We start from the raw sequence: 203,651 nt of genomic DNA on the forward strand, positions 1-203,651 counted from the left end.
GCTGTATGCTGTTCCGAAATGTGATCCGGAACAATGCCAATGGGAACCACGTCCTGTTTCGGGCGGGGAACCTCAAGATGACCATAATTCGGTGGTGGGATCTGATCCGCTGCTGCTTTCCGACAGCGGCTGACCCAGTTGTAAAAAGTGCTTACTGCAATGTCGTTCTCACGACACCAGTCAGCATCTGTCATGCCGCTCTGGCGGCATTCATTGATAAGCCTGATCTGTTCCGCCATCGGGACACGGGCTCTGCTAGTACCTGCCATAACCTATCCTCCATAATTGTAGTGAAATAGTCTAAATATCTATCGACTACAATTATAGGCAAAACTTGAGGATCAGGAAATCCGCAGGAATATTTGGCGCTTACTTTCTAAAGGAAACATATAAGAGTTCTGTAAATACTTTTTTCAAGAAATGTCTCCCATATGTAAGCAAGCTTGAAGAGAAAATGATGAATGAGAAAACAGTATGTACAAATGCCACTAATGTAACGGTGAATGGATTGTCAGCATACATTCGAAATACCAGCGTTTATGCTAATCTCATATGACTCCGACACTTTTTATACTCTGCAGACCTTTAACAAAAACAAATTTGTGCAAGAACTCTGCTGCGTTTTCATAATTGCCAACGTATATAAAATGCATCCCAAATAATTTTAATATTTCTATATATTTGACACGCTTTTCTACCATAATTGCTGATTTTGTCGTCCATGTTTTCCCAATTATTCATTCATTCTATTTAATAATTGTCTATTCATATTAGTTAAATATCTTTTTAAAATAAATCTATGAATGGGATTATATATGCATCTTGGCAAAAACAAGTATAGAATCCTTTGTATTTTAAAAATCATCCCGCGATGAACAACTTTTTTTTCATCATCTTTCCACGGCGATTGCTTCAAATAGCGGTTATATATATCATTTTGAGGATGAATACTACCTTTTTCCCACGGTCTTCCGGTCATTGCCCCCATACAATGATAAATAATCGGCGATTTATATGCTTCTTCAATTTGTTTTCTAGTACTAAAGTATTCATCCTTAAGATTATATATTTTAATTGATCCTTCAATACCGTATATATAAAATCCACTATTAAAATTATATTTCAAATGTAAATACTTTATCTTATTTCTAAATAACACATTGATAATATCCTGATCAACAGTAAAATACTTATTTCTCACATGAGATAAATGATATATTATTTTTTCTTCACATTTATACTCTCTCCAAAACTCTGTATTAATCAAAAGCACACCACAATTATAATATTTGTCATTCTGTGGTATATCAACCAAGCTTTTATATTCATTCAAAATACAATCGTACGTTGCTGCACAAACAGTCCCCTCCAGATCCATTTTCAACAATTCATCCAATGGTCCATTTATAATGGTATCACCATCCAACTGCAAAATTCTATCTGTGTTGTTATGTATCTCACCGACCCCAAAAAGTTTAAAATATGTGGTATAGGTATTTTTATATGGTTCAACATTTAACTGTTTCAATTTTTTCATAATATGATCCGTACCAACTATTATTAACTTTCTTTGATATTGATTTGCAAGTACTTGCATTTTTTTTAAGTTTATTTTGGAAATATTATCATTTAAAATGTACACATTTATTTCATCCAGATGTTTATTATTGATGAAAAGAGAGGTCATTGACACTCCCGTTAAATCAGCATAATTATCATTACTCTGATACAAAACGTTTAATACTTTTTTCATTTATCTATCCTTTCCTAAACAACAATTTCCCCCAACAGAACTTACTATACAAATTTATCAGAAAAATAATCAGCTTATTATTATATATTTTCTTCATTCCCAGTTCTTGTTTTATAAACCCATAATTAATATTATTATATCCTCTAACCATTATTTCATGAATAACGGCACATACAGAAGCTTTTCTCCTCGCCTTACCATCTTTAAAGTTCAAAGTTTTGGCCATCTCATATGTATGATAGTAAGAAGCTCTTATTGCATTATTACACACTTCCTGTTTCAATGATTGATTATCATACACACCTCTTGTAGCAAGTACTTGAGGTAAAAACCCGATTTTATAATAATAATTCATTTTCGAATTAAAAACAGAATCTGAATTTGGGAAATATGCATCTTCTGAACCACCAACTTTCATAACCTTTTCTTTATTTAAAAATAAACATGTTGATATAGCATATATATCTCTCATATTATCTTTCAGAGTAATTGGTATAATTCTTCCTTTACGTAAAATCAAAAATAAATTGATCAAGCCTTCAAATATTTTTCGAATTCTCCCTTTTTCCGGTTTAGCCTTTCTTTGATCATCAAAATCCACATATACTCCAATTAATCCATATTCATTCTTCGTTCTGTTTACGACCTTCATCATTTCAGAAAGATAATTTCTTTTCATTCTGTCATCATCATGTAATAAACAATACCATGGGGTTTTGCAGATTTCACAAGATCTATTCCAATTACCCGGTTCTCCAATATTTTCAACATGTCGATAATAAATAATGTTATCGTACTTAGAACAATATTCTTTCATAACACTATCTATCTCGGTTTTCATTCCAGAATCATCCATGACCAATATTTCATATATATCATCATAATCTTGATCTAGCGCACTCTCCAATGCATTAATCAGCCCTTCAACCCTTCTGTATGACAGAATAATAATGGATACTTTTGCCCGATTATTATGTTTGCCATATATAAGTTTCGTTGAAACATTATCATATTTTTTGAAACAACTCTCTTTAGAATTCCATTTCGAAAAATCTGTATTTTTGTTGATTGCCATCGTCTACTTCTCCTTATGATTATAAACAAAATTCTCTTTTTAAATAATATCTATACACACCTATGTACATAACACACTGAGAAAGCATAATTAAACAATAAATTCCAGTTGCTCCATTTAGTCCCCATGTTTTTATCATAAATTCAGAGCCTAGCAACCCTATAGCAGCTACAATGAGATTAATTGCAAATTGTATAAAAGTCTTTCGCAAAGTTGTAAGCGCCGTTGAGAAAATTATAGTAACTGCATATAGCGTGCCCCCTACCAAAATCCAAATCGAATTCTGCAAATACTCTCGCAGCTCTACACTATATACCATAGATAACAGATCAATTCCAAAAACTATCATTACCAAAACTGCCATTCCGCCTAATACCACCAACGCAAAAACCATTTTTCTAACTATTCTTCTGAATGCATTCTTATTCTTTTGATAATATGCATCTTTCATCATTTTTAAAAAAGGATTCAATATATATTGTCCACATAAACTAACTAATGTCGCAGGCATTAAAATAATCCCAAAAACAGCTTGTACTTCACTTGATACACATCCATCCATTGTATATTTCGGTGCATTCACAATATAAATCGACAAAAAATTAAAAAAGAACGCATACTTTCCACGATCAAACAGTTTGAATCCATGTATTATCTGAAGAACTTCATTCTGTTTCTCTGAATTTAAATTCTTGATATCATAAAAAGCAAAAATAATAGCCCAGATTACATTCATTACAACACACGAAAGCACCATATTTCTACTGAATAAATCCACAAATAAAAATCCAATAATACTAATTACTGCTTTTAAAAACATAGATATACCGGCTTTATATAAATTACCTTTAATTTGAAAAATTCCGTATATAGTATCACAGAATGCCTCCTGCGCTTTCAATATACAAAGAAGTAAAACTATCTGCAATTTATAACTACTATAATTCTGTGTAAAAACATAGATCAAGGCCGCTAACAGCATAAGCAACACACATAAAAATCTATGAAAAATATAATCTTTATTTGAATAATTTTGATTATCTGTTACTTGAAATGTTCTTCCCGCAAAAATACCGATTGTAAATAGCAGACATGCAAAAGAAAATGCAAACGTAAAAACACCTGCATCTTCTATGCCATTTACTCTTGTAACAATAATCATAAGGAAAAAAGACAGAAATGCATTACATGTCACGCCTAAAATATTCCAGATAAAATTCTTTTTCATAAGACTCTCTTTCATATCTATTTTCACCTTTCTGCGAAAGGCACCAATGCGGTTATGAAATCCTGTCCTGCTTTTCGCTTTTTATTCTATTTACTTCTGATATAATTCTTTTATAAGATTAACATACTACAGAATACATGGAGGTAAGTGGCGGGACTATATAGCGACAACCTCGCATATCTATATGTTGTCGGTCAGCCGTTAGGGCATCAATGAATGGCGAATTACAGTAGCCCATAAACTTATCTCTCCCCAAGTCGACTCGATTTTTCCAGATGACAGATCAATGTCAGTTTAATAACTACAAATTCACAGGAGGTTTTTATTGTCACGTGTCGAATTATAGTTCCCACCTACGGCGGCTTTACCGCAGGTTAATCCGGCATCTCCTTCATATCATCTATCCTAACATGATGTTTTTTACAGCACATTTTTATCTGCCCTATTGACCATTCTCTTCCTTTACCATATAGTCTTTTCGTTACCAATAGGAAAAGAGACAGAACACCCTTGACCACAGTTCGTTCTTTCTCTCTCATACCCAAGTGTTGCGAAACAACGCTAGTGCAGGGTCTCACCCTAATATATGGTTGCCTGTCCTTTAAACATTCACTCCGCATTGTTATGCAACTCTTATGATAAGAAAAAACTTACTGTTATGCAAGATAATTCGTATCAAAACCTCATCAAAATCTCTGTTTGAACCCTACATAGCTCTGTTTCGCACTGTATATACCGCTTAATGTGAACATGCTGCACGGTCATTTAGTGCACTGCTTCCGCCCGCTCAGTGCATCTATTCCGGTCTGTTGAACACTCCGGTTTTTTACTTCTATAATGAGAATATCACACATTTTGTGTGACTATCATTTACAGGAGGACGATAACCATGGTAGATTATCGCGAAATTCTAAGGTTTAAGAGTCTAAGAGTCTCAACTATTCTAATCTCGATATCGCATCAAGTGTCCACAGTTCTCGCAATACCATCCATGAGGCTTTGCTGACACCAAAGGTTTTAGCGATCTACATTTGTGTAAAATGATTCGAGGCATTGTCATCAAGTACTAATACTATTTAGCAACACTAAATTGTCGTTTTGCATGTATTTTATTATGAATAGTAGCATTATGTATCTTTTTATCCTCATCTGATAAAAGAATTATATGGTTTTTTTCTGGACATAGAATCACCTTGCCTTTTCTTTTATCATAACATATTGCCATAATTTACAACTTGTCAACGCACTAGTATAACGAAAATTAAGTTTTTGATAGTTTGACGCAGAATAATTCTGAGAGTGTTGCTTCCCAAACACAGATGTAGTGATGGCTACGTTGAGGCTTGGAAAGTAGTGCTATCAAGAAAATAGGCAAGTAAAACTGCCAATTAACTTTTGCTGCGATTGTATTGTGCTCGGCCTCCCACGCAGCTAACACTTCATGAAGCTTCGCAATATTTTCGATTCTTCGTGTCAAACGATGTTTTATTATTTCGGATGACAGATTTTAAGCTTTTTAATTGCTCATCCATAAATTCTATTTTAAACTTTGGGGGTCTTGCCATAGGAAATCACCGCCTTTTATATATTATACCAGAGAACGACAATAATAGCCAAAAATATTTAGCTAAATATCAACATGCCAGCACACTGGTACAACATACCGAAAGCTTTTATGGAATAATAATTTTTATAATCGGTATTCTTTGCAAAACTTTTACGATTAATAATGACACTACATATACTATTAAAACACCAATAGTTCTCCACTGCCACACATTAGTATTTATACCACAAAAATCACTTAACATATGTAAAACAAAAATATGCGTAAGATATATTCCAAAACTAGCACTAGCAATCTGTACTATCACATTATACATTTTTTCATTACGTTTCAATGAATCCCAATTATTATATTTAAAAAATACAAAGACTGCAGTTGCCAATGCCACAGAAGGCCAATTCAAATATCCCCAGAATATTCTGTTTATTTCATTATATCGTTGGGATAAATACAATGTCCCTCCATACCTTGCCAATATTCCTATGATCCCCAACACATAAATTACTAATCTCGTTCGTTTCGAAAACTCAACTTTAGACAGTAGATAACCTTCTATTACAAAAATTATATATCCTCCCGTCAAAGGAAAACTTAGTGCCGAATTAAACTCAACACTAAAAACTTTACACAAAAACGGTAAAATCGATATTGTAATAATTCCAGCTCCAAACATATACCATAAATATTTCTCTGATTTCTCAATCAGACATGTCAAAACCGGTATACACATATATACCGCAAATAGTGGCAAAAAAAACCAGTATATATTCTCAAATTTACTTGTTAAAAACATTGAAAGGAATTCATTCACTGAAAGACTACCAATATCTATAACTCCTGTTATACACTTATAAAAACATGCAATCATACTCCATATACAAAACGGTATCAAAGTTTTTAATACTCTCTTTTTTATAAAAACATATGTTGAATACTTGCTGCGATAGTTCATCAAAGTTGCGCCAGATATCATAAAAAAGATTGGTACTGCCCAATAAGCCAGTACTTCTACCATTAAGGCCTGTTTCCATGCCATCGAATCGGAATAATAATGTACGATTCCATTGCAATGCATTGCCACAACACAAAAACTCGCAGTAATATTTAATAAATCATAATAAAAAATTCTACTACTGTTCTTCATATCCTCACTAATTTCCTTTACAGTAAATTTTTGCAAAAAGCCCAAGCAAATGCAACTTTCTTAGCCATAAAAATACAAACTCCAGCCATTTCTAGCCCGTTTATTCTGGTCACAACGATCATATTGAGGTTAAAGAATTTAACGTACTTCCCGCCAAATTCCACAGGAAATTCTTTTGAAACTGGCGTGCTATACTATTCATCTTTTTCATATAAAGCAATCTCCTGTGCAAGATTTTTAATACGAACTGATAATCGTGATACTACAATCGTCAGAATAAATATAATAACTAACGAAAAACAAAATCCCAGAAAAAAGAGCATATTAACCGGTGATGCAATTCCTAACTGCGCAGCGAGAACGTCCATTAACTTCGGGACGCAGTCCATCACCAACACGATTCCTCCAACTATCAGCCACATCAATGCATATTTCAATTCAATTTGTTTTTTTCTAACTAAATTAATAATAAACACAAAACTCAAAATCATTAACACAACTACTATTATCTGAAGTCTTATCGTCATCATTTTTCATTCCCTCTAACGTATCTTTTCTATAACAATTGCAAGTGTTACTTTAATCATATAATATACTGATTTGAATGGAGATATCGAAGACACACCACCTTGTCTTTGTTTCATAATTACTGGTATTTCTCTGACATCACATCCTCTTTTTATTATTGCAACAACGCTTTCTGGTTCTGGATAATCCTTTGGATAATCCTTTACGAACATCTCAATGACCTTTCGATTTACCATTCTAAGTCCAGATGTCGGATCAGTTATAGTTACTCCCGTCAAAAGTTTTATAAGTTTTGTAAAATAAATAATTCCGACTCTACGTATCATTGATGACTGAAATCCTTCTTTGGCAATAAATCTTGATCCAATTACCATATCAAGTTCCTTATCGCACAATTCATCAAACATCATTTCTAAATATTTCGGATCATGTTGCCCATCACCATCAACTTGCACAACCACATCGTAATCATGACGTAGTGCATATTTATACCCTGTCTGAACAGCTCCCCCTATTCCTAAGTTAATTGGGAGATTTACAACACGATATCCTTTTTCTTCGCATATCTTTCTTGTTGAATCAGTAGAGCAGTCATTAATAATGACATAGTCAAATCCCGGCGCATCTTTCTTTATATTTTCAACAGTTCTTTCAATATTAACTTCTTCATTAAAAGCTGGTATAATAATCAGCTTTTTCATCGTACTCTTGTTATAACTCATTAGATTTCTCACCACTTGAATATAATTTAACTAATATCTTCGCCAGCCACTTTGGCCAGAATTTGCAATACATAACAAAATCTTCTTTTACCCTTTCATTATCTTGAATGATATGGCTTGTCTCTGAATCTTCATGAATACGATGTCCCATCAGAATCCTTTTATTGTAAATAAAAGAGCCTTTCACTCTAGAAAGCATCTCCCATGCTTCCCAATCTTCACAAGAACGAAATCCGGTTTGAAAAACTGTTTCAGGAAGATTATTACGTACGAATGTCACTGACGGGCAACAGATAGGACATCCTAATGATAAAATTCTTCTTCTTACAAATCTACTATTCTGAAAGAATCGCACTTGCAATGGACTCAACATGAATCTTTTTATATTTAACAACTGATTTTGTGTAACTTTGACTCCATTTCTTATTTCAGCATAATTTGTAAAGTATATTAACGGTCTTTTCTTCTTTGCCATACATCTTAACATTTCTTCAGTATAGTTTTCAAAATACACATCGTCCTGATGTGCTAGAGTTATATACGTCGTTGTTGCCAGATGGTATCCAAAATTCCAATCCTGCACAATACCACCTTGTCCTTCATTAATATACAATGGAATACTATATTTCTGTGCCAGATTACTGATAAACTCGTTCGGAGTTGACGTAATCATAATAATCTGACTTTTTACAGTCTGATTTTTCAAGGACTGAATACACTTTTCCAAATAATTACTTTTTTTATAAGCACATATTACAAATGTATGCTTTTCACCTGTATTCATTTTTTGCACCTCTTCACCCTTTTTATTATATCAGAAATATTTATTACGGATTTTATTTTATAAGTTATTCATTTTATCACACAATTTCTGAATTTTTTAGTGCGATTATCTTGCTATAACAGTTTCAAATATCGTACAGACAGTTAAGAATTGTAAGCAAAATACACCTATTGCCAATTGACCGGTAATATCTTTTTTTACAACAATACTTCGAGTCTGCAAGCAAATAAATACTAGTGGAAGAAATGGTAAAAAATACCGTCCCTGCACTCCATATATACATGGTGATAAAATATTCGTGCAATCTTTTGCCAAATTAAATCCTAATAAAATCAAACAGAATATGCCTAAACTTATTACACTGAACAAAGCTTTTTCTTTAAAACTAGGAATGGTTTCATTTTCCTTTATTACTAATGCTAATGTTAATAAAATATAAAAACCTACAATCACTAATAGCGATATCTCAATTTTACTATAAGATTTATATCCCCCAAAAACCTGTTCTAAATAAAATACACTCCTCTCACGAATAGTATTCGCCCATAAAACAATAGTCTTTAAAGGATTACTCACTATAGTACTCAATGTATATCCAGCAACTCCATCTTCATTAACGTAGCTATTAGCCATGCTTTGTACCGTTTCTTGCCTGCCCCAAATTAATGTTAAAACGTTCATTAATAACAATGCAATTTTTACTCCATATGCCTTCATCGAATTTTGAGATATTTTATTATTAGGAATTAATATAATCAAAAATACCAATAAGATATATACCACTTTTATCGGGGTAAAGCAAATACTCGTTAAGGCAAGTACTACCCAATCCCCTATTTTAGTCTGTTTCTTTTCATAAGCCAGATATAGAGTATATGCAATAAACAAAAAAGCACAACTATTTAACATGCTGTCATATGAAAAAGAAGCTGCGGCTTGAATTGCTGTCGGTCCCAACATTAAAATCATTAATGCTCTCTTACCAAAAGGTATCAGTTTTATCGAGTAATACCCAAAAACCATATAACTGATTAGCGCTAGCAATCGTCCCAGCAATAACAAACTAACATTACTAAATCTTAAGATTCTAGCAATACATATACCAATTATTTGTGGTATATAGGCAAAAGGTGGTACTCCACCCAATAATGAACATCTTAATGAAACAAACTCTTTATTTGTATCTTCATTGAAAAATGGTGAACTAAATATCAAATTATATGAATACTGTCTTGTAGTGATTTCATTCGGTGTAAAGTATAAATCGCATTCACGCACAAGAATATTTCCCTCTTCATCTACGGTAGGCTCTCCTAACAACTCACTTGCATAATAATATGCAGTCCCTACATGAAAATGTTCATCAGGACATGCATACGGACTCCAAAAAACAGTATACAATACCCCAAAAACAGTACAAATAATAACAAACAATGTTTCTATTTTCCACTTTTTTTTCATTATTCCATAACATATTATGGCATACACAATAGAGAGGATCAAATAAACAAGAAGGTAAAGATATACCATATTACTTGAAGCAATGCCACTAATATATGTTGCAATCTCATACTCCATTTTCGAATCATCTTCATACAGCTTTATTTGATCTATATTCCATTGTGATAATATAAATGAAGCCGTTCCGTCTATATACTCTTCATTATGATTAATGCAAATCGAAATAACGTCATCTCTCTCTACAGTCACAGGCGTTGTAAAAATAATCGTAACAGCCTCTTGATCCGAATTTTCAAATACTATTTCTTCTTCCTGTATTATTTCGTCGTTTATTTTTATGCTAATCAAAATCTTACTATCTGGATTTGCGTTCTTGCACTTAATAGGTATTTGTATACGATATATTTCCCCCTCAATCCCTGTGATATCTTGATGGATACTATTACCCAATGATTCAATTGAAATAGAATTATCCGTTGAAAAATTTGTCAACAGAAGCTTCTCCCCTTTACTGTTTGGCAATACAACACGAACTAAACCCGCAAGTAATACAGCAGATAACACAAGATAAATAATACTTGCATATATTATGCTTTTTCTAGTTTCCAGTCTATATAATATATTTTTACTTATCTGTTCATGATTCTTCTTTCTCATTTTACCTTTTTCCCAATCACTCAAATGTTTAATGTATTTCTCCTACAATGAAAATACATGCTCATTTTTAATTTGCAAAGCTTAAAACGGTTTTCTTCATACCTTCAGCCAAACAAACTTTTGGCGTCCAACCTAAATCTTCTATCTTTTTAGTTGACAATACAGTTCTTCCCATTTTACTATAGCCAAGACTCATTTGTTCTGGAATATCAAATATTACTTTTAATTTTCTTTCTGGGAATAATCTAACCAACATTTGTGCAACTTCACGTATTGGCTTTGGTTCTCTTTCATTTGCCACATTATATGCTTCCCCTGATGGAGAATTCAGCATGGTGAGAAACATCGCACTTACTGCATCCGTAATATAACAAAAAGCTCTCACTGCATCCCCAGTACTTTTCAAAACAATATTTCTTTCGTTCACTACATCTGAAATAAAATCTGCCATTACGCGTCCATCATTATTAATTATCATTCCCGGTCCATAAGAATGAGCAATTCTAAGAACTACAGACTCAACTCCAAACTGATAATAGTAACTCTTTAAAATGCTCTCAGCAATTCTTTTGCTTTCAGGATAACATGCTCTACGTTCCATAGGGTCAAGACAGCCAAATATGTCTTCTTCTATCGCCTCTACGTTATCTAGCATTTTTCCATATACTTCTCTAGTTGAAGTATACACAACACGAACTCCTGAATTCTTTCTGGCTAATTCCATTACATTCATTGTTCCAATTGTATTCGCTTTAATAATCCCAACCGGATCATCTAAAATATATCTCGGACTTGCATTCCCTGCAGCATGTATAATATAATCAATTCTACCATCATATCTGATTTCATCACAAACATCCTGTACCAAAAATTCAAAATTTGAATCATTCTCATATTTTGAGAATTTTTCTAACGCCTTTTCCTTATTTCTTACCAATGCCAACACACGTATTCCATATCCCTCAGTTTCATTCAAATACATACAAAAATGCACGACATATGCCGCAAGCATTCCTGTTGCCCCCGTAACAAGTATTGTTTTATTACGCATTTTTTCATAAGGAATATTTTCTTGTTTTAGCAAACGCATATCATCTAATATGATAGTATATCCACAGTTCATCATACTTCTCCTCGCTCTAATCACCAAAAAGCTGTGACTGTTCTCTTGCTTCAAACAGTCCCTTAAACGTATAAAAATCCATTGGAGTTGTTATCTTTATATTCTCCATAGGTCCTTCAACAACCGATAGATTATGACCATAATAGCGCATCATCGATGCTGAATCAATAAAATCATGTTTCCCCGCCTTAATTGCGTTTTCGTGCGCCCTCATAATATCTTCAAGATAAAAACATTGAGGTGCTCTTGCCATCAAACATTGTGAACGCTCTAACACATTTTGAATCATTTTATCTTCATTTAGAGTAATGATGGTTTCAATTGCAGGTGCAACTGTAATTGCATTCTTATTTGCTCTAACACATTCAATACATTCTGTAATGATTTTTTCGTTAATCAGCGGTCTTACACCATCATGTATTAAAACAATATCGTTTTCAGAATCACCGATTTCTTCTGCCGCCTTTAAACCAGCATAAATAGAATCCTGTCCTGTTATTCCGCCAGGTACGATTTTTGCCACTTTCTTCAAACAATATTTTTCAACCAATTCTTTCAAAAATGGAATCCATTCTTCGACACAAGCTATAACAATTTTATCAATCTGCTCATGATCTTCAAAATGTTCTAGAGTATAAATTATAATTTCTTTCCCATATAATTTCAAAAATTGTTTAGGTAATGCTCTACTATTCATACGCTTACCTATTCCACCTGCAAAAATCACCGCAATATTCATAGCCCAATCACCTTTTTTTCTTTTTATATACTATATAATGATTATAAATTCTAGATAAATACACTATAGTACTGATCCATTTCAAATGAATTAAAACAGAAAGCATTTTCTGAGTCATTCGAAATTTTTTTCGAACTACTTTATTTCCTAATTCCTTCATTTCTTCTTCTTCAAGAAAAGTTCTAACATATTCACATTCTTCTTTTAGACTATATTCACATTTCGGACGTTCAAATAGCAACAAGAATTCAATCAAATATTCCATAGCTCGATTATTCCAATCAAGTTCTCCCTTAACTTTTCCTTTAAGTTTTTCAAACATCTTTTTTTCAGATTTCATTGCTTTTGTAACACCAATAATCTGATTAACATGAAAATTGCTCGAAGTACTATGAGATGTTCTCTGATAATGAATATATTTTACATCTGACATGACATAAATATTTTCACACATATCAAGTAATTGATAATTAAAAATCCAGTCTTCATAACCCTTAACCACTTCTTCATCAAACAATAATTCTGACGATTTCAAGAATTTGTTTTCATATAATCCATTCCATATCATATTAAAAAAGCCATCTTCTTTTAACATATAAAACTGTTTTGCTTCAAATGACCTATTTAAATCAAATTTTCCACTCTTCCTAAAAGTTCGTACTCTTCCTTCCTGAATATTGTTATGCCAATCCTCAACAACTCTGTATCCATATTTTACAACTTTACACGAATTCTCTTTTGCATTCCTATAAGCACTATCCAGTAAATCCTCCAAGTATTCATCATCATTGTCAATAAATGCCACATATTCACCGATAGCGTGCCTAATTCCAACATTTCTTGTATAAGATATCCCATGATTCTCATGATGAAACACTTTAATTCTTGGGTCTTCTCCAGCATATTTTTCGCAAATATGCAAACTACTGTCAGTAGATCCATCATCAATCAGCAATAATTCCCAGTCCGAAAGAGTTTGTTTTAGAATGCTTTCAATAGCTGTATGTATGTATTTTTCTGAATTATATACTGGCATTATCACGCTTACTTTAACCATTCTTCTTCCTTCCCACTATGCATTTACTAATAATTTTCTTTATATCAATATCCCAAAGATATAGATTAACCAAGCCATAAATAACCATGCCAATTATACCAACAGTTAAAATATATACAATACCATTCAAATTGAAATAATACCTGATTAGAAACCATACTATTACAATTCCGTTACAACTAATTACATATTTCATGATATCTCTTTTCATTTCCGATAAATCAATGTATTTCTTTGCTGCTTTAGACGATACTAGAAACATAACCAATTCAGCAATCATTGTCGTTAGTGATGCGCCTATAAAACTCATTTTAGGAATCATCACAAAATTTAGCAAAAGATTTACTACAGCAGATGTTATCGATGCTTTCAAAATCTCTTTCTCTTTTCCATTCGGGAGCAAAACTGATGTAGTCATAAATGAAGCCATAGAGGAAAAGACCAGGGAAAGACTTAAAATTCTAAGAGCTCCAGCAGCTAAAACATATTTCTCACCTGCTATAAATATAATGATCTCCTTAGACAACAATCCACTTAATAGACACAAAGGAAGAACCATCGACAATACAACATTAAATATTAATTTCATAAGTCTTTTCGATTCTTTTGCGTCTTCTTTTCCACTTAATGCTGAAAGACGCGGTACGGTTACTATTATTATTGCAGCAACAACATTTTTAAAAATGTTATATATTTTTACTGCCGCACTATAAAGGCCATTATCATATGCCCCCTTCATAATATTTAACATTGTAGAATCAACATTAACATATATAACTGTGGCTACGCTAATAGCAAACAACATCATAATCGGTTTAATATGTTTCTTCCACTCAATATGAAATGTAAATTTCAGCTTACAGTATTTCTTTATATAAAACCAATTAGGAATGGCTGCACCTACACTTGAAAATGTTAAAATACCTACATATACTAAATAATCATTTTTATTCTTAATCAGTGTTAACATTAATACAAGCGCGATAAACTGAATAATGATGTTTCTTATTGTAATATATACAAAATCCTCATAAATGGAATTAATCCAATCCACAACAAAGGTTGTTCCCACAGTAATTATGCTAAATATGGATAAAATTTTACCATAACTATGCAAATACGGAGTAAAATAATACACCATAGTCAACCCTAATAACGCTACGAATGTCATTATCAGATTAAGTGAAAACATTTGATTTGCAAAATTTGAAAACTTCACTTTATTATCTCGTATTTTCGCCCCTTCTCGTATTGCATAATTTGCTATTCCCAGCCCCGCAATTAAATTCACATAATTAATAATTGATCTCGAGAACTCAATATTTCCCATATCTTTTACTTCAAGGATTCTAACCACATATGGATACGTAATCAGTGGAAATATAATTGAAGCACAAGTTTTAAAAATATTAAACAATGCATTTACAGCTATTGACTTTTTTTTCATTATCGTATCCAATCACTTCCTAAACAAGTCGTTTCAAAATATAAGCAAATTGTTTTCCGGTATTCTCCCAGCTAAGATCTTTCATACAATCCATTGCATTTTCATGCAAAATTCTAAGGTTGTCTGGATGTTCAATATTTTTCTTGATCTTGTGATATAAATCATCAGCCGAAAAAGTTGTTAATATAGCAGATTCCTTTTCAAAGAAATATGGAAAAGTTCCGTCTGCAAATTCAATAACCGGAAGCCCTGTTGCCAACATTTCAAAAGGAACCAATGATATATTTGTCATAGATGATACCATTCCAAAATCTGCTTTACTATATAATTCCATTAATTCAGCTTTTGATAATTTACCTAGATTTTCTCCTAACTCAGCTGGAATTTTTTCTATTCCGCCATAAAAAGAGATTTTGAGATTAATTCCATCTCTCTTCAGCTTTTCTTTCACTTTTTTTAACATCAAGGGAATAAGCGTTGGCAATCTACGTCCAGCTTTTTTCAAATATACTACTAGATGAATCACTTTTTTCTTGTTATATTCCATATAATTTCTTTCCACAAGATGATACTCACTTTTTTCATATGGAAAATCAATATAATCAATTAAAGTTTCTACATTGACATTTCTCTCTATTTCTCGCTTATTCCAATTTCCAAGACTTACCATATGCAATCCAAGCTCATAAGTCTTTTTTGCCAATATATACCTTTCACCATCTTCGCAAAAATATGGTTCATAGTCTTGAACAAAATACATCTTATATCCATTCATACGTGTAACTGTATATACCGACTTCCAATCTGTCGCAATTATTACATCATAGCAATCATTTACAGCTTCTTTTGTGACCATTATTCCTTTGTAATTTTCTAAATTAATATGGGCATTTTCCTCGATCTCTTTTTTGCTTTGACTACTTAATGAAATATATTTCACATCAAAGTTCTCATTGCACAATGCAGTACCTATTCTTAATATAGAAGTCATCCCCCCCGCATGAGCTGCAACATAACTCGTAACAATAGCCACTTTGTCGACTTTATCCGGTAAAACATTATCCACATTTTCGAATGTTTCATTTTTTATCAGATTCTCAATCTGTTGTGTTAGTTTCTTTTCTTTATATGTTTTTAAATACTCTACAATAATCTTTTTCATCTTCATTTAACTAAAGCAATTTGCATTATGCTTCCTTCCTATATTTTTTATTTTTATCAATTAACTAAATATACTTTGGTATGGCGAAATAGACCATACATCAAATGTCATCACAAAATACCACAGGTAAAATGCTAATAATAATGAGTAAAAAATCCACTTTCTGATTCGATTTTGATCTTCTTCCAATAATTGAGGAACATACACAATACTCGGAATAAAAAAATAATATACAAATCTTTTATACTCAGGAAGCCAGCTCCCAACCAAAACTATCATACTACTGATATACATACAGTTCTTAAAAACCATATTACTATTGCCCATTTTTTCATACAAAATACTAATCACCAGTGGAAACAATATCAATCCTAAATACATAGCTGTAACTTGAAAGCCTCGAGTCACAAAATTCGTATTCAAATAACGAGGTAAAAATGTAGCAAATAACCACGTCATTATTTCTGAATAAAATAGATTAAATGGCAATAATATAATTATACCTATAACATAAGCTGAACTTCTCCATTTTTTACCAAGTATCCAATAAAATGGAATCATTATCAATGCTGTAAAATGAAATGCTGAAGCCAAACCTATACATACAAAATACTTTAACGGTTCTTTTGATGATATATAAGAATACCCCAAAAACACTAACATAACTGCGACAAATTGTCTAATCTGATGTAATCCAAGTGTCGCAAAGTAGCCATTTAAATAAAACATTAAGTAGCTTACTGCATAGTTACTTGAATACTTTTTTATACAAGCAATTAGTAAGGAATAAGAAATTGCAGAATAAATAACAAATACCCATTGAAAGCCAAGTCCTAATTTGTTCAAGATCAAACATATTAATTTATATGTAAAATCAACTTCTTGGTTTTGCCCAGATATTATTCTTTGAAAATACACATAATAATTCGTATAATCCGTACCTACGTTTTTCATTAAAGAATTAATTAAAAACATAGGAAGAAACGTTAAAATTGCAAAAACCAAACACTGTATTTGCACACTACGTCTGCTTTTTGTTGTCATATTACTCGTCATCTGCTTTTGTCTTTCGCACCAAAGCCAAGCAAAAAAGACAGTAAAAGCTATCATTAGATTATATGTTTTAATAAGTCATCATCCTTTTTTAATCTATTGCTATAATCCCAGAAATTGGAATATTTTTTTCATTCCAATAATTAATGTTTTGTTCTATTTCATACTTTAGTGATTTACCAAATTTTTCAAGGAATAGCACTTTTACGTTATCTGTCTGCTGCATTATTTTGCACACATCCGATTCATTTTCAAAAACAATGTATTTTTTTGTATTTAAATTCAATTTTTCTACAAACTCATTTATTTCCGGATCCCCACTCGTTCCAACCACAATAACATTTTGGGTATCACCGAAATAACTATCTATTCTTGTTATAAGCTGAGAAGTACCAGTGCAATCCCATTTATACCCTTCTAAAATACAATAAACTTTTCCCCAGAACTTCTTACATTTTTTTCGAGATGAAAAACCAAATCCTAACATTGGCAAATTGTATTTTTTTATATCACTCACTGTATATAGTTTTCTTGACATCATATATGCAAAGAATAACACTATTATAGAAGCAAAAACTCCAATCACCCCTCCCCATACAAGACCTTTGAGAGTCTGAATGATTACATATTTCATAGTAATCTTACTATTTGAACTTATATTGTTAACAACACGAGTAGTTTGTGCTCCTGCACTTGCTGCAGGCAATTCATACAGTACTGTTTCTCCTAAGATGGAATACTCAAATTCTCCTATTTCATCCTTAACTAACTCAGTTGTTTTGTTTGCATAATCATATGCAATTTTTTTTGCAAGCTCTTCGTCTGAAGATTTGAATCCCATTGTAATAATATGCTCTGAAGAGTTATCTGCACCTATCGTTTTTGCAATAGTATTTAATTCCACACCATCCACAAGAAACTGTCCCCAAAAATCCACTTTCTTATATGGATATTTCAATTCTTTATCAAGTATATAGCCATATTCATGTAGTTTTTTCTTTCTTATCTGAACTTCTTGCGCTTCTTCATCGTACCAGTTCTCATACATTTCTTCCAAAACATTTTCGTTAATACCAAGTTTTCGATATCCCTCAATATATCGTTGTGTCTCATCTACAACAACACCATTTACATTTTGATAAACCGGCTCAATCTGAATATTGACAAGAACTTTACTCCAAACTGGTTCATCCTCACTATATACTTTCTCTTCCACCTCTCCTGATTGATTCAGAAACTCCCTAAACAATCCAATACCACGATTCCCGGCATACCCAACAGCCAATAATATTACAATTATTAAAAAGCTTTTCCACTTTCTCATCAAAAAGACGATGAAATCATTTATATCATAAAAATTATCCATACTTTTCATGTGCGATGGTTATAGAAGCAAAAACAACATATCCTTTCGTTTATTTGTTATTTAATACATTCAGATACTGTGAATTTTTAATTCTGTTCTATATCTTGACTCCTTTAAAAATATCTATGATGGCTTCTATATGCTGTTTTCCTAACTTGCACCATTTGTCCAAGCCAGCATCATCATAGTTCTTTTTTAACTTGACACTAAGGTGTTCTCTTATTGTAATGTCAATTTATATATCTTCTCCGCAATTATCTCACAAGCTCGTCCAGTTTCTTTATTTCCCAGTAACTCATGATGCTCATCAATTTTTAATTCGTTTTTAGCCTCATCAAATTGTTTTATTCTTTCGCATAATTCATCATTTGACAAGGCCAAAGGAAATGCCCAAGTCATAGGATCTGTATAAAAACTTCTTTCTTTTTGATATTCATCCAAATCTGGCACAAAAAGAAATCCCGGCTTATATGTCAGAGAAAAATCCCAAATTGCCGAAGAATAATCTGTTATAAAAGCATCACATGCATACAGTAATTCCTGCATATCTGGATATCCACTTGCATCAATGCAATTTTGTATTTTAACATCTTTCACAAAATGATGTTTTCTCATGAGCATTACCCATCTCCCGCCAAACCTATTTTCTAAAGCATTCACACACTTAGAAACATCTAACTGGGAATGAAAGCTTGCCTCATTCTCTTCGCCACGATAAGTAGGCGCAAACAATACTAATTTAACATCTTTATCCACTCCAAAAAACTTCTTCACTTTTTCTGTAACATCGTAATCTGCACCTCGAATAAGGATATCGTTTCTTGGCATTCCACATTCCAAAAATCTTTCCCTTGGAACCATCTTTGCAGTGGACATCACTTCCGAAAACTTTTCACACCCAGAAATAAAAATATCCGTTCTCTGACCACAGATTTTATTAATTTTCAAATCAACCGGATGCTGATCTGTAACAAAATCAACCCCGCTTTTTTTATATGCGCCGCCTCCATGCCAAGTATTTATAAAAATTTGCTGTTTTCTTTTCGGCAAAAAGCTCCCAAATCCATCATTGCTGATAAGCACTTTAGACGTCAGCTGATAATATATTCCTGTTAAGCTTTTGGGTTTTACACATCTAGTATCTGCAGCATCATATTCACCATCGTATTCCCAGATATATTCAAATTCACCAGAATATTCTTTCTGCATATATTTGAAAATATACAATGGGTTGCAACGTATTCCGCTGCCTCTGTCGGAAGATAAAAATATTCTATTTTTTTTCACTGGAACAATCCAGAACACTTTTAAAACTGTTCTACAGAAATAAATAATCGCTAATTTACAATATTTCATTCTCCTACCTCTTCTGCTTGGCAATAGAAAAAATCATTGGAAGTTTTTCTTTACATATGAAAATGCATCTTCCTAAAATTAATGCTCCGGTCACCTGTTTCTTTTGTAATATAACTAATAAAACTTTAAGTAATTTTGCATCTGTTTTACCATATGGAATTAATTCATTAAACAATTTATCTTTGTATAATCTTTTTACCCAGTCTTTTCGATTCTTATAATTCAACTTTGCTCTTTTATCACAATTCCTTTGAAGAGCCGAAAATATATATCTCGTATATAATGCCGCAAGAATACCTCTTATCTCATCTGTACACAAATTCCAATACTGATACTGATGATAAATCATCTCAATTCTCTTATGATGCAGCTTATAGTATTCCGGTACAAATTTTGAGGTCAGACTTTGATCCATTCTTTTATTATAATGGTAACCACAATAATCCAACACATTCATTGTATCTATATCCATAAAATATTGAACATTAAAAAGAATGTCCTCAATTAAAGTGATTTTCTCATATTTTAATTGAATGCTTCTCAGATAATTCAGATCATAGAATTTATTCCACGCATACCCATATAATGTTTTCTGCTCTAATTCAATTACTTTTTTTCGTAGTTCATCAACATTACAATAATTGTATGCCTTGTCTTTGATCTGTACACTATGATGAAATTGATCTTGTGCCGTGTAGTAATCCTCCGTCAGCCCAAACAATATTACTTTTGCAGGATTTGATTTCACAGAGTCATATGCCCTCTCAAACAAACCATTTTCTACATAATCATCCGAATCCATAAACCATATATATTTTCCACGAGCTATCTCCATTCCGCTATTTCTCGCTTCACTTAATCCTTTATTTTTCTGATGATGAATAACCCGAATTTTTGGATACTCCTGACTTAATCTATTACATATCTCTGGACACTTATCAGGAGAACAGTCATCGACAAGAATAATCTCAAAATCCTTCATTGTCTGCTTCATAACACTTAAAACTGCTTTTTCTAAATATTTTTCCACATTATATACAGGCATTACTACACTTATAAAAGGTTTGCTTTCCATTATCTTCCCACTTTCAACTTTGTAAACAGTTTTGTATTCTTCGTTTTCACATACGTGATTACTTTTGCCTCCCAATATGTAAGTAATGTACTGTTCCATTTAATTGGAAGAAGCATAATTTTCATATACAATGAACGTGGTTTCGCTATTCTTAGCATTTTACCCACTCTCGGATTCGCAAGCATTTTTTTGATTTCCTGCTTTTTTTCTTTTGTTGTCATATCACATTTCGGATTGGTAAGGTTTTCGACACATCCAATAAAGCGCTCGACATATCTTCTTGCAATCATTTCAACGCTGTCAACATCTCCAACATGCCATTCCTTATAAAGATCAACCAACCAGCCATGCTCCTCTTCTCTTTTCTCATACATTCCGGGGCGATACGCTGCCGTTTCTGATTCTGCTCTCGCTCTAAGAAAATGATAATACAAACCAGAAGTAACCGTCACTCTTTCCACGTTTCTAACAACACTTATATTAAACGGGAAATCATCCCAAAGTGTTTTCGGAAATCTCAGATTGTTCTCCAAAATGTATTTAGACTCATATAATTTGTTCCAAGGAGTATACAATAAGTTTTTATCAAACAATTTATATGCATTCTTACGGAACATTTTTTTATCAGAATATACAGCATCTTCAATGGAATAAATATCTGTCATATATTTATCTTTTTCATAATATGTATCAATATAAAACCCTGCCACAACAAGCTGAGCATTATCTCGTTTTGCAAGGTTATACATGTCTTCAAGCATCGTCGGTTCAGCCCAATCATCCGAATCCAGAAAATACATATATTCTCCTTTTGCCATATCGATCGCTATATTTCTCGCACTTGGTGCCCCGCCATTCTCTTTATGAATGACATGTATTCGATCATCCTTTGCAGCATATTCGTCACAAATTTCACCACTTCTGTCGGGTGTTCCATCATCTACTATTAAAAACTCCCATTCATTCAGTGTCTGTGCTTGAATACTTTCAATAGCTTTCCCCACATATTCTTCCACTTTATATACGGGCATAATAACACTTACTTTAATTCCATTATGTTCCATATTTTATTCTCCTAACTTACTTGCTTCCTGCAGTCGTTTTATTCTCTTCAATTCCTTCCGTAGCTTCTGGTATAAATATGATTTTTATTGTATAAAAAATCAGTTTAAAATCCAGCAAAAGCGAGCGCTGATTAATATATAATAAATCAAGCTTGAGCTTATCTTCCGGACTCGTATTATACTTTCCAAAAACCTGAGCGTAACCAGTAAGACCTGCTTTCACTTTCAGTCTCATACCAAACTCCGGAATTTCTTTTAAATATACGTCCTCGATCTCTGGTCTTTCCGGCCTTGGTCCTACTAAAGTCATATCACCTTTTAGAATATTAATCAACTGTGGTAATTCGTCAACTCGTGTTGCACGTATTACTTTTCCAATTGGTGTAATTCGATTATCATTCTGCGCTGCAAGCCTTGCTCCATTTTTTTCCGCATCAACGATCATACTGCGAAATTTATATATTTCAAATTCTTTATGTCCTTTTGTAAGACGAATTTGTTTATAAAAAACAGGCCCACCATCATATAATTTAATACACGCTGCTACTATAAGAAGCATTGGGGATAATATTATTAATCCCATGCTGGAAAACAAAATATCTATAGTTCTCTTTATAAAAGCATAATACCATTTTTCTGGCATACGTTTTGTCCGAATAAATGGAGTATCAAATGTATGAGAAACATCAAATCCCATTGTCAGCAAATCTTCTACGCTTTGTGTAAGATAAATATCCTTAGAAATGCTATCACAGAATAAAACCAGCTTTCTTTTTAATTGATCGTCAACTTCATAAAGATATATTCCCTCAGCTTTTCCTATATTATCTTCTAGAACCTCTAACGACGTTTCATCTGAATAGCACCCAACAATCTCGTATCTGTACTTTTTAGACTGCATTTTCTTAATCAATGTCTTATATCCATCATTACCATAAACAATTAGAATCTTTCTGCGTTCATCATATAGTGCGAAAAGACGATTGTGAACAAATATATTACCCCCCATCGCCACAACCTGAAAGACCATCCCTAGAAAATACGACCATATTTTCAATTTTTGGAATCCATGAAACCACATTATAGATTCAAATAGGAGTGCTGCGTCTGCTAATACAATTGCCAGTACTTGAAAATACATCAGTTCTGTCAATCTGTAAATTCCAATTTTCAATGCCTGATACATTTTCGCAAAAAACCAATAAATAATGCAAAACATTATACCTACTAATGCTAAAGTCAAATACCCAGTATAGCCATTTTCCCAATAAGGACTAATATTGTAATACCATAATGCCGATGCTGAAAGAAACATGATAAATAAAGATACAATCTTATATGATTGCTTAACAATATTTTTCTTAAGTAAATTATTTTCTCTTTCCATAATATCTCCCATATTGTCATTTTGCTTATTCTTGATACTTGCTAATTGTGTTATTATATCTCAAAATGCCTTTTTTGTCAAAATAATATGAATTATTCTTTTACTTTCTTTACATTCCTGTAACATTTAGATTATAAGCATTACAAAACAATTAATTTTTTAATTCTTTTCGCATATAACAGCCAAATAACGTTCCAAAGCGTTCTGCCATGCCGGCAGTCTCTCAAACCCCGCTTCAGTCAGCTTTTCTTTACTGATCCTGCTGTTATGAGGTCTTCTGGCTCTGGCCGGAAATTCTTCACTGGTTACCGGTACGACCTCCACATCCATTCCTGCCTGACGGAAGATTTCTTTTGCAAATTCATACCAGGTACAGAGTCCTTCGTTTGTCGCATGGTATCTTCCATACTTATCTGTTTCAATCATATCAACAAGAAGCCTTGCGAGATCATAAGTATAGGTAGGTGATCCTACCTGATCGTTAACCACCTTGATTGTCTTATTGTTCTCTCCAAGTCTCAGCATCGTTTTAATAAAGTTTTTTCCATTCACTCCAAATACCCATGCGATCCTTACGATGAAAAACTTCTTCACATGCTCTTCAACTTCCAGTTCCCCCTCATATTTTGTCTGACCGTATACATTGAGTGGTTCTCTTGCATCATCCGGTTCCCAAAAATTCTCTCCTTCTCCGTTAAATACGTAATCGGTACTGATATACATCATCTTAATATCCATTTTTTCGCAGACGACTGCAATGTTTTTCGTTCCCTCTGCGTTGATCTTTCTGCAAAGTTCCACATTGTCCTCTGCAGCATCAACTGCTGTATAGGCTGCACAGTGGATCACCGCATCCGGCCTTACTTCATTCAAGGTTTTCTCAACCAGCTCCGGATTTGTAATATCCATATCATCAACATCGGTTCCGACTGCAATGTGTCCACGTTTTTCAAGTTCATTTACAACATCATATCCCAACTGTCCTTTGACACCGGTCACCAACACTTTCATGATTATAATCCTTTCTGTCTCATAAATTCCTTAAGTCCGCCCCATTTCTGGTCTTTTTCGGATATCGTAAGTTCAACACCTTCCTGAAGCGGCCATTTCACACCGATCTCACTGTCATTCCATGCAAGCCCGCCTTCATCATTCGGATGATAGAAGTCGGTACATTTATAGGCAAATTCTGCTGAATCGGAAAGCACCAGAAATCCATGTGCAAAATTCTTTGGAATGAAAAACTGTTTTTTATTCTCTGCCGAAAGAATCACACCGTGCCATTTTCCAAAGGTCGGTGACCCCTCTCTCAAATCTACTGCGACATCAAACACTTCTCCGCTTACCACTCTGACCAGTTTATCCTGAGGATAATTGATCTGAAAATGCAGTCCGCGCAGAACACCTCTTTTCGAGCTTGACTGATTATCCTGTACGAATTCCATATCAATACCTGCCGCCTTGTAATCGTTATAATTATATGTCTCCATAAAATACCCGCGTTCATCGCCAAATACGGTCGGTGTGATCACCTTTAATCCTTCAATCTCACATGTTTCAACTGTTATTTTTCCCATGATAATCCCCTTTTCTATAAGCCATTTGCCACTTCTACCAGATATTTTCCATATGCTGTCTTAAGCAGTGGCTGCGCCAACTTCAAAAGTTGCTCTTTATCAATGAATCCCCGTTTATATGCAATCTCCTCGATACAGGAAATATAGAGTCCCTGGCGTTTTTGGAAAGCAGCCACAAAATCCGCCGCATCAAGAAGTGCATCATGATTCCCCGTATCCAGCCATGCAAATCCGCGTCCTAGCGTCTCCACATGCAGATCACCTCGTTCCAGATATGCATTATTGACACTCGTGATCTCAATCTCACCGCGGGCTGAAGGTTTCACCTTCTTCGCGATCTCCACAACATCATTGTCATAGAAATACAATCCCGGAACCGCATAATTTGATTTCGGATGCTCCGGCTTTTCTTCTATAGAAATGGCTGTTCCGTTTTCATCAAATTCCACCACTCCGTATTCTCTCGGATCTCTTACATAATATCCGAAGATTGTTGCTCCCTTTTCCATAGATGCCACTTTCTGCAATACCTTTGAAAAGCTTTGTCCATAGAAAATATTATCTCCCAAAATCAGGGCCACATTATCAGCGCCAATAAATTCTTCTCCAATGATAAACGCATCCGCCAGTCCTCTTGGACTTTTCTGAACCGCATAGGACATCTTAAGTCCAAGTTCCTCTCCGGTTCCAAATATTTCTCTGAAAACCGGAAGATCACGCGGAGTGGAAATGATCAAAATTTCCCGAATGCCCGCCAGCATCAGTATTGACAACGGATAGTATATCATCGGTTTATCATAAACCGGCATAATCTGCTTTGATACAGCCTTGGTCAGTGGATATAATCTTGTTCCCGAACCGCCTGCTAAAATAATACCTTTCATCTTTTTTCCTCCATTCTTCCAAACGCAAACCAGCAGTATCCATAATAGATACTGCCTGTCCGCTTATTTGTACATTTCTTCATAATATTTCTGATAATCGCCGCTGGTCACATTCTTCATCCATTCTTCATTCTCAAAGAACCACTGAATGGTACGCCGGATCCCTTCCTCAAACATGGTATCCGGTACCCAGCCAACCTCTTCTTTAATCTTATCCGGAGCGATTGCATATCTTCTGTCATGTCCCTTGCGATCCGTAACATAAGTGATCAGATCTTCGCTGACAAGCGCTTTCCTAGGATCGCCGTCAGACAGCATTTCCTTAAGCGTATCCAGTATAATATGAATAATCTCTATATTCTGTTTTTCATTATGTCCGCCTATATTGTAAGTCTCAAACAGACGTCCCTTTTCCTGAACCATGTCAATTCCTTTCGCATGATCCTCAACATAGAGCCAGTCCCGGACATTCTTACCGTCCCCATATACCGGGAGTTTTTTCCCCTGAAGCGCATTGTTGATAATGAGCGGAATCAGCTTCTCCGGAAATTGATATGGTCCGTAATTATTACTGCAGTTGGTAATATTCGCCGGAAATCTGTAAGTATCCATATAGGATTTCACCAGCATATCGGAAGAAGCCTTACTTGCCGAATACGGACTGTGCGGATCATACGGTGTAGTCTCATAGAAATATCCGCCGTCATCGTCCAGCGATCCATATACTTCATCCGTGGAAACATGGAGAAACTTCTTATCTTCTTTATATACATTATCTCCGATCTCCCATGCCGCCTTTGCCGCATTTAACATAACCAGTGTTCCGAGAACGTTTGTCTTCACAAATATGTCCGGGTTCTTGATGCTTCTGTCTACATGGCTTTCTGCCGCGAAATGTACCACCCGGTCGATCTCATTTTCTTCAAATATCTGATTGATCGCGTCCGCATCACAGATGTCTGCCTTGATAAATGTATAATTATCTCTGTTTTCCACATCTTTCAGATTTTCCAGATTTCCTGCGTAGGTCAATTTATCTACGTTTATGATCCGGATTTCATTATCATATTTTTTAAACATGTAATGAATATAATTTGAACCGATAAAACCGGCTCCTCCTGTAACTAAATAAGTTCTCATAATGTCCTCCTAAATCTTGTTTTATACTGTTGGGTCTGTCGGATCCCAGTTCTGTGATAACGGTATTTTCGCATAAACCGGTTTTCCGAGCGGTCCCGGGTTGCTGTTATTGTAAATAATTACTTTTGTACTTGACGCGCAGTTATCATAAATCCATTTTGCGTCTCCGCTGCGGAGTCTTACGCATCCCTGTGATGCCCATGTTCCGATTTTGTTGTATTCTTTGGCCCACAGAGTATGGTTATCAAACTTCGTATACGGTGGTGAATGGAAAAGTATATGACCGGTTATTCTGGTACACCATTGTCCCATAGCTCCGTAAAGCTCGTGCCATCTGTATTTATCGGATGTGTAGAATGTTCCTGTCGGAGTTGCTTTCCCCGGCGAACATGCAAATGCAATGACCGGAATAATGTATCCTCGTGTTCCGTCTTTCGCGTAGACCGTCACACAGCTTTTCTGTTTGTTGATACGGATCTCATAGCTGGACTGTTTGCCGACAATACTTCTGACATCCTTCTTCAGCTTGCCGTTCACATAATAAAGCTTGTAACCGCCTTCATAGAACCATCCGTTCTTTCCTTCTTTATAGCATTCATCTGTACTACCCGGTGCCGTAAAATCTTTGGGAACAATCGTAATCTGAATTGCTTCCATCCTCCAACCTAGTTTGGAAGTACCTGCCGCAGCACCATTCGAAGCCCATCCCATCCATCCAATATTCTGAACATGGCATCGATAGTAAATATTGAAATACTTTTCAGCCTCACCTGTGAGCTTAATCTTAACAGCTTCTACCCGCTTACTCTGTCCTTTTGTTCCGGCATATTCGCCTTCCTTTTTCCATTCCTGCCAACCAATATCCTGAATATGCGCACAATACTCAATATCTGCCTTCAGTACCTCATTACTGCTGTCATCGAGAGTAATCTGAAATCCTTCTACCCGAAGCGCCTCTCCAGTCGTTCCGAGTATATTTCCACCTGTTACTTCTTCTGTATCACCCACATTCTGCACATGACCTTTGTAAGCTAATTCACTGTCATAATAGTCTCTTATATATCCGCGTTCTGATTCATCAAATCTTTCTCCACCGGCAGATATTTCTATACGTAAACATTCCATTCTCTTTCCCAGCCCTTCCGTACCAGAAAGTTCATCTGAATGTACTTTTCCAAGCCATCCAAAGTCTGCTACGTGGGACTGATACACGACATCATAATGCTCAGCCAATTCCCCAGTCAGACGAATCTGCACCGCTTCGATACGCAAAGATTCTCCGACTGTTCCGGCGATCTCGCCATTCTTTACCCAATCCATCCAGCCTTTGCTCTGAACATGTACACGATATTCTACATTCCCCTCATACATAGGATCTTCCATCTGGATCCTGATTGCTTCCATGCGCAAAGATTCTCCGACCGTGCCGGCTTCTTCTCCTGCATTCTTCCATTCCTGCCATCCAATCCGCTGTATATGAGCCTGATATGTAAGTACTGGTTTTCCTGTCGCTTCTTCGTCTTTTCCAGGTTCTTCCGGATTCTCCGGTTCTTCGGTTTCTGTTCCCGGATTTTCCGACTCACCAGGTTCTGTTTCCGGTGTCTCCGGCTCTTCGGTTTCCCCCGGCTCTTCTCCTTGATTTTCTTCCTCTTCTTTCTTTTCTACCTCTTCGATCTCCGTCTCATCCGTATTTTCCACAGCATCTAAAACTTCATCCGATTCCGCATCCTCAGACATAAGCGCCGGCTGATCGGATGCAGTAACCGATAAACCGCTCGATAAACCAAGGCTGCAACATAATAACAACGCACAGATTACTCTCATTTTCTTTTTCATTTAATATTCTCCTTTATCAATCAGATCTCGAATCGCTGCAACTACTCCTTCTTTGTCTTCTTTATAAGTCACTCCGAACCATTTATCCTTCGATTCTAAAACTTTAACCTGTACCTTTCCCTGTTTTAAAAGTGCTCCGATAATCGTCGGGAGCAAATATTCCGATTTTAGATCTTCCTCATTAAGCTGACTAAGGAACTCACTAAATCCTTTTTCGAGGATTTCAAAAAATCCCGGCTGTAGTCCCCACATATTCATAGAAACCGGAGATTCAATATCGATTTCTTCTTCTTTTTCGTCCAACTTCACTGCTGCACCTTTATCTGTCTTTATGATATTATGTGTCTCAACAATTTCTCTAAGCATCCGCTTTTCATCCACTTTGCAAACACCTCGAGTAACTCCCCCGTTTTCGCTGAGCGTATTCTTAAGAATAAAGCCCACCATGCTGATGTTCATGACATCACTGTCTTCTTTATCGCTTGTAAGTTCCTTATAAGCTTCACGGTATGCTTCTTTTCCATAATAATCATCCGCATTAATAACCAGAAACGGTTCATGAACCACATCCCTACAACACAAAATTGCCTGTCCGGTTCCCCAAGGTTTTTTTCTTTCTCTAAAAACCTCCCGGTATTGTTCCGGAATATCGTCCAATTCCTGAAACGCATATTCCACCTGAACCTTTTCTTCGATCCGATTTCCTATTACCTCTTTAAAATCCTTTTCCAGATCCTTCCTTATTACAAATACGACTTTATCAAATCCTGCGTCCATTGCATCGGCTATCGAATAATCCATTATAATCTCGCCATTTGGTCCAACCGGCTCTAACTGCTTGATTCCACCACCAAATCTGCTGCCAATCCCAGCTGCCATAATAACCAATGTCGCTTTATTCATCCTATTTCCTCCTGCACAGTATCTCCTTTTTTCAAAACAACAACTGTTTCCGCTGTTTTTTAACCATTTACAGCACCTTCCAATTAAGCAAATTATACCATAATCTACTACTCTTTACAACATATTGTGTCTTATGTCAGGAGAACACTAAAGCTCGTTTCTCACGCACTGAAGTGCTTCAGCAACCACATTATGCATATCAAAATACTTATACATACCTAATCTTCCTCCGAAAATAACATTCTTTTCTTTGGAAGCAAGTTCTTTATATTTAGAATAAAGCATATTATTCTTTTCGTCATTCATCGGATAATAAGGCTCATCACCCTTTTCCCATGTAGCCGGATACTCACGTGTGATGATCGTTTTCGGATTATGTGTTCCATTCTGGCATCCAAATTCAAAATGCTTGTGTTCGATAATTCTTGTAAATGGAATTTCATATTCTGTATAATTAACGACAGCATTTCCCTGATAATTCTCTACATCCAGTTCTTCTGTTTCAAAGCGAAGGCTGCGATATTCGAGCTCACCATAGCAATAGTCAAAGTATTCATCAATCATTCCGGTAAAAACAATCTTATCAGCCTGCTTCTGCAGTTCTTCTTTATTTGCAAAAAAATCTGTTTCCAGCCTTACTTCAATACCGTCAAGCATCTTTTCGACAATCTGTGTATATCCGCCAATCGGAATTCCCTGATATTTATCATTGAAATAATTATTGTCATATACAAATCTTACCGGAAGACGTTTGATAATAAATGCAGGAAGCTCTGTTGCGCGTCTCCCCCACTGTTTTTCTGTGTAACCTTTTACCAGCTTCTCATAAATATCTCGTCCTACAAGTGAGATTGCCTGTTCTTCCAGATTGTGTGGTTCCGTTATTCCTGCTTCTTTGATCTGTTCTTCTATTTTCTGCTTAGCTTCTTGTGGTGTAGTAACGCCCCACATCTTACTGAAGGTATTCATATTAAACGGCATGTTGTACAATTCATCTTTGTACTTTGCAATCGGAGAATTTGTGTAGCGATTGAATTCCGCAAACTGCTGGATGTAATCCCATACTTCTTTATTACTGGTATGGAAAATATGAGCACCGTATTCATGCACCTGAATTCCATCTACTTCTTTTGTATAAATATTCCCTGCCACATGTTCCCTCTTATCAATAACAAGGACCTTTTTACCTGCCTTCTTTGCCTCATGTGCAAATACTGCGCCAAATAAACCTGCACCAACAACTAAATAATCATACATGATTTTGACCTCTCTTTCGTAATCAGAACTGATTCTTATTTAAGTCTATTATACCAAATTTCACATTGTTTTTATATGCTTAAAAATGCACATATATTTTTATTATAATCTTTATTATTTTACATTACAAGACAAATATCTACTGTTTACTATTAATTTTTTCTTATCCTCTGTCAATCAGACCTAGTACAGGTGAACGAATCGACGCATTTGCTGAATATTGCAAAAAAATCTTTCATAAATCTGTTCTTGTAGCATCATCACTAAAAGAATCCCGGGAGAAAGCTTTCATTGTACTTTCTTCCGGGATTCTCATTTATTCTTCTGAAACGTTTTCCTTATTCTCTCTCAGATATAGGACTATTCCTTCAATCAGTTGTGTATTTGTAGGACGATTTTTCTCCTTCATTTGGGGGAAATACGTAGAAAGCCACTCCGGATTTACATTCTTCCAGCACCGTTCTATCATGCTTCGAATATCAGACTCTACCATCCACACAGACACCTGATGCTGCCCGGCTATCACCGGATAAACATCTTTTGTAATATGTTCCAGATTCCCCTCTTTTTCTACCCCCATGAGAACAGCCTCTACCAGGTATTTGTATCCGGTATATTTCGGAAGCATACCGAGATTATGAAGTACTTTGCATACTGCAAGCTCCATTATTCTCCCAACCCACTTTCCACAATCTCTATCATCGTCTTAAGCGCATCTTTCTCGTCTTCTCCGTCACATAAGATTTCAATCTCATCGCCTTTTTTAATGCATGCTCCGAGAACACTCAGTACACTTTTCGCATTACCTTCTGAATTATTATGGCGAAACGTAATCTTACACGCAAATTCCAGAGCGGTCTGACAAAACAGTCCTGCCGGCCGCAAATGCAAACCTGTGGGATTTGTAATAACCACTTTTTTGCTAACCATCATTTCCTCCGTCATTCTTTTCTAATGTAATCTGAACCACAACATCCTGAACCAGTTCTATTCCTTCCGGAAGTGTCACCTGAACCGGTACCGTATATGTTCCTGCTTCCTTTATATCTACCAGATTGATAGACACACTTCCCTGTTCTAAAGTAAAGTCATCAAGGCTCTCTGAATCTTCAGCCGTGATCACAATTTCGATGCTTCCTTCTGATTCATATTTCACCGAATAATTTTTCGGCGCATTCAGAAGTGAAATTGATCCAACCGGATATTCCAACGTTCGCGTGCCTATTTGTGTAACAGATATTTTCACAAGAACAGATATTCCCGCACTCTCATCCTTCGCTTTCGCCCATTCAGGAAGATAATCCGTAATATCAACCGTCTTCTCTACAGACTTAGTCAGGCCATCCACCGCCAGCACCTCTGCCGGAATTTCAATCTCCGTCAAGGTTTTCAGTTGCTGCTCTGTTCCAACAATATCAACATTCTCCGGCTGGACAGAAACACCTTCTAATACATATCCAACTGCCGGAGCAATGCCAGATTCATCGAATTTAACCGGAACCGTCTTTGTATGAAGCACCTTTACTTTTACACTCAGTCCTTCCTCTCCAAGGTTTGTCTCTACCAAAGTTGAATCTATTACAATACCTGCCGCATTATAGAGAACCAGATCCGCTTCCTTTACCTCATCTCTCGAAATACCCGATGTATTCACCTGAGCAATGACTTTAGCAATCGAATTCACAACTGATTCCGGTCCACTGATCTTCACTTGCTGCGGATCTGCCTCAAGACTGCCGATTTGGTATCCGTCTCTCGGATCTCCGGATGATTTCGGTATGATCGGGAATGTTTTGGAAGTTGCAAGTTCGATTGAAATCACCAGATTCGGCTCACTTGTCGAAGCTTCCACAAACTGTCCCTGATAGGCAGGGATCATAACCTCATACGGTATCAATGCTCGTGTCTCTGTATTCAGCTTTTTAACATCTGCTGTAACTTTAATATCACTTGCTTTGATTTCTTTCAGAACATCCTTTCTTGCGCGAACAGTAACATTTACCTTCTTATACTCCTCTGCTACCTGATAAGTATTCCCCTGATTAGTAATAAGTTCCGTATGAAGCAACGTTACCGGAACTCCTACATACGTCTTTGATGTAATAGGTCTCTCATTATTCATAACGATAACCCAGAGCAGAATGGAGAAGGCAACCGCCAGCACTTTAAGTCCCAGATTTTTAGTCAGCGTCTTTTTCATGCTTTCTCCATCCTTTCCATATTTTCTTTACTTTCCCCGTCTCCGTATGTTTGCTTCGAATGACTTCCAGTCTTTCTTTCAAATATTCCGGTGTTACATTGCGAACCAATTGTCCCCCCAAAGCAACCGAAACATAACCCGTCTCTTCCGAAACAGAAATTACAAGCGCATCGCTTACTTCACTCATACCGATTGCCGCTCTGTGACGAGTACCGAGATCTTTGCTAATCTCCATATTGTCCGAAAGCGGAAGATAGCAGGTTGCTGATACAATTCTGTCTCCACGCACAATCACTGCTCCATCATGAAGCGGCGTATTGTGTTCAAAAATATTGATCAGAACCTGACGAGATATCAAACAGTCCAATTCAATCCCTGTCCTCTCGTATTCTGTTAGTTTTGTAGCCTGTTCCACAACGATCAATGCCCCCGTCTTCACTGCACCCATATCAAAAGATGCCTTTACGATCTCATCGATCGTCCGTTCACTAAAACGTACGCTTTCACGTCCCTTCTTATCGAACGGAACCATAGACGCCAGAAACTGCTTCTCACCCAGCCGTTCCAGGGCACGTCTGAGTTCCGGCTGGAAAATAATAACGACCGCCGTTGCCATCACCGGAAGAAGTGTGTCTGCAATCCATAAAATCACATACATCCGGAAAATTGCAGCCACAAGAATGAAACCGACAAGTACCATGATACCTTTCAGCAGCATCCACGCTTTCGTATTTTTAATCCAGAGAATAATCTGATAAATCAAAAACGCTATAATAATAATTTCAATAATATCTACAAACCGTATCTCCGGAAAATAGAAACCTTCCGGAAGATTACTTCCAAAGAAACGTGCAACAGCCTCTCTCACTCCTGTACCTCCTTTCCCATATAGTATGCCAACTTATTATCCAAATTAATGCTCTTCTAATTCTCTCTTCACAATATCCTGAATATCCAATTCATCCTGCAGACTTTTTGCCAGCAACAGTTCATCTTTATTCGCCGGAACACGGGTATTTCTAGGAGTTCCGGAATTTTTCTTTGTCTCTTTTTCCGTCTGACGCTTTTTCATATTTTTTCTTTCATCTGTGCGTTTTGGTGCCCTGCGTCTGATTTCTTCAGATTCCTTTTCATCCGGATTGCGGCGTTCATTAATACGTTTTACCATTTTTTCCGGAGCTGCAACCGACATCTTCGGAACTGCTTTTACATAATAATAATATTCATCATCTTCATACTGTATATGCTCAGTCCTTGAATAATCCACAGAAAACAGAAAAAATTCCAACACAAGACCGATAAGAATCGCCAAAATATTGCCACCGATCAGAACACCATAAGAAGTATGTATGTCAAACGCAATATCTCCAATAACAATAACCAGAATACTGGCGACCGCGCCAGCCGCAACAGCCGCTTTCCAGGCATGATCAATGGAAAGTCTGCGAACAACATATACAGTAAAAATACAGATTGTAAAGGCAATCACTGTAATCCAAAGTTCTTTATTCTGAAATACTGTCCTGACAAAAAATGAGATTTGACCGGTGATCCCTTCCGTTGCGGAAATCGCTGCCGCAGAATTCTTCACACAGAGAATCATATAATAGATAATTGTTCCAAAAGCAATCGGAACTGCCGTAACCGGCGTCATCGCAAGTCCACATACCACTGGAACCACATACGGAATATGCAGCATAAACGCAATCGGAGTAATCAAAAGCACCAATGCCTTTTTCGGAGTGAACCGACAGTAAAAAATAAACATCATTACAAAAATCATGGCGCTCACTGCCATAACACCCAGAGATAGTTTAAACAAATGCGCAAGAATCAGCGCAGCTGCCACCAATGCTACTGTAACAGGCGGAAGAAACGTACAGATCACCGCCAAGGCAACCGTAACAACCGGAGTTGTAAGTGTCTTCATCACACCAATATTCTGATTAATCAGATAAAAGGAAACGAAGCTCAGAATGAACTGAGCTGCCTTATCCACATAAATGGAATAACTGGTATATATTTTCTGTATTCTTTCTCTTAAAACCAACAACTCGCTCATTACTTCTTCTCCCTTTCATACATTCTGTTCAGTCTGGTCAGATCATGGTTAAATTTTTTCACTCTCTGACGGGCATCATTATGCTTCTTCTGATAAAACTGTGATGCCACAATGCCATAAAGCACAACCAGAACAATATATCCGGTCAATATACAGAGCCCTATCATTATAATAAAAGCAAAATTAAGGTTCTCCAGAATTACATCCATAAATGCAACCGCGCCGACTCCCACTGCGATCATGTATCCAATCGTAACCAAGATGATCGTAACAATGGTATGAAAGCTCGAATAATCTTTTCTGTAATATGAGCTGATCTTGAAATCTTCCGCACCTTCCTTGCTTTCGTACATTGCCATTCTTGTCATCAGCTTCACTTTGTCTTCATTTAACATATAGTCACCTCGATACGTTTTCTCCTCGTATTTGCGCTATTTTTAGTATAACAAATATCAGTATCCTTGTCCAATACTAATAGTCAAAAAATAGACTTTTTCTGCCCCTGCTTTCAGCAGTACCCGCGCCGCCTCATCCAGTGTGCTTCCGGTTGTATAGATATCATCAATCAGAACTATCGTTTTCGCCCAGACACTTTTTCTCACAGAAAATGCACCTCTGATACTCCTTCTTCGTTCTTTATCATTTAACTGCTTCAAAGGTTTTGTATTTTTCACCCTGACAAGAATATCTTCATCGACCGAAATGCCAGTGATTTCTCCAAGAACTTCTGCGACAAGCGCCGCCTGGTTATAGCCTCTGATGCGCATCTTCTTTCGATGCAGCGGAACCGGAACAATCAGTTCCACCTTTTTTTCTCTCAAATAATAACCATACTGGTCTGCCATTTCTTCTCCAAATGCTTTTGCATAAATTCTTCTGTTTTGATATTTCAACGCATAAACTGCCCGGCTTACAGGCTCTTTATGAATCCAGATACTTCTTCCTTCCTCGAATACATGCCTGATCATAGTGCAATCATAACAATATTCCTTTTCCGCCTCCCGGATAGGCTTTCCACATTTTTTACATCGTGGTTCCTCCACCGGCAGGATTTTTTTACGGCACTCCTTGCAGATCCGCTGTTTTTCTATTTTTCCGCAAAACGGACATTTCTGTGGATACAAAATATCGAGGCACCTCTCCTCTATCCATTTTCTATTCCATAGGATTTTTGCCTTTTCTCTCAATATTATGAACGGATTCGGTTTCTTTTAGCTCTCTTCACTCAAACCATATATTTCCCTGATGCGTTCATCAAGGCTGGTATTTCTGTTCTGTTCATCTGTATTCTGTATCATTTCCTGAAACGTTACATCACTGCCCACGATTGTTACACATTTTTTTGCCCGTGTAATCGCAGTATATAAAAGATTTCTGTGAAACAGCTGACGCGGTCCTGTCAATAAAGGAATCAAGACAGCCGGATATTCACTTCCCTGTGATTTATGGATCGTTATCGCATATGCCAGTTCCAATTCCTCAAGGAGCTCAAACGGGTACTTTACCTTTCTTTTTTCATCATACTCCACTTCCAGAGTTTCTGTATAGTTATTGATCTCTGTTATCACACCCATATCTCCGTTAAAAATACCGGTTCCTTTATCAACAACAAGTCCATATTTTGTCGTAATTTCCCATTCCAACTGATAATTATTCTTAATCTGCATCACTTTATCGCCGACACGGAATTTTTTATCACCGTACTCTTTCTCTTCTTTATTTTTTGCCGGCGGATTCAAATATTGCTGGAGAATATTATTCAGCCGTTCCACCCCGAGCAGCCCTTTACGCATCGGAGTCAGTACTTGAATATCATATGGTTTCGCATCCACATATTTCGGAAGTTTCTTCTGGATCAGAGTCAAAAGCACACTGATGATCACATTTGCATCATTTCTCTTCAGGAAAAAGAAATCCCGGCTCTTATTATCCAGCTTAACCATTTCCCCACGGTTGATCTTATGTGCATTTACAACAATATCACTTTCTTGAGCCTGACGAAAAATCTTGGTAAGCATCACGACCTGAAATTGTTCTGACGCAATCAGATCTTTTAAAACACTTCCGGGCCCCACCGACGGAAGCTGATTGCAGTCTCCTACCAGGACAAGTCTCGTTCCAGGCGTAACAGCAACAAGCAGCGCATGCATCAGCGAGAGATCTACCATAGACATCTCATCAATGATGATCACATCTGCTTCCAGTGGGTTCTCTTCATTTCGTGCAAATCCGTTTCTGACATTCTCTTCTTCCGGATTTCCGGTTACTTCCAGCAAACGGTGAATCGTCTGTGCCTCATATCCGGTTGCCTCAGTCATCCGCTTCGCAGCCCTGCCCGTCGGTGCTGCCAGGCGCAATTCCAGTTCTTCATTCCGGAAATAATGTATCATCGCTTTAATCGTAGTCGTTTTTCCTGTTCCGGGGCCTCCCGTCAGAATCGTGATACCATGCCGCACTGCCGCAATTACTGCCATCTGCTGCTTTTCATCCAGCTCCATTCCGGTTTCTTTTTCAATTTGATGCAGCCTCTTTGTAACTACAACGTCAGTTTCATCGTATTCCACATTCAGATCATGCAGCATTTTCGCCGCATTAAGCTCCAGATAATAAAAATGAGCCGGATATACTCTGAGACCGTCCTCACCTTCTTTCAGAATCACCTTTCTCTCCATAGCCAGATCCATCAGATGCTTTTCCATATTCTGAATTCCTACTTCCAGAAGCGCAGAGGCTCTTTGCATCAACACTTCACGAATCAGATAGACATGGCCATCCGCTACACTTTGTTGCAGCGTATAGAAAATTCCGCTTCTTATTCTGTAATCAGAATCCGTATGAATCCCAATGTGCATCGCAATCTCATCCGCCGTCTTAAACCCGATCCCCTGTATATGATCTGCCATTTGATAAGGATTCTCTTCCAATACACGAAATGTATTCTGACCATAATATTTATATATTTTCGCCGCAAGGGTCGTAGAGACTCCGTATTTCTGCAGATAAATCATTGCTTTCCGCATATCTTTTTTTTCTTCTACCTGAAGTGCAATGTCACGAGCCATTCGCTCACTGATTCCTCGCACTTCCGCCAGTCTTTCCGGCTCTTCTTCCATGATTCGGAATGTATCTTCCCTGAACTTTTTTACAATTCGTCCCGCAAGAGATGCTCCTACCCCTTTGATTGCACCGGAACCGAGATAACGTTCAATAGAAATAAGATCTTCCGGCGCTTTTATTTCATACTCGCTTACTTTGAGCTGTGTTCCGTACATACTGTGTACAGTATACTCACCCTTGACCTCTACAAGTTCTCCCTCAGCTATATAGTTAAAATTTCCGACACAAGTCAAATCTCCATCATCATTGTTTAAGTGAAACACCGTATACCCATTATCTTCATTCCGGAATACGATATGTTCCACATAACCTTGAATTACTTCCATATCTTCTCCTTATAGAAATAATAAGTATACCCGAACTTTCGTATAGAGTAAAAAGGCTGTCTCATCACGAAACAGCCTGACTTTTATTATACACGCACAATTATCAATCCTTTATAAATCTTTTCTTCCATTCATAAATTCTACAAACTGTCCTGTACCGATCGCAACAACCTTCATCGGATCTTCCGCTGTCATGGTGTTGATTCCTGTCTTCTCTTCGATCAATTCCTCCAGTCCACGAAGCATCGCCCCACCTCCGGTCAATACGATTCCACGATCCAGAATGTCGGCTGAAAGTTCCGGTGGTGTGCGCTCCAGCACTGCAATGACCGCCTCAACAATCTGACTTGTCGTTTCACGAAGTGCTTCCTCTGTTTCAGAAGATGTAACAGTCACGATCTTTGGAAGTCCTGTGACAAGGTTCCTTCCGCGCACCTCCATCGTCTCTTCCTCAACCAACGGATAGGTTGTCCCTATTTTAATCTTAATATCCTCTGCGGTACGCTCTCCAATCAAAAGATTATGCTTCTTACGCATAAAACGCACAATTGCCTCATCAAAATCATCACCGGCAATCTTGAGTGATGTATTTACTACCGTTCCTCCAAGAGAAATAACAGCAATATCAGATGTACCTCCACCGATATCCACGATCATATTGCCACACGGCTTAGCAATATCAATTCCGGCCCCAATCGCCGCAGCTACAGGTTCCTCGATCAGATGCACTTCCCTGGCTCCGGCTGCAAATGCAGCTTCCTCAACCGCTTTCTTCTCAACTTCGGTAACACCGCTCGGAACACAAATACTGATATTCGGTTTCTTAAATGTACGCTTTCCAAGTGCTTTTTGCACAAAATACTTAATCATCTTTTCGGTTACTATATAATCGGAAATAACACCCTGCCGAAGCGGTCTTACTGCTACAATATTGCCCGGAGTTCTCCCCAGCATCAGACGTGCTTCTTCTCCGATTGCTTTGATTACATTTGTATCTCTGTCAAAAGCCACCACAGATGGTTCCTTTAAAACAACCCCTTTTCCTTTTACATAAACGAGAATGCTCGCTGTTCCCAAATCAATTCCCAAATCTACTGACATGCTGATTCCCCTTTCATTCTTCTATCTATTTCCACTATCTTTCGTTATATCATTACAAACTTGTATGAGACACATACATATTCTATTATAATAAAAATTCTAATAAATGGAAAGAGTTTTTTCATTTTTTAGATTTTCTTAAGGTTTATCATTTTTTCAGCATCATGTCAATATACTTGCCGGTATATGAATTCGGATTTGCAGCAATTTCTTCCGGCGTGCCGTGAGCTACGATCGTTCCTCCCTTATCACCGCCTTCCGGACCGATATCAATGATGTAGTCCGCCGTCTTGATCACATCCAGATTATGCTCGATTACAATCACCGTATTTCCATCTTCTGTCAGTCTTTTCAGAATTTCTGTCAACTTGTGTACATCTGCAAAATGAAGTCCTGTGGTCGGTTCATCCAGAATATATACCGTCTTCCCGGTACTACGCCGGCTGAGTTCCGTTGCCAGCTTGATTCGCTGTGCTTCTCCTCCCGAAAGCGTCGTGGACGGCTGTCCCAGTCGGATGTAAGACAATCCCACATCGTACAATGTCTCCATTTTTCTACGGATGCTCGGCACATTTTCAAAGAAATGCAGAGCCTCTTCCACTGTCATATCCAGCACATCGTAAATACTCTTCCCTTTATATTTCACCTCAAGAGTCTCCCGGTTATACCGCTTCCCGCCGCAGACTTCGCAAGGGACATAGACATCCGGAAGAAAATGCATTTCAATTTTGATAATCCCGTCACCGCTGCAAGCCTCACATCGTCCGCCTTTTACATTGAAACTAAATCTCCCCTTTTTATAGCCTTTTGCCTTCGCATCCGATGTAGACGCAAAAAGATCACGAATCAGATCAAAGACTCCCGTATAAGTAGCCGGATTCGACCGGGGGGTCCTGCCGATCGGGGACTGGTCAATCGCAATCACTTTATCCAGTTGTTCCAATCCCTCAATCCTGGTATGTTTGCCGGGTATCACTCTTGCATGGTTCAGTTTCCGCGCCATACTCTTATAAAGGATTTCATTTACCAGAGAGCTTTTGCCTGATCCGGATACCCCCGTCACACAGGTCATCACTCCCAGTGGGAATTCCACGTCAATATTTTTCAGATTATTCTCGGCGGCACCGACCACTTTGATCCATCCGTTTGGTTCTGCACGTTTTTCCGGGACAGGTATCTTCACTCTTCCGCTCAGATAAGCCCCTGTAATCGATTCCTCCACCTTCATGATCTCTTCCGCCGTTCCCTGAGCCACCAGCTTCCCGCCGTGCTCACCGGCTCCCGGCCCGATATCAATGATATGATCCGCCGCAAACATAGTATCTTCATCATGCTCCACCACAATCAACGTATTTCCCAGATCGCGGAGGTGCTTCAACGTAGCAAGAAGTTTGTCATTATCCCTCTGATGAAGTCCGATACTCGGTTCATCCAGTATATACGCCACTCCAACGAGCCCGGACCCGATCTGTGTTGCAAGTCGGATACGCTGTGCTTCTCCACCTGAAAGGCTTGCCGTTGCTCTCGATAAGGTCAGATATTCCAATCCCACATCCATCAGAAACTGAATTCTTGCGCGGATCTCCTTCAGGATCTGTCCTCCGATCATCTGCTGGGTTTTTGTCAGTTCAAGCGCTTCTAAAAATTGCTGAAGGTTCTCAATAGACATAGCTGTCACTTCATGAATATTTCTACCACCAACCGTCACAGCAAGTGCCGATTTCTTCAACCGCTGTCCTTTACACTCCCGACAAGGTGTGATCTGCATAAAGCTCTCATACTCTGCCTTCATCGTCTCCGAACCTGTTTCCCGATAACGGCGTTCTACATTCTTAATAATCCCTTCAAAAGCCACATCATAAATTCCCTCTCCGCGCTGACCTTTATAATGAACCTTTACCTCTTTGCCTTTTGTTCCGTAAATCAGCAAATCATGGATCTCCTTAGGATACTCTTCGAATGGCGTCTCCAGACTGAAATGATATTCTTTCTGAAGTGCATCCAGAATCGCATAAGTAAAGCTTGATTTATCCGTACAAGACTGCCATCCCGTCACGGCGATCGCTCCCTGACTGATACTGAGGGATTTATCCGGTATGATCAGATCTTCATCAAATTCCATCTTGTAGCCGAGTCCGAAACACTCCGGGCATGCGCCAAACGGATTGTTGAACGAAAAGCTTCTCGGTTCGATCTCATCAATACTGATTCCGCAGTCCGGGCAGGAAAAACTCTGGCTGAAATTCATGGGTTCTCTCCCAATCACATCAACCAGAAGGAGGCCCTCCGCCAAATTCAGAACACTTTCCACGGAATCCGCCAGTCTCTTTTCGATCCCCAGCCTCACAACGAGACGGTCTACAATAATTTCAATATTATGCTTAATGTTCTTATCCAAAGCAATCTCTTCGGAAAGTTCATACATGTTCCCATCAATCCGCACGCGCACATATCCACTCTTTTTTGCACGTTCAAGAAGCTTCGCGTGCGTTCCCTTTCTTCCGCGCACCACCGGCGCCATGAGCTGAATCTTACTTCCCTCCGGCAGTGCCATGATCTGATCCGTCATCTGATCCACCGTCTGCTTCTTAATCTCTCTCCCGCATTTCGGGCAATGCGGAATTCCGATTCTCGCATACAGCAGACGGAAATAATCATAAATTTCTGTCACAGTTCCCACGGTAGAACGGGGATTCCGGTTTGTCGATTTCTGATCAATGGAGATTGCCGGAGATAATCCTTCAATGCTTTCCACATCTGGTTTCTCCATCTGTCCCAAAAACTGTCTTGCATAAGAAGACAAGGATTCCATATATCTTCTTTGCCCTTCCGCATAAATGGTATCAAAAGCCAGAGATGATTTCCCCGATCCACTAAGGCCAGTCAGAACCACCAGTTCATTTCTCGGGATATCCACATCAATATTCTTTAAATTATGCTCATTTGCTCCTCTGATCTTAATAAATTGCTTCTTTTCTTCTGCCATCTTAGTCTACCTCTGTCTTATCTCAATCTATTCAAGTTCATTTAAATTTCTCTTCAACTCAACCAGCTTATCACGCAATTCCGCCGCGGCTTCGAAATTCAGTTCCGCCGCAGCCTTCTTCATCTGCTTTGTCAGACTGCCGATCAGCTTTTCAAGCTCTCCTTTACTCATGGATTCCGGATCTTTTTCAAGACGCATCTCTTCGGCCGCCACTTTCTTGGAAATACTGATCAGGTCACGCACGGATTTTCGGATCGTCTGTGGAGTAATTCCGTGTTCTTCGTTATAAGCCATCTGAATTGCACGCCGACGTTTCGTCTCATCAATCGCTACGCGCATAGAGTCCGTGATATGATCCGCATACATAATGACATGACCGTCCGCATTTCGCGCCGCACGTCCTATCGTCTGTATCAAGGAAGTCTCCGAACGCAGGAAGCCTTCTTTGTCAGCATCCAGAATAGCGACAAGCGTAATCTCCGGAATATCCAGTCCCTCTCTCAGAAGATTGATACCCACAAGTACATCAAACACGTCCAGACGCATATCACGAATGATCTCCGTCCGTTCCAGTGTATCAATATCGGAATGCAGATATTTCACCCTTATTCCCAGTTCTCTCATATAGTCTGTCAGATCTTCTGCCATGCGTTTCGTCAGAGTAGTGATCAGGACTTTATTCTTCCTTGCTGTCTCTTTATTCACCTCGGCTACCAGATCATCAATCTGTCCCTCAATCGGACGCACTTCCACCTCCGGATCCAGAAGCCCGGTCGGACGGATCACCTGCTCAGCCCGCAGCAGTTCATGCTGCTCTTCATATTCACCCGGAGTCGCAGAGACGAACATGACCTGGTCGATCTTGCTTTCAAATTCCTCAAAACTAAGCGGCCTGTTGTCCTTAGCCGACGGGAGACGGAACCCATAATCCACCAGCGTTGTTTTTCTCGACTGGTCCCCATGATACATCGCTCCGATTTGCGGAACCGTCTTATGGGACTCATCGATGATCATCAGAAAATCATCCGGGAAATAGTCGATCAAAGTCTGCGGCGGCTGTCCCGGTGCAAGTCCTGTCAAATGTCGGGAATAGTTCTCAATACCCGAACAGAATCCTGTTTCACGCATCATTTCAATATCAAAATTAGTTCGTTCGGAAATGCGCTGCGCCTCCAGAAGCTTGTCTTCTCCCTTAAAAAACCGGATCTGTCCCTCCAGTTCCTTTTCAATCTCCGCAATCGCCGCCTCCATTTTATCTTTGGAAACTACATAATGAGATGCCGGGAAAATTGCGACATGTCCGATCACATTCAGGATTTCTCCCGTAAGCGTATCAATCTCCGTGATCCGGTCAATCTCATCTCCGAAGAATTCCACTCTATATGCTATTTTCTCCGAATACGCCGGAAATATTTCCACAACGTCTCCCCGGACCCGGAATGTGCCCCGTTTGAAATCCATATCATTTCTGTCATACTGAATCTCGATCAGCTTCTTCAGCATCTCATCTCTGTCCTTTATCATTCCGGGGCGCAGAGAGATTACCATTTCTTTATAATCGATCGGCGAACCCAGTCCGTAAATGCAGGATACGCTGGCCACAATGATCACGTCATTGCGCTCGGACAGCGCTGCTGTCGCAGAATGACGGAGTTTATCAATCTCATCGTTGATTGCGGAATCCTTGGCAATGTAAGTGTCTGATGACGGGACATATGCTTCGGGCTGGTAGTAGTCGTAGTAGGACACAAAATACTCGACTGCGTTGTTAGGGAAGAATTCCTTGAATTCACCGTAAAGCTGCGCTGCAAGAGTCTTGTTGTGCGCTATAATCAGCGTTGGTTTATTTAATTGTTGGATGACATTCGCCATCGTAAAGGTCTTACCGGAACCGGTGACACCAAGAAGTGTCTGGCACTGGTTACCTTCCTTAAAGCCTTTTACTAACTGTTCAATCGCCTGCGGCTGGTCACCGGTCGGGGCATATTCTGATACTAATTCAAAATGATCCATGTAGTCCTCCTATGTTTGAACCCTCGAGGAAAACTCGATAGTTGGAATAAACTTTTTCATCAATTTTCATATTTTTATAACATCTGGAACTCTACTTCTTGCACATTTCCAGTACCCATTCTATGTACAGTACAGTATAGCATCAAAGGCCAAAAAAGTACAGAACAAAATGAACATTTGTTCTGTACTTTTTATCATGCCTTTTAACACTTTCTGTGTATCATCTAAGTTACCATTTAAGCATAAAAATCTACTCAAATTAAATCGTCACATTAAACGCCTTTTCCGGTTCAGTCGCATTCTGAATCGCCTCCGAGATCTGCTCCAGCGGGAATTCCTGAGTGATAATAGATTCCAGATCCCATTTTCCACTTGTCATAATTGCCATCACGTCTTTCCTTAATAATTGTTTCAGAATTGTTAAAGCCCTCCTGTCTTTCTGCTGATTTTAGTTAAGCAATTCATTCGCTTTTTCACATACAGAATAGAGTTCATCTTGTTAATTCATAATCATCCAGAAAGTTATACTCAATATCATCTTTGCAGTATCCGATCACCTTTCGTAAATTGATTTTCCTAACACTGTTAAATATATTTGTATCAATGACATCACTTGTTTTTCTGAACTGTGCAATCAATTCCTTCATTTCATCTCTTTTCGTTCCTCTTCCTCCACCGCAGCTCACACAATTTTCCGTAAACCGGCAGGCACATTGGATAAAATGAAGTCCATTAGAGTCCCTCCAAGCTTTGATTGCCTCTTCTTTTACCAGATACAGCGGCCGTATCAACTCCATTCCTTCAAAATTCTGACTGTGAAGCTTCGGCATCATCGTTTCCACTTTACCGCTGTATAACATGCCCATGAGAATGGTTTCGATGACATCATCAAAATGATGCCCTAACGCAATCTTATTACATCCCAGTTCCTTTGCCTTGGAATACAGATATCCCCGTCGCATTCTCGCACAGAGATAGCAGGGATTCTTATCAATTGCCGCCACGGTATCAAAAATATCAGTCTCAAATACAGTAAGCGGTATACCAAGGAGATTGGCATTATCCTGAATAATTTTCCAGTTATCTTCATTGTATCCTGGATTCATAATCAGAAATACTACCTCAAAATGAACCTTACCATGCTTCTTCAATTCCTGTATTAATTTTGCAAGAAGCATGGAATCCTTTCCCCCGGATATGCACACTGCCACACGGTCTCCTTCCTGGATCAGCTGATATTCATTCAGTGCTTTGGTAAATGGCCGCCAGATCGCTCTGCGGTATTTCTTAATGATGCTTCGCTCGATCTCTTCTTTTTTCTCCTCTTTTTCTTTTTGACAATCCCCCTGCATAAACCTCGACAAAGACAAACGTAAGTAAGCTCGATAGCCACCCTCCACATTGACTGCATCGTACCCTTCATCTTCCAGTTCTTCCACATATTCCTGGCTTCTGTCTCCGGTATGACAGAGCATATAGATGGTTTTTGCCTCATCCAGTTCTTTCCTGCGTTCTTCCAGTTCAGCCATCGGAATATTCACCGCTCCCGGGAAGGTTCCCCGCTGATACTGATCATTGGGGCGGATATCCACCACCATACTTTGATTCCATTCTATTTTTTCCAATTCTTCTACTGTAATCGTCTTCATTTCTGCTCCTATATCAAACGCAATAATAATATGTTACATATCATTCCCAACATAATAGAAATCAGCACCACTGCCAATCCTGCCAGAAATGTCTTCCTTTATCCTCTATGAATACTACCATCATAAACCTATTTAGTCAATAGGTTATATATGTTTAACAAGTAACAAAAGCGACCAACTTTTTACGGTTGATCGCCTTTGGCTTATTCACTCTTATTCATTTACGCTATCATTTTATTCGTTAATCTAAATGATATACAACATCAATTGGTACTTCCTGTATTGAATTTAAATACGAAACTATAATTCCAATCCGTTTTGATTTTCCTTCTAAACTATCGTGCCATCGCAAGCTAAATTCTTCTTCTGTAAGATATGTGTAACTACCGGCAGTAGATGGATCCATAAAATAATAAATATATGTATCTTTTTCCGTATCCTTCTTATATCCAATTAACACAACATAGTGACCGTCGTCTTCTGTTATTCTGTTATATTCACATAGTTCGTCCCATTTTCCGGAGTTGTTGCAAGTTCCCAAAGTAATCGATCTTCTCTGGTGTCAAAATCATACCCTGCATAGCGTAAAACAGATGCGACGCAAGCCACTCCACAGGTAAAATTATGGCTTTGTCTATATAACGGTAATTTTAAAAATTTATATTTTCCTGTTTCATCCGTTTCAGGCAACGACATTTTTGAAATATTATAATTATAAAATGTATTTCCTTCCGGTTCAGTGTCGTTCAAGTAATAATCCTTCATTTGATTGGCAAGATCTTCAGCTTCGGGTATTTCATTTGCCGTATAGGCAGCATTGCTCCCGCCATTGCAAAGCAGAGGATAAGAGACATTGTCCCTTTTGCGTGTAATTTCTTCTGTTTAATCCCGATAAAGAGCAGCGCACCGCCCGACAAAATCATCAAACCAACAAAAAAACCTGTATGGGAATTATCTCCCGTCTACTGACTGGTTGTATCAGTTGTAGGCTCGGTTGCCTTTACAATTTTGATAAGCTCGCAAGTCTTGCTTTCGGTACTGTTCAGTTCAAAAGCTTCCTGTGTTAAGCTGCCGTCTTTCAGCGTGACACCGTCAGACAGAGTTATCTCTGTCTGAATATCTTTAACGGCATACGAATTGTTATTTTTTACGGTAAGCGTTACATTGACATCTTCATTTGCCGCATATTCCGACTTGTCGAAAGTAAGCGTAGCCACTAAACCGTTCTGTTCTGCTTCGGCTGCAAAAACTGTAATTGTCATAAATGTAGATACAACAAATACAAAGCTTAAAAGCACCGGCATAAGCTTCTTGATTTTTTTCATCTCGAAATACCTCCAATCAATTATTATCTCGTACCGCTCCTTTACGGTAGTTTTATGTTGATTAGTAAATCAAACGTTCGTTTTCATTATACTATTTTCCCTTTACTATTCCAATAGGGTAATTCAAGTACGCCGAGGCGTACTTGCTGCGAGGTGCGCGTCATGCTCTGCATGACACAATACATCTGCGCACCTCTGCAATCCGCCGGAGGCTTTATCTTGGAAGAAGATAAAAAACCACATAGCCGTATCGCATACAGTCTATGTGGTCTCTCGTTATTTCACGTTCACGTTTTAATATATAGGATTTGCTCTATACTTAATTCTCATTCATCTTCGTCAGCTTCGCTGCCTGGTCAGCCGCAATCAGACTGTCAATGATTTCATCCAGATCTCCGTTCATAATCGTATCAAGTTTATGCAACGTGAGCTTAATTCTGTGATCCGTCACGCGTCCCTGCGGGAAGTTATAGGTACGGATCTTCTCGGAACGGTCACCGGTTCCGATCTGGCTTCTTCTTGCCTCGGCTTCTGCCGACTGCTGCTTCTCCAGTTCCAGCTCATACAGTTTAGAACGCAGAAGACGGAAAGCCTTTTCCTTATTCTGAAGCTGTGATTTCTCGGTCTGGCTGTAAATGACAATTCCTGTCGGGTAGTGGGTCAGACGAACCGCAGAGTCCGTTGTGTTGACGCACTGTCCACCATTTCCGGAAGCACGCATAACGTCAATACGGATATCTTTCTCATCGATCACAACATCCACTTCTTCCGCTTCCGGCATAACTGCTACCGTGATCGTTGATGTATGGATACGTCCGCCGCTTTCCGTCTCCGGTACACGCTGTACTCGATGTACACCGCTTTCGTATTTCATACGGGAATATGCTCCCTGCCCGGTTAACATGAACACAACTTCCTTAAAACCGCCGATCCCATTTTCACTTAAGGAAATGATCTCACTTTTCCAGCGTCGGTTGTCCGCGTAATGGATATACATGCGGTAGATCTCTGCAGCGAAAAGTGCTGCTTCATCTCCGCCCGCTCCTGCACGAATCTCCACGATAACGTTTTTGTCATCGTTCGGATCTTTCGGTAACAGCAGGATTTTCAGTTCCTGCTCTAATTCTTCGATTCTCTTTTTGGAGTCATTCAGCTCTTCTTTTGCCAGTTCCTTCATCTCTTCGTCGCTTTCTTCTTCCAGCATAAGAAGGCTGTCCTCTATATTCTGCTTACAACTCTTATATTCCTTATATGCCTCAACAATCGGGGTCAGATCATTCTGTTCCTTCATGAGCTTGCGGAAACGATTCTGGTCATTCACCACATCCGGTTCCTGCAGTTCGCCCATAATCTCTTCATAGCGGATCAGCAAATCCTCTAATTTGTCAAACATATTATTCTCCTCCTGCTATCAGCTTAGTCTCAGCCTTTATGATTCTATTTTACTATTCTCTCCTGAAATATTGTACACGCCGGAAACGACCCGGTCAAGACCTGCCAAATCCTTTTGTGTATGTATTTTCTCAAATCCGGCCTCACGAAGCAGCTCTTCGACCGCTTCCTTCTGATCATGGCCGATCTCCAGATACAAATACCCGCCATCTTTCAGATACTTTCTGCTCTCTTCCGCCAGAATCCGATAGAAATAAAGTCCGTCTTCCCGTCCGTCCAACGCGATAAACGGATCATATTTCTGCACTTCTTCTTCCAATCCCCCGATTACTGCGGTCGGTATATAAGGCGGATTAGAAACGATGATGTCGAATTGCCCCTGTATTTCGGAAAACATATCGCTCTTAATAAATTCCACATCAGCTCCCAGTCTGCGGGCATTTTCTCTTGCAACTGCAAGCGCCTCTTCCGAGACATCCACTGCAGCGCAGACCAGTTCCGGATTTCTTTTCTTCATACTGATAATAATACAGCCGGATCCTGTGCACATATCCAGCACTTCTATATTCCCCGGAATCTCTCTTCGAATCAGCTCTTCTGGAAATTCTTCTCTCGCCTCATCGCCAAATTCCTCGCCTCTGATCCGCGGAGAGTTCTCCGCCTCTTCCACCAGGATCTCGGTATCCTGCCTGGGAATCAGCACATGCTCATTGACCATAAATGCCATTCCCATAAATTCCTGAATCCCGGTCAGATGCTGAACCGGTATTCTCTGAAGCCGTTTCCCGATCAATTCAAAATACTGCTTTTCATCTTCAGGATCCATTTCATCGAATCCGTCCACATAATATCGGGTGCGGTTCATTCCCGTCACATGTTCCATCAGGATCCAGGCATCACTCTCTGCATCTGAAATCTGATTTTCATTTAGATTCCGTACTGCTTTTTTATATGCTTCCTGATACGTCACTTGTCTCTTCTCCATCCTGCCATCCGAAATTCTTACGCAGATACTCTTTCCAGTCAAATACCGCTTCAACGGAAGCGATTCCCACCTGAATCATCTCATCATTCGGCTCCTTAGTTGTCAGATGCTGCAGCATGAGTCCCGGTTTACTCAAGATACAGACAATCGGGTTATTACTGTTCCCGGCCCATTTGATCAGCTCATACGAAATACCGGCAATGATCGGAAGCAGCGCAATTCTCACGATCACCCGCATGACAACAGAATCAACCCTTACAAAAAACAGTAGTACGATTCCGACAATCATGACAAACAGCATGAAACTGGTTCCACATCTTTTATGTTCCTTGGAACTCTTGCGGACATTTTCCACGGTAAGCGGAAGCCCATGCTCAATACAATTGATACATTTGTGTTCTGCGCCATGATACTGATACAGTCTCCGGATATCCTTCATCAAAGAAATGGCTGCTACATACCCGACAAAAATTGCAATTCGGACCACACCTTCCAGAATCAGCCGTACCGTATAAGATGGCACCCATTTTTTCAGAAAATCAGATATAAAATAAGGGAGCACCATGAAGATGCCGATCGCCAGAACAAACGATACCACCATTGTCAAAGCCATCAGAAGATCCTCCTGCTTTTTGGCCTTCTTCTCCTCCGCTTCTGTCCGTTCCCGCGCTTCTTCTTCCTCTTCATAGAATCCTGCGGACCAGTTCAGCGTGCTCATTCCGAGTACCATGGAATCCACAAAATTAAACACACCGCGTATGAACGGAATCTTCGTAAGTGCCGACCATTTACCAGTGACACTTCTGTAGTTGTCTTTTTTGATCTCTATTTCTCCGTCAGGCTTCCTTACCGCAACTGCGTAAGTATCACGATTCTTCATCATGACACCTTCCAGAACTGCCTGCCCTCCAATATTGGATGATTTCATCTTATTTCCTTTCCATCATACAAATCCATGTAAACCTTATAGAGAAAACAGGCTGAGATTCTGAAAACCTCAGCCTGCTGATATCTTACAGTATGAAAGCTTCGATAAGCTTTCTTCCTATTCCGGATATTATTTAATTCCGTATTTCTTATTGAACTTATCAACACGGCCACGAGCCTGAGTTGCTTTCTGCTGTCCTGTGTAGAACGGATGACACTTAGAGCAGATTTCTACATGGATATCTTTGCTTGTAGATCCTGTTACAAATGTATTTCCGCAGTTGCAGGTTACAGTTGCCTGATGATATGCTGGATGGATTCCTTCTTTCATGATTTTCACCTCTTCTTAGTTTATTCGTTTTACGCGTTCAACGCGGCTAATTGTCTATAAACAGCTTTCTTATTGTAGCACACTTCATGTGCAAATGCAAGTTTTTTCATTTAAAATTATTAACCAAATTCTTAAATGCATTTCATTTTCTTGACCATCTGAACAAACTCGGCATTGTTCTTTGTCCGGTCAAACAGATTCAGGATATTGTCCACAGCTTCATCCGGCTTCATGCCGTTCAGTGCGCGGCGCATAATATCAACCGCCTCCTGCTCTTCTGTGCTGAGGAGCAGGTCATCTCTTCTGGTTCCGGATTTCGGAATGTCGATTGCCGGGAAGATTCTCTTCTCAGACAGCTTTCTGTCGAGAACAAGCTCCATATTACCGGTTCCTTTGAATTCCTCGTAAATCACATCATCCATCTTACTTCCGGTATCAACGAGCGCTGTGGCAAGAATTGTAAGGCTTCCGCCTTCCCTCATATTTCTGGCCGCACCGAAGAAACGCTTCGGCATATGGAGTGCAGCCGGATCCAGACCACCGGACAGTGTTCGCCCGCTTGGCGGAACAACCAGATTGTACGCTCGAGCCAGTCTTGTAATACTGTCCAGAAGGATCATAACATCTTTCTTATGCTCTACCAGTCTCTTCGCACGCTCGATTACCATCTCTGAGACTCTCTTGTGATGTTCCGGCAATTCATCAAATGTAGAATAGATCACCTCCACATTATCGCCTTCAATCGCTTCCTTAATATCGGTTACTTCTTCCGGTCTCTCATCGATCAGAAGAATCAGAAGATGAACCTCCGGATTGTTCTTTCTGACAGACAGTGCAACCTGTTTCAGAAGCGTTGTCTTACCGGCTTTCGGCGGCGACACGATCATACCTCTCTGTCCTTTTCCAATCGGGGACAGCAGATCCATAACACGCATGGAGGTGCTTGTCCGCCCTGTCTCAAGGCTCAGCCTCTTATTCGGGAAAATCGGTGTCATATCCTCAAAATTTCTCCGTTTTGCAGCTTCTGCCGGAGAAACGCCGTTGATCTGTGTCAGATACAGGAGTGCACTGAACTTTTCCTGCATTGTCTTCACTCTGGTGTTACCGGTCAGGATATCGCCCGTCTTAAGTCCGAACCTGCGGATCTGAGACGGAGACACATAAACATCATCCTCACCGGGAAGATAATTCTTGGAACGTATAAAGCCATACCCGTCCGGCATTACTTCCAGAATTCCATTTACGGTGCGTCCGCTGTCAAGTTGTTCAATATCCACGTTACTGCCCTGCTTCTCATTCTTGATCTCTTCCTTGACCTCTTTTGCATTTTCTTTATCATCTTCATTCAGCATCGCTTCGATGAGCTCCGCCTTCTTTAATGTAGAAATTCCTTTTAAACCTCTTGCCTTGGCAAGCTCTTTTAACGTAGCAAGCGGCAAAGATTCATACTTTTCTCGCGTCATGTTCTATATTACCTCCTCTAAAAATATTTATCATTCATATATCAAAATTATTAAGTAACCTATTCTTCTCTCAAGGGAAAATCTGTGGATATGACTTCAAATCGTTCACTGAATCAGCTATTACACGGTATATAGCCAAAAGGATGATTGAATATAGTATACCTTATTTTTTACAAATTGAAAAGCATTATTTTCAATTGCTTTACTCTCTCAAGAATGTTATCATAAGAAGTAAGTTTCAAAAACAAATATCTGAGCAGAATTTTACTGCCCAGTCGAGGAGGATAATGACATGTCAATAAGTGAAAAAGCATTGGAAATGCATGAAAAATGGAACGGTAAGATTGAAACAACTGCTAAATCACACGTGAATTCGCGCGAAGATCTGGCAATCGCCTACACTCCGGGTGTAGCTGAACCTTGTAAAGTGATCGCCAAAGATAAGGAAGCAGCTTACAAATATACGATAAAGGCAAATACGATCGCCGTAGTTTCTGACGGAAGTGCTGTCCTCGGTCTCGGAAATATCGGAGCCCATGCCGCTATGCCGGTTATGGAAGGAAAAGCGGTTCTCTTCAAAGAATTCGGCGGTGTCAACGCAGTTCCGATCTGTCTGGATACCCAGGACACCGAAGAGATCATTAAAACAGTGGTAAATATTGCGCCTGCATTTGGCGGTATCAATCTGGAAGATATCTCTGCACCGCGTTGTTTTGAGATTGAAAGCCGACTGAAAGAACTTCTTGATATCCCGGTCTTCCATGATGACCAGCACGGTACAGCCATCGTTGTGCTCGCCGGAATCATCAACGCACTCAAAGTAACCGGCAAGAAGATGGAAGAATGCAAGGTTGTGGTAAACGGTGCCGGCAGCGCCGGTGTGGCGATCACAAAGCTCCTTCTCACCTATGGTTTCCCGGATATCACCATGTGCGACATCAACGGAATCATTTCCGAGAATTCTCCGAATCTGAACTGGATGCAGCAGGAAATGGCGAAGCTCACCAACCTTTCCGGTGCAGCCGGAACACTTGCAGATGTCCTCAAAGGCGCCGATATCTTCGTCGGAGTTTCCGCACCGAACATTGTCACAAAAGAAATGGTTGCATCCATGAATCCGGATGCCATTCTTTTCGCAATGGCCAATCCGGTTCCGGAAATCATGCCGGATCTTGCCAAGGAAGCCGGTGCAAAGGTAGTCGGAACAGGACGTTCTGATTTCCCGAATCAGGTGAATAACGTCATCGCATTCCCAGGCATTTTCAAAGGTGCTCTGGAAGGACGTGCCACACAGATCACGGAAGAAATGAAGCTTGCAACTGCAAAAGCAATCGCCGGTCTTGTTTCAGACGAAGAACTGAACGAGAATAATATTCTTCCGGAAGCATTTGACCCGCGGGTGGCAGATGTTGTCAGCAAAGCGGTCAAGGCACTGATCTAATCGATGACGGAGCGGAGATTCTGGGGAGAAAAACGATATTTCTCCCTGGATTACTATCTGAAGACAACCTATGGCGAGAAGCTCTATAAGGTTTCATTAAACGGCGGCTGTACCTGTCCGAACCGTGACGGGACCTGCGGTGAACGGGGCTGCATCTTCTGCAGTGAAGGGGGTTCCGGAGATTTTGCCGCCTCGCCTGCCCTGACGATTCGGGAACAGCTCGAAGAAGGGAAAGCACTTATTCGGCGCAAACAGACCGGTAACGGATACATCGCCTATTTCCAGGCATACACGAACACCTATGCTCCGCTGGAACATCTCCGAAAGATCTTTTACGAGGCGATTCTGGAACCGGACGTAAGGATCCTTTCCGTCGCCACCAGACCAGATTGTTTAAGCGACGAGATTCTTGCACTTCTCGATGAACTGAATCGGATCAAACCGGTATGGATCGAGCTTGGGCTGCAGACCATCCATCCCGAGAGCGCGCGTTTCATACGTCGTGGTTACGATCTGAAAGTATTTGAAAATGCCGCAGAGGCATTGATACGACTTAACATTTCGGTTATCGTACATGTGATCCTGTTTCTTCCCGGAGAATCTCCTGCGCAGATGCTGGATACCATCCGATACTTGAACCGGATCCCCATTCAGGGTATTAAACTGCAGCTCCTTCACATATTAAAACATACGGATCTGGCAGATTATTATCAGGAACATCCCTTCTCCGTTCCTTCCATGGAAGAATACTTTGACGTTCTTGGTATGTGCATCTCCAATCTTCGTCCGGATATTGTAATACACCGGCTCACCGGAGACGGCCCCAAATCACTTCTGATCGAGCCGCTCTGGACCGGGAATAAAAGGCTGGTTCTGAACTCCATGCAGAAATACCTGAAAGGCAACGATATCTGGCAGGGAAAAGAGTATATTGATTTATAAGGAGGACGACATCATGTCTGAAACTTTCACACTATATAAACTGATCATTCTGTATATGCTGGACAAGGTGGATTTTCCGCTTACCAACGCACAGATTTCAGAATTCATACTGAACAAAGGATATACGACCTATTTCAAGCTTCAGCAGGCACTTTCCGAACTTACGGAAGCGGAACTTATCCGGGAAGAGACTTCCCACAACCGTACCCTTTATCATCTGACAGAAGACGGTGCCCAGTCCATCCAGTATTTCAAAAACAATATCTCCCGCTCTATACGAGAAGATATCGACAATTATTTACGCGAGAAAAAATATGATCTCAAAAATGAGGTTGCTGTAAAGGCCGATTATTACCGAAACACATCCCGGGAATTCTCAGTCAGATGCCAGGTTCTGGAAGACGAACTTCCTCTGATCGACCTGACGCTCTCTGTTCCAAGCGAAGCCGAAGCCGAAGCCATCGTCACAAACTGGCAGAAAAAGAATCAGGAAATCTATGCCTGGCTCATGGCAAATCTGCTGTAAGCCAATATAATACACAAAAAAACGGTGCCCGAATCCGGAGGTTTTGATCCATTGTCCTCCTTTTCGGACACCGCTTTTTTTATTCATTTACACGACTACACGAAAACAGATATAATTCCGTTCATCGATAAAATCCGTACTCACCGTAATCTCACCGCCGTACCGCTCACTGAGCAGCTTTGCATTATAAAGACCAAGTCCCCGCTTCCCGTCTTCACTTTTTGTAGAAAACCCTTTTTCAAAGAAACGTCCGATATTCTCCAGCTTGACATTCCTCATACGGTTTTTGATAGTGAAGACAACCCGGTCATTTTCGGAATCCAGTTCCATGATAACCCGGTTCAGTTCCTCCGTGCATGCTTCATAAGCATTATCAACCAGCGTTCCGATGATCTCGATCAGATGATGTTCGGATATCCCGGAGAGGATTTCCAGATTCTTCACCACGATTTCCGTCTTCACATAAGATGGTGCCCGCACGATCTTGCTGTATAAAAAGCCTGCAAGCACTTTATCACTGATCTTGAGGAGCGGAAGATACATCCGGTTCTCATCATCCTTCACTGCTTCCATGATATATTGTGACTGCCGTTCCACAAGCTCATCATAATTGTCCACCGTAAGATGCATGTTTAAAATGGCATTGATCTGGTTGTCGAATTCGTGCTGTCTCGCCCGGATCTCTTTCACCAGTTCCTCAAGCGGCTGAATGTAGAGTTGATACAGGCGCAGTTCCTGCTCTTTTTGCTGCATAATCAGATAATTCTTTCTCCAGTCAACGATTCCCCATATGATGACCACCACCATCAGAACGAACATGACAAATACCCGATAGTCAAAGGTCCCGCTGTACAGGAAATCCACGACCAGATAGACCGATACAAGCAATGCGATCACACAGAAAATACGGTATAAAAACTTTCTCACCCAATCAATCATTTATTATTCTCCCCATTTCCGCTTTATATGTCACGCCGATTTCAACTGTATCACTGCAGTTTCTCAATTTAATCACCCGATTCACGGTATCAATGTACTCAATCTCCTGCCGGTTCACGGCAAACATCCGGTGCGACTGCACAAACATTTCTTTCGGCAGCTTCTGCATCATCTGCTTCAGCGTTACATATGGTACTTTCCAGTTTTCACCCCTCATGTGAATGCAGATTCCGCGCGGAACTGCTTCAATATAGCGAATGTCCTGACATTTCACCTGATAGTTAATTCCATCCTTTTTTACGATGACTGTCCTCGGCTCCTCCTGTTTTTTATTCACAAGTACTTTTCTTACGACTTCCTCCACCTGTGTACGATCAAAAGGCTTCATAATATATTGATAGCAATGCAGTTCTCGATACGCCTGCATCTCCATTGCTCCCACGGAAGTCACCATCACGATCGGTGTAAACATATACTGGAATTTTTCTCTTACCTCTCTGGCGAAGATAATTCCTCCGATATCCTCTTTCCGGCTTCCGCTTAAGTTTACATCCAGAAGAAAAAGACCATATCGGATATTTTCTTCCAACAGGTCTTTCGCTTCCTTATATGAGGAGGCGGCATGGACCTGAATCTCGGCCGAATACTCATTCAGAATACGGATGAGCGCTTCCATCGAAGCGTGTTCATCTTCCAGAATCAGCACATGTATCATATCCAGCACCTCCCACTCTTCTCTATTCAACTGTCTGCTCTATTCGGAAATAATTTCCTTCGCGCTCTTAACCAGACCTGCAAGTCCCTGGATCTCTGACGGAATGATGATTTTGGTCGCTTTTCCGTCCGCTGCCTTCTCGAAAGCCTCCAGACTCTTGATCCGAAGAACTGCCTCATCGGCCCCCGCTTCACGGAGGAAACGAATACCGTCTGCATTTGCCTGCTGCACTTTGAGGATTGCTTCTGCTTCACCTTCGGCTTCCTTGATCCTCTTTTCCTTCTCTGCTTCCGCCTGAAGGATCGCCGCCTGCTTCTCAGCCTCCGCTTTCAGAATTACAGATTCCTTCTCACCTTCTGCAACAAGGACGGTAGATTTCTTCTCTCCTTCTGCTCTCAGGATTGCTTCACGACGTTCACGTTCCGCCTTCATCTGCTTCTCCATCGCATCCTGGATCGCTGCCGGTGGAATAATGTTCTTCAGCTCCACGCGATTGACCTTGATTCCCCACGGATCCGTTGCCACATCAAGAGATGCTCGCATCTTTGTATTGATCGTCTCTCGGGATGTCAGTGTCTGGTCCAGTTCCAGTTCACCGATGATATTTCGAAGTGTTGTTGCCGTCAGATTCTCAATTGCCATAATTGGATTTGCCACACCATAGCAGTACAGCTTCGGATCTGTAACCTGATAGAATACAACGGTATCAATTCGCATCGTTACATTATCTTTCGTGATAACCGGCTGTGGATCAAAATCAACGACCTGTTCCTTCAGATCGACTCTTCTTGCAACGCGGTCGATCAGCGGAAGTTTAAAATGAAGCCCTACACTCCAGGTCGCCTGATACGCACCAAGCCGTTCTACGACCAGCGCCTTTGCCTGCGGAACGATCTTCACACAAGAGATCAATACCAGTAAAATAATCACAAAAATCGTTGCTAAAATAATGAATCCCATATTAAACCTCCTTGTATCGTCTGACTATTAATTTAACTCCGGAAATATCAACCACTTTTGCAATGGTTCCGGCTTCCAGGATCTCTTCATCCTTCTCCGATCGCACCGTCCATTCCTGCCCATTGACCACCGCCATTCCGGTCTGGCTTATGTTGTCCACTCTTTCGGCAATCCGGATCGTCTTGCCGATGATTCCTTCATAGTTGGTCTTCTCTCTCCTGCTGTTGATGCATTTCACCGCGAACGGTCTCGTGAAAAACAACAACAGAAACGTGACTGCAAAAAACGCGACGACCTGAACAAGAAACGGAAATTTCAGAATGTTCAGAATCAGCGCCACAAGCGCGCCTCCGGCAGCCCAGATACTGGTCAGTCCCACCGTAATGATCTCGACTACCAGAAGGATGATCAGAAGAACCAGCCATGCAATGGTAATATAACTGTCTTCCAGTACCATCTCATCACTTCCTTCCTGTTGCATACATCGTATCAGAGTTTCCCCCGATGTTCAACTGATATTGCGTGAATCGGGCGATTTCCTGTTTCAATGAAGTGTCCTGGCTATTTTTCATGAAGCCAGCGCATATGTTCCTTGATCTTTGCTTCATAACCGTTATCTCCGGGTTCATAGAACACCTCTCCTTTGATCTCATCCGGAAGGTACTGCTGTTCTACATAGTGCTTCGGATAATCATGCGCGTAACGATATCCCACACCATGTCCCAGATTTTGGGAGCCCTTATAATGCGCATCCTGCAGATGCGGCGGAACCGTCGTTTTCACCCGTTTTACGTTATCCATGGCTGCAGAAACGGCATTGTATGCCGCATTACTCTTTGGTGCAGTCGCCACATACAGCACCGCCTGTGACAAGATAATCTGTGCCTCCGGCATTCCGATCCGCTCTACAGCCTGAGCCGCAGAAACGGCAACCGTAAGAGCCATGGGGTCTGCATTTCCCACATCTTCCGACGCACAGATCATGATCCGGCGGGCAATAAACTTGATATCTTCTCCCGCATACAGCATTTTGGCCAGATAATAAACTGCCGCATCCGGATCAGACCCTCGCATGCTTTTGATAAATGCCGAGATCGTGTCATAGTGGTTATCGCCGGTCTTGTCATACCGCACAACCCGCTTCTGAATACACTCCGAAACCACATCCAGCGTAAGATGAATCCATCCGTCATCGCTCCGGCTTGTAGTCAGAATCCCCAGTTCCACTGCATTTAATGCAAGTCTCGCATCTCCTCCCGACAAATCGGCCAGAAAATGCAGCGCGTCTTCGTCGATCTTTGCATGGTAGCTGCCCATTCCCTTCTGACTGTCCTTCACCGCTCTCAGGATCAAAGTTTCAACATCCTCCGTGGAAAGCGGCTTTAATTCAAAAATACTGGAGCGAGAGATCAGCGCACTGTTTACTTCAAAATATGGATTTTCCGTTGTGGCCCCGATCAGGATCAGGGTTCCGTCCTCCACAAAAGGAAGCAGATAATCCTGCTGGCTTTTATTGAAACGATGGATCTCATCCACAAACAGAATCGTCTTTCTCTGATACATGCCGTAAATTTGTTTTGCTTTGTTTACGACCTCTTCCATATCTTTTTTCCCGGCCACCGTAGCATTGATCTGCGTAAATTCGGCGCTTGTCGTATTTGCAATCACTTTCGCGAGCGTCGTTTTCCCCGTTCCGGGCGGGCCGTAGAAAATCACCGAGCTCAGTTTGTCCGCCTTGATCGCACGGTATAACAGTTTGTCCTTCCCGATAATATGCTGCTGTCCAACCACTTCTTCCAGCGTCGTCGGCCGCAGTCTGGATGCGAGCGGAGATTCTTTCTCTTTATTTGTCTCTCTCATATATTCAAACAGATCCATTTTCCATCTCTCCTTTGTATTCTACACAAGTCCTGCCAACTCACGTATTACTTCCCCTGCAATCAGAAGCCCTGCCACCGGAGGGGTAAAGGAAATGCTCCCCGGTATGCTTCTTCGTACTCCGGCATCTTCCCCTGTATCCCTACCCGAAGTATCAATCGGCTTCTCTTTCGAGTATACCACTTTTAAATGGCCGATACCACGATTCTTCAGTTCCTTTCTCATCACTTTACAGAGCGGACAGACACTGGTCTTTGTGATATCCGTTATCTCAAACATCTCCGGATGAAGTTTATTCCCGGTCCCCATACTGCTGATGATCGGTATTCCACGCTTTCTTGCCTCACATACCAGTGTCAGTTTTGCCGTCACTGTATCGATCGCATCTATGATATAATCCGGTCGTTCATCCAATATGTCCCCCAGATTATCGGTCAATACAAATCGCTCATAGGTTCTGACCCGAATCTCCGGGCAAATATCCGCGATTTTCTCTTTCATGACCTCTGTTTTATATCGTCCTTCCGTGCTGTGCAGTGCAATCGACTGGCGATTGATATTCGTAAGCGATACAGTGTCATTATCGATCAAAATCAATGTTCCGACCCCGGATCTCGCCAGCGCCTCCACACAGTGTGAACCGACGCCTCCGATTCCGAATACCATAACCGAAGCCTTTTTCAATCGTTCCATGCCATCCGTCCCCAACAAAAGTTCTGTTCTTGAAAATTCATTTATCATACTCTTTCATCTTTCCTAATTTAATATCAGTTCATCCACCGTCACAAATTCATAGCCTTCCTTCCGGAGCAGGTCTATGATCCGAAGCGCGGCATGTACCGAAGATTTGTAACAGTCATGTAAGAGAATCATATCATTTTCCCGCACATCCGTCACTACTTTATTTACAATTTCATCCTCATTCTCCGTCGTCCAGTCCAACGGATCTACAGTCCACAGAACGGGAATGACATTCATCTCCTTTTCCAGATCCTTCTGCCAGGCACCAAACGGAGGCCGCATGTATTCCGTGGGACGGCCGGTAATTCTTTCCACAGCCTGACTCGTCTTCTCGATCTCTTCTTTTGCTTTTACACTGTCGATCCTCGTGATCTCCACATGATTATACGTATGATTCCCGACAATATGACCTTCTTCATACTCCCTTTTCACCAGTTCCGGATAGCGTTCTACATTGAGGCCGATCACGAAAAAAGTTACTTTTACCCCTCTTTCTTTCAGACCGTCCAGCAAAAGCGGCGTACACGACGGGTGGGGTCCGTCATCAAATGTCAGTGCGATTTTCATTTTTTCTTCTTTCATTTCCTGTACTGCATCTTCCCTGCTGCCGGTTTCCTGCGATCTGCCCTCCCAGATTCCCAGTGCCGTAAACAGCAAAATCATATAACAAATGGTGCAAACAGACTTCCATAACCGGTATTTCAAGCTCCCACCCCGTTTTCCATATTCTCTCTAATATATGAAAATCTCTGATTTCCTATACCTCGGGCATTTCTCTTATTGCAATATACATATTCAATGTTATAATATCAGATAGGTTATCGATACAAAGGAGGAAAATCATGTCAGATTCGACAGGAAAAGAGAATAAAATGGGGGTCATGCCCATACCGAAACTACTGTTCACAATGTCACTTCCTATCATACTTTCCATGCTGGTACAGGCACTTTACAATATTGTTGACAGCATGTTTGTTGCCCGGCTGAATGAAAATGCACTTACCGCCGTTTCACTCACATTTCCCATACAGAACCTGATAATCGCGGTCGCATCGGGTACCGGCGTCGGGATCAACTCACTTCTCTCCAGGAATCTGGGCGAGAAGAACTACGAGGCGGCTGACCGTGCTGCATCCAACGGCTTATTTCTTGGATTTATGAGTTCCCTGGCGTTTGCTGTTCTTGGCGGCCTTTGCTCAGGTGTTTTTTTTCATATTCAGACAACCGATCTGCAGATCGTCCGCTACGGCACACAGTATATGCGAATCATTACGATCTGTTCCATCGGCATTTTCCTGCAGGTTACTTGTGAGAGGCTGCTTCAAGCCACCGGGAAAACGTTCTATGCTATGATCACTCAGGGAACCGGTGCCATTATCAACATCATTTTAGATCCGATTCTGATCTTCGGGTTGTTCGGTTTTCCAAGACTTGAGGTGGCAGGTGCCGCAGTTGCCACGATTATTGGTCAGATGATTGCAGCGGCAATGGCTCTGCTTTTTAACATTACGAAAAACAAAGATATTCATATTCATTTGAAAGGCTTTCGTCCAAACCGTACTGTCATTCTAAATATTTATACAGTCGGGATACCTTCGATTATTATGATGTCCATCGGTTCTGTCATGACGTTTGGCATGAATAAGATTTTATTGATGTTCTCTTCAACAGCAGCCGCTGTATTCGGAGTTTATTTTAAACTTCAAAGCTTTATCTTCATGCCGATCTTCGGTCTGAATAACGGAATGATACCGATCATCGCGTTTAATTACGGTGCGCGTCAGAAAAAAAGAATTCTGCACACGATATGGCTCAGTATCTGCACTGCTGTTACGATTATGCTCTTTGGGCTGGTACTCTTTCAGTGCTTTCCGGATGTCATGCTCCGCATGTTCGATGCTTCTGACCGGATGCTTGAAATCGGCATCCCTGCTCTGCGGATCATCAGCCTCAGTTTTATTTTCGCCGGATTCTGTATCGTATCAGGTTCGGTATTTCAGGCCCTCGGGAACGGCATGTACAGTCTGATCGTCTCTGTTGCAAGGCAGTTATGTGTTATACTGCCTGTTGCCTATTTATTTGCCCGGCTTTTCGGGTTAAATCAGGTGTGGTGGGCAATTCCGATCGCTGAACTTGTGTCGGTCGTACTTTCCGCCTGGTTCCTGAGGCGCATTTATCTCCAAAAAGTCAACCCGCTGTAGTACGATATATAAAAAAATGATATTCCAAAAACAACTTGGTTTCTGGGATATCATTTTTTATACTCCTAAAGTGCTTTGTGGTACAGCATCTCAATATCTTTCTGTGTAGATTGTCTCGGATTTGCCAGAATATTTCCGCTCTTCATTGCATCTGCTGCCATCTGCGGGATCTTGTCTTCTGTCACCCCTACATCGGAAAGTCTGGAAGGAATACCAAGATCCTTCAGAAGCTCGCGCGCTTCGTCAACCAGCATCTCCGGCACAAAATCGACAACCGGTTCGCTTTCCTTGCTGATGTAATTGTAGATCTTCTCATAACGTCCGTGATCTGCAAGTGCGTTGTATTCTACAATCGTCGGAAGCAGGATGGAATTTGCTACTCCGTGCGGCACATGGAAAAATGCGCTGACCGGATGACTCATCGCATGTACATTACCCAGACGTGCCCATGCAAATGCAATTCCTGCGAACATACTTCCTGACATCATTGCGCAGGCTGCTTCTTCATCCTGTCTGTTTGCGACAAAACGGCGGATATTTGCTCCAATCAGTTCCATCGCTTTTTCTGCCATTGCATCGGAAAATGGAGATGCATCGCGGGATGTATATGCTTCCCATGCGTGGATCAGTGCATCCACACCACAGGACGCCGCGATGGATGCCGGCGCTGTCATAATAAGTTCCGGATCGAGAAGTGCATAACTCGGAATCAGTTCATAACTGAATACCGTCAGTTTGTAGTTCCTTGATGTATCTGTGATAACAGAGAAAGCGGTCACTTCACTTCCCGTTCCTGCTGTAGTCGGGATCGCAATGATCGGCACAATCTTGCCCGGTACCTTGTGCGCTCCTTCATATTCTGTGATCTGTCCGCCGAATTTTGCAAGTACACCGACTGCTTTTGCAACGTCCATCGGGCTTCCTCCGCCAAGTGCCACAATACTTGTCGCTTCCGCTTCCTGATATGCTTTTACTGCCGCATTCACGGTATCCACGGAAGGATTCGGCTCTACATCCAGAAATTCTGCCACCTCAATTCCGGATGCCGTAACAATACTCCGCACCTTTTCAACCACTCCCAGCTTCTCAAGTCCCCTGTCAGAAACCAGCAGCATTTTAGCCGATCCGTTTTTTTTCAGCAATTCCGGAAGTCTCTTTAAACTTCCCATTCCAAAAATAATATCCTGTGGTACTGTAAACGTAAAATTCTTCATTTTTTCCGCTCCTTTTCTAAAAAAAGGGCGGAACTGCTTCTTCACAGTCTCGCCCTTGAGATTTACTCAAACAGCATATACCCTGACGCCTTTCTTTGTCAAGCTATTTCCTTTTATTCTCTTTCTTTTTCTTCTTGATCTTTTTTCTCACACTATAGCCAAAAGTTCCCAGTAGTCTTCCAAGACTGAAATACTGCCCGTGGACGTAAACCAGCGGCTTTGTCTTCTCAAGCGCGAACCGGTTCGACTCGTCCATGTAGGCATCATCCACATGAACCGCAAGGACCTCTGCCAAAAACATATGATGTGAACCAAGTTCTTCTTTTTTTACCACTCTGCATTCAATATTGACCGGACTTTCCTTGATCAACGGTGCTTTTACATACTGCGCTTCATCCGGAGTCAAATGCATTTCTTTAAATTTGTCCACATCTCTTCCGGAACGCACACCGCAATAATCGCTGGCCTTTGCAAGATCCTCATTCGTCAGATTGATGACAAATTCTCCTGTCTCATCTATCATATGATAAGAATACCGTTCCGGCCGCACGGAAATCGATACCATCGGAGGGTTCGTACAAATCGTTCCTGCCCATGCAACCGTAATGATATTATTCTTCCCGTCCTTGTCCGATACACTGACCATGACCGCCGGTAACGGATACAGCATATTTCCTGCCTTCCAAGTCTGCTTCGCCATAATTTTCTCCCCTGCTGTCCTATTTCTGCTGCAGATAACCTACCAATGTCGGAATAAACTGTTTCTTGCGGGACACAACATCCTTAAGAAGTACCCGTTCGGTATCCTCCGGCATCTCCCAGGCCTCCAGGATCCTTGCTTTTGCCCCTTCGCCACAGCACATCAGTTCCGTTGATTCCTCGAGAATATTTGTCAGCATCAAGAATACCATATCCAGATGCTGATCGACTCTGGCTACTTCCAGATAATCGGTAAGACGTTCTCTTACATCATCCAGCTCTTCCTGATTCATCGAAGTGATCTGGCCGACACCAAATGATACTCCGTTGGCATTGAATACTTTGAAATCCTGGAAACAGATCTCTTCTTCTGTCTTCTCACGCAGATTGCTGCCTGCATTGAACATCGCCTTTGCATGCTCTTCCATATTAATTCCCGCAATCTGTGCCAGAGCAGCAGCCGCCGCCTGATCCACCATCGTACATGTCGGAGAACGGAACAGTAATGTATCCGATAAGATCGCCGAACAAAGCAGTGCTGCGATCGTCTTATCTACCGTAACACCATTCTCCTGATACATCTGATAAACAATGGTCGCCGTACATCCCACCGGCTGATTGCGGAAGAATACCGGCCCGATCGTCTCCATACTTCCCAGTCTGTGGTGATCAATGATCTCCAGGATATCCGCCTCTTCAATTCCGTCCACCGCCTGAGATTTTTCATTGTGATCCACCAGAATCACCTGTTTCTTTCTGGAACTCATCAACCGACGTCTGGAAAGGAAACCGCGAAAATGTCCCTGGTTATCAAGAATCGGAAAATCACGGTATTTCTTCTTCGCCATAACTTCCTTGACATCGTCTACATAATCCGACATGTGAAATGTCTCCAGATTATCCTTACTCATGAAATACTTAACCGGAATACTCTGGTTGATCAGCCTTGCCGCTGTAAATGTATCGTGCGGTGTCTGAATCACCACAATATCTCTCTCCATTGCCATCTTCTTAATTGTTCTCGATATTTCCGCTCCCTGACAGATGACCAGACAGCTGGCATCCATCTCGATCGCGCAGAGCTGGGATTCATAACGATTTCCGAGAATGACCAGATCGTCTTTCTCAATAATATTTTCCATCATATCCGGACTGGACGCTGCAATAATCACTTTCCCCTTCAGAAAATAACCGTGTTCATTCCCTGTCACAATCGTTCCGTCCAGCGTATTCACGATATTGCGATACTGCGTTCTCGCGGTCGACAGAATATGACTGTCATACACCTCCATGTAGGATGTCGCAATATCTCCGATCGTAATCAATCCTTCCAGCCGGTCATTTCTGGTAACCGGAAGGGTGCGGATATTCTCCTGCTTCATCCGCGTCCACGCCTCACGGATCGATGCATTGGACCGGACACCTTCAATCTGACGGATATCCATATCCTTAACCTGCAAATGCACATCTCCAAGATATCCCGGGACTTCTACGCCAAATCGATCGAGTACGTAAGCCGTTTCCCCGTTCAGCTCACCGGCACGTTTTGCCACATACTCCTCCCCGGTCATTTCTCTTTTTAAATTCGCATATGCAATCGCAGAACAGATGGAATCCGTGTCCGGATTCTTATGTCCGATAACATACGTTTTTTTCACTTTTCTATTTTCCATTTCTACCACTTCCTTGTTTTCATACTACTTACTATTGTCAGAATGCCATTTTTTGCTCATTTCGTCAACCATATTTTCCAAAATAATACATTCTCATAAAACGTTCTTCCATATTTTGATAATTTTTTGTTCCGATTCTACCAAAAACATGGTATACTAAAATATAAAGCGACCTTTTGTACAACAAAAGAGTAAACGAACTGAGGTAGAGGTGGAATTATGGATAACGAACAGTTAATGGAAAACACAGAGAGCATGGCAGATTATGAGGAACATTTCGATGATGCAAATCCATGGAACATCGTAAAGGATTATCTCGAGAAGGGTACAGTACTCCATGTAACAATTGAAGGAATCGTAAACGGCGGAGCGATCGCTATGGTAGAAGGCATCCGCGGATTCATCCCGGCTTCCAGACTTTCTCTTTCTTATATTGAAGATTTGGAATCCTATCTGTTAAAAGAAGTTGATGTCAAAGTCATCGAAGCTGACCAGGCACAGGGACGTCTGATCCTGTCAGCCCGCGAGATTCTGAGAGAACAGGAAAAGAAAGCCAAAGAAGAACTGCTTGCTTCTGTAAAAGTCGGAAGCGTTCTGAAAGGTAAAGTAGAATCTCTTCAGACTTACGGAGCATTCATCCGTCTTGAAAACGGTCTCTCCGGTCTGGTACACATCTCACAAATCAGTACCCAGAGAATCAAATCTCCTGACCAGGTACTCAAAGTTGACGATGAAGTAGACGTAAAAGTAATCGGTATCAAGGAAGGCAAGATCAGCCTGAGCATCAAAGCTCTTATGGAAGAAAAGGAATCTGAAGAAGAGCCGGAAGAAAAGATCGAACTTCCGAAATCTGAAGCAATCGGAACCAGCCTCGGAGACTTATTTAAAAATCTGAAACTTTAATAATTTTAAAGAAGTTGTTACTTTGCAAAACATTTTTCGACAAAGACCAACAAATGAAACGAGTATCCCATGAGGAATCTGTACTGTAAAAGTACTGATTTTCATGGGATACTCGTATTTATAATACTCTGTTAATCTTCCCCTTGATTCCAAGCAATTTTCCATCTATCTGATATAAGAAATCAAGAAAACGTATTTGAAAGCTTCCTGGTCCGTGGCTGTCTTCTGCCGCCAATTCTCCCGCAATCCCCATTACCGCAGCTCCCAAGAGAACCGCATGGATCATCTTAATTTCGCAGGTATTCTGCGCCGTGCTTACGTGAACTCCACCCAGATAAGTGCTGCACACTGCTCCCAGCATACAGCCGGTACCGGTAATCTCCGACATCATCGCATCTCCATTTTCCACCGCATATGCTTCCGCTGCATCTACGATCAGATCAGTCTTACCACTTGCAAGGATAACCGCTCCGGTTCTTTTAGCCATACTTTGAAAACACTCTATTACCTTTTCCAGATTCTCCGGTGTCAGTGTATCCTGTATTCCTGCATCGATACCGATACTGTGAGACTCTTCCCCCGCCATTTCCAGTATCTCAGACATATTTCCTTTCAAAACAGAAATGGTTCCCGTTTGCAACAGCTCGCTTGCATATTCTCTGCGCAGATCACTGCAGGCAACCCCGACCAGATCGAGGAGCACGGGAATCCCTTTCTTATTAGCTGCTGCGAGTGATCTCTTCATGGATTCCATTCTTACATCTGTGATATTTCCCAAATTCAGCATCAGCGCCTGTGCTGTCTCTGTAATCTGCTCCACTTCCCGCGGATGTTCTGCCATGATCGGTCTTCCGCCTGCGGCAAGAACCACATTTGCACAGTCATGAATTGAAATCGGGTTTGTAATGCAGTGGATCAACGGCCGTATTTTTTTAACGAGCTTCTGAAGCGCCATCATTTTTTGAAGATTTTGTATGCTTTCTGTCATAAACTTTCTCTCCCAGACTCATTTGGAATTTTGCAAGCAATCCGGCTTTACTTAAGGTTTTCAGGAAGAAATATGCAACCGTTCCGCCCATCAGTGTAGCTCCCAGAAACATGGGCGTATAGAAGAATGCGTTCAGTCCTTCTCTTCCCATCAGAAATGCCATCACCGGATAAGATACAATCGAACCGATGATCCCGGTTCCAAATACCTCTCCAATCACTGCGCAGATGATTTTCCCTCCGGAAAGCCGATAAAACACACCGGACAGAAACGCACCAAACACTGCACCCGTCAGCGCAAGAGGCGGAATTCCCATAAACATCATACGGATGACTCCGATCAGTGTCGCACAGAGCAGAGAATACCACGGTCCCATCAGAACCGAACATACAATATTTACCAGATGCGCCGTCGGACACATCCCCTCAATCCTGAGAATCGGAGAAATCACAACCCCGATCGCCACCATCATTGCCAGCATAATCATCCGGAAAATCTTTACTCTCGTCTTATCCATTTTTTCAAGTCCTTTCCCTAACCTTTTCTCATCCTTTTATATACGAATATCGTGAACATTCTTTGGTATCCTTCCGCATCCGAAGCTTTTAAACACCCTTCGTCGTACTTCCGAATCCACCGTTTCTCACTTCATCGGTGTCATCATCCACCGTGATCCCATACTCCACGAAGATTCCCTGCATAAAGCCGGTTCCCTTCGCTATTTCCAACGTTTTTCCTTCATTGGAATCATTCGTCAGTTTTGCAAAAATATGCCCTTCATTATCGGAATAAAAATAATCACTGTCAATGATTCCTACCGTATTATTGAGCTGCAGCCTGTATTTAAATCCAAGCCCACTTCTCGGATAGCATTTCAGCACCCATCCGTCTTCCATTTCAACCCGGATGCCGGTAGGAATCTTGACCGTCTTTCCCGGTTCCAAAACAAACGTATCCGGTGCATAAAAATCATATCCTGCACTCCCTGATGTTGCTCTCTTTGGAAGGCGGATCTCTTCATAGAGTTTCTGTATCTCTTCTCCTGAAATATCTTCTCCAAATGTGTCCTTCCAGCTTTCGGCAAACTGTTCGGCACTTACTTTGTGAAATTTTGCAATTCTTCTCATCTGTCTCTTCTCCTGTTTCACATTATTACGACCTATACCCGTCAAGTTTCAAACCTGCTAATTCTCATCATAATCAGGGCAATGCAGAACCGGCACTGTATCCGTTTCTGCCGCCAGTGTTCTCTGTACATCGATCACTCTTTGATTACTGCTTCCTTTCCAACAAAGAAGCGGATCCTTTTTGGCAAATACAAATTCACCGTCCACCAACACATCCAGATACCTCACGATTTCCATGCGGCGTACCTCTTCCCACGTAGAACCCGTATACAGCCAGATTGTTTTCTCCGGAAATGTCTCCCGGATTTCTTTTGACAGTTCTGTCACATCATTTACATTTGCAATATGAAGCGGATCGCCTCCGCTGAAGGTGATACCGCTCACATAATCCTTTTTCAATTCTTCAAACAGTTCCGCCTTTGCAGACTCGTCAAAGTAAAGTCCGCCGTTCGGATCCCATGTGACCGGATTGTGACAGTCCTTACAGCAGTGACTGCAGCCTGCCACCCACAATACGACCCGAAGTCCGTCCCCGTTGAGCATATCATCTTTTGTTATATTGTGGTAACGCATCTACATACTTTTCCTTTCCGCAATTTCCGCCATCTTCGCATCGTTCAGACGCGTATCTCCTTTGACTCTTGAATAAGAAAGATATCCATTCATCCGATCGATCTTGGTCAGATTATTACTTCCGCATACCGGGCAGACATCCATCGCAAGTTCTTCATGACCGCAGTCATCACAATATGCAAGCGATAGATTTACGCCTTCATAAAATCCCATATCCATCGCACGACGTACCAATGACTTGATTGCTTCCACGTTATAATTGATCGGATATTTCACATACTGGATCTTTCCACCGTTGCACAGATCCCAAAATCTATTCTCCAGATCCTGCTTCTGGATCGGAGTGATATCTTCGGTCACATGGCAATGGAAACTGTTGCTCACATACGCACGATCCGAAACATTTTCCACAATACCGTATTTCTTACGGAACTGCTGTACCTGAACGCCACAAAGATTTTCTGCCGGAGTGCCGTAGATCGCATACAGATGCCCATCCTCTTTCTTGAACTCCTGCACCTTTTTATTGATATATTCCAATGTTTCCAGTGCAAACTCCCCGTCTTCCACCAGAGACTTTTTATTATACAGCTGCTGCAGCTCATTCAGCGCCGTGATTCCAAAGGATGCTGTCGCCGATTTGAGAAGTGGCTTGATCTTATCATGCGGTTTCAGATGACCGCCATAAAATCCACCCTCACAGTATGCCAGCGGATTGGTTGACGCACGCAGCTCGCCGAGATAATCATAGGTACGAATATGCAGCTTCCGAATCAATTCCAGATAATAATCCAGCACTTCAAAGAAATCCCGGTTCTCCTGCCTTGATTTTGCAAGGATCATCGGAAGATGCAGACTGACTGCCCCGATATTAAACCGCCCGACAAAGACCGGTTTGTCATCATCATCTGCCGGATTCATTCCGCCTCTTTCATACCACGGTGAAAGGAACGCCCTGCATCCCATAGGGCTTACGATCTTCCCATATTTCTTGTACATACTTGGAACATACCCTTTTCCGGTAAGGCTCAGCCAATCAGGATACATCGTTTTTCTCGAACATTCAATCCCGGCTTCAAACAGATCCTCCGCCGGAGCTCCCGGTCCATGAAGCTTCTCATCATACAGAAATACAAGTTTCGGGAATAATACCGGCTTTTTATGTCCGGCCTTACCCTGACCGTTCTTGCGAACCTCCAGCATAGTTTTCGTAATCAGCTTTCCATATTTACTGATATTCGTTCCACTCGTCACGGTGATGAACGGATAGTCCCCGCGGCTTGATGAAACAGAGTTGAATTTATATTCCCATCCCTGGAAGCCCTGCTCCATCTCTTTTTCAAGATCCTTCCACGCTACTTCCTGTGCGGCCTCTTCCGGAAGCCCCAGTGAACGATATTTTTCAAGATGTAATTTATGTGACTTCTCGGCATATGGCTCCAGGATCTCATCCACACTCGGCACCGTAAATCCTCCGTACTGCTGGCTTGCAGCGCTCAGCACAATATCTCCGATCACATCAAAGGCTGTGTCCAGTGTCTTGGGTTCATTATACCACAGATTTCCCATCTCGAACCCTCCGGTCAGAACATTTTTCACATCAAACAGGCAGCAGTTCATCGTATCCCTGCGCGCTGACATATCGTGAATATAAATATACCCTTCCCGGATCGCCTGAAGCTCCTCCACAGTCAGGAAAAATTTCTTATAAAGCTCTTTGTTCAATTCATTGAAAATCAGACTTCTCTTCGTAGACACCAGCGCACTGTCCGTATTACTGTTCTCCTTATCCCCGATGTACATGATCGACTGGCTCTTCCGGTAAACCTCATCCAGCATGTGCACAAAATCCTGCTTATAATTCCGGTAATCCCGGTAACTCTTTGCCACGATCGGATTCACTTTCTCCAGAGCGCCTTCCACCACATTGTGCATCTGGGCAATCTGAATCTCCTTCACTCCCAGCTCAAGGACCTTCTCTTCCACAAACCGGCAGATGAACTGAATGTCTTCCTCCGTAAACTGAATCAGGGCACGATAGGCAGATTTATTGACAGCCACAACGACTTTCTGTACATTAAATTCTTCTTTCGTTCCGTCCTTCTTGATCACTCTGACATCCTTCAGATCCATAAATCGTCTCCTTTCTACTATATATTGTGTTTGTTGTATTATTTTAAAACAATATTATGTGCTTTATTTTGCTTTTCTATTTTACCATTTCTCCCGGATTAAGTCAATGTTCTTGTATTTACTGCTCCAAATATAAACATGAAAAAGTTAATGTACGCTCTTGGCACGTAGCCCGCAGTAAATGCTGGCTACTGTGTGAAAAGTAACATGAAAAAACAGACATTCCACGTATGAACACGAAACATCTGCTTTTTCTAAATCCCCCTATCCTTTAAATTATCCACAGTTTCGACCATAATCTGATGATCCTATTCCGGCTGCTCGGCCTCCTGTTCAGGTAGCACGATTCCACAGCAGGTGAATGACCCGAATCCTGCGGATGCAATAATATTTCCACAGACCGGACATACTCCTTCTGCGTAAGTTTTTTCTTTTCTCTCAGTTCTTTTCTTGTTTTTCCGATTACATATCCCATTTACATTTACCTCTCTTTGCTGTTTTTTCATAGCTTTATTGTATCTTCCATTTAAAAAAACAGCAACCTACGAAGCGTAGAGCAACTGTGTGCCAGGCAACCATGAGACTTCCTTCTATTTTTTTCTCCTCACGAACCGGATCTTACACACCTCATCCCCATTCGCAATCGTCGCGGGCAGATCCAGCTCGCATCCGAAACTCTCCGCAATTCCCCTGTCACCACACATCGCATGATCACAGAGCACCCGGATTTCCTCATCCGTACATCCCTGCTTCTGCCACGCTTTCACCAGCGGACAATAATGAAAATCAATATCCAGATGATCATCTGTACACTGCTTGATATCCATCTCAAAAACCCACTGTGCAAACTTCGAAAACAACGTTTTCTTCAGCCCCTTCAGCGAATCCCTGCCGCCTGCCTTCTTTCGCAGATTTGCTCCCTGATAAAGACCACATCTGCGGATCGCATCCGGCGCATACTCCTTCGAATCCAGCCCTTTCTTCTTCGCCTCATCACAAAGCAAATACATCCAAAGCGCCCGGTGCTCCAACTGCTCCCTGATCGCAACAATAAGAGGATTCTTAATCTTTGGTTCATTTTTAATACTCATCTCTTCTTCCTCCTTCACTCCAATAGTTCATCTAAAGATTTTAACAATCACACACAACACCAGATAAATAACCGGAATATCTGCCTTCAGTTCTTTTGCCTTCTCTCTCAAATTCACTTTCCTATCCTCACCATCCCCTCCCTCATCCCACCAGCACCAGGGGCCCTCGCCCCAACAAACTCTCCCTCAACCTCCCCTCCCTCATCCCACCAGCGCCAGGGGCCCTCGCCCCGCACGCGCGTCCCCCAAACAACCGTACGTAGAGTCCTTGGGAAGTACCAGCCCGCGCAGATGTTCGGTAGGGATTACGGAGGTTAAGCGAAGCGCGGTGGAAATCCGTGCCAAAAATGTTAGGGCCCGAGGTGGGCGACCCATTGGTCAACCATCTCGGACCCTTACAGTTTTGTGCACTAGTTCCACCGCAGCGCAGCCTCGGAGTAATCCCTACCGAACATCTGCGCGGGCGTCCCTAATTCCCACACTCAATACTTATTTCATTAAACATCTTCAATATCTCATCCACCGGCATCTTCGCCTTCTCTTCCCCGCTCTTATCAATCACGCACTCACCCTGGTGCATCATAATAAGCCGGTTTCCATACTCCACCGCATATCTGAGATTATGCGTCACCATAATTGTAGTCAGTTTCTTCTCCTTCACGATCTTATCCGTCAGTTCCATGATCAGTTCCGCCGTCTTCGGATCCAGCGCTGCCGTATGCTCATCCAGAATCAGGAATTCGATCGGCGTCATGGTAGACATCAAAAGTGCCATCGCCTGCCTCTGGCCTCCAGAAAGAGATCCCACTTTCACATCCATCTTATCCTCAAGTCCAAGGCCAAGCTGCGCCAGAGATTCCCGATAATACTCGATTCTGGCTTTATTCGTTCCTCTTCCCAGTCCAAAGAACTTTCCTTTATTATCCGCCAGTGACATATTTTCACGAATCGTCATGGACGGGCAGGTTCCCATCGCCGGATTCTGATAAACCCTTCCAATCTTCCGGTTTCTTTTATATTCCTTTTCCCTGGTAATATCCTTTCCGTCGATCAGAATGCTTCCCGCTTCCACCGGAATACTTCCGCAGATAATATTCAGCATAGAAGTTTTGCCTGAGCCGTTGCTTCCTACCACCGAAACAAATTCTCCATCGCGAATCGTCAGGTTAAAATCCTGAAAAAGACACATTTCATTGACGGTTCCCGGATTATAATACTTATGAATATCTCTAAGCTCCAGCATTCTTCTTCACCTTCTTCTTTCTCTCCATACTCAACACCAGAATCACAAGGAACAATACTGCCGTAATCAGTTTCATATCCTGCGGTTCAAAGCTTCTCAGCGCAATTGCCACACATGCCTTGTAGATCACAGAGCCTACAAGTACTGCCGTTGTCGTCTTCATAAATGTCAGATTCTTGAAAATGCTCGTACCAATAATAACACTTGCAAGTCCAATGACCATAGCACCGGTACCACTGGAAATTTCGAACACTCTCTCCTCCTGACAAAACACACATCCCGCCAGCGCTACAAGTCCATTTGCAATCGCAAGGCCGAGGATTTTAACATTTCCCTGATCTTTCGCCAGAGAAGTCACCAGCTTATCGTTGTCACCGACGGCACGGAGCAGATAACCTGACTGAGTTTTCATATAAAGATCCAAAAGAATTTTGCAGAATATTGCAATGATCAAAATCATGATCAGAGTACTGTATTTTGATAATGCTTCCGGAACCACTTTATCAATTACATCATTTTTAAAAATTGTTTTCTGCGAAAATAACGGCACATTTGCAGTTCCGGCAACTCTCAGATTGATGCTCCAGAGTGCTGTCATCATAATAATGCCGGACAACAGATCCCGCACTTTACATTTCACATGAATCAGTCCCGTACAGATTCCCGCGATCACTCCAACCAGAAATGCCGCAACAAGTGTCAGGTACGGATTCACACCTCTCGTAATCAAAAGTGCTGTCACCGCCGCTCCGAGAGGAAAACTTCCATCTACGGTCAAATCCGGAAAATCCAGTATTTTATATGTGATATAGATTCCCAGAGAAAGGATACCGTAGATCAGCCCCTGCTCCAGAATAGACACTGCAAAACTCATGCCATTAAACCCCGCTTTTCTTCAAAATCGTATAATTCTAATCCAATAAACGTTTTACTTGATACTAATATATTACTCAGCAATACTGTCATAAACTTCCACTGCACCGGAAACCAGATCATCGGAAAGTGTAATTCCAAGATCTGCAGCAACCTTTGTATTCAGATAAAGTCCTGCTTCCGTGATGGTCTCAAAGTTAATCTCAGAAGCTGCCGCCTCACCTTTCAGCACTTTAGCTGCCATCTTACCAGTCTGCTTTCCAAGCGCTACATAATCCAGACCTTCTGCTGCAAGACAACCGATCTTAACCTGCTCGATTTCACTTCCGAATACCGGAACCTTCGCTGCGTTTGCTTTATCCAGAATAGTTGCAAGCGAATTTACAACGGTATTGTCTGTCAGATTGGAAATGCAATCTACTTTTGTCAGAAGATCATCTGCTGCCAGTGCGATTTCTGATGTATTCGTGATTCCCTTTTCTACCAGTTCAAAACCATAATCACCGACTTTTTCTTTGTATTCTTCAATCGCCGAAACACTGTTTGCTTCACTGGTTGTATAAATGATACCGATCGTCTTTGCATCCGGGAGAACCTCTCGGATCATTCGAAGCTGCTCTTCAACCGGCAGCTTATCGCTTGTTCCTGTCACTTCACCGACCGGTTTACCGTCTGCATCCGCAAGCTCTGCTGCAACCGGGTCCGTTACTGCTGTAAAGATAACCGGAATGTCGGAATCCATTGCTGCATTGTATGCGCTCTGCGCACTTGGTGTCGCAATGCCACAGATCATATCCACCTTGTCAGAAACAAAACTGCTCGCGATCTGGGAAGCCGTTCCCATATCCGCTGCCGCATTCTTATATTCAATCGTCAGGTTCTTGCCTTCTTCAATCCCCTCTTCTTTTAGTCCCTCAATAAATCCTTCACGGCAATTATCCAGAGATCCGTGTTCGGCGAACTGTGAAATACCGATTGTATAACTCTTCTCGCCACTGCTTTCTTTCTTAGCGCCACATCCTGCCACCATTGTAACTGCCATTGCCATGCTCAAAATTACTGCTACTGTTCTCTTTTTCATAATTTTTGTCTCCTTCTCTTTTCATAATGATTGACCTTTTTGCTTCATTCCATATGCCCGGAATTCTGCTTTCGTTAGTAAGAAGTACGACTTTCATGTCTGCCACGATAATAAAAAGCGCCCCAACCCTATCCGGATTGAGGCGGTAATAAATTCATATTAACGCGGTACCACTCAACTTCAACAGTCTGACTGTCCTCTTCCATGTACTAACATACACTCCACATTGATAACGGGTCGGGTTCCCGACATACCATACTCTCCAAAGATTTCAGGCTGCCCTCAAAAGTCCATTCAACTATCAGCTCCATACGGCAATCACACCCCCTGCCGCTCTCTGTGATCTTGCTTTGATAATCTACTACTCTTTCTCAACGGTTTCTATTCTATAGAAAATATCCTAATACATTCTTTTTCATTTGTCAACAGTATTTTTTTACGACCAGGACCGGCGTTGTGTCTCTTGCATCAATATTGTTAATATACTTTCGGGTCTCTGCCACGATGACTGAAGAAAGAGCAAGAACAGCGATCAAGTTCGGAATCGCCATAAATGCATTTAACGTGTCCGCAATCAGCCATACCAGATCCAGTGCAGCCACTGGATCGATTGCCGCTACAATGATGTAGAGAATACGATAAGGAACCAGCGCGCGCTTCCCGCCGAAATATTCCACACAACGCTCCCCATAATATGCCCATCCAAGTACTGTTGAATATGCAAATGAAATAATCCCCACAACCAGAATAATCGGACCGATAACCGGGATCTGGCTGAACGCCATAGAAGTAAGCACACCTCCGTCACTCACCTCATTCGCATTGATCGCCGGATTCTTCATAATCGTTGATACCAGTACCAGCCCGGTAAGCATACATACCACAACCGTATCCCAGAAAGTACCTGTTGCCGAAACCAGAGCCTGTCGCACCGGATTTCGTGTCTGCGCGGCCGCTGCCGCGATCGGTGCAGATCCCATACCGGATTCATTTGAAAACAGTCCACGCGCAATACCATATCTCATGGCAAGCATGATTCCTCTTCCCACAAGACCTCCGGCCACCGCTCCGGGAGTAAAAGCCATCTTCACGATCGTCACAAGTGCCGGAATAATATAATCATAATTCATTCCAAGAATAATGACGCATCCCACAACATAAAACAACGCCATAAACGGCACCAGCTTCTCGCATACATTTGCAATTGTTTTAATTCCCCCGAAAATCACGATCGCAGTACAAAACGCCACAACAATCCCAATGATCCAGGGCTGAATCCCCAGATTTTCTTTACATACAGTAGCAATTGCATTGACCTGTGTGGCACAACCGATTCCAAATGATGCAAATGCCGCAAAAAAAGCAAACATCAATCCAAGAGCTTTTCCTAGTTTTTTGTTCTTCAATCCATATTCCAGGGCATACATTGCCCCTCCTTGCATTCTCCCATCCTCAGTCTTTACGCGGTATTTCACGGCGATCAGTGCTTCACTGTATTTCGTGGCAATTCCAAATACCCCGGTAAGCCAGCACCATAATACCGCTCCCGGCCCTCCGAGCGCCACTGCAGTTCCTACCCCGATAATATTACCTGTTCCGATGGTTGATGCAAGCGCCGTAGTCAACGCTCCGAACTGGCTGACCTCCCCTTCTCCATCCGGATCCTTCGCAACAGACAGACGAATCCCCCTGAATATATATCTCTGAATTCCTCCGGTTCGTACGGTCATAAAAATATGGGTTCCAAACAGCAATACAATCATAGGCCATCCCCAGACAACCTTGTTGACTGCTTTCACGACTGTGTTAATTACATCAAGCATGTTCTCTCCTCCTGCTAACGTATAAAGATATTTAATTATACAAAATTATTGAAGAATTAACAACGCTTTTATTCCTTAAAGACATAGTATCTTCCCCATTTAATATCATGAAAATAGCATTCTTCCCCCTGGATGACCAATTCGTATATATCATCTTCCATACCGGATCCCGTCACATGATTATGATAATAATACACACCCTTTTCCCGGTTCTTGACTTTCGTGATAATGTCCTCAACCACCTCGGGGATAGGCATGGTATTTTTAGAAGAAGTAGACCATTTCCGGATCATCCCTCTCACCTGGCTTTTATTTAATTTCACTTTTCTGGCAGAATAAAACGGTTTCGGGAACACTTCTCTTTTATCCAGATTACCTTTTCTCAGCACACGCTCAAACAAATCTTCGTATTTACTATATTCCATCCCCAGTTCCAAATATGCCTGTATATTGAGCAAAGCGCCAGTCAGATATTCGTTTTTCGGTTCTTCCGCATAATAATCAAGCAAACGTTCTATACTGCCCGTAAGGGTATGTTCTCTTGGCACACCACGTCTGGATGCGGTACTTACTGCCAGTTTTATCGCTTCGATCTCCTCCCTGTATACTTCAAAATCCATTCTTTTTTCCCTCCTTTTGTTTACATCTTAACAGTCATTTTGCATATTTGTAAATATTGTTTGTTTTATACGCCATTTATTTTTCATATTCCAATGCTAAACTATTTTTTAGAGAGGTAATGGTTATGAGCAAAGAATTTGGTAGCCGCGTACGTCAAGCGCGTAAAAACGCAGGTATGACTCAGGCTGAATTAGCAGAAAAAATGAATCTTGATACAACGACAATCAGCCGGATCGAAAATGGAAATCTTTCCACATCATTTTCTTCTATGCTGAATTTTTCCAAAGTACTTAACGTCCGTTTTGAGTATCTGATCTGTGATTACCTGGAAGAGAAGCCATCCATTTCCGATCCGCTTGAACTGGAAATACTGGATCTGTTACGTCCTCTTCCAGAGCATTATAAACGTTATATCCGCGACAATATCCAAAGTCTTATCCGGGAATTCCCTGCAACGCCGGATTCTGAAGATAAGATTTAACCATTGTTCTATTCCAGATGGGCAAGATATTCTGCTGCTTTTATGACATGCAATGCCAGTACGGAAGTCGTCACACTTCCGACGCCACGTGGTACCGGACTTATGAAGGACGCTTTTTCAAGTGCTCCTTCATAATCTACATCTCCACACATTTTCCCCTCTGCGTCTGCATTGATTCCCACGTCTGCGACAATTGCTCCTTCCCCGATCATATCGGAAGTAATCATCTTTGCTCTCCCTGCTGCTGCCACCAGAATATCCGCATTTCTGCACGTTTCCGCCAACTCGGCCGTTCTGGTATGACATACCGTTACCGTTGCGTTTTTCTGAAGCATCAGCATGGCAAGCGGTCTTCCAACAACCATGCTTCTGCCTACAACCGTCACCTTTTTTCCACAGACATCGATGCCGTAGTGTTCCAGCATTTCCATGACAGCTTCTGCCGTACAGGGCGCGAAACCGGATTGATCTCCTGCAAATACCTTTGCCAGATTCACATCACTCATACAGTCCACATCCTTATACGGATTGATCATTTTTCTCACCGGTTCCTCATCCAGATGCGCCGGAAGCGGACGGAAAAGCAAAATGCCATGCACCGTTTCATCCGCGTTGACTTTGCGAAATTCCCCTTCAAACTCCTCCTGAGAAATATCTTCCGGGAGTTCTTTTACGCGGCATTCAATTCCGGTAAGCTCCATCCTTTTTTTTGCTCCCCGCTCATATGACAGGTCATCCGGGCGCTCTCCGATTCGAATAATCGTGAGACAAGGTATAATCCCTTCCTGCTTCAGTCTGTCCCCTCTGCTGATAATTCTTTCTTTCATCGCCTTTGCCACTTCTGCCCCTAACATTTCTATTGCCATTTTCTCTTTTCCTTCCTTCTCGTTTACCTTATTTTTTCCAGAACGCCATGATATACCTGCTGCTCCAGTGTTCTTCCACGGGCAATCCATGCATCCGCACGTTGATTCAGTTCTTCCGCATACTTCCTGTCTTTCATCAGTCTGGTATTGATAAATACATTCAAAGACGCACCTTCCAGAGACGTCTTGGCAAACAAAATACCGACTCCTGCGTCGCTTACTGCAAGGCGACTTCCTTTCTCTTCGAGTACCTGCAGAAGTTCCATCACTTCAATAGAGACCTCCATAATCTCAAGCGGCACCCGGCAGGCTTCGCGAAGCGCCGTCTCCATCACCTGTTCTTTTAACTTCTTCTGTTCTTCCGTTTCTTTTGGCATTCCATATGCCTTTGAAAGCGGCTCAAATGCCTTCGCATCCTCATCAACCAGACGTGTCAGTTTATCGCGCAGCTGTTCCAGCTTTTTCATGCTTTCACATATTTCTTCTTCCACATCGGCATATTTCTTCTTACCGGTCGTCAGATTGCCTACCATCAATCCAAGCGCTGCTGCATAAGCACCTGCTGCCGCCGATGCGCCGCCTCCTCCCGGAACCGGTGCCGATGAAGAAAGTTCTTCCAGGAACTCTGTCGTTTTCTTTTCAAGCATCATATATAATTCCTCCCAGATTCAAGAATGCCCGGGCACTCCTGCCGCATTCTCTAACTTATTACTTTGACCCTCATTATATGTGATGATTCAGAATCTGTAAATAGTTTCTTTACTGTCAGCCGTCCCGTTGTCAGCAAATGAAAGATTCCAGTACCATACATCTGTTTCCATATAAAAAAGCACCGCAGGAAGATTATCTCTTCCCTTGGTGCTTTTATATAGATTGCTTACTTATCCCACCGATCAGCCTAAAACTGCGGTGTCCCAATCATGTCATACGGCGTTGCCTGATAGACATAGTAGTTCAGCCAATTCCCATACAACGTATTCCCGTGTGCCCTCCACGTAAGCAACGGCTTCTGTTCGCAGTCATCATTTGGATAATAGTTAACCGGAAGTTCAATCGGAAGATTCTTGCTCTTGTCACGTTTATATTCCTGATCCAGTGTAATTCTGTCATATTCCGGATGTCCCATCACGAAGATCTGTCTGCCGTCCTCTGCCATGACAAGAAATGCTCCGGCAACATCAGATTCTGCCAGTATCATTAGGCGGTCATCCTCCCTGATCTTTTCGATCGGAACATCTGTGTGGCGGGAATGCGGTGCCAGGAACACATCGTCAAATCCACGTACAAGCGGTATTTTCCGGTTCATCACTTTATGTTCAAATACACCGAAAAGCTTGGACGGAAGCTGTACTTTATCAATTCCATAATGGTAATAAAGTGCCGCCTGTGCCCCCCAGCAAAGATGGATCGTAGATGTCACATTCGTCTTGGTCCATTCCATGATTTCCTTCAGTTCTTCCCAGTAATCCACTTCTTCAAACGGCATCTGCTCAACCGGCGCTCCGGTGATGATAAAACCGTCAAATTTCTGGTTTTTCACTTTATCAAAAGTTTCGTAAAACCGGTTCAAATGGTTTGCCGAAGTATTCTTCGACTCATGACTCTTCACCGTGACAAACACAATATCCACCTGCAGCGGAGTATTGGAAAGCGACCGCAGAAGCTGAAGTTCTGTATCTTCCTTGAGCGGCATGAGGTTCAAAAGCCCGATCCTGATCGGACGGATATCCTGATGAGTCGCCCGGAACTCATCCATCACAAATATATTTTCTTTTTCCAGTATCTCTTTTACCGGAAGATCATTCTGTACACGAATTGGCATAATAAAATTCCCCTTTTCTACTATTCATTGTTCTTTTCATCTTCATCCACAATCGTTATATCGTCACTGATAAACTCTCCTTTTTCGTTCACATAACTCTTTACTCCGTAGTGAACTGTGGTCAACGGGAGATTCTTACGCTCTAGCCTCTGGCTGGTAATCATACTAATAATATAATAAATCACCGCAAAAGTAGGCACTCCCATGATCATACCAACGAACCCGAACATTCCCCCTCCAATCAGGATGGAAAATACGACCCAGAATGGGGAAAGTCCTGTTGAATTACCGAGTATCTTCGGACCGATCACATTTCCGTCGATCTGCTGTAGTACCAGTATAAAAATAATAAAATAAAGGCCCTTTTTCGGATCGCTGAGCAGGATCAGAAATGCACTCGGAATCGCACCGATGTACGGTCCGAAGAAAGGAATCACATTTGTCACTCCAACAATTACACTGACAAGAAGCGTATATGGCATCTTAATCAGCGAAAGACCGATAAAACAGAGTACACCAATAATTGCGGAATCGATAATTTTCCCGATAATAAAACCGCCAAAAATTTCGTTACTTTTTTTCGTAAGATGCAGCAACATATTGGCATGATTCGTTTTTAAAAAAGCGTAGGTCATTTTCTTGCACTGGGCAGAATACTGTTCCTTGCTGAACAGGAGGTATACGGACACGATCAGTCCGATCAGGAAATTCAATACCTCATTCAGGATATTCAACACTCCCACCGTGAGATTTGACATGATCGTATTTACCTGCGGCATCAGATCCGTACGCAGCCAGTTCTGCAGGGTTGTTGTTCCCTCTTCCAGAGCATTTCTCATCAGGATTCCCATTGCCGTATCGGACGCCTGCAAATGATTAAACCAGTCGACTACATTATTCAACTGTCCCGGCAGCGTGATGATCAGGTCCCGGATGCTTTTTACCAGCTCCGGTATCAACATATTACAGAGTGCTGTGATCAAAGCAAATAAAAACACCAGTGACAGGATCACTCCGATTCCTCTGGAGCATTTCTTTGCTCGATTCTTTTGCATGTATTTCTCCAGTCTTGGAACCAGGATACGATCTACCTGCTTGACAATCGGATTCAGAAGATACGCAATGACCATTCCATAAAGAATCGGTTTCAATACATCAATCACCATGGAAACAGCGTTCGTGATTGAATCCAGACGCAGTAATGCAAAATACAGGACCACACATGCCATAATGACCAGAAACATGGTCATTCCCCTGCTAAATTCCTGCCGGAGTTTAGACGGGCCTTCTTTACCGAATTGCGGCCTTTTCACATAATACGGAGCAGAAGCAGGATCATCACTTTTTCTTTCCTGCAGCTTCTCATCATTTTCCATTCATTCTTCACCTTTTCTCTTAAATCCGTCTTCTTTAAGACACGATTTCTTTTTCTCATACATCAGCATTATACCGTCATAATTTACTCTATGCAATAGATTTTCCGTGGCAATCTCCAAAATCCTTTTCTAATAATTCAAGTTTTTCATACAAGTCTCATTCCTTTTCCGAATAGCTGAATGCATAAAAAGACCACCTTCAGGTTGATCGGATACCTAATTTGATATACGTTCCCAATGGTGGTCTTCTCATTTTTCTTCCAGCTGTTTATCTGCTACTTACAGGTAAACGTCGCACATTCTGTCTCTTCGCACTGGCAGGCCTGACTTCCTTCGACACTGATCTTTCCGGCATGGCACTGACATTCATCATTATACTTACAATCCGTTGCCTTGCAGTCGATCTGGCTGGTCGGGGACGCCTCTCCCATCACATTACTGTAGGTTCCGCTTTTGCGCTCTTCGAAGCTGTCACAGCAAGTCTCTTCTGCCGTTTTTGCGGAATTTCCTCCCACAGTAATCGCATTCAGATCACAATAAAAATCCTTGTTATGCATGCATGTCTGCACGGTACATTTTAATTCCGGCATAATACACCCTCCTTCTCTTATCAGAAATCAAATTATATTATGCCCTTATTCTGACTTCTTATTCTTTCGTTTTTACTTCTCTTACCGTTCTTGCCTTGATCTCCATTTTGATCGCCGCAATAAAGTCAGAGAGCATTTTCTGCCCCTCGTCTCCTTCGAAACGGCTTCTGACAGATACCAGACCCTCTTCCTCTTCCTTCGCTCCTACAACAAGCATATACGGAATCTTCTGCATCTGAGCCTCACGGATCTTGTAACCGATCTTTTCAGCACGTGTGTCTACTTCTGCACGGATTCCTGCATTGTTCAGTTCTTCCAGAACTTTGTTCGCATAATCCATATATTTGTCAGAAATCGGCAGCACTTTAACCTGAACCGGTGCAAGCCATGTCGGGAAGGCACCTGCAAAATGCTCGATCAGGATTCCGATGAAACGTTCAATGGATCCGAACGCTACACGGTGGATCATGATCGGCTGATGCTTTTCTCCGTCAGCTCCTGTATATTCACATCCAAAACGAAGCGGAAGCTGGAAGTCTAACTGAATCGTTCCGCACTGCCAGGTTCTTCCGATTGAGTCTTCCAGATGGAAGTCGATCTTCGGTCCGTAGAATGCACCGTCCCCTTCATTTACTACATAGTCAAGGCCAAGATCATCCAGCGCACCGCGCAGAGCATCGGTAGCCATCTCCCAGTCTTCATCACTTCCCATGCTGTCCTCCGGACGAGTGGAAAGTTCTACATGATATTTAAATCCAAACAGACTGTACACTTCATCGATCAGTTTGGCAACCCCCTTGATCTCATCACGGATCTGCTCAGGCATCATGAAAATATGTGCATCATCCTGTGTAAAACATCTTACACGCATGAGACCATGGAGCTGTCCGGATTTCTCATGGCGGTGAACCAGTCCAAGCTCTCCCATACGAAGCGGCAGATCACGATAAGAACGTGGTTCAGACTGGTAAACCAGAATCCCACCCGGACAGTTCATCGGCTTGATTGCAAAATCTTCTTCATCAATGACCGTTGTGTACATATTGTCTTTATAATGATCCCAGTGTCCGGACGTTTCCCACAGCTGACGGTTCAACATGATCGGAGTGGATATTTCCACATAACCTGCTTTGTGATGGATCTCTCTCCAGTAATCCAGAAGCTGGTTTTTAAGAACCATTCCCTTCGGAAGGAAGAACGGGAAGCCCGGTCCTTCTTCTTTCATCATAAAAAGTCCCAGTTCCTTTCCAAGTTTTCTATGATCACGTTTCTTTGCCTCTTCCATCATTGTCAGATACGCATCCAAATCTGCTTTCTTCGGATAAGCTGTACCATAAACTCTCTGAAGCATTTTATTCTTTTCGCTTCCGCGCCAGTAAGCCCCCGCAAGGCTTGTCAGCTTAAATGCTTTTACCTGTTTTGTATTCATCAAATGTGGTCCCGCACAGAGATCTGTAAATTCTCCCTGAGTATAGAAACTGATTTCGGCATCTTCCGGAAGGTCTTCGATCAGTTCCACTTTATAAGGTTCTCCCTTTTCTTTAAAGTATTCTATTGCTTCATTTCTCGGCTTGGTAGAACGTTCAAGCGGAAGTCCTTCTTTGACGATTTTCTTCATCTCTGCTTCGATTTTTTCCAGATCTTCTGCCACAAGCGGTGTCTCGCGGTCAATGTCATAATAGAAACCGTCTGCAACGGAAGGTCCGATTGCAAGCTTTGTATCCGGGTAAAGTCTCTTGATCGCCTGTGCCATAATATGAGAAGCCGTATGACGGAACGCGCCCTTTCCTTCTTCGTCATTAAATGTCAGGATACTCAGTGTACAGTCTTCACTGACCACCGTTCTGAGGTCAACCACCTCACCGTTTACTTTCCCGGCTGTTGCTGCTCTCGCCAGTCCTTCGCTGATGTCTTCCGCAATTTCGATTACGGATTTGCTTTGGGCATACTCTTTAACAGATCCGTCTTTCAATGTGATTTTCATATTTTTTCCTCTCTTTCCATGTTTCTTTTAACTTGAAACTTCCTTTGTCAATCCTGGTCGTTTTCCAGTGCTTCTATAAATTTTTCATGATAATCCGGGTATTCCCGTTTGAGCGAGATCGGCCTCCCCTTAAGATTCAGGAAACAATGCCTTGTCAGTCCCCGGCAATGAACCATCTGTGTTTTCTCATCCATTACATCGTAACTGATTGTAAGCTTGATCCCGTTATACTCTTTCACTTTCGGATAAATCGTGACCGTATCTCCAAAATGTACCATCCGCAGATACTCCGCCTCGACTGCCAGCACCGGGCTTATGATCTCCCGGGCTTCCATCTCTTCATAAGGCATTCCAAGCTGTTCCAGATAATCGATTCTCGCCTCTTCAAACCAACGGATGTAATTGGAGTGGTGTACGATCTTCATCTGATCCGTCTCGTAATACTGCACTTTGTGTCTGTATGCTTCCATCTACTTCTCACTCCTTCCGCTCATATATGCATGGCAACAAAAAATCCCCTGCAGTATAAACATCTACTGCAAGGGACGAGTCAACATCATTACTCGCGGTTCCACCCCGCTTGCTCCGGCGTCATGCCAAAGCCACTTCATTCGGATGATAACGGTATCCTGCCGTGCTGCTCCTCACAGCCGCTCCGAGATGGTCTTCAAACGCTTCTGCAATAAAAAGCTTCCAGCCATGGCTTTTCTCTCTGTGATTCTTCAGCGTTCTACTCTTCTCATCAACACATTTGCTATTATTATAGACATGTGGAAAGTATTTGTCAATTATGAAATCTATTTATTCTTCCCACAACATTTTTTATATTTCTTTCCGCTTCCGCACGGACATGGGTCGTTCGGATAAACTTTCTTTTCTACGTGTACAGTACGGGAATTCTTCTGTTCTTTATACAGTTCTTTTCTCTTTTCTTCCGTGAAAATATTTTCCCACTGCGGGAGTTCATAAAGCCAGTCCGCTTTTGCGTCTACCATATTTTTGTAAAGCAGTTCTTTGTCAAACGCAAGGCTCACAACGGTATCTTCATCCATGGTCTCGATCGGATTTGGTTCTTTCAGGCTGTCGTTGATACCATCCAGGAATCCGGTCATGGTAAATACTTCTACACCATATTTTTCTGCAAGTTCTTTCACCGTTCCCTTAACCTCTTCATCCGGATTGGTAAGAAGCTTTTCATAGATTTCCTTTTCAATCTGAAAATAGGTTCCCCAGAACTTCTGCAGGGAATTCTGATCCATTTCTTTTGAATATGCGGTATCTCTCCACTGTTCTAATAAAGTACTCATATTTGTAAATTCTCCTTTTTGTTCTTTTCACTCCATATATCATACAGCATTTCTTATCCGTTTGCAAAACATTTTCTTGTGGAAATGCAATTTTGTTATTATAATAGATAGAAAAGATGAAAACAGGTGATTTAAATGAAAAAAACAAAACGGATTCTCGCACTGATCGGTGCTGTTTTACTGATTCTTTTGTATGCAAGTACATTGATTTTTGCACTCACGGATCATTCACAGACACATGGGCTCTTTAAAGCTTCCATTGCCTGTACGATCCTCGTTCCGGTTCTTCTCTATGCCTATACATTGTTCTACAGGCTGCTTCGCAAAGATGATTCGGATGATTCGAACGATGAAAACAAAGCCGAATAGCTTACGTCATGGAAAGCTCTGCCAGCATCCAGGGAGAGCTTTCTTTTTCGTATGTCTGCTCTTTTCTGTTCCTTCTCTCTTTTTCACGCAACTTTCTGCGTCTGTTCAAATATTCTTCGATCGAGATCGTTTCCTGTTCATTTCTCATTTTCTCTTTCTGAATCATAAGTCCCCTCCTTCCCCGACCTTTTTATTATATGAGACCGGACAGCCATTTATGACCGGAAGCACATATTTTCTGACTAAATATTTTTCTGCCAAAAAAATGGATTGACAATCAACACCTCTTTCTACTACACTTGTACTAATGAGTAGGAAAGGAAGATGAACATGGAACACTTGATAATACCGGAGAATTACCATTCTCCGCTTACGATCCGTGAGACTGAGGTTGCTATCAAAGAGGTCAAAGACCATTTTGAGCGTTCACTTGCCAAGTCTCTGCACCTGACCCGTGTATCTGCTCCGCTTTTTGTACGCCCGGAATCCGGTCTGAATGATAACCTGAATGGTATAGAACGTCCGGTCTCTTTCGGTGTGAAGGAACAGAATGACAAAGAGGTCGAAATCGTCCATTCTCTTGCAAAATGGAAACGTTACGCGCTGAAGCGCTACGGATTCCACTCAGGGGAGGGACTTTATACGGATATGAGTGCAATCCGCCGGGATGAAGAAACGGACAATATCCATTCGATCTATGTAGACCAGTGGGATTGGGAGAAAGTAATCTCAAAAGAAGAACGGAATATGGAAACGCTGGAGTATACCGTAAATAAAGTCTACAGCGCATTAAAAGAAACAGAACAGTTTATGGCACGCCGCTATAATTACATAGAGGCTTATCTGCCGGATGAGATCACATTTATTACTTCTCAGGAACTGGAAACCATGTATCCGGATAAGACACCAAAGGAACGCGAATACCGTTTTGCCAAAGCCAAAGGAGCCATTTTTATCAAACAGATCGGTAAAACGCTTGCTTCCGGAACGAAACATGACGGACGTGCTCCGGACTATGATGACTGGGAACTGAACGGGGACATTATTGTATACTATCCAGTTCTGGACATTGCACTGGAACTCTCTTCCATGGGAATCCGTGTCGATGAAGAAGCATTGAAACGTCAGCTCAAAGCTGCCGGATGCGAAGAGCGCGCGGGACTGGACTTCCAGAAATCTCTTCTGGCCGGAGAACTTCCCTATACAGTCGGCGGCGGAATCGGGCAGTCTCGTATCTGTATGTTCTATCTCAGGAAAGCGCACATCGGAGAAGTACAGTCCTCCGTATGGCCGGACGAGATCGTACAGCATGCATCGGAGAACGGACTCTATCTGCTTTAAAACACTGCCGCAATTCTGCGGATTTTAAGGCAGTTGCACACAACGAAAGAGGACACAGCATACTGATATGCCATGTCCTCTTTTTTCATTTATTCTATTCATCCATTATCTGAAAATAATATCATGTCTTCCCGGTCCGTTTGAAACCATGGTAATCGGGTATCCAATCTCTTTCTCGATAAATTCAATATAATTTCTGCAGTTCTCCGGCAGATCTTCATACTTCTTGATTCCACGAATATCACATTTCCATCCCGGAAGAGTCTTAAGAACCGGTTTTGCTTTTTCAAGCAGATGTGTGGTCGGGAATTCCGTCGTCACTTCGCCGTCGATCTCATATCCTACACATACCGGGATCTCATCCAGATATCCCAGAACGTCAACTACCGTAAATGCAACGTCTGTTGTTCCCTGCAGACGGCATCCGTATTTGGAAGCCACACAGTCAAACCATCCCATACGTCTCGGACGTCCTGTCGTTGCACCGAATTCGCCGCCGTCTCCGCCGCGTCTTCTCAGTTCATCTGCCTCTTCTCCGAAGATCTCGCTTACAAATGCACCTGCTCCGACCGCGCTGGAGTATGCCTTACATACTGTTACGATCTGCTTGATCTCATATGGCGGAATACCTGCGCCGATCGCACCATAAGCCGCAAGTGTGGAAGAAGAAGTAACCATCGGATAAATGCCATGATCCGGATCCTTCAATGTTCCAAGCTGTCCCTCCAGCAGGATCTCTTTGCCCTCTTTGATCGCCTGATCAAGATAAGCGGAAACATTACATACATAAGGTTCTACCATCTCTCTGTAGCTTACTAATTCTTTATATAATTTCTCAGGATCGATTAATGGTTTGTGATACAGATGCTCAAGCAGCACGTTCTTCTGCTCCGCCACCCGAACAACCTTTTCTTTCAGCAGATCATCATCAAAAAGTTCGCTGATCTGGAAACCGATCTTTGCATACTTGTCAGAATAGAACGGAGCAATTCCTGACTTTGTAGAGCCAAATGACTTTCCTCCCAGTCTCTCCTCTTCATATGCATCAAAATTTTTATGGTATGACATTACCATCTGTGCTCTGTCAGAAACCAGAATCTTCGGCATCGGCACTCCTCTGTCGATGATGGACTGAATCTCATTGAACAACACCGGAATATCGACTGCAACACCATTTCCGATAATACTTGTAGTATGTCCATAGAACACGCCCGACGGCAGTGTGTGAAGAGCAAATTTACCATAATCGTTGATAATTGTATGTCCTGCATTCGCACCGCCCTGGAAACGGATAATGATATCAGCCTTTTCTGCAAGCATGTCTGTAATCTTGCCCTTGCCTTCGTCTCCCCAGTTCGCACCTACTACTGCTTTAACCATGATATATCCTCCTGCTTATATTCATATATGTATCCCATGTAACTTTTGTACTATAAGAAACACCTTTAAAAATTATACAACATTTTTTCTCATATGTACATTCTTATTTTTTGAAAACTGTTTTTTCCTGGTTTTTTCGCAAATCCTAAGCCGATCAGACACGAAATCTGCCGGTTTACTCCTACATAAGAGGGGCAACCAGACGGAGGATCTGCCCATACAGTTTCGTAAAAAGGCTTCGGTTTCTGACTTCCGTAAGCGTAACTTTATGGCATTTCTTCAGCGTCTCCTGGAAATCCTTTTCAATATCATAAACCACCGGATTATGATAAATAAAGACACCACATTCAAAATGCAGGTACAGGCTGCGGTAATCCAGATTGATGGTTCCTACTGTAGCCGTATCGTCATCCGAAGTAAATACCTTTGCATGTACAAATCCCGGTGTATATTCATAAATCTGAACTCCTTTTTCCAAAAGCTCAGCATAATATGTCTTGGCCAGATAAAACGCATACGGCTTATCCGGAATCCCCGGCATGATGATGATCACTTCGATCCCGCATTTGGCAGCTCGTGTAAGAGCCGTGATCATCTCACTGTCAAGAATCAGATACGGTGTCATAATATGGACATATTTCTTCGCATGATTCAATATGTGAAAATAAACCTCTTCTCCCACATTCTCATGATCAAACGGACTGTCCCCGTATGGAATCATATAACCGGTCTCTCTCCGGAATCCGCTTTTCTTGACCGTCAGATATTTTTTATAATCCTCCGGGCGGCGTTCCCAGAGATTCCACATCTGCAGGAACATCATGGTGAAGCTTTGTACCGCATCTCCTTTCAGCATAATCGCGGTATCTTTCCAATGACCAAACCGCAGCTTCTGATTGATATATTCATCAGCCAGATTGACCCCACCGGTAAACGCAACTTTTCCATCGATCACACAGATCTTTCTGTGATCCCGGTTATTCTGACTGGTGGACATAACCGGTTTAATCGGCGCGAACTGCTTGCACTGGATTCCCATTTTCCTGAGCTTTTCCGGATACTCATATGGAAGCAGGGCAACACTGCACATACCGTCATACATGAAACGGACTTCCACACCTTCCTGTACCTTCTTCTGCAAAATATCCAGAACTGAATTCCACATATACCCTTCTTCAACTATGAAGTATTCCATAAAAATAAATTTTTCTGCCTTCTCCAGTTCCGCTAAAAGCGCCGGGAATTTATCATCTCCCAGTGGGAAATACGTAGCCTCCGTATTTCCGTATGTCGGGAATCCCACCTGCTGATACAGGAAATGTGACAAATTCACATTCGCAAGTCTGCTGCTTCGCATCGTCTGGACAATTCCTTCATTCTGCTCCATATACGGTTCTGTTTCATGCCGAAGATCTTCCAGCCTCTTTCCCAGAAAATGGGTTCCAAATTCGGTCTTCGTAAAAATATAGAATCCCACTCCCACGACCGGTACAAGCAGAATAAACAGAAGCCATGTCATCTTGAATTCAGGCGTCCCTTTCTCATTCATAATATAAATGACTGACACAACAGAAAGTATGACAAAAACTCCATATAAATAGTTTGTATAATTCTCCAGATAAGTGAGCGAAAATAACATCAGCTCAATCTGTAAAAGAAGCAAAATAATCACAACTGCGGTACGGCTGTAGATTACACCAAAAATTTTATTTTTCGCCCTTTTCCTAATTGTCTGACCTTTTTCATACATCAAAGTCTCTTTTTCATCCATTCCTAATTGATGTTCCTTTCTTAAATCAATATCCTATATCGTATCACATATCTTATCACAAAAACCAGTGTTTATAAATATTTTACTTTTCCTTTTACGGAAAAAGTATTACAATGAATTTGTTTATATGCATCTTATTATGCATTTCGTCTAAGAAAGGAGTATTATTATGGCAAAAAATTTCAGAAAACTCCTGCTTGGCCTGACCGCCGCCGGAGCTGCCGGAGCAGGTATCTATTATTGGATGAAGAAAAAGAATGACATCGAATCAGAAGATGATTTTGATGATGATTTCGATGATGATGATTTTGAATTAGATGATGACCTCGGCGAAGTCAAGGAACGCGGTTATGTTCATCTCAATCCATCTTCCGCTCAGACATCCGATACTTCCAGTGCCACTGAAGAACAGCCTGAATCCGAAGCATCGACTGAAGCGGAAAAACCAGCCGAACCCGTAGAGCCATCCGAAGCAGAAGCACCGGGACAACCTGATGAAACTACAGTCGAAGAAGCAGATTCCGAGCAGAAAATTGACGCTCCTGAAGAAGCAGGGAAGCCGGCTGATGCTTCCGAAGAAAAAAACGAATAGATTACAGCCGTTATACCGGAATAGAAAATGCAGCATTGATTCAAATGCTGCATTTTTATTCTTAAATTTTCGAAAATTCTTTTTTATTTCGGTAGTTTAAATGAACTTTTCAACGATACAATCCTATTAAACACCAACGCATTCGGTTTGGAATCGTGCGAATCCACACAGAAATATCCCTGACGCACAAACTGGAAACTGTCATAGGCCTTTGCCTCTGAGAAGTTCGGTTCTACAAGAATTTCCTTTTCGGTAAGTGAATTCGGATTCAGATTCATGGAACCGTCTTCTTTGTTATAAACGCCCTTCTCCTCATCGATCAGGTTCTCATATAAGCGTGCCGTTGCCTTCACAGCATGTTCCGCTGATACCCAGTGAATCGTGCCTTTTACTTTTCTTCCGGTAAATCCACTGCCTGATTTCGTCTCCGGATCATAGGTACAATGGATCACGGTCACATTTCCATTTTCATCTTTCTCATAATCCACACACTTCACAAAATATGCATTCATCAGACGGACTTCATTGCCCGGGAAAAGGCGGAAATATTTCTTCGGTGGTTCTTCCATAAAGTCATCCCTTTCAATATAAAGTTCACGGCTAAACGGAACCTTTCTGCTTCCCAGCTCTTCATTTTCCAGATTATTCGGTGCATCAAGCCATTCGGTTTCTCCTTCCGGATAATTGTCAATCACGAGTTTCACCGGATCCAGCACCGCCATCATACGCGGCCTTTTTAACTTCAGATCTTCGCGGATACAATACTCCAGCATCGCGTAATCCACAGCTCCCTGAGTCTTGGATACCCCGCAGAGATCCACAAACATCTTAATGGATTCCGGTGTAAAGCCTCGACGGCGGAGTGCCGCGATCGAAACCAGACGCGGATCATCCCATCCATCAACGACCTTGTCCTCAACCAGCTTTTTAATATATCTCTTGCCTGTAACCACATTATTCAAATATAATTTACCAAATTCAATCTGACGCGGCGGATTCTCGAATTCACACTCTCTCACTACCCAGTCATAAAGCGGGCGATGATCTTCAAATTCCAACGTGCAGATGGAGTGGGTGATTCCTTCGACTGCGTCCTCAATCGGATGCGCAAAATCATACATCGGATAAATGCACCACTTATCCCCTGTATTATGATGTGACATGTGTGCCACCCGGTAAATGACCGGATCCCGCATATTGATATTCGGAGAAGCCATATCGATCTTTGCACGGAGTACCTTCTCACCGTCTTTATAGACACCGGCTCTCATATTCTCAAATAACTCCAGATTCTCTTCCACCGACCGGTCTCGATAAGGACTGTTCTTCCCCGGTTCGGTCAGAGTCCCGCGGTATTCCCGGATCTCATCCGCTGTCAGATCACATACGAACGCTTTGCCCTTCTTGATCAATTTGACCGCACATTCATACATTGTATCAAAATAATCTGATGCAAAATAAAGATGCTCCCCCCAGTCAGCTCCCAGCCACTGAATATCCTCTTTGATGGAATCCACGAATTCCATCTTCTCTTTCGTCGGGTTCGTATCATCAAAACGCATATGGAATGTTCCGTTATATTTCTGGGCCAGTCCATAATTTAAAAGAATAGATTTGGCATGTCCGATATGAAGATATCCGTTCGGTTCCGGCGGAAAACGTGTACAGACATGGTCATAAACACCTTCTCTCAAATCTTTGTCAATTTCCTGTTCAATAAAATTCTTTGATACCATTTCTTCTGCCATGGTAAATCCTCCTCAGGTTCTCAATCTGTGGAATCCGCCGCAGAAGGCCGATTCCTGAAACTTTGTTCATTAGTTTACCACAATTTATGACAGAGAACAACAATTTTATCATTGTTCCTCTCACTTCATTGACTTTTTCAAAATACATTCTTATAATTAAAAAGTGTACTTTAGTCTGTAACCAGTTTATAACTATGTACAGTCAACATAACTATCGGGGGTTTTTGGTATGTCTAATATTTCTTCTTCAACACGCATGACAGAGGGCCCTATCTGGAAGCGAATCGTACTTTTTGCAATTCCGCTTTTCTGGGGACATCTGTTCCAACAATTTTACAACACGGCCGACACTTTGATCGTGGGTAATTTTCTGGGCAGTAACGCACTTGCCGCCGTCAGTTCTTCCGGAAGTCTGATCATGCTTCTTGTCGGACTCTTCAACGGTATCTCCATCGGTGCAAGTGTGATCATCGGAAAATACTTCGGTGCCGGCAATATGAAGGCACTGAGGCGGGCCATTCACACAACGATCGGATTCGGTCTCTGCTGCGGAGTCGCAGTCACCCTGATCGGGGAAATAGCCGCGCCGCAGATTTTGCACCTCATGGGCACACCCGATGAAGTACTTGTGAATTCTTTAGTATACTTCCGAGTTTATTTCATGGGTGCTCTTGGCTTTGTTATGTACAACTTCTTCATGGGAATTCTTCAGGCTCTTGGGGACAGCAGGCATCCGCTGATTTACCTGATGATTTCTTCTGCCACAAATATTACACTTGACCTGATACTGATCGCGGGATTCCGATTCGGCGTCGGAGCCGCCGCACTCGCAACAACGATCTCACAATTTCTGAGTGCCTTCCTGTGTCTGCGTCAGCTTCTTCATAATCCGGAAGAGATCCGTGTTTCTCTGAAAGAGATCCGTCTTGACCGTATGATGCTGCCTCAGATCGTTACGAACGGACTTCCAACCGGAGTCCAGAATTCGATCATCTCTCTAGCAAATGTATTTGTACAGTCAAACATCAATAAATTCGGTGCTCTTGCGGTGGCAGGCTGCGGTTCTTATGCCAAAATTGAGGGCTTCGGTTTTCTTCCGGTGACCTGTTTTTCAATGGCTCTCACAACCTTTATCAGTCAGAACCTGGGGGCAAGAGAGTATGACCGTGCAAAGAAAGGATCCGTTTTCGGAGTCATATGCTCCATTACTCTGGCAGAACTGATTGGTTTGCTTGTCTATACATTTGCGCCGACACTGCTCTCCTTATTCGGTGGAAGCGAAGAAGCCATCGCATTCGGTGTGACACAGGCAAGAACCATTTCTCTGTTTTATTGTCTGCTCGCCTACTCCCACTGTATGGCCGGAATCATGCGCGGCGCAGGCCGTTCTACGGTTCCGATGCTGGTCATGATGATCTGCTGGTGCCTGATCCGTGTCAGCTACATCAGCATTGCGGTTCATTTTATTCCGGTGATCAACGTTGTGTTCTGGGCGTATCCGATCACCTGGAGCTTAAGTTCTATTGTATTTACAATATATTATTTCAAATCCGACTGGATACACGGATTGGAAAAGCAGAAATTCTCTGCATAACAGGATTGCTTTTTCGTTTTACAACGATTAAAATAACAGAGCATACTATCATTTAACATTTAGGGGGAATCATTATGGAGAATTATACTGAATATGCTGCAAAGCAGCTCAAATCGCTGACTTCGATTGCCAGCCCATCCGGATATACCCGGGAAGTGAAAGAATACCTTCTTTCCACACTCAAAGAGATGGGGTATGAGCCATGGAGCTCCAGAAAAGGAAATGTACTGGTGACACTGGGTGGAGAGGGAAATCCGCTTCTTCTTGCCGCTCATGTCGATACCCTTGGTGCTATGGTTCGTTCCATCAAAGACAACGGACGTCTGCGTCCCACCACACTCGGCGGACATCAGTGGTCAACTGCCGACGGTGAAAACTGCACCATCCACACACGCGACGGAAAGGTTTATACCGGTGTTGTTCTCAATACCGAGCCCTCCGTCCATGTAGCAGACGATAAGCCGGATCATGAAGAGAAAAACATGGAGATTCTTCTGGATGAGAATGTAAATACGAAAGAAGACGTAGCCGCTCTCGGCATTCAGGTCGGCGATATCATTGCCATGGATCCTCGTACTGTAGTGACTGAAAGCGGATATATCAAGAGTCGCTTCCTTGATGACAAGCTCTCCGCTGCCATCTTGCTAGCCCTTGCAAAATGGGTCAAAGACGAACACCTTTCCCTGAATCGCAAGGTTTCTCTCGTCTTCACCGTTTACGAAGAAGTCGGTCACGGCGGAAGCAGTGTGCCGGAAGATACCGAAGAAATGATTTCGGTTGATATGGGATGTGTTGGTGCCGACCTGGGCTGCACAGAGCGCATGGTTTCCATCTGCGCAAAAGACTCCGGCGGTCCTTACAATTATGAGGTGACAAGCGCCCTGATCGACACTGCGAAATCAAACGGACTCGACTATGCCATCGATGTATATCCGCATTACGGTTCGGACGTAGAAGCTACTTTAAGAAGCGGTTACGACATTCTGCACGGTCTGATCGGACCGGGTGTTTATGCATCACATAATTATGAACGTTCTCATCTGGACGGAGTAAAAAATACACTTCTGCTTCTGAAAGCTTATACTTGTAAATAGTTTCAAGAAGAAAACCTGCCATTGCATTTCCAAACGCATTGGCAGGTTTTCTTTTACAGATCCGAAAAACATGTTTTGATTAATTTGCGGCTCCTCGGCAAAAAAAACTGTGCAGCCGGCCCTACCAGAAAAGCCGCTGCGATCGTTCCGATTCCAAGGCGCCCGCCAAGCAGGAATCCAATCACTGCAAAACAAATATCACAGGTAATCCTCACATACTGAAACTGTACATTCCATTTCTGATTCAGTTTATCCGTTAATATGATGGCAATCAGATCGTTCGGCCCTGTACCGCTGTTGCTCTCAATGACGATGGACATACCAAAGCTCAATATCACACATCCTGCCAACATAACAAGGATCCGGATCCACATCGGCGATCCGGAAGATATTTTATCCCCGATCATCCACAGGAACAGATCTATGATCCATCCTCCGCAGAATGCACAGACGACCGTCCCCGGCTTGACATATCCCTTCGTCGTCAAAACCATCACAATCATCAGCAGGATCAATGCAATCACATGAACCGTGCCAATGCTAAGCCCGAGAGTTCTTGCAATTCCCTGAATCATCACCGTAAACGCATCCGAGCCAAGTTCCGACACGAGAAAAAGGCTGACGCCCAAATGGGCGATTGTTAGACCCACAAATAAAGCAAACAGACCTTCTCCCCATTGTTTCAGACTCCTGTTACGCGTATCGACCGCAAATGTATCTTTTGAATCCTTTCCCATATGTTTCTCCCCTATTCTCCTCCTGTAAGCTGCCACACATGGCATCCCACGTATTTTCACTTCATATAGGATATCATACCTGATGCCGGATGCGCAATCCAGGATTCTTCATTCTAAGAAATTCGCAGCATAATACTTTTTCAAAAAAATCAAAAGTCATATTGACAAATTTCACGAAGGTGTGTTATATTAATTAAGTCGCTGATATGCGTCTGCTGCCTTGGCTCAGTCGGTAGAGCGTCGCCTTGGTAAGGCGGAGGTCGGCGGTTCGATTCCGCTAGGCAGCTTTTAAAAAACCTCAGGAAGATTTCCTGAGGTTTTTATTTTCTCTTTTCTTCCAGAATATGCCTTGCCTTTCCTTTGATTCTCTGAAGGGCATTGTCAATGGCTTTTGGACTCTTATCCATTACTTCTGCGATTTTCAAATAATCCATTCCCATCAGATGCAGATACAAAACCCGGTTTTCCAGCTTGCTGAGCTGATCCTTCAGTTCTTCCTCAAATGCATTGGCATACTCTGTGTTCAGAAGCAATTCTTCCGGATTGCTTTCTGCCCCCGCCTCGATCGTCTCTGCCAGCGGAAGCGCTTCTTTTCCATCTTCCCGTTTTCCCGATGTATAGAGTGAGACGTAGGAATTTAAGGGTAAGTGCTTTTTTCTCTGGGACGCTTTGATGGCGGTGTACATCTGCCTGGAAATGCAAAGTTCAGCAAAGCTATAAAAAGATGCACCCGCATCCGGCTCATAATCCTCTACTGCTTTGAAAAGACCGATCATCCCCTCCTGAATCAGATCGTCATTTTCCCCTCCCCAGAGATACATTGCTTTTGCCTTCTGACGCACCAATCCCTTATATTTCTCCATCAGAAAATCCATGATCGGCTTTTCGCCGCCTCGCAGGCGGCTGATCAGCTGCTCGTCCGTCATTTTTTCATATTCCATTTAATTAACCCAGCCTTTGACGTACAATCTCATAAGCAAGCACACCCGCCGCCACCGAAGCATTCAGAGAATCAATATCCCCCTTCATCGGAATGGAAGCTGTCATATCGCAGGTCTCGCGAACCAGCCTGCTCACTCCTTCTCCTTCGTTTCCGATCACAAGCCCGATCGGCCCTTTCAGATTCACATGATACATGATATCCCCGCCCATGTCGGCGCAGACGAACCAGAGTCCTTTTTCCTTCAGTTCTTCCATCGTTTTCACCAGATTGGTGACCTTAGCTACCGGCGTATAGTTCAGCGCACCGGCCGAAGTCTTTGCCACTGTCGCAGTGAGTCCTGCCGCACGCCGCTTCGGAATGATCACACCGTGTGCCCCCGCCAGATTTGCGGTTCGGATAATCGCCCCAAGATTGTGCGGATCCTCAATATTATCCAGCAGGATCAGAAATGGATCCTCGCCTTTTTCTTTTGCAAGTTCCAACATATCTTCCACCTGAGCATATTCGTACGCAGCCGCCATCGCAATGACACCCTGATGTTTCCCTGTCTCGGAAATCTGAGCAAGACGTTCTTTTGTCACAAAATTGAGAATCGTGTCATGCTTCTTCGCTTCACGCACAATACTGCGGATCGGGCCGTCCTGACATCCGTCCAGAACATACACTTTGTCAATCGGTTTTCCGGAACGAAATGCTTCCATAACCGCATTTCTCCCCTCGATCAACTGGCTTTTTACTCCATTTTCTTCTATCATCACTCATTCTCCCTGACTGCAGAACCTGTCTCCTGCATTTTTTCTTCTTTTTTATTCAAATGTTCCAGTCCGATTTTAATCAGTTCCAGCATTCTCGGCCATTCGTTTTTCAGATACAGCCATCCCATCAACGCCTCAAAACCGGTCGCGCGCCGATAATCCGTTAGGGTCTGATTCTTTGCAGGGGATACCGTTTTCGCATTTCTCCCCCGCTTGTATACAGCATGTTCCTCCTCAGTCAAATGCTCCTGAATCACACGCATCATCTCCGACTGCGCCGAAGCCTGTACCATACTGCTGGTTTCCTGGTGCAGCTTTTTCACCTGTTTATTGCCTTCGCTGACCACCATAGTCTTGATAATCAAATCGTATACACTATCTCCTATATATGCTAAAGTAAGAGGTGAATATCCTGCGATATCCACCTCATTCAGTTTCAAAACGTCGCACATACAGGATTTCCAGTCAAATCCTATGCTTTTTTCCATTGTACTCCTTCTCTGGTATCCTTCAGTATAATTCCTTTCGCCAGAAGTTCGTCACGGATTGCGTCAGCTCTTGCGAAATCCTTTACCTTTCTTGCTGCCTGGCGTTCTTCAATCAGTTTCTCAATGTCTGCATCCAGAAGCTCTTCTTCCTTGTCAAGGATCAATCCGAGCACATCTCCAAGCTTCACGATCAGATCAAACAGCTTCTTCAGATATTCTTTTGAACTTTCCGCTGAAGCCGTAGTATTTGCAAATTTCACCAGATCAAAGATCGCAGCGATTGCATCTGCCGTATTAAAGTCATCATCCATGGCAGCTTCGAATTCCTTTACGAACTCTTCCGTCTGGGCAAACGTCGCATTTTCCGCTTCGTTCATCGCTTCCGTCTGGGCAGCTCCCATCAGATGTTTCAGATTATCCACCGCATTCACAATTCTTTCCAGACCATTTGCGGACGCCTCCATTAAATCAGCACTGAAATTCAACGGGCTTCTGTAATGAGCGCTCAACATAAAGAAGCGGAGCACCTGCAGATCATACTGCTCGCTGATCTCACGGACGGTACGGAAATTTCCGAGAGATTTGGACATTTTACGGTTATCAATATTTAAAAATGCATTGTGCATCCAGTATCTGGCAAATTCTTTTCCGTTAGCCGCTTCACTCTGAGCGATCTCATTCTCATGGTGTGGGAATACCAGATCCTCACCGCCCGCATGAATGTCGATCTGCTCACCGAGATATTTCTTAGACATCACAGAGCATTCAATATGCCATCCCGGACGTCCTTCACACCACGGAGACTCCCACGCGGGTTCGCCTTCTTTTTTCGGCTTCCAGAGTACGAAATCAAGCGGATCTTCTTTCTCATCCTCACCGGTCACCAGCAGGGAACGTCCGCCCGAGCGGAGATCATCCAGATTCTTATGGGATAATTTTCCATAGTCTTTGAACCGTCTGGTGCGGAAATAAACGGTTCCGTTTTTCTCATAGGCATAACCTTTCTCGATCAGATCCGCGATCATTTCCACCATACCGCAGATTTCCTCGGTTGCAAGCGGATGTTTGGTTGCCGGCTTCACATTCATCCCTTCCATATCCTTCTTACATTCTGCGATGTATCTCTGAGAAATTTCCTGCGCAGAAACGCCTTCTTCAATTGCTTTCTTAATGATCTTGTCATCCACATCCGTAAAATTGGAAACGTAATTGACATCGTATCCCTTATATTCAAAATATCTTCTTACGGTGTCAAATACGATCATCGGTCTTGCATTTCCGATATGAATAAAATTATACACGGTCGGACCGCAGACATACATTTTCACTTTCCCCGGCTCCAGAGGTACAAATTCTTCTTTTCTTCTTGTCAGTGTGTTAAATACTTTCATGTGTCTTCCCTTTCTGATCTGTCATCTTATTCCATCATTTCATATAATTCAATTCTTTTTTCCAGTTCTTCCATTTTCTTCATCATCCACATATTTTCTTCCTGCAGTTTCTGAATATCCGCTTTGACCGGATCCGGAAGATGAATCTGATCCATATCTGTTCTCGGAATCTTCTGATTTCCCATGCGCACAATTCGTCCCGGGACACCGACAACCGTACAGTTCGGCGGCACTTCCTCGATTACGACAGAACCGGCGCCGATCTTGGAATTCTTTCCTACGGTAAATGATCCGATTACTTTTGCTCCGGCGCTCACCATAACATTATCTTCCAGCGTCGGATGCCGTTTTCCCTTTTCTTTTCCGGTTCCTCCAAGGGTCACTCCCTGATACAACGTCACATTATTTCCAAGTATCGCCGTCTCACCAATGATCACACCACTTCCGTGGTCAATAAAAAGGCCCTTCCCGATGGTAGCTCCCGGATGGATCTCGATCCCCGTTTTTCGGACTGCTCTCTGCGAAATCCACCTCGCAAGAAAATAGTGCTTCTTTAAATATAACTTATGTGCCACTCTATAATGTAACATTACTTTAAAACTGGGATACAGAAATACTTCCATCGTAGACTTAATTGCCGGATCACGTTCTCGGATCACTTCTATTTCTTCCTTCACAAAAGAAACGATACCCATATTATTACTCCTTTCTTTCAGTGAAAACGCAATAAAACTCGCAAATGGTCCACCGGACCTTGTTGGCGCATGCATGGCAACAAAAAACTCCGTCCCGATAAGAGACGAAGTTTTCCGCGGTTCCACTCTATTAAAAGGCTTTTCGACCTTTCTCCTCAATGCATATAACGGATGCACTCCGTATCCGGCTATATGATTAAACACTTTGAATGCCACGTTAATCCTTTCACCGGATCGACTCCCGAATGCACTTCACAATCCTTCTTCTCGGGTCTGCTTACAGCCGCTGACAAACCCTCTCTGTCAGATTCCGGAAAGTTACTCTTTTCGTTCTTCGTCTTTCAAACTATTTGCCTATTCTTCTATATACTATGCGAAATTGATTAATTTGTCAACCGCAAAGCAAAAATTATCACATTATACGATTTCATTCAAAAGAATCCGATTCAAAGGCTGTAGCTTGGAAATACTCTCCTTGAATTCCGCAGAGAATTTCTCCTGCTCCTCTTCCTCCACTTTTTCCAGACTCTTATAGCCGAATAAAATCGTTGTCAGCGCATCCACACTAATCATCTGGATGCCGTCACTCTTTCCTTTTGCAATGGGTTTCGTTCGAACCACCAGATGCTCTTTGTTTCCCTTAATGCTGAATATCTTATTATTCTCCCGGATAACCGGATCCACAAGAATGAACTGGAACTCCGTATCCTCATCGCAGGCCATGCACGACATCAGAGATTCTACATGCAGGATCCTGGCCATAATCATTGGTTTTTTCTTTTCCTGTTTCTTAAGGATCAGACCGCCTTTTTCAAAAATATCCTCATATCCCGGTTCTGCCAGCGGTTCCCGTACCGAAAAACCCTTTTCTTCATCAAATACCAGAATCCCTTTGATTTCATCATCTGTCTCCGCAAGGAGGATTCCGCCTTTCTGACTTTTCTGCTCCCTGAGCAAAGTTTCATAATACAGCCAGTCTCTTTTGACATAAATCTGGTATTTTTCTTCCAGAATATGTTCCGCAAAAGCCGCTATTTTCTTACAATCAGACGCAAGCGCAGGTCTGAGCAGTATCCGTTTTCCATTGCCGCTGTGAAGAATTGCATCCAGCGACGGTACTTCCCCATTTGCCATGAAAGCTTCCCACTGCTCCGCCGCATACACAAAGCGAAAATCATGCGGATAATAAATCTTTTCATCTGCCGGCATCAAAAATGTAAACGGCAGTTTCTTCGTATACATATCCCTCACCGCTTTTCGGAGCAATTCTGTCATCTGCCCCTGCCCGCGATACATTCTGTCGGTAGCAACTCCCACAATATATCGGCTGCCTTCTTCCTTTTTACCAATTTGAAGCACATAAGGATTTAAATGCAGCATGGAATGAATCTCTCCATCCTTCTCGATTACGTAGATTTCATTGTCTTCCGTTTTGGAAGTATAATAATAATCTAAAAATTCTGTCGTATCTTCGTCAAACACCCGTTCCCAGAGTGGTCTCGTAAGCACATGCTCGTTTGCCTTTAGTTTTCTTAGTATCATTCTTCTGACCTCATACATCCCCGGCAGCCGGCGCAGCTTCTCCCCTCAGTCTGCATCACATCCGTACTGCTGAAATTCGTAATCTTCTCAAGAGCGCAAATTGCCTGAGCGGAAATTCCTTCTCCGCTTCCGGTAAATCCAAGCCCTTCTTCTGTTGTCGCTTTCACGTTCACTCTGTCTCTCTCAATCCCCAAAGCACTCGCTATATTTTCCTCCATCTGCGCAATATGCGGACGCATCTTCGGTTTCTGCGCAATGATAGTGGCATCAATATTTTCTACAATATACAGATTTTCCTCCAAAAGGCCTGCCACATGTTTAAGCAGCTTCATGCTGGAAATACCACTGTATTTTTCATCCGTATCCGGGAAGTGCTTCCCTATATCGCCGAGAGCCGCAGCTCCCAGAAGAGCATCCATAATCGCATGCAGAAGAACATCTGCATCGGAATGTCCCAAAAGCCCCTTCTCATAAGGAATCTTCACTCCTCCGAGAATCAAATCTCTTCCTTCCGTTAGTCTGTGTACATCATATCCCATTCCAACCCGCATATCCCGTCTTCTCCTTCCCGATATGTACCTGATTCTTCTTTTTACGGCTCTTCTTCTGCCTCTTCATCTGTTTCTTCTCCGGAAGCAGTTCCCCATCCTTCCTCATCCATTTCAGAAAAATCGGGATCCTCATCCAGAGGCTCTGCGTCTTCGTCCATCATCACTTCACCATCATCGCTGTCCTTTCCATCGCCTGAATTTGCAGATTCATTCTTTTCATCAGCAACGGTCGGAGCTTTCCACACACGTTCCGTATTGTCAGTACGCGCCGGATTCCCGGTTCCTTCTGCCTCAACTGTGGTCTCGTCAACGCTCTCATCATCATCTCCGTTTTCCGCGTCACCGGATACTTCCTTTTCTGCTTTCATATCCTTCAGGAGTTCACGGATATTCAAAATCACTGTAGCAGCACCAAATACAATAAAGATGACTCCGAAAATGATCAAAACTGTCTTGTAGTTCGGGTTGCCCTGCATAACATCCATAATCAGTTTGACACCATTATATATCAGGTATGCACCTACAAGAATCATCAACGTCCTTCTCGTTTTTCCTTGCATTTTTTCTTCCTCCGTATTCTACATCATCACAACAATTACAGTATCCTCATGTAACTGAACTGTTATTCATTCTACCATACTTGAATTGAAATTTCCATGTTTTTTCGATTACGACTTCTGTAATCCATGCCTCTTTATTCCTATCCCAAACACGTCAAATGGCATTCTCAAAAAAAATAATTTTTTTCAAAAAAAGTGTTGACATTTTGAGATCTTCGAGATATACTATAGAAGTCGGTTGCAGGAAAGCAACTTACAGAAATGGGATCATAGCTCAGCTGGGAGAGCATCTGCCTTACAAGCAGAGGGTCATAGGTTCGAGCCCTATTGGTCCCACTTCACTGAAAAGTGAATATGGCGGGATAGCTCAGTTGGCTAGAGCACACGGTTCATACCCGTGGTGTCGCTGGTTCAAATCCAGTTCCCGCTACTAAAAAGTCTGGTTTTCCAGACTTTTTTCTTGTTCAAAACAACGTGTTATTTCAGTTACGAAATAAAAAGCCGGGATCATCTCATTTCTGCGATCATCCCGGCTTATCTATTGATTATTGTTCTATCTTTTACAGTATATTTCTATTACACAATTCCCTGAGCAGTCATAGCATCTACAACTTTTTCAAATCCTGCAATGTTTGCACCCACTACATAATTGCCTTTTGCTCCGTAACGTTCTGCTGCATCAGCCATGTTATGGCAGATATTTACCATGATGTTTTTCAGTTTCGCATCAACTTCTTCGAATGTCCAGCTCAGACGTTCGCTATTCTGAGACATTTCCAGAGCAGATGTTGCAACACCGCCTGCATTCGCTGCTTTACCAGGTGCAAATAATACGCCGTTCTCCTGAAGATATTGTGTTGCTTCGATGGTTGTCGGCATATTTGCTCCTTCTGCTACTGCAATACATCCGTTTGCGACAAGCTGTTTCGCATCATCAAGAAGAAGTTCATTCTGTGTTGCACACGGAAGTGCAATATCTACTTTTACAGACCATACACCGCGTCCTTCATGGTATTCTGAGTTCGGACGATACTTCTTGTACTCTGTCAATCTTGCACGATTTACTTCTTTGATCTCTTTCAGTGCTGCCACATCGATTCCTTCCGGATCGTATACCCATCCTGTAGAATCACTTACGGTAACAACCTTTGCTCCGAGCTGCTGAGCTTTCTGTGTAGCATAAATAGCAACATTTCCAGATCCGGATACTGCCACTGTCTTGCCTGCAAGCTCAATTCCGTTGAGTTTCAGCATCTCTTCTGTCAGATACAGAAGTCCGTATCCGGTTGCTTCTGTACGTGCAAGAGATCCGCCGTAGCTTAATCCTTTACCTGTAAGAACACCTTCGTAGAGTCCGCGGATTCTCTTATACTGTCCGAACATGTAGCCGATTTCTCTTGCTCCTGTACCGATATCTCCAGCCGGCACATCCGTGTCTGCACCGATATATTTGCAAAGCTCTGTCATAAAGCTCTGACAGAATGCCATTACTTCTCTGTCTGATTTTCCCTTCGGATCAAAGTCAGAACCACCTTTACCTCCACCGATCGGAAGACCGGTAAGAGAATTCTTAAAGATCTGCTCGAATCCAAGGAACTTGATAATACCGAGGTTTACGGACGGATGGAGACGAAGCCCTCCTTTATATGGTCCGATTGCGCTGTTGAACTGTACACGGTATCCTGTGTTAACATGAACCTGTCCCTTATCGTCTACCCACGGTACACGGAACTTAATCTGTCTCTCCGGTTCTACTAATCTTTCCAGAAGCGCATCTTTTCTGAATTTTTCTTCATTCGCCTCTACTACAACACGAAGAGATTCCAAAACCTCTTTGACTGCCTGATGAAATTCCGGTTCTGCCGGATTCTTTTTAACTACTGATTCAATTACCTCATCAACATATGACATACTACTCAATACCTCCTGTTCATTTTTTCAAATGCTTTTCATATTTACCAAATCAATTTCATTATGAAAACCACTGAATAACCTTTTTCCACTTTAAAACATCCTCTATACAATGTCAAGTTTTTTTTGCTATTTTTTGCCTGTATTTGAATATCAGAGCGCATTCTGTTTCACTTTATATAATATTTCTGATTATATTATTGATTTATATTATTTTTCCTGCAAGTATTCTTTGTATTTCCTGCACGTGCATTGCTACCATTCTGTATTTTTACAAAAAAGAACCATTTTCACACATCCATATTCTTAGCAATTTGCCATATCATATGTATTGTATGAAAACGGTTCTCATTTTATTTATATTACATCAAACAGACTTGTGACTTATTTAAAATACTTCACTCCGGATTCAAAAATCTTCATATCCTGCTCGCCGTAAATATTGACAGCTACACTGTCGCCGCGACGCTCTGAATGTGCCATCTTGCCAAGTACTCGTCCATCCGGGCTTGTAATACCTTCGATCGCACAATATGAACCATTGACATTCCACTCTTCATCCATAGAAACATTGCCATCAAGATCGCAATACTGGGTCGCAACCTGTCCGTTTGCGAACAGCTTGTCAAGCCACTCCTTGCTTGCTACGAAACGTCCTTCACCATGAGAAGCCGGATTGGTATATACGCCGCCAAGTTCAGCACCCTGCAGCCATGGAGATTTGTTCGTCACAACTTTGGTATATACCATCTTGGAAATATGACGTCCGATGGTATTGTATGTCAGTGTCGGTGAATCTGCTGTCTGGCCTACGATCTCACCATAAGGAACCAATCCCAGTTTGACAAGTGTCTGGAAACCGTTACAGATTCCGAGTACAAGTCCGTCACGCTCATTCAGCAGCTTCTCAACAGCTTCTTTTAATTTTGCATTCTGGAATGCAGTTGCAAAGAATTTCGCTGAGCCATCCGGTTCATCACCTGCTGAGAATCCGCCCGGGAACATAATGATCTGGGCTTTCACAATCTCTTTTTCAAATTCGGCAACGGAATCAAGAATGTCCGCCGCATCCATGTTCTTAAATACTCTTGTCGTTACAGTCGCACCTGCACGTTCAAACGCCTTCGCACTGTCGTATTCACAGTTTGTGCCCGGGAATACCGGAATAAATACATGCGGCTGAGCGATCTTGTTTTTGCAGATATAGATATCCTTTGTATCATAAAGCGGTGATTCTACCTTCTCCTCGGATGCCTCATCGGATACAGTACGGAATACTTTCTCCAGAGTCTCAGTCCATGCGCCTTCTGCCTCTGCAAGTGTAATTCTGACATCTGCATAAGAGAATGCCGCATCATCGGTCACTTCACCAATCACGGTGTAAGTAATGCCAAGTTCTCCAACCTTGTCCGCCGGAACTTCCGCAATAATATCTCCAAATGCAGGAGCAAATAATTCTCTGGCATCCATGTTATGCTCGATCTTAACGCCCATTCCGTTACCAAATGCCATCTTGCTGACAGCGGCGATCACACCGTGACGGTCAAGCGCATATGCTGAAACGATTCTTCCATTGTGAATATCTTCCGTGAACTTACCATATTGCTCCATCACCTTATCATATGCCGGAAGCTCATATTCATCCTTTTCAATACGAAGCCATACAAGCTTGTTACCTGCTTTTTTCAATTCAGGAGAGATGATATCCTGTTCTTTTGCAACATCTACCGCAAAGGAAACCAGTGTTGGCGGTACATCAATGTGTTCGAACGTACCGGACATACTGTCTTTACCTCCGATGGACGGAAGACCGAATCCAAGCTGCGCTTTATATGCTCCGAGAAGCGCTGCAAACGGCTGACTCCATCTGGACGGATCTTCGGTCATACGGCGGAAATACTCCTGGAATGTAAAGCGAATCTTCCTGTAATCTCCTCCGCATGCAACAATCTTTGCAATGGATTCCGTCACTGCATATACAGCTCCATGGTATGGGCTCCAGCTTGACAGGTACGGATCAAATCCATAACTCATCATGGTTACGGTATCGCATTTTCCTTTCAGAACCGGAAGCTTCGCAACCATGCTCTGCGTCTCTGTCATCTGATATTTTCCACCATGTGGCATGAAGACAGAACCTGCTCCAATCGAACCGTCGAACATCTCAACAAGTCCTTTCTGTGAGCATACATTCAGGTCCTTCAGTGTATCAAGCCATTTTTCTTTTACATCATTTACTTCTACCTGCTGTACAAGCGGGCTGTCTGCTCTGTTAGGAATGTCAACTTTTACAGTTGTCTCCTGATGTGCACCATTTGTATCAAGGAATGCACGGGAAATATTTACAATTTCCTTTCCTCTCCAGGACAATACCAGTCGCGGCTCTTCCGTTACAACAGCAACTTTTGTCGCTTCCAGATTCTCTTCCTTTGCATATGCAAGGAACTGCTCGGCATCCTTCGGATCAACAACCACAGCCATACGTTCCTGCGATTCTGATATCGCAATTTCTGTTCCGTCCAGACCGGCATATTTCTTCGGTACTTTATCCAGATCAACACGAAGTCCATCTGCAAGTTCTCCGATTGCTACAGAAACACCGCCTGCTCCGAAGTCGTTACATTTCTTGATCAGTCTGCTGACTTCTTCTCTGCGGAACAGTCTCTGAATCTTACGCTCTGTCGGCGGGTTACCCTTCTGAACCTCAGCGCCACAGGTCTCAATCGATTCTTCTGTATGAACTTTGGAAGATCCGGTTGCTCCGCCGCAGCCGTCACGGCCGGTGCGTCCGCCAAGCAGGATAATGATATCTCCCGGATCGGAAGTCTCACGAATAACAGCACGTCTCGGAGCCGCAGCCATAACTGCTCCGATTTCCATACGTTTTGCCACGTAATCCGGATGATAGATTTCTTTTACAAGGCCGGTTGCAAGACCGATCTGATTACCATAAGAACTATAGCCATGTGCGGCACTGCGGACAAGTTTCTTCTGCGGAAGCTTTCCTTTGATCGTCTCTTTTACTGAAACGGTTGGATCTGCCGCTCCTGTCACACGCATAGCCTGATATACATAAGTACGTCCTGACAGCGGGTCGCGGATCGCTCCTCCAAGGCAGGTAGCCGCTCCACCAAACGGTTCAATCTCTGTCGGATGGTTATGGGTTTCATTCTTGAAGTTCACAAGCCATTCTTCTTCAACACCATCTACTTCAACCGGCACAACGATACTGCAGGCATTGATCTCATCAGACTCTTCCTGATCTTCCAGTTTTCCTTCCCTTTTGAGTTTTCTCATCGCCATCAGAGCAAGATCCATCAGGCAGACAAATTTGTCTTCACGCCCTTTAAAGATCTCACTGTGTGTCTGTAAGTATTCTTTATAAGTATCTTCGATCGGAGCACGATAATCCCCCTCCCCAAAGCTTACATCTGTAAGTTCCGTAGAGAACGTCGTATGGCGACAGTGATCAGACCAGTATGTGTCAAGGACACGGATTTCTGTCATAGAAGGATCTCTCTTCTCTTCTCCCCGGAAATAATTCTGAATATGCAGAAAATCTTTAAAAGTCATTGCAAGCCCCAGAGAATCATATAATGCCTTCAGTTCCTCTTCCGGCATATCCTTGAATCCCTCGAAAATCTTAACATCTGCCGGCTCATCGAACTTGGTCACCAGTGTTTCCGGCTTATCAAGACTCGTTTCTCTTGAATCAACAGGGTTGATACAATGAGCTTTGATTGCATCAAATTCAGCATCACTGATCTCACCTTCAATCACATAAGTTGTAGCAGTTTTGATAACCGGAAGCTCATCTTCCTTAATAAACTGCACACACTGGACTGCCGAATCCGCTCTCTGGTCGAACTGTCCCGGAAGGAATTCCACAGAAAAAATACGGTCATTCTCTCCATGTGGAAAATCTTCATGATAAAGAACATCTACCGGTGGTTCTGCAAAAACGCCATTACATGCTCTGTCAAATGTGGCATCCGAGAGATTCTCCACATCATAACGAATCAACACCCTTACATTTGTAACCGATTTGATTCCGAGGTAACTCTTCACTTCATGTCCAAGTTCCTTCGCCTGAACGGCAAATTCAGGTTTTTTCTCCACATACACTCGTTTTACACTGTTCATAATTTCCTCCATTAGTTAATCATATTTTAAACTGCGTGAGGCAGCATAAGTTACTGCATAGTCTTATTCTATCACATTCATTTTTATAAGTATAGTCAATATATCTAAACTGTTTTATAAGTTTTTCTAATTAACATTCTCTTCTTTTCTGTCCAATCGTTTACTTATCACACAAACAATAAGAGATCCCAAAAGCATAACAATAAAGATAACAGCAATCCGGATAACCATGTCAAAGAAGAATCCTTCCGGGAGCATTCGTATCATATAGTCATATTCCGGATCGAACATCCACAGATCATTGTCAAAAAACAATTCATGAAAAATCACGAAGCATTTCGTAAAGTTTTGCGAGATCAGAACGCCCAGAGCCACAATAACAACTGCAAAAACCGCGAGTATCCGCTCATACATATACGGTATGATTTTTTTCCAATTTCCTTTGAGCGCAAACAATGCAATAACTCCTGCAATAAGAATAATAAACGTTGCTCTCCTCAGGGATAGTCCACCCAGAAACAGTCCCTGCACATCTTCCATATGCAGTCTATCCTGTTCATTAAAAAAATCCTGTCGTTCCCCTTCTACCATTGTCTCGATCCTTAAGACCTCTTCCTTTCCTCTTAGATAAGACATCATATATTCTGTGACTTCCATGATGTCCTCCATTTCCATATCCAGCTGCTCCTCAACTCCGTATTTACTGTATTCTTTTTCATAAAAATCAAAATCACTGTAAATACCGATTTCAAAACTGCTGATCAAAAATATAAAAATCAAGCTCAGAGCAATTACACCACCCAGAAATTTATGAAGCCATGTTTCACCTATAATTTTCCCGTTGTCTTTTCTTCCTGTCGCTTTCTTCATGATTCCATCTTTCCTTTCGATCTCTCTTGTTTTTTTCTTCCACATCTCTTATAATACAAATGAGTTTTATAAGGAGGACTAATAATGGATATTAATTACGAATTATATAAAGTGTTTTATTATGTGGCCGATACTCTGAGCTTCTCAGAAGCATCCAAGCAGCTCTATATCTCTCAATCTGCCGTCAGCCAGTCCATCAAAGCCCTGGAGAAGAAGCTGGATCAGACTCTTTTTATAAGAAGTACGAAAAAAGTACAACTCACCCCGGAAGGCGAGATTCTTCTTCGCCACATTGAACCGGCGATCCACCTGATCAAGCGCGGCGAGGCTCAGATTCTGGAATCCGCCACCACCGGCGGACAGATCCGAATCGGTGCAAGTGACACCATCTGCCGATACTTTCTGGTTCCCTATCTGGAACGCTTTCACAGAGCTTTTCCAAATGCCCACATAAAAGTGACCAATGCTACATCTATTAAATGTACCGAACTTTTGGAGACAGGTCAAGTGGATTTGATCGTAGCAAACTATCCAAACGCATACCTCGGCAATCTGGTCTCCATAAAAAAAATAAAAGAATTTCAGGATGTATTTATCGCCAATCACGCATTTCGCGAATTGAAAGGACATCCCTTATCCTTAAAGCAGCTTCTGGATTACCCAATCATCATGCTGGACAAAAAAAGCACGACAAGCGAATTCCTTCACTCTCTGTTTCAGAAGCATCAGCTCGATCTCGTCCCGGAGATTGAACTCAGCAGCAACGACCTGTTGATTGATCTTGCAAGCATCGGTCTGGGGATCGCCTTTATCCCGGATTATTGTTTTCCGATAAAGTCCGACGATCTCTTCATCGTTGAGACTACCGAAAAACTTCCAAAAAGACAGCTTATTGCCGCCTATAACGAACATGTTCCCATCTCAAGAGCGGCTCAGGCTTTTCTTAATTATTTTGACGAACCTGTCATCTCCCAAAATCCTGATACGATCTGACTTTTAGGCATTCTGGCTATCCCAGAATGCCTTCACTTTCTCCTCCACATCTTCTAAAACGCAGGCTCCACAATCCTCCCATTCTCTTGGAAATATCTCCCGGCACCGGCGCTCCCGAAACCGTTCATCCAAAAGGAGAATCACACCTCTGTCCTCTTCCGTCCGGATTACTCTTCCTGCTGCCTGCAGCACCTTATTCATTCCCGGGTACAGATATGCATAGTCAAATCCCTGTCCGCCGTCTTTGTCAAAATAATCCTTGAGAATCGCTCGTTCACTGCACACCTGGGGAAGGCCGGTACCAATAATAAAGGCACCGATCAGTTTTTCTTCCGCAAGATCAATGCCTTCCGAAAAGATTCCTCCCATCACGCAAAAACCGACCAGACTTCCTTCGCGCACTTCCTCAAATGTTTCCAGAAAAATCTCTCTTGCTTCTTCGTTCATATAGTGAGATTGCAGAATACACTCCGTCTGACCATCTCCCATCTCGCACCGCATTTTCTCAAAAGCATCATATACAGCTTCCATAAATTGATAGGATGGACAAAACGCCATATAGTTTCCCTGCTTCGCGCGAACAGTCCGCCAGATATATTCCGCATATCGCTTATACATATCTTCCGTTCGCTTCTTATATCGTGTACTGACATCCGTTCCGTTTAGTATCAAACGTCTGCTCTGGTCAAATGTAGATTCCGCATAGACCGCATAATTATCCTTGTCCGTGCTCAGCAGCTTTTTATAATACTGTATTGGCAAAAGCGTTGCCGAAAAAAAGATCGTACTATTCCCCATATCCAGATATTTCTGGAGATTTGCCGCCGGATTGACACAGAAAAGCTTCAACATAAATCTCTGATCCTTCTGCATTTGCGAATAGATCACATAATTTTCATCCAATGCCTCATAAATACTGATGAAGGAACGAATCGAAAAATAAAAATCCCGGACAACATCCGCCACGTTCCTGTCCTGACAGTTCTCCAGGAACGTTTCAATCCTCGGCATGAGATTCATTAATTTCAGGTAAATATGGGAAGCACTGCTCACCACCCGATAATCTTCACATTCCTTCTTCATTGCCAGTAGAAGCTTATTACACTCATCCAACCTTTTCGCAAGTTTATAATCAAGCGTCTTCACCAGTTTTTTCACATTCAGAAAATCTTCTTTGTAGATCTCTGCACTGTACATCTGTCTTCCGCGCTCGACAAGATTATGCGCTTCATCAATCAGAAAAATATACTCCCCCGATACTCCTTCGGAGAAAAACCGCTTCAAATGTGCATTTGGATCAAATACATAATTATAATCACAGATCACAGCATCTGCCCATGTGGATACATCGAGTCCCATCTCAAACGGACACACACAGTGCTTTTTCGCCTGTTCTTCCAGCGCTGCTCTGCTCATCTCGTCCGTGGAAGTAAGCAGTTCGTACACGGCGTCATTTACACGGTCAAAATGTCCTTTTGCGTACGGACAGTATTCCGGATTGCATTCCGTCTCATCGCAAAAACAGATCTTCTCCTTCGCCGTCAGCGTGATCACCTTCATTTTCAGTCCCTGCTCTTTCAGGATTTGAAACGCCTGCTCGGCAACCGTTCTTGTGATCGTCTTCGCCGTCAGATAAAAGATCTTTTCCCCCAGCTCCTCCCCGACTGCTTTCACAGCCGGAAACACTGCCGATAACGTCTTTCCGACACCGGTCGGTGCCTGAATAAACAGTTTTTTCTTTCTCAGGATCGTACGATAAACGGATGCCGCCAGCTCTTTCTGTCCTTTCCGGTACGAAAAAGGAAACTGGACTCCTTTTGCAGATGCGTTCCGCTTTCTGCGCCATTCCACTTGGAATTTCGCCCATTTTTCATATTTCATGATCAGTTCATCAAACCACAGTTTCAATTCTTTGCAGTCATAGGTATAACAGAATCTCTTGATCTCCTCCGTATCCATCTGGCAGTACGTCATCTGCACACCGATAAAAGAAAGGTCTCTCTGCTCTGCATACATCCAGGCATAGCATTTCGCCTGAGCAAGATGTACTCCCACCGGCTCTTTGATTTCATCCAGCTCACAGAGTACTCCTTTAATCTCATCAATTGTCACTACGTCCGCCTCTTCCAGAATCCCGTCTGCGCGTCCCTCCACTTTCAAGCAGAAACCGTCACATGGGATCTCCTTTTTCATCGACACCTCCGCGTGATATCCCGCACCCATGCTTCGCTGAATCTTTCTATGGATCTTTCCACCCATCTGCATGGCTTCGGCATCCAGAATTCCTCCTGTTCGATTGTCAATATCGCCTTCCCGTAAAATGAATTCTACCAGATTCCGGACCGATATTCTGATCACCGGCATTTCCTGTTCCATCTCATTATCTCCCGATTCTTACATTCTTTCTATATCTTAACACGAAACAGAATCGAGAAAAAGCATTACGTGATATTTTCACTCCATTAATTCTGGAACTCCACGATATTTTTTCTGTACCAGATCGGCAGATGCTGTCTCTGGCGCACATAACTCTCGCGCTCATTGATCGAGATACTCTCAAAAAACCCTTTCCATAACTTCTGGATTTCCATCTCCGATTCGGACAAACGTTCCAGTATCTCCATATCCGCCTCGATTCCAGAGATCAGGAACCAGCTCTTTCTTGCCTCATGTACCGCAAAAACCTCATGTGTACCGTCAAAGATTAACCAGTTTTCAAGTGGCAGCCGATCTGCAAAATGCGGTGCGATACACGCAAGTATCTGACTTTTCGGATCGATTCTGGCAAATAGTATTCCGCTTTCCAATTCCTTAAAACGCAGAAATTCTTTGAAATAATGTGCTTCATTGGAAACCTTTCTGCTAAGCGCAAATACTTTCTCTACGGAAGGACTGGTCAGATTTTCCATGATCCTGGTACTATCCTTCAGCCTTCTGGCCGCAAACATCGTCCCCAGTATCGCATCTCCTTTGGCTGGATCAGACGAAAGAGCCGCATGATACAGTTTCCGATATGCATCCATCCCAAGGTGGTTCTTGATCATCTTCTCAACCGCGATCACCTTTTCTTCCCTTTCCTCACACTCCGTGTATTCACAAAACAGCTTTTGTTCAACACTGCCTTTAAAAGCAATTCCTGCATCCCCAGTTTCTCTTCTCTCCTTCCAGGCATCATACACCGCCGAAAAAATCCCGGTGATATCATCATGACAGACATAGATTTTCTGCACATTTCCCACTTCCTTCCACAGCAAACGAATCTCCTGAGAATCTCACATCATCAAATAACGACAGCTGCCTGTAATTCATCCCAATCACAGAATCCGGCAACCGTTCTTTACCGTCCAGAATATTCCTTGTTATATAATCCTGATCCATACGCACCGGATACATCATCTTGCCACTGCACGTAATAAAATACAGTGCTCTTTTCAGCACGACTCCCATTTTCTTAAGATCCGCAAAATCAACCGTCCCAAGCCTTCTTGCCTTTACGATCCGGGACGCCGACCGGTATCCAATCCCCGGAACTCGAAGCAGCATGTGGTAGTCCGCCCTGTTCACCTCAATCGGGAACTCCTCCAGATGGCGGACTACCCAGTCACATTTAGGGTCCATCAATACATTAAAATTCGGATTCTCTTCATCCAACAATTCATCCACATGAAACTGATAGTAACGCAGCAGCCAGTCCGCCTGATATAACCTGTGTTCTCTCAGAAGCGGCGGGCCACTATCTGTTTTGACCGGAAGCGCTTTATCTTCGTTCACGGGAACAAACGCCGAATAAAACACTCTCTTCAGTTCAAACTTCTGATAAAGTGCCTCCGTCACCTGCATAATCTGAAAGTCAGTTTCTGGAGTTGCTCCGATAATCATCTGCGTACTCTGCCCTGCCGGCACAAACTGCGGAGCATGCCGGTATACTGTCAATTCCTGCCTATTTTCTTTTCGCTTTTCCTGCACCAGCCTCATGGGAGTCAGGATATTCTTCCGACTCTTGTGCGGTGCAAGAAGGCGAAGACTTTCTTGCGTTGGGAGTTCCAGGTTCACACTCATTCTGTCTGTAAGATATCCCACCTTCTGAATCAGTTCCTGACTCGCCCCCGGAATGGCTTTCACATGGATATAGCCCTGAAAATTACACTCTTTTCTCAGCTTATACAGCGTCGCATAGATCAATTCCATTGTATAATCCGGACTCTTTAAAATACCGGAGCTCAAAAACAATCCCTCTATATAATTACGTCGATAAAACTCCATCGTCAGCTTACAAACTTCATCGGGAGTAAAGGAAGTACGGATCACATCATTGGATGAACGGTTCACACAGTATTTGCAATCAAAAATGCACTCGTTGGTGAAAAGGATCTTAAGCAGTGAAATACACCGTCCGTCTGCCGAAAAACTGTGGCAGATTCCTGCTTTCTCACAATTCCCCATACCGGTTCCGTCTCCTTTCCTGTCCACACCGCTGGAAGTACACGCCACATCATACTTTGCTGCATCCGACAGTATATTCAGCTTCTCATACAGGTTCATCTCCGTCTGGATCCGCACTTTTCATTCCTCCTTATTCTCCGTTCTTCGATCTTTGAGCATTTGCAAACTTACGTTCCGAACATTTGTTCTTTTATATAGTAACATATTCAAGTCGATTTATCAATATCTGAACCATATTTTTCTCATATGCGAAGCAACTAAAAAAAAGACGCTCCACATTACTGTGAAACGCCCCATTTTTATCATTGCCGGACTCCTACTGGAATCTTTCAATAATATTTGTCAGATATTTATTTTCAGCCTCATAGAACTTCTCCTGTTCTACGATTTCAGCCAGCTGAGGATCAATCGGCATTTTTCCAAGCACTTCTGTTCCAAGATTTTCCGCGATCTCATCAATGTGGCTCTCTCCGAAGACGGAAATCCGCTTTCCGCATTCCGGGCATTCCAGATAACTGTAGTTTTCTACAATTCCAAGAACCGGAATATTCATCTGTTTTGCCATATTGTATGCTTTCTCCACAATCATCTGTACCAGATCCTGCGGTGATGTGACGATCACAACTCCATCGACAGGCAAAGACTGGAAAACGGTCAGCGGTACATCACCGGTTCCCGGCGGCATATCGACAAAAAGGAAATCCAGATCTCCCCACATTACATCTGTCCAGAACTGAGTTACAACCCCCGCAATGATCGGTCCTCGCCAGATCACAGGATCAGACTCTCTCTCAAGGAGCAGGTTGACGGACATAATCTTAGTTCCGTCTTTAGCAATACATGGGAACATACCTTCTTCATTTCCGACTGCACTTTCGTGCACTCCATACATTTTCGGTATAGACGGTCCTGTGATATCGGCATCCAGGATTCCGACCGTGTATCCCTGGCTGATGGCAAGCCGTGCAAGAGATGCAGTCACCATAGATTTACCGACTCCGCCTTTTCCGCTCACCACGCCGATTACTTTTTTCACCTGTGAATACGGATTAGCCGGTGCTTTCATATCTTCTTTCTTGCTTTTACACGAGCCTGCGTGCGCACAGGAAGAACACGCCTCCGGTGAACATCCGCTGTTCTGCTCTTCTGCCATAATTCTCAACCTCCAAAATATATATTATTCTTCTACCACAGCAATGACTTCAACTTCGCAGAGAAGGTTCTTCGGAAGCGTCTTTACTGCAACACAGCTTCTTGCCGGTTTTGATGTAAAGTATTTGCCATATACTTCATTAAAGGCAGCGAAGTCTCCCATATCACTTAAGAAACAAGTCGTCTTTAAAACTTTGTCAAATGAACTTCCTGCTGCTCTTAATACTTCTCCAAGATTCTTACAAACCTGTTCTGTCTGCTCTTCAATGGTAACAGCCTCGACCGTATTTGTCTCCGGATTGATAGCGATCTGACCTGCAGAATAAAGGATACCATTGTGTACATATCCCTGTGAATAAGGTCCTAATGCTTTTGGTGCTTTCTCAGTTGCTACTGGTTTCATAATCTCGTCTCTCCTTTTCCTGGTATTTTCTATGAAAATGCCGTTTTATACTATAGTTTTTGAGCTCTCGTCAAGCCCCCGGAACCATAGTACTAGAATACCATAGCTTTCGGGAAAATCCAATCCTTTTTCCAAATAATCTGTAACTAATCCATTGCCAGTTCTTCCTGCTCCCTCGTTACATTTTTGATCCATTTATACCCCAGGAAACGCTTGACAGTGATCGGCACCTTGATCACTTCGTCACTCATCAGTAATACATAAACCACCGGAACACTGGCCCGAAAAACGAACGCTGCGATCGCTCCGAGCAGGATGGAACAGCACCACATCGTAGTTGCATCCAGACGAAGTCCGAATCTGGTGTCTCCCCCCGAGCGGAACACCCCCACCACAAGTGTTGTATTAATTGCCTGACACAGCGCGAAATAAGACATAACAAAAAACATAAACATCAGGTAACTCTTTGCTTCCGGAGAAAGTGTCATAAATCTGCTCACTGCCGGAGCCGAAACCAATATGATCCCCGCGGCAATGAATCCAGTGATGACACTCAGAACCGCAAATCTTCTGCCATATGCTTTCGCGAGCTCATACTGTCGCTCTCCGATCGTTTTCCCCAGATAGATTGCCGTCGCATTCGAGACACCGAAAACAACCACTGTGGAAAGTTCTCTTACCACCTGCACAACAGAATTTGCCGCGACTGCTGCACTGCCGAGATGTCCGATCACCGCCGTATTGGCAGAGCTCCCCATTCCCCATACCAGCTCGTTCAAAATAACCGGAGTCGCGTAGAACAAAAAGTCTTTCAACAGCACTTTATCAATGTTCCACATGTCGCTCAAATGAAAACGGACCACTTTATTTCTGAATTTTGCATACCATATTACAATCATAAGTCCAAGGATTCTTGAAATCAAAGTTCCGATCGCCGCTCCTTCAATTCCCATCTTTGGGAATCCCATAAGCCCGAAGATCAACACTGCGTTGACTATAATATTCACTATAAGTGAAGCACCGTATACGACCGTCGCGATTACGACCCTCTCAATGCTGCGCATAATATACAGATAGACCTGAGTTGCCGCCATGATTACATAAGAAAGCGCAACAATCCTCAGATATTTCACGCCTTCCGCAATGACTTCCGGGTCATTTGTATAGATCCGGAGTAGTGTCTCAGGGATCAGTTCGGCTGCCAAAGCGAAAGCCAATGCTCCGCCAATACCGATCAGCATGCCCATCCCCAGGATTTTTTCAATCGTCCGGGTATCCTTTTTCCCCCAATACTGCGCAGTCAGCACCGTAGCTCCTGACGTAGTTCCGAACAGGATCAGCGTCATGATGAACTGAATCTGTCCGGCAAGCGATGCTCCGGAAAGGACCTTCTCCCCAACCCGTCCCAGCATAAATACATCGGCTGCCTGAACCCCGACATTGATCAGGTTCTGCAGCGCCATCGGAATGATAAGCAGACATACCTGTTTATAGAAATTTTTCCAGTTAATATCCATCTTATCTTCCGTTTGCCGACTGAAAGATTTGATAAACATCGTTTACATCTAACTCCTTTATTTTCGATAATTTTACCGTTCCGCCTTTGGTTGCGTTCATTGCCAGTTCCATCAAAGTATCATCACTGAGTGTCCCGATTTCAAGCTCTTTCAAATTCACCGGCATTTCCAGGCTGCGGAAGTAATCCACCGTTTTCCGGATTGCCTCCCGCGCTGTCTCCACAGCATCTTTTCCCTGAATTCCCCACACTTTCTGACCGTAATGGCAGAAACGATCCACATCATATCGATATACATACTCTGCCCAGGATCCCCACATTGCAGACAAAGTCGCCCCATGTGCCAGATCATATTTCGCTCCGAGAGCATGTCCGAATTTATGCACACAGAAATCTTTTTCTCTGCCAAGCCCCGTCAGATCATTATGCGACAGACTTCCGCACCACATAATCTCACTCATCGCATCATAATCCTCTGGATTCTTAAATCCTTTTATTCCATTTTCGATCATGACCCTGAGAAGCCCTTCTGCGATTTCATCTGTCATCTGGTTTTTCTGATTAGGAATGAAGTATCGTTCCAACGTATGCATCATAATATCCACAACTCCACATGCAATCTGATATGGCGGCAGAGTAAATGTCAGTTCCGGATTCATAATCGCAAATTTGGGGCGGTTAAATACCGTAGTAATTCCACTTTTTTCCCCGGTCTCTTCATTTGTCAGAACAGAAGATGAGCTCATCTCACTGCCGGCTGCCGCAATCGTAAGTACACATCCCATCGGAAGAGACCGGGTAAGTGGCACTTTCTGCGTCCAGATATCCCATAGCTTTGTTCCCGGATTCGCTGCCCCATGTGCAATTGCTTTCGCCGTGTCGATCGAACTGCCTCCACCAACGGCCAGGATAAAATCCGCCCCGAACTCCAACGCCTTCTGAACTCCCCGTTCCGCATATGCGAGTCTCGGATTCGGTTTCACTCCGCCAAATTCTTCATATGTAATTTTCTCTTCTCGCAGAGCATTTTCAATCGTTTCCAGAAGACCGCTTTTCACGACACTTCCTCCTCCATAAACGATCAGCACTCTGTGTCCGTTCCATTTTTTCACTTCTATTCCCGCCTGAAGATGCGTCTTGCTTCCAAACACAATTTCAGTAGGTGTATATTGTGTAAAATTCTGCATTATTCTCCTCCGTTCTAAGATCGTCGCAGATCTTACCTATATTCTGTTGTTTTATACAATCATGGGAAAATCAGGACCGATTCCAGTTCATACTTCTATTAGAAAAAAGAAATGATTCTGTTCGATTTTTCCGGAGAAAAGAATTGCTTCTCTTCTTTCCGGAAAACGAACAATGGCAATATACATTCACTAACTACTATATAATTCTACAGCCAGATCTTACCGGTTGTTTCACCGTTGATTACATAATATACAGCGTAATCTTCCGGTTTGATATAGAGTTCCATGGACTTGATGTCTGATACTTTGTGTTTTGCCTTTGTCCATTCTTTCTTAACTGCCGCAACCATATCTTTCGTATTTACTTCTTTTTCACCATACTGCAAAACAATTTCTGTCTTGATTTCTTTCTTAGTTGCCTCTTTTCTTGTCTTAGCTGCTGCTTTCTTTACATCTTTCACAGTCTTCTCTACAGCTTCTTTCACGTCTTCTACCTTCTCTTCTGCCATTTTTACCGCTTCTTCTGCCATAGCTGCTGCAGCTTCTTTTACTTCTTCTGTCTTAACTTCTACAGCTTCTTTTACTTCTGCTGCATTAACCGGGGCTTTTGCTTCTGCTGCTTTTACATTCTTATCAATTACTGCTTTAGAACGTTTGCTTACTCTTGCCATATTTAAATATCCTCCTCGATTCTAAGTTACTGCATGTTGCCACATAACAAAGTACAAAAACCGGAAAAATTTTCCTCGGAATTTGCTTACCGCGATATTATACCACAGAAATTTCAAAAAGTCACATTGATTCCCAAGATATATTTGACTTTCAGCCTTTTTTAATGTAGAAATTTTTCTCAATTTTACTGTATTAATTATGCAAATTGTGCTATAATATTTATATTGCAAAGAAAGGAAGGTAACATTATGGTATTATTGGTTGGCATTATCGCAGTTGCAATCATCGCAGCTATCGTTACCGCCTGTGTTACTTCAGTAATTGGTGGCATCGCCGGCAGCGAATTGGAAGAAGAAGAATAAAAATATGCGTTTCATGTGGGATGTTCACACGAAACGCATATTTTTTATTCTTCCAATTCTTCTAACTTTTCCTTCACCTTATCCATGAAGCCTTTTTTCTTATTCTTTGTTTTTCCTTCGGGTTCTTCTTCCTGATTCAAAGAATTCCCTGTCAATTCATCAAATTTGCGAAGTGCCTCTTTGGCCTCTGCACTTAATTTTTCCGGTGTCTGAATCACAAGCGTGACATAATGATCTCCACGTACCTGCGGATTTCTGAGCGAAGGAACACCTTTTCCTTTCAGACGCACTTTCGTATCGGTCTTTGTTCCCGGTTTTATATTATAAAGCACATCCCCATCAATCGTCTTAATTCTTACGTCACCACCGAGCGCTGCCTGTGCAAATGTAATCGGTGCTGTTGAAAACAGATGTACATCCTGTCTCTGGAAAATCGGATGCCGTGAAACAGTAACCTCGACCAAAAGATCTCCTCTCGGACCTCCATTCACCCCAGGTTCTCCCTTTTCGCGAATCCGTACGCTCTGTCCATTATCAATACCTGCCGGAATAGAAACCTTAATCTTCTTTCGACTGGACGTATATCCTGTTCCTCCACAATCCGGACATTTTTCGCGAATAACCTTACCTGTTCCCTGACACTCCGGACAAGTCTGTACATTCTGTACTGTTCCGAAGAACGACTGGGATGTATAGACTACCTGTCCTTTTCCACCGCATCGGCTGCAGGTTTCCGAACTTGTTCCCGGTTTTGCCCCGGTACCGTTACATTTACTGCACGGATCTTTCAACACAACCTCCAGTTCCTTCTCACAGCCAAACACAGCCTCTTCAAATGTAATTCTAACACCTTTTCGAATATTTGCCCCTTTCATAGGACCGGTATTGGCACGGCCTCCTCTTCTGCCTCCGCCAAATAAATCACCAAATATATCGCCGAAAATATCGCCGAAATCTGCGCTGTTAAAATCGAATCCTCCGAATCCCCCGGCTCCGCCGGCACCTCCTTCAAAGGCGGCATGTCCAAACTGGTCATATTGACGACGTTTTTCGGGATCACTCAGTACTGCATATGCTTCAGAGGCTTCTTTAAACTTTTTTTCGGCCTCGGCATCCCCCGGATTCATATCCGGATGGTATTTCTTGGCCAAAGCCCGATATGCTTTCTTCAATGTCGCCTCATCCGCATCTTTGGAGACACCAAGGACTTCATAGTAATCTCTTTTTGATTCTGCCATAACCCTACCTCATCACTTCTACTTTTTCGTATGCATAGCAACAAATCTGCAAGACGGATTTACCCGCCTTGCAGAAAATAATTTTGTTAAACAAGAACTTAAACTTCTCTATAATCTCCGTCTACAACGTCATCTCCGTTGTATCCTTCCGGTGCCGGTCCTGCTTCCGGAGCCGGTCCACCCTGTGCTCCTGCTGCGCCGGCTGCAGCACCAGCCTGCTCATAAACCTTTGTGAACAGCTTCTGTGCACTTTCCATCAGTTTTTCTTTTGCAGCCTTGATCTCAGCGACCTGAGCATCTGTCATTTCATCGCCTGCTTTTGCAAGCAAATCTTTCAGAGTCTGAACATCAGCTTCTACTGCGCTTCTGTCAGCAGCATCGATCTTGTCACCAACTTCTTTCATTGCTTTCTCGGTCTGGAATACCATTGCGTCTGCGTCATTCTTGGTGTCAATTGCTTCTTTACGCTTCTTATCCTGTGCTTCGAACTCAGCAGCTTCTTTTACTGCACGATCGATATCTGCATCGGACATATTAGAACCTGCTGTGATCGTAATATGCTGTTCTTTTCCTGTTCCCAGATCTTTTGCTGATACATTTACAATACCGTTTGCATCGATATCAAATGTAACTTCGATCTGCGGGATTCCACGCGGTGCCGGCGGAATTCCGTCCAGTCTGAACTGTCCGAGGGACTTGTTGTCTCTTGCGAACTGTCTTTCACCCTGAACAACGTTGATATCAACTGCTGTCTGGTTATCTGCAGCAGTAGAGAAAATCTGGCTCTTCTTGGTCGGGATTGTTGTATTTCTCTCGATCAATCTTGTAGCAACACCACCCATTGTCTCGATGGACAGTGACAGCGGAGTTACATCCAGAAGAAGGATGTCGCCTGCGCCGGCATCTCCAGCCAGTTTACCGCCCTGAACGGATGCACCAAGGGCTACACACTCATCCGGATTCAGAGATTTGCTCGGTTCTTTGCCTGTGAGACGTTTTACTTCTTCCTGTACAGCCGGGATACGGGTAGATCCACCTACCAGAAGTACCTGGCCAAGGTCAGACGCTGTGATACCTGCATCAGACAGTGCACGTCTTACCGGTTCTGCTGTCTTTTCAACCAGTTCATGAGTTAATTCATCGAATTTAGCTCTTGTCAGGTTCATATCGAAATGCTTCGGTCCTTCTGCTGTTGCAGTGATGAACGGAAGGTTAATATTAGTTGTTGTTGCAGACGAGAGCTCTTTCTTTGCTTTTTCAGCTGCTTCTTTCAATCTCTGAAGAGCCATCTTATCTGTAGAAAGATCTACACCTTCTTTTGCCTTGAAATCTGCAAGCATATAGTCTGTGATCTTCTGATCGAAGTCATCTCCGCCAAGTCTGTTGTTACCTGCTGTAGATAATACTTCGATAACGCCGTCACCGATCTCAATAACGGATACATCGAATGTACCACCGCCAAGGTCATAAACCATGATCTTCTGTTCTTTTTCATTGTCCAGACCATAAGCAAGTGCTGCCGCTGTAGGCTCGTTGATGATACGTTTTACATCAAGACCGGCGATCTTACCGGCATCCTTGGTAGCCTGACGCTGTGCATCGTTGAAATATGCCGGAACAGTGATAACTGCTTCTGTAACCTTTTCTCCAAGGTATGCTTCTGCATCTGCTTTCAGTTTCTGAAGAATCATAGCTGAAATTTCCTGCGGAGAATATTTCTTTCCGTCAATGTCAACTTTATGGTCTGTTCCCATTTCTCTCTTGATAGAAGAAATTGTCTTTTCTGCGTTTGTAACTGCCTGACGTTTTGCAGGTTCACCTACCAGACGTTCTCCTGTTTTTGTAAATGCTACGATAGACGGTGTTGTTCTTGCACCTTCTGTATTTGCGATTACAACCGGCTGACCACCTTCCATAACCGCTACACAACTGTTTGTTGTACCTAAATCAATACCAATGATTTTGCCCATTATGAAGACCTCCTAATATTTTAAAAAATTTGTTTACTTACTTTGTTTATATAGAGTATATCTGCATCTTCATGTGTAAATATACAAACTATTTCATTCATTCTGCTATTTTAATTAGCAACCTTTACCATGCTGTGTCTCACAACACTTTCACGATACATATATCCTTTCTGGAATTCCTCGACCACGACATTCTCTCCGGCCTCTTCATCTTCAATATGCATCACTGCATTATGAAAATCCGGGTTAAATTCCTGTCCGACCGCCTCAATCGGTTTCACACCGATGCCTTCCAGTGTTGTCATAAGCTGCTTGTAGATCTTATCCATTCCCTGCACAAACGGATCTTCTTTGTTTTCCTCAGCTACAGACTGCAGGCCGCGTTCAAAATTATCAACGACCGGAAGAATCTTTTCCACGATATCTTTTGCACCGATCTCATACATGGCTGATTTTTCTTTCTCAGTCCGCTTTCTGTAATTATCGAATTCTGCCATCTGTCTGGTAAGCTTATCTGTCAGATCTGCAATCTGCTCATCCTTCTTGTCTTTTTTATTCTTTTTTTCAAAAAGCTTTGATTTTTTCGGCTCCGCAGTTTCTTCTGTTTTTTCTTCTTCCTTCGCATCTGCTTCGCCGGCCTCTTTGTTCTCACCTTCCCGACTTTCTTCGGAATCCTCTTCCTTATCATTTTCTTTTTCAGCAGCTTCTTCTGCTTCCGCTTCCATGGCGGCTTTCTTTGCCTCTTCCACTGCTTCTTTTACCATTTCTTCATTACTCATCTGATTATCCAACGGTTCTGCCACCTTTCTCCTTTCATAGTCCTGATGTTCTAACCATCCCTGTGGAAAATCTCATCCAGTTCCGCCATCAGAGTCTTTAACGTCTTCATTACATGTTCGTAATCCATCCGCTTCGGTCCAATGATTCCAATGGTCCCCTGCATACCCTCACCAAGCTCATAGGTCGCTGTGACAACACTGCAGTCCTTCATCTTCTCCACATTGGATTCATTTCCGATATAGACCTGAATGTCTTTATTCTCGCTGCTGGCCATCGTCTTTGATACCAGCGCTGCCAGCTGCTGCTTTTCTTCGAAAGCACTGATAATCTCCTGAGCGCTCTGCTTATCGCTAAGCTCCGGATATTTAAAAATATTCGTTGCGCCGCTGGTGTAAATCTCCATGTCATCATCAAGCTGTATCACATTCGCCACTGCATCCAGCACATTACTGACCACTTCACTGTGAATCCCTGCCTGTTCCTTCAGTCTGGCGATCATTCCGAGATTGATCTCTTCCACCGACAGTCCGATCAGTGCCGTATTTAACAGCATATTCAGTTTCAGCAATGCTTCGTTATCCAATGGCTCTTCCAGTGTAATAATCTGGTTCTTTACGATATTTCCATCCATCACAATGACGACGACCAACTGGTTCTCATCTACCTGTGAAAGCTGGATGAACTTCAGCTTATTCCTGTTATATACCGGAGAGGAAATCATCGTCGCGTAATTGGTGTTCGTTGCCAGTACTTTCGCGACCTGCCTTAGGAGCTGATCCATCTTATCTGACTTCTCCAGCATCTGCTCCTTGAGTTCTGTGACCTCCTGCTCTTTCTGGCTCATCAGCATATCTACATACCATCGATATCCTTTATCAGATGGAATCCTTCCCGCCGATGTGTGAGGCTGCATGATATAACCCAGTTCTTCCAGATCCGCCATTTCATTCCGGATCGTTGCAGAGCTTAAGTTCAGATCCGTATACTTGGAAATCGTTCTCGATCCCACCGGCTCTCCGGTGTCTAAATAATTCTTAATGATGGCATGAAGGATTTTCGTTTTCCGCTCACTAAGTTCCTGTATAGACTCCATCTGCACCCTCCTTTGTTTTATTAGCACTCGGTATATTCGAGTGCTAACATCATCTTCGCTTATTAATGTATCACTCCCAACACGCTTTGTCAACCCACTTTATAAATATTTCATAGTTACACTTTTTTATCGCAAAAGGACTGCCATATGACAGTCCTTTTCTCAAAACATAAACTCCACAAATACCGTATTGCTCACATCGATTCCCTGTTCTGTAAGCGCGATACGGTCCTCATGTTCTTCTATAAGATGCATACCTTTCAGTTTCCGGATCGGTTTTCCGTAGACCGCTTCGATCCCGGTTCCAAAGGCTTCCTCAAATTCTGTTTTCGATATGCCTTCCGTCATGCGCAGTCCGAGAAACATGAATTCCTCCATCTCATCTTCCAGGCTGAGTTTTTCTCCGGAAAATTTTTCTTCAAAATTATCCCTGTATTCCGTCATCTTTTCCGGATTACTGTATCTTGCCCCTTCAAAAAATGTGGCGGCACCCACGCCGAACCCCAGATACGGCACTCTTCTCCAATACCCGCAGTTGTGCCTGCATCGGTATCCGGGCTTTGCATAATTGGAAATCTCATACCGCTGATATCCCGCACCGACGAGGATCTGCTCTGTCTGATGATACATCTCCCGTTCTTCCTCCTCCGTAGGAAGCGCAGGCCACGGCAGATTTGCACCCTTTCTTTTCTCACATCCCGACTCCGCCCTTTCTTCCCGTCCTGCATCTTCCCCGTACCTGTCATAGAATAAAGTTCCGGGTTCGATGATCAGACTGTATGCAGAAATGTGCTCCGGCTCCAGAGCCGCGACTGTTCTCAGTGTTTCGGTCCAGCTCTCCGCCGTCTGACCCGGGATCGCCGAAATCAGATCAATATTGATATTGTCAAATCCGCACATCCTCGCACTCCTATAGGCCTCAAGGAATTCTTCATAAGTGTGTATCCTTCCAAGCATCCGCAGTTCTTCATCATGGACAGACTGTAGTCCGATGCTCAGCCGGTTCACACCGGCATCTTTATACGCTTTCAGTTTTTCATCCGTAACCGTACCGGGATTCATCTCCATAGAAATCTCCGCATCCGCAGAAATGTGATATTGATCCCGAACCGTATCAAGAATCATCCGGAACTGGTCTCCGGTAAGAAGAGAGGGAGTCCCTCCTCCAAAGAAAATGGAAGAGACCTGATACTCTTCCACTTTTCCTGCATTTGTCCTGATTTCCTCACACAGAATCTGTACATATTCTTCCCGCTCTTTCTCGCCTGCGGGCGCTGATAGGAAATCACAGTAGGCACATTTCTTCAGGCAGAACGGAATATGAATGTACAGTTCCAAAGGCTTGCCCGCCCCACCTGATATTTGTTTTCTTTCCATATTATTTCTTATCATCCAATTTCAGAACACTCATAAATGCTTTCTGCGGAATTTCTACATTTCCCACCTGACGCATACGTTTCTTTCCTTCTTTCTGCTTCTCCAGAAGTTTCTTCTTACGTGTGATATCACCGCCGTAACACTTCGCAAGAACATCTTTACGCAGAGCTTTGACCGTCTCACGCGCAATGATCTTGCTTCCGATCGCTGCCTGGATCGGGATCTCGAAGAGCTGTCTCGGGATCTCTTCCTTCAGCTTTTCACACATCTTTCTTCCCCGGTCATAAGCGCTTCCTGCAAATACAATGAAGGAAAGTGCATCGACTTCTTCTTTATTAATGAGAATATCCAGCTTGACCAGTTCAGACCGCTCATATCCAAGAAGCTCATAATCAAAAGAAGCGTATCCGCGCGAACGTGATTTCAGTGCATCAAAGAAATCATAGATAATTTCATTCAGAGGCAGATGGTAGTGAAGCACTGCTCTTGTCTCTTCGATATATTCCATTCCCTGGTACACGCCTCGTCTTTCCTGACACAGATCCATGATCGCTCCGATGAATTCCGAAGTTACCATGATCTCCGCTTTTACGACAGGTTCCTCCATATATTCAATCTCCGCAGGATCCGGCAGATTGGACGGATTGGTAAGTTCAATCACCTCTCCGTTTGTCTTATACACTTTGTAGATAACTCCGGGTGCTGTCGTCACCAGATCCAGGTTATATTCCCGTTCCAGACGTTCCTGGATGATTTCCAGATGCAGAAGCCCGAGGAAACCACATCGGAACCCAAACCCTAGTGCCAGTGAAGTCTCAGGCTCAAACTGAAGCGCCGCATCATTGAGCTGCAGTTTCTCCAGTGCATCCCTCAGATCCGGATATTTGGAGCTATCCGCCGGGTACACACCGCAATACACCATCGGATTGACTTTCTTGTAACCCGGAAGCGGCTTGTCACAAGGTCTTTGCGCATTCGTTACCGTATCACCGACACGCGTGTCTTTCACATTCTTCAGACTGGCAGTAAAGTATCCTACCATTCCGGCGGATAATTCTTCACAAGGAATAAACTGGCCTGCTCCGAAATAACCAACTTCCACTACATCTGCAGTTGCTCCGGTTGCCATCATTCTGATCGGTGTCCCCTTCGTGATGCATCCTTCTTTAATCCTGCAAAATACGATGACTCCTTTATACGGGTCATAAAGGGAATCAAAGATAAGCGCCTGAAGCGGAGCATCGGGATCCCCCTCCGGTGCCGGAATCTTCGCCACGATCTGTTCCAGCACTTCTTCTACATTCAAACCGGTCTTTGCAGAGATTCTCGGTGCATCCTGTGCTTCAATCCCGATCACATCCTCAATCTCTTCAATCACACGTTCCGGTTCTGCACTCGGAAGATCCACCTTATTGATAACAGGCATGACATCCAGATCATGATCCAGTGCGAGATATACATTTGCAAGCGTCTGTGCCTCAACCCCCTGAGCGGCATCCACAACCAATATCGCACCGTCACACGCGGCGAGACTACGGGAAACTTCATAATTAAAATCCACATGTCCCGGCGTATCGATCAGATTGAAAATGTATTCCTCCCCGTCTTTTGCCTTGTAAACGGTGCGGACTGCCTGGGACTTGATCGTAATCCCTCTCTCCCGCTCCAGGTCCATGTTGTCCAGTACCTGTGCCTGCATTTCCCGGCTGGTAAGAAGGCCGGTCATCTCGATGATCCGGTCTGCCAATGTAGATTTCCCGTGGTCGATATGCGCAATTATACAAAAATTCCGAATTTTCTTTTGATCCATATGCATAGCCCTTTTTTCGTCTCCTTATCCTATCTTTCTCATATCCTGTCTGTATATTATGATACCTTTGGTTTTTTCCGGCTGTACTGTACCAGAAAGAGCTCGACCGACAGGACATCTCCCATTCTTCCTGTCTTGACATTCTCCTCGGTCTGCACACCGGCCTCGACGATCTGCCGAAGTTCTTTTGCCGAAAATGCCTGCGCCTGTGTCCGGTATTTCCCCACCAAAAAAGGCATGATTCCGGCTTTGGAAGCCATTTCTTTCGATGGAGTCCCCTGCTTTTCCATTTCTTTGATCTCCATCAGAATACGGAACTGTCTGGTCAGCAGATACAGGATCCGCATCGGCGGCTCCTTCAGAGTGAGCAGATCATAATAATAATCCAGCGCTTTCTTCTGTTCCTTGTTCGCCACCGCATCCACCATGTCGAAGATATGGTTCGTGATCTGGGTCGTACAGATCGCATCTATGTCCGCCACCGTGATCTCCGTATGATTCAAACAATAGCAGAACAGCTTTTCCAACTCTTTCTGGATGTTCTCCATGTCATTGCCCACCTTGCCCAGAAAATATCTGGCGGCAGATTCCGTCATATTCTGATTCTCTTTTTTTACCATACCGAGAATCCAGCGCACCAGAGTCTTCTCATCCTGTCGTTTCAATTCTACGATCCTTCCTCTGTCCTTTACTGCCTTGTACAGCTTGCTTCTCTTATCGATCTCCTCCTCGACAAAGATCAGAAACGAAGTCTGAGGAATCTCTTTCAGATACTCTGCCAGTTCCGGCACCGAGCTCTTGAAGAACCCGGTATTTTCCATCACGATCAGCCTTCGCTCGGCAAAAAACGGCATCGTTTCGGCAAGGTCGATCACCTCCCGGGGATTCGTGTTTTTCCCTTCATAATACGCATAATTCATGGTATCTCCTTCGGAGACCATCGCTTTTACAAAACGATCCCTGTACTGTTTTTTCAGATAAGCCTCCTCCCCGTATAGGAGATAGATCTGTTTAAATTGTCCGGTTTTTAAATCTTCATTCAAACTCTTCATGGTCTCAGTATACTATATTTCTCCCCGTCTGTACATAATTTCACTGCATGTCCGTCTTTCGTATTATATAAGCTGACGCCCCAATTTGCAAGTCTTTCCAGCACTTCTTCGTGAGGATGCCCATAGCGGTTCTTCTCTCCGGCCGACACCCAGGCAGCATCCGGCCTTGTTATTTCAAGAAGTCTTTCCGATGTCGCATTTCTCGATCCGTGATGCCCGACTTTCAGCACTTCGAATCTGTCCGAAAGCTTTTTTTGCTCCTGAAGTTCCCCAATCCTTGCCGACACCGTATCTTCTGCGTCATTTTCCAGATCACCGGTAAATAGCATATCAAATCTGCGATAGCGAAGGGCAAGGACCATGGAGGCTTCATTGCCCGGCTCCGGCATCTCTTCTTTCTCCTTCTCGTCTCCCGGCCAGATACAGAAAAGCTCCATTTCTCCTTCCCGAAGAATCTGCCCCGCTTCGACCGTGTAGACCTTTGCCCCGTATTCTGTGGCAGTCTGTGCAAATTCATACAGTTTTTCATCCCAGAAGCGTTCCCCGGGAAGTACGATCCGTTCGATTCGGATCCCGTATTTCTGTCGTTTCAGCATTTCCTCAATTCCTCCAAGATGATCGATATCCCCGTGGGAGACCCACACATAATCCAGCTTCCCGACACCTTCGGATTTCAGAAACGGTTCGATCCGGTATTTCCCCACATCACTCACTGTGCTGCTCCCTCCGTCGATGAGGTATGTACCACCTTTCGGTCCTCTGAGGAAAAATGCATCCCCCTGTCCAACATTCATCATATAGATTTCCAGCTCTCCCGCCCTGCCGTGAGGGAACCCCATGAGCAAAACCGCTGCCAAAATTCCTGTATAAGCGGCTTTCTTCTTCCCGAATCTAAAACATGCCAACATGACGGCCAGTACCATATAGTATGCCAGAATCTGCACTGTCCCCGGTCTTCCTGCGACCCATCTCGCACCCGGGATCTCCAGCATGATCCTGCTTCCTTCTTCATAAATTCCAAGAATCAGACCGCTTATTCCATAGGAGATGCGTGCCGGCCACAGTCCCCCAGAAACTACCGTTCCAGTCAGGATCCCTGCGAAGCCGCATGCGAGCACGATTCCCGCAAGCGGAACCGCAAGCAAATTCCAGAATATGGAATAAGGACTGATTTCATAATAATAATACAGCATGATTGGAAGCACTGCCAGCTGAACCGACAGCGACATTTTTATGGTGCGTTTCCATTTCGCCTCCCCTTCTGTCTGCCAGAAAGGCAGAATCAGGTAGACACCGAGCACGGCGCCGAAGGACAACAAGAATCCCGCGTCAAAGAGCTGCAGAGGATTGAACGACAACATCAGCAGCATGGCCGTTCCCGCCGCCGTCAGTCCGTCGTATTCCCTTCCCGTCACCTCTGCCCCCATACGGATCAGAAACATCACGGCAGCTCGGACTGCCGATATACTCCCTCCTGTCAGCACCGCGTACAGGATCAGAACCGCACAGCTTCCTCCCGCCGCAAAAGTCCTTGTAAAAGAGGCATGTCTCAGGATTTCGTATATTCCCATCCCGACAAAAGACACATGAAGACCCGAGATCGCCAGCAGATGCCCGATTCCGCTTTTCTGATAGTTTTCCCTTACCTCCTCATCCATATACGCACGGTCTCCGAGCATCATGGAGCACAAGACTCCGCCCTTTTCTTCGCCGAGATACGCAAGAATCTGCTCTGCCGTTTTCTCCCGAATATCACTCATCCATTCAAGAAGACGGTATTTCCATCCCGCTTTTCCCGTAAATGCCCGGATTTCTTCAAGCCTTGCCTGTTTCAGCGCTCCTGTTATTCCCTGTTTTCGATAATAAAATCTTTGGTTAAAATTCCCCGGATTCGGGGCATTCTGAAAGAAAGAAATGGTTCCAGACACCCGGATATACTGCCCGTATTCCGGAACCCGTTCCTCCTGCCCATTTGATAAATAGACCAGCAGATTATCTTCTGCCTCAATTTCTGATTCGCCTTGTTCCTGCATTCTGATCCCTTTAACGTACAGAATCCAGATGTCTTCTTTTTTTGTTTTCCGATAAATCTGACCGCAAAGCCTTACCTTATCTCCGTCTGAATACAGCCTTTCAAACTCCGATTCTCCCAGAACCGGAAAAATCCGGCTCCCGCCCAGATAAAACATAAGAGCGATCACTCCTGCTGCCACACATGCCGCACAGCATATTTTTCTATGTCTCAAACTGTTATTTTTCCTCCACAATATCCAGATTTCTGCTAAGAGGCTCACTCAGTTTGATACTTTCCTGGAACATGACATTGCTGTCACCGTTAATCGCAATCTGAACACGACTTACCGAACTACACTCCGTCACGGAATTTACGATCGAGTAGATCACCGTCTCCGGCTGCACGCCCGGCGTCGTATTCTTCAGACCTTCATTAAAATTCAGATAACAGATCCCGTCTTTGATCGAAGTGCCAAGGAGCTTTGTCCCTTTCGGGATCGTGGCCTGCAGATCATTGCCTGTGGGACCTTTGATCAGCTTCTCCACAATGACTCTTTCCTTCGCCTGATTCGAATTGTAACGGACATCCATCTCTTCTTTCACCAGCGCAGAGCCGTCACTGTTTGCAAAATACAGGGTCAATACCGTGTCCTGAAAAGAATTGATCGCCGATCCTGTATTCTGGACAAAATCTTCGGCCTGGAGGAATCCGTATTCTTCTCCCGAGCGGTTCGCAAGCGGTTTCTCATCCACATAGAACGCAACCTGATCCACCTCGTCAATCTGCGTAAGGGAACGTACCAGTGCCGCCCGACAGAGCACTTCCTGAACCGGATCCATGTCCGCATACGCTTCGTTAAAATAAAGCAGCAGCTTCTCGTCTTCAAGGACATAGCGCTCCAGATCAACATCATTCGGGATCGCCGGCTGCTCTTCAATCGAGTCATCTGCCGCCTTCAGATCTTCGATCATCTCGTTCACCGCTTTATCACTATCTTCCGTCTCTCCCTGGTACGCCGTCTCCACAAGACCGGTGCCATCCTGGTTGATCCGGTACAGCTTATACGGAGAATCCGCCTCATCCTTCCTTTTGCACCCGGCCGATGCCAGAATACCCAGGACAAGGGCGACATACAAAATGATTTTCTTCCTTCTTCTCATTTCCATCCACTTCTTTCTGTTTCCCACTGCCTCTCTACTGGGCAATGTAGGTGAGCGGGATCCTGACCGTAAATGTCGTCCCCTCTCCCGGCTCGCTGTGCACCTTAATCGCTCCTCTGTGCATGATCACCGCGTTGCGGGCTATAGAAAGGCCCAGTCCGGTCCCTCCGATTTCTCTGGAATGCGACTTGTCCACCCGGTAAAACCGTTCGAATATATGCTCGGTATCCTCTTTCGGAATTCCGATTCCGGAATCCGCAACTTTCAGATAGAAATACTTGTGATCCGCATTCAGCTCAACATGAACCCAGCCGTTCTCCCTGTTATACTTGATTGCATTTTCAACCAGATTGGAAAGCGCAAGCGAAAATTTCACTTCATCCACCTCTGCCGTAACAGAGCGAAAGCTCTCATACACCAGTTCCACATTCTGGCGTGCCGCCAGAGGACGCAGCCTTTTCAGAATCCGCTCCACCAGCTCGTTGATATTCTGGCTCTGCACGTTCAGGCCGGCGCCTTTTTTGTCCATCTTAACCAGTTCCAAAAGATCATTGATGATTTTATTTTCCCGCTCAATCTCTTCTGAGAGGTCTCCCATAAACTCCTGATACAGCTCCACCGGCACATCCGGCTGTGCAAGAAGTGAATCTGACAGAACCTTCATGGATGTCAGCGGTGTCTTCAGTTCGTGAGAGACATTGGCCACAAATTCTTCCCTGGAAGCATCCAGCAGCTTATAGCGGTCCCACAGCCTGTTAAATGCCAGTGAGATCTTCTCCGTCTCATTGTATGCATCTTCATGAAGGTAATTATCTCCGTATCCGGATGCCATTTCCTCGATCGTCTTTGACATCCTTGTAAGCGGACGCACCAGAAAAGAAGCCGATAATCCTGCGGCAAGAAGGACGATCAGGAAGATCGTCAGAGATGCAAGATACGCCTTGCTCTCCAAAGCCGCCAGTTCATCCCGGATCGAATCGGTGGACACACTGACCAGCATCATGCCGGGAACACGCCTGTCCCCGGAACTCACGATCGGCGTCGCCACCTCGATATAGCGGTTCTTTTCATCATAATTGTTGCTCTGCTCTCCGCGAAGACAGCGCACCACATCCGTAGATATGATCGTCTTCCCTTCATCCAGATTATATGTATCTTTTACGATACGGAATTCATCATTGATGACCATGACCCGTCCGCTGACAATATTGGACAGCTGCGCAAGCTCAGCATTGATAACCTCGGAATCTGTATGTTCCAGATAATTAAAATTGATTAACTGATTGCCCAGAATCGTACACTGATTCTGAATCTCTGAAGTGCGCACAGATACCAGTCTCTGTTCATAGCTTTCCAAAATCGCCCCTTTTAAGAACAGGCACGTCAGAATTGTGCAAATCCCCAAAAGCAGTACAATGCGCACTCGCAGACTTTTTAAAAACTTTGGTACAAATTTTAATTTAACCCCTGAAATAATAACCAACTCCCCACTTCGTATAGACATATTTCGGGTCACTCGGATTCACTTCAATCTTCTCGCGCAGTCTCCGGATATGGACATCCACCGTACGTGCATCTCCCGGGTATTCATATCCCCAGACAATATTCAAAAGATTCTCTCTGCTGTACACCTTATTCGGATTCATCGCAAGAAGTTCCAGAAGATCGAATTCTTTTGCAGTCAGGTTCAGTTCCTTCTCTCCGGAAAATACTCTCCGGCTCTCGCAATCGATCCTGAGATCCCCTTTCACGATCATCTTCGATGCCACCGTGCTTCCTTCTCTTTTCCCCGTACGGCGCATGATTGCCTTGATCCTTGCCTTGACCTCAAGTATATTGAATGGTTTCGTTATGTAATCGTCAGCTCCGTATTCCAACCCGAGGATCTTGTCCATATCCTCTCCTTTTGCAGTGAGCATCACGATCGGAACATCCGAGAACTCCCGGATCTGCCTGCACACTTCAAATCCGTCACACTTGGGAAGCATGACATCCAGCAAAATGATATCATACGCTTTCCTTCTTGCCATCTCCAGCGCCTCTTCACCGTCGTAGGCGGCATCCACTTCCATATCATCCTGCTCCAGACTGTAACGAATTCCTTTCACGATTAATTTTTCGTCATCCACTACCAACACTTTTCTGCCCATACTGCTGCTCCCTTAATTTACTGTAATGTCATTTTTGATCTTCTCAAAAATGCCTTCTTTTATTCCCTCTATTTTTTTGATCTCTTCTATGCTTTGAAATCCACCGTTTTCTTCGCGATAACGGATGATGGCCTCTGCCCGCGATTCACCAATCCCGCTCAGAGATGTGAGTTCCTGCTTCGATGCCGTGTTGAGATTCACTCTTCCATCTTCGCTTTTCCCGGCATCCATTGTCCCTTTTTCTGTGGCAGAACCGGATTGTTCCGTTTCTTCCTTCGTCGGTACATAGATCTTCTGCCCGTCCGACAGAATCTCGGCCTGATTCCAGAACTCCCGGCTCGCCGCTTCTGTAAAACCGCCCGCCGCATCTATGGCCTGATACACGCGGTCACCATTCTTCAGTTCATAGACTCCGGGACACACTACCTGTCCACAGACATAGACCCAGATCGGTTCTTGTTCCGTCTCTTTCGTCTCTTCGCTTTCTTCCGGGACTTTCTCGTCTGCTTCCTGTTTTGTAATCTCGACTTCGGCAAACGCTTCTTCCCTGCTGCATCCCGCAAATATACAGCAGAAGTATAGAATCATAATTGCAAATCTTCGATACACTCTTTGTCTTTTCTGCCTCATTCTCTCTCCATTTCCATGCAGAGCCGCGACCCCTCGCCATACATTTCTTCCCTCCAGGTCTGAGGGAAGAATGTATCTGCAGCTAAGACAAGATTATTGTAACGAATTTCCATGAAAAACTCAACCGCTATTTCCATTTTATCATTTTCCTGCCAGTTGAAAAATCGCAACCCCGATCAGTGCCAGCGCCATTCCGCCCACCTTTTTCCAGTCCAAAGGTGATTTTTCCACTCCGAACAGCCCCAGAAGCTCGATCAGATACGCCACAATAAGCTGTGAAACTACGATCAAAAGTGCCGCCTTTGCAGGCCCGAGCTGTTCCATACTCTTAATGACCGTCCAGGTGATCCCGGCACCGATCACACCTCCCAGCAGTACATATTTCGGCTCCACCTTCGCAATCGAAGCAACGCTGTCCCTTCCCATGATCAGCCACATCACAAAACACAGTGCAAAGGCGCTCAGCTGCACCCATGCATTGCTGACCCACATCCCCGTAGTCTTTGTCACCTGTGTGTTAAATACTCCCTGTACACTCATAAGCGCCCCGGAAATCAGGGCAATCAGAAACCCGGTCATCGTTCTTCCTCCCAGTTTTTTCTTCTAAGAGTATGCCCGATGACCGGGTTATTATGCGTCTTAAGCCAATGCTTTTTTCAGTTTTTCGATCATCTCATCAATGTGTTCCTTCTCCACGATCAGAGGCGGAATCACACGGAGTACATTCTGTCCGGCTGAGATGATGAGGAGCCCTTCCTCCAGCGCTTTTTTCGTCACTTCCCCGGTCGGTTTCGTAATCTGAAGTCCCTGAATCAGACCTTTTCCTTTTACTTTGACCGCACAGTCGAATTCCGATACAACTTCTTCCAGCTTCTCAGTCAGATACGGCGCGATTTCATTGACGTGTCCAATCAGATCTTCCTTTTCAAATATATCAATGACCGTCTTGACCGCCATACATGCCAGCGGATTGCCGCCGTATGTTGTCCCGTGATCCCCAGGCTTCAGCGAATGCTGTGCCACTTTTTCCGTCATGGCAAACGCTCCCACCGGAATTCCATTTCCGATTGCTTTCGCCATCGTCATGATATCCGGCTTCACACCCATCTGCTGCCATGCGAAATACGAACCACTCCGTCCCATTCCGCACTGGATTTCATCCAGGATCAGCAGAATATCATTTTCATCACAGATTTTACGAACCCCGTTCAGGAATTCCGGTGTGGCCGGATTGATACCGCCCTCTCCCTGGATCGTCTCCATGATGATCGCACATGTCTTTTCACTTACCAGTGCTTTCACACTGTCCAGATCATTGAATGTCGCAAAAGAAACGCCCGGCAGCATCGGTTCAAATGGTTCCCGGTATTCTTTGTGTCCGGTTACGGAAACCGCCCCGATACTTCTTCCGTGGAATGCATCTTCCATTGCGATAAATTCATAACGTCCGCTTTTTTTCTCATAAGCATATTTCCGCGCCGCTTTCAGTGCTCCTTCCACAGCCTCTGTTCCGCTGTTGGTGAAGAAGACTCGATCCATCTGGGATACTCTCTTCAGTTCCCTGGCAGCCTCTCCGCATGTAGTATTATAATAAAGATTGGATGTGTGGAGCAGTTTATCAACCTGTGATTTGATTGCGTTCCCGAATTCCTGATTTCCGTATCCCAGACCACAGACTGCGATTCCTGCAGCAAAATCCAGATATTTCTTTCCGTCTGTATCATAGAGGTACATACCTTCTCCATGATCCAGAACGACCGGGAAACGATTATAGGTCTTCAAAAGTCCCTGTTCTGTATCCTGTATATATTGATTCTCCATATATTCTCCTTCTTTCCTTCCCACCGGATCGTTGAATTAATCCGGATCGTTGTCTTTTAAGATTGCCGTTCCGATACCTTTCTTGGTAAAAATCTCAAGAAGCAGACAGTGCGGAATCCTTCCGTCCAGAATATGCACCCTGGAAACTCCATTTTCAATAGCACCGATGCAGTTCTGAAGCTTTGGGATCATACCGCCCGTGATGCCGCCGCTCTCGATCAGTTCCCGCGCCTCGTCTACAGTCAGATGCGAAACGAGCGATGTCTTATCCTCGAAATCCCGGTAAACTCCGTCGATATCAGAGAGGAATGCCAGCTTTTCCGCATGAACCGCCTTCGCGATCGCATAGGCCGCATCATCTGCATTGATGTTGTATGTATTATAGTCATCATCCAGTCCGATCGGGCAGACGATCGGAAGAAAATCCTTCTCCAGAAGATCAAAGAGAATGTCTGCATTGACGGATTTGATATCACCTACAAACCCGATATCTTCACCGTTGGAATATTTCTTCTCCACCTTCAGAAGCGCCCCGTCTTTTCCGCTGATTCCGATTGCACGAACGCCCAGTTCCTCTACCATTCGCACCAGATTCTTATTCACTTTATTCAGGACCATCTCCGCAACTTCCATGGTATCTTCATCCGTCACGCGGAGTCCGTTGATAAATTTCGGTTCCATGCCGACCTTTCCGACCCAGCGGCTGATCTCTTTTCCTCCGCCGTGGACAATGATCGGTTTGAATCCGGTCAGTTTCAGCAGAGTAACGTCTTTGATCACGTTCTGCTGCAATTCTTCATCAATCATGGCACTGCCACCATATTTTACAACAATAATTTTACGGTTAAAACGCTGGATATATGGCAGCGCCTCGATCAGCACCTCTGCCTTGTCCAGATATTTCTGCATATTCTGGTTCATGACTCATTCCTCCGTTTGAACTGTTCCGTCTTTAGCTTCTGTAATCTGCGTTGATTTTGATGTAATCATAAGTCAGATCGCATCCCCAGGCAGTCGCACTTTCATTTCCCATCTTAATATCGGCAATTGCCTTCACTTCCGGCTGGGAGAGGATCTCGGTTGCTTTCTCCTCACTGTAATCCACTGCGGTTCCGTCTTCAATGATCTGAATTCTTCCCGCCTGGCTTTCAAAGAACAGATCCACTTTTTCCGGATCGAACTGTGCTCCCGAATATCCCATTGCACACAGAATACGTCCCCAGTTCGCGTCGTGTCCGGCGATTGCGGTCTTCGTCAGATTGGAGCAGACAATGGATTTTGCAAGTATTTTTGCAGTTTCCTTCGTGTCAGCGCCTACTACCTGAACTTCAAACAATGCGGTTGCGCCTTCTCCGTCTCCGGCCATTTTCTTTGCAAGGTATTCATTGATCGTGTGAAGCGCCTCGTAAAATACCGGATAGTCCGGAGAATCCACCGTGATTTCTTCATTTTCAGCCAATCCGTTTGCCAGAAGAACCACCGTATCATTGGTGGAAGTATCCCCGTCAACGGAAATCATATTATAAGTATCATTTACATCGTCACTGAGCGCTTTCTGCAGTGCTTCCTTCGTGATCACGGCATCGGTCGTGATAAAGCTGAGCATGGTGCACATATTCGGATGGATCATGCCGGAGCCCTTTGCCATACCGCCGATCGTGACCGTCTTGCCGCCCACTTCAATTTCCACTGCAATCTGTTTCTCGCAGGTGTCGGTGGTCATGATCGCTTTGGCAGCCTCTGTGCCATTTTCCAGAGACGTATTTTTCTTTTGTGCCAGCGCTTTCACGCCTGCTTTGATGCGGTCGATCGGAAGCTGTTTTCCGATCACACCGGTCGAACCGATCAGAACACCATCCGCACTGATTCCCAGTGCTTCTGCAGCCGCATCTGCGGTCTCCTTGCAATATCCGAATCCTTCCGCGCCGGTGCATGCATTGGCGATTCCGGAATTCACGATCACGGCCTGCGCCTTCTGTCCTCCTGCCACAACTTGCTGATCCCATTTCACACACGCTGCCTTCACCACATTCGTGGTAAATGTTCCTGCGCATACACATGGAACCTGACTGTAGATCATCGCCATATCGGTACGATCCTGATATTTGATCTTTGCTGCTGTTGCTGCTGCCTCAAATCCTTTTGCTGCGGTAACTCCGCCGGTAATTATCTTCATAATTTATTCCTCCACACTACTTATCTTCAATAAATGCCGTAATATTCTTTTCATTCAAAGTAAAATCATAATAATTCAGATCTTCTCTCTTCGTCCACCCGATCGTATTCCAGAATGCATTTCCGATATCGTTCTTCGTAAATGCGATCAGGGAAACTTTATTGATCTGTTCTTTTTTCAGCGCTTCCATGGCAAAGATTACCATGCTTTTGCCGATGCCATGCCTTCGGTACTCCGGATCCACGCAGACATGATAGAAACATCCGCGCCGTCCGTCGTGACCGCACAGGATTCCGCCTACGATTTTCCCGTCCTTCTCGGCAACCACACTGGTCGTAGGATTTCTTCGCAGGAAACGCTCGATTCCTTCACGGGAATCATCAATGCTCCGGATCCCGAATCCTTTGATCTTCATCCACAATGCGTAGACCTGGTCATAATCTTCTATCGTCATCTCTCGAATTGTCATATGTAACTCCTTTACGGGAACATCGGTACCAGATTCAATCCCTCATCTTCCGGAAGTCCGAACACAAGATTCATATTCTGTACTGCCTGTCCCGCTGCTCCTTTCACCAGATTATCAATGGCTCCCATCATGATGATCCGGTTCGTTCTCGGATCGATCTTAAATCCGATGTCCACGTAGTTGCTTCCCTCCACCCATTTGGTCTCCGGGCACACATCCTTATCAAGGACACGGATAAATTTCTCACTGCCGTAATATGTATCATAGATGGCCTTCACTTCTTCATAGGAAACTTCTCTTGTAAGCTTTGCGTATTCCGTCGCCAGAATTCCGCGGTTCATCGGTACGAGATGCGGCGTAAAATTCAGAACAACTTCCTTATTACATGCATATCCAAGCTGCTCTTCGATCTCAGGCGTATGTCGATGGGACGCAACGCCATAGGCCTTCATGTTCTCATTGACTTCACAGAAGAGATTCGGAACCTTTGCCCCTCTTCCCGCTCCGGAAGTTCCGGATTTCGCGTCGATGATCAGTGTATCCATATCGATCAGCCCTTCTTTGGCAAGCGGATATGCCGTCAGGATCGAACAGGTCGTATAACATCCCGGATTTGCCACCAGTCTCGCCTTCTTAATATCCTCACGATTGATCTCGCACAATCCATATACCGCTTCTTCAATAAACTGAGGACTCTTATGCTCGATTCCGTACCATTTTTCGTATACCTTCACATCTTTAATACGGAAGTCCGCGCTCAGGTCAATAATCTTTACCTTGGATAAGATATCTTCATTTACCAGAGATGCACAAAGTCCCTGCGGTGTTGCGGTAAAGATTACATCCACCTGCTCTGCCAGTTCTTCCATATTATCATCCATGCAGACCGCATCGACGATCTGGAACATGTTCTGGTAAATGGATGCATACTTTTTATCAATATAGCTTCTGGAGCCAAACCACTTGATCTCCACATCTTTATGTCCTGTCAAAATTCTGACCAGTTCTCCTCCGGCATATCCGGTCGAACCGATAATTCCTGCTCTAATCATGTTATCCTTCCTTTCATCATGCCCTTGCGGCACCTTGAAATCCCCGGCCTTTCCGGGCATAAGTCATAACCACTATAAACCATTTGTTTTTCAAAGTAAAGTATTCTCTAATAAAAATCCATAGAGTATCTTCCAAAATGCGCTTCTTATCCTCTCTTAATTTTAAGCCAAGAAAATAGTACTTGCATAATTATACATAATTTGTGCATATTATGCAAGTACTTTTATCATAAATCTTTGGATCATCTAACAGCGCACCTGACCGTTCCCGAAAATCACGTATTTTGTTGTTGTCAGTGCTTCCAGCCCCATCGGCCCTCTGGCATGCAGCTTCTGCGTACTGATTCCGATTTCCGCTCCAAAACCAAATTCATTTCCATCCGTAAATCTGGTAGACGCATTGACATAGACAGCCGCTGCATCGACTCTTTCCTGGAAATACAAAGCATGCTCATAGCTGCGGGTAATGATCGATTCGGAATGTCCGGTATTATACCGATTAATATGTTCTACGGCTTCTTCAATCGAATTTACCATTTTCACCGAAATAACGGAATCCAGATACTCCCGTCCCCAGTCATCTTCGGATGCTGTCTTCACCTGCTTTTCAAGAGCACAGACCCTTTTATCCCCGCGGATCTCCACTCCCTTTTCCCACAATCTTCTGCAAATGACCGGCACTGCTTCCCCGGCAATCTTTTCATGGATAACCAGCGACTCGCAGGCATTGCACACTCCAAGTCTCTGCGTTTTGGCATTCACGATGATATCCGCTGCCATTTGTATATCTGCATATTCATCCACGTAAATATGGCAGTTTCCTGTTCCGGTCTCGATGACCGGTACCGTACTGTTTTCCACCACCGAAGCGATGAGTCCCGCGCCGCCTCTTGGAATAAGAACATCCAGATACTGATTCAGACGCATCATCTCACGCACCGTTTCTCTGCTCGTATCTTCTACCAGAAGAAGGGCATCTTCCGGAATCCCCGCGTCATGAAGCCCTCCTCTTAAACAGGACGCAATGGCGCTGCTTGACCTGTACGCATCACTTCCTCCACGTAAAATCACAACATTTCCCGTCTTCAGGCAAAGCCCGAAAGCATCTGCGGTCACATTCGGTCTGGCCTCGTAAATAATTCCCACAACGCCGATCGGTACACGTCTTTTCCCGATCTGAAGTCCGTTTGGCCTGACTGACATAGAAATCATTTCCCCCAAATGATCCGGAAGTGCCGCAATCTGCCTGAGTCCTTCCGCCATTTGCCGTATCCGCTCCTCATTCAGCATCAGCCGGTCGATCAGCGGTTCCGGAAGATTCCTGCTTCTGGCATCCAGAATATCTTTCTTATTTTCTTCTATTATAAATGCCGCTTTGCCTTCCAGCTCATCTGCCGCCGCCAGAAGTCCTTTATTTCTCTCATTTGTCCCAAGAAACTGAACCACTTTCTTCGCTTCCTGCGCCCTTTTTCCCAACTGTTCCATATATTCCATATCACATCTTCCTCCTGCGCTTCATCTGTCTTCTATATCCTTCCCGCTCCGGTGCCAGCTCGTTCTCTCCGTCATATCTTCTATCCTTTGATAAAAAAAGAGTACCTACTTTCTTTCCTGCCATCACATCATTGATAGCGTAAATATTGTCACCGTTAGCGATTACCATATCCGCCCCGGCTTCCGTTGCAATCTTCGCCGCTTCGATTTTTGTCGCCATTCCTCCGGTACCAAGATCACTTCCGGCACCTTTCCCCATCTTTTCCAGTGCGGCATCAATTTTGTTCACCGTATGCACGAATCTGGCGTTCGGGTTCTTCCTTGGATCATCCGTATAAAGTCCCTCGATATCAGACATCATAATCAGAAGATCCGCATTCACCAGCGCCGCCACATCTGCCGACATCGTATCATTATCCCCGAAATTCCCGTAACTGTCTTCATCCACCGAAATCGCATCATTTGCATTGACAATCGGAATCACATTCATAGCAAGCAATCTTTCAAATGTCTGTTTTGCATGATTTCTGCAGGTCACATTATATACAGATTCCTTTGTAAGCAGCACCTAGGCCGTCAACTGACTGTATTCCGCGAAAAGCTTTTCATATATCATCATCAGTCTTCCCTGCCCGACAGCTGCACAGGCCTGCTTGACATCTCCCTGCGGTTTTTCCGTAATCCCCAGAACGTTCCTTCCAATCCCGACTGCTCCGGATGAAACAACGATCACTTCCTTCCCGCGGTTTCTCATATTGATCAGAATCCGGACAAACTTCTCCAGCTTTTCCAGATTGATCTGTCCCGTCTTCTCGTATGTCACTGTAGAAGTCCCAACTTTAATCACAATTCTCTTTTTATCTTTTAATTCCTGTCTCAGTTCCATTTCGTTCTCCTAATCCTGCCATAATAACTCATGTAAAAATAATAAAAAAAGTACAAAAAAATCAGGGGAAAACGCATATAGTTATACCTTTTCTCCTGACACTCTTTTTCCTTACGGCAAAATAAGTCAAACTCATCCCTCTAAGGGAATCTCTCTGATTGAGAAGCACAACAACAACGCCATCCCGTCCATGTTCAATTAATATACGTATCCCCCTAAGGGATACGGCTGACACGGTCGGAAGGTAATGATGAGAGTATAATTGTAATTCATTTTATGCATATAATCCATGATCCTTACTCCTCCATTACTCGTTTGCAATACACTGCTTCTTTTCATTCTATTCTATCGTTCACGCGGAAAATGTCAAGCTTTTTTTAAAATTGCCTCATATTTTCTATCATTTTCATTTTCACACAGGTCTTTCACATGCGGTTCTCTGATTTCAAAAATGCATATAAACTTGTTTTTATACATTTTCATGCATAAAAACACACATTTTTTCAAGATTTTGCATTTTTTTCTTGCATAAATATAAAACATAGTGTATAGTGTGTTTTGTACTTGATCGACGAACTTATTATCAGGAGGAATATAGAATGAAAGAGAAAGTTGTTTTAGCATATTCAGGTGGTCTTGATACAACCACACTTATCCCATGGTTAAAAGAGACCTTTGATTACGAAGTAATCTGTTGCTGTATCAACTGCGGACAGGGCGAAGAACTGGACGGACTGGATGAAAGGGCAAAACTTGCCGGAGCTTCCAAATTATATATTGAAGATATCACCGATGATTTCTGCGAAAACTACATCATGCCATGTGTACAGGCAGGTGCCGTTTATGAAAATAAATATTTACTCGGAACCGCTATGGCTCGTCCGGGAATTGCCGCAAAACTGGTTGAGATTGCGAGAAAAGAGAACGCTTCCGCAATCTGCCACGGTGCTACCGGTAAAGGAAACGACCAGATCCGTTTCGAGCTTGGAATCAAGGCACTCGCTCCGGATCTGAAGATCATCGCTCCATGGCGTATGACCGATGTATGGACCATGCAGTCCCGTGAAGATGAGATCGCGTACTGCAGAGCACACGGCATTGATCTTCCGTTTGACGCAAGCCACAGCTACAGCCGTGACCGTAACTTATGGCACTTAAGCCACGAAGGTCTGGAACTGGAGAATCCAGCCAATGAACCGAACTACGATCATCTTCTGGTTCTCGGCGTCACACCGGAAAAGGCACCGGACGAAGGTGAGTATGTCACCATGAAATTCGAAAAAGGTGTTCCGGTAAGCATCAACGGCGAAGAAATGAAGGTAGCCGACATCATCCGCAAGCTCAACGCACTTGGCGGCAAACATGGTATCGGTATCGTTGATATCGTTGAAAACCGTGTTGTAGGTATGAAGTCCCGTGGCGTATATGAGACTCCGGGCGGAACGATTCTGATGGAAGCACACGCACAGCTGGAAGAACTGGTGCTTGACCGTGCAACCATGGAAGTGAAGAAAGATATGGGTAACAAGCTTGCTCAGGTAGTATACGAAGGAAAATGGTTCACTCCGCTTCGTGAAGCGATTCAGGCATTCGTAACCTCCACCCAGGAATATGTGACAGGTGAAGTGAAATTCAAGCTTTACAAAGGCAACATCATCAAAGCAGGTACAACTTCTCCGTATTCACTTTACAGCGAATCTCTGGCAAGCTTTACAACCGGTGATCTTTATGACCACCACGATGCAGACGGCTTCATTACCTTGTTCGGCCTTCCGCTGAAAGTTCGTGCGATGAAACTGGCTGAAGCTAAGAACAACCAGAAATAGCAGTTATTAAGAATATCCCAAAAGGCGGTTCAGAAAGAGTTTTCGCAAATCCTCTTCTGAACCGCCTTTTTTCTATGTCCATGATTCTATTCCCACAATTTTATTCCACATACCAGGTGCCGCTCATATACAGGCACAGCCAGCCATCCTGTGCCCTTCCCCAGACCGAAACGCTCAGGCAGCGCACCTCAAGGATCATGGCTTCTGTTCCGGCTTCTGCCGTCACTTCTCCCGGATAATTAAGTCCCGGCCCTTTTCGAAAACGTTCCTCATATTTCAACGTCCAACGACCGGTTCTTATGTCCGGCAGCCATCTCTCCTGTTTCAGGATTTTCGTTTCATTTCTGCACAGCAATTTGGAACTGCCCCTTGTATCTGCCTTCCTTTTCATTATATGCCGGAATCCGCATCACGTTCCATTCTTCCAGTCTTCTCATTTGCAGGATCCGGCAATCCCATCCTCTCGGATTTTCCGCTTACCGGATCCCTCGTTCCATACTCTCTTCCGCCTCGTCCATCTGCTTCAGGATCTCCTGGTGCCGTTCATCGAACAGCAGTCCCTTATTGTATTTATAATACAATCCGCAGTCATTCTCTTTCAGGAACCAGATGCTGTAGTAATTCGTATTCAGCTCCGTCACGAATACGACCATCTCCTGACTCTCTCCGAATGCTTTTTCCAGGAATTCAAACGCATGCTCCAGCATTTCCATCGTATGGTCGACCATTTCCTCCCGCTTTTCGGTCTCATCTGCAAAAAGCTCCCGGATCTGTTCAAACGCTTCATTGCCGGCCAGATGCTCTTCTTTGGCATAATTCCAGTAGCCTTCCAGTGTATCCACCACTTTTGCCATGCACCGCTCCCCGTCCCGGTCAAGCTTCTCAGCCTTTTTCTGATCTTCGAATTCCTTTTTCGCCCGAAAATAGATCGTCTTGATGATTCCTCCGCTTGCATAGAGTTCTTCTGACATTCCTTCTTTCTCCACTTCACGGATCAAAGCACGATATTTCTTCAGCCATTCATACAGGGCAGATACATAGCGATCCATTTCATAGGTGTCTTTAAAAGCGCCCGCCAATCTTCCGGAAAGAAGGTTCACCACACTCAGTTTTTCATCAAACGCAGCAACTTTCAGCTTCTCCAGCGTATCCTCCCCATAGGTTCCTTCCAGAATCTTTTCAATTCCGTAATCCTTCCGATATTTCACATAGAGTTCCAGATAATTTGCGAAATCTTTTGCAATCTTCCAGTGCTGGATATACTGATGCACGACTTCCCGGTCCACCTTTTTTCCCAGTCTTTCATACACCTGGATCAGTCGGGAGAGATCCTCCCATCCCCTGGCAGTTGCAAACATTCTCCCGTCCACCGTCGTCTCCATCCGGTAGAAGTTCTCCCGCCTTGCATCCAGATAGGAGATGACCGCCGGATGCACGCTCACCTGATAGGCGTATTCTTTCCAGACATCAAAATTCTCTTCCACATCGATTTTCTTGATACGGTCCAGGGTCACCACATCAAATTCACGTACCGATTTATTATACTCAGGCGGGTTGCCCGCCGCAACGATGATCCATCCCTCCGGGACTTTCTGATTTCCGAATGTCTTGCACTGCAGGAACTGCAGCATCGTTGGCGCCAGGGTCTCAGAGACACAGTTGATCTCATCAATGAAAAGAATTCCCTCTTTGTGTCCGGTAACTTCCATTTTGTCATACACCGACGCGATGATCTCGCTCATCGTATACTCCGTCACCGAATATTCTTTCCCTCCGTACTGTTTTTTCTGAATAAACGGCAGCCCCACTGCGCTCTGGCGGGTATGATGGGTGATCGTATACGCCACCAGGCCGATCCCGCACTCTCTTGCCACCTGCTCCATGATCTGTGTCTTTCCGATTCCCGGAGGCCCCATCAGAAGGATCGGCCGCTGATGAATAGCGGGGATCATGTATTTTCCACATTCATCCTTTACTAAATACGCTTCGATCGCGTCCTTGATTTCCTGTTTTGCTCGCTTAATGTCCATAGTTTTCCAATTCGTCCTCCTCAATCGTAAGCTTCATCGCCCACGGCGGAACCTCCACCTCAAGGCCTTCCCTTTCCATAAACACAAATGCAGTCTCATAGGGCGGCATCTGTTTCGGAAAGATACCCTGCCCGTCTGTAAAATAGATCACACCCTTCAGCCTAGCAAACTGATGATTTTCTATCATACGGTTGATATACTCAAATGCCGGCCTGAAATCCGTACCGCCTTCTCCGACCAGGTCCAGATGCTCCATGTACTCCCGCAGTTCCTCTTTATTCGTGATCTTCTGATCCGTCTGCACCTGCTCATCACACTGGAGAATATGGATATTGACTTTCCGGAAGAAGCTGTCGTTCTCACTTAAGATTCCATACGTCTCCTCCAGAAATTTTTTCACCAGTTCTCCGGAACAGGACATGGACGTATCGATCACGATCACAAAATCCTCGATCTTACTGACTTCTTTCCACTCCTGCGGCTCAATCAGCGGCATATTTCCGTACAATCGCAGCCCATAGCTGTAAAATCCATAATCAAAGGAATCCTCATCAATGGTCATCTCTTCCTTCAGCACGGCAAATTTTCTGAGAAATTTCCGGTAATCATACCGCTCCTTGTTCTCCACCCGGATCTGTTCCAGAAAATGGCCCGTTCCACCGGCAGTCTCCTGCGAAAATGTTTCCATCTCCGTCTGCATCTGTTCACTGATATCTTTCCATCTCTGATTCAGCTCACTATTTCTGTTCTTCTCCTCATCCTCAGCCCAGTATTTATGATCATCAACGGTAAATTCCGCCTGAAGACGAAGCATCTCTCTCTCTGAAAGCTCCCATCGCATCAGACTTCCGTAAACCTTCTCCGCCGTCAGCACCTTCATCTCACCTTGCATCTTCCGGTAGGTTTCCTGCCTGAGCCATGACTTGGCACGCCGGATATTCCGTGTGTTCCACCCGTCAATGATGGATTCCGTCACGATGTCACAAGCCAGATTCCACCACAGCTTCTCCCTGCCCTTCCGCGTAATCATATGACGGAAAATGCAGTGCATCACGGCATGCAGATAAGCCCGGTTTACATCCAGCCTGTTTTTCCGGTAGAGTCCTCCGAGCTCTCCCGGATGAAAATACAGATTCCACCCGTCTGTGGCAACAAGCGATACCGAAAAATCCTGTACATACGCCAGGGAAGACAATGCCACATCCAGGAATCGCATCTGCAGATACAGTTCATTTCTTGAAAGCGCCAGGATCCGGCGGCCGATCTGCTCCAGCTGGTCTTCCTGCTTCGTATTCTCTTCCAAATTGAGTTCCATATTCTTCCGCTTCTTTCCTTCTGCATTCTATAGAACGAATTTCTTCTTTCTTACCGGAAATCTCCGGTGTCTCTCATCCATCAGGATACTTAAGACTTCCGTCTGTCCGGTCCGGGATGCCAGATCAATCGCCCGCTCCAGCACATCCCTTTCAAAATACTCCATCCGACAGATAAATTCCACGATCTCCACCGGTGAACCGAGCGCATAATTCTCATGATCGTCAAGTTTTTTCAGACAATCCTTTATCAGATTCGTCAGATGTTCCCGGATATAAGTTTCATACCGCCTGCGTGCGGCATCCTCAAGTTTCACCGGATACATCAGTCTTGCAAGTGCGACCTGGACCGTAACCGCCTCATCATCCCGCACACCGGAAAGTGCGAACATTCTGTCGTATTTCAGGTAATCCAGCTCCCGGCGGTAGAAACATTCCCTGTATTCTCCACCCGAGCCGTAATAATGAGTCTCCACGATCCTTGCAGGCGTATTCTCCACAGCGTCCATGTAATGTTCCGGAAAAATGATCTTCGTGAACCGTTCTTCTTTTCCTTTTCCATAAACCAGAGTCGCCACGATCTCATAGCGGATCTCTGTCAGAATTTCCTTCAGACAGGACCGCTCTCCCTCATAAAAATCAATTTGAACATTCGACAGACGGCATCCGGTGAACACACCGCTTCCCATCCTCACGATCTCGTCTGTTCCGTGAAAGACTTTCATATTCATGCAGCCGTAAAATGCATAATTACCGATCACCTTCACCGTAGGTGGAAGATGGATCTCCAGAAGATTGGCTCCGCATCTGAGCGGCAGATCCTGCATCTGGAATTCTTCCGCTCTGCTGTCCTCTTCAAAGAACTCCACATCTTCATCTTCCACCTGTTTGTGATTGGAAAATGCATAGGATGCAATGGAATTTATTCTATATTTTCCAACATTTTCCGGAACTTTGACAACCTCCGATTCGCTCCACACACGAACCAGCTCCGCTCCGTCTTCTTTTCTTCTGAATGCAATTCTCATGTCGTCTGTCTCTCTCTTTCAGGTTACAATTGCACCTTATTTTTCTTTGCCCACATTCCGTGTCTCATACTTCAGATCACGCACCAGATAAGGCTGTCCATTTTCCTCAACCTCCATCTTCCAGAGCTTTTTTTCTTCTTCCAGCAGGACTTTGCCATATTTCTTATATAAATAGGTGGTCTCATGATAGTTGGCACCGCATTCGATCATGCACCAGCCCTCCTCCATCTCACAGAGGATCCATGAACACTCTTTCTTCGTTTTAAATATGAAATTCTTTGTAATCTGGAAATTCCTGCCCCATTCATAATGAACGATCTTGTCTCCCAGCCTGTATGCAGCCTCACTGAAACTGTAAAGCTCATGCGCCTCATGGAGCAAATGCTCCGGCCGCGGATTCAAACGGATCCGGCTTGCCGCATTAAAATTCTCATCCAACTGCAATGCACAGTTTAAGAACGGGGTAAATAAATACTGGGTCGCCTCATTGTACGGCATCGCCACGCATTCAATCTTACCGTCCATTTCATAATAGATCAGATATCTGCAGTCCAACACATACCGCAGTTCCCGCACAGCCAGGATATCCCTGCATGGAATACATATCTCCTTTACCTCTCCGTCTTTCTTCGGAAAAAGAAGCATAATCTGTCCGTCAAATCTTGCCGCCAGATATTCAAAGGCTCCCCGCTCATATCCCTTGGCCGGTACCCATACCATCGCCTCCAGTGGCATTCCTTGTTCTTTCCACTTGGAAAGGTGCGGCAGATAGCACTCCCGCACCTCGTCCCATTCCCATATTCTTTTCGGCCACTCCTGAAGTGTTGCGCCGAAATCCACTACATTTCCGTTTCTCCCTTTTTTCATTCTGATCCACCTTCCACCGTATTCTGACAGACTTCGCCATCTGACGCTCTGTCCTGCCGAGCCCAATTAAACACATATAACTATTATATACGTTCTCCTTATTCTTGTAAATACAGTTGCAATATGCTTTTTTCATTTGAATACCTAGTAAATACGTGGTATTATGTTAATATATAGGATGCCATGATTCCCATGGTTTTTCCCGTATAGAACGGGTTATCTGGAGCACGACATCAGAAATAAAGACGAGGTGAACACTATGAAAATCTCAACCAAAGGACGCTATGCACTCCGGCTTCTCCTTGATCTGGCACAGCACCGGAACTGCGGATTTGTTGCATTAAAAGATATTGCCAAACGTCAGGATATCTCCAAAAAATATCTGGAACAGATCGTTCCCATGCTGAACCGTGCCGGATTTCTGCTCACCGGCCGCGGTTATCAGGGGGGATATGAGCTGGCGAAAGAACCTTCTTCCATCACTGTGGGAGACATTCTTCGCGTCACCGAAGGCAGCCTGGCACCGATCTCCTGTCTCGAGCAGGAACCGAATATGTGCCCGCGCTGCGGCGAATGTCTCACCCTTCCGATGTGGCAGGGACTTTACAAAACGGTCAACGAATATCTGGACAGCGTAACGCTGCAGGATATTCTGGATCAACAGACGACCCTCTATGGCAATGATTATGTCATATAAGAAAAAAAGGTCCCGCGGGACCTTTTTTCAATTACTGATTCTTTTTTGCATTTGTATAATTCACAAGTCCGCCTGCCGCGATCAGCTTCTGCATAAATTCCGGGAACGGCTGTCCCTGGAACTCGGTTCCTTTCGTACGGTTATAGATCTTGCCGGAGTCAAAATCCACTTCCACTTCATCGCCTGCCTCAATGTTTCTTGCCGCTTCCGGGCACTCAATGATCGGAAGCCCGATATTGATCGCATTGCGGTAGAAAATCCTCGCAAAGGTCTCTGCGATCACACAGCTTACCCCTGCCGTCTTCAGGCAAAGCGGTGCATGCTCTCTCGAAGAGCCACATCCAAAATTCTTATTTGCCACGATCAGATCGCCCGGCTGTACTCTCTCCACAAAAGTCGGATCAATATCTACCATCGCATGCGTCGCAAGCTCTTTCGCGTCATAGGAATTCAGATATCTCGCCGGAATGATTACATCCGTATCTACATTATCACCATATTTAAATACATGTCCTTTTGCGTTCATTATTTGTCACCTACTTTCTCCGGATTTGCAATATACCCTGCAATTGCACTTGCTGCTGCCACTTCCGGTGACGCCAGATAAATCAGAGAATCCACATGTCCCATACGTCCGACAAAGTTTCTGTTCGTAGTTGAAACACATTTTTCCCCTGCAGCCATAACTCCCATATGGCCTCCCATACAAGGACCGCAGCTCGGTGTGTTCACAGCGCAACCAGCATCAATAAAAATGTCGATCAGTCCTTCCTTGATACACTGCTTATAAACCGCCTGTGTAGCCGGAACTACCATCACGCGCACATCCGGATGAACAGTATGTCCTTTCAGGATCGCAGCAGCTTTTCTCATATCGGAAATTCTTCCGTTGGTGCAGGATCCGATCACCACCTGGTTGATCACGATCGGTTCCATCGCTTCGATCTCATCGATGGTCTTCGCATTGCCCGGAAGATGCGGGAACGCAACCGTCGGGCGGACTTCAGAAAGATCCACAACAACAACTTCATCATACTCGGCATCCTCATCCGGTGCGTAAATCTTATATTCTTTATCTGTATGTTCTTTCAGATACGCTTCCGTCTGTTCATCAACCATAAAGATTCCGTTCTTTGCTCCGGCCTCAATTGCCATATTCGCCATCGTGAAACGGTCATCCATTGTCAGGTACTTCAGGCCGTCACCCATGAATTCCATGGATTTATACAGTGCTCCGTCCACCCCGATTCTGCCGATGATATGAAGGATCACATCTTTACCGGTCACATACGGTCCCGGTTTGCCGGTCAGCTCAAACTTGATTGCTGACGGAACTTTGAACCAGAGTTCTCCGGTCGCCATACCTGTTGAAATATCTGTGGTTCCCACACCCGTTGAAAATGCTCCGAGTGCTCCGTATGTACAGGTGTGTGAATCTGCCCCGATAATACACTCACCGGCAGCAACGATACCATATTCTGGAAGGATCGCATGCTCCACACCACATTTGCCCTGTACCAGATACCATTTCAATCCCTGCTCCTTTGCGAAATCCTGAATCGCTTTGGAGTTCTCTGCTGACTTGATATCCTTATTCGGTGTAAAGTGATCCGGTACCAGAACCACCTTGTCTTTGTCAAATACTTTATCTGCCATCTGTCTGAAAATCGGCAGCGCCATAGGACCTGTGATATCATTCGCCATCACGACATCCAGCTTTGCTTCAATGAGCTGTCCCGCCACAACCAAGTCCAGTCCTGCATGGTCCGCAAGAATCTTCTGCGTCATCGTCATTCCCATGATTAAATTCCTCCTTGGATCATTTATTAAGTTGAATCTTCAAGTACGCCTCGGCGTACTTGCTGCGAGGTGCGCGTCATGCTTTGCATGACACAATACATCTGCGCACCTCTGCAATCCGCCGGAGGCTTAATCTTGGAAGAAGATTTGACTCCCACCAAGACTAGCTTACCGCAACTCGCCACCTATGGAGGTGGGAGTCTCATCTTTATTTCAAGATGAAATTACTTACTTTCTCCGTGATATTCTAACACATTTCAACACTACAGCGCAAGAAAGAAGCACACAAAGGATAAGAACTATCAAGTTTGCCGAATCACCGGTCGCAACCGATGTTGTTTTCACTGGGAGCTGCGGCTTTCCCAGCTGCATATCTTCTGGTTTTTGCGGTATTTCGGGTTTTTCCGGTTCCTCCGGAATTTCCGGCTCTTCCTCAAAATGAACAGACTGTCCTTCATCTCCCAGATTGGTATGGTCAGCAACCAATTTTCCCTCGCAATATAAATACTCAAACACGACCGTCGTTTTCCCTCCCAATCCGGACGCATTAAATACAAAGCGCATTTCTTCGCTTCCTTCTTCTTTCTCCGGCGCAAATGTCGCTTCAGCCGTAACCAGCTCTTCTCCGATTTTCAGTTCTTCCCCACTTTCGGCGTCCATCAGAATACCTTTCAGTGTATATTCCTTCCCGGGAGTGAGGTTCTTCCATGACACCGTATCAATCAGCACCATTTCCTCCCTCGGTTTAGCCTCATGAGTGCGGGTTTCTTCGTCAAGTGCCGTTGTCGCGATCTCCGGAACCGGTCTTTTATCATTCGTAAGCGTTCCCAGATTCACGGTATGAGCATCTCTCGTGATCTCCACCTCAAAAGGCGGCAGTAAAATCCTGTCACTGTTATTCTCACACTCCAGTTCTTCGATGCAATACGTGTCATATGGGAGCGCGCCTTTCTTATCATCGGATTTCCCTTCGCCAAACCAGATTCCATCCTCTGCAGACTCTCCCCGGTTCGTATTTACCGTATGACGGTTCCATTTTGACGCCGTAGACGCATAACCGTTTTTGTCGGTAATGATGACATGTGCTTCTTGCGTGGTCTTAGATGTGATCCGGAAAGGAATTCCAGAGAGGCGTTCCATTGTGCTGTCAGCCACCTTGATCAGCTCCAGATCTCCCCGCACGATCTCCTCCGGAACAATGGTTTCCTGATAGACATGCAATGCAGCCTCCGATGCACTTTCTTCTTCCGGCTGAATCGCCTGAGCAAAAACCACATCTGTCTTCCGGTAACCCTCCGGAGCCTTCGTCTCTCGGATCGTAACTGTACCGACAGGCAGAACGCCTGCTCCATTTACCAGATAAAGCGCATCACCTCCGACCTGATATGCTCCGGTCATCTTCACTTTACCCTGTGCGTCCGTCCTGAATACCCATGTCCGAAGCGGCGAATGTCCCTCTTTTGCAGGATCTTCCTGCGATATCATATCATAATACTGCACTGTAAATTCTGCGTCTTCCAGGCTTCCGCTTCCTTGTGGTTTTCCGCTTCCGCTCTCTTTGTCCTTCTTTTCCAGCAGCCATTCGATCGGATTGTAAAAAGGAGCATCTTCACAGGTATAATAGACTGTCTCACCTGCTTTTACGGTGATCGTTTGCGACTCCGGGTTACAGGTATACCCCTGCGGAGCTTTCGTTTCTCTGATATCATAGCTCCCTTCCTGCAGAGCATCGGCCTTCCCGTAGCCCCTTTCATCAGTCGTGATCACCGCCGCCACATTTTCTGTTCCTTGATAAAATAGCGTAAATTCTGCCCCGGCAAGTGAATAGCAGGAATTCCCTTCCACCAATCCGGCATCCGAAGAGGATTTCTTCACTTCCAGACCGCCTGTATGTGAAATCTTAAATAAATATACGGTAGATTCGCATTTGGGCTCCAGCACCGAAATCTGATTCCCTCGCTGGGGATGCGTCGAAGAATGCCAGAACTTATTATCTTTCCCGTTATTTCCCCAGAAAAATCCGATATGACAGTCCGCATCCTCCGATTCCCAGGAGCGCGGTTCAAAATAGATCACATCCCCTTTCTGGGCCTTTCCGCCCGCCAGCAGCTCTTCAACGGTATCATAATGATAATACTCCACGGCATTTTCCGTGATCCAGTGATACCAGTTGCTTGCATTCACCTTGCCGCCCCGGTATCCACGGTTCGCGATCCCCGAAAGATCCGCTCCGCATTTTTCCAGAACATACGCCACAAAACCGGTACAGTTCATACCGCCATTTCCATCATTTGCTCCGTTCGGCCGCATACAGTTTCCCGGTGTTAACGGGGAACCGGTATAGGGTGTGCCAAGGTAATAACCGTCGTTCTCGTGTGCCTGGAGCTCCGCAAGAACTGCTCCCGGAGCCACTCCGAGCTTTTCATCCAGTTTTACAATTGTATCTGTTGAATTTCCTGTCGCTTTGACTTCGCTGATCTTCTGACTGCTTCCGGTCAGACAAAGAGCGGTAAGTACCGCTGTGATGGCATACTGCCATCTTCTTGATTTGATAAACATATTTGTATTCTCCTTCCTGCCCATCCGGCACGAAAAAGAGATACATAAGACGAGTACCCATATCATAAGATACGGGTACCCAAAAGTCAATTATTAGACTTCTTATTTTTTTCTTAAAGTCCGAATCTTCCTATCACCTCACATCATCCTATTAATACATTTTAGCCTTTTCTTTACAGAATCCTCCTTTACATCTCCCCCATAATTGCGTTATAATAGTAATTCATACAAATTAAATAGTTAGGAGCAAACTGAAATGACGGAATTATATTTTATCGCTTTGTACTTTTTCGTCTATGGCTTTCTTGGCTGGTGTACGGAAGTCGCTTTTGCCGCCTGGAAAGAGCATCGATTTGTAAACCGCGGATTTCTGAATGGCCCAATTTGTCCGGTCTACGGTATCGGAGTCACACTGGTCGTCCATTTTCTTAGTCCTTACAGATCCAATCTCATCATTCTCTACATAACCAGTACGATTCTCGTAACCGCACTCGAATGGCTGACCGGGTTCATTCTGGAGAGGGTCTTTCATAACAAATGGTGGGATTATTCGAATATGCCGCTTAATCTCAATGGCTATGTATGCCTCTTGTTTTCTCTTATATGGGGCGTTGCCTGTGTTTTGATCGTGGATTTCATCCATCCGGTTATTCACAAACTGTTGCTCTATATTCCTGTTATCGTCGGAGTGATCATTCTGATCATACTGGGGATCGGCATGTTTGCAGACCTTTATGTGACTGCTTCCGGCATCTTGAAGATGAACAAACGTCTTGCGGCTATGCAGGAGATTGCTGATGAGCTTCATGAAATATCAGACAAAATTGGAGAAAATATTTACAAAAATACGATCGCAGCGATGGAAACCCAGGATGCGATCAAGGATTCTGTTACGGAGAAGCAGGAAGAACTCAAAGATTCTTTTACTGCAAAACAGGAGGAATTCAAAGATTCCCTTGCAGCAAAACAGATGGAATTCAAAGATTCTTTTGCTTTAAAGCAGGAAGAGATTCTGGGCAATCTCACAGAGCGCCGCGAAGAGATTTCCGAAACATTGGATACGGTTTCAGACGAATTGAAAGAACGTATTGCATCCTTGCGTAAGCATTACAGTGAACTTGGTGAGGACTTTACCGGTATTCAGAAACGTCTTCTAAAAGCGTTCCCGAAAATGGAAAACAAAAAATACAGTGAATCCTTAGACGATCTGCGCGAGAAACTGAATTCTCTGCGCAAACGCTAGATGACCTGCAGTTCCGAATCAGATTTTCATTTATACATAAAAGTCCGTATCATCAGCATTGATTTTCTATCAGAAACGATGCCGGTGATACGGACTTTTATTATTCAATTAATGGTCTCTTTTAATTCGCTTCAGATATGGGATCTCAATCGGATCAATCGGATCGATCGGCTGCTCATCCTGAATCTTATTCTTGCGTTTGTGCATCTTTAGAAGTGCTCCTCCACGGTTGTAGAACCAGAATGAATACACCAAAAGCTTATTCGCTTTACCGATCTTGTCCTTCGTGGTCTTTGTGTAAAAGTCACCAACCGCCTTGATCGGTTCCCGGTTCCGGATCTGCATAATCAGATCCAGCTCCGTCTTGATTGGATGTGGAAACTCCGTATATGCCATTCCCACACAATCCAGCTTGTGCGCATCGCTTCCCCCCGTTCCGGGTTTGTTGTATTTTTCCGCCAGCAGTTTCGCGCCGGCATTGGATTCGGGCGGTTCACACGCGTTAAATGTTTCAACAAAGTCAAATTTCTCCAGAAGTTCCGGCGACGTCTGCCATTTCTTTGTATTGGTAAAGCTTAAATACTTTTCTCCACAAGGATGTGCCGGACCGCAGATTCCACCGTGATGATGCACAAAATCAATGAGTAGGGAAAGCGGAAGTCCGCGCATTTCCAGAAGCCGCATCTTAACGCCTTGAGGCATGATGATCAGAATATGCCCCGCTTCCAGCGTATCATATTCAATTCCTTTTAACACAACGAAATCATTATACTTTTTCCCTTTGAAAGTGTTCTTCCAGTACCGGTAACCATTATACGTATCATGATCGGTCACCAGCATACCATCAATTCCCTTTTCCTTCAGCTTTAAAATATACTTCTCCAAACTGACTTTGCTGTCAATCGACCCTTCCCGTACATGACAATGCATATCGATCTTCATGAGCACATCACCAGACTTTCTTTAAAATTTTATTCCTCGTACTCGTCTTCGTCTTCCTCCTCATCATCGAGATCCAGAATGGAACGTGCACGATCAATCTCCGATTCAATCGAAATCTCTTCTTTCACCTGTCTGGAATGCCGCGCTTCTCTTCTTCCGATTTCCCGGGACTTCATCATAAATTGTACGATAAGTCCGATGGCGATACCGGCCGCACAGATTCCCAGTGTAATGTAAGGATTCTTAATTCCGACCATCTGCGCAACTGCATTTCCAAGCCCCATTCCCCCGCTCAGTGATGTCACAATGATAACAAGTGGTTCAAACCAGATCATTGTCAGGACTGCAATAATAATTCCGGCAACTCCTGTGACAGCCAGCATTGTAAAATTCTGCATCTGGAACATACCTACAACCTCCAGAGCCACGCTCAGGCAAAGCAGAAATGCTCCAAACTTCTTGAACACTGCTGACATGATCGTCAGAATCAGTGCTGCCGCCGCAACAATGGCGAGACCGATCTTCAGATCGGTCTGGATCAGATATGCCACCAGAATTCCAAGTACAGCTCCAACAGCCAGTCCGCAAATCGCGTTCACAAATCTGACCAGCTTCAGTCCGAACAGACATACAATCAATCCGATAACTGCCGAAATAACCAGAGCTGGAAAGGGTATCTCTATCCCATTCTGTACGACTGCATTCATCTGGGTAATGATCTCATTTATCATTGGTTCATTAAACATAAAACAAGTCCTCCTATATCATTATTTACGTTCTCCCACCGGATTATTATATCACACAAGCAGACATAATCGCAACTATTTCACTGTTTTAACACAAACTCAATATTAACCCTCATTACAATTTAAACATATTAAAGAGGAGTATCAACCTTCGTTTTTTGATACTCCTCTTTAATTCACTTCATCTGTCATTATTATTTACCTTTCTGGTGGTCTGTACCTTCCTTTCTTAGATTCCCGTTTTTGAAATTATGTTTTCGGTGGTCTGTACCTCCATTCTTTAATTTAAAAAGATAGCGTCCGAAACCTTTTTATCTGTTTTTATTACCTCATCTATCTTTTATGTCTATATAATAACTCGTTTCACCCAATTTGTCAATACATTTTTAATATGTATTTATATTTTTACAAAATTATATATTATATCATAAATTTTTCCAAACTCTTAGAGTGGAATTGATGAATAATCCGTAAGAACAGTAGCTTATTATGGATTTTGAAAAGGTAATTGCAAGATTGTAAAAAGGAATTTACACAATCCCCCGTAAATTCAGAAAGCTTGCCACCATTCAAAACAAAAAATGCCAGACCAAAACACAACAGTTCAGCCTTACGGCTGAACTGCTATAATTCCACATTCTATTCATCTGTATCTTTAATTGTCACGCCCCGTTTTACAAAACTGATCTTGTCCCATACATTTTTGTGAACCTTCACACCGTCTGCTTCTTTCCATTCTTCGCAGAGCTTATCAAACTGCTCTTCTTTCCGTTCGGAAACGATGGATTCTTTTTTTGCATCCGTTGCGTCCCGGTCGAGGAGACTGGTCAGCTTTGCAACAAAATATCCGCTGGTATCTTCGACCACAGGAGTAACCTCGCCTTCCTTCAGTGAATCTGCCGCAACCACAAGCAGTTGAGACGGTGATGTAGTTGATGTATCAAAAGTCAGAGTCGATGCTGTATATCCGGCCTCCTCTGCATAAGCTGCAAAATCCTCCGCGTTCACCGCTCCCTCCCGGAATGCCTCAACCGTTTCTTTCAGTTCTGCCTTTTCATCTTCTGAAAGCTGGGTCGAATTTCCATCGTCATCTGTCTTGGTAAATGAGAAATATACATACTGCATACTCTTCTGTGCAGCCTCTTCATCGGACACTTCGGTATCCACATCGGCAGTCATTGCTTCATGCATTTTTTCCTGAATGGTAACAAGCTCCAGGAATTTCTTCACAGTTTCTTCATCTCCGGAAACCATATCCTTATCTTCAAGATTGTTCGATTCAGTAAAGCTCTTCGCCGCTTTCTCTATAGCCTCATTCTCCTCATCCGTCAAGGAAACACCATAGTCATCCTTATGTGCATCCAATATATACATAGTTTCAAGTGACTCCAGAACGCCTTCCTTCACACTTTCTTCATAGGTCTTACCCTCTTCTGCCTCACCAGACCACATATCCTCTCCTAAAAAGCTTGCATAATACGTCTCATATTGTGCCTGCTGATATCTCGCATAGAAATTCGCCACATCTGCCGTGATCTTCGCATCTCCAACCTCTGCAACTACTTCACTTCCATCTAATTTACCGCAGCCTGCTACTGTAGCTGCCACCAGGGCAGATGCAAGTACAAGCGTCAATACTCTCTTCTTCATCTGAACTATTTCCTCCTTAACCGTATCCTGCCGTTCTCCCGGGCAGAATCGTCGTGCATATTTATATAGTATACCGTGTTTTTCCTTAGCTGGCAATCCTTTTCACAAAAATTTGACATCCGTTATTTGACATCCGGCTATATGAAAACGCTTTATTCTTCAATCAATTCATGAATATCTGCAATAATCTGTTTTACATTTTCGAGAACCTGTTCATCTTTCTCCTTCTTTGTCTTCCGAAGCTTCCTATATATGAAATACGGATTTACATCGACTTTGAAAGTGAGAGCACCTTTATACTTATCCAAAAGCACCGGAATCTTCTGGGCCGATACTTTTGCCTTCTCGTACATGGTAAATTGATAATCTTCCCCTTTTTGCTCGATTGCAATAATATAAGAGCTGTGCGCAAAAGCTTTGATCTGTGCGATAGTCAAAAGCTGCTGTACTTTTTTCGGCGGTTCCCCGAACCGGTCAATCAGTTCTTCCAGCATATCTTCCCGTTCTTCCTCCGTCTCGATGGCTGCGATTCGCTTATAAATATCCAGCTTCTGATATTCATTCGGGATATAAGTCGGCGGAATAAATGCATCGATGTTCAGATCGATCGTCGTTGTATACGTATCTTCCGGAATTTCTCCTTTTTGCTGACGAACCGCCTCATTCAGCATTTTACAGTAGAGATCGTATCCAACTGCCTCCATGTGCCCGTGCTGCTCCTCACCCAGGAGATTTCCGGCACCTCGGATTTCCAGATCCCTCATGGCAATCTTCACTCCGGAACCCAGGTCTGTGAATTCCCGGATGGCTGCAAGCCTTTTTTCTGCCACTTCTTTCAGAAGCTTATCCCGTTTATACAAAAGGAAAGCATATGCCATCCGATTCGAGCGTCCAACACGCCCTCGAAGCTGATAAAGCTGGGACAATCCCATCCGGTCGGCATCGTGGATAATGATGGTATTTACATTCGAAATATCCAGTCCCGTTTCAATGATGGTTGTAGAAATCAATACGTCAATCTCTCCATTAATGAAATCGTACATAATGTGTTCCAGCTGATGTTCCCGCATCTGTCCATGTGCAAACGCAACATTTGCTTCCGGCACCAATGCCTGGATTCTGGCTGTCATATCGGCGATGTCTTTGACCCGATTATATACATAATACACCTGTCCCTGTCTGGATAATTCTCTCTGGATGGCTTCCCGCACCATCTCGTCATTGTATTCCATCACATAGGTCTGGATCGGCATCCGGTCCATAGGGGCCTCTTCCAGAACACTCATATCACGAATCCCGATCAGGCTCATATGAAGTGTTCGCGGAATCGGGGTAGCAGTCAGTGTCAGAACATCCACATTTTCTTTCAATTTTTTGATTTTTTCTTTGTGCTGTACTCCAAAACGCTGTTCTTCATCAATAATCAGAAGCCCCAGATCCTTAAACTGAACATCCTTACTCAGCACACGATGTGTTCCGATCAGGATATCGACCTGGCCTTTCGTCAGATCCGTCAGAGTTTTTTTCTGTTCCGCCGGTGTACGGAAACGACAGAGAAGATCTACGCGAACAGGGAATTCCTTCATTCTCTGCACAAAAGTATTATAATGCTGCTGTGCCAGAATCGTTGTCGGGACAAGGTAAACAACCTGCTTTCCGTCCTGCACAGCCTTAAAAGCTGCCCGGATCGCGATCTCCGTTTTCCCGAATCCGACATCTCCGCAAATCAGGCGATCCATGATCTTCGGGCTTTCCATGTCGCGTTTCGTGGCCTCAATAGCCATAAGCTGGTCTTCTGTCTCCTCAAACGGGAACATTTCCTCAAATTCTTTCTGCCACACCGTGTCCTTCTCGTAGACAAATCCTTCCTTCTCCTGACGTGCAGCATACAGTTCCACAAGGTCCTTTGCAATCTGCTGTACAGCCCCTTTTACTCTTGTCTTTGTCTTCTTCCATTCCTGTCCGCCAAGACGATTCAGCTTCGGCTTCTTTGCGTCTGCACTTGCATATTTCTGAATCAGGTCAAGCTGTGTAGCAAGAATATAAAGATTTCCTCCATCAGCATAAGAAATCTTCATATAATCTTTCGTAACTTTATCTACTTCAATTTTCTCAATCCCCCGGTAAATTCCAAGTCCATGGTTTTCATGAACCACATAATCCCCCGGTTTTAGGTCAGAAAAATTCTGTATTTTCTGTCCATCATAACTTTTTCGTTTCTTTTTCTTTTTTGTTTTCCCAAAAATATCCGTTTCAGAAATTACCACAAATTTAATCATCGAATATTCGTAACCGACCGCGGCATGCCCATAGCATACCATGATTTCTCCCGGAAGCACTTCTCTCATGGGATCCTCATTATAATAACTGCTGAGGTCATAATCTCTCAGATCTTCCGCCAGACGTTTTGCCCTTGTTCTCGAACCGGAAAGCAGAATGACTCGATATCCATTCCTCTTCAGCCGCTTTAAATCATGGGTCAGCATCTCGAAACTGTTATTATAAGGATTCACACTCTGGGTCTGTAAATGGAATTGTTCTTTTACTAAAAACGGCTTACATTTATTCTCCAGTGCACACATTCCGACAGAGCAAAAATGATTTAATTTCTTAACCACTTCTTCTGTCGTATAAAACAATGGTTCCGGCGTACCTTCCCTGTCCTCATTGTCCGCCAGAGCGCGCATCTTTCGTGCATTCACAACTTCTTCTTCAATTCTCGTTCCCGCCTCGATTAGGCGAACCGGTTCATCAAGAAATAAATTCGTATTTTTAACATTAAAATAATCTATGAAAGAAACGGAATTATTGTCACTTTTCAATTCTTCAGATGGGTAGATCACAATCCGTTCCAGATTCTCTACTGAACGCTGGCTGTCCACATCAAAAGTCCGGATTGAATCCACTTCATCTCCCCAGAATTCAATACGTATCGGCAGTTCTTCCGTCAACGGATAGATATCCAGAATTCCTCCCCGTACTGCGAACTGTCCGGGTCCTTCTACCTGAACTTCCCTCTCATAGCCCAGCTGTGCAATCTTTCTGGTAAGCTCTTCAAACCTATATTCTCTTCCATTTTCTACAGTGAGAATACACGCTTCAATCTCTTCAATCGGCATCAGAAAATCCATCAAGGCATCAAAAGTCGTTATGATACTGGCTGATTTTTCTTCACTGCCCGCTTCATTCGATTCGATCAGTCTCTGAACGACTTCCATACGCTGTTTGATCAGAAGTTTCCCGTGGATGTCCGCCTGATAAAATAACAGGTCTTTTGCCGGATAATAACAGACATTCTCATCAAGGAAACAGTATTCCTCGTACATCTGTTTTGCCTTTTCTTCATTAGAAAGAACGATGAGTGTGCAAGGGCAGCCATCGCTAAGCGCATAAATCATATGAGTTTTTTGTGAAGTCACACATCCTGATAGCAGCAGCATTCCCGGTTTTTTCCGTTTCTCTTTGTATATTTCCTCAAACTCTGCCAATTCTCTCAGAGGGGCTGTAAATGCTTTCATTTCCAATTGCTCCTTATTCTTTCTAAGCAAGGATCATTTTATTCATTATCCTTACGTTTCCTGTTATACTTGTTCATAGCCTGATCGATTTCTCCAGCTGTGATCATAGCCACCGCTTCCGCAGCACACTCAAAGCCTTCTTTTATCAATTCCCGCTCTTCTTTTGAAAAACGGCTGAGCACATAATCTGCCAGATCGTATCCTTTCGGTTTTTCTCCGACTCCGACTTTAATCCGCTGGAAAACAGAAGTCCCCAGATTTGCTATAATGTTCTTTATTCCATTATGCCCACCCGCACTTCCTTTCTTACGGATTCGGAGCTGTCCTACATCCAGGCTGATATCATCAAAAATAATCAGCAGTTCCGTTTCCGGATCCACTTTGTAATACTCGACCAGGCTTCTTACACTTTCCCCACTCAGATTCATATAGGTCTGTGGTTTTGCCAGGATCACTTTCTGCCCGCCAATGATTCCCTTTCCAATGTACGCTCTGTGTTTTTTTGTATCTACAGCTATATTATATTTTTCCGCAAGCAGATCTATCACATCAAATCCAACATTGTGTCGTGTTCCCTGATATTTATCATCCGGGTTTCCAAGTCCAACTATAACCAACATTTTAATCACCTCTGCATTTTTCTTGCTTTATGATACCAGACACTTTCTTTTTTGTCACGCCATAGAATGCATATTTTCCTGCATTCATTCATATATTGTGTTAAACAGCATGCAACTGGATATTCAAAAAGAAATGTATTTGGGGGGTTTTCATGAGTTCCAAAACCAAAATCATCGTCTTGCACATGAAAGAAATTATTTATACAGCAGTATTTGCTGTTTTCGGCATTTTGATCCTATGCCTGCTTTTCTTTATGTTTTCTTCTGGGAATGGCAAGCATAGCGATGTCCGTAAAACATATAATCCCGGTGTCTATACCTCTTCTGTTCATCTGAACAATACCGATTTGAATGTAGAAGTTGCTGTGGATGAGACCCGGATCCAGTCCATACGAATCAGCAATCTGGATGAATCTGTTGCTGCCATGTATCCTCTTCTTCAACCGGCAATCGAAGAGATTGCCCAACAGATCTGTGACACACAATCACTTGAAAACATTGAACTGCCGTCCGACACTCCTTACACCTCACAGCTCCTCCTGAATGCCATCGACGAAGCGCTCAAAAAAGCCGTAGTTTCATGACTACGGCTTTATCGGCTTTTCACCTGAAAATAACAAGAACATCTATTTTCTGACTATCCTTCTACAATCAGATACTGTCCGTTCGGAAGTTCAAATACCTCAGAAGCATCTTCCAGCTCTTCATCGCTCATGCCTTCCACATCGGCTCCGCTTTCCTCAAAATATTCTCTTACTTCTCTGACAGAGTCAACAATCACTGCCATACAGTCCTCCAGAAATGCCTCTGCTTCTTCCAGTGTATCAGCCACCGGTTCATCGAATAATTGTGACTGCATCTTCAAAAACGTTCTCAGGCACTCCTCATCATACTCATACATTTCGATAACCCTCCCTTTATCTCGATCGCGCTTATATTCTGCGCTTTGTATTACAGGAATCTAAGCAACTCATCAGCGTGGTCTATGGTCACATCAACCCCTGACCTCTCCAATATCTCTTTTGATCGGAATCCCCAGTTCACACCGACCGTAAGAACCTGCGCGTTCTTCCCGGTCTGAACGTCCACTTCTGAATCCCCCACATAGATTACTTCATCTTTCTTGATTCCAAGGTCTTTTGTAATTTCAAAAAGTCCCGCCGGATCCGGCTTCTTCGGAAATCCGTCACGCTGTCCGCGTATCTCGTCAAACATCCCTCTGCCGAATATACTTTCAACTACGTCCACAGCCTGCTGATGCGGTTTGTTCGTAAATACTGCAATCGCAAGCCCACGGCTCTTCAGTTCCTCAAGAAGAGAAAGAATCCCTTCATACGGGGCAACATGATACGTACACTTTTCACTGAACACTCTGCCGAATATCTGCATTGCATCTTCGATCCTTTCAAGTTCCACATCTCCGGTTGCCCGAAGGGCACGTTCCACCAGACATCTGGCACCGTCTCCCACAAAGCCGCGACACTGCTCACGTGAAATCATCTTCACTCCCAATTGCTTCAAAGTCTCATTTACCGAATACCACAGGGAATCCAAAGTATCTGTCAGGGTTCCATCTAAATCAAAAATACATGCCTTATACATTGCTGCTCTCCTTTTCTATGACTATAATAGTATGAACCCTGTCAAATTTCAATATAAAATTCGATTTTCTATTCTGTTTTCAAATATTGACGCATCAGACGCAGTGCATTCTTTTCCAGACGGCTGACCTGCGCTTGAGAGATTCGGATTTCCCGTGCCACTTCCATCTGGGTTTTTCCCTCAAAAAAACGAAGCTGAATGATATACCTTTCTCTCTCGTCCAAATGTTCCATTGCCGCCTGCAGGGAAAGATCCTCCACCCATTTTTCCTCCCTGTTCTTTTTGTCACTGATCTGATCCATTACATAGAGCGCGTCTCCACTGTCATTATAGACCGGCTCATTCAAACTTACCGGCGCCTGGATCGCGTCCAGTGCATAGACGATTTCTTCCTTTGATATTCCAATTTCATCCGCTATTTCCTGAACTGTAGGTTCTTTCATATTTCTTTTCATGTAATTTTCTTTCGCATAGATCGCTTTATAAGCGGTATCACGCAAGGATCTGCTGACCCGTATTGAATTATTATCCCTCATATAGCGTCGGATCTCGCCAATGATCATTGGGACTGCATATGTTGAGAATTTCACCTCCAATTCCGGATTAAAATTATTGATTGCCTTTATTAGCCCGATACAACCGATCTGGAACAGATCGTCCGGATTCTCGTTCGTGCTTCCGAAACGTTTGATCACACTGAGGACGAGGCGGAGATTTCCCTTGATATACTCTTCTTTTGCTGTCTCGTCACCTTCCTTAATTCTTGCAAACAAGGCATCTTTTTCCTCATCATTCAGAAGCGGAAGCTTTGCTGTATTTACTCCACAGATTTCAACCTTATTCAATGCCATTTCAAGTATCCTCCTAACTCTTTCCAGCTAGTAGAATTTTTCTCAAAACATATTTTATTTATACAATTATAAACAAAATATAAAAAATATTAGTCCTTGACATAATAACTATTATTTTTTCTGAATTTATAGTATAATTAAGATAATAATTCTAACGAAATGAGGTTGAGCTTATGAAGCTAACATTTATCGGTGCCGCCCACGAAGTCACTGGAAGCTGTCATTATCTTGAAGCCTGTGGTAAGCATATTCTGATCGACTGTGGTCTGGAACAGGGACCTGACCTTTATGAGAACCAGGACATTCCTGTGTCACCTTCCACGATTGATTATGTGTTGCTGACTCATGCGCATATCGATCATTCAGGAAAGCTTCCTCTCCTTGTAAAAAATGGATTTAAGGGCGACATTGTCTCTACATTTGCTTCCGCAGATCTGTGCAGCATTATGCTCCGTGACAGTGCACACATCCAGGTTGCCGAAGCTGAGTGGAGAAACAGAAAAGCACGCCGTTCAGGCGGCCCTATGTACGAACCACTCTACGATATGCAGGATGCCCAGAATACGATCATGCTACTTGCTCCTGTAGATTACAATCAGAAAATTCAGCTGTGTGAGGGAATCGATGTCCGCTTTACAGACATAGGTCATCTACTGGGTTCCGCCTGCATAGAGATATGGATCCATGAAAATGGCGTAGAAAAGAAAATCGTTTTTTCGGGCGATGTCGGCAATATCGACCAGCCTCTCATCCGTGATCCCCAGAACGTCAGCGATGCAGATTATCTGGTCATTGAGTCTACATATGGTGATCGGATCCACGCTGCCGAGAAGCCGGATTACATTGGCGAACTCACACGGATTCTCCGTGAAACATTCGAACGTGGCGGCAATGTCGTGATTCCTTCATTTGCCGTAGGAAGAACTCAGGAGCTCCTGTATTTCTTCCGGGAGATCAAGGAGAAAAATCTTCTTCCAGAATACAGCAACTTTGAGGTCTATGTAGACAGCCCACTTGCGATCGATGCCACGACTGTATTCCAGAAGAATACTCGTTCCTGCTTCGACGAGGAAGCTATGGCCCTCATCAATCAGGGTATAAACCCGCTCCTTTTCCCCGGGCTGAAAACGACCATTACAAGTGAGGAATCCAAATTAATCAACTTTGATGATAAGCCAAAGGTGATTCTCTCTGCTTCCGGTATGTGTGAAGCAGGTCGTATTCGCCACCATCTGAAGCATAATCTATGGCGAAGAGAATGCACTGTCCTTTTTGTAGGATATCAGGCAGAAGGCACTCTGGGGCGAAAGCTTGTAGAAGGAGCCGACTGCGTGAAGCTGTTCGGCGAGAACATCGAAGTAAATGCTCATATCGAAATTCTCCAGGGAATCAGCGGTCATGCTGATATGAACGGACTCCTTAACTGGTTAGATGGATTCTCCAAAAAACCTTCACACGTTTTTGTGGTTCATGGTGAAGATGCAGTAACGGATTCTTTTGCTCATACTATTACCGACCGGTTCCACATACCTGCATTTGCACCTTATTCCGGAGGCGCTGTAGATCTTGCAACCGATACCATCTTAAGCCCCGGAATCAAGATCCCCAAAAAGGCAGTCGAAAAACCTGCAAGGCAGCGTGCATCTGCTGCATTCGGGCGAGTGGTTGCCGCAGCGAAACGTCTCATGGATGTTGTGCTTAAGAACGAAGGTCTCGCCAATAAAGACCTTGCAAAATTTGAAACCCAGATTCAAAATCTGGCAGATAAATGGGACAGAGATGATGTTTAATCATCTCTGTTTTTTTATTCATAGCGCACCATTTCTCTGCGCAGCCTCTGCATAATTTTCTTTTCCAGACGCGAAATATAAGATTGAGAAATCCCAAGCATATCAGCCACTTCCTTCTGCGTTTTTTCCTCACCTCCCGGCATTCCCAGGCCAAACCTCATCTGCACGATGGTTCTCTCTCTGCTGGAAAGGCGGCTGACAGCCCGAAACAACACTTTTTTCTCCGCTTCATTTTCCATATCACGGTAGATCGTATCTTCTTCTGTTCCGAGAATATCGGAAAGCAGCAGCTCATTTCCATCCCAATCCACATTCAGCGGCTCATCGATGGAAACCTCCATCCTGGTCTTATTATTTCTGCGCAGGTACATGAGAATCTCATTTTCTATGCAACGTGAGGCATAAGTTGCCAGCTTGATCTTTTTATCCGGATTAAACGTGTTGATTGCCTTAATAAGTCCGATCGTTCCGATCGAGATCAGATCCTCGACACCGACTCCTGTATTGTCGAATTTCTTGGCAATGTAGACGACCAGACGCAGATTATGCTCGATCAGCAGCTTCCTCGCCTTTTCTTCCGTCTCTGTTCCCAGCGCTTCAATCGCCTTCGCTTCTTCCTCTGCTTCCAACGGAGCCGGAAGAATATCCGAGCCGCCGATATAGTGTACATCTTTTGTCTCCGGAAACAAAAATGTCCGGAATGTGGGTACCATTTTTAATTTAAACTGGTTTGGAACTGCAACTTTTATCATCAATTTTACTCCTCCTAACAATCCTCGGGATGCAATATCACATCATAATTTCCATCATTAAACCGTTCCTGTGCCGAAATTCCGAACAGCGGATATTCTATGATTTTCTCGCGCTTTCCATGAATGCACATTTTATCGATGGTAAATACTGGCAATACACTTTCATTTTCCTGGATCGTGCAATAAGGAATGTATCTGATATATTGTATTTTTTCCTGTTCCGTCAATTCTTTCATTGCTTTTTTATCAATTATATGTACTGGCTTACAGTTCAGCGTATCACAAAGACTATTTCCACTATCGATTACTGCCCGGAATGTACAAACCCTTTCCCGGAAATATAATGTCACTTTGCATCTGCTTTCCTGGAATTTCCACATCATCTCAAGAAAATCCATCACTCTGCACAGCAGATAATAGCTGCACACTGTAATCGAAAAGCAAAGTACTCCCTCCCGAAAGAATTCACCCATGTACGGCCTGATCCATGTCATAATTCCTCCCATCAGAAAACTGACAATGTAAAGCAGGATCCATTCCCTGATAAACTCCGAAACGCATGCAGGTCTCAGCGAAACGATCAACATACAGGAATTCACTAATAAATGCATAATCAGAATCTTGACCGCCGGATACATCGGAATACACATTAAAACACTGACTGAAAACGCTCCCGCAAATGCTCCCAACAGCACATATCCATGTGTGGCAGTACATTTCAATGCTCTTTTTACCGCCAGGAGAATCAGATAATCCATCGAAAAATTGACCAGAAAAAATACATCTAAATATATTTCATACTGCACGTTTTTCCCTCTTTCTTTTGAATCAAATCGATTTGGTACTCAAGCAAACCTTATTATAGACAATCGTCCCCTCAGATTTTGTCAAACAGTGAGGAGCGTTCTTATTTTCACTCGACACCACTAAACACAGGAATTCGGAATGACTTTTGTCAAATTTTCACAAAAAAGGCTGTCGTATAAATGAGCATAAAAAAAGACGCAACATAAAATATGTTGCGTCTTTCGACAAAAATATAAAATTATTTCTTAAAGAAATCCGGAATCTTAATAGACTGCTCTTTTACATTGCTTGCCGGCTTTCTCGGTGTCTGAAGCTGAGGCATCGTTCCGTTACCGGTACCTTGCTGGTAATTTCTTGTATTGTAAAGCGGTCTCTCCATACCATAGTCGTTCTTCGGCATCGCCTGCGTTGTTCCTCCCATAGAACCTGCGCCTGAAAGCATACTGGATTTATGTTCCAGTCTGGACTGCAATTTGGATGCAGTTCCTCCCACACTGTGAAGTCCGGTCGCAATTACGGTAATCGTTGCTTCATCTGACTTAGAATCATCGTACATAGCACCAAAGATAATATTCGCTTCTTCTCCTGCGAGATCCTGTACATATTCAGCCGCATCACTTGCATCCATAAGAGTGATGTCTCCGGAAATATTGATAATTACATGAGAAGCCCCTGCAATTGTCGTCTCAAGCAACGGGCTGGCAACAGCCTGTTTAACAGCTTCCAATGCCTTGTCATCGCCTTTGCCCTGACCGATACCGATATGTGCAATTCCTTTGTCTGTCATGACAGTCTGAACATCCGCAAAGTCAAGGTTGATAAGTGACGGTACGTTAATCAAGTCGGTAATACCCTGAATACCCTGCTGAAGGACTTCATCTGCTTTCTTCAGTGCTTCCGGCATTGTTGTTCGTCTATCAACGATCTCAAGAAGTTTATCATTCGGGATAACAATCAATGTATCAACATTCTCTTTTAATTTTTCAATTCCTGCAAGCGCATTGTTCATTCTTGTTTTTGATTCGAAACGGAATGGTTTCGTAACAACACCTACAGTAAGCGCTCCCTGCTCTTTCGCAATACGTGCTACAACAGGCGTTGCACCGGTTCCGGTTCCGCCTCCCATACCACAGGTTACAAATACCATATCTGCACCCTTCAGTGCTGCTGAAATCTCTTCCGCACTTTCTTCTGCTGCCTTCTCACCGATCTCCGGTTTTGCTCCCGCGCCAAGTCCTTTGGTAAGCTTGTCTCCAATCTGCATCAGAGTCGGTGCCTTACAGAGCTGAAGTGCCTGCTTATCTGTATTGATTGCAATAAATTCAACACCTGCAATCTGTTCGTCGATCATACGGTTCACAGCATTATTTCCACCGCCGCCAACACCAATTACGATTATTTTTGCTGCTGCTTCTGATTCGTTTGTCTTAATTTCTAACAAGAGTTTCTCCTCCTTTGTCTCCTTATTATATTATACACCCAATATGTCCAATATACGATTAGCTATATATCAACTATAATATAGTTTTTTTTCCAAAATATCAATAGAATTTTGTATATTTTTCTAATTTTTTACTCACTTTCTTCCGGTAGGACATCTTTTTCAAAGCTGATTGTCGTGTGATCCTCGTCATATCTCTCCAGATGAAGCGTCCCTTTCTGATCCCCGAGTTTCTCCAGGATCGGCGGAATCTGTGAAATCCTGTCTGCCAGATTCTCATCACCGATGATCGCACATTTATTTCCAAAATACAAATACAAATCCGAGCCTCTGCACAAAATCCGATCCGGCTTCAGGTCATATTTCTTCAGCGTGTTACTCATATCCAGCAAATGCTCAAAAACCTTCTTGTTGTCCTTCCCGACCGGAAGTTCCTCGAAAAGCTCTGCTTCACTCACGGTAAGACCTTCGATACACGGCACATCATCCCACCATTCTTTTGTTCGCGCCAGCACCACGCCATCCTTATCAAAATATACGAAATCATCTCCGACTATAATATAACCTACAATTTTCTTTTCCGTCACTTGAACTCGAATCGTCCATGGATTGGCAAGCCCCACCTTGGCCTCTTCCAACGCAGGCAGCATCTCATAATCTGTAAAATGATATTTGCAGAGCAAATATACGGAATTCGTTGAAAATTCATCCTGCTGCAGCCAGTCTGCAATTTCCTGCTTAGATAGAATTTGATTCCCCTCCACTTCTATTTTTCGAACCTGAAATAAAAGGAGAAATCCAATCATAACAAAGCAGATCAGCATAACCAGCAGAATGATTGCATAAATCGTCCGCTTCTTGATTCGTCGTTTTTTGTGATTCTGTTCTTCACTCATCCAAATGCCTCCTTATTATTTATCAGCTGTCCTTTTCAGGCAGCATTTTCCTCCCTAAGGTTCATTCTACCAGACTTGACACACTAAGCACAAGCCCCATTTCAATCAAAAGGAAAACAACGGACGTCCCTCCGTAACTGATGAACGGAAGAGTAATCCCTGTATTCGGTATTGTATTTGTAACGACCGCAATATTCAGAATCACTTGTATCATCATATGCGCCATCGCTCCCGATGCGATCAGTGCGCCAAAAAGATCTCGGCTGTGCGTTGCGATCAAAAAAAATCTCCAGATCAGAATCAGGAACAAAAAGACGATAAAAGCCGCCCCCACCAGTCCGAGTTCTTCACATATAATAGAAAAAATCATGTCATTTTGCGCTTCGGGCACAAACCCGAGCTTCTGGACACTATTTCCAAGACCGGTTCCGAAAAGTCCGCCCGATCCAATGGCATAAAGCCCCTGCAGGGTCTGATATCCCTTCTCATAATTTTCAGGATTTCTCCAGATTGCAAGACGTTCCAGACGGTAGCTTTCGAGAGCCAGAAAGATTCCCATAAACGCGCACCCCAACACCCCCATGCCGACAAACTGTGCATATCGAGGGCTGGCAACAAATACCAGTACGACGCCGATCCCCAGAATGATGATTGCCGTACTCAGATTACTGGTACCGACCAGTCCCACGATTGGGAGCATCCAGAGAACAATTCTGAACATAGTCCCTGTTTTCGCAATCGTCTTTGCATGTTTCGTCACGATCCATGACAAGAAAATAATAAGCGCAACTTTCGCAAATTCAGAAGGCTGAAAAGAAAACGGACCCAAAGATAACCATCTTTTGGATCCGTTATACTCTTTTCCGAATAGCATAACCGCAATTGACAGCCCAACCGCTGCCAGATAGCAGACTGCTGCAAACTGCTGCCATACATGATAATCGATCCCGGCAACCCAGAACATCATAACAAGCCCCAGGATCGTTGCAAACACCTGCTTCTTCAGATAGTAGAAAGAATCGTGAAATTTCACGTCACCATTGTATGCGCTGGTACTGTATAGAATCACCAGGCCTACTGCGACCAGCAGAAACACTATGACAAGAAGCGTATAATCCATTCGCTTCTTTTTCTCTTTCTCCGCCAATCCGGCTCACTTCCTCACTTTTTATAATGCAAGCACATATTTCTTAAATTCATCTCCGCGTACTTCATAATTCGGAAACATTCCCCAGCTCGCACATGCCGGAGAAAGCAGAACTGCATCTCCGGGATTAGCAAGTTCCACACAAGTGTCCATTGCCTCCTCAAAAGTATCTCTCAGAATGCAGTCATGAAATCCGCATTCTGCCGCTTCCCTCTGTATCTGCTCCTTCGTTGCGCCGATCAAAACCAGATAACGTACTTTTCCGTCAAAGCTGCGGATCCATTCATGAAAGTCAGACTGTTTATCGTAACCTCCTCCAATCAGGACCGTAGGCCGGTTCATTGCCTGAATTCCCTTGATTGCCGCATCCGGATTGGTTCCTTTTGAATCATTATAATAGACAACTCCGCCTTTCTCAGCCACAAACTCGATCCGGTGTTCTACTCCTTTAAATGACTTTACTGTATCGCGGATCACATCCAGATCCACTCCATAGACAGCCGCCATTGCAACAGCTGCCATTACATTCTCATAATTGTGTACGCCCAGAATCTGCAGTTCCTCCGTACGGCAGATCAAAATACCTTCCTTATCTTTATCCGGTTTGTAAATGATTGCACCATCATCCAGATAAATCCCCTGTTCCAATTTATGCGCACTACTGAAAAATAGAACCGAAGCATCGATCTTATCCGCCATACCACGTGTAACTTCATCTTCATAATTCAGTATACAGGTATCCTCGGAGGTCTGATTCTTCGCTATATCCTGTTTCGCCTGAATATAAGCTTCCATCGTGTGGTGTCTGTTCAGATGATCCGGCGTGATGTTCAGAACCGCACTGACTTTCGGCCTGAATGTAAGGATACTCTCCAGCTGGAAACTGGACAGCTCCGCGACGATCACTGAATCCTCCCTCGTTTCGTTCGCAACCGTCGTATAAGGATTGCCAATATTCCCGACAACAAACACACTTTCAAACGCATTCTTCATAATCTCGCCAAGGAGGGAGGTCGTCGTCGTCTTTCCATTGGTTCCCGTAATTCCGAGAATCTCACCTTTTCCACACACATACGCGAGTTCGATCTCTCCCCAGACAGGAATTCCTTCTTCTTTCATCCGAAGTACGATTGGAAGATCCGTCGGAACTCCCGGACTCATTACCACCAGATCAAGCCTCGCAAGTTCCTCCTCGGGAAATGTTCCGAGAATTACCCTTGCACCGGTCTGATTTGCAACAGCAGCCGCATCCAGTTTCTCATTTCCATCATAAAGAATCACTTCTGCCCCTTTATCTGCCAGCAGCCTGCAAGAGCCGGTACCACTGATGCCTGCACCAAAAACAAGCACTTTCTTCCCTTGTAAATCCATCTTTCTTCCTCCTACCTTTCTTCTTCTTCGCTTAAAGCGCCAGAAGGGCAATCAGGCATAAAATAGCCGTAACAATTGAAAATACTGCGACAACTCTCGTTTCACTCCATCCGCAAAGTTCAAAATGATGATGGATCGGAGCCATCTTAAAAAATCTCTTCCCACCCGTTTTCTTAAAATATGCAACCTGTATCATAACAGAAAGCACCTCGATCAGATAAATAAGTCCGACAATTATGATAAACAGCGGCATCTGAAGCATATAGGCTGCCGAAGCCACAAAACCTCCCAGCGCCAGCGAACCGGTGTCTCCCATGAAAACACTTGCCGGATATACATTGAACAGTAGAAATCCAAGAAGCGCTCCGACAACCGCACAGGTAATCGGCTCGATTCCACTCTTATTTCCCATCGCAACGACTGTGAAAAATGTAGCCACAAGCACCGTCACACTAGATGCAAGGCCATCCAGACCATCCGTAAAATTCACTCCGTTCACCGTACCGATAACAGCAAAAAACAGAACCGGAATTACAAGCCATCCGATATCCCAGTAGTATTTCCCGCCGGTAAAAGGAACCAGCATCGTAAGCGGGACCTTTGCAACCTTAACAATGTAAAATGCAAAAATCGCAGTCACCACAATCTGGAGTGCCATTTTCTGCATCGGCATGAGGCCATCGGAACGCTTTAGTACAACCTTCAGATAATCATCCAGGAATCCAATCATTCCAAACCCCAGTGTCACAAAAAGGACAGGGATCACTTTTGGATATTCCCTGACATAGATCAGGGATGTCATCGTAATCGCGAACAGGATGATCACGCCTCCCATTGTCGGAGTTCCTGCTTTCTTAAGATGAGACTTCACTCCTTCCTCACGCTCTGTCTGCCCCATCTTCAGCCTTCTGAGAATCGGTATCACAATAGGTCCGGTCAATACACTCAGTCCAAATGCTATCAGCACTGGAATTACCATCTTATAATCCATAACGCACCTCTTATTTCTTTCGTTTTTTTCTACGCATTTAGTATAATGTATCTGTTTCCATTTGTAAAGTGGACACTTCCGACCTTTTACCTTTCGTCCTTCTCATTTTCCTATGACTGTTTTTCTATTCCCAGATATGGAAGTACATTATCGAAAATGTCCCTCACAACCGGGGCAGCGATCGTCCCTCCATAATAGACACCCTGTGGATTGTAGATTACTGCCATCGCCAGCACTTCCGGATCATCTGCCGGTGCGAAGCCAACAAAAGAAGCAATATATTTTCTCGCGCTCCTTGGCAGCGTCTGACTGGTTGCCGTTTTCCCGCCGATTCGATACCCTTCAATATAGGCATTCTTTCCTCCACCTTCTGACACAACCGTTTCCAGTACAGCCTGCATTGTCTCAGAAACCTCCTGCGACAGAATTCTTTTGCCTTCCCCATAATCAAATGTCTCCGTCTTCTCCCCATCCGCCCGATAAGTTGCCATTCCAAAATGCGGGGTGATCCTTTCCCCGCCATTGATAAGGGAACTGATCGTCGCAGCCATCTGGATCGGTGTTACCTGAAAAGACTGTCCAAAGGACATCGTAGCCAGTTCCACCTGACCGACATTTTCTTTCTTGTGCATAATCGTATCAGCCTCCCCCGGAAGATCCACTCCTGTTTTTTCCAACAGACCGAATTTTTCAAAATACTTGTAAAAATTATCTACTCCCAGCCGCAATCCAACTTCAATAAAAACCGGATTACAGGAGTTCTGCACTCCCTGCACAAACGTTTCCGCACCATGGCCGGTCGTTCTTGCACAGCGGATCTTTCTGTCTTCCACAATTTTATATCCCGGACAATAGAACTGATCCGTAAGGCTTACCACTCCCTCCTCCAATGCCGCAGAAGCCGTGAACACTTTAAATACGGATCCCGGTTCATATGTATCATTGATGCATCGATTTCTCCACATCTGATTCAAGCGTTCCTGTTTGACTTCATCATCCAGTTCCGAAGTATCCTCTTCCATATTCAAAGTAAATGGATCATTCAGATTAAATTCCGGAATATTAACGCAGGCATAGATTTCACCATTTTGGGGATTCATCACAAGGATAACTACTGCATCGGCCTCTTTCTCCTCCATGACTTTCAACGCAGCCTGCTGTGCATACATCTGAATATTATAATCCAGACTGATTTGAAGTGTCTCTCCGGCTACCGGTTCTATCCGGTCCTCCGCAATTCCTTCCAGTTCGATTCCCCTTGCATCCGTCGTTGTAAGAATCGTCCCGTTCGTCCCTTTCAGCCATTTTTCATATTTCACTTCCAGTCCTATGATTCCCTGATTATCCCCTCCGGTGAACCCAATCACTTTCGATGCGAGACTGTCATATGGATAATACCGTTTAAAATCTTCATCTATTTTCACTCCGTCAAGATCATATTCCCGGATTCTGTCCCCTGTCTCTTTATCAACATTCGTCTTTATCTTTTCTCTTGAGGAAATCTTCTCTGCTTTTTTACGTATTTCACCGGACGAAATCCCCAGTTCTTTTGAAAGTACTTCAATGACTCTCTCTGGTTCCTTGATCTGGCTGTGAATAACTGAAATCGTGCACACCGTTCTGTTCGTAGCGAGTACAACTCCGTTTCTATCCACAATTTCTCCTCTTGCAGCCTTGATTTCCCGTTCACGCTCATGCAGCGCTTTTGCCTTTTCCTGATAATACTCTGCATCGAAGATCATCAGATAGACAAGCCTTCCCAGCAGCCCCAGTATCATCACCGCCGCTGCCAGAAATACGACAAGCATTTTCTTTTTATTATATGTTTTGTTGCGCATAAAAACCCCGGACCTTCAAATATGTTATCTTCCATTTCTATAACATATTATTCTTTGCCCGGGGTTATACCCTTCATTTATTCAGCTGAAGCCTTTGCAATATTCAGATACGGAAACGCTTCCTTCATAATATCCGCGGCAAGCTGTGAAATCTGATTACTGCATCTTGCCTGATTCGGCACATTCGGTTCATCGATCACAACATAAACGACGATTTCCGGGTTATCCTGTGGTGCATAACCGATAAAGGAAACTACGTTCTTATTCTCACCACGAGGGAGTTTCTCTGCGGTACCTGTTTTTCCTCCCACATCATAGCCTTCCACTTTCGCATATTTTCCACTGCCGTTTTCAACAACACTGTGCATATAGCTTTTCAACATCTCAGACGTCTTCTTCGATATCGTTCTTTTCTCCAGAACCGGTTCAATCGTTTCTGTGACATTCCCATTTTCATCACGAATCGCCTTAACCACATGCGGTTCATAATAATTCCCCCCATTTATCAGGGAACAGAAACCTGAGATCAACTGCACCATAGTCACATTGAAGTTCTGCCCGAAGGAGTTCGTTGCAAGATCTGTGCTTCCCATATTGTCGGGCTGATACAAAAGTGCCGAAGTCGCCGCATCTCCCGGGAGATCAATCCCACTATACTCACCAAATCCAAATATGTGTTGATATTTGCTGAACTCTTCTGTTCCGATATCAAGGCCGATTTCCATCAAAGCCACATTGCAGGAATTCTCCATAACCTGTGTCAGATTCTGATACCCATGTCCTCCTTCATCATAAGAAATACATTTGATATCATGATCACCCACATGAAGGTAGCCTCCGCAGTAATAGGTCTCATCCCCGGTCAGCTTTCCGATTTCCAGACCTGTTGCCACGGTAAATGGTTTGATCGTAGACCCCGGTTCATAAGTATCGGACACACAAAAATTTCTCCAGAGTCCATTCAGAATATCCAGCTTCTCTTCACTGGACATTGCCGCAATCTGCTCTTCTGAATAATAATTTGACAAATCTCTTGGATTGTTCAGATCAAAAATCGGCAGCGAAGACATGGCAAGAATCTCACCTGTATTCGGGTTCATCATAATTACCGCCCCGTTTTTAAATCCGCCTCCCTGTGTTGCTTCATTTCTATGCTCTTCATAAAATGCAGACAGATGTTTCTCTACGATTGACTGAAGATTTGCATCCAGCGTTGTTACGATCGTACTGCCATTGACCGGTTCTTTCACCGTCTGCGTTGTGGACGCCTCCGTGTTTTGATACCCGTATTTTCGTCCATCCGTTCCATTCAGCGTACTGTTATAATATGCCTCAAGGCCGGCAGCTCCCACATTTCCATCTACACTGAATCCGATTACATCGCATGCAAGCGTATCATAAGGATATTTTCTGACGTAGTCTTCCTCCAGCCAGATACCCTGAATATCCGTATTCCCTTCCACAGCTTTTTCATAAGCTTTTGCAGTATCATAGTCTATTCCCTTTTTCAGAATAGTATAGCGACTGGTCGGGTCTTCCTCCAGAATATTGAGAACCGTTTCCGCTTCAATTCCGAAATACGTCTGAAGAGCTTCCGTCGTCGCCTGCTTATATGTCTCTGCTTTTTTTTCATTACTCAAAAGTACTTTGGCATCCAGAATCACATTATACACACGTTCACTGGTCGCAAGCTTTGTGCCGTTGCTGTCCACGATATCACCACGTTTAAACGGGATCGTTCTGCTTGTGTACTGCTGTTGATCCAGTACGATCTTCGTATAATTTTCTCCTTCCGAGGCATTGATGTAAGTAATTCTTCCGATGAGAATAACAAAAGCCAGTAATATCAACATAAAGAGTATTACCAGCTTTTTCTGCATCCCTTTCGTGAATTTTTGCCTCAAAGCAGGAACTTTTCTTTTCTTTCTTTTTGACATTTGATTCACCTTGCATTTCTGTTCTATTTTTTCATCTGTTCAGACTGAGCCAGCACTCCGCTTTTCGGGATATCCTGATACTGCTTCATATAATCACTTACCGGATTCTGATAGGTAACAACCTGATCAGAATTTGCATAGACCATTCCCAGTTCATTGATTGCTTTCTCTCTAACTTCTTCCAAATTCACAGAATCTGTGATGGAATTGTATCTTGTCGTATTTTCCTCCCGTATATCGGCAAGCTCCTGCTGCAGTTCTGAAATATGTTCAGATCGATTCGTAAGCTCTGTACGCATCTGAAGATACCATACGCATGCCACCAGTGCGATTACTGCTGCAAAAGCAAGAAATGCTACGTATGCCGGACTCATATGCAGTGCTTTCTTCCGGTTCTGTCTCACCTGACGGCTGACTCTCTTCTTACGGCGTGGCTCTTCAACCACTCGTTCCCGTCTTCGCGGCATCACCTTATTTTGCCGAACCGTATTTCCATATATGTACATTCCACTATGTGCCTGTGGGCGTCTTGCTGTCTCTACATAATTATTCCGCCTTGCTGCCATAAGGCACCACCCTTTCAAATTAAATATATCCCTTGTATTCTATCTTCTTTCAAAAATACGAAGCTTTGCGCTTTTTGAGCGGCTGTTTTCTTCCATCTCTTCTTCACTCGGAAGAACCGGCTTCTTCGTAACAACACGTCCCTTGGATACTTTACCACACACGCACACCGGAAATGTACTTGGACAAGTACAGGGATTTTCATTTTTCTTAAAAATACCTTTTACAATTCTGTCTTCCAGCGAATGGAACGTAATGATACAGATCCTTCCGCCCGGATTCAATATATCAATCATATCATCCAGCGAATCCCGAAGCACCTCCAGTTCCCTGTTGCATTCAATCCGAATTGCCTGGAATGTTCTCTTTGCCGGATGTCCTGATGTCTTCTGAACCTTCATCGGTATAGACTGTTTGATGATCTCGGCAAGCTGTCCAGTCGTTTCGATTGGACCTTTCTCACGTTCGGCCACGATATGTTTCGCGATATTTTTCGCGAACTTATCTTCTCCGTAGTCACGTATAATGCGAAAAAGGTCCATCTCACTGTAGCCATTGACGATGTCCTTTGCCGTTACACTCTGTCTGGTGTCCATTCTCATATCCAAAGGTGCATCTGCCCGATAGGAGAATCCTCGGTCTGCCGTATCCAGCTGATAAGATGACACGCCCAGATCAAGTACGATCCCATCTACTTTGTCAATGCCGATTTCATGGAGCCTCAGTTTCATATCACAATAATTGCTCCGGATTATTGTAACTCTCTCCCCGAAACTGAGTAATCGTTCGCTTGCCGCCTCGATTGCAGCAGCGTCCTGGTCTATTCCTATAAAACTCCCCTTGTTACTTAAACGCCGACATACTTCATAAGCATGTCCGCCTCCACCAAGCGTCCCATCGACGTAAATACCGTCCGGCTTGATGGCAAGGCCCTCGATTGTCTCCTCCAGTAATACTGATTTGTGTTCAAATGCCATAGTGTCCTCCTATTGAAACGAATCATTGCAATCCGTTTCGCTTTTGTGATCCGGTTAAATGCTCAGTCCCAAATCTTCCATGTCACTTGCAATATCTTCGATATTTTCCTCAACATCAGCAGTACGAGCTTCCCACGCATCCTTGCTCCAGATCTCCACCTTGTCCAGCACACCGGCAAGCACAACTTCTTTGTCCAGACTGGCATATGCACGAAGCGAAGAAGAAATCAAAACTCTCCCTTGTTTATCAAGTTCTCCTTCCACGGCGCTTCCGAGAAAGAAACGTTTAAAGTCTCTGGCCTTTTTGTTCGTGAGTGGTAAGGTTCTTAGCTTGTCTTCAAAGGCTTCCCATTCGTTTTCCGGATAGAGAAATAAGCAGCCATCCATTCCCTTGGTAATTACGAAATGTTCTCCCAGACTTTCTCGCAATTTTGACGGAATGATGAGCCTGCCTTTCGCGTCAATACTGTGATTAAACTCTCCAGTCAACATCAAGGATCACCTTCTTTCAAAGTGGTCTGCCACTTTTACACCACTTCGCTCCACTATTCACCACTTTCTACCACTTGAAACCATTGTAAACCACTTTATCTCCCTTTTCAACCCCCTTTTTCATTTTTTTATGCTCTCCCAGACTTTTCTGTAATTTTTCCTTTTTCTCCCCAAATTGCACAAAAAGCAGAAAAATCCCCTTCCGATTCCTCTTCACCCTCCATTTAGCATCAAGTGGTGGGGAATCGTGGGGGATTTTTTCGTTTTCATATCATTGTGGGAAATTTTCCCACTTTTTTCTGTTTTTATATTAATTCACTCATTGAAATGGAGCAAATAAAATGAGCGCTGACACTTCCGGCATATCCCCGGAACTAAAAAAGAGCCTGCTCTCCGGCAGACTCTTTACTATACACTTTTTATTTTCATTATTCGGATAAATTGAGGGACTGAAGATACCCATCTACAGCAGTGTAATCCACTTCTGCCATATCTCTCGGCTGATTCTGCTCATACAAGCCGTACGCAGAATAACCAAGCCATCCAACCAGCGCCACTGCGATCACTCCCACGATGGCACTGCGCACGATGTGCATAATCTTCTGTTTCCTCATAATCTGTTTTCTATTTGCTTTTTCTTTTTTATAACAATCTACTTTTTCCTGACTCATCTTACTGTAGCTCCTTTTAAAATTAGATGCTACAATATTAGCATATTTCTTTAAGAGATTCAAGCATTAGACTTTTGGATTTTCATCTTTTGTCATATGCTTTTCCGGAATGATTGTTCTTAATAGCTGGAAAGAAAAAATAACAGCTAAGTATCTGCAAACATTCCCTACAGTCTTATCCACTAACCACAACCACCAATTAAAAATCACATAAAAATCCGGATTAATCTGTAATAGATCCGGTAAGACATATTGTTCCAGGACGTATAAAGTTAATATAATCAAGCACAAAAATTCTAGCAATGTTAACTTTTTATTATTACTAATGCTATTCGCTTTCATATTCATAAATCCTCCTAAGGTATAAATTTATGGTCCACTGTCTCCAAATTTCTCACTATTCTGGCTGTTTATTTGCGCAAATATTATACACTTATAATAGCACAAATAAAATCGCAGCAAAGTAATGAGTAATTTCCAGGGAGAAATTATTCGTTTACACTACTAAATGCACCACTAGAGTTCACCTTTTCCAACAATTTAGTACCTATTTGTTATAGCCACTCTGCAAAAACAGATCCAAAAGACTTTATCAACACTCCAACATTTATAAGATTTATTACGAAACATACTGCTATAATAACTTTATAAACCTTTGGCAGTTCTATCCTTTTGATTCCACAATAAAGTAAAACTGCCAACATGATCACTAATCCTCCACCCGGAAACAAAGTGCCGGAAATTGCAACCATCAATACTGCAAGTCTGTTATTCCTTTCTTCCGGCTCAACTTCTATCTCAGTGTTTACTTCATCTTGCTCATCAGCACTCTTATCCTTTAACAATTCATCGATAGAAACCTTATATATCTCACTGAGCACTACCAAATTATCAATATCCGGATACGCTCTTCCATTTTCCCATCTGGAGACCGCTTGCCGTGATATATTGAGTCTTTCAGCGACTTGGCTCTGAGAATATCCCGCATTTTCTCTTGCACTTTTTAATTTCTCAGCTAATGTCAAAGTCATTCCCTCTATTCTATACAACTATACCGCGACGATCACTCCTCCGTCATTCGCATACATACTGCTGATTCCTCTCGTATCCAGAACAAGAATCTGCTGCGGATGAAGTCTTTCATCCAGCATTTGTCTCAAAACTTCTGCACGTTCCGGGCAATTACAGTGCGAGATTGCCAGAACTTTATTTTCAACATTTACAGAGCCTTCCTCCACACAATCCACCAGTTTCTGAAGTGCTTTCTTCATTCCACGAGCCTGTCCCAGCTGGCATATCTCTCCTTTCGGAGTAGATCCCATCACTGGCTTGATATTCAGCACGTTTGCCGCGATCGCCTTAAGTCCCGTAAGTCTCCCATTTTTCCGAAGCGTTTCCAGTGACTCAAGAACGAAAAATGTATTCTGTCCTTCAATATACTCTTCCACTTTTTCGATCACTTCCGGAAACATCAGTTCATTTTCTTCACATTCTATGATCTTACATGCGATCAATGTCTCACCGATTGATGCAGAACGGGAGTTAAATACATAAATATCCTTATCCCCATATTCCTCATGATAGAGATTTGCCCCTAGCACAGCACTGTTATAAGAGCCACTTAACTCCGCAGACAAAGTCACAACATATACCCGATCCGCATCACACCGGTATCCCTCCATATACCGTTCCGGTGAAGGGCAGCATGACTTTGGACAGTTCGGACTCTCCGCTACTTTTTTCAAGAAATCCGCCTGATCAAATGTCTCATCATCTATAATATGATAATCGTCCACATCCATCGCAAGTGATGCCGTCTCAAATATTCCTGACGCTCTCATCTCTTCTGTTAACTCTCCACAGCTGTCTACGATTATTTTATAACTCATATATCATTCCTCCCGAATCCGTCTTCAGCTTCCGCAATATGTAGTTTTCATTACCGCTTTGTATATGATAACACACTCTCTAATGAAAAAAAAGACTTTTTTACTCCTCAATTTTTATCTTACGTGATACTCCCAATGCAATTCCCATTTCAATCATAAGAAATAGTACAGACGTACCACCATAACTGATAAACGGCAGTGTAATTCCCGTATTAGGAATCAGATTCACCACAACTGCCACATTCAGAATAACCTGAATTGCAATATGAGAAAAAATTCCGGTTACGATCAGAGCTCCATAAAGATCCGGGGCATTTTGTGCAATAAACAGAAGTCTATACAAAAGCAGTCCAAACAATACAAATACCATAATAGCACCGAATACCCCTAGTTCCTCACAAATAACCGTAAGGATGAAGTCATTTTGCACTTCAGGTATAATCATTTTCTGTGCACTATTGCCTAATCCTTTTCCAAAAAAGCCTCCGGAACCAATCGCGTACATTCCCTGCAGAGTCTGGAACGAAAGTGACGATGCATATTTTTCCGGATTCAGCCATGCGATAATGCGGCGCAGCCGAAAATTATCACTGTTCTCCAGCACTTTACCAAGGAGAGCCGCGATTGCCACAAATGCTCCGACTCCACATCCGCCAATGATAACGAACGGTCTCATTTTCTTATGTACAACAAATAATATGAAGCAGGCAATTCCCATTACAATGATTGCCGAACTCAGGTTATCCGTCAGATAGAACACACCAAAAGCGGCTACTGCTCCCCACGCCAGTACCATAAGGCTTCCTTTCAGCTTATGAACCTTGCTTCCCATCTTACATATTAAATAAGGAATAAACAAAATGACTGCAATCTTCGTCACCTCGGCAGGCTGCATGGTCTGTCCCGTTCCCGGGATCTGCAGCCATCTTCTTGCTCCATACACCTCATATCCCAGTGGCGAATACTTTACCAGCGCCATCAGAAGCATCGCAAATCCATAAAGTGCTGCCGAGTATTTCGCATATCGATGGTAATCGATCCGGGTAACAAACAGCATAATTACAAGGCCTCCCATACTGATGATTCCCTGTCTTTTTAAATAATACATTCCATCATTAAACTTGCTCTGTGCCTCATACGCACTGGTACTATAGAGCATCACAAGTCCGAAGCAGATCAGGAATACCATCACAGCAAGAAGGCTATAATCAAAATATCGTATCGTTGTCGGCTTATTGCTTTTTTTCTTTTTATTTTTTGCCATTCCATACACTCCCAGCAGGTTTCCCCTGTTTTTCTTACTCTGCACAAGTATAGCACACCTCTTCACTTTCACACAAGAATATCTGCCTAAAAATGAAGATTCTTCTTCTTTCTGTTTTGTGGTACACTATAGACAGAATATACGAAACCATATTGTATCCGCAATAGAAACATTTTTTATGAAAGGAAAACAGACATGACGCGAGAAGAACTTTATCAATCCATTTATACACATGAAACCATTTATATTCCACCCCAAGAGGAAGGAAGTGCCGCTCTGGAAGTTGCCCTTGGTTGCAGCTGGCACAAATGTACTTTCTGTGATTTTGCCCGGGATGAATTCTGCATTCATCCGCTTTCCCGCATTGAACACAATCTGCAGATCCTCGGAATGCTTCAACCAGAAAATACAAGGCTGTTTCTGCTCGGTGAAAACGCATTCTGCCTCTCCACTGAATTCTTATGTCAGATCATTGATCTTGTCGCAAAATATATGCCCAATGTACATAGAATCGCCATGTATTCCCGTGCTGATGACATACTCCGGAAAACAGATGAAGAATTGCGACTGCTGAAATCCAGAGGCGTTGCCGCTCTTCATATCGGAGTGGAGAGCGGAAGCGACCCGATTCTGGCAGAACGGTGCAAGGGCGTGACATCCGCACAGATTCTGGATGCTCTGCATCGTCTGGAGCAAACAGGCATCGATTACTTTGTCACCATTATCCCCGGACTTGGCGGACGTGAGTATTCCCATCTCCATGCACTAGAAACAGCCCGACTTCTGAATCAGCTCCATCCAAAAAACATATGGTGTCTGAAGCTGAAGCTCTGGGAAGACACAAAGCTCTGCAAAGAAGCACAAAAAGGATTTTTCCAGATGATGACTCCGGAAGAAATCCTTTTGGAAGAGCGCCTGATGCTTGAAAATCTGCACGTGAAGGACTGTCTGTTCGAAGACACGACCGTTCTGGACCAGTATACCATTTACGGAATGCTTCCCGACCAGAAAAAAGACCTTCTTCGTGCAATCGATTACCTGCTCGCCAGACCATAGCTATTTCGTTTTCAATCATTCTATACATGAAATGTCTTTTCCATTTCCTCGCGGAACTCGCGCCCTTTAAAAAGGATCAGCGCGGTGAGTGTCAGGAATGAAAATGCAATACTGATGACCGACGGTGCCGTCACGTTAACCAGCCCTGTCAGGATAAAAACCAGCGGGAAAAGCAGTCCATACCCTGCCGCCATCACAAAGTAGATCATATACTGTTTTGGATGGTGGTAGTATATTTTGGAAATGATCATCATGGAAATGATAATCACAATACTGACAACCGGAAAAACAAAATCCACCGACCATCCGCGCCATCCTGTCAGCAGATCCCACACTGTACAGACGGTCGTCACCACAGCCAGCTGCCACATAGCATTTTTCAAAAGATTGTATCGTTTAAAGAATGCAACCGCAAGTGCAAGCCACATACTGAATGCACCCCCGCATATTTTCAGTGATAATCCGAAATGTCCATCCACACAATAATCACTCCCCAGTGCGATGACCGCTGCCGCAATACATAAGAAGGTAAATATCCGAAATACTTTCATTCCAATCGAATCAGCAGTCGCCTCTTCCGGATATTCAGTCTCAAGCAGTGTCACCTTGATTCCCTCTTGTTCAAGAATGCAAAAAAAGTTCTTCTTGATCACCGAACTGTCAAATCTTGACGTAAATCCCAAATAAACATTCTCTTCAAATGAACACATACATAGTTCCACTTTCGGTGTGCTGGTAAATACACCGAAACGCTCAATATACTTCGCATAGTCTTCCGGCATACGAATGATTCCCATATTGGAAAAAATCGCCGTTATCTCCTTTGCCGAACTGCGTGATCCAAAACCGATGCAGAAATTCTTTAATCCAAGCGGTGCGAGCCGCAGGATCGGATGCACTTCAAGTGCAAAATATTCACTCATCCGTTCCCCCATTTTCTCTTTTGTGAGGCCCTCGTCAAAATATTGCTTCACCTCACGGATCACTTCGTTCAGACTATCTTTTCCCTGACCGAAACGGTGTTCCACCTCCAGCCAGCTAAAAAAATTCAGCATGGAATCTGTCGGGAAAAATTTCCGCAGATTGACAGGCACCATAAGCGCCACCGGTTTTTCCTCCTGACGCCTGGACATTTTCCCGTGAATCGCGCACATCAGAACCGCTGTTAAGTACACCGTCATCGACACACCATATTCCTTCGCCTTTTTCGCAAGATCCGCCACTTTCACTTCTGCTTCCGTCACCTGAAGGCTTCCGAGATCACTGTTTCTTCTAATCTGATATGCTTTTCTCCGGTTCTTTTTTCTGCCCTTATTATCACGAGAATAGTACTTCGCAAATCCGTCGTCTTCCTGGTCCGAAACAGTAACCGTCTTCTCGTTTAATTCAAGATCCGCCAGCCCGTCCCCTTCATGTACTAGGAACAAATAATTCTTCACCAGCTCCCGAATAAATTCACTGGCTCCCGTCCCATCTGTCAGTGCATGAAAGACCTCAAAATTAATCCTCTTCTTATAATATGTCACTTCAAACAAAAGCTCTTTCTTGTCCCGGATGTACAGATTTCTGCAAGGTTCCCGGGTTTCTTTCCGAACGACCGGGCGCAGATTACTCTGTTCAAGATAATGCCAGAACAAGCCTTTTCTCATCACCGACAAGAACATCGGATATTTAACCAGCGTCCTGTCCAGCGCCTGCTGAAGCTTTGCTTCCTCAATTTCCTCTCTTAATTCACAATAAAAGCGGAATACACGGGTATCCCTTTTCGTACTTGCTGCCGAAAAAAGTTTTGCCGCGTTGTCCAGTTTCCGCCAATACGCACCCCTCGACTGCATAACGGCTATTCCCTCCTCAAAAAATTATTTATAATATCAAAACTTTCCTGTACGTGATTGCTTTTGATTCCCAGGGCAAAAAAACCGTGAAGTGCGTTCTTAATCCGGTAGATTTCTACCCTGTTTCCTGCCGCTTCCAGTTTTCTTCCATATGCCTCTCCCTCATCTCTTAATGGATCATATTCCGCGGTTATGACCAGCGTATCCGGCTGATTTTGCAGATTCTCTTCCAGAATCGGTGCAAAATAGGGATTCATCCGATCCTCTTCTTTCCCCGCGTAAAAATCAAGGTAATCTCTTAGTTTTCCTGCTGTCAGAAGATAATCTGTCCCATTTTCCCTAACAGAATCAAATGATGAATTTTCCGAATAATCATTATTCGTTGCTGGGTAGATTAGAATCTGCCTTCTGGGGAGAAATTCTCCTCTGTCTCTTGCCATTAGTGAAAGTGCTGCAGCCAGATTTCCTCCTGCGCTGTCTCCTATCAGTGTGATATCCTCTGAATTCACATTCAAAAGAAACTCTTTTTCATACATTGCCTTCGCCACCGCATAGCAGTCCTCAAGCCCGGTCGGGAACTTGTGCTCCGGAGCAAGCCGGTATTCAATCGCCGCCACGATATGCCCTGTGGCATTCGCAAGGCGGGCACATATCCTCTCATAATTATCTACATGTTCAGTGGACCACCCGCCGCCATGCAGGAACAGCATCACCCGCATTCCATTTGCCACCTGCTCTTCCTGAAATGTCTTCTCATCCGGGAAAAACAACCGGACCGGCACCAGATGATCCCCATTGTAAATACGTGTATCTACCGTCCGATAGAAGATCTTCATAGGATCCAGCCGTTTCAAATCTGCCAGCTGTCTGGACTTCTCCACATCTATTTCTTCAAAAGACAATGCTTTTAATATTTTCTTTGCTGCTTTATTGATATCCATATTATCTCCTTCCAGTTTTCTAATATTCATTTTGCGGGTTTTCCATACAGATGTCAAGTATTAGCGGCGAAGCTTCATTTTCTTTTAACTTCAAACAAATTTTTCGTTTACATTTTTATGCTAACCTTATATAGTTAAAATAGGATTTAGTCAGATGGGAGGAAACACACATGCCTGCATTTTATGCACACAACCGTTTTGGGGAAAAAGTAGCCCAAAAAACAGACGGAGAATTAAACGAAATCATTTCCAAATACTATGTACAATTTCAGATTGGTCTCCAGGGACCGGATATTTTCTTTTTTTACCGGCCATGGAAAAGTAATCGTGTATCCAAATATGGTTACCACCTTCACGAAGTATCAGCAGCATCCTTCTTCACACATGCGCTGACTGTCGTAAAAGAAAAAGGACGTGACAGCCGGGAATACGCCTATCTCCTGGGTTTCATCTGCCACTACATTCTTGACAGTGAATGTCATCCTTATGTATCTGAAATGATGGAAGCTCTTGATGTCGAACATTTGGAAATTGAAGAAGAATTTGAAAAAATGCTTCTTCGCAAAGACGGAAAGAATGCTCTTTCCTATCCACTTGCTGATCTTGTCCCGACAGACAGCGTAACCGCAAAAACAATTTATCCTTTCTACCGTAATATGAATCCGGTCATTATCCGGGAGGCATTGAAAGACCTAAAACTGGTAAAAAGAATCTTTACGGCTCCATGTATCGTCAAACAGGCCATTCTGAACGGAGCAATGCATTTAACCGGAAAATATGATTATTGGAAGGGGCTGATGCATCAGCGGAAAGACAACCCCAAATGCACAGTCAGCAACGAGGGTCTTTACCTGCGGTTCAAAGGTGCTGTTGACATCGCTGTAACCATGCTTTACAGCTTTGACGAAAGTCTTTGTACCGGCACAGAACTCCATTCGCGTTTTGAACGCACATTTGAATAGAAGGAGGCATCTGAATGAATAATACAAAACTTACAAAACTGGAAAAATGCTGGATTCTGTACGATGTAGGAAATTCTGCATTTATTATGCTGGTATCCACGATCATTCCGATCTATTTCAACTTCCTGGCCGGTAATGCAGGAATATCCGAAGTGGATTATCTTGCCTATTGGGGATATGCTGCTTCTGTCGCAACAGTCATGGTAGCCATCATTGGTCCAATTCTCGGCACATTGGCAGACACCCGCAATTTCAAAAAGCCCTTGTTTACAATCTCCATGATGGTCGGGGTACTTGGCTGCGCAGCACTCTCTTTTCCTAAATCATGGGTCCTGTTTCTGGCTGTCTTCGTAATTGCAAAAGTGGGATACAATGCCAGCCTGATTTTCTATGATTCCATGCTGGTCGATATCACAACAGAAGAGAAAATGGACTCCGTTTCATCACACGGCTATGCATGGGGATACATCGGAAGCTGCATTCCATTTGTTATATCTCTGGTTTTTGTTCTGATGTACGATAAAATCGGGATTTCCATGACCACTGCCATGATGCTTGCCTTTTTTCTTAATGCACTCTGGTGGCTTGTTGTCACGATTCCATTGCTGAAAAATTATCATCAGACAAATTATGTGGAACTGCCCGATCATCCGATCAAAAACAGTTTTAAACGCCTTGCAGTCACTCTGAGGGATATAAAGAAACATAAAAACATTTTTTTGTATCTGCTTTCATTTTTCTTTTTCATAGATGGTGTGTATACGATCATCGAAATGGCTACCGCTTACGGAAGTGCACTGGGCCTGGATTCACAGGGATTGTTACTTGCCCTTTTGGTCACTCAGCTTGTTGCTTTTCCATGTGCCCTGATTTTTTCCGTGCTCTCCAAGAAGTTTGATACCGATTTTCTGATCAAAATCTGCATCGCAGCTTACACCGGAATTGCACTCTTCGCCATCCAGCTTGATAAGCAATGGGAGTTCTGGCTGCTCGCTGTTCTTGTCGGTATGTTCCAAGGCGCGATTCAGGCACTCTCCCGCTCTTACTTCGCCAAGATCATCCCTGCGGAGAAATCCGGAGAATACTTTGGTATATACGATATCTGCGGAAAAGGAGCCTCTTTCATGGGAACCACACTGGTCGGACTGGTTGCCCAGATTACCAATGTAGCAAATGCCGGTGTTGCAATCATTTCCGTGATGTTTATCATCGGATATGTTCTTTTCTGCAAAGCCGCAAAACTAAACAAAGCGTGATTAGCGATGATTTCTGGTAATTATTTATAATTTGCCAGCTTTTTCCAAAGAAATATGATTTTTTTGCACAAAAATATGGAAATATGAGCAAAAAAATTGTATAATATATTGCATCAAGCGAAAGAGAGGGTTCACTTATGAAGCAAAATAATATGTTAGCAATGATTTTGGCTGGTGGACGTGGTTCCCGTCTTCATGACCTGACCAATAAAGTGGCAAAACCGGCCGTCTCATATGGTGGGAAGTACCGTATCGTTGATTTTCCCCTCAGTAACTGTGCAAACAGCGGAATCGATGTTGTCGGTGTTCTGACACAGTACGAATCCGTTCTGCTGAACAGCTACGTAGCTGCAGGCGGCAGATGGGGACTTGACGCAAAAGATAGCGGTGTTTTTGTACTTCCACCACGTGAGAAAGCGGATTCCAATCTGGATGTTTACCGTGGAACTGCTGATGCCATTTCCCAGAACATTGATTTCATCGATTCTTATTCTCCAGAATATCTTCTTGTACTTTCCGGAGACCATATTTACAAAATGAATTACGCCAAGATGCTTGCCCATCACAGAGCATGTAATGCTGATGCTACGATTGCCGTTATCGAAGTACCGATGAAAGAAGCAAGCCGTTTCGGTATCATGAATACAGACGAAGAAGGCACGATCGTAGAATTCGAAGAGAAACCGCCACAGCCGAAGAGCAATCTTGCTTCCATGGGTATCTACATTTTCAACTGGAAGCTGCTTCGCAAAATGCTGTTGGCAGATATGAAGAATACGGAGTCTAATCACGACTTTGGTAAGGATATCATTCCGACCATGCTGAATGACGGAAGAAAACTGGTTGCTTATAAATTCCAGGGATACTGGAAAGATGTAGGAACCATCGATTCCCTTTGGGAAGCAAATATGGATCTTTTAAATGGAAATGAGCTTGATTTAAGCGATCCGACCTGGAAGATTTATACCGAAGACGTTACAACTCTTCCTCATTACATAGGCGCTGAAGCTAAGATCAACAAGGCTTTCATCACACAGGGCTGTACCATCAACGGCGAAATCACGAACTCCGTTCTTTTCACCGGAGTTAAAGTTGGAGAAGGCGCCAAGATTATCGACAGTGTACTGATGCCGGGTGTTGAAGTGGAAGACGGAGCCGTTGTTACCCGCGCTCTGGTTGCCGACGGCATTAAGATCGGCAAACAGGCTGTTGTCGGTTCTGCTGACAGCGAACATATCGAACTGGTAGCAAAACGTGTAAAGGGGGTAGAATAATATGTATAACGCATTTGGAATCGTCACTTCTTCCGGCAGAGATATCTGGGTAGAGGGACTTCAGGACTATCGTCCAATCGGTTCGTTCTCTTTCCTCGGAAGATATCGAGTAATAGACTTTGCAATTTCTAATATGAGTAACAGTGACATTGACCGCATCCAGGTATATATCAGAAGAAAACCTCGTTCTCTTGTCGAACATCTCGGAAGTGGACGCCAATACAATATCAACTCAAAACGCGGCAATCTGCAGATCCTGTTTTCCGATGATGGTGCTGAGCACAGTATCTATAACACGGACATCGCCATGTTTATGGAGAACCTGGAATGCATTCAGAGAATGCATCATCCATATGTAGTCATCGCACCGAACTACATGGTATACACTGCAAACTATGATACTCTGCTTCAGAATCATATAGATTCCGGTGCGGATATCACAGTTCTGTACCATTCAGTTGATAATGCAAAAGAAGCATTCCTGAACTGCAATACTTTGAACCTGAACCGTCAGAAAGGTGTTCTTTCTATCGAGAAGAATCACGGTAATGCTAAGAACAGAAATATTTTCATGGATACATATATTATGAAGAAAGATTTGTTTATCGAGCTCGTACAGAAAGCTCACAAACTTTCTTCTATGTACACACTGGCTGACATCGTCAGTGCAGAATGTGAAGAACTGGATGTGCGCGGAATTTCTCATCGCGGTTATTTTGCTTCCATCACAGATTTCAAGAGCTACTATGATGCTAACATGTCGTTGATCGACTACAAATCAGCAATGAGCCTTTTTGATGAGGACTGGCCGATCTACACACGTACCAATGACTCCTGCCCGACGAAGTATCTTGAAACAGCAAGCGTGAAATCCTCTGTTGTTTCCAACGGCTGCCTGATCGAAGGTACGATCGAGAATTCAATTCTCGGACGTGGATGCGTCGTGAAACCTGGTGCTGTTGTAAAGAATTGTGTGGTATTCCCAGGTGTTGTAATCGCAGAAAACGTACATCTTGAGAATTTGGTTGTTGACCGGAGAGCACAAGTGATTCATGCAAAAGAAATCATTGCTCCGGCTGATCATCCGGGATATATCAAACGTGAAGATACTCTTTAATAAGGGAACACAAAGCGGAGCATATCTGACCGGTATGCCCCGCTTTTATAATTGATTATTTTATTCTCCAAAGATCATTTCGAATGCCACCTGTATTCCCAAAATAAGCGAATCCTTCTCTATATATTCCTCTCTTGTATGTGCACCATGTCCATAGTAACATCCCACACAGACCGAAGGGATTCCCATTGAAAGCGGAATATTACAGTCGGTAGAACCGCAGTTCTGCTCCGGATTCTTTCCGATCACGTTTTTTACTGCCTTCATTGCTTTTTCCGTCAGCCTTTCCTGCCTGGCCGCATCCACACCTTTGCCACACGGGCGAAGTCCGATCACCTCATATTCTATATCCAGCCCTTTATCTTTCTCTTCCCATATCGTCTTCTCAAAATGCTGTTCCATCATCTGCAAATGTTCACTGGTATCGGAACGGAATTCATACAGTATCTCCGCATTCTGGGCAATCACATTCACCCCGGTTCCCCCGGAGATCAATCCCACATTATAGGTTGTCTTCCCGCCTTCCGGCACTTGAACGCGATAGAGCTTCTCGATGATTCCGGCCATTTTCTCGATTGCGTTATCTTTTCCGAAATCTCCGAAAGAATGTCCGCCTTCTGTGGCTATCCGGATTCGGTACCGTTTTGAGCCGACCGCGCGGTTTACAATTTTGTCAAGTTCACTGTCAAATGTACAGAAATTCCGGATTCGTTCTCCGTAACCCCGGCAGATTGCTTTAACTCCTTTCAGATTTCCAAGTCCCTCTTCTCCAGAATTGCATACCAGCAGCATGCCCGCCGCTCCGTTCTTCTTCTGTTGCTCTCCTAATCCTTTCTGTTCCTTTTCCCATTCACCGTTTCTGATCTTACCTGCAATATATTTTGCCGCCATCAAAAGACAAACCACACAGGCTGTATCATCTCCGATTCCCGGACAATAGATTTTCCCGTCACATTCTGTTAACGGAAGCGCTTCCGTATCAGGAAACACCACATCCAGGTGTGCCATATACACATCGATTTCTTCCGCTTGATGGATATCGACCGGGTATATCACATTGAACGCTTCATCCATATACACCCCTTGTGCCCCCTGCCTTTCCAGCCAGTCACGGCAGAACTTTGCACGCTTCTCCTCCTGATTCGACGGTGCCGGAATCTGCGCCAGTTCTTTCAGAAGTTCAAGTGCTTCTTCTTCATGATCCTGAATAAACTCCCTCATCTCTTCACTCAACATATTTTCTCCTCCTTCGCTAACCTGCATTTCCCATACGTTCCGATATGATCACCCCAGTCATTGTGAGCACCGTTCCTGCTGCTGACATCCATGTGATCTTCTCATGCAGGACAACAATCGATGTAATGATCGTGATGACCGGAATCAGATAAATATAAACACTGGTCTTAATCGCTCCCAGAATTTCCACTGCCCGGTTCCATGTCACAAAGCAGACTGCACATGCGCCCACACTCAGATATAATAAATTCAGCAGATTTCCGGGAGTTCCAAATTGCACCGCCTTGACATCAAATCCGAAAACAAATGCCAGCGGAAGCATCATCAGGATGCCGTAAAAGAACATCCTTCTGGTGGCAGGGATCACCGGATACCCGAAGTCTCCCGCCTTTCTGGCCAGAATCGCATAAAGTCCCCACATCATCGCAGCCACCACACTCAGCATGTCCCCTGCAAAATTAAGCCGGACAGCATCCTGTCCACTGAAACTAATCATCGCAATTCCTACGATTGCGAAAATAAATCCGACAAAAAAGCTTTTCTTCAATTTCTCATCTTTCAAAAACAGGTGCGCACTGATGCCGATAAAAAATGGTGAGATTGAAGTGATGACTCCCACATTTGACGCCTGCGTATAGAGAAGCGCTACATTTTCAAACAGATAATACAGACAGATTCCCGTAAGTCCGGCACCTGCAAAATACAGCTCATGCTTTCTATCCGTCACTTCCATTTTCCGTGGACTCATGATCCACAAAATGATATATCCGATCACAAATCTTAAAAGCAGCAATTCGATCGGTGAAAAATCTTCAAGCAGTATCTTGCTTGAGATAAAAGTCGTTCCCCAGATAACGACTGAAATTGCTGCCATGATATGTCCGGTAAATTGTTTCTTTTCCATGAACTTCTCTCTTTCATTATCACAATTCTAAAATGATTCCGAAAAACATTTTTCTGATTTCCGCCCCATTTCTATCTAGTATAATACATTTTCTTCCGCATGACCACCAATAAAATGGGCGATCTGGAAATTACTCCAGATCAGCCATGTATTTCTGATAATATTCCATTGTAAATTCTTTCGGAAAGACTCTGGAATAATAATAACCCTGTATCATTCTCATGGCATCTTCTCTTGTCATTCTGAGTGACCGTTTCAGCTGACTGCTTCCCTGCTTCTGCTTCATCTCCAGCATTGCATAATTGCTGTCCGGATCGTAACACCGCAGCCGAATCTTCCTTCTACATTCCACCCCGCCTGCTTTTCAAAATAATCGTCGTCATAGACTGTGTCAAAATATAGAGAACGAATCATATAACCATTTGTTCCATTGTGTTCATCCTGTATAAGCACTTGTTCCAACTGGTGGCTCTTTTTAATGAATTCTTCAACATTAATAAGAAATTTCTTCTCTTCACGAAATACTCGATTCAATTGCATCCTCCTGTTCAGCCTGTCCTGAAACGCAACTCACCACCTGTAGTAGTGGGAGTCTTGTCTTCTTTCAAAACAAAAAGCCGGCTGCAACTCATTTCGTTGCAGCCAGCCTATCATACATCATTTCTTGCTTAGACGCTTAGCTTTCCGTCCCTGCCTTTCAGCAGGTTTGGCAATCAATTGATGCGATTATTATACACCATATTTTTCAATTACGTCAACATTCATCATCTTTTTTCACATGTTTCTTCCACACACTTTTCACGCGTTCTTTGTCACCATCCAAATATCTTTTATTTTCCCGGACACTTCTTATCAGCCATCTGTTATAATAAATACATATTATTCTATTATATTGATACCGGAAAGGAAACGCTTATGATTAAAATACCCGAGAAATACTTTGATATCTTTTGTACGATCGGCTCACAGAAGACCTATCAAAAAGGCGAATTTATCTATCTTCAAAATGATTCCGCCGACTATTTATACCTGATTCTATCAGGCAGAGTCCGCGTATATACCCTTTCTTCTTCCGGGCGTGAAACGACTCTGGAGATTCTGGAAAAAGGCCGTATATTCGGCGAATCCTCTTTTCTGAGTGATCATGTTCGCCCAACCAGTGTTGCCGCAGTTACCGAGGTACGCCTTGCCACTTGTCTGGTCTCCGACCTGATCCCACTGCTGCGCGAAACGCCCGAATTGATGGTTCTCTTTTTCCAGCATTTAAGCGAGACGTGTAATCATCTTTCAAGACAGATATACCGCCTCACCAACTACGACAGCCGAAAACGCATTGCAAGTTTTCTGTTGGAAGAGACGGCTTCCCCCAACCGGGACAAAGGAATTCTGGACAATGTCCTTCCTTATACACACGCCGAAATCGCAGAAACTCTGGGTCTGAACCGGGTAACCGTATCAAGGGTTCTTTCCGCTTTTGCCGATCAGGGCCTTCTGAAAAGCCACTATGGTAAAATTATGATCACCGATCGGAACGGTTTATATCAAATCCTCAAAAACGGAGCTTATTTGTAGCATACGCTACAGTTTTCCGGACACATTACTTTTATAATAGTGCCCGGAGGTAAAAAATATGAAAAATAAATTTATTTCTTATATTATGATCATTTTCGGCGGGACCCTGACCGCTGCCGCATTTGGCCTTTTCGTCCTTCCACAGGGCTTTGTGGCAGGCGGTGTGACCGGTCTTTCCGTCATACTGTCTGGTTTTATGAACCTGCCTTTATCCTGGATCGTACTCGCCATCAACCTGATTCTTTTTGCACTGGGATGGATCTTTGCCGGAAAAGAGTTCATTTTCAAGACTCTGATCATGACCTTTCTGTTCCCGACTCTTCTTGAACTATTCGGCAGAATCACAATATTCGACGCGCTGTCCGCCGACCCTTTCCTGAGCAGTCTGCTCGCAGGCTGTCTCTTAGGTATCGGCTCCGGTCTGATTCTCCGTGCAAATGGTTCCAGCGGCGGTTTTGATATTTTAGGAGTCGTCCTCAACAAAACATTCCAGATTCCGGTATCTTCAGTCATGTACGTCTGTGATTTCGTGATCATTTTGTATCAATCCGTATCCAAACCGCTTCTTTCAACGGTTTACGGAATTGTCGTCATTCTGTGCAGCAGCATCATGGTAAACAAAATCATCACACAGGGTGAATCCAAAGTACAGCTGTTGATTTTCTCAAAAGAACGCGAGACGATCCGTGAACATCTGCTGAAGACATTTGATACCGGAGTTACATTATTAAATGCTGAAAGCGGATATCAAAAAGAGAAAGCAAAAGTCATACTGACTATTCTGCCTTATAATAAAGTCAGTTCTGTTAAGAAAATGATTTATACGGTAGACCCCTATGCTTTTACGGTGATTAATGGGGTAAATTATGTGGGCGGACGCGGATACAGCATCCGGAGGTAAGCACCTGCGGATGCTGTATTCACGTCCTTTTACCAAAGGCCACATCTTCTGTTTTATACTTCCTTTTCTTTTGGAAGTGCAATATTCAAAACAATCGCAATAATCGCAGCCGGTACAATTCCGGATCCGCCGAACACAAGCTGAAGTGCCTGCGGCAGCTGCGATAAAATGCCGCTGTTCACACCAATTCCATATCCCAATCCCAATGCAACCGATACGATAGTAATATTCCGCATCGTCAACGTCTCTTTTGTTATAAGCTGAATACCACTAATGACAATGGATGAGAACATCATAACAGCTGCACCTCCCAGGACACTCTGCGGCATAATGGAGATCAGCGCTGCCAGTTTCGGGAACAGTCCGCAAAGAATCAAAAATAACGCACCGATTGCAAGAGCACCGCGGTTTACGATCTTCGTCATCGTTACCAGACCGACATTCTGGCTGAAAGAAGTATTCGGAAGCACTCCAAAAAGCGCTGCGAAACTGGAGCCGACTCCGTCACATACCACACCTCCGGAAAGCTCACTGTCTGTCGCCTCTCTTCCCATTCCGCCTTCCATAACACCGGAAATATCGCCGACCGTCTCCACGGCCGTCACAACGAACATGATCAGGACAGGAATAATCGCACGAAGATCAAATCTCAACTTTACCGGGAGCAAAGACGGCAGTGCGATCCATTCTGCCTGCGCTACTTTATCCCAATTCAACACCCATGCCTTCGTATACTCCACACCCTCAGCATTGACAGCGGTGTGCGGAAGTACAGCTCCCATGATGGCCGCTGCTATGTAACCTACGATAATTCCAATTAAAATGGAGGACGCGCTGGTCATTCCGGTCGTTCCATGTTTAAGGATAATAATCACCACCAGCACAAGGAATCCCAGAAGCAGATTCTCTACAGAACCAAAGTCGTTCGCATTATTTCCTCCTCCAAATGAATTGACACCCACTCCGATCAATGACAATCCGATGGAAAGTACTACCGTTCCGGTCACGACTGCCGGGAAGAATTTTCTCAAAGGTTTGATCAAAAATCCAAGCACACTTTCAAACAAACCGCCCAGAACAGAGGCTCCCATGATGGCACCATACGCAGCTGCACCGCCTCCCATGACACCTACCACACTATTAAATACTCCTATGAATCCGGAACTGGTACCCATGATGATCGGCACCTTCCCTCCGATTGGTCCGATTGCATAAAGCTGAACCAGCGTGACAATACCAGCCACGATCATTGCATTCTGCAGCAGTTCTACCTGAAGATCCGCAAATTCAGCACCTACCAGCCCACATGCTCCCGTAATAATAAGCAGCGGCGTAAGGTTACCTACAAACATTGCCAAAACATGTTGAAGACCCAACGGAATTGCTTTTTTAAGAGGAAGTTTCCCATAAAAATCATACTCCGCTCCTTTGTTTTCTACGTTATTCACTTTACTCTCTCCTTACTTATGTAAATATATTACTTTTCTATAATAGTATATCATTGTCAAATACGCAAGAACTGAGTCAAATAAATATTTTTCGATTATTTCATACAATCGGATGCAGTTTGCGCCCTCTGGCGGTCGCAAATGCGTTTTTCAACGGCCGCTATGCGGAGCAGAACGGCCGCTCGTATTTAGTTGATTGTTGATAAGTTATCGTATGTTTATCTTGATTGTGTAGTGTTTTGTTGCTCTTTTCATGATGGAATTAGCAGACACTTCATCATTCAAAATCATAGCTTTCCAGCTGTCTGGATCCCGTTGAGAGCAAACGATCGTACTCCGGTGCTGTTCATTGCGTTTCTCCAGTAATTCAAAAAGAATCTTGATTTCGCGCTCATCTGTGATCGTATGAAGCAGAAAGTCATCAAGGATGATCAGATCCCATTTAAGATACTTTTTCATCTTGCGGGCATATTTATCATAGTCCTGCTCTTTAAGAGCAACCATGCTCTCCAGGAGCTCTTCACTATGAAAATATCCAACGTTATATCTATTGCAGGCTTTAATACCAATGGCCTTGGCCAGATAGGACTTTCCGGCATCAGATTCGCCGAGAATACAAAGA

The 203,651-nt window shown here is 43.2% G+C and carries 186 protein-coding genes, 3 tRNA genes, 2 pseudogenes, 1 riboswitch and 3 other annotated features; of the genes and pseudogenes, 27 read left to right on the forward strand and 164 right to left on the reverse strand.

Annotated features, from left to right (window positions below):
- The 49 genes from tnpA to rho form a co-directional block, all read right to left on the reverse strand.
- A partial coding sequence (tnpA, locus tag ACTNBF_RS00005) for an IS66 family insertion sequence element accessory protein TnpA (RefSeq protein ID WP_441088558.1) occupies positions 1-269 on the reverse strand: 269 nt, incomplete at its 3' end.
- A 464-nt stretch (positions 270-733) separates the two neighbouring features.
- On the reverse strand, positions 734-1,753 hold the full coding sequence (locus ACTNBF_RS00010) for a glycosyltransferase family 8 protein (RefSeq protein ID WP_427819721.1): 1,020 nt from the start codon (positions 1,751-1,753) through the stop codon (positions 734-736).
- Between the two features lie 4 nt (positions 1,754-1,757).
- Positions 1,758-2,828, reverse strand: coding sequence for a glycosyltransferase family 2 protein (locus ACTNBF_RS00015; protein WP_427819722.1), 1,071 nt, complete (start codon positions 2,826-2,828; stop codon positions 1,758-1,760).
- 19 nt (positions 2,829-2,847) lie between these two features.
- Positions 2,848-4,071: a lipopolysaccharide biosynthesis protein gene (locus tag ACTNBF_RS00020; RefSeq protein ID WP_427819723.1), complete on the reverse strand. Its 1,224-nt coding sequence runs from the start codon at positions 4,069-4,071 to the stop codon at positions 2,848-2,850.
- A 359-nt stretch (positions 4,072-4,430) separates the two neighbouring features.
- Positions 4,431-4,595: a hypothetical protein gene (locus tag ACTNBF_RS00025; protein ID WP_441088559.1), complete on the reverse strand. Its 165-nt coding sequence runs from the start codon at positions 4,593-4,595 to the stop codon at positions 4,431-4,433.
- A 1,134-nt stretch (positions 4,596-5,729) separates the two neighbouring features.
- Complete coding sequence (locus ACTNBF_RS00030) at positions 5,730-6,767, reverse strand: acyltransferase (RefSeq protein WP_441024538.1); 1,038 nt, start codon at positions 6,765-6,767, stop codon at positions 5,730-5,732.
- A gap of 194 nt (positions 6,768-6,961) precedes the next feature.
- Positions 6,962-7,297: a DUF2304 domain-containing protein gene (locus ACTNBF_RS00035; protein ID WP_427819725.1), complete on the reverse strand. Its 336-nt coding sequence runs from the start codon at positions 7,295-7,297 to the stop codon at positions 6,962-6,964.
- 12 nt (positions 7,298-7,309) lie between these two features.
- Positions 7,310-7,996, reverse strand: a complete 687-nt coding sequence (locus ACTNBF_RS00040) for a glycosyltransferase family 2 protein (RefSeq protein WP_427819726.1) — start codon at positions 7,994-7,996, stop codon at positions 7,310-7,312.
- Between the two features lie 10 nt (positions 7,997-8,006).
- A complete protein-coding gene (locus ACTNBF_RS00045) occupies positions 8,007-8,801 on the reverse strand; it encodes a glycosyltransferase (RefSeq protein ID WP_427819727.1) in 795 nt (264 codons plus the stop codon).
- A 105-nt stretch (positions 8,802-8,906) separates the two neighbouring features.
- Positions 8,907-10,919 (reverse strand): DUF2142 domain-containing protein, encoded by a 2,013-nt coding sequence (locus tag ACTNBF_RS00050; protein ID WP_441088560.1) that lies wholly within the window; start codon positions 10,917-10,919, stop codon positions 8,907-8,909.
- A 67-nt stretch (positions 10,920-10,986) separates the two neighbouring features.
- On the reverse strand, positions 10,987-12,045 hold the full coding sequence (locus tag ACTNBF_RS00055) for an NAD-dependent epimerase/dehydratase family protein (protein WP_427819729.1): 1,059 nt from the start codon (positions 12,043-12,045) through the stop codon (positions 10,987-10,989).
- Positions 12,046-12,058: 13 nt separating this feature from the next.
- Positions 12,059-12,781, reverse strand: a complete 723-nt coding sequence (gene ispD, locus ACTNBF_RS00060) for a 2-C-methyl-D-erythritol 4-phosphate cytidylyltransferase (protein WP_427819730.1) — start codon at positions 12,779-12,781, stop codon at positions 12,059-12,061.
- A 7-nt stretch (positions 12,782-12,788) separates the two neighbouring features.
- Positions 12,789-13,838, reverse strand: a complete 1,050-nt coding sequence (locus ACTNBF_RS00065) for a glycosyltransferase family 2 protein (protein WP_427819731.1) — start codon at positions 13,836-13,838, stop codon at positions 12,789-12,791.
- Positions 13,831-15,285 (reverse strand): flippase, encoded by a 1,455-nt coding sequence (locus ACTNBF_RS00070; RefSeq protein WP_441024542.1) that lies wholly within the window; start codon positions 15,283-15,285, stop codon positions 13,831-13,833. Before ACTNBF_RS00070 ends, ACTNBF_RS00065 begins: the two co-directional genes overlap by 8 nt.
- A 19-nt stretch (positions 15,286-15,304) precedes the next feature.
- Positions 15,305-16,447: a glycosyltransferase family protein gene (locus tag ACTNBF_RS00075; RefSeq protein WP_427819733.1), complete on the reverse strand. Its 1,143-nt coding sequence runs from the start codon at positions 16,445-16,447 to the stop codon at positions 15,305-15,307.
- 60 nt (positions 16,448-16,507) lie between these two features.
- The gene (locus ACTNBF_RS00080) at positions 16,508-17,557 is read right to left on the reverse strand and encodes an EpsG family protein (RefSeq protein WP_441088561.1); all 1,050 of its coding nucleotides are present in this window, start codon (positions 17,555-17,557) and stop codon (positions 16,508-16,510) included.
- Between the two features lie 34 nt (positions 17,558-17,591).
- The gene (locus ACTNBF_RS00085; RefSeq protein WP_441088562.1) at positions 17,592-18,875 is read right to left on the reverse strand and encodes a hypothetical protein; all 1,284 of its coding nucleotides are present in this window, start codon (positions 18,873-18,875) and stop codon (positions 17,592-17,594) included.
- A 210-nt stretch (positions 18,876-19,085) separates the two neighbouring features.
- Positions 19,086-20,222, reverse strand: coding sequence for a CDP-glycerol glycerophosphotransferase family protein (locus tag ACTNBF_RS00090; protein WP_427819736.1), 1,137 nt, complete (start codon positions 20,220-20,222; stop codon positions 19,086-19,088).
- Positions 20,223-20,226: 4 nt separating this feature from the next.
- Positions 20,227-21,396, reverse strand: coding sequence for a glycosyltransferase family 2 protein (locus tag ACTNBF_RS00095; RefSeq protein ID WP_441088563.1), 1,170 nt, complete (start codon positions 21,394-21,396; stop codon positions 20,227-20,229).
- Positions 21,297-22,361: a glycosyltransferase family 2 protein gene (locus tag ACTNBF_RS00100; RefSeq protein WP_427819738.1), complete on the reverse strand. Its 1,065-nt coding sequence runs from the start codon at positions 22,359-22,361 to the stop codon at positions 21,297-21,299. The genes ACTNBF_RS00095 and ACTNBF_RS00100 overlap by 100 nt, the downstream gene beginning before the upstream one ends.
- A 16-nt stretch (positions 22,362-22,377) precedes the next feature.
- On the reverse strand, positions 22,378-23,748 hold the full coding sequence (locus tag ACTNBF_RS00105) for an exopolysaccharide biosynthesis polyprenyl glycosylphosphotransferase (RefSeq protein WP_427819739.1): 1,371 nt from the start codon (positions 23,746-23,748) through the stop codon (positions 22,378-22,380).
- Between the two features lie 159 nt (positions 23,749-23,907).
- The gene (rfbD, locus tag ACTNBF_RS00110; protein WP_427819740.1) at positions 23,908-24,759 is read right to left on the reverse strand and encodes a dTDP-4-dehydrorhamnose reductase; all 852 of its coding nucleotides are present in this window, start codon (positions 24,757-24,759) and stop codon (positions 23,908-23,910) included.
- Between the two features lie 2 nt (positions 24,760-24,761).
- Positions 24,762-25,325, reverse strand: a complete 564-nt coding sequence (rfbC, locus tag ACTNBF_RS00115) for a dTDP-4-dehydrorhamnose 3,5-epimerase (protein ID WP_427819741.1) — start codon at positions 25,323-25,325, stop codon at positions 24,762-24,764.
- Between the two features lie 14 nt (positions 25,326-25,339).
- A complete protein-coding gene (rfbA, locus tag ACTNBF_RS00120) occupies positions 25,340-26,209 on the reverse strand; it encodes a glucose-1-phosphate thymidylyltransferase RfbA (protein ID WP_427819742.1) in 870 nt (289 codons plus the stop codon).
- 63 nt (positions 26,210-26,272) lie between these two features.
- Positions 26,273-27,349, reverse strand: coding sequence for a dTDP-glucose 4,6-dehydratase (rfbB, locus tag ACTNBF_RS00125; RefSeq protein ID WP_441088564.1), 1,077 nt, complete (start codon positions 27,347-27,349; stop codon positions 26,273-26,275).
- A gap of 21 nt (positions 27,350-27,370) precedes the next feature.
- Positions 27,371-29,185, reverse strand: a complete 1,815-nt coding sequence (locus ACTNBF_RS00130; RefSeq protein WP_441088565.1) for a L,D-transpeptidase family protein — start codon at positions 29,183-29,185, stop codon at positions 27,371-27,373.
- Positions 29,186-30,088, reverse strand: a complete 903-nt coding sequence (locus ACTNBF_RS00135; protein ID WP_427805605.1) for a nucleotidyltransferase family protein — start codon at positions 30,086-30,088, stop codon at positions 29,186-29,188.
- A 147-nt stretch (positions 30,089-30,235) separates the two neighbouring features.
- Positions 30,236-31,348 carry a UDP-galactopyranose mutase gene (gene glf / locus ACTNBF_RS00140; protein WP_427805679.1) on the reverse strand — a complete coding sequence of 371 codons (1,113 nt, stop codon included), beginning with the start codon at positions 31,346-31,348 and terminating at the stop codon, positions 30,236-30,238.
- A gap of 313 nt (positions 31,349-31,661) precedes the next feature.
- Entirely contained in the window at positions 31,662-32,012 is a 351-nt protein-coding gene (locus ACTNBF_RS00145) for a sporulation initiation factor Spo0A C-terminal domain-containing protein (protein WP_427805604.1), read from the reverse strand.
- Positions 32,012-32,275, reverse strand: a complete 264-nt coding sequence (locus ACTNBF_RS00150) for an HPr family phosphocarrier protein (protein ID WP_427805678.1) — start codon at positions 32,273-32,275, stop codon at positions 32,012-32,014. The genes ACTNBF_RS00145 and ACTNBF_RS00150 overlap by 1 nt, the downstream gene beginning before the upstream one ends.
- Positions 32,268-33,545, reverse strand: coding sequence for a CdaR family protein (locus ACTNBF_RS00155; protein ID WP_427819746.1), 1,278 nt, complete (start codon positions 33,543-33,545; stop codon positions 32,268-32,270). Before ACTNBF_RS00155 ends, ACTNBF_RS00150 begins: the two co-directional genes overlap by 8 nt.
- Entirely contained in the window at positions 33,526-34,413 is an 888-nt protein-coding gene (cdaA, locus tag ACTNBF_RS00160; RefSeq protein WP_427819747.1) for a diadenylate cyclase CdaA, read from the reverse strand. The genes ACTNBF_RS00155 and cdaA overlap by 20 nt, the downstream gene beginning before the upstream one ends.
- A gap of 45 nt (positions 34,414-34,458) precedes the next feature.
- Positions 34,459-35,607: a hypothetical protein gene (locus ACTNBF_RS00165; RefSeq protein WP_427819748.1), complete on the reverse strand. Its 1,149-nt coding sequence runs from the start codon at positions 35,605-35,607 to the stop codon at positions 34,459-34,461.
- Entirely contained in the window at positions 35,607-36,002 is a 396-nt protein-coding gene (locus ACTNBF_RS00170) for a hypothetical protein (RefSeq protein ID WP_427819749.1), read from the reverse strand. Before ACTNBF_RS00170 ends, ACTNBF_RS00165 begins: the two co-directional genes overlap by 1 nt.
- A gap of 57 nt (positions 36,003-36,059) precedes the next feature.
- Positions 36,060-36,731 (reverse strand): double zinc ribbon domain-containing protein, encoded by a 672-nt coding sequence (locus ACTNBF_RS00175; RefSeq protein ID WP_427805599.1) that lies wholly within the window; start codon positions 36,729-36,731, stop codon positions 36,060-36,062.
- 87 nt (positions 36,732-36,818) lie between these two features.
- Entirely contained in the window at positions 36,819-39,050 is a 2,232-nt protein-coding gene (gene recD2 / locus ACTNBF_RS00180) for an SF1B family DNA helicase RecD2 (RefSeq protein WP_441024548.1), read from the reverse strand.
- A 111-nt stretch (positions 39,051-39,161) separates the two neighbouring features.
- Positions 39,162-40,151, reverse strand: coding sequence for a rod shape-determining protein (locus ACTNBF_RS00185; protein ID WP_427805597.1), 990 nt, complete (start codon positions 40,149-40,151; stop codon positions 39,162-39,164).
- A gap of 148 nt (positions 40,152-40,299) precedes the next feature.
- A complete protein-coding gene (uvrA, locus tag ACTNBF_RS00190) occupies positions 40,300-43,137 on the reverse strand; it encodes an excinuclease ABC subunit UvrA (RefSeq protein WP_441049609.1) in 2,838 nt (945 codons plus the stop codon).
- 27 nt (positions 43,138-43,164) lie between these two features.
- Entirely contained in the window at positions 43,165-45,150 is a 1,986-nt protein-coding gene (uvrB, locus tag ACTNBF_RS00195) for an excinuclease ABC subunit UvrB (protein WP_427805595.1), read from the reverse strand.
- A 259-nt stretch (positions 45,151-45,409) separates the two neighbouring features.
- The gene (locus ACTNBF_RS00200; protein ID WP_427805594.1) at positions 45,410-45,538 is read right to left on the reverse strand and encodes a hypothetical protein; all 129 of its coding nucleotides are present in this window, start codon (positions 45,536-45,538) and stop codon (positions 45,410-45,412) included.
- Positions 45,539-45,641: 103 nt separating this feature from the next.
- Positions 45,642-46,799 (reverse strand): ATP-binding protein, encoded by a 1,158-nt coding sequence (locus ACTNBF_RS00205; RefSeq protein WP_441088566.1) that lies wholly within the window; start codon positions 46,797-46,799, stop codon positions 45,642-45,644.
- Positions 46,800-47,040: 241 nt separating this feature from the next.
- Complete coding sequence (locus tag ACTNBF_RS00210) at positions 47,041-47,259, reverse strand: hypothetical protein (RefSeq protein WP_441016163.1); 219 nt, start codon at positions 47,257-47,259, stop codon at positions 47,041-47,043.
- A 23-nt stretch (positions 47,260-47,282) separates the two neighbouring features.
- A complete protein-coding gene (locus ACTNBF_RS00215) occupies positions 47,283-47,564 on the reverse strand; it encodes a C39 family peptidase (protein ID WP_441024551.1) in 282 nt (93 codons plus the stop codon).
- 197 nt (positions 47,565-47,761) lie between these two features.
- Positions 47,762-48,124, reverse strand: coding sequence for a hypothetical protein (locus ACTNBF_RS00220; RefSeq protein ID WP_441024552.1), 363 nt, complete (start codon positions 48,122-48,124; stop codon positions 47,762-47,764).
- Between the two features lie 319 nt (positions 48,125-48,443).
- Positions 48,444-49,517: a peptide chain release factor 1 gene (prfA, locus tag ACTNBF_RS00225; RefSeq protein WP_441016172.1), complete on the reverse strand. Its 1,074-nt coding sequence runs from the start codon at positions 49,515-49,517 to the stop codon at positions 48,444-48,446.
- Between the two features lie 36 nt (positions 49,518-49,553).
- Entirely contained in the window at positions 49,554-50,501 is a 948-nt protein-coding gene (gene prmC, locus ACTNBF_RS00230; protein ID WP_441088567.1) for a peptide chain release factor N(5)-glutamine methyltransferase, read from the reverse strand.
- Complete coding sequence (locus ACTNBF_RS00235) at positions 50,464-51,429, reverse strand: DUF1385 domain-containing protein (protein ID WP_427805589.1); 966 nt, start codon at positions 51,427-51,429, stop codon at positions 50,464-50,466. Before ACTNBF_RS00235 ends, prmC begins: the two co-directional genes overlap by 38 nt.
- A gap of 129 nt (positions 51,430-51,558) precedes the next feature.
- Entirely contained in the window at positions 51,559-51,759 is a 201-nt protein-coding gene (rpmE, locus tag ACTNBF_RS00240) for a 50S ribosomal protein L31 (RefSeq protein ID WP_427805588.1), read from the reverse strand.
- Between the two features lie 131 nt (positions 51,760-51,890).
- Positions 51,891-53,222: a transcription termination factor Rho gene (gene rho, locus ACTNBF_RS00245; protein WP_427805587.1), complete on the reverse strand. Its 1,332-nt coding sequence runs from the start codon at positions 53,220-53,222 to the stop codon at positions 51,891-51,893.
- A gap of 292 nt (positions 53,223-53,514) precedes the next feature.
- Here rho and ACTNBF_RS00250 point away from each other — a divergent pair, with 292 nt between their 5' ends.
- From ACTNBF_RS00250 to ACTNBF_RS00260, 3 genes are read left to right on the forward strand one after another with little or no spacing between them, the layout of a single operon-like run.
- Positions 53,515-54,663, forward strand: a complete 1,149-nt coding sequence (locus ACTNBF_RS00250) for an NAD(P)-dependent malic enzyme (protein ID WP_441088568.1) — start codon at positions 53,515-53,517, stop codon at positions 54,661-54,663.
- A gap of 3 nt (positions 54,664-54,666) precedes the next feature.
- Entirely contained in the window at positions 54,667-55,605 is a 939-nt protein-coding gene (locus ACTNBF_RS00255; RefSeq protein ID WP_441088569.1) for a TIGR01212 family radical SAM protein, read from the forward strand.
- Between the two features lie 13 nt (positions 55,606-55,618).
- Positions 55,619-56,131: a DUF4364 family protein gene (locus ACTNBF_RS00260; protein ID WP_427820504.1), complete on the forward strand. Its 513-nt coding sequence runs from the start codon at positions 55,619-55,621 to the stop codon at positions 56,129-56,131.
- Positions 56,132-56,218: 87 nt separating this feature from the next.
- Here ACTNBF_RS00260 and ACTNBF_RS00265 read toward each other — a convergent pair whose 3' ends face one another.
- The 7 genes from ACTNBF_RS00265 to ACTNBF_RS00295 form a co-directional block, all read right to left on the reverse strand.
- Complete coding sequence (locus tag ACTNBF_RS00265; RefSeq protein WP_441024557.1) at positions 56,219-57,070, reverse strand: sensor histidine kinase; 852 nt, start codon at positions 57,068-57,070, stop codon at positions 56,219-56,221.
- On the reverse strand, positions 57,063-57,815 hold the full coding sequence (locus ACTNBF_RS00270) for a LytR/AlgR family response regulator transcription factor (protein WP_441088570.1): 753 nt from the start codon (positions 57,813-57,815) through the stop codon (positions 57,063-57,065). The genes ACTNBF_RS00265 and ACTNBF_RS00270 overlap by 8 nt, the downstream gene beginning before the upstream one ends.
- Before the next feature lie 9 nt (positions 57,816-57,824).
- On the reverse strand, positions 57,825-58,745 hold the full coding sequence (locus ACTNBF_RS00275; protein ID WP_427805581.1) for an SPFH domain-containing protein: 921 nt from the start codon (positions 58,743-58,745) through the stop codon (positions 57,825-57,827).
- 1 nt (position 58,746) lies between these two features.
- Positions 58,747-59,226, reverse strand: a complete 480-nt coding sequence (locus ACTNBF_RS00280) for an NfeD family protein (protein WP_441088571.1) — start codon at positions 59,224-59,226, stop codon at positions 58,747-58,749.
- Positions 59,227-59,306: 80 nt separating this feature from the next.
- Positions 59,307-60,623, reverse strand: coding sequence for a replication-associated recombination protein A (locus tag ACTNBF_RS00285; RefSeq protein ID WP_441088572.1), 1,317 nt, complete (start codon positions 60,621-60,623; stop codon positions 59,307-59,309).
- Between the two features lie 21 nt (positions 60,624-60,644).
- On the reverse strand, positions 60,645-61,364 hold the full coding sequence (locus tag ACTNBF_RS00290; protein ID WP_427805578.1) for a tRNA threonylcarbamoyladenosine dehydratase: 720 nt from the start codon (positions 61,362-61,364) through the stop codon (positions 60,645-60,647).
- A gap of 15 nt (positions 61,365-61,379) precedes the next feature.
- Positions 61,380-62,027: a polysaccharide deacetylase family protein gene (locus ACTNBF_RS00295; RefSeq protein ID WP_427820509.1), complete on the reverse strand. Its 648-nt coding sequence runs from the start codon at positions 62,025-62,027 to the stop codon at positions 61,380-61,382.
- 179 nt (positions 62,028-62,206) lie between these two features.
- Here ACTNBF_RS00295 and ACTNBF_RS00300 point away from each other — a divergent pair, with 179 nt between their 5' ends.
- Positions 62,207-63,565: an MATE family efflux transporter gene (locus tag ACTNBF_RS00300; RefSeq protein ID WP_427805576.1), complete on the forward strand. Its 1,359-nt coding sequence runs from the start codon at positions 62,207-62,209 to the stop codon at positions 63,563-63,565.
- A gap of 65 nt (positions 63,566-63,630) precedes the next feature.
- Here ACTNBF_RS00300 and ACTNBF_RS00305 read toward each other — a convergent pair whose 3' ends face one another.
- The 3 genes from ACTNBF_RS00305 to ACTNBF_RS00315 all read right to left on the reverse strand — a co-directional run bounded on the left by ACTNBF_RS00305 (position 63,631) and on the right by ACTNBF_RS00315 (position 67,151).
- Positions 63,631-64,779, reverse strand: a complete 1,149-nt coding sequence (locus ACTNBF_RS00305) for an iron-containing alcohol dehydrogenase (RefSeq protein ID WP_441016180.1) — start codon at positions 64,777-64,779, stop codon at positions 63,631-63,633.
- A 103-nt stretch (positions 64,780-64,882) separates the two neighbouring features.
- Complete coding sequence (locus ACTNBF_RS00310; RefSeq protein WP_427805574.1) at positions 64,883-65,479, reverse strand: flavin reductase family protein; 597 nt, start codon at positions 65,477-65,479, stop codon at positions 64,883-64,885.
- A 19-nt stretch (positions 65,480-65,498) separates the two neighbouring features.
- Positions 65,499-67,151, reverse strand: a complete 1,653-nt coding sequence (locus tag ACTNBF_RS00315) for a putative manganese-dependent inorganic diphosphatase (RefSeq protein ID WP_427805573.1) — start codon at positions 67,149-67,151, stop codon at positions 65,499-65,501.
- A 219-nt stretch (positions 67,152-67,370) separates the two neighbouring features.
- On the opposite strand from ACTNBF_RS00315, the gene ACTNBF_RS00320 reads away from it, so the two are divergent.
- Positions 67,371-68,054 (forward strand): S1 RNA-binding domain-containing protein, encoded by a 684-nt coding sequence (locus ACTNBF_RS00320; RefSeq protein WP_427805572.1) that lies wholly within the window; start codon positions 67,371-67,373, stop codon positions 68,052-68,054.
- Positions 68,055-68,172: 118 nt separating this feature from the next.
- On the opposite strand, the gene thiM is transcribed toward ACTNBF_RS00320, so the two are convergent.
- The 12 genes from thiM to ACTNBF_RS00380 all read right to left on the reverse strand — a co-directional run bounded on the left by thiM (position 68,173) and on the right by ACTNBF_RS00380 (position 79,606).
- Complete coding sequence (thiM, locus tag ACTNBF_RS00325) at positions 68,173-69,042, reverse strand: hydroxyethylthiazole kinase (protein ID WP_441088573.1); 870 nt, start codon at positions 69,040-69,042, stop codon at positions 68,173-68,175.
- Entirely contained in the window at positions 68,987-69,559 is a 573-nt protein-coding gene (gene thiW, locus ACTNBF_RS00330) for an energy coupling factor transporter S component ThiW (RefSeq protein WP_427805570.1), read from the reverse strand. Before thiW ends, thiM begins: the two co-directional genes overlap by 56 nt.
- Positions 69,560-69,647: 88 nt before the next feature.
- Positions 69,648-70,169 (reverse strand): dUTP diphosphatase, encoded by a 522-nt coding sequence (locus ACTNBF_RS00335; RefSeq protein WP_427805569.1) that lies wholly within the window; start codon positions 70,167-70,169, stop codon positions 69,648-69,650.
- 57 nt (positions 70,170-70,226) lie between these two features.
- A complete protein-coding gene (nrdG, locus tag ACTNBF_RS00340; protein WP_427820499.1) occupies positions 70,227-70,742 on the reverse strand; it encodes an anaerobic ribonucleoside-triphosphate reductase activating protein in 516 nt (171 codons plus the stop codon).
- Entirely contained in the window at positions 70,743-72,875 is a 2,133-nt protein-coding gene (gene nrdD / locus ACTNBF_RS00345; protein WP_427805567.1) for an anaerobic ribonucleoside-triphosphate reductase, read from the reverse strand. It lies immediately after the preceding gene.
- Between the two features lie 308 nt (positions 72,876-73,183).
- Positions 73,184-73,381 (reverse strand): hypothetical protein, encoded by a 198-nt coding sequence (locus ACTNBF_RS00350; RefSeq protein WP_427820497.1) that lies wholly within the window; start codon positions 73,379-73,381, stop codon positions 73,184-73,186.
- Between the two features lie 84 nt (positions 73,382-73,465).
- On the reverse strand, positions 73,466-73,966 hold the full coding sequence (locus ACTNBF_RS00355) for an L-2-amino-thiazoline-4-carboxylic acid hydrolase (protein WP_427805565.1): 501 nt from the start codon (positions 73,964-73,966) through the stop codon (positions 73,466-73,468).
- Positions 73,967-74,435: 469 nt separating this feature from the next.
- Positions 74,436-75,209: an ABC transporter ATP-binding protein gene (locus ACTNBF_RS00360; protein WP_441088574.1), complete on the reverse strand. Its 774-nt coding sequence runs from the start codon at positions 75,207-75,209 to the stop codon at positions 74,436-74,438.
- Positions 75,196-76,083 (reverse strand): ABC transporter permease, encoded by an 888-nt coding sequence (locus tag ACTNBF_RS00365; protein WP_427805563.1) that lies wholly within the window; start codon positions 76,081-76,083, stop codon positions 75,196-75,198. The genes ACTNBF_RS00360 and ACTNBF_RS00365 overlap by 14 nt, the downstream gene beginning before the upstream one ends.
- Before the next feature lie 72 nt (positions 76,084-76,155).
- On the reverse strand, positions 76,156-77,163 hold the full coding sequence (locus ACTNBF_RS00370) for an ABC transporter substrate-binding protein (protein ID WP_427820494.1): 1,008 nt from the start codon (positions 77,161-77,163) through the stop codon (positions 76,156-76,158).
- A 135-nt stretch (positions 77,164-77,298) separates the two neighbouring features.
- Positions 77,299-77,547, reverse strand: a binding site (T-box leader).
- Positions 77,548-77,585: 38 nt separating this feature from the next.
- Complete coding sequence (locus tag ACTNBF_RS00375) at positions 77,586-78,986, reverse strand: alanine/glycine:cation symporter family protein (RefSeq protein WP_441088575.1); 1,401 nt, start codon at positions 78,984-78,986, stop codon at positions 77,586-77,588.
- A gap of 68 nt (positions 78,987-79,054) precedes the next feature.
- On the reverse strand, positions 79,055-79,606 hold the full coding sequence (locus ACTNBF_RS00380) for a hypothetical protein (RefSeq protein WP_427820789.1): 552 nt from the start codon (positions 79,604-79,606) through the stop codon (positions 79,055-79,057).
- Between the two features lie 125 nt (positions 79,607-79,731).
- Between ACTNBF_RS00380 and ACTNBF_RS00385 the strand changes: the two genes are divergently transcribed.
- Positions 79,732-80,088: a helix-turn-helix domain-containing protein gene (locus ACTNBF_RS00385; RefSeq protein WP_427805559.1), complete on the forward strand. Its 357-nt coding sequence runs from the start codon at positions 79,732-79,734 to the stop codon at positions 80,086-80,088.
- Between the two features lie 8 nt (positions 80,089-80,096).
- Here ACTNBF_RS00385 and ACTNBF_RS00390 read toward each other — a convergent pair whose 3' ends face one another.
- From ACTNBF_RS00390 to ACTNBF_RS00425, 8 genes are all read right to left on the reverse strand, one after another.
- Entirely contained in the window at positions 80,097-80,954 is an 858-nt protein-coding gene (locus tag ACTNBF_RS00390; protein WP_441029022.1) for a bifunctional 5,10-methylenetetrahydrofolate dehydrogenase/5,10-methenyltetrahydrofolate cyclohydrolase, read from the reverse strand.
- Positions 80,955-80,977: 23 nt separating this feature from the next.
- Positions 80,978-81,604, reverse strand: coding sequence for a cyclodeaminase/cyclohydrolase family protein (locus ACTNBF_RS00395; RefSeq protein ID WP_441088576.1), 627 nt, complete (start codon positions 81,602-81,604; stop codon positions 80,978-80,980).
- Between the two features lie 248 nt (positions 81,605-81,852).
- Positions 81,853-82,776 (reverse strand): homoserine O-acetyltransferase MetA, encoded by a 924-nt coding sequence (gene metA, locus ACTNBF_RS00400; RefSeq protein ID WP_427805556.1) that lies wholly within the window; start codon positions 82,774-82,776, stop codon positions 81,853-81,855.
- Between the two features lie 20 nt (positions 82,777-82,796).
- A complete protein-coding gene (locus tag ACTNBF_RS00405; RefSeq protein WP_427819005.1) occupies positions 82,797-84,152 on the reverse strand; it encodes an AI-2E family transporter in 1,356 nt (451 codons plus the stop codon).
- Positions 84,153-84,427: 275 nt separating this feature from the next.
- Positions 84,428-84,742 carry a DUF1540 domain-containing protein gene (locus ACTNBF_RS00410; protein ID WP_427805554.1) on the reverse strand — a complete coding sequence of 105 codons (315 nt, stop codon included), beginning with the start codon at positions 84,740-84,742 and terminating at the stop codon, positions 84,428-84,430.
- 58 nt (positions 84,743-84,800) lie between these two features.
- The gene (gene thrS, locus ACTNBF_RS00415) at positions 84,801-86,726 is read right to left on the reverse strand and encodes a threonine--tRNA ligase (protein WP_427805553.1); all 1,926 of its coding nucleotides are present in this window, start codon (positions 86,724-86,726) and stop codon (positions 84,801-84,803) included.
- A gap of 47 nt (positions 86,727-86,773) precedes the next feature.
- Entirely contained in the window at positions 86,774-87,196 is a 423-nt protein-coding gene (locus tag ACTNBF_RS00420) for an acyl-CoA thioesterase (RefSeq protein ID WP_427805552.1), read from the reverse strand.
- A gap of 68 nt (positions 87,197-87,264) precedes the next feature.
- Positions 87,265-87,481 (reverse strand) — a binding site (T-box leader).
- A 42-nt stretch (positions 87,482-87,523) separates the two neighbouring features.
- A complete protein-coding gene (locus ACTNBF_RS00425; protein ID WP_427805551.1) occupies positions 87,524-88,033 on the reverse strand; it encodes an SEC-C metal-binding domain-containing protein in 510 nt (169 codons plus the stop codon).
- A 135-nt stretch (positions 88,034-88,168) separates the two neighbouring features.
- Here ACTNBF_RS00425 and ACTNBF_RS00430 point away from each other — a divergent pair, with 135 nt between their 5' ends.
- Entirely contained in the window at positions 88,169-88,402 is a 234-nt protein-coding gene (locus tag ACTNBF_RS00430; protein ID WP_441016882.1) for a hypothetical protein, read from the forward strand.
- A gap of 1 nt (position 88,403) precedes the next feature.
- Here ACTNBF_RS00430 and ACTNBF_RS00435 read toward each other — a convergent pair whose 3' ends face one another.
- Positions 88,404-88,568, reverse strand: a complete 165-nt coding sequence (locus tag ACTNBF_RS00435; RefSeq protein ID WP_427805549.1) for a hypothetical protein — start codon at positions 88,566-88,568, stop codon at positions 88,404-88,406.
- Positions 88,569-88,732: 164 nt separating this feature from the next.
- Between ACTNBF_RS00435 and asnA the strand changes: the two genes are divergently transcribed.
- A complete protein-coding gene (gene asnA / locus ACTNBF_RS00440) occupies positions 88,733-89,743 on the forward strand; it encodes an aspartate--ammonia ligase (protein ID WP_427805548.1) in 1,011 nt (336 codons plus the stop codon).
- Positions 89,744-89,848: 105 nt separating this feature from the next.
- Here the strand turns inward: asnA and ACTNBF_RS00445 are convergent, their stop codons facing one another.
- Together ACTNBF_RS00445 and cls are read right to left on the reverse strand one after the other, a co-directional pair.
- Positions 89,849-91,123 (reverse strand): adenylosuccinate synthase, encoded by a 1,275-nt coding sequence (locus tag ACTNBF_RS00445; RefSeq protein WP_441088577.1) that lies wholly within the window; start codon positions 91,121-91,123, stop codon positions 89,849-89,851.
- A 181-nt stretch (positions 91,124-91,304) separates the two neighbouring features.
- Complete coding sequence (gene cls, locus ACTNBF_RS00450; RefSeq protein ID WP_441016885.1) at positions 91,305-92,894, reverse strand: cardiolipin synthase; 1,590 nt, start codon at positions 92,892-92,894, stop codon at positions 91,305-91,307.
- Between the two features lie 169 nt (positions 92,895-93,063).
- On the opposite strand from cls, the gene ACTNBF_RS00455 reads away from it, so the two are divergent.
- Complete coding sequence (locus ACTNBF_RS00455; RefSeq protein ID WP_441088578.1) at positions 93,064-93,486, forward strand: hypothetical protein; 423 nt, start codon at positions 93,064-93,066, stop codon at positions 93,484-93,486.
- 83 nt (positions 93,487-93,569) lie between these two features.
- Here ACTNBF_RS00455 and ACTNBF_RS00460 read toward each other — a convergent pair whose 3' ends face one another.
- On the reverse strand, positions 93,570-95,234 hold the full coding sequence (locus ACTNBF_RS00460) for a glutamine--tRNA ligase/YqeY domain fusion protein (RefSeq protein WP_427805544.1): 1,665 nt from the start codon (positions 95,232-95,234) through the stop codon (positions 93,570-93,572).
- A gap of 229 nt (positions 95,235-95,463) precedes the next feature.
- Between ACTNBF_RS00460 and ACTNBF_RS00465 the strand changes: the two genes are divergently transcribed.
- The gene (locus ACTNBF_RS00465) at positions 95,464-96,828 is read left to right on the forward strand and encodes an MATE family efflux transporter (RefSeq protein ID WP_441024572.1); all 1,365 of its coding nucleotides are present in this window, start codon (positions 95,464-95,466) and stop codon (positions 96,826-96,828) included.
- Between the two features lie 74 nt (positions 96,829-96,902).
- Positions 96,903-97,922, forward strand: a complete 1,020-nt coding sequence (locus tag ACTNBF_RS00470; RefSeq protein ID WP_441088579.1) for a M42 family metallopeptidase — start codon at positions 96,903-96,905, stop codon at positions 97,920-97,922.
- Between the two features lie 53 nt (positions 97,923-97,975).
- Here ACTNBF_RS00470 and ACTNBF_RS00475 read toward each other — a convergent pair whose 3' ends face one another.
- The gene (locus tag ACTNBF_RS00475) at positions 97,976-98,659 is read right to left on the reverse strand and encodes a YczE/YyaS/YitT family protein (protein ID WP_441088580.1); all 684 of its coding nucleotides are present in this window, start codon (positions 98,657-98,659) and stop codon (positions 97,976-97,978) included.
- A 214-nt stretch (positions 98,660-98,873) separates the two neighbouring features.
- On the opposite strand from ACTNBF_RS00475, the gene ACTNBF_RS00480 reads away from it, so the two are divergent.
- Positions 98,874-98,946: transfer RNA gene (locus ACTNBF_RS00480), tRNA-Thr, on the forward strand.
- A gap of 33 nt (positions 98,947-98,979) precedes the next feature.
- On the opposite strand, the gene ACTNBF_RS00485 is transcribed toward ACTNBF_RS00480, so the two are convergent.
- The 8 genes from ACTNBF_RS00485 to ACTNBF_RS00520 all read right to left on the reverse strand — a co-directional run bounded on the left by ACTNBF_RS00485 (position 98,980) and on the right by ACTNBF_RS00520 (position 105,584).
- A complete protein-coding gene (locus tag ACTNBF_RS00485; protein WP_427805540.1) occupies positions 98,980-99,600 on the reverse strand; it encodes a sigma-70 family RNA polymerase sigma factor in 621 nt (206 codons plus the stop codon).
- Between the two features lie 4 nt (positions 99,601-99,604).
- The gene (rlmB, locus tag ACTNBF_RS00490; RefSeq protein ID WP_427805539.1) at positions 99,605-100,357 is read right to left on the reverse strand and encodes a 23S rRNA (guanosine(2251)-2'-O)-methyltransferase RlmB; all 753 of its coding nucleotides are present in this window, start codon (positions 100,355-100,357) and stop codon (positions 99,605-99,607) included.
- Positions 100,357-100,845 (reverse strand): Mini-ribonuclease 3, encoded by a 489-nt coding sequence (locus ACTNBF_RS00495; protein WP_427805538.1) that lies wholly within the window; start codon positions 100,843-100,845, stop codon positions 100,357-100,359. The genes rlmB and ACTNBF_RS00495 overlap by 1 nt, the downstream gene beginning before the upstream one ends.
- Positions 100,830-102,236 carry a cysteine--tRNA ligase gene (gene cysS / locus ACTNBF_RS00500; RefSeq protein ID WP_441088581.1) on the reverse strand — a complete coding sequence of 469 codons (1,407 nt, stop codon included), beginning with the start codon at positions 102,234-102,236 and terminating at the stop codon, positions 100,830-100,832. Before cysS ends, ACTNBF_RS00495 begins: the two co-directional genes overlap by 16 nt.
- Positions 102,237-102,262: 26 nt before the next feature.
- Positions 102,263-102,931 carry a serine O-acetyltransferase EpsC gene (epsC, locus tag ACTNBF_RS00505; RefSeq protein ID WP_427805536.1) on the reverse strand — a complete coding sequence of 223 codons (669 nt, stop codon included), beginning with the start codon at positions 102,929-102,931 and terminating at the stop codon, positions 102,263-102,265.
- 97 nt (positions 102,932-103,028) lie between these two features.
- Positions 103,029-103,275, reverse strand: a binding site (T-box leader).
- A gap of 73 nt (positions 103,276-103,348) precedes the next feature.
- The gene (locus tag ACTNBF_RS00510) at positions 103,349-104,473 is read right to left on the reverse strand and encodes a GNAT family N-acetyltransferase (protein ID WP_441049886.1); all 1,125 of its coding nucleotides are present in this window, start codon (positions 104,471-104,473) and stop codon (positions 103,349-103,351) included.
- A complete protein-coding gene (gene ispF / locus ACTNBF_RS00515; RefSeq protein WP_427805534.1) occupies positions 104,470-105,024 on the reverse strand; it encodes a 2-C-methyl-D-erythritol 2,4-cyclodiphosphate synthase in 555 nt (184 codons plus the stop codon). The genes ACTNBF_RS00510 and ispF overlap by 4 nt, the downstream gene beginning before the upstream one ends.
- Positions 105,025-105,065: 41 nt before the next feature.
- The gene (locus ACTNBF_RS00520) at positions 105,066-105,584 is read right to left on the reverse strand and encodes a hypothetical protein (protein ID WP_427805533.1); all 519 of its coding nucleotides are present in this window, start codon (positions 105,582-105,584) and stop codon (positions 105,066-105,068) included.
- 263 nt (positions 105,585-105,847) lie between these two features.
- Here ACTNBF_RS00520 and ACTNBF_RS00525 point away from each other — a divergent pair.
- Together ACTNBF_RS00525 and ACTNBF_RS00530 are read left to right on the forward strand one after the other, a co-directional pair.
- Positions 105,848-105,920, forward strand: a tRNA-Val gene (locus tag ACTNBF_RS00525).
- Between the two features lie 20 nt (positions 105,921-105,940).
- Positions 105,941-106,014: transfer RNA gene (locus ACTNBF_RS00530), tRNA-Met, on the forward strand.
- A 146-nt stretch (positions 106,015-106,160) separates the two neighbouring features.
- Here ACTNBF_RS00530 and gdhA read toward each other — a convergent pair.
- The 3 genes from gdhA to ACTNBF_RS00545 all read right to left on the reverse strand — a co-directional run bounded on the left by gdhA (position 106,161) and on the right by ACTNBF_RS00545 (position 112,508).
- Positions 106,161-107,495: an NADP-specific glutamate dehydrogenase gene (gene gdhA / locus ACTNBF_RS00535; protein ID WP_427805532.1), complete on the reverse strand. Its 1,335-nt coding sequence runs from the start codon at positions 107,493-107,495 to the stop codon at positions 106,161-106,163.
- A 384-nt stretch (positions 107,496-107,879) separates the two neighbouring features.
- Complete coding sequence (locus tag ACTNBF_RS00540) at positions 107,880-111,638, reverse strand: phosphoribosylformylglycinamidine synthase (protein WP_441088582.1); 3,759 nt, start codon at positions 111,636-111,638, stop codon at positions 107,880-107,882.
- A gap of 126 nt (positions 111,639-111,764) precedes the next feature.
- Positions 111,765-112,508, reverse strand: a complete 744-nt coding sequence (locus ACTNBF_RS00545) for a TIGR01906 family membrane protein (protein ID WP_441088583.1) — start codon at positions 112,506-112,508, stop codon at positions 111,765-111,767.
- An 84-nt stretch (positions 112,509-112,592) separates the two neighbouring features.
- On the opposite strand from ACTNBF_RS00545, the gene ACTNBF_RS00550 reads away from it, so the two are divergent.
- Positions 112,593-113,501, forward strand: coding sequence for a LysR family transcriptional regulator (locus ACTNBF_RS00550; RefSeq protein ID WP_441088584.1), 909 nt, complete (start codon positions 112,593-112,595; stop codon positions 113,499-113,501).
- 3 nt (positions 113,502-113,504) lie between these two features.
- Here the strand turns inward: ACTNBF_RS00550 and ACTNBF_RS00555 are convergent, their stop codons facing one another.
- The 29 genes and pseudogenes from ACTNBF_RS00555 to proB form a co-directional block, all read right to left on the reverse strand.
- Positions 113,505-115,877, reverse strand: a complete 2,373-nt coding sequence (locus ACTNBF_RS00555; protein WP_427805528.1) for an ATP-dependent DNA helicase — start codon at positions 115,875-115,877, stop codon at positions 113,505-113,507.
- Between the two features lie 86 nt (positions 115,878-115,963).
- A complete protein-coding gene (locus tag ACTNBF_RS00560) occupies positions 115,964-116,731 on the reverse strand; it encodes a TIGR03915 family putative DNA repair protein (RefSeq protein ID WP_441088585.1) in 768 nt (255 codons plus the stop codon).
- The gene (locus ACTNBF_RS00565) at positions 116,706-118,043 is read right to left on the reverse strand and encodes a putative DNA modification/repair radical SAM protein (protein ID WP_441088604.1); all 1,338 of its coding nucleotides are present in this window, start codon (positions 118,041-118,043) and stop codon (positions 116,706-116,708) included. The genes ACTNBF_RS00560 and ACTNBF_RS00565 overlap by 26 nt, the downstream gene beginning before the upstream one ends.
- A gap of 217 nt (positions 118,044-118,260) precedes the next feature.
- Positions 118,261-119,097: a P-loop NTPase gene (locus ACTNBF_RS00570; protein ID WP_441016912.1), complete on the reverse strand. Its 837-nt coding sequence runs from the start codon at positions 119,095-119,097 to the stop codon at positions 118,261-118,263.
- Positions 119,098-119,121: 24 nt separating this feature from the next.
- Positions 119,122-119,499, reverse strand: coding sequence for a Rid family detoxifying hydrolase (locus ACTNBF_RS00575; protein ID WP_427805525.1), 378 nt, complete (start codon positions 119,497-119,499; stop codon positions 119,122-119,124).
- A gap of 146 nt (positions 119,500-119,645) precedes the next feature.
- Positions 119,646-121,055: an MATE family efflux transporter gene (locus ACTNBF_RS00580; protein WP_427805524.1), complete on the reverse strand. Its 1,410-nt coding sequence runs from the start codon at positions 121,053-121,055 to the stop codon at positions 119,646-119,648.
- Positions 121,018-122,202, reverse strand: coding sequence for an iron-containing alcohol dehydrogenase (locus ACTNBF_RS00585; RefSeq protein WP_427819018.1), 1,185 nt, complete (start codon positions 122,200-122,202; stop codon positions 121,018-121,020). The genes ACTNBF_RS00580 and ACTNBF_RS00585 overlap by 38 nt, the downstream gene beginning before the upstream one ends.
- A gap of 206 nt (positions 122,203-122,408) precedes the next feature.
- Positions 122,409-122,873 carry a DUF6465 family protein gene (locus tag ACTNBF_RS00590; RefSeq protein WP_427805522.1) on the reverse strand — a complete coding sequence of 155 codons (465 nt, stop codon included), beginning with the start codon at positions 122,871-122,873 and terminating at the stop codon, positions 122,409-122,411.
- Between the two features lie 407 nt (positions 122,874-123,280).
- Complete coding sequence (gene dnaJ, locus ACTNBF_RS00595) at positions 123,281-124,474, reverse strand: molecular chaperone DnaJ (RefSeq protein ID WP_441088586.1); 1,194 nt, start codon at positions 124,472-124,474, stop codon at positions 123,281-123,283.
- Between the two features lie 98 nt (positions 124,475-124,572).
- Positions 124,573-126,444 (reverse strand): molecular chaperone DnaK, encoded by a 1,872-nt coding sequence (gene dnaK, locus ACTNBF_RS00600; protein WP_427805520.1) that lies wholly within the window; start codon positions 126,442-126,444, stop codon positions 124,573-124,575.
- A 110-nt stretch (positions 126,445-126,554) separates the two neighbouring features.
- On the reverse strand, positions 126,555-127,247 hold the full coding sequence (gene grpE / locus ACTNBF_RS00605) for a nucleotide exchange factor GrpE (protein ID WP_441024579.1): 693 nt from the start codon (positions 127,245-127,247) through the stop codon (positions 126,555-126,557).
- Between the two features lie 26 nt (positions 127,248-127,273).
- Complete coding sequence (gene hrcA / locus ACTNBF_RS00610; RefSeq protein ID WP_427805518.1) at positions 127,274-128,317, reverse strand: heat-inducible transcriptional repressor HrcA; 1,044 nt, start codon at positions 128,315-128,317, stop codon at positions 127,274-127,276.
- A 162-nt stretch (positions 128,318-128,479) separates the two neighbouring features.
- Complete coding sequence (hemW, locus tag ACTNBF_RS00615) at positions 128,480-129,709, reverse strand: radical SAM family heme chaperone HemW (protein ID WP_441088587.1); 1,230 nt, start codon at positions 129,707-129,709, stop codon at positions 128,480-128,482.
- Positions 129,696-131,510, reverse strand: a complete 1,815-nt coding sequence (gene lepA, locus ACTNBF_RS00620; RefSeq protein WP_427805516.1) for a translation elongation factor 4 — start codon at positions 131,508-131,510, stop codon at positions 129,696-129,698. Before lepA ends, hemW begins: the two co-directional genes overlap by 14 nt.
- A 50-nt stretch (positions 131,511-131,560) precedes the next feature.
- Complete coding sequence (gene holA, locus ACTNBF_RS00625; RefSeq protein WP_441088588.1) at positions 131,561-132,556, reverse strand: DNA polymerase III subunit delta; 996 nt, start codon at positions 132,554-132,556, stop codon at positions 131,561-131,563.
- Entirely contained in the window at positions 132,553-134,802 is a 2,250-nt protein-coding gene (locus ACTNBF_RS00630; RefSeq protein WP_441088589.1) for a DNA internalization-related competence protein ComEC/Rec2, read from the reverse strand. The genes holA and ACTNBF_RS00630 overlap by 4 nt, the downstream gene beginning before the upstream one ends.
- 4 nt (positions 134,803-134,806) lie before the next feature.
- A complete protein-coding gene (locus tag ACTNBF_RS00635) occupies positions 134,807-135,730 on the reverse strand; it encodes a GerMN domain-containing protein (protein WP_427805513.1) in 924 nt (307 codons plus the stop codon).
- Positions 135,731-135,764: 34 nt separating this feature from the next.
- On the reverse strand, positions 135,765-137,234 hold the full coding sequence (locus tag ACTNBF_RS00640; RefSeq protein ID WP_441088590.1) for a sensor histidine kinase: 1,470 nt from the start codon (positions 137,232-137,234) through the stop codon (positions 135,765-135,767).
- Positions 137,191-137,880: a response regulator transcription factor gene (locus tag ACTNBF_RS00645; RefSeq protein ID WP_427805511.1), complete on the reverse strand. Its 690-nt coding sequence runs from the start codon at positions 137,878-137,880 to the stop codon at positions 137,191-137,193. The genes ACTNBF_RS00640 and ACTNBF_RS00645 overlap by 44 nt, the downstream gene beginning before the upstream one ends.
- A gap of 12 nt (positions 137,881-137,892) precedes the next feature.
- Positions 137,893-138,510 carry a helix-hairpin-helix domain-containing protein gene (locus tag ACTNBF_RS00650; protein WP_427819061.1) on the reverse strand — a complete coding sequence of 206 codons (618 nt, stop codon included), beginning with the start codon at positions 138,508-138,510 and terminating at the stop codon, positions 137,893-137,895.
- Complete coding sequence (locus ACTNBF_RS00655; protein ID WP_427819062.1) at positions 138,507-138,647, reverse strand: hypothetical protein; 141 nt, start codon at positions 138,645-138,647, stop codon at positions 138,507-138,509. Before ACTNBF_RS00655 ends, ACTNBF_RS00650 begins: the two co-directional genes overlap by 4 nt.
- A gap of 4 nt (positions 138,648-138,651) precedes the next feature.
- Positions 138,652-139,089 (reverse strand): DMT family transporter, encoded by a 438-nt coding sequence (locus ACTNBF_RS00660; RefSeq protein ID WP_427805509.1) that lies wholly within the window; start codon positions 139,087-139,089, stop codon positions 138,652-138,654.
- A gap of 60 nt (positions 139,090-139,149) precedes the next feature.
- Positions 139,150-140,331 (reverse strand): aspartate aminotransferase family protein, encoded by a 1,182-nt coding sequence (locus ACTNBF_RS00665; protein ID WP_427805508.1) that lies wholly within the window; start codon positions 140,329-140,331, stop codon positions 139,150-139,152.
- A gap of 36 nt (positions 140,332-140,367) precedes the next feature.
- Positions 140,368-141,252, reverse strand: coding sequence for an acetylglutamate kinase (argB, locus tag ACTNBF_RS00670; protein WP_427805507.1), 885 nt, complete (start codon positions 141,250-141,252; stop codon positions 140,368-140,370).
- A 31-nt stretch (positions 141,253-141,283) separates the two neighbouring features.
- Positions 141,284-142,507 (reverse strand): bifunctional glutamate N-acetyltransferase/amino-acid acetyltransferase ArgJ, encoded by a 1,224-nt coding sequence (gene argJ, locus ACTNBF_RS00675; protein WP_427805676.1) that lies wholly within the window; start codon positions 142,505-142,507, stop codon positions 141,284-141,286.
- Positions 142,508-142,523: 16 nt separating this feature from the next.
- Positions 142,524-142,976 (reverse strand): GNAT family N-acetyltransferase, encoded by a 453-nt coding sequence (locus ACTNBF_RS00680; protein WP_427819064.1) that lies wholly within the window; start codon positions 142,974-142,976, stop codon positions 142,524-142,526.
- An 11-nt stretch (positions 142,977-142,987) separates the two neighbouring features.
- Positions 142,988-144,028 (reverse strand): N-acetyl-gamma-glutamyl-phosphate reductase, encoded by a 1,041-nt coding sequence (argC, locus tag ACTNBF_RS00685; RefSeq protein WP_427819065.1) that lies wholly within the window; start codon positions 144,026-144,028, stop codon positions 142,988-142,990.
- Between the two features lie 246 nt (positions 144,029-144,274).
- Positions 144,275-145,522, reverse strand: a complete 1,248-nt coding sequence (locus tag ACTNBF_RS00690) for a glutamate-5-semialdehyde dehydrogenase (RefSeq protein ID WP_441024585.1) — start codon at positions 145,520-145,522, stop codon at positions 144,275-144,277.
- A gap of 1 nt (position 145,523) precedes the next feature.
- A pseudogene (gene proB / locus ACTNBF_RS00695) lies at positions 145,524-146,408 on the reverse strand (glutamate 5-kinase).
- Between the two features lie 599 nt (positions 146,409-147,007).
- On the opposite strand from proB, the gene ACTNBF_RS00700 reads away from it, so the two are divergent.
- Entirely contained in the window at positions 147,008-148,234 is a 1,227-nt protein-coding gene (locus ACTNBF_RS00700) for an argininosuccinate synthase (RefSeq protein WP_427805502.1), read from the forward strand.
- A 100-nt stretch (positions 148,235-148,334) separates the two neighbouring features.
- Here the strand turns inward: ACTNBF_RS00700 and ACTNBF_RS00705 are convergent, their stop codons facing one another.
- The 5 genes from ACTNBF_RS00705 to ACTNBF_RS00725 form a co-directional block, all read right to left on the reverse strand.
- A complete protein-coding gene (locus ACTNBF_RS00705) occupies positions 148,335-148,625 on the reverse strand; it encodes a hypothetical protein (protein ID WP_441016936.1) in 291 nt (96 codons plus the stop codon).
- An 85-nt stretch (positions 148,626-148,710) separates the two neighbouring features.
- Positions 148,711-150,264, reverse strand: a complete 1,554-nt coding sequence (locus tag ACTNBF_RS00710) for an ATP-binding protein (protein ID WP_427819067.1) — start codon at positions 150,262-150,264, stop codon at positions 148,711-148,713.
- Complete coding sequence (locus tag ACTNBF_RS00715) at positions 150,254-151,579, reverse strand: vWA domain-containing protein (protein ID WP_441016939.1); 1,326 nt, start codon at positions 151,577-151,579, stop codon at positions 150,254-150,256. Before ACTNBF_RS00715 ends, ACTNBF_RS00710 begins: the two co-directional genes overlap by 11 nt.
- 27 nt (positions 151,580-151,606) lie before the next feature.
- Positions 151,607-152,605 carry a leucine-rich repeat protein gene (locus ACTNBF_RS00720; protein WP_427805498.1) on the reverse strand — a complete coding sequence of 333 codons (999 nt, stop codon included), beginning with the start codon at positions 152,603-152,605 and terminating at the stop codon, positions 151,607-151,609.
- A 36-nt stretch (positions 152,606-152,641) separates the two neighbouring features.
- Complete coding sequence (locus tag ACTNBF_RS00725) at positions 152,642-153,472, reverse strand: hypothetical protein (RefSeq protein WP_427805497.1); 831 nt, start codon at positions 153,470-153,472, stop codon at positions 152,642-152,644.
- A 259-nt stretch (positions 153,473-153,731) separates the two neighbouring features.
- On the opposite strand from ACTNBF_RS00725, the gene ACTNBF_RS00730 reads away from it, so the two are divergent.
- Positions 153,732-154,169: an RrF2 family transcriptional regulator gene (locus ACTNBF_RS00730; RefSeq protein WP_427805496.1), complete on the forward strand. Its 438-nt coding sequence runs from the start codon at positions 153,732-153,734 to the stop codon at positions 154,167-154,169.
- Positions 154,170-154,200: 31 nt separating this feature from the next.
- Here ACTNBF_RS00730 and ACTNBF_RS00735 read toward each other — a convergent pair whose 3' ends face one another.
- From ACTNBF_RS00735 to ACTNBF_RS00745, 3 genes are all read right to left on the reverse strand, one after another.
- Positions 154,201-154,695 carry a 3-isopropylmalate dehydratase small subunit gene (locus ACTNBF_RS00735; protein WP_427805495.1) on the reverse strand — a complete coding sequence of 165 codons (495 nt, stop codon included), beginning with the start codon at positions 154,693-154,695 and terminating at the stop codon, positions 154,201-154,203.
- Positions 154,695-155,969 (reverse strand): 3-isopropylmalate dehydratase large subunit, encoded by a 1,275-nt coding sequence (gene leuC / locus ACTNBF_RS00740; protein ID WP_427805494.1) that lies wholly within the window; start codon positions 155,967-155,969, stop codon positions 154,695-154,697. The genes ACTNBF_RS00735 and leuC overlap by 1 nt, the downstream gene beginning before the upstream one ends.
- 228 nt (positions 155,970-156,197) lie before the next feature.
- Positions 156,198-158,528, reverse strand: a complete 2,331-nt coding sequence (locus ACTNBF_RS00745; RefSeq protein ID WP_441088591.1) for a VaFE repeat-containing surface-anchored protein — start codon at positions 158,526-158,528, stop codon at positions 156,198-156,200.
- 256 nt (positions 158,529-158,784) lie between these two features.
- Here ACTNBF_RS00745 and ACTNBF_RS00750 point away from each other — a divergent pair, with 256 nt between their 5' ends.
- Entirely contained in the window at positions 158,785-159,771 is a 987-nt protein-coding gene (locus ACTNBF_RS00750; protein WP_427805492.1) for a putative ABC transporter permease, read from the forward strand.
- Positions 159,772-159,879: 108 nt separating this feature from the next.
- Here ACTNBF_RS00750 and ACTNBF_RS00755 read toward each other — a convergent pair whose 3' ends face one another.
- The 5 genes from ACTNBF_RS00755 to pth all read right to left on the reverse strand — a co-directional run bounded on the left by ACTNBF_RS00755 (position 159,880) and on the right by pth (position 167,247).
- Entirely contained in the window at positions 159,880-160,713 is an 834-nt protein-coding gene (locus tag ACTNBF_RS00755) for a PHP domain-containing protein (protein WP_427819070.1), read from the reverse strand.
- A gap of 29 nt (positions 160,714-160,742) precedes the next feature.
- Positions 160,743-161,459, reverse strand: a complete 717-nt coding sequence (locus tag ACTNBF_RS00760) for a hypothetical protein (RefSeq protein ID WP_441024595.1) — start codon at positions 161,457-161,459, stop codon at positions 160,743-160,745.
- Between the two features lie 639 nt (positions 161,460-162,098).
- Positions 162,099-163,109: a SurA N-terminal domain-containing protein gene (locus ACTNBF_RS00765; RefSeq protein WP_427819072.1), complete on the reverse strand. Its 1,011-nt coding sequence runs from the start codon at positions 163,107-163,109 to the stop codon at positions 162,099-162,101.
- A gap of 152 nt (positions 163,110-163,261) precedes the next feature.
- Positions 163,262-166,627, reverse strand: a complete 3,366-nt coding sequence (gene mfd / locus ACTNBF_RS00770) for a transcription-repair coupling factor (protein WP_441088592.1) — start codon at positions 166,625-166,627, stop codon at positions 163,262-163,264.
- 38 nt (positions 166,628-166,665) lie between these two features.
- Entirely contained in the window at positions 166,666-167,247 is a 582-nt protein-coding gene (pth, locus tag ACTNBF_RS00775; protein WP_441088593.1) for an aminoacyl-tRNA hydrolase, read from the reverse strand.
- A gap of 152 nt (positions 167,248-167,399) precedes the next feature.
- Between pth and ACTNBF_RS00780 the strand changes: the two genes are divergently transcribed.
- Positions 167,400-167,831, forward strand: a complete 432-nt coding sequence (locus tag ACTNBF_RS00780) for an FMN-binding protein (protein ID WP_427805486.1) — start codon at positions 167,400-167,402, stop codon at positions 167,829-167,831.
- 53 nt (positions 167,832-167,884) lie between these two features.
- Here the strand turns inward: ACTNBF_RS00780 and ACTNBF_RS00785 are convergent, their stop codons facing one another.
- From ACTNBF_RS00785 to sigG, 3 genes are all read right to left on the reverse strand, one after another.
- Positions 167,885-168,148, reverse strand: coding sequence for a glyoxalase (locus tag ACTNBF_RS00785; RefSeq protein ID WP_427805485.1), 264 nt, complete (start codon positions 168,146-168,148; stop codon positions 167,885-167,887).
- A gap of 50 nt (positions 168,149-168,198) precedes the next feature.
- Complete coding sequence (locus tag ACTNBF_RS00790; RefSeq protein WP_441016945.1) at positions 168,199-168,849, reverse strand: HAD family hydrolase; 651 nt, start codon at positions 168,847-168,849, stop codon at positions 168,199-168,201.
- A gap of 68 nt (positions 168,850-168,917) precedes the next feature.
- Complete coding sequence (sigG, locus tag ACTNBF_RS00795; protein WP_427805483.1) at positions 168,918-169,700, reverse strand: RNA polymerase sporulation sigma factor SigG; 783 nt, start codon at positions 169,698-169,700, stop codon at positions 168,918-168,920.
- Between the two features lie 173 nt (positions 169,701-169,873).
- Between sigG and ACTNBF_RS00800 the strand changes: the two genes are divergently transcribed.
- Positions 169,874-171,490 (forward strand): MBL fold metallo-hydrolase RNA specificity domain-containing protein, encoded by a 1,617-nt coding sequence (locus ACTNBF_RS00800; RefSeq protein WP_427805482.1) that lies wholly within the window; start codon positions 169,874-169,876, stop codon positions 171,488-171,490.
- Positions 171,491-171,504: 14 nt separating this feature from the next.
- Here ACTNBF_RS00800 and sigE read toward each other — a convergent pair whose 3' ends face one another.
- From sigE to ACTNBF_RS00885, 17 genes are all read right to left on the reverse strand, one after another.
- The gene (gene sigE / locus ACTNBF_RS00805; protein WP_427805481.1) at positions 171,505-172,245 is read right to left on the reverse strand and encodes an RNA polymerase sporulation sigma factor SigE; all 741 of its coding nucleotides are present in this window, start codon (positions 172,243-172,245) and stop codon (positions 171,505-171,507) included.
- 11 nt (positions 172,246-172,256) lie between these two features.
- Entirely contained in the window at positions 172,257-173,048 is a 792-nt protein-coding gene (locus tag ACTNBF_RS00810; RefSeq protein ID WP_441088594.1) for a sigma-E processing peptidase SpoIIGA, read from the reverse strand.
- Positions 173,049-173,287: 239 nt separating this feature from the next.
- Positions 173,288-174,490 carry a cell division protein FtsZ gene (ftsZ, locus tag ACTNBF_RS00815; protein WP_441016951.1) on the reverse strand — a complete coding sequence of 401 codons (1,203 nt, stop codon included), beginning with the start codon at positions 174,488-174,490 and terminating at the stop codon, positions 173,288-173,290.
- Between the two features lie 131 nt (positions 174,491-174,621).
- The gene (locus ACTNBF_RS00820) at positions 174,622-175,386 is read right to left on the reverse strand and encodes a cell division protein FtsQ/DivIB (RefSeq protein WP_441088595.1); all 765 of its coding nucleotides are present in this window, start codon (positions 175,384-175,386) and stop codon (positions 174,622-174,624) included.
- A gap of 61 nt (positions 175,387-175,447) precedes the next feature.
- On the reverse strand, positions 175,448-176,506 hold the full coding sequence (locus ACTNBF_RS00825; protein ID WP_427805675.1) for an FtsW/RodA/SpoVE family cell cycle protein: 1,059 nt from the start codon (positions 176,504-176,506) through the stop codon (positions 175,448-175,450).
- 48 nt (positions 176,507-176,554) lie between these two features.
- On the reverse strand, positions 176,555-177,904 hold the full coding sequence (gene murD / locus ACTNBF_RS00830) for a UDP-N-acetylmuramoyl-L-alanine--D-glutamate ligase (protein WP_427805477.1): 1,350 nt from the start codon (positions 177,902-177,904) through the stop codon (positions 176,555-176,557).
- A gap of 31 nt (positions 177,905-177,935) precedes the next feature.
- Entirely contained in the window at positions 177,936-178,895 is a 960-nt protein-coding gene (gene mraY / locus ACTNBF_RS00835; RefSeq protein WP_441088596.1) for a phospho-N-acetylmuramoyl-pentapeptide-transferase, read from the reverse strand.
- A gap of 110 nt (positions 178,896-179,005) precedes the next feature.
- Positions 179,006-180,733: a peptidoglycan D,D-transpeptidase FtsI family protein gene (locus ACTNBF_RS00840; RefSeq protein WP_427805475.1), complete on the reverse strand. Its 1,728-nt coding sequence runs from the start codon at positions 180,731-180,733 to the stop codon at positions 179,006-179,008.
- Between the two features lie 77 nt (positions 180,734-180,810).
- On the reverse strand, positions 180,811-182,670 hold the full coding sequence (locus ACTNBF_RS00845) for a peptidoglycan D,D-transpeptidase FtsI family protein (protein ID WP_441088597.1): 1,860 nt from the start codon (positions 182,668-182,670) through the stop codon (positions 180,811-180,813).
- Positions 182,671-182,693: 23 nt separating this feature from the next.
- Positions 182,694-183,236: a hypothetical protein gene (locus ACTNBF_RS00850; protein WP_441088598.1), complete on the reverse strand. Its 543-nt coding sequence runs from the start codon at positions 183,234-183,236 to the stop codon at positions 182,694-182,696.
- Positions 183,237-183,275: 39 nt separating this feature from the next.
- Positions 183,276-184,211, reverse strand: coding sequence for a 16S rRNA (cytosine(1402)-N(4))-methyltransferase RsmH (gene rsmH, locus ACTNBF_RS00855; RefSeq protein ID WP_427819080.1), 936 nt, complete (start codon positions 184,209-184,211; stop codon positions 183,276-183,278).
- Between the two features lie 54 nt (positions 184,212-184,265).
- Positions 184,266-184,703, reverse strand: a complete 438-nt coding sequence (gene mraZ / locus ACTNBF_RS00860) for a division/cell wall cluster transcriptional repressor MraZ (protein ID WP_427805471.1) — start codon at positions 184,701-184,703, stop codon at positions 184,266-184,268.
- Positions 184,704-185,131: 428 nt separating this feature from the next.
- Positions 185,132-185,374: a hypothetical protein gene (locus ACTNBF_RS00865; RefSeq protein WP_427805470.1), complete on the reverse strand. Its 243-nt coding sequence runs from the start codon at positions 185,372-185,374 to the stop codon at positions 185,132-185,134.
- A gap of 66 nt (positions 185,375-185,440) precedes the next feature.
- The gene (locus ACTNBF_RS00870; RefSeq protein ID WP_427805469.1) at positions 185,441-185,716 is read right to left on the reverse strand and encodes a hypothetical protein; all 276 of its coding nucleotides are present in this window, start codon (positions 185,714-185,716) and stop codon (positions 185,441-185,443) included.
- 212 nt (positions 185,717-185,928) lie between these two features.
- Positions 185,929-186,399 (reverse strand): helix-turn-helix domain-containing protein, encoded by a 471-nt coding sequence (locus ACTNBF_RS00875; protein ID WP_427819082.1) that lies wholly within the window; start codon positions 186,397-186,399, stop codon positions 185,929-185,931.
- Between the two features lie 24 nt (positions 186,400-186,423).
- Positions 186,424-187,263 carry a DegV family protein gene (locus tag ACTNBF_RS00880; protein ID WP_427819083.1) on the reverse strand — a complete coding sequence of 280 codons (840 nt, stop codon included), beginning with the start codon at positions 187,261-187,263 and terminating at the stop codon, positions 186,424-186,426.
- 100 nt (positions 187,264-187,363) lie between these two features.
- A complete protein-coding gene (locus tag ACTNBF_RS00885) occupies positions 187,364-188,527 on the reverse strand; it encodes an FtsW/RodA/SpoVE family cell cycle protein (protein WP_441088599.1) in 1,164 nt (387 codons plus the stop codon).
- A gap of 195 nt (positions 188,528-188,722) precedes the next feature.
- Between ACTNBF_RS00885 and ACTNBF_RS00890 the strand changes: the two genes are divergently transcribed.
- Positions 188,723-189,583 (forward strand): radical SAM protein, encoded by an 861-nt coding sequence (locus tag ACTNBF_RS00890; RefSeq protein WP_427805463.1) that lies wholly within the window; start codon positions 188,723-188,725, stop codon positions 189,581-189,583.
- A gap of 20 nt (positions 189,584-189,603) precedes the next feature.
- Here the strand turns inward: ACTNBF_RS00890 and ACTNBF_RS00895 are convergent, their stop codons facing one another.
- Positions 189,604-191,418, reverse strand: a complete 1,815-nt coding sequence (locus ACTNBF_RS00895) for a DUF6320 domain-containing protein (RefSeq protein WP_441050148.1) — start codon at positions 191,416-191,418, stop codon at positions 189,604-189,606.
- Between the two features lie 5 nt (positions 191,419-191,423).
- Positions 191,424-192,359, reverse strand: a complete 936-nt coding sequence (locus ACTNBF_RS00900; RefSeq protein WP_427805674.1) for an alpha/beta hydrolase — start codon at positions 192,357-192,359, stop codon at positions 191,424-191,426.
- Positions 192,360-192,529: 170 nt separating this feature from the next.
- On the opposite strand from ACTNBF_RS00900, the gene ACTNBF_RS00905 reads away from it, so the two are divergent.
- The 4 genes from ACTNBF_RS00905 to glgD all read left to right on the forward strand — a co-directional run bounded on the left by ACTNBF_RS00905 (position 192,530) and on the right by glgD (position 196,968).
- Positions 192,530-193,321: a zinc dependent phospholipase C family protein gene (locus tag ACTNBF_RS00905; RefSeq protein WP_427805460.1), complete on the forward strand. Its 792-nt coding sequence runs from the start codon at positions 192,530-192,532 to the stop codon at positions 193,319-193,321.
- 14 nt (positions 193,322-193,335) lie between these two features.
- A complete protein-coding gene (locus ACTNBF_RS00910; protein ID WP_427805458.1) occupies positions 193,336-194,577 on the forward strand; it encodes an MFS transporter in 1,242 nt (413 codons plus the stop codon).
- Positions 194,578-194,714: 137 nt separating this feature from the next.
- On the forward strand, positions 194,715-195,851 hold the full coding sequence (locus ACTNBF_RS00915; protein WP_427805457.1) for a glucose-1-phosphate adenylyltransferase: 1,137 nt from the start codon (positions 194,715-194,717) through the stop codon (positions 195,849-195,851).
- A 1-nt stretch (position 195,852) separates the two neighbouring features.
- Positions 195,853-196,968, forward strand: coding sequence for a glucose-1-phosphate adenylyltransferase subunit GlgD (glgD, locus tag ACTNBF_RS00920; protein ID WP_441024610.1), 1,116 nt, complete (start codon positions 195,853-195,855; stop codon positions 196,966-196,968).
- 60 nt (positions 196,969-197,028) lie between these two features.
- Here the strand turns inward: glgD and ACTNBF_RS00925 are convergent, their stop codons facing one another.
- From ACTNBF_RS00925 to ACTNBF_RS00935, 3 genes and pseudogenes are all read right to left on the reverse strand, one after another.
- Positions 197,029-198,204, reverse strand: a complete 1,176-nt coding sequence (locus ACTNBF_RS00925) for a M20/M25/M40 family metallo-hydrolase (protein WP_441088600.1) — start codon at positions 198,202-198,204, stop codon at positions 197,029-197,031.
- A gap of 16 nt (positions 198,205-198,220) precedes the next feature.
- Positions 198,221-199,108, reverse strand: a complete 888-nt coding sequence (locus tag ACTNBF_RS00930; RefSeq protein WP_441088601.1) for a DMT family transporter — start codon at positions 199,106-199,108, stop codon at positions 198,221-198,223.
- A 130-nt stretch (positions 199,109-199,238) separates the two neighbouring features.
- A pseudogene (locus ACTNBF_RS00935) lies at positions 199,239-199,648 on the reverse strand (VTC domain-containing protein).
- Between the two features lie 94 nt (positions 199,649-199,742).
- Positions 199,743-199,829: riboswitch (cyclic di-GMP riboswitch) on the reverse strand.
- Between the two features lie 194 nt (positions 199,830-200,023).
- Between ACTNBF_RS00935 and ACTNBF_RS00940 the strand changes: the two are divergent.
- A complete protein-coding gene (locus ACTNBF_RS00940) occupies positions 200,024-200,680 on the forward strand; it encodes a Crp/Fnr family transcriptional regulator (protein WP_441088602.1) in 657 nt (218 codons plus the stop codon).
- Positions 200,681-200,738: 58 nt separating this feature from the next.
- Positions 200,739-201,581, forward strand: a complete 843-nt coding sequence (locus ACTNBF_RS00945) for a YitT family protein (RefSeq protein ID WP_441088603.1) — start codon at positions 200,739-200,741, stop codon at positions 201,579-201,581.
- Positions 201,582-201,634: 53 nt separating this feature from the next.
- Here the strand turns inward: ACTNBF_RS00945 and ACTNBF_RS00950 are convergent, their stop codons facing one another.
- Positions 201,635-203,029 (reverse strand): uracil-xanthine permease family protein, encoded by a 1,395-nt coding sequence (locus ACTNBF_RS00950; protein ID WP_441018549.1) that lies wholly within the window; start codon positions 203,027-203,029, stop codon positions 201,635-201,637.
- Positions 203,030-203,236: 207 nt separating this feature from the next.
- On the reverse strand, positions 203,237-203,651 hold a 415-nt coding region (locus tag ACTNBF_RS00955; RefSeq protein ID WP_441019158.1), incomplete at its 5' end, for an ATP-binding protein.

Origin of the sequence: Bariatricus sp. HCP28S3_A4, from assembly GCF_052066395.1 — a bacterium.
Lineage (GTDB): Bacteria > Bacillota > Clostridia > Lachnospirales > Lachnospiraceae > Allocoprococcus.

What these genes read in the sequence shown, in the direction of transcription:
- ACTNBF_RS00010 (WP_427819721.1), bottom strand. Translation starts at nt 1,753, where the DNA reads ATGAAAAAAGTATTAAACGTTTTGTATCAGAGTAATGATAATTATGCT.
- ACTNBF_RS00015 (WP_427819722.1), bottom strand. Translation starts at nt 2,828, where the DNA reads ATGGCAATCAACAAAAATACAGATTTTTCGAAATGGAATTCTAAAGAG.
- ACTNBF_RS00020 (WP_427819723.1), bottom strand. Translation starts at nt 4,071, where the DNA reads ATGAAAGAGAGTCTTATGAAAAAGAATTTTATCTGGAATATTTTAGGC.
- ACTNBF_RS00025 (WP_441088559.1), bottom strand. Translation starts at nt 4,595, where the DNA reads ATGAGAGAGAAAGAACGAACTGTGGTCAAGGGTGTTCTGTCTCTTTTC.
- ACTNBF_RS00030 (WP_441024538.1), bottom strand. Translation starts at nt 6,767, where the DNA reads ATGAAGAACAGTAGTAGAATTTTTTATTATGATTTATTAAATATTACT.
- ACTNBF_RS00035 (WP_427819725.1), bottom strand. Translation starts at nt 7,297, where the DNA reads ATGATGACGATAAGACTTCAGATAATAGTAGTTGTGTTAATGATTTTG.
- ACTNBF_RS00040 (WP_427819726.1), bottom strand. Translation starts at nt 7,996, where the DNA reads ATGAAAAAGCTGATTATTATACCAGCTTTTAATGAAGAAGTTAATATT.
- ACTNBF_RS00045 (WP_427819727.1), bottom strand. Translation starts at nt 8,801, where the DNA reads ATGAATACAGGTGAAAAGCATACATTTGTAATATGTGCTTATAAAAAA.
- ACTNBF_RS00050 (WP_441088560.1), bottom strand. Translation starts at nt 10,919, where the DNA reads ATGAGAAAGAAGAATCATGAACAGATAAGTAAAAATATATTATATAGA.
- ACTNBF_RS00055 (WP_427819729.1), bottom strand. Translation starts at nt 12,045, where the DNA reads ATGATGAACTGTGGATATACTATCATATTAGATGATATGCGTTTGCTA.
- ispD (WP_427819730.1), bottom strand. Translation starts at nt 12,781, where the DNA reads ATGAATATTGCGGTGATTTTTGCAGGTGGAATAGGTAAGCGTATGAAT.
- ACTNBF_RS00065 (WP_427819731.1), bottom strand. Translation starts at nt 13,838, where the DNA reads ATGGTTAAAGTAAGCGTGATAATGCCAGTATATAATTCAGAAAAATAC.
- ACTNBF_RS00070 (WP_441024542.1), bottom strand. Translation starts at nt 15,285, where the DNA reads ATGAAAAAAAAGTCAATAGCTGTAAATGCATTGTTTAATATTTTTAAA.
- ACTNBF_RS00075 (WP_427819733.1), bottom strand. Translation starts at nt 16,447, where the DNA reads ATGAAAAAGATTATTGTAGAGTATTTAAAAACATATAAAGAAAAGAAA.
- ACTNBF_RS00080 (WP_441088561.1), bottom strand. Translation starts at nt 17,557, where the DNA reads ATGATAGCTTTTACTGTCTTTTTTGCTTGGCTTTGGTGCGAAAGACAA.
- ACTNBF_RS00085 (WP_441088562.1), bottom strand. Translation starts at nt 18,875, where the DNA reads ATGAAAAGTATGGATAATTTTTATGATATAAATGATTTCATCGTCTTT.
- ACTNBF_RS00090 (WP_427819736.1), bottom strand. Translation starts at nt 20,222, where the DNA reads ATGAAATATTGTAAATTAGCGATTATTTATTTCTGTAGAACAGTTTTA.
- ACTNBF_RS00095 (WP_441088563.1), bottom strand. Translation starts at nt 21,396, where the DNA reads ATGGAACAGTACATTACTTACATATTGGGAGGCAAAAGTAATCACGTA.
- ACTNBF_RS00100 (WP_427819738.1), bottom strand. Translation starts at nt 22,361, where the DNA reads ATGGAACATAATGGAATTAAAGTAAGTGTTATTATGCCCGTATATAAA.
- ACTNBF_RS00105 (WP_427819739.1), bottom strand. Translation starts at nt 23,748, where the DNA reads ATGGAAAGAGAAAATAATTTACTTAAGAAAAATATTGTTAAGCAATCA.
- rfbD (WP_427819740.1), bottom strand. Translation starts at nt 24,759, where the DNA reads ATGAAAGTGTTGGTGACCGGTGTCAAAGGACAGTTGGGATATGATGTT.
- rfbC (WP_427819741.1), bottom strand. Translation starts at nt 25,325, where the DNA reads ATGGGAAAAATAACAGTTGAAACATGTGAGATTGAAGGATTAAAGGTG.
- rfbA (WP_427819742.1), bottom strand. Translation starts at nt 26,209, where the DNA reads ATGAAAGGTATTATTTTAGCAGGCGGTTCGGGAACAAGATTATATCCA.
- rfbB (WP_441088564.1), bottom strand. Translation starts at nt 27,349, where the DNA reads ATGAGAACTTATTTAGTTACAGGAGGAGCCGGTTTTATCGGTTCAAAT.
- ACTNBF_RS00130 (WP_441088565.1), bottom strand. Translation starts at nt 29,185, where the DNA reads ATGAAAAAGAAAATGAGAGTAATCTGTGCGTTGTTATTATGTTGCAGC.
- ACTNBF_RS00135 (WP_427805605.1), bottom strand. Translation starts at nt 30,088, where the DNA reads ATGAATAAAGCGACATTGGTTATTATGGCAGCTGGGATTGGCAGCAGA.
- ACTNBF_RS00145 (WP_427805604.1), bottom strand. Translation starts at nt 32,012, where the DNA reads ATGGAGCTTGCAGTATGCAAAGTACTTCATAATCTCGGTATGCTTCCG.
- ACTNBF_RS00150 (WP_427805678.1), bottom strand. Translation starts at nt 32,275, where the DNA reads ATGGTTAGCAAAAAAGTGGTTATTACAAATCCCACAGGTTTGCATTTG.
- ACTNBF_RS00155 (WP_427819746.1), bottom strand. Translation starts at nt 33,545, where the DNA reads ATGAAAAAGACGCTGACTAAAAATCTGGGACTTAAAGTGCTGGCGGTT.
- ACTNBF_RS00165 (WP_427819748.1), bottom strand. Translation starts at nt 35,607, where the DNA reads ATGAGCGAGTTGTTGGTTTTAAGAGAAAGAATACAGAAAATATATACC.
- ACTNBF_RS00170 (WP_427819749.1), bottom strand. Translation starts at nt 36,002, where the DNA reads ATGTTAAATGAAGACAAAGTGAAGCTGATGACAAGAATGGCAATGTAC.
- recD2 (WP_441024548.1), bottom strand. Translation starts at nt 39,050, where the DNA reads ATGGAAGTAATTCAAGGTTATGTGGAACATATCGTATTCCGGAATGAA.
- ACTNBF_RS00185 (WP_427805597.1), bottom strand. Translation starts at nt 40,151, where the DNA reads ATGTCAGTAGATTTGGGAATTGATTTGGGAACAGCGAGCATTCTCGTT.
- uvrA (WP_441049609.1), bottom strand. Translation starts at nt 43,137, where the DNA reads ATGGCAGAAGAAAAGAAGCAATTTATTAAGATCAGAGGAGCAAATGAG.
- uvrB (WP_427805595.1), bottom strand. Translation starts at nt 45,150, where the DNA reads ATGGATCATTTTGAATTAGTATCAGAATATGCCCCGACCGGTGACCAG.
- ACTNBF_RS00200 (WP_427805594.1), bottom strand. Translation starts at nt 45,538, where the DNA reads ATGGCAATTATGACAAGTGGAAAATGGGATCTGGAATCTATTATCACT.
- ACTNBF_RS00205 (WP_441088566.1), bottom strand. Translation starts at nt 46,799, where the DNA reads ATGAAGACGATTACAGTAGAAGAATTGGAAAAAATAGAATGGAATCAA.
- ACTNBF_RS00215 (WP_441024551.1), bottom strand. Translation starts at nt 47,564, where the DNA reads ATGAAGGATTATTACTTGAACGACACTGAACCGGAAGGAAATACATTT.
- ACTNBF_RS00220 (WP_441024552.1), bottom strand. Translation starts at nt 48,124, where the DNA reads ATGAAAAAAATCAAGAAGCTTATGCCGGTGCTTTTAAGCTTTGTATTT.
- prfA (WP_441016172.1), bottom strand. Translation starts at nt 49,517, where the DNA reads ATGTTTGACAAATTAGAGGATTTGCTGATCCGCTATGAAGAGATTATG.
- prmC (WP_441088567.1), bottom strand. Translation starts at nt 50,501, where the DNA reads ATGGAGAAGAGACAAGTGACGTATCAGGAAGCATATAAAAAAGCAGTA.
- ACTNBF_RS00235 (WP_427805589.1), bottom strand. Translation starts at nt 51,429, where the DNA reads ATGAAATCATCCAATATTGGAGGGCAGGCAGTTCTGGAAGGTGTCATG.
- rpmE (WP_427805588.1), bottom strand. Translation starts at nt 51,759, where the DNA reads ATGAAAGAAGGAATCCATCCAGCATATCATCAGGCAACTGTAACCTGC.
- rho (WP_427805587.1), bottom strand. Translation starts at nt 53,222, where the DNA reads ATGACGCGAGAAAAGTATGAATCTTTGCCGCTTGCTACGTTAAAAGAG.
- ACTNBF_RS00250 (WP_441088568.1), top strand. Translation starts at nt 53,515, where the DNA reads ATGTCAATAAGTGAAAAAGCATTGGAAATGCATGAAAAATGGAACGGT.
- ACTNBF_RS00255 (WP_441088569.1), top strand. Translation starts at nt 54,667, where the DNA reads ATGACGGAGCGGAGATTCTGGGGAGAAAAACGATATTTCTCCCTGGAT.
- ACTNBF_RS00260 (WP_427820504.1), top strand. Translation starts at nt 55,619, where the DNA reads ATGTCTGAAACTTTCACACTATATAAACTGATCATTCTGTATATGCTG.
- ACTNBF_RS00265 (WP_441024557.1), bottom strand. Translation starts at nt 57,070, where the DNA reads ATGATTGATTGGGTGAGAAAGTTTTTATACCGTATTTTCTGTGTGATC.
- ACTNBF_RS00275 (WP_427805581.1), bottom strand. Translation starts at nt 58,745, where the DNA reads ATGGGATTCATTATTTTAGCAACGATTTTTGTGATTATTTTACTGGTA.
- ACTNBF_RS00280 (WP_441088571.1), bottom strand. Translation starts at nt 59,226, where the DNA reads ATGCAACAGGAAGGAAGTGATGAGATGGTACTGGAAGACAGTTATATT.
- ACTNBF_RS00285 (WP_441088572.1), bottom strand. Translation starts at nt 60,623, where the DNA reads ATGGATCTGTTTGAATATATGAGAGAGACAAATAAAGAGAAAGAATCT.
- ACTNBF_RS00290 (WP_427805578.1), bottom strand. Translation starts at nt 61,364, where the DNA reads ATGATAAATGAATTTTCAAGAACAGAACTTTTGTTGGGGACGGATGGC.
- ACTNBF_RS00295 (WP_427820509.1), bottom strand. Translation starts at nt 62,027, where the DNA reads ATGATTTTGCTGTTTACGGCACTGGGAATCTGGGAGGGCAGATCGCAG.
- ACTNBF_RS00300 (WP_427805576.1), top strand. Translation starts at nt 62,207, where the DNA reads ATGTCAGATTCGACAGGAAAAGAGAATAAAATGGGGGTCATGCCCATA.
- ACTNBF_RS00305 (WP_441016180.1), bottom strand. Translation starts at nt 64,779, where the DNA reads ATGAAGAATTTTACGTTTACAGTACCACAGGATATTATTTTTGGAATG.
- ACTNBF_RS00310 (WP_427805574.1), bottom strand. Translation starts at nt 65,479, where the DNA reads ATGGCGAAGCAGACTTGGAAGGCAGGAAATATGCTGTATCCGTTACCG.
- ACTNBF_RS00315 (WP_427805573.1), bottom strand. Translation starts at nt 67,151, where the DNA reads ATGGAAAATAGAAAAGTGAAAAAAACGTATGTTATCGGACATAAGAAT.
- ACTNBF_RS00320 (WP_427805572.1), top strand. Translation starts at nt 67,371, where the DNA reads ATGGATAACGAACAGTTAATGGAAAACACAGAGAGCATGGCAGATTAT.
- thiM (WP_441088573.1), bottom strand. Translation starts at nt 69,042, where the DNA reads ATGACAGAAAGCATACAAAATCTTCAAAAAATGATGGCGCTTCAGAAG.
- thiW (WP_427805570.1), bottom strand. Translation starts at nt 69,559, where the DNA reads ATGGATAAGACGAGAGTAAAGATTTTCCGGATGATTATGCTGGCAATG.
- ACTNBF_RS00335 (WP_427805569.1), bottom strand. Translation starts at nt 70,169, where the DNA reads ATGAGAAGAATTGCAAAATTTCACAAAGTAAGTGCCGAACAGTTTGCC.
- nrdG (WP_427820499.1), bottom strand. Translation starts at nt 70,742, where the DNA reads ATGCGTTACCACAATATAACAAAAGATGATATGCTCAACGGGGACGGA.
- nrdD (WP_427805567.1), bottom strand. Translation starts at nt 72,875, where the DNA reads ATGGATCTGAAGGATGTCAGAGTGATCAAGAAGGACGGAACGAAAGAA.
- ACTNBF_RS00350 (WP_427820497.1), bottom strand. Translation starts at nt 73,381, where the DNA reads ATGAAAAAACAGCAAAGAGAGGTAAATGTAAATGGGATATGTAATCGG.
- ACTNBF_RS00355 (WP_427805565.1), bottom strand. Translation starts at nt 73,966, where the DNA reads ATGAGTATTAAAAATGAACCAAAGATTAAGAATCCTCTTATTGTTGCG.
- ACTNBF_RS00360 (WP_441088574.1), bottom strand. Translation starts at nt 75,209, where the DNA reads ATGCTGGAGCTTAGAGATATTCATAAGTATTATAATCCGGGAACCGTC.
- ACTNBF_RS00365 (WP_427805563.1), bottom strand. Translation starts at nt 76,083, where the DNA reads ATGAGTTTTGCAGTGTCTATTCTGGAGCAGGGGCTGATCTACGGTATC.
- ACTNBF_RS00370 (WP_427820494.1), bottom strand. Translation starts at nt 77,163, where the DNA reads ATGAAAAAGAGAACAGTAGCAGTAATTTTGAGCATGGCAATGGCAGTT.
- ACTNBF_RS00375 (WP_441088575.1), bottom strand. Translation starts at nt 78,986, where the DNA reads ATGCTTGATGTAATTAACACAGTCGTGAAAGCAGTCAACAAGGTTGTC.
- ACTNBF_RS00380 (WP_427820789.1), bottom strand. Translation starts at nt 79,606, where the DNA reads ATGGATTTTGAAGTATACAGGGAGGAGATCGAAGCGATAAAACTGGCA.
- ACTNBF_RS00385 (WP_427805559.1), top strand. Translation starts at nt 79,732, where the DNA reads ATGAGCAAAGAATTTGGTAGCCGCGTACGTCAAGCGCGTAAAAACGCA.
- ACTNBF_RS00390 (WP_441029022.1), bottom strand. Translation starts at nt 80,954, where the DNA reads ATGGCAATAGAAATGTTAGGGGCAGAAGTGGCAAAGGCGATGAAAGAA.
- ACTNBF_RS00395 (WP_441088576.1), bottom strand. Translation starts at nt 81,604, where the DNA reads ATGATGCTTGAAAAGAAAACGACAGAGTTCCTGGAAGAACTTTCTTCA.
- metA (WP_427805556.1), bottom strand. Translation starts at nt 82,776, where the DNA reads ATGCCAATTCGTGTACAGAATGATCTTCCGGTAAAAGAGATACTGGAA.
- ACTNBF_RS00405 (WP_427819005.1), bottom strand. Translation starts at nt 84,152, where the DNA reads ATGGAAAATGATGAGAAGCTGCAGGAAAGAAAAAGTGATGATCCTGCT.
- ACTNBF_RS00410 (WP_427805554.1), bottom strand. Translation starts at nt 84,742, where the DNA reads ATGCCGGAATTAAAATGTACCGTGCAGACATGCATGCATAACAAGGAT.
- thrS (WP_427805553.1), bottom strand. Translation starts at nt 86,726, where the DNA reads ATGAAAATCACATTGAAAGACGGATCTGTTAAAGAGTATGCCCAAAGC.
- ACTNBF_RS00420 (WP_427805552.1), bottom strand. Translation starts at nt 87,196, where the DNA reads ATGGAAGCATACAGACACAAAGTGCAGTATTACGAGACGGATCAGATG.
- ACTNBF_RS00425 (WP_427805551.1), bottom strand. Translation starts at nt 88,033, where the DNA reads ATGAGTACTTTATTAGAACAGTGGAGAGATACCGCATATTCAAAAGAA.
- ACTNBF_RS00430 (WP_441016882.1), top strand. Translation starts at nt 88,169, where the DNA reads ATGAAAAAAACAAAACGGATTCTCGCACTGATCGGTGCTGTTTTACTG.
- ACTNBF_RS00435 (WP_427805549.1), bottom strand. Translation starts at nt 88,568, where the DNA reads ATGATTCAGAAAGAGAAAATGAGAAATGAACAGGAAACGATCTCGATC.
- asnA (WP_427805548.1), top strand. Translation starts at nt 88,733, where the DNA reads ATGGAACACTTGATAATACCGGAGAATTACCATTCTCCGCTTACGATC.
- ACTNBF_RS00445 (WP_441088577.1), bottom strand. Translation starts at nt 91,123, where the DNA reads ATGGTTAAAGCAGTAGTAGGTGCGAACTGGGGAGACGAAGGCAAGGGC.
- cls (WP_441016885.1), bottom strand. Translation starts at nt 92,894, where the DNA reads ATGGATGAAAAAGAGACTTTGATGTATGAAAAAGGTCAGACAATTAGG.
- ACTNBF_RS00455 (WP_441088578.1), top strand. Translation starts at nt 93,064, where the DNA reads ATGGCAAAAAATTTCAGAAAACTCCTGCTTGGCCTGACCGCCGCCGGA.
- ACTNBF_RS00460 (WP_427805544.1), bottom strand. Translation starts at nt 95,234, where the DNA reads ATGGCAGAAGAAATGGTATCAAAGAATTTTATTGAACAGGAAATTGAC.
- ACTNBF_RS00465 (WP_441024572.1), top strand. Translation starts at nt 95,464, where the DNA reads ATGTCTAATATTTCTTCTTCAACACGCATGACAGAGGGCCCTATCTGG.
- ACTNBF_RS00470 (WP_441088579.1), top strand. Translation starts at nt 96,903, where the DNA reads ATGGAGAATTATACTGAATATGCTGCAAAGCAGCTCAAATCGCTGACT.
- ACTNBF_RS00475 (WP_441088580.1), bottom strand. Translation starts at nt 98,659, where the DNA reads ATGGGAAAGGATTCAAAAGATACATTTGCGGTCGATACGCGTAACAGG.
- ACTNBF_RS00485 (WP_427805540.1), bottom strand. Translation starts at nt 99,600, where the DNA reads ATGGAATATGAAAAAATGACGGACGAGCAGCTGATCAGCCGCCTGCGA.
- rlmB (WP_427805539.1), bottom strand. Translation starts at nt 100,357, where the DNA reads ATGATAGAAGAAAATGGAGTAAAAAGCCAGTTGATCGAGGGGAGAAAT.
- ACTNBF_RS00495 (WP_427805538.1), bottom strand. Translation starts at nt 100,845, where the DNA reads ATGGAAAAAAGCATAGGATTTGACTGGAAATCCTGTATGTGCGACGTT.
- cysS (WP_441088581.1), bottom strand. Translation starts at nt 102,236, where the DNA reads ATGAAAGTATTTAACACACTGACAAGAAGAAAAGAAGAATTTGTACCT.
- epsC (WP_427805536.1), bottom strand. Translation starts at nt 102,931, where the DNA reads ATGGGTATCGTTTCTTTTGTGAAGGAAGAAATAGAAGTGATCCGAGAA.
- ACTNBF_RS00510 (WP_441049886.1), bottom strand. Translation starts at nt 104,473, where the DNA reads ATGATACTAAGAAAACTAAAGGCAAACGAGCATGTGCTTACGAGACCA.
- ispF (WP_427805534.1), bottom strand. Translation starts at nt 105,024, where the DNA reads ATGCGGGTTGGAATGGGATATGATGTACACAGACTAACGGAAGGAAGA.
- ACTNBF_RS00520 (WP_427805533.1), bottom strand. Translation starts at nt 105,584, where the DNA reads ATGCAAGGAAAAACGAGAAGGACGTTGATGATTCTTGTAGGTGCATAC.
- gdhA (WP_427805532.1), bottom strand. Translation starts at nt 107,495, where the DNA reads ATGTCATATGTTGATGAGGTAATTGAATCAGTAGTTAAAAAGAATCCG.
- ACTNBF_RS00540 (WP_441088582.1), bottom strand. Translation starts at nt 111,638, where the DNA reads ATGAACAGTGTAAAACGAGTGTATGTGGAGAAAAAACCTGAATTTGCC.
- ACTNBF_RS00545 (WP_441088583.1), bottom strand. Translation starts at nt 112,508, where the DNA reads ATGAAGAAAGCGACAGGAAGAAAAGACAACGGGAAAATTATAGGTGAA.
- ACTNBF_RS00550 (WP_441088584.1), top strand. Translation starts at nt 112,593, where the DNA reads ATGGATATTAATTACGAATTATATAAAGTGTTTTATTATGTGGCCGAT.
- ACTNBF_RS00555 (WP_427805528.1), bottom strand. Translation starts at nt 115,877, where the DNA reads ATGGAACAGGAAATGCCGGTGATCAGAATATCGGTCCGGAATCTGGTA.
- ACTNBF_RS00565 (WP_441088604.1), bottom strand. Translation starts at nt 118,043, where the DNA reads ATGAACCTGTATGAGAAGCTGAATATACTGTCGGATGCAGCAAAGTAT.
- ACTNBF_RS00570 (WP_441016912.1), bottom strand. Translation starts at nt 119,097, where the DNA reads ATGGCAGAAGAGCAGAACAGCGGATGTTCACCGGAGGCGTGTTCTTCC.
- ACTNBF_RS00575 (WP_427805525.1), bottom strand. Translation starts at nt 119,499, where the DNA reads ATGAAACCAGTAGCAACTGAGAAAGCACCAAAAGCATTAGGACCTTAT.
- ACTNBF_RS00580 (WP_427805524.1), bottom strand. Translation starts at nt 121,055, where the DNA reads ATGTTTATCAAATCTTTCAGTCGGCAAACGGAAGATAAGATGGATATT.
- ACTNBF_RS00585 (WP_427819018.1), bottom strand. Translation starts at nt 122,202, where the DNA reads ATGCAGAATTTTACACAATATACACCTACTGAAATTGTGTTTGGAAGC.
- ACTNBF_RS00590 (WP_427805522.1), bottom strand. Translation starts at nt 122,873, where the DNA reads ATGGCAAGAGTAAGCAAACGTTCTAAAGCAGTAATTGATAAGAATGTA.
- dnaJ (WP_441088586.1), bottom strand. Translation starts at nt 124,474, where the DNA reads ATGGCAGAATCAAAAAGAGATTACTATGAAGTCCTTGGTGTCTCCAAA.
- dnaK (WP_427805520.1), bottom strand. Translation starts at nt 126,444, where the DNA reads ATGGGCAAAATCATTGGTATTGATTTAGGTACAACAAACAGTTGTGTA.
- hrcA (WP_427805518.1), bottom strand. Translation starts at nt 128,317, where the DNA reads ATGGAGTCTATACAGGAACTTAGTGAGCGGAAAACGAAAATCCTTCAT.
- hemW (WP_441088587.1), bottom strand. Translation starts at nt 129,709, where the DNA reads ATGATAAGAAATAATATGGAAAGAAAACAAATATCAGGTGGGGCGGGC.
- lepA (WP_427805516.1), bottom strand. Translation starts at nt 131,510, where the DNA reads ATGCATATGGATCAAAAGAAAATTCGGAATTTTTGTATAATTGCGCAT.
- holA (WP_441088588.1), bottom strand. Translation starts at nt 132,556, where the DNA reads ATGAAGAGTTTGAATGAAGATTTAAAAACCGGACAATTTAAACAGATC.
- ACTNBF_RS00635 (WP_427805513.1), bottom strand. Translation starts at nt 135,730, where the DNA reads ATGAGAAGAAGGAAGAAAATCATTTTGTATGTCGCCCTTGTCCTGGGT.
- ACTNBF_RS00640 (WP_441088590.1), bottom strand. Translation starts at nt 137,234, where the DNA reads ATGTCTATACGAAGTGGGGAGTTGGTTATTATTTCAGGGGTTAAATTA.
- ACTNBF_RS00645 (WP_427805511.1), bottom strand. Translation starts at nt 137,880, where the DNA reads ATGGGCAGAAAAGTGTTGGTAGTGGATGACGAAAAATTAATCGTGAAA.
- ACTNBF_RS00650 (WP_427819061.1), bottom strand. Translation starts at nt 138,510, where the DNA reads ATGAGGCAGAAAAGACAAAGAGTGTATCGAAGATTTGCAATTATGATT.
- ACTNBF_RS00655 (WP_427819062.1), bottom strand. Translation starts at nt 138,647, where the DNA reads ATGGAAATAGCGGTTGAGTTTTTCATGGAAATTCGTTACAATAATCTT.
- ACTNBF_RS00660 (WP_427805509.1), bottom strand. Translation starts at nt 139,089, where the DNA reads ATGACCGGGTTTCTGATTGCCCTGATTTCCGGGGCGCTTATGAGTGTA.
- ACTNBF_RS00665 (WP_427805508.1), bottom strand. Translation starts at nt 140,331, where the DNA reads ATGGAGAATCAATATATACAGGATACAGAACAGGGACTTTTGAAGACC.
- argB (WP_427805507.1), bottom strand. Translation starts at nt 141,252, where the DNA reads ATGAACCAGAATATGCAGAAATATCTGGACAAGGCAGAGGTGCTGATC.
- argJ (WP_427805676.1), bottom strand. Translation starts at nt 142,507, where the DNA reads ATGAAGATAATTACCGGCGGAGTTACCGCAGCAAAAGGATTTGAGGCA.
- ACTNBF_RS00680 (WP_427819064.1), bottom strand. Translation starts at nt 142,976, where the DNA reads ATGACAATTCGAGAGATGACGATAGAAGATTATGACCAGGTCTACGCA.
- argC (WP_427819065.1), bottom strand. Translation starts at nt 144,028, where the DNA reads ATGATTAGAGCAGGAATTATCGGTTCGACCGGATATGCCGGAGGAGAA.
- ACTNBF_RS00690 (WP_441024585.1), bottom strand. Translation starts at nt 145,522, where the DNA reads ATGGAATATATGGAACAGTTGGGAAAAAGGGCGCAGGAAGCGAAGAAA.
- ACTNBF_RS00700 (WP_427805502.1), top strand. Translation starts at nt 147,008, where the DNA reads ATGAAAGAGAAAGTTGTTTTAGCATATTCAGGTGGTCTTGATACAACC.
- ACTNBF_RS00705 (WP_441016936.1), bottom strand. Translation starts at nt 148,625, where the DNA reads ATGAAAAGGAAGGCAGATACAAGGGGCAGTTCCAAATTGCTGTGCAGA.
- ACTNBF_RS00710 (WP_427819067.1), bottom strand. Translation starts at nt 150,264, where the DNA reads ATGGACATTAAGCGAGCAAAACAGGAAATCAAGGACGCGATCGAAGCG.
- ACTNBF_RS00715 (WP_441016939.1), bottom strand. Translation starts at nt 151,579, where the DNA reads ATGGAACTCAATTTGGAAGAGAATACGAAGCAGGAAGACCAGCTGGAG.
- ACTNBF_RS00720 (WP_427805498.1), bottom strand. Translation starts at nt 152,605, where the DNA reads ATGAGAATTGCATTCAGAAGAAAAGAAGACGGAGCGGAGCTGGTTCGT.
- ACTNBF_RS00725 (WP_427805497.1), bottom strand. Translation starts at nt 153,472, where the DNA reads ATGAAAAAAGGGAGAAACGGAAATGTAGTGGATTTCGGCGCAACACTT.
- ACTNBF_RS00730 (WP_427805496.1), top strand. Translation starts at nt 153,732, where the DNA reads ATGAAAATCTCAACCAAAGGACGCTATGCACTCCGGCTTCTCCTTGAT.
- ACTNBF_RS00735 (WP_427805495.1), bottom strand. Translation starts at nt 154,695, where the DNA reads ATGAACGCAAAAGGACATGTATTTAAATATGGTGATAATGTAGATACG.
- leuC (WP_427805494.1), bottom strand. Translation starts at nt 155,969, where the DNA reads ATGGGAATGACGATGACGCAGAAGATTCTTGCGGACCATGCAGGACTG.
- ACTNBF_RS00745 (WP_441088591.1), bottom strand. Translation starts at nt 158,528, where the DNA reads ATGTTTATCAAATCAAGAAGATGGCAGTATGCCATCACAGCGGTACTT.
- ACTNBF_RS00750 (WP_427805492.1), top strand. Translation starts at nt 158,785, where the DNA reads ATGACGGAATTATATTTTATCGCTTTGTACTTTTTCGTCTATGGCTTT.
- ACTNBF_RS00755 (WP_427819070.1), bottom strand. Translation starts at nt 160,713, where the DNA reads ATGAAGATCGATATGCATTGTCATGTACGGGAAGGGTCGATTGACAGC.
- ACTNBF_RS00760 (WP_441024595.1), bottom strand. Translation starts at nt 161,459, where the DNA reads ATGTTTAATGAACCAATGATAAATGAGATCATTACCCAGATGAATGCA.
- ACTNBF_RS00765 (WP_427819072.1), bottom strand. Translation starts at nt 163,109, where the DNA reads ATGAAGAAGAGAGTATTGACGCTTGTACTTGCATCTGCCCTGGTGGCA.
- mfd (WP_441088592.1), bottom strand. Translation starts at nt 166,627, where the DNA reads ATGAAAGCATTTACAGCCCCTCTGAGAGAATTGGCAGAGTTTGAGGAA.
- pth (WP_441088593.1), bottom strand. Translation starts at nt 167,247, where the DNA reads ATGTTGGTTATAGTTGGACTTGGAAACCCGGATGATAAATATCAGGGA.
- ACTNBF_RS00780 (WP_427805486.1), top strand. Translation starts at nt 167,400, where the DNA reads ATGAGTTCCAAAACCAAAATCATCGTCTTGCACATGAAAGAAATTATT.
- ACTNBF_RS00785 (WP_427805485.1), bottom strand. Translation starts at nt 168,148, where the DNA reads ATGTATGAGTATGATGAGGAGTGCCTGAGAACGTTTTTGAAGATGCAG.
- ACTNBF_RS00790 (WP_441016945.1), bottom strand. Translation starts at nt 168,849, where the DNA reads ATGTATAAGGCATGTATTTTTGATTTAGATGGAACCCTGACAGATACT.
- sigG (WP_427805483.1), bottom strand. Translation starts at nt 169,700, where the DNA reads ATGGCATTGAATAAGGTTGAAATCTGTGGAGTAAATACAGCAAAGCTT.
- ACTNBF_RS00800 (WP_427805482.1), top strand. Translation starts at nt 169,874, where the DNA reads ATGAAGCTAACATTTATCGGTGCCGCCCACGAAGTCACTGGAAGCTGT.
- ACTNBF_RS00820 (WP_441088595.1), bottom strand. Translation starts at nt 175,386, where the DNA reads ATGAGTGAAGAACAGAATCACAAAAAACGACGAATCAAGAAGCGGACG.
- ACTNBF_RS00825 (WP_427805675.1), bottom strand. Translation starts at nt 176,506, where the DNA reads ATGGATTATACGCTTCTTGTCATAGTGTTTCTGCTGGTCGCAGTAGGC.
- murD (WP_427805477.1), bottom strand. Translation starts at nt 177,904, where the DNA reads ATGGATTTACAAGGGAAGAAAGTGCTTGTTTTTGGTGCAGGCATCAGT.
- mraY (WP_441088596.1), bottom strand. Translation starts at nt 178,895, where the DNA reads ATGGATTATAAGATGGTAATTCCAGTGCTGATAGCATTTGGACTGAGT.
- ACTNBF_RS00840 (WP_427805475.1), bottom strand. Translation starts at nt 180,733, where the DNA reads ATGCGCAACAAAACATATAATAAAAAGAAAATGCTTGTCGTATTTCTG.
- ACTNBF_RS00845 (WP_441088597.1), bottom strand. Translation starts at nt 182,670, where the DNA reads ATGTCAAAAAGAAAGAAAAGAAAAGTTCCTGCTTTGAGGCAAAAATTC.
- ACTNBF_RS00850 (WP_441088598.1), bottom strand. Translation starts at nt 183,236, where the DNA reads ATGGCAGCAAGGCGGAATAATTATGTAGAGACAGCAAGACGCCCACAG.
- rsmH (WP_427819080.1), bottom strand. Translation starts at nt 184,211, where the DNA reads ATGGCATTTGAACACAAATCAGTATTACTGGAGGAGACAATCGAGGGC.
- mraZ (WP_427805471.1), bottom strand. Translation starts at nt 184,703, where the DNA reads ATGTTGACTGGAGAGTTTAATCACAGTATTGACGCGAAAGGCAGGCTC.
- ACTNBF_RS00865 (WP_427805470.1), bottom strand. Translation starts at nt 185,374, where the DNA reads ATGAGTCAGGAAAAAGTAGATTGTTATAAAAAAGAAAAAGCAAATAGA.
- ACTNBF_RS00870 (WP_427805469.1), bottom strand. Translation starts at nt 185,716, where the DNA reads ATGAAAGCGAATAGCATTAGTAATAATAAAAAGTTAACATTGCTAGAA.
- ACTNBF_RS00880 (WP_427819083.1), bottom strand. Translation starts at nt 187,263, where the DNA reads ATGAGTTATAAAATAATCGTAGACAGCTGTGGAGAGTTAACAGAAGAG.
- ACTNBF_RS00885 (WP_441088599.1), bottom strand. Translation starts at nt 188,527, where the DNA reads ATGGCAAAAAATAAAAAGAAAAAAAGCAATAAGCCGACAACGATACGA.
- ACTNBF_RS00890 (WP_427805463.1), top strand. Translation starts at nt 188,723, where the DNA reads ATGACGCGAGAAGAACTTTATCAATCCATTTATACACATGAAACCATT.
- ACTNBF_RS00895 (WP_441050148.1), bottom strand. Translation starts at nt 191,418, where the DNA reads ATGCAGTCGAGGGGTGCGTATTGGCGGAAACTGGACAACGCGGCAAAA.
- ACTNBF_RS00900 (WP_427805674.1), bottom strand. Translation starts at nt 192,359, where the DNA reads ATGGATATCAATAAAGCAGCAAAGAAAATATTAAAAGCATTGTCTTTT.
- ACTNBF_RS00905 (WP_427805460.1), top strand. Translation starts at nt 192,530, where the DNA reads ATGCCTGCATTTTATGCACACAACCGTTTTGGGGAAAAAGTAGCCCAA.
- ACTNBF_RS00910 (WP_427805458.1), top strand. Translation starts at nt 193,336, where the DNA reads ATGAATAATACAAAACTTACAAAACTGGAAAAATGCTGGATTCTGTAC.
- ACTNBF_RS00915 (WP_427805457.1), top strand. Translation starts at nt 194,715, where the DNA reads ATGAAGCAAAATAATATGTTAGCAATGATTTTGGCTGGTGGACGTGGT.
- glgD (WP_441024610.1), top strand. Translation starts at nt 195,853, where the DNA reads ATGTATAACGCATTTGGAATCGTCACTTCTTCCGGCAGAGATATCTGG.
- ACTNBF_RS00925 (WP_441088600.1), bottom strand. Translation starts at nt 198,204, where the DNA reads ATGTTGAGTGAAGAGATGAGGGAGTTTATTCAGGATCATGAAGAAGAA.
- ACTNBF_RS00930 (WP_441088601.1), bottom strand. Translation starts at nt 199,108, where the DNA reads ATGGAAAAGAAACAATTTACCGGACATATCATGGCAGCAATTTCAGTC.
- ACTNBF_RS00940 (WP_441088602.1), top strand. Translation starts at nt 200,024, where the DNA reads ATGATTAAAATACCCGAGAAATACTTTGATATCTTTTGTACGATCGGC.
- ACTNBF_RS00945 (WP_441088603.1), top strand. Translation starts at nt 200,739, where the DNA reads ATGAAAAATAAATTTATTTCTTATATTATGATCATTTTCGGCGGGACC.